This is a genomic window from Streptomyces sp. NPDC007901 (genome assembly GCF_042959465.1).
In the GTDB taxonomy this organism is placed as follows: domain Bacteria; phylum Actinomycetota; class Actinomycetes; order Streptomycetales; family Streptomycetaceae; genus Streptomyces.
Genome location: NZ_JBIBKW010000007.1, coordinates 336,342 through 529,748 on the forward strand (window position 1 = coordinate 336,342; position 193,407 = coordinate 529,748).

The window sequence follows — 193,407 nt, forward strand, 5'->3', positions numbered from 1 at the left end:
TAGTAAATTCCGCGAGCGGCTACTGAACGGCCGCTCCGGAGGGAACAGCCGCCTTTTTCCGAACGGCATATTCCCTAACCGAGATCCGGGTCGAAGTCGACGTCGAGGTCGATGTCGAGTTCGGCGACTCGCGCCGGGTCGGTCACGATGTCCATCACGGCAATGCGGTCGCGAACGACCGTGAAGGCCAGGGTCCGCTCCGGACGGCCGTCGGCCAGGACGACGATCCCCGGCACCCCGTTGATCAGCGCCGGCACGCCAGGGCCGACGAGACGCGCGAACCGGGTCGCGCCGGCGGCGACCGCGGCGGCGCCCGTGGTCACCCCGACCTCGGTGCGGGCCACCACGTCGGGGTCGAGCACCCGCAGCAGCCCGTCGAAGTCGCCGGCCCGCGCGGCCGCCAGAAAGGCGTCGACGAGCTCGCGCTGCCGGACCAGATCGGCGTCCGGGGCGCTGTGCGGGCCGCGCACCCGGCGCCGGGCCCGGCTGGCCAGCTGGCGGGCGGCGGCGGGGTTGCGACCGAGAATCCCCGCGACCTCCTCGAAGGGCACCGCGAACAGGTCGTGCAGCACGAACGCGAGCCGCTCGGCGGGGGTGAGGGTGTCCAGGACGACCAGGAGGGCGACCCCGACCGTGTCGGCGAGCAGGGCGTCCTGTTCGGGGTCGGCGGGGCCGGGGAGTTCCACCGGGCCGCCGCCTGCCTCCAGGGACTCCTCCGCGCGCGACTTCCGGGACCGCAGCATGTCCAGGCAGACCCGGCCCACGACGGTGGTGAGCCAGCCGCCCAGGTTCTCCACCCGCCCACTGTCGGCCCGGCTCAACCGGAACCAGGCCTCCTGCACCGCGTCGTCGGCCTCGGCGACCGACCCGAGCATGCGGTGCGCGACGGCACGCAGCCGGGGGCGGTGCGCCTCGAAACGCTCGGCGAGGAAGTTGTCGTCGGTGCCGTTGCCGGTGTCGGTGCTCATGGCGGTACCACCCGTGGCCGTAGTCCGTCCGCCGCTCGGCGGCCTTCCCTGGACTGACGGATGAGGTGACCCGGATGTGACGGGGGCGGCTGCTCCTACCAGTCGCGGCCGGTCCGCCCCCGCTTGGTCTCCGAGCGCTGCTTCTTCTCCCGCAGCCGGCGTTCGTTGATCCCGCGCGGGATACGGGTCGGCGTGCGGGGCTTGGGCGGGGGCGCGGTGGCCTCCGCGAGGAGCGCGGCGAGGCGTACGGCGGCGGTCTCGCGGTTGCGCCACTGCGACCGGTGCTCGGACGACCGTACGACGACCACGCCGTCGACGAGCCGCCCGGCCAGCCGTGCCAGCGCCCGCTCCTTCCACACCGGGGGCAGCGCCTCGGTGGCGGCCAGGTCGAAGCGCAGCTCCACCTGCGAGTCACTGGTGTTGACGTGCTGTCCGCCGGGCCCCGACGACCGCGAGAAACGCCAGTTGAGCTCGGCCTCGGGGAGCGAGACGGAGCCGCGGATGACATAGGGACCGGACATGGCTCCATGGTCGCGCGGCTGACCGGCACACGTCACGCGAATATCGTTCATCACCCGTTTGGTAAAGAAAGTAAAGCGAGCTGGAACCTTCGGTACCCCTCGTGGCGTTCATACGGGTAGCTGTAGCTTCGAGCCCGTACGCCGCACGGCCGTACACAAACAAGGGGAAAGGACTCCCGACCATGGCTGTAAGCCTGTCCAAGGGTGGCAACGTCTCGCTCACCAAGGAGGCTCCGGGCCTGACCGCCGTCACCGTGGGCCTCGGCTGGGACGTCCGCACCACCACCGGCACGGACTTCGACCTGGACGCCTCCGCGATCGCGGTCAACACGCAGGGCAAGGTCTACTCCGACGCCCACTTCGTCTTCTTCAACAACAAGCAGACCCCGGACCAGACCATCGTCCACACGGGCGACAACCGCACCGGCGAGGGCGCGGGCGACGACGAGGCCATCAACGTCAACCTCGCGGGCCTCCCCGCCGACATCGACAAGATCGTCTTCCCGGTCTCCATCTACGACGCGGAGACCCGCTCGCAGAACTTCGGCCAGGTCCGCAACGCCTACATCCGCATCGTCAACCAGGCCGGCGGCGCCGAGATCGCCCGCTACGACCTCTCCGAGGACGCGGCGACGGAGACGGCGATGGTCTTCGGCGAGCTGTACCGCAACGGCGCGGAGTGGAAGTTCCGCGCGGTCGGCCAGGGCTACGCCTCCGGCCTCGTCGGCATCGCCCAGGACTTCGGCGTCAACGTCTGACCGACGTTGCGCTGTGCGGGAGCCTCCGGTGCAACGCCGGGGGCTCCCGCCGTCCGCTCAGCCCGCCGACACGTAGGGCAGGAAGGCCGCCCAGGCGGAGGGGGCGAGGGCGAGTCGGGGGCCGGGGGTGGCGGGCGTGAACTTTGAGTCGCGGATGTGGATGGTGGTGGGGGTGGGGGCTATTTCGAGGCAGGAGTCGCCGTCGGGGCCGTCGCTGTAGCTGCTCTTGAACCAGGTCAGGGCCACTTCGACGCAGGACTCACCGTCATTGCCACCGCTGTAGCTGCTCTTGAACCACGCGAGTTCGGAAGCGTCCCCGGGAGGGGCTTTGCGGATCATGTCTCTCCCAGCAGTTGCTTGATCAGGGCCAGCGACTCCCGTGGTGAGAGAGCCTGCGCCCGGATGGTGCCATACCGCAGCTCAAGGATGCGGAGCTGTTTCGGGTCGGATGTCGCTCGGCCGTTGAAGGCACCGTCGGAGCGCCCAACCGCAGTACCGTCCGGGAACTTCAGCACCTCGATCCGTCCGTCCAGACCGGAGTGGATCTCGGAGTTCAACGGCATGACCTGAAGTGTGACGTTGTGCAGTCGCCCCACCTCCAGCAGATGTTCAAGCTGCCGTCGCCACACCATTGTGCCTCCGATAGGACGCCGCAGCGGCGCCTCTTCCAGCACAAAGTGGATGGACGGAGCAGGGTCACGCTCGAAAACCGACTGCCGAGCCAGACGAGCCGTCACCATGCGCTCCACGTCGTCCGGTGAGTAGGGCGGTTGCGCCGCCGAGATCACGGTTCGCGCGTGCTCAGGCGTCTGAAGCAACCCGGCGATGATGTTGCACTCATACACCCCGATCTCAACGGCCTGCCCCTCCAACTTGGCCAGCTCCCGCACCTTCTTCGGATACCGGACCCTCTTCACGTCCTCCCAGGTCGCCGAGATCAGCCCACCCGCACCGAGAATCTCGTCCGCCCTGTTCAGATACTCCTGTCGGGGAATCCGCTTCCCGCCCTCCACCTTGTAGACCATGTCCTCCCCGTAGCCGACCGCCACCCCGAACTCGGCGGCGCGCATCCCCACCGCTTCTCGGCGCAGCTTCAGTTGGCGGCCGACCGTGGCGATGACCGCGACGCCCCAGTCGTCGTCCGGGTCGACCTCCCAGCCCGGTTCGGCCACCTCGCCGTCCACGCTCATCCCGTACACCTCTTTCCCGACAGCCAAGACAGCACTGGACAAGCGCCGGACAGTCACCGTACGTAAGGCCTCCGTCACTGTTCACGGTACGCACGCGCGGCCACGCTGAGTGATGTGAACGACGAAATCTCCACCCCCGTCCGCAACATGAGCCTGCGGTTCTCGTCCACGCCGCGGGGCGCCCGCCTGGCCCGGCTGCTGGCTGCCGAACAACTGCGCGCCTGGGGACTGCCGTTGGACCCGGCGAGGCAGATCGTGGCGGAGCTGGCGGCGAACGCGGCGACGCACGGCCGGGTGCCGGGGCGCGACTTCGGCCTCACGCTCTGCGTCGTGGGGCACACGCTGCGGATCGAGGTCACGGACACGCGTGGTGACCGTCTGCCGCACGCCCAACTCCCGGCGCCGGAGGCGGAGTCGGGGCGGGGCCTGGTCCTCGTGGAGGCGCTCGCCGACAAGTGGGGCGTGGCGCCGGGGTTGTCGCCGCGCAAGTCGGTGTGGGCCGAGATCGACGTGTCGCCGTAGGCCGGACAGGCGCTACGGGTGGGTGCGCAGTCCGTCGAGGATGAGCGCGAGCATGTGGGGTGCGCGGTCCACGGGGCTGGACGCGGCGCGCCACAAGGCGCCGGTGAGCTGGAGGAAGTCGCCGGGGTCGGCGTCGTCACGGATGGTGCCGTCGGCCTTGCCGGCGTCGAGGAGTTCGGTGATGGCGGCGATGACGGGGCCGTAGCTCTGCTCAGTGATGGCCTGGTGGGCGCCGACGCTGAGGGCGTCGCCGAGGCCGTGTTTCTTGCGCATGGCCTCGACGAGGTCGGTCGTCCAGCGGCGGAGTGCTTCGAGGGGTGGCAGCTGGGCCAGCAGGTCGGGCACGGCGGCGGTGATGCGGGTGACCTCGTCCTGGTAGACGGCCAGGACGAGCGCCTCGCGGGTGGGGAAGTTGCGGTACAGGGTGCCCGCGCCGACTCCGGCGCGCTGGGCGACCTGGTTCATGGAGGCGGCGCTGTTCTCGGTGAACGCCTCGCGGGCGGCCGCGAGGATGCGCGCCCGGTTCTCAAGAGCGTCTGAGCGGACCACGAAACCTCACCTTGCTAAGTGGAGAACTCTCCACTACGGTATCCGGAGAGCTCTCCACTTATTTTAGAGGGGCACCATGCAGTACATCAAGCTGGGCACGACGGGCCTGGACGTGTCACCGATCGCGGTCGGGGCGATGACCTACGGCGAGCCCGACCGCGGGCACCCCGTCTGGTCGAAGGGCGAGGAGGAGGCACGGCCGCTCGTCCGGCACGCGCTGGAGGCGGGGATCAACTTCTTCGACACCGCGAACCTGTACTCCAACGGTTCCAGCGAGGAGATCCTCGGCCGGGCGCTCAGGGACTTCGCCGACCGCGACGCCGTGGTGATCGCCACGAAGCTGCGCCACCCGATGCGGACGGGACCGAACGGACGGGGGCTGTCGCGCAAGGCGATCATGACCGAGGTCGAGCACTCGCTGCGCCGCCTGGGAACCGACTACATCGACCTCTACCAGATCCACCGCAACGACCACGCCACCCCTTGGGAGGAGACGCTGGAGGCACTCAGCGACCTCGTGCGGGCCGGCAAGGTCCGCTACCTCGGGGCCTCGTCCATGCACGCGTGGGAGTTCGCGAAGGCCCTGCACCTGCAGAAGCAGCACGGCTGGGCGCGGTTCGTGTCGATGCAGGACCACTACAACCTCCTCGCCCGTGAGGAGGAGCGCGAGATGATCCCGCTCTGCCTGGATGAGGGGGTCGGCACGATCATCTGGTCGCCGCTGGCCCGGGGCCGTCTCGCCCGCGCCTGGGACGACGCCCGCTCGACGGTGCGCTCCGAGACGGACGGGGCGTACGCGGACACGCTCTACTCGCCCGAGGAGGAGGCGTCCAACCGCGCGATCATCGACGCGGTCGGGCAGGTGGCCGACGCCCACGGCGTCAGCCGCGCACAGATCGCACTCGCCTGGCTGCGACGCCAGCCAGTGGTCACCGCACCGCTGGTCGGCGCCGGTTCGACCCGCCAGATCGACGAGGCCGTGGCCTCCCTCGACGTCGAACTCACCGACGACGAGGTACGCGCGCTGGAGGCGCCGTACACGCCCCGGCACGACTGGCAGGGCGTCTCGGACGAGGCCGAGCTGGAGGCCATCCGCAGGCGCATCCCCGGAATGGCCCTCGCATGAACCCCACCGACCTGACGCACGAGTCGCGAGCTGAGGAGAGACAGATGACACGAGTCCTGGTCACCGGGGGCACCGGATTCATCGGGAGCTGGTGCGTGCTGGCCCTGCTCGAAGCCGGGCACACCGTACGCACCACGGTCCGCGACCTGGGGCGCGAGCCGGACCTGCGCGCCTGGCTGCACGCCGCCACGCCGTTCGACGACGACCGGCTCACCGTCGTACGCGCCGACCTCGAACACCCCGACGGCTGGGACGAGGCCGTCGACGGCTGCGAGTTCGTCCTGCATGTCGCCTCGCCGACCCTGCGCCGTACTCCGGCGAACGACGACGAGCTGGTGGTCCCGGCGCGGGAGGGCGTGCTGCGGGTGCTGCGCGCCGCCCGCGACGCGAAGGTGCGCCGGACCGTCCTGACGAGTGCCTTCGGTGCCGTCGGGATCGGGCACCCCCCGCGCTCGACCCCGTTCACCGAGGAGGACTGGACCGACGTCGACAGCGACATCCCGCCCTACCAGCGGTCCAAGACCCTCGCCGAGCGCGCCGCCTGGCGGTTCGTCGAGGACGAGGGCGGCGGTATGGAACTGGCGGCGGTTCATCCCGTGGGCGTCCTCGGCCCCCTGCTCGGCCCGGACGACCCGCCGTCCCTGCGACTCGTCCGCAGAATGCTCGAAGGACGGGTCCCCGCCTGCCCTCCCTTCGGGATGGGCTTCGTCGACGTCCGCGATGTCGCGGATCTGCACCTGCGCGCGATGACCGACCCGGCGGCCGCCGGCGAGCGCTTCCTCGCCGTCGCCGGGCACAGCCTGCGGGTCGTCGAGATCGCGCACATCCTCCGCGACCGCCTCGGTGCGCGCGCCGCGAACGCCCCGACCCGTGAACTCCCCGTGTGGCTCGCCCGCGCACTGGGCACCGTGAACCCGGAACTGCGCCTGCTCAGGCACCAGCTCGGCCGGGATCTCGACGCCACGAGCGCCAAGGCGGAGCGGCTTCTCGGGTGGCGGGCGCGCCCCATCGAGGACACCATCGCGGAGACCGCCGAGAGCCTCCTCGCCCACGGCATCGGCACCTGACCCAGGCCTGTCCGGGGTCCGGGGTCAGTGGACGTCCACGAAGTCCTGCGCCGAGCGGCTCCCGAATGGTCACGGTCTTCCAGGTGGTGGAGCCGGTCGCCCGGAACAGGACGGCGACCCGCTGACCGCCGTACGCCTGACGACCACGCCCGTCACCTTCAGCCGGGGCACCCCGGACGTCAACGGTGACGACATCCCGGACATCTGGGTCCTCGGAATGGATAGGTTGCGGGCATGATCCTCGCCCCGGTCCCGCTCGGCGCCGAGCACGACATCCCGGGCCCGGTGCTCACCGAGCTCACCGCCCTGTACGCCTCCAACCGCGAGTTCCACGCCCTCAGCGGCGACTTCCCGGACCCGGACGACATCCGGCCGGAGCAGGTGGCCGCCGCGCTGGCCGACGAGTTGGCGAACGCGGACGCGGAGGTGCTGCTCGCGCGGGCCGAGGGGCGGCTGGTCGGGTTGGTCGTCACGCTGGCCCGGCACCCCGATCCGGCCGACCCGGACCCGTGGATCGGGCTGCTGATGGTGGACGCGGGGGCGCAGGGGCGGGGGTACGGGCGGCGGATCGCCGAGGGTGTCGAGGAGCGGTTCCGGGCGGCGGGCCGGGACGCGGTACGGCTCGCCGTGCTGGAGGACAACCCGAAGGGCCTCGCCTTCTGGACCGCCCTGGGCTACGAGGTGATCGGCCACCGCCCCGACCGGGAGCGCGGCCGGCCGTGCGCCGTACTGCGAAAGACGCTGGGATAGGCGGCTAGGGTCGGGCGGGTTTGCCGTCGCCGTACAGCCAGTCCTTCCAGATGGCGGAGAAGTCCTTCCCGGGTGCCGTCTTCTCCACGTACGCGGTGAACTCGGCGGTGTCCGCGTTGGCGTGGCGGTGGGTGGCGGCCCAGCCCTGGACGATGTCGTAGAAGCGGTCGTCGCCGACGGTCTGGCGGATCTTCTGGAGGACCATGGCGCCGCGGTCGTAGACCGGCCGCTCCGAGATGTACGCGGCGCTCGGCGGTTTCGCCGGGGCGAAGCCCCAGAGGGTGGAGTCGTCGGTGGGGGTGGCGTAGAGCTTGTCGAAGGTCTGCTGGGCGGTGCGGCCGCCGTGGTCCTCGTCCCAGAGCCACTCGGCGTAGGTCGCGAAGCCCTCGTTGAGCCACATGTCCCGCCAGGTCCTCGGGGTGACGGAGTCGCCGTACCACTGGTGGGCGAGTTCGTGGACGAGGGTCGCGGTGTCCGGGGCGCCGGGGAAGACGGGCCGGGTCTGGGTCTCCAGCGCGTATCCGGCGTCCTCCGGGCGGTCGACGATCACGCCGGTGGAGGAGAAGGGGTAGGGGCCGAAGTTGTACCGCTCCCAGTCCATGATCTCGGGGAGCTTCGCGAGGACCCGCCGGCCGGCGGCGGCCTGCGTCGGGTCGACGGCGGTGTACACCGGCAGGCCGTCGGAGAGGGTGGACCGGGTGATCGTGTAGTGGCCGACGGCGACCGTGGCCAGGTAGCTCGCCATCGGCTCGGCGCTGTGCCAGACGAAGGTCGTACGGTCGTCCCTGGTCGTCTCGCTCTTCAACTCGCCGTTGGAGACGGCCTGGAGGCCCTTCGGGACGGTGACCGTGATGTCGTACGACGCCTTGTCGGAGGGGTGGTCGTTGCCGGGGAACCAGGCCATGGAGCCGACCGGCTCGCCGAGGGCCAGCGCGCCGTCGGCGGTGCGCAGCCAGCCCTCCTCGGAGCCGTCGGGGTCGGTGATCTTCTCCGGACGGCCCGAGTAGCGCACGGTGGTGGCGAAGGTCTCGCCCTTCTCCAGGTCGTCGTGCGGGCGGATCGTCAGCTCCTGGCCGGCCCGGTTCCAGCGGGCCTGTCTGCCCTCGACGGTGACCTCGTCGACCCGCAGCCCCTTCAGGTCGAGGTCGAAGGCGGACAGCGCCCGGGTGGCGCGGGCGGTGATCACGGCGGTGCCGGTCAGCCGGCGGGTGCCCGGGTCGTAGGCGAGGGTGAGGCCGTAGTGGCCGACGTCGTAGCCGCCGTTGCCCGCCTTCGGGAAGTAGGGGTCGCGCAGGCCCGCGCCACCGGGGGTGCCGTGGACCCCGCTGTCGCATCCGGCCGGCGCGAGGCAGAGCAGCACGGCGAGCAGGGCGGTGAGCGGGGCGGTGAGCTGGGTGGACGGGAGGACGGGCAAGGATCGGGGCACGCACGCGATCGTAGGACGCCCGTGACACCATCGGCATGTGCTCGACATCGGCTACGCCCTCTCCAACCGCTTCCCGGACCCGCCCCAGGCCGACTACCGGCGCGTGGACGTCCGCGCGCTGCGCCACGACCTGTTCTGCGGGGACGTCTATCTCGCCGACACCAAGGCGGACCGGGAACTGTCCACAGCCTGGGGATGGGTGCCGGTGCTCGACTTCGCGTGGGCGCTGTGCGACATCGTGGAGCGGCTGGACCGGGACCCGGCGGGCTCGCGGGCCGCCCGGCCCCAGCACGCGGAGCTCGACTTCACCGAGTCCACCGACCGCATGCTCTTCGAGCGCCGCTTCGGCTGGGTGGACATCGAGGCGGACTGGATGCCGGCCGAGGAGCCGCCGCTCAGTTTCTCGCACACCGAACTGCGCCGGGAGGCGCGGGACTTCCTGCACGACCTGATCGCCGATCTGGTCGACCTGCACGAGGACCTGGCCGACAACCCGGCGATCTGGACCCTCCAGGCCCGCTTCCCGAGGGTGTCCTGACCGCTCCGGAAGGCTGAACGACCGCTGGGTGTACGGGAGTTGGCGGCCCGTAGAGGCGGGAGTGACAAATGATGCCGGAGGCGGCGGAAGGCGTACGGTCCGTTCGGGCCGTGCATACGTTGACTCCGTGCGGACCGAGCGGCAGGCAGGCGACGGCGGGAAAGACACCTCTTCCGAGGCCTCCCGGGCGGCGGTCACCGCCAGGCCCGCCGGACCCACAGGGCCCACCGAGCACGCTCTGCTCACCCTCCAGGGAAGGGCGGGGAACACCGCCACCACACTGGCGCTGCAGGGCGGCAGGAGCAGTGCCGTCACCCGGCAGCCGACGGGACGCGACCGCGCCGAGCCCGGGCTCGTCCTGCCGCCGTACCTCATGGACTTCCAGGCCGCCGGGCTGTCCACGGCCTACGGGCTGACCGGGCACGAGTTCGTGGGAAACGCGCTGGCCGCCGTCGTGGGCCACCGCGACGGCACGGTGGCCGCCCTCGCCGCCGACCTGGCCGGCCGCCCCGAGGCGTACTACGGGCAGGGGCGCGCCTTCGCGGTGAAGGGCAAGGACGGCAAGGAGTGGTACGACGTCACGGTCACCGTCACCCGCGCCCCAGACGACCGGCCGCCGGTGTTCCACCCGAAGGACCTGCTGGCCGACGCGGTGACGGACCCGGACGGAGCGCCGCTCGCCCCGGTGGACGAGGCCGAGAGCAAGGACACCAAGGTCGACGTCCAGCACAACACCGCCGCCACCGTCGCGACCACCGCGAGCGGGGGGTCCAGCAAGGGCGCGGGCGGTATGGCCTTCGGGCTCGCGCCCGTCGTACCGGGGCTGTGGCTGGGCGGCGCCGCCCTGGCGAACGCGCAGCCCTGGCAGTCCTCGCGGGAGTCGCGCAGCCAGCGGAACGTGGCCGAGCCGCGCGTGCTGCGCAGCGACAAGGGCTCGGTCGAGGCACCGCGCAAGGTGCGCTACGGCGTACGGATCAAGAAGCAGGGTACCCAGCACGCGACGCGGCACGCGCAGACCTTCCACGGCTCGGGCACCCTCACCCAGCGCGTGCCCACCGAGCATCTCGTCCCGGCCGGCACCGAGGCGCCCGCCGCCCCGCGGGCCGTCGGCGCGGACACCGCCCGGCAAGTCTCGCTCGCCGACTCCATGGCCCCGGTCGCGGTGACCGACACCGCCGCCCCGCACCAGGGCGGCGGCGGGCTCTTCGACGCGGTCGCCGCCGTCCTGCACCCCTCGCTCACCGCCCCCGGGGCGCCCGGCCGCGCCCGGCTCTACGAGGCGACCGCCACCGCGACCGTCCTGGAGGACCTGCCCCGGCTGCTGCGCGACGGCGTGACCGGCGAGGACCTGGCGTCCAAGGACGGCAGCAGCGTGGGCAGTTACCGCCTGCACGCCGTGATCACCGGCATGTCCCCCGCCTGGGGCACCGGCGGAACCCAGCTGCGCACCCACCAGCAGACCCAGCACACGGTCACCGAGAGCGCAGGCAAGGGACGCGCCCTCACCGGCGGTCTGGGCCCGGCCATCGGCATCGGAGCGGCAGGCAACGCCGCCGTGCTGCGGGGTACGGCCATGCCGGTCGCGGCGGCCCGCAAGGCACGGTTCACCGTGGCCGAGCAGACCGTCTCCAGCCGGCAGGGTGCGGAGGTGCGCGGCGACAAGGTGCTCTACCTCGCGACCGTCGACCTCACCGTGGAGGGCACGGGGCCGCGCTCGGCCCAGATGGTCCTGCGCCCGGGGACCCGGGTCGCCCGGCACTCGATGCGGGTGTGGATGAGCCTGCGCGCCGACGAGGCCCAGTCGCTCGGACTGCCGCTGCCGCCCGGCACCGAGGCCGGCGAGTTCATCGAGAAACCCAAGCGGACCGACGAGAACGGCGCCGAGGTCGACGTCGAGCGGCACCTCCCCTTCGGCGCCCTGGGTTCCAGCGTCACCCTCAGCCAGCTGGACACCGGACCCATGGTGCGGGCCGTACAGCAGCTGTTCGCGACCGATCCCCGGCTGGCCGGCTACCTTCCCGCCTTCGGTACGGAGACGGCCGCCACGCCGCCGTCCAAGGAGGAGGCCGCCCTCCAGCGGCACAACCACCGGGAGCTGATGGCCGCCCTGTCGGAGACCAACCTGCGGGTCAACAAGGACCAGCTCACCTCGACCGGCATCCGGGTGCGGCTGCGCCGCAAGACCACCCTGCACGCGCACGACGTGCAGCTCCGGGTCCGGGGGCAGCTCCGCGAGACCGGCTACCGCGGCGACACCGACAACTGGCTGGTGCGCAGCCACGCCGGGGTCACCGGCAACACCCAGAGCGGGCGCAGCAGTTCCCGCTCGATCGGCGGGCTGGTGCTCGGCCAGGCCAGGATCGTCCCCGGGATCCTGACCGGCTCGGCCCGCTACGAACGGCACCGCTCCGGCACCCGCCGCAACCAGGCGGGCCCCACCACCCGCACGGACGTCCTCACCAACGGCTCCGAGCAGGCCGCCACCTTCGGGGCCGCCCTGCGCCTCGATGTCGACGTCACCATGACCTCCCGGCAGCGCAAGCTCGGCCGCGCCCTCACCCCCGACTCCCTGGGCCAGGACGCGCCGGAGGCCACCCCGCTGGCGGGCCTGCGCCTGGACGAGCAGGACGTACGGCTGGTCACCCCGGCCGAGTTCACCCTCGACGAGGAGGGCAAGCGGCGGCAGGACGCGGTGGGCGACCGGCGGCGGGCGCAGGCCCCGCGCCCCGAGCACGCGGTCACCGCCGAGGGCATCGGCGACCTGGCCACGCTGGTGCCCCGGCCGTCCGTCGGGCAGCCGCTGCGGGACTGGCAGCTGGTGGAGACGGTCGGCGACGGCCGGGCCGTCCGCGATCTCGCCTTCCAGCTGCTGTCCAAGGCCGCCGCCCGCAACAAGGGCGTACGGGAGGATCCCGCGCTGGCGGCGGAGGGGCTCGCGCCCCGGCTGGCGATCGAGGAGCGGTTCGGGCCGCAGGCCATCACGGCCGCGCTACGGCAGGCCGCGTCCTCCGGGTGGGTGGTGAAGAACCTGCGGTATCCGCGCCGGCTCGCCGCGCTGAACGGGGCCGTGGGCACCCGGCTCACCCTGACCAACCCGAAGTTCGTGCACCGGGGCGCCGGTCCCGGCACCGAGACCTTCGTGCTCGGCGGCCATCAGGCGGCCGGCCAGGAGGGGCAGGGCACCACCAGCACCTGGCAGTTCGGCGCCACCGGCTCCGAGAACGACGCCGAGTGGCGGCTCGGCCAGGGCCTCTCCGGGAGCCGCACCACCAGCGCGGGCGACACCCGGTCCGCGGCCCTGTCCGGCACGGTCGAGCGCAACGCCCACACACCGAAGAAGGCGCCGCTCTACCTCGTCCAGTGCGACCTCCTCGTCACCATGGTCGCCGAGGTCAAGGTCACCGGCGGCGGCCCCTACGTGGCGACGGCCGCCCGCACCCTGCCGGCCGAGGCCGCGGTCTGGCTCACCGAGGCCCAGCTCCCCGCACCGATCCGCCGCCAACTGAAACTCGACCCGGAACCGGCCCTGATGACCCCGCCGCCCTCCCGACCCGGGCCCCGACCGGCCGAGGGCTCCCGGGCGGGTGCGGAACGCGCGGCCCGGGAGAAGGGGCGCGCTGCGGACACGGCCGGGGGCCGCACTGCGGATACGGCCGGGGGGAGCACTGCGGATACGGCCGGGGGCCGCACTGCGGGCACGGCCGGGGGGAGCACTGCGGATACGGCCGGGAAGCGCGCCACCGACATCGCCGGGTCCCGCACCACCCGGCCCGCCGAGAGCTCCCGAGCCGACGCCGAGCGGGAGTCCCGGGAGAAGGGGCACGCTGCGGACACGGCCAGGGACCGCACTGCGGACACCGCCGGGAAGCGCGCCACCGACATCGCCGGGTCCCGCACCACCCGGCCCGCCGAGAGCTCCCGAGCCGGCGCCGAGCGGGAGTCCCGGGAGAAGGGGCGCGCTGCGGACACGGCCAGGGACCGCGCTGCGGACACGGCCGGGGGCCGCACTGCGGACACCGCCGGGAAGCGCGCCACCGACATCGCCGGGTCCCGCACCACCCGGCCCGCCGAGAGCTCCCGAGCCGGCACCGAGCGGGAGTCCCGGGAGAAGGGGCGCGCCACTGCCGCCTCAGGGTCCCGCATCGCCGGTACCACCAGCGCCCCCGGTTCCTCCACCTCCGCCCCGCCCCGCACCGGACCCTCCTTCGGCCGCGGACTGCCGCTCGGGTTCGGCATGGTCGAGAACCTGCCGAACTTCGTGCCGCTGCTGGCCCGGCTGCGGACCCGGCTCGTGGAGAGCGGGCAGCAGGGTCTGGCCGAGGACCTGCTGCCCCGGCAGCAGCTGGCCGACCGCAACGACAACGTGCAGCGGCTGCTGCGGGTCCTGGACCGCGACGGCAGCACCGGGCTGCTGTCCGGTGCGATGGACGGCGGGGTCACCGTCGAGCTGTTCGACGGCCGTAGGACCCCGTACTGGGCGGTGTTCAAGGTCAACCGCCTGGGCGACGGCGGCTACGACGGTGCGGCGGACGACGGCCGGGACCTGGAGTACATCACCGCGGCCGTGACCCAGCAGGCCGCCGCACACGACGAAGGCGTGACGACCGGCCTGGAGGGGATCTTCTCGGGCTCCGGCAAACCGGAGGGCGGGGCCGGGCAGCTGAAGAGCACGGGCGGCGCGGCAGGCCTCGGCGTCGGCTCCGGCAGCTCACGGCGCTCCGGCACGGCCGGCCGCGGTCAGCTCGGCATGAAGACGGTCGCCGAGGCGAAGACCGCGCCGTCGTCGAAGATGCGCGTGCCGATCGAGGCGACCCTCGAACTGCATCGCGGCGACCGCCGGTTGGCCGTGGTCTCACTGGGCCGCCAGGAGCTGACCCATCGCGTCCTCGACAAGGACCTGGCCGCCCTCAGCCGGATGACCGCCCCGCGCCCCGCCCCGGTGGCCCCCGCCCCCGGTCCGCCGGGCGCCCGCCCGGCCGCACTCGGCGCCTGGCGCTCCGGCGGGGTGCGGCTGCCGATGGAGGCGCAGGTCAACGGCTTCCAAGGGGCCCCGCAGATACGGGAGCTGGTCAACTCCGCGGTCCGGGAGGCGGGCGGCGGCGACCGCTTCCGGGCCAAGGGCCAGGCCGCCGCCTACACCCTGCACGAGGCCGTCTCCACCGAGTGGCTGATCGCGGCGCTGCCGCTGCTGACCTCCGCCGGGGCGGAGCTGCCGCCGGTGCACGCCACCGGGGTGGAGGGCCAGGACCTGCGGGCGTCCCTGCACGCGCGGCTGCGGGACGGGCGGGTGCTGGGCGTCGGCGACAAGATGACCTTCGAGACGGTGGGGCAGAGCCACCTGGACGCGCCCCGGCCCACCCAGACGGACGGCCTGAGCTCCGCCGACCACGGCAGGTCGGCACGCGGACTGGCGGGCGCGGGGCTGCTCAACGCCGACGAGTTCCGCCTCAACCAGCTGATGGGCAACGCCGGCGGCGCGGGCGGCGGCGCCGGACTGGCGGCGAACGCTTCCGGCTCGATGCCGCTGCACAAGCCCAAGTTCGCTTCGGTCCTGGTCCAGTTCACGCTGGACGTACGGGTGGTGGCGAGCGTCAGCCGGCGGGTGCGGTCCGGCCGGGCGGGTACCGCCGTGCGCGAACTGACCCTGCCCCGGCCGGTGGTGATCCGGATGCCGGAGCCGGTGGTGCGGGGGATGCTCGGCGCTCGGACGACGTTGCTTCAGGACCCGGATGATCAGTTGGGCCTGCGAAGGGCGGCGCCCGCGCCGCCGACCTGAGTGGTTCGGCCGATTCGCGGCTGCGGGCCGGTGGGGGCTGGTCGCGCCCACGCGGCGGTAGCCGCAGATCAAATACAGCCTCGCGCCCCTTGCGGGGCGCTTCCTTACGTCGGTCGTCACTCGACGCGGATGCCCAGCTGGCCCGCCAGCACCGGTGCCAGATCCAGCAGTTGGGACATGCTGATCACCGCCCCGGCCAGTCGCTCCACCCCTCTCGCGATGCCCAGTTCCGCGGCGCCGCGCAGGTCGACGTCCTTCATGGTCACCCCGTTGAAGTCGGCCTCCTTCAGGGTGCAGTCGGTGAACTCCACCCGCTCCAGGACCGCGCCGCCGAAGTCCGGCTCGACCAGGACGCAGCCCTCGAAGACGACGTCTTTGAGCTTGGCCTTGCGCAGGTTCAGGTAGTCGATCTTGCCGCCTCGGATGACCACGCGCTCCAGGACGGAGCCGTGCAGCTGGGTGCCGCCGAGGCGGGCGTCGATCAGCTCGACGTCGCGCAGGGTCGCCTCGGCCAGGTTCGTGCCGACGCCTCTTATGCCGGTGAGGACCGTGTCCAGCACGCGGGTGTGGCGCAGTCCCGTCTCGTCGAAGGCGCAGCCCGTGAGCGCGCAGTCCATGAAGCGGGCGCCCGCGGCGTCCTGCCCGACGAAGTCCGCGTCCCGGAACTCCAGCCCGTCGTAGTCCCCGTCCGGCTCCAGCTCGCCGTCGTTCCACGGCTCCAGCGGGGGCAGCCGTACCTCCGGCCGCCGCGCGCCCTTCACCCTGCCACCGCCGGCCCCACCGGCCGCTGTCCTCGCCATGCCCCCATCTTGCCGCCCCCCACTGACAATCGGCGTGACCTGCGACGACGCCCCGCGGCCCCGGTGCCATGTCACATTCCGGCCGCCTCGATCCGTCGTATCAGCGAGGAAGGCACGTCCTCGGCAACCGCCCTTGACCTCAAGCGCGCTTGAGGCCGAAGAGTCGACCCGTCAGATCGGCCGGCAACTGGTTCGTCCAGCGGCTGGTTCGTCCAGTACCGGGGGGAGTCCCTGTGCACGCCATCGTTCTGCACGCCTTCGGGCCTGCCGAGAACCTCGTCCATGAGAAGACCGAGGACCCGGTGCCGGGTCCGGGGCAGGTGCGGATCGCGGTCGCCGCGGCCGGTGTCCATCTGCTCGACACCGCGCTGCGGGCGGGTCATCAGGGCCCGGCGCCCCGGCCGACCGTGCTGCCGACGATCCCCGGCCGCGAGGTCGCCGGGGTCGTCGAGTCGCTCGGCGACGGCGTGGACGGGCTGTGGCTCGGCCGGCGCGTGGTCGCCCATCTCGGCTTCGCGCCGGGAGGCTACGCCGAACTCGCGGTCACCGAGGTCGAGCGACTGCACGAGGTCCCGGCGAACCTCGGTTTCCCCGAGGCCGTCGCCATGATCGGGACCGGCCGTACGGCCCTCGGCATCCTGCAGTTCGTGGAGCCGGGGCCGGAGTCGGTGGTGCTCGTCCCGGCCGCCGCCGGCGGTGTCGGCACCCTGCTCGTGCAGTACGCGAAGCACGCGGGCGCGACCGTGATCGGCCTCGCGGGCGGCCCCGAGAAGGTCGAGCGAGTCCGGGCCGACGGCGCCGACCTCGCCCTCGACTACACGGACCCCGGCTGGCCGGACCGGGTCCGCGAGCACGCCGGGAGCGTCACCGTCGTCCTCGACGGCGTCGGCGGCGAGGTCGCCCGGGAGGCCGTGGCCCTGCTCGGCGACGGCGGCCGGCACCTCGTCTTCGGCTGGTCGGCGGAGGGGATCGGCAACGGCCGGGGCCACTTCGTCGACGGGCTCTCGGAGCGCGTCCTCGGCCCCGCGATGCTCCGCCGGACCGGCGGCCCCGACCCGCTGCGCACCCTCGAACTCCGCGCCCTCGCCGAGGCCGCCCACGGCCGGCTGCGGCCCGCCGTGACGCGCTTCCCGCTGGCGGAGGCGGCAACCGCACACCGCGCCCTGGAGACCAGGGCGACGATCGGAAAGGTGGTACTGGAACCGTGACCAGGAACAGCACACCCCAGGATGCGACCCGTCCTGATTCGTGGTCTTCTGACCCAATGAGCAGCGCCCGAACGGGTGAATCGCCCTCCGGCCAGGCCGATCCCCACCGCTGGTGGGGCCTGGTGGTCATCGCGCTCGCCCAGCTGATGGTCGTCCTCGACGCGACGATCGTGAACATCGCCCTCCCCTCCGCACAGCGCGACCTGGGGATGTCCGACGGCAACCGGCAGTGGGTGATCACCGCCTACACGCTGGCCTTCGGCGGGCTGCTCCTGCTGGGCGGCCGGATCGCCGACCTGGTCGGCCGCAAGCGCACCTTCGTCATCGGGCTGGTCGGGTTCGCCGCCGCCTCCGCACTCGGCGGTGCCGCCCAGAGCCAGGGGATGCTCTTCGGCGCCCGCGCCCTCCAGGGCGTCTTCGCCGCCGTCCTCGCCCCCTCGGCGCTCAGCCTGCTGACGACGACCTTCACCGACCCCCGGGAGCGCGGCAAGGCCTTCGGCATCTACGGCGCCCTCGCGGGCAGCGGCTCGGCGATCGGGTTCATCGTCGGCGGGCTGCTCACCGAGTACCTGGACTGGCGCTGGTGCCTGTACGTCAACGTGCCCATCGCGGTCCTCGCCGTCTTCGGCGCCTCCGCCCTGCTGCACGACCGCCCGGGCACCAGCGGCGCCCGGCTCGACGTCCCCGGCGCGCTGCTCGGCTGCGGCGGACTCGTCGCGATCGTCTACGGCTTCAGCGAGGCGCAGCCGCGCGGCTGGTCCGACCCGCTGGTGCTGGGCCTGTTCGCGGCCGGTGTCGTACTCCTCGCCACCTTCGTCTGGTGGCAGAACCGGGCGCCCAGCCCCCTGCTGCCCCTGCACATCGTGAAGGAACGCAACCGCGCGGGCAGCTTCCTGACGATGGCGCTCGCCACCGTCGCCATGTTCGGGCTGTTCCTCTTCCTGACCTACTACCTGCAGATCATCCTCGGCTACTCCCCGGTCAGGGCGGGCCTCGGCTTCCTCCCCCTCACCCTGGCGATCATCGTCGGCTCCACCCAGATATCGGCGCGCCTGCTGCACCGCGTGGCCCCGCGCCTGCTGATGGTCCCCGGCCTGCTCCTCGCCGCCTGTGGCCTGCTGCTCCTGACCCGGATCACCGTCTCCTCCTCCTACCCCACCGAGATCCTGCCCGCCCTGCTGCTGATGGGCCTCGGCATGGGCCTGACGTTCATGCCGGTCTTCGCCACCGCCACCTCCGGCGTCGCCGCGCAGGACTCCGGCGTCACCTCCGCCACCGTCAACACCTCGCAGCAGGTGGGCGGTTCCATCGGTACGGCCCTGCTCAACACGATCGCCACCAGCAGCAGCGCCACCTATCTCGCCGCCCACCTCCACAACCCCGCGCAGAGGGCCGCCGTCGTCCCGCAGGCCGTCGTACACGGCTACACGGTCGCCATCTGGTGGGCGGTCGGCGTGATGCTGCTGGCCGCCCTGGTCGCGGGCGCGCTGGTAACGGCGAAGCCGCCCCGGCACGACGTCCCGGCCGAGTCCCCGGTACCGGAGCCGGTCGCCTGAAACCAAGGATCCGCAGACCGACCCCTGGGGCGCTGGGGGCACCCCCGGCCGAAGGCTGGGGGAGGAACTGCGCGACCGGCCACGACGGCGCCGCAGCCGCCCGACCGCGTGGCCCCCGCCCCCAGGCGTCCGCAGTCCCCGGCATCCGGGCGATCCGCTCCTCCGGTATGTCAATCGGTATGTCAATCACCCATACGACGGCACGGCCGTGCATGAATCGCCTCATGGGAAATTTCCGGGGTCTCGGCGGCAGGGTGTGGGCGTACGTCCGCAGCGCCCCCGGCACGTACATCTGGCTGGCGATCCTCTTCGTGACGACCGTCGCGCTGCACCACATGTCGCCGGAGTTCGAGCAGCAGTTCCTGCGGCAGCGGTCCACCAACCTCCGTGAGCTGTCGGACAATCCGGTGCGGGTGCTGGTCGCCAGCGCGATGTGGATCGAGGGCGGCCACTGGGTGCCGTACGCCTTCCTCTACACCGTCTTCCACGCACCGGCGGAACGCTGGCTGGGGACGGTGCGCTGGCTGGCGGTGTGCGTGACCGCGCACGTGCTGGCCACCCTGATCAGCGAGGGCGCGCTGCTCAAGGGCATCCACGACGGCATCGCCCCGCACTCGGCGGTCAACACCCTGGACATCGGGGTGAGTTACGCGCTGGCCGGGGTGATCGGGGTGCTCGCCTACCGGATCGTGACGCCCTGGCGGTACGCGTACATCGTCGTCGTCCTGCTGGTCTACGGCCTGCCGCTGACCGAGTCGCCGACCTTCACCGACCTGGGGCATTTCGTCGCCGCGCTGATCGGTCTCGCCTGCTATCCGCTGGCCAGAGGGCGCGGAAAAGCATGGAATCCGAAGGAGACACTGGCCGCCCTCAAGGGTTAACGTCCGGCCATGAGCAGCTCGGCAAGCAGGGTCGTCAACGGCGGCATCTCCTTCTGGTACGCGAACGACGGTCTCCCGGCGGTGCGGGAGCCGCTCGCCGGTGACACGTCGGCGGACGTGGTGATCGTGGGCGGTGGCTACACCGGCCTGTGGACCGCGTACTACCTGAAGAAGGCCGCCCCCTTCCTCCATGTCACCGTCCTGGAGCAGAAGTTCTGCGGCTACGGCGCCTCCGGCCGCAACGGCGGCTGGCTCTACAACGGCATCGCCGGCCGCGACCGGTACGCCGCGCTGCACGGCCAGGAGGCCGCCGTACGCCTGCAGAAGGCCATGAACGAGACCGTCGACGAGGTCGTGGCGGTCGCCGCGGCCGAGGGCATCGACGCCGACCTGCACAAGGGCGGGGTCCTCGAAGTGGCCACCACCCCGGCTCAACTGGCCCGTCTGAAGGCCTTCCACGCGCACGAGCTGTCGTACGGCGAGAAGGACCGCGAGCTGTACGGCGCCGGGGAGACCCGGGAGCGGATCCGCGTCGCCGACGCGGTCGGCTCGACCTGGACCCCGCACGGCGCCCGGCTGCACCCCGTGAAGCTGGTGAAGGGCCTGGCCGCGGCCGCGGAGTCACTCGGGGTCGAGATCTACGAGTCCACGCCCGTGACCGAGATCCGGCCCCAGCACGCCGTCACGCCCTACGGCACGGTCCGCGCCCCCTACATCCTGCGCTGCACCGAGGGCTTCACCGCGAACCTCAAGGGCCAGAAGCGCACCTGGCTGCCGATGAACTCCTCGATGATCGCCACCGAGCCGCTGACGGAGGAGCAGTGGGAGTCGGTGGGCTGGAACGGCCTGGAGACCCTCGGCGACATGGCGCACGCCTACATGTACGCCCAGCGCACGGCCGACGGGCGGATCGCGCTCGGCGGGCGCGGGGTGCCGTACCGCTTCGGATCCCGCACCGACAACGACGGCCGGACCCAGGAGGCGACCATCGACGCCCTCCGCGAGATCCTCGTCCGATTCTTCCCGTCCCTGGCGGGGGTCGCGGTCGAGCACGCCTGGTCCGGGGTGCTCGGGGTGCCGCGCGACTGGTGCGCGACGGTCACCCTGGACCGTTCGACGGGCCTCGGCTGGGCGGGCGGCTACGTCGGCTCCGGCGTCGCCACCACCAACCTGGCCGCCCGAACCCTCCGGGACCTCGTCCAGCTCGACTCCGGCCAGGCCGGCCGCACCGACCTCACCGAGCTGCCCTGGGTGAACCACAAGGTCCGCAAGTGGGAGCCCGAACCCTTCCGCTGGCTCGGCGTCCAGGGCATGTACGCCACCTACCGCGCCGCCGACCAGCGCGAACGCCTCCACCCGAGCACCGAGTCGTCCCGCCTGGCCCGGGTCGCGGACCGGGTGGCGGGCCGGCACTGAGGTGACGACTGGCTGACAGGCCGCATCAGGCAGGTCCGCGGATGCGTCCGACAACCTCGCCGCATCCTGCCGGTCATTGAACCTGCCCGCGGACGGCCCCCAACGGTGATAGCACTTGGTTCCCTCTGGGCCACTTGGCTTCAAACAACGACAACCCGCAAACACAACCGGCAGTCCGTGCGCCCACTGTTACAGGTCCAGAGAGTCAAAGGATTCGCGGACAAAAAGGCCCGACTGGAGGTCGTCAACGCCGGCCTCGGCCCGGCAATCGTCACCAAGACCGTGATTACATTCGACGGGGAGGTCATCGGCCCATGGGACCTGAGCACCTACCGCGCAATAGCCCGCACCCTACCGTTTCGACCGATGGTAGCGACCCTGGCCGAAGGTTCCGCTATTCTCATCGGCCAGAAAACCTACCTCTTGCATATCGATGACTACAACGAAGAGGAACACCGCTGGTTTTGGGAACTGATTTCTCGGAGAATGTTCATAGAAATTCACTACGAGTCCCTCTACGGCGGAGAGGGCTTCACGGTTCGGTCGACGCTGCTGTGACGTACCGATCACGGTGAGCGGAATTCGGCACACCGCCGACACGGTCCTCAACCGGATCTCGTCTCAGAGCTTCCTTCCGGCGGGGGCGGCGAGTTCGGCGCTGAGTTCGAGCGTGCCGAGGCGCCGGCCGCCGGAGAGGGTGCCGATGGGCTGCTCCAGGTCGTCCAGGACGCCCTCCGCCCACGCTAGAACGTTCTAGAGCCGTGCGGTCAGTACGGCTCAGCGAGGCGCCGGCGCCGGGCCGGTCGTCGCGCGCTCGACCAGGCGGGGCGTGAGCACGGTCTCCTGCGGGGTGCCGCCCTTGATGAGATCCAGTACCGCGGTCACCGCGGCGTCCGCCATGCCGGCCGCGTCCTGGGAGACGGTGGTCATCTGCACGTGCGGCATCTTCGCCAGCCGCGAGTCGTCGTAGCCGACGACGGAGATCTCCCCGGGCACCTTGCGGCCCCGATGTGCGAGAACGTCCAGGACACCGGTGGCCGTCCGGTCGTTGAAGGCGATGACGGCGGTGGGCGGCGGCACCGGACGGTCCAGCAGGTAGCGCATACCCTCCGCCCCGGCCTCCTCGGTCAGACCGCCCGCGAGCACGTCGGCCGAGTCGGCCAGCCCGTGGTCCGCCATCCCCTGGAGGAAGCCGAGCCGGCGGTCGGAGCTGCCCGGGGCCCCGGCCCCGTCGATGTGCGCGATCCGCCGGTGGCCGAGGCCGACGAGGTGGTCGACCGCGAGTCTGATGCCCACCATGTCGTCACCGCGGACGGACCCCACGCTCGCCAGTCCGCTGCGGCGGGCGACGAGCAGGGTCGGCAACCGGCGGGCCAGGCGTTCGAGTTCCTCGTCGGACAGCCGGCTGCCCAGCAGGACGGCGGCCTCACAGCGCTCACGGAGCAGGGCGTTGACCGCCGTGGACTCCGCACGGCTGGGGGCCACCGCGCTGATCACCGCCTCGTAGCCGTGCCGGGCCGCGGCGGCGTAGAGATGCTCGACGAGGTCGCCGTGGAAGGGCTGCTGGAGCTCGAAGACGACACCGAGCACCCGCGAACTGGACCGCCGCAGCTTCTGGGCGCGCTGGTCGGGGACGTATCCCAGCTCGTCGGCGATCCGCAGCACGCGCCGCCGGGTCTCGTCGCTGGCCCCGGGGACACCGCGGATCACGATCGAGACCAGGGCGGTGGACATACCGGCGGCCCTGGCCACGTCGGCCATGGTCGGACGGCTTTTCCGCTCGCGTGCGGAGCCGGCGGTGGAGTCGATGGCGGAGTCGGCCGCGGAGCCGGCGGCGGCGACCTGCGCGGGGGGCGCCGGTTCGGCGCCGCCGCGGGCGTCGTCGTCCGACTTCGTCACGTCGCCACTCCCCTACCTGGTCGAATACGGCCCCGCCGCCGGGCCCGACGGCGGCCTCGGGCCGAGCATATCGACCCCTTGACCGATTTCCCGGCGCCCACTTACCTTCCAGACTAGAACGTACTAGTTTTGGGAGCACCGACATGGTCGTCGCTGACAATTCCCCCGGCCGCCTCCGGCCCGTCCCGCAGACGCACACGCACACGCAGACGCACACGCACACGCACACGCTGCGCCTGGCCACGATCGGCGCGGGCCGCATCGGGTCGAACCACGCCGAGATCGTCGCCCGGCACATCCCCGGCGTCAGGCTGGCCGCGGTCAGCGACCCGGTCGCGGGCGCCGCCGAACGCCTCGCCACCGCACTGGGCGCGCCCCTGGCCACCACCGACGTGCACGAGGTCCTCGACCGGGACGACATCGACGGCGTGCTCATCACCGCACCGGCCCGCGCCCACACCGACCTGGTGGTCGCGGCGGCCGAGGCCGGCAAGCACGTCTTCGTCGAGAAGCCGATGGCGGTGACCCTGGCGGACGCCGACCGCGCGATCGCCGCCGCGGAGGCGGCCGGTGTCGTGCTCCAGGTGGGCTTCAACCGGCGTTTCGCCCCCGGCTTCGCCGCCGCCCGCACGGCGATCGACGAACAGCGCATCGGTACCCCGCAGTTGCTGCGCTCGCTCACCCGCGACCCGGGCCCCTTCACCGCCGACCCGGCGCGCATCCCCCAGTGGACGATCTTCCTGGAAACCCTCATCCACGACTTCGACACCCTGTGCTGGCTCAACCCCGGCGCCGAGCCGCTGAGCGTCCACGCCACCGCCGACGCCCTGGTCCGCCCCGACGCCAAGGACCAGGGCCACCTGGACACCGCGGTCGTGACCGTCCGCTTCGACAACGGCGCCATCGCCACCGCCGAGGCCTCCTTCTGCGCGCTCTACGGCTACGACGTACGCGCCGAGGTCTTCGGCTCCGAGGGCATGGTGACCGCCGGCGACGCCCGCACCACGAACATGACCTTCTACGGCGCCCAGGGCATCCACATCGACACCGCCCGCCGCGACACCGACCTGCTGCGCGAGGCGTACGTCGGCGAGCTCGCCGCCTTCGCCGACGCCGTCCGCCACAAGAACCCGGCCGCCGTCACCGGCCACGACGCCCGCCGCGCCCTGTCCATCGCCCTCGCCGCGATCCGCAGCGTGCAGACCGACCGCCCCGTCACGATCGCCGAGGTGACCGCATGACCCCGACCTCCTCCCCCTTCGTCCTCGCCGCCAGCGCCGAAATGCTCTACCGGGACCGGCCGTTCACCGAGCGCGTGACCCGGATCGCCGAGCGCGGCTTCCAGGTGGAGATCTGGGACTGGTCGGCCAAGGACCTCGACGCCCTGGCAGCCACCGGCGCGACCTTCTCCTCCATGACCGGCTACCTCACCGGCGACCTCACCGACCCCGACGGCATCGAGGCGCTGCTCTCCTCGGCCCGCACCTCCCTGGAGGCGGCCGCCCGCATCGACTCCCCGCGCCTGAACCTGCACGGCACCGGCCTCGACGACAAGGGCCTCCCCGTCCGCCCCGTCGAGGTCGTCACGCCCGACATGTGGCTCACGGCGGCCGACACCCTGCGGCGCGTCGCGGAACTGGGCGAGGCCGCGGGCCGCGTCTTCACCCTCGAGAACCTCAACCTGGCCGTGGACCACCCGGGCACCCCCTTCGCCCGCGCCGCCGACACCCTGGCCCTCGTCCGTGCCGTGGACAGCCCGTACCTGCGCATGAACCTGGACCTCTACCACGCCCAGATCGGCGAGGGGAACCTCGTGGAACTCTGCCGCCGGGCGCTGCCGTACATCGGTGAGATCCAGGTCGCCGACGTCCCCGGACGCTGCGAACCGGGCACCGGCGAGATCCACTACCCCGCCGTCGCCCGCGCCCTCCACGGCCTCGGCTACACCGGCGTCATCGGCCTCGAAGGCTGGGCCCGCGACGACTCCGACGCGGCCCTGGACGCCTTCCGCGCCGCCTTCACCCTCACCTCGGTATTGACATAAGTATGTCATGACATACTCTTCTCGGAATGAACCGCCAGGGGCATGAAGGGAAGCCAGCGTGATGTCGTTCGAAGTGCTCACCATCGGCCGCGTCGGAGTGGACGTGTACCCACTCCAGACCGGCGTGGGGCTGGCCGAGGTCGACTCGTTCGGCAAGTACCTGGGCGGGAGCCCGACCAACGTCGCGGTCGCGGCGGCCCGGTACGGCCGTTCCGCGGCGGTGATCACGAAGACGGGCCGGGACCCCTTCGGCGACTTCGTCCGCAAGGCCCTCGACGGCTACGGCGTGGACGCGCGGTTCGTCGGCACGTCGGACATCGCGCCGACCCCGGTGACGTTCTGCGAGATCTTCCCGCCGGACGACTTCCCGCTGTACTTCTACCGCCTGCCGAAGGCCCCGGACCTGGACATCCACCCGGAGGAGCTGGACCTGCGGGCCGTCCGGGACGCCGGGATCTTCTGGATCACCGGCACCGGGCTGAGCGAGGAGCCCAGCCGCTCCGCCACGCTCGCCGCCCTGGCCCACCGGGCGAAGTCCGGCACGACGGTCTTCGACCTCGACTGGCGCCCGATGTTCTGGGCGGACCCGGCGGAGGCCCGCGCTTACTACGCCGAGGCCCTCCGGCACACCACCGTGGCCGTCGGCAACCTCGACGAGTGCGAGATCGCCACCGGCGAGCGCGAGCCCTATGCCGCCGCGCAGGCGCTGCTTGCGGCGGGCGTGGAGCTGGCCGTGGTGAAGCAGGGCCCGAAGGGTGTCCTGGCCGTGGACCGGGACGGGACGGCGTCCGAGATCCCGCCCGTGCCGGTGGAGGTCGTCAACGGCCTGGGCGCGGGTGACGCCTTCGGCGGCGCCCTCTGCCACGGCCTGCTGTCCGGCTGGGACACCCGGCGCACCGTCTCCTTCGCGAACGCGGCCGGCGCCATCGTCGCGAGCCGGCTGTCCTGCTCCGACGCGATGCCCACCGAGGCCGAAGTCAACGTCAAGCTCGACGAGGTGCCCCGTGCTGTCTGAGAAGCTGAACCGCATCGTGGACGCCCGGGTCAACGACCCCGGCGCCATCGCGGCGGCCGCCGAACGGCGCGTGAAGGCCACCTCGCTCCTTGGCGAGCACGGCAAGGCCATGATCATCGCCGCCGACCACCCGGCCCGCGGCGCCAACGGCGTCGGCGACGACCCGAACGCCATGGCCGACCGCTTCGAACTCCTCGACCGCCTGTGCACCGCCCTGGAACGCCCGGGCGTCACCGGCGTCCTCGGCACCGCCGACATCCTGGAGGACCTCCTCCTGCTCGGCGTCCTCGACGGCAAGTCCGTCTTCGGCTCCATGAACCGCGGCGGCCTGGCGGGCTCGGTCTTCGAGATCGACGACCGGTTCACCGGGTACGACGCCGAGACCATCGCCGACCTGGGCTTCGACGGCGGCAAGATGCTCACCCGCATCGCGCTGTCCGACCCGGCGACCCCCTCGGTGCTGGCGGAGACGGCCCGCGCCGTCAACGAGCTCAACGACCGGCGCCTGATCGCCATGGTCGAGCCGTTCCTGTCCGAGTGGCAGGACGGCAGGATCCGCAACGACCTGTCGACCGACGCCGTGATCAAGTCGATCACCATCGCGTCGGGCCTGGGCCGGCGGACCGCCTACACCTGGCTGAAGCTGCCGGTCGTCGAGAACATGGAACGCGTCCTGGCGGCCTCGACGCTGCCCGCGCTGCTGCTCGGCGGCGAGGTCAAGGACGCCGAGGCGGCGTTCGCGTCCTGGGGCAGGGCGCTGAAGCAGCCGACCGCGCAGGGTCTGGTCGTCGGCCGCTCCCTGCTCTACCCGGCGGGCGGCGACGTCGCCGGTGCCGTCGACAAGGCGGTGAGCCTGCTGTGAGCGACAACGGCACGTACCACCTGCCGAAGGGGACTTCGGCGGACGGCCCCTACGACGTCCACATCACGCCGGAGTCGGCGGGCTGGGGATACTCCGGCCTCAGGATCCTGACCCTGGCGCCGGGCGGCACGCACGCCCTGTCCACCCGGGACTCCGAGTTCCTGGTGCTGCCGCTGACGGGCTCCTGCACCGTCACCACGGACGGCGGCACCTTCGAACTCGCCGGGCGGACGGGCGTGTTCGCCTCCGCCACCGACTTCGCGTACCTGCCGCGCGCGTCGGAGGCCCTCATCAGCAGCGCGGCCGGCGGACGGTTCGCGCTGCCCTCCGCCCGTACCGAGCAGGGAGGTCACTCGGCTCGGTACGGGCGCAAGGAGGACGTCCCCGTCGAGCTGCGCGGCGCCGGGGCGTGCTCGCGGCAGGTCAACAACTACTGCCTGCCCGGCACCTTCGACGCCGAGCAGCTGCTGGTGTGCGAGGTGCTGACCCCCGGCGGGAACTGGTCGTCGTATCCGCCGCACAAGCACGACGAGGCCCGGCCCGGCCAGGAGTCGGAGCTGGAGGAGATCTACTACTTCGAGATCTCCGGCGGCGAGGACGCCTTCGGCTACCAGCGGGTCTACGGCACCCCGGACCGCCCGATCGACGTGCTCGCGGAGATCCGCTCCGGCGACACCGTGCTGATCCCGCACGGCTGGCACGGCCCGTCGATCGCCGCGCCCGGTTACGACCTCTACTACCTCAACGTCATGGCGGGACCGGGACCGGACCGCGCCTGGCTGATCTGCGACGACCCCGCCCACGGCTGGGTACGCGGCACCTGGGACTCCCAGGACGTGGACGACCGGCTGCCCTTCGGAGAAGACCGATGAACACCGTACGACTGACCACCGCCCAGGCCCTGGTGCGCTTCCTGGCCGCCCAGTACAGCGAGCGCGACGGCCAGGAACAGCGCCTGATCCCCGGCGTGTGGGGCATCTTCGGCCACGGCAACGTCGCCGGCCTCGGCCAGGCCCTCCTCCAGGCCGCCACCACCGGCGAGGCCGACCTGCCCTACTACCTCGCCCGCAACGAACAGGGCATGGTCCACGCCTCGGTGGCCTACGCCAAGATGCGCGACCGCCTGGCCACCTTCGCCTGCACGGCCTCGACGGGCCCGGGTTCGACGAACATGATCACGGGCGCGGCCCTGGCGACGACCAACCGCCTTCCGGTCCTCCTGCTCCCCTCCGACATGTTCGCCACCCGCGCGGCCGATCCCGTGTTGCAGCAGCTGGAGGACACCCGCGGCGGCGACGTCACCGTCAACGACGCCTTCCGCGCCGTATCCAAGTACTTCGACCGCGTCCAGCGCCCCGAACAGCTCATCCCCGCCGCCCTCGCGGCCATGCGGGTGCTGACCGACCCGGTCGAGACCGGCGCCGTCACCCTCGCCCTCCCGCAGGACGTGCAGGCCGAGGCCTACGACTGGCCGCTCTCCTTCTTCCGCCGCCGGGTCTGGCACGTGGGCCGCCCGGTGCCGGAACCGGCCGCTGTGGAGCGGGCCGTGGCGCTGCTGAAGAACGCGAAGAAGCCGCTGATCGTGGCCGGTGGCGGCGCCGTGTACTCCGGTGCCGAGACCGCGCTGCGCGCCTTCGCCGAGGCCACGGGCATCCCGGTCGCCGACACCCACGCCGGCAAGGGCGCGGTGCCGTGGGACCACCCCTACGCGGTCGGCGGCATCGGCTCCACGGGGTCGTACGCGGCGAACGAACTGGCCCGCGAGGCGGACGTCGTCGTCGGCATCGGAACCCGCTACTCGGACTTCACCACCGCCAGCCACACCGTCTTCGGCAACCCCGACGTCACGTTCGTCAACCTCAACGTGGCCCGCCTGGACGCCGTCAAGCACTCGGCGGAGCCCCTGGTCGCGGACGCCCGCCTCGGTATCCAGGCCCTCGCCGGAGCCCTGGACGGCTGGGAGGTCGCCGAGTCCTACCGCCGCCGTACCCGTGAACTGATCGCCCGGACACGGCAGATCGAGGACGCCTGCTTCACCGTAGGAAACAGCCCGCTCCCGGCCCAGACCGAGATCCTCGGCGCGCTGAACGACGTCCTCGACGACCGCGCGGTGGTCATCAACGCGGCCGGTTCCATGCCCGGAGACCTCCAGCAGCTGTGGCGGGCCCGCGACCCGAAGGCCTACCACGTGGAGTACGCCTACTCCTGCATGGGCTACGAGGTGGCCGCCGGCGTCGGCGCGAAGATGGCCGACCCCTCCCGCGAGGTCGTCGTCCTGGTCGGTGACGGCTCGTACCTGATGATGGCCCAGGAGATCGTCACCATGGTCTCCGAGGGCCTGAAGGTCATCATCGTCCTGGTCCAGAACCACGGCTTCGCCTCCATCGGCGCCCTCTCCGAATCCCTCGGCTCCCAGCGGTTCGGCACCAAGTACCGCTACCGCAACGGCGATTCGGGCCAGCTGGACGGCGACGTCCTCCCCGTCGACCTCGCCGCCAACGCCTCCTCCCTCGGCGCGGACGTCCTGCACGCCACCACCGTCGAGGAGTTCCGCTCCGCGATGGACAAGGCGAAGGCCGCCACCCGCACCACCGTCGTGCACGTCGAGACCGACCTCTACGGCCCCAACCCGCCCGGCCACGCCTGGTGGGACGTCCCCGTCAGCGAGGTCTCCGCCCTCGACACCACCCGGGCCGCGCACGCCACCTACACCGCCCACAAGCAGACCCAGCGCCACTACCTCTAAGGAAACCCCCGCTGTGAACACCATCCCGCACTGGATCAACGGCGCCGAGGTCACCACCGAGACCACCGCCCCCGTCTACAACCCGGCCACCGGCGCCGAGCAGGCCCGCGTCGTCCTCGGCAGCGCCCCCGAGGTTGACGCCGCCGTCCAGGCCGCCGCGACCGCGTTCGAGACCTGGCAGGACTCCTCCCTCTCCCAGCGCACCCAGGTCATGTTCGCCTTCCGCCAGCTGCTGGTCGACCACGAGGAGGAACTCGCCCGGATCATCTCGGCCGAGCACGGCAAGACCGTCGACGACGCCCGCGGCGAGATCACCCGCGGCCGCGAGGTCGTCGAGTACGTCTGCGGTCTCGGCGACGTGCTCAAGGGCTCCTTCTCCGACCAGGTCTCGCGCGGCGTCGACGTCCACAACTTCCGCCAGCCCCTCGGCGTCGTCGCCGGCATCACCCCCTTCAACTTCCCCGCGATGGTCCCGCTGTGGATGCACCCGGTCGCCATCGCCACCGGCAACACGTTCATCCTCAAGCCGTCCGAGCGCGACCCCTCCGCCGCGAACTTCGTCGCCGACCTCTACCGCAAGGCCGGCCTGCCCGACGGCGTCTTCAACGTCGTCCACGGCGGCAAGGACGCGGTCGACGCCCTCCTCACCCACCCCGGCATCGAGGCCGTCTCCTTCGTCGGCTCCACGCCCATCGCCAAGTACGTGCACGAGCAGGCCACCGCCCACGGCAAGCGCGTCCAGGCCCTCGGCGGCGCCAAGAACCACGCCGTCGTCCTCCCCGACGCCGACCTGGAATTCGCCGCCAACCACCTCACCGCCGGCGCCTACGGCTCCGCGGGCGAACGCTGCATGGCCGTCTCCGTCGCCGTCGCGGTCGGCGACGCCGCCGACGCCCTGGTCCAGACCCTGGAGCGCAAGGCGGGCGAGGTGAAGGTCGGCCCCGGCGACGTCCCCGGCACCGAGATGGGCCCGCTGGTCACCAAGGCCGCGCAGGAGCGCGTCGAGAACGCGATCGGGGTGGCCGCCGCCCAGGGCGCGACCGTGATCGTCGACGGCCGAGGCCTGAAGCTCGACGACCCCGCGTACGCCGACGGCTTCTTCACCGGCCCGTCCCTCCTCGACCACGTCACCACCGAGATGGACGCCTACAAGGAGGAGCTCTTCGGCCCCGTCCTCGCCATCGTCCGCACCGACACCCTCGACGAGGCCATCGACCTCATCAACGCCAACCCCTACGGCAACGGCACCGCCCTGTTCACCGCCTCCGGCGAAGCAGCCCGCCGCTTCCAGCGCCGCATCAAGGTCGGCATGATCGGCATCAACGTCCCCGTCCCCGTCCCCATGTCCTACTACTCCTTCGGCGGCTGGAAGGACTCCCTCATCGGCGACCACCCCATCCACGGCCCCGAGGGCATCCGCTTCTACACCCGCCCCAAGGTCGTCACCACCCGCTGGCCCGAGCCCAGGCAGCAGCTCACCGCCGGCTTCGACTTCCCCACCTCCAGCTGACCGCACATAACAGAAGAGGCCAGGTCACAAACAACGTGACCTGGCCCTTTACGTTCTGAGCCCCCTGTCGGATTCGAACCGACGACCTACGCATTACAAGTGCCAGGGTTTTACTCCGGCTCGCTCTGAGATGCTCCGGCCAGTCTGAGAATGCCTGGTCGGAGCGGGGTGAGTCTCTGATCCACTCCGGTCATTCCGGCCCCCATCGGGACCTCCGCTCACGCACCGCTCACGCAGATGCCCTACCCGGTAGGTGCCCTGAACTGGGCCTCTTCCATTGTCCCGCACTCCCCCGCGCACCACAACGGAGACGCGAAACGGCCGCCTGCTCGGGGGGAACAGGCGGCCGTCGGACCGGTCCCGGCACGCCGTCTGCGCCGGGCCCGGGGTTCTACCAGCGCAGGCCGACAGCGTCCATCGGCCCGCTGCGGATATACGGGTTGCCGTGCTTGCCGGAGCCGTGGCGGTCTTTGGCGCTGCGAGTGCACAGAGCGCCGCTGGAGTGCCGGGACGCGCAGAGGCCGGCCGCCCGGTAGCCGTCCCCGTTGGCGTTGGCCACGCGCTCCTTCGTGTCCGCACTGATCTGCTTCATCGCGGGGCACCTTCCGGCAGTCGTTCGGTGAGGCCCAGCTGCGGCGCGCAGCCGGCGCAGGCGTAGACGTCGATGCTCAGGTCGTGGGCGCCGATGAACCCGACGGCGCGGCCCGCCTTGACGGCGCCCTTCCAGAGGCCGGCGTGACAGAAGACGCACGCCCACCCGGAGTGCTGGGCGCGGGTGAGCTTCGTGGCGTCGGGCAGTTCCGAGGGCTTCAGCTCGGCAGCGTTCACGGCTGGTCGGCGAACGGCACTAGGCGGCGCAGCCGGCGGCAGCGGGCGCAGGCGGAGTGCTGGGCTCCCGGCCCGGACGGGACCTCCACCACCTGGATCACCCGGACGTCTTCGCCGAGGCCTTTGTGCCAGTGGCACCATCCGACCCCGGTGAGGCTGGCCTGGGGGATCGCGGGCTGCGTAGTCTCTGCCATGTCGACGCTCCTCAACAGCGTTGGCCGCGCCCCGGGAGGCTCCGCCGCCTCGCCGGGGTTTCGTCGTATCCCCCGACGCTAGGAAGCCGCCCTCTCCGGGCGCCATAGATGTGCAGCCTTTTGCAGACGACTTCCAGGGGCTAAGGCCTGACTCCTTCGCGCCCTTGACGTCATTCCACACACAGAGAAATGGTGGTGCACACGGCTGCAAACACTGATCGCGGGAGGCTGGCATGCCCCTACAGTTCTCGGGGATCGACCCTGACACCGACACTGGCGACAGCCCGACGGTATGGATCGACACCGACAAACAAGAGCTTCTGCTCCAAGGCTGGACCGCCACACCGGACGAAGAAGCACGCGTCTACAGCGAGGCCGGCACCGCGCCCGGGCACGCGCACGGAGTCCCACCGCACGAGACCATCATCCGGATCCCCGCACGCATGGTGCACATCCTCCGAAAGGCATGCGATGACCTTGAGCGTTCCGCCGATCGGTGAACTGCTCGACGCCGCCCAACACTCCGCTGTGCACCTGGAGATGCGGGACGTCTACGCGGTCTCCAAGGAGACCAGCGAATTCCAGCACTGGCTGAAGACCGGCAAACGGCCGGACGACCCTGACTCGGACTACTGGCGGGAATGGACCAGCGTGGTCCGGCGCGCTGTGACCCGCGGCGTGGCCGTGAGCCGGGCCCGCATCATCTCCGAACCGGTGACCGACTACATCCGCTACGAGCACGCCGGCACCCCGGTCAATCTTGCCGCTGGGGAACAGGTCCGCTGGCTGCCGCGCCGCCGGGCATCCGACATCGCCCTGCCCGGCAACGACTTCTGGCTCTTCGACAACAGGCTGGTCCGTTTCGGATTCTTCAGCGGCGACGGCGCCCTCACCGGGCACGCACTGGACGAGGACCCGGCCACGGTCAAGCTGTGCGCGTCCGCATTCGACGCGGTGTGGGAACGGGCGACCGCGCACGAGCAGTACGAGATCCGATAACACACCACACTGGACAGGCCAGCTCATGCCCGCATCACCATCGTCCTCGGCGCAGGCCGCGCGCGAGGCTGTAGGAAGGCGTCTCAAGGAACTCCGGCAGGACGCCGAACTGACGGTGGTCGAGCTGGCCGACCGGTGCGGCTGGCACTACGCCAAGACCTCTCGCGTTGAAAACGCCCGCACCGCGCCCTCAGTCGCAGACATCCGGGCATGGTGCCAGGCGTGCGGCGCCGACGACCAGGCGGAAGCTCTGATCGCCGCTTCCCGTAACGCCGAATCGGTATACACCGAGTGGCGCACTCAGGTACGCGCCGGCCTCAAAGCGCTCCAGGGAATGGAGCCTCGGCTGTTCCAGGACACTCGACTGTTCCGGGTGTACTCGTCATCGCTGGTGCCCGGCTTGCTTCAGACGGAGGGGTATGCGGCGGGAGTCCTCGGTATCAGTGCCCGGTTCCGGCGGATCCCGGTGGACGACAGCGCAGAGGCGGCCCGGGCCCGCGTCGAACGTAGCCGGGTCATCCACAAGCCTGGGCGCCAGTGTGTCTTCGTCATCGAAGAGGCGGCCCTGCGGTACCAGGTGTGTGATGCCGATGCGATGGCGGCTCAGCTCGGATATCTGATGACGGCGGGCGCGCTGCCGCAGATCTCGCTCGGCATCGTCCCGATGTCGGCACCTCCGAGAGAGCAGTGGCCGCGCGAGACCTTCCACGTGTACGACGACAGGCTCGTGTCTGTCGAGCTTGTGTCCGCCCGGGTTCGGATCAATCAGCCTGTGGAGATCGCCCTCTATCTGACGGCGTTCGAGGAACTGCGCGGCATGGCCGTGTACGGGGCCGAGGCGCGCGCCCTGATCGTGAAGGCCATCGACGCTCTGGGCTGACCCTGGACGCACGAAAGCGGCCCCGCCCTCCCGGAGGAGAGCGGGGCCGCTGTCAGCGCATGAGGAACTGGGCGAGCACTCCGGCAGCCGCGCCGAGGACGGCAGCACCGCCGGCCGCGCGCCAGATGGTGTGCTCCAGGGTCCGCAGGCGGGACTCGTGGTCGGCGACGTCCTTGCTGACCTCGGTGAGGCCCTGGGCGATGGTGTCGAGTTTCGTCTCCACTCGGTTCACGCCATCGCTCAGGGATCTCAGCTCCTGATACATCTGGGCCGACGAGATGTAGACACCCGACGGCTCCGCTGGGGCGGTCACTGGCGGCTCGCTGTGTCGTCGGTGCGCAGCCACGACGGGAGCAGGGCCTGGACGGTCGGGAGCGCCATCACCCGGGCGAGACCGCCGGCGACCGCGAGCGCCCCGGCCGCCCACGGAAGCGAGGCGGGGATCCCGGATGCGTCGACGATCCCGGGTAGGGCCACGGCGACACCGACGGTGGTCTGCAGGACGGTGCGTGCGGTGCGCTTGGCTGCGTCGCTCATGGGTCAGGACTCCTTCGTGAGGGCGGCGGCCAGGGCCTGGACGGCGAGGGTCAGCTTGTCGAGCTTCCGGCCGTTCTCGGCGACGGCCGCCTCGAGGGCGCGCAGCTTGGTGGTCTGGCCGATGACGTGGGTGCCGAACGACCAGTAGTGGCCTGCGTTGTTGGGGTCGTCGCTGTAGTCGGCGGCGTCCTTCGGTGCGAGGAACACGCCGTCGGTGGTGGCGAAGGTCTTGAGGTCGGTGCGGTCGAAGCCGGCCACGTTGGGCTCCTTGGTGTCGGTGTCGTCGGTGCCGCTGCTGGGGCTCCAGCTGGCGGGGTGTGCGAGTCGAGCGGCCACGTCGGTACGGAACTTGGCCATGTCGAAGGACGGGTCGACCTTCCCTTCGACCGACGTCTCCTTGTGGCCGGCGACCGAGTTGGCGCCCCAGCCGTGCGCGCGGCAGAGCGCGGCGGCCCACCGGACCGCGGCGTCGTACTGCGCCTCGGGGTAGGGGTCCTTGCCGTTGCCGAGGTTCTCGATCTCCAGGCCGTACAGGCAGTCGTTGCCGTCGACCGTGCCGGACGCCTTCGACGGGGCCGGGTGCGTCACCGACTCGTTGAGGATCGCGTTGTACGCGTTCACCGCGGCGAGCCCGGCATGGTTGGCGCGGCCGGCGCTGCACATGGTGACGAGCCCCGACTTCGCGAGGTGGCCGTGGGCGAGCGGCGCGGGCAGGTCCGCGCGGCCGGTCTTGGCGACGATGTCCAGGGAGCTGGTGGCGGCGGTGTGGTGGATGAGGACGCCGTGGACCGGGCCGAAGGTCTTGCCGGTGGCAGCGTCCCGGGAGCGGGTGCGCCAGCCGGGGTACTCGGCGACGTGCACGCCCTCGGCCTTCAGCGCTGCCACGAAGGCGTCAGCGGACAGGGGTGTGGCCATAGGTGCTCCAGACGTGACGAAGCCCCGGCCGGTCGGCTCGGGGCTGGTGGTGTGGGGGCGGTTCAGGAGACTTCGGGCTGAGGATTCAACAGAGTCGCGGCCACGATCTCCATGAGCTGATGGCAGCGGCCGCACTCGATGATCACGGTGCCGCCGTTGGAGTAGCAGGGGTTCACCTCGAACTCCTGCCCGTAGTTGACGCAGCCCTCGGTGACATCCCGTGCGGTCACCGCGTACCAGAGGGCGGGTTCGAACACGATGCTGCTCATGAGCCGATCACCAGCCAGTGCACAACGGTCGCGGTGGTGTTGGTGCGGGTGACCCACAGGGTCATCCCATTGCTGCTGACGCTGGTCGCGCTGACCCCGGTGACCTGGCTGCCCGGCACGGAGGTGGAGGCGGTGACCTGCGCGTAGAAGGTGGTGCCCGACAGGCCGAGGCCGGTCACGGCCGCCGACGTCGGGGTGTTCGCCGCCGACGGTGTGATCGTGGTCGACCCGTAGGCGATGTTCGCGAAGGTCAGGATGCCGGCGATGTCCATGTTGCAGGCGCCGCTTTCTCCGACGCCGGCGACCGTCCGGAACCCGGAGAGCAGCACGGTCGGCAGGTCGCCGCCTGACACCGAGCTGAGGTCCATGAGGACTTGCCAGTCCGATGCTTCGATGGCCCCGGAGGTGAGGGTCAGGTCACTGGCCAGGCCGGGGATCGCGCTGTAGTAGGCGCCGCCGAATTCGGCGGCGGCGCTGTCGTCGGCGGGCCGGAACCGGAGCTGCCCGGAGGCCAGTGAGGCCGTCACGGGGGTCCCGTCGTCCTGGGTGCCGCGGGTCCAGACGCCGCCCCCGCCGTCGTCCATCAGGCCGAGTTCGGCGATCAGGGTCTGGCCGTCGTCGCTGTAGATCTTCAGGCTGCCGACGGTGGCGCTGCTCATGCGGCGTGCGGCCCGCAGTTCCTTGATCTGCCGTTCGAGGGCGGCGACCCGGCGGGCCAGGGCGGTCGCGTCGGGGGGCAGTTGGTCGACCTGCTTGGGCATCAGCTCTCCTGTACCAGGATCGGGCGGACACGGTCGGCTCCGGCGTCCAGCTCCCACGACCAGCAGCGGGCCGTCACGCTCGCGCCCAGCGGGTGCCGGGGGGAGCGTTCGACCGCGAGGGTGACGGAGTCGCCCAGCGCCCAGTCCTGGCCGAGCCGGGGCGCCTGGGAGGCGACGGCTTCGATGCTCCACACCTGGGCGCCCTGCGCCATCAGCGTCAGGGACTGTGTGGCGTGCGCGTTGAGCTGGACGGGGTCGGTGACTCCGGTGGCCGGGGTGAACCGGTACTCCCAGCGCGGCCAGCCCGCGGCGATCAGCGCGGTCGCCTCGTGGGCGGTGGAGGTGAGCCGGGAGCTGCCCTCGCCCTCGCCGCGGGCGATGACGGTGGTGGCGCCCTTCCCGGCCTCGTAGGACTCGGTCAGGGTGTAGGCGTTGACGCAGCCCGGGAAGTCGAACGTCACGGCCGTGCTGGTCTGGATACCGACCGCCTTGCGGACGCGCAGCGGGAACTGGAAGCCGGAGTGCGAGGCGTTCCAGGTGACGTCGATGGTCCACTCGGGGCCGCCGTCCATGCTCATCAGCTCGCCGAGGCAGGACAGGATGGTCTTGTCGTCGCCGTCCGTGGTCGTGTAGTCGAGCGAGGTGCCGATGGTGGGGGCGTCGATGACGATCGGCGGCCCGGCGGTGAGCGCCGGGGTGACGAGCGCGCTGACGATGGCGGCCTGGTCGGTGGCGAGCAGGACCTGGGAGCCGGGGTAGCGGCCGTCCAGGTAGCGCTCCAGGGTGGCGGCGCCGAGGTCCACGGTCTGTGCGCTGCCGGCCTCGCGGGTGAGGACGGCGCCGGCCCACAGGGGGGTGTCGGTGGCGGTGTCGACGGCGACGAGCAGGGAGCGGCCGGGAGCGGTTGCCGCTTCCCATTCGTCGGCCGCGCCGTTAAGCGACAGGTCGGCCTGGAGGGTCGTGGACGTGCCCAGCTTGCGTGTGAGGGCGCCGCTCGGGGTGAGCGACGGCAGGTCCTCGACGATGCCGCCGGTGCGCAGGTCGCAGCCGTACCAGGCGAGTTGGTAGGGCAGCGCGCTCATGTCGTCGCCTCGTACTGGCCGGTCACGGTGAAGCGGTCGCCCGACGCCCACGTCCAGGGGGAGACCGAGTCGGCGATGCCAGTCGGCACGGCCGACGCGTTCGACATGGCACCGCTCATGTACAGCAGGAGGTTTGTGCCGTCGGCCGAAGTGTGAGCGATGCCCGGGGAGCCTTTGCTGGTGCCGGGCCCGAAGCCGACGGTGCCGATCGGGTAGGTCGTTTTCGCGGCGGTGAACGGCAGGCTGAACTGCCAGTTGTCGGCGCTGGTGGCGCCCGATCCGAAGTTGGTCAGGCCGCCGAAGGTGATGTTCATCCAGAAGTTCACCAACCTGCCGACCTTGATGTACGTGCAGTCGACGGTGGAGTTGCCGTAGGACGGGGAGTGGGCGCCGGTCGACGTCGTCCAGAGAGGGAGCCAGGCGGTCGAGGCGCCGGGCGCCTTCTGGTAGGTGTCCCAGCTGGATCCGTTGTACCGGCGCAGGTTGGTGCCGTCGTCGTAGTACTGGCCGGTGTAGGGGCTGGTGGGGGCGCTGCTGGCCGGCAGGATCCCGCCGGGCGCCACGGTGATCGGCAGCACCGACGAGTTGACCGTGGTCGACCCGCCGCCGGACGCGGGCACGTTGAGCTGCGCCAGCGGCATGTAGATGACCGTGCCCGCCGGGGTGGGCGCAACCGGGGACGAGGCCGCGGTCCCGGCCAGGTACTGCACGTCGGCCTGGTTGAGACCCGAGGCGTCGACGGAGTTGTCCCAGACCCGCAGATACACCAGGTCGATGCGCGGCAGGGTGGCGTGCGGCGCGTTCTGGGTGAGGGTGGACGTCGACGTCATGGCGACCCGGTAGGTGCCCTGCCCGGCGAAGTACAGGCTGGTGATGCCGGTTCCCACCGTGATGGTCGTACCTGACACGGACACGGCGAAACCGTTACTGCCCGGGGCGACACCCGAGCGGGCGCCGAGCGGGTTCGCGCCGTTGGTCATGACGATCAGCGAGTCGACACGGCGCAGCTGGAACGCGTTGAGGCTGACGGTGTCGATCCACGCGGGGTTGACCACCATGAGGCAGCTCCTTTCACAGCCAGGCGGAGCGCCAGGTGACGGTCAACTGGGCGCTGGAATCGTAGGCAGAGGCCCGGAACAGGACGGTCGTCGAGCCGCCGGCAGCGATGACGGGCCAGCCGCTGGGAACGGTGAGATAGCGGCGCCGGGATGTGGAGCCGTTCAGGGCGACGGTCTTGGCGTCCGTGTCGATGACCAGCTGGTCGCCGGTGAACAGGGTGTCGCTGTAGTTCAGGAACCGCACGGTGCCGTCCGGACTCTGCACGACGACCTGCGGGGCGATCACCGACCCGCCGATGGTGAACACCGGACGGCTGTCGAAGGTGCCGGAGTTGACTGCCGAGACCTGCCCGGAGACCGTGGTTGCGCTGCTGACCAACGGGGGCGTGACCGGTGGCGTCAGACCTCCCGTCGTGAACGGCAAGCCGATCGTGCCGGACTGGAGATCGACGCCATACCGTCGAGGGTCGGCAGCGGTCACCATCACGCTGAACGTGGCCCGGGTGTCGGTCAGGTACTGCATGATCGGCTTCCCGGAGCGCCGCACGGTCGCCTGCTTGGGAGTGGACTCCCATACCGTCAGCACGGTGTCCGTCAGGGCAGCCGCTACCCGCAACTGGTCCATCGCCTGTTCCAGCGCGGTCCTCGACGGCGCGACGAGCGTGCCGCCCAGGGTGATGGGCCGTGCCCCCAGGTACACCGGGGACGCCCATGCGCCGTGGTCCCCGTCGCGCTCGGTGAACTCGGCCCGGACGTCCGGGGAGTCCCAGCCCTCCAGGGTCTGGAGGATCCAGGCGACCCCGTTGGAGTCCACGGTCCCCAGGGCGATGGCGCCCAGGGTCGCCTGGAGGCCGTCCAGGGCGGCGCCCGGCGTGTACGGCATGCCCGCTCCCCTCTTCCCTCAGCCCACGAAGCCGATGACGCGGGCGATGTCGTGGGCCTGCTCGGCGGCGGTCTGCTTGGCGCCGTGCAGATGCACCTCGATGTGCTTGGACACCTCGCGCGCGACCGTGGCCGTGGACGGGGCCGCGCCGTACCGGCCGGCGGGGACCAGCTGGTAGCCCATCGACGAGGCGGTCTTGGCGAGCAGCGCCCGGGAGCGGGACGAGCCGTTCCAGGGGATCCAGGACTCGGGGACCCCGGCCTCGGCGCCGAGGACCATTGTCGGCCTCGACAGGATGCCGCCGGCCGCCATCGCCACCCCGCCCTGGGCGTTCCACTGCTGCACGAAGGTGTCCTTGTACAGCGCGGGCAACGCCTTGATCTGGGCGGTCATCTTCGGGACCAGGGCGCGGATGGTGGCCACGTCCAGGCCTGCCGAGATCAGGTCGGCGAACCCCTTGCCCGGCCCACTGCGCAGTGTCGACAGCAAGACCAGGCTGTTGGACAGGTCGTCGCCGGAGAGTGCGGCCTGCGCCTTGCCGACGCTCGCGTTCGCCTTCTTCGCGGCGCTGGTGTCGCCGGCCGCCTGGTGGGCGATTTCCATGGCGCTGGAGTCGCCCTGGGCGGCCAGGGCCTGGGCGAGGTCGCCGAAGCCCTGCGCGGCCAGCTTCTGCAAGTCCGCCGCGAACTGGGCGTTCTCCTTCGTCGACGCGTTCAGCTGGTTCGTGAAGTCCTTCAGCGTGGCCTTCGCCAGCTCACCGGTCTTCTCCAGCTTCGCGGTGATCGACTTGAACTGCTTGTCCGACGCCCCGGCGAGGGCGTTGACGAGGGCGTACCCGTCCTCGCCCATGCCCTCCAGCAGCGCCTGAAGTTCCTTGCCGCCCCGCGTCCCGATCTTGTTGAGGTTCTTCCGCCACTTCTCGGTCGAGGCCACGCTCTTGTTGAGCTGCGCCTCGTAGGCCTTCAGGTTGAAGACGGTGGGCGCCTTGGCACCCTTGCTCACCCCGAGCGCCTTGTCCGCGGCGTAGACGTCGGAGCGCTCCTTGGACACGGTCTTGTCCGCGGCCTTCTTCGCCGAGCGGGCCTTGTCGACCTTCTCCTCGGCGGCCCGCATCTGTGCCGCCGTGTGGTGCCCCTTCCGTACCCGCTCCAGGTTCTTCTCGGCGTCCCGGAGGCTGTCGGCCGCCTTCTTCTGCGCCTTGAGCGCCTTGTTCAGGTCGTCCCAGGCCTTCTTCAGGTCCTCGACTTCCTTGTCGTAGCGCTCCTTCGCGTCCGACGGGCCGCCGAGCACGGCCTGTCCGGTCGGCGTGTACGTGAAGCCGGGGATCCCGCCGGAAGCCAGGCCGCCGCGCGCGAGCCGGTTGGCGTTGATGGCCTTCAGCAGGGGCAGCCACCGCTTGGTCGCCGCGGCGTTCACCACGAACTCCGTGTTGGCGACCCTGCCCATGGCGCCACTGGCGAACAACGCAAGGATGGAATCCGAGGTGCCCGTCCCCGGACCGCTGAGCAGCCCGTTGGGGGCGATCTGCACGGCACCGCCGGCCCCGTAGCCGGGCACCAGGCCGCCGCGGGCCTGGCCGCCCTTGGGCAGCTGCACGCCGGCGCCGCCGCCCGCCTGCACCTTCTTGTAATACTCGGTGGTGTAGACGCCGACACCGACGGTCTTGCCGTGGACGCCGTCGATGTAGTTCTGGATCGCCTGGGCCGCGGCCTTCGGGCCGGCGGTGGGCAGGGTGATCTCGACCTTCTTGCCCTTGGTGTTCTTGATCTTGAAGCCGAGGGATTCGAGGGCCGTCTTCGCGTCCGCCGTCAGGGCGTCCACGGTGACCTTCTTGCCCTTGGTGTTCTTGATCTTCTCCTGCACCGCCTGCAAGCCGTTGAGGGCGCCCTGGGTCTTGGCGTCGACCTCTGTCGCCACCGACGGGGGCAGCTTCAGGTAGGCGGCGGCGAGCCGGTCGACGGCGTCCTTGCTGAACCCCTTCGCGCGAAGGTCCTTCTTGAGCAGCTCGATGTCCTTCTCCAGGACCTTCTGCCCGGCCTCCTGAGAGTTCTTCTCCTTGGCGACGGCCTCGGCGTGGTCCATGGCTGCCTTCGCGGCGTCCAGGAACGCCGACTTGACCTTGCGGCCCTTGTCGGTGGAGACGTCCAGCGAGTGCCCGTTGTCCTTCACCGCGTCGTTCAGATCGGCCATCGACTGCTGGAAGCCGATCTCGCTCTGCGCCGCACTGATGGCCGACCCGTTGAGCCTGTCGAGGGAGTCCGACAGCTGCTCCGCTGCGGACTTCTGGTTTTCGAGTTCGTCGGCGGTCGTCTGGGCGACGTCGCCCAGCGCGGACTGGCCTTCGGCGGTGGTCCGGGACTGGGTGTCGGCGTCCGCGAGAGCGTCCGTGTAGGAGGGCAGCAGGCTGCGGAACTTCTCGACCGAGGTGCCGTCCAGGCTGCTGGACAGGCCCTTGAAGATGGTGGCGGCCTGGTCGGCGGCCCCCGACTGCACCAGCTGTGCGAGCGCTGAGTCCAGGGCCTTGATGCGGTCCTTGGCGTCGTCCAGCTTCATCGGACCGGTGCCGAGGGCGTCCTCGTCGGTGAAGAGCGCCATGGACTCCTTGAAGTGCCGGATCCGGTCATTGAACCCGGGGTGGGCGATCTGCTGGACCGCCTCGTTCAGGTCGCCGAGGTCCTTGCCGAAGCTCTTCGCCGCCTGCCCGGAGATCTTCCCGGTGTCGGCGAAGTCCAAGAGGCTGTTAGCCATCTTCGCCGTGCTGGGCGGCGCGTCCCGCATGGCCGCCTTCAGCTGGTTCACGCCGACGGCCAGGGCCGCCACGATCCCGACGACGCTGCCGATCGTGCCCAGCGTGCCCAGGGCGGCCCTCGTGCGGGCCGTGGTGATGCCCAGGGCCGTCAGGGCGGTACGGGTCGCGGCGATCCGGGGCAGCAGCAGCAGGAACCCGGCCACCGCGATCATCGCGGCGCCCCCGACACCGGTCAGCAGTGTGACCGCCTTCTGGAGCGGCACGGGCAGGCTGTTGTAGGCGTTGACCAGGTTGGTCACCCACTGGACCATGTCCCGCAGCGCCCCGTTGGCGCTGGATCCGCCCTCGATGAGCGCGACCTCCAGGGCGCCGCGCAGCCGCTCGAAGTCACCGACGAGGTTGTCGGTCTGGATCGACGCCATCCGGGAGGCCGCGCCCTGGTCGTCGACCGCCTTGACGTACTTGTCGATGCCCTTGGAGCCGAGCTCGTACAGGATCGTCGCCGAGCGCACCGCGTCCGCGCCGAAGATCGTCGCGAAGGCGGCGTTGCGGGCCTCGGGAGTGAGGTTCTTGAAGCTGGACTGCAGGTTCCCGGCGAGCTTGGACAGGCCGACGAACTTGCCCTGGCTGTCGTAGGCGGTGAACCCGAGCTTCGCCATCATCTGGCGGGCCTCGTCGGACTGCGGGGTCAGCCGCTGCAGCATCACCTTCAGCGAGGTACCGGCGTCCGAACCGATCAGGGCGTGGTCGGCGAAGGCGGCCAGCGTGCCGACGGTGTCCTCAAGGTCCAGGCCGGTCTGCTTGGCGAGCAGACCGCCCTGGCGCAGGGACATGCCCAGCCCGGACATGTCCGCCGCGGACTTGTTCGCCGCCGCGGACAGGACGTCGGCGACATGCGTGACGTCCTTGCCCTGCAGGCCGAACGTGTTCATCGCCTGCGCCGCGATCACGGCGGCGTCGGCCAGGTCCATCTGCCCGGACGCGGCCAGCGCCAGCGTGCCCTTGAGGGCGCCACCGGTGATGTTCGCGACCGAGACGCCGGCGCGCGCCAGCTCGGCCTCGGCGTCCGCCGCCTGCGAGGCAGTGAACGACGTGCTCTTGCCCGCCTCCAGCGCCGCCGCCCGCAGCTTGCCCATCTCCGCCGACGTCGCCCCGGTGACCGCGCGGACGTTGCTCATGGCCTTGTCGAACTTCGCGGCGGCGGCCACCGCGACGGTGAAGCCCGCGAGCATGACCGCGCCGACCTTCGCGCCGGCGCCCGCCAGCTGGCTGGTCCGGTCGCTCGCCTGCCGCAGGCTGCGCGTGTACTGGTTGACGTCGGCGCGGAGCCGGACGGTGACGGTACGGACGGCCATGTCACCTCCCGGCGGGGTGCAGGGCCGTCAGGCCGAACTGTGGGTGATGTGGACGTGCAGGCCTTCGCTCTTGCCGCCCTTGTCCTGGTAGGCCTTCACGGCGGACGCGGACGCGGTGCAGGCGTGGCAGCGCACCAGCTCGGCCTTGTACCGGAACTCGTTGTCGGCGTCGGTGGCCTCGCCCCAGGGCTGCCCGCACTCCGGGCAGGTGTCCGCCTCGACCGTGTGGAGGGCTTCGGCCCATGCCCGGTCCTCGGGCAGCCACAGCGGCTCCCCTTCGGCGACCACCCGCCCCAGGAACACCGAGCGGGGGACACCCCAGGACCGGGCGGTTTCTAGCTCCCGCCGCCAAGGCCCGCCAGGAGTGCGGAGGCGGCCAGCGAGAAAGGGGCAAGGTCCGCGGACGTGTGCACGTCCCACGCCGCGGAGGCGAGCTTTTGGATCTCACCCTGGTTGAGGACCTCGAACAGGGCGGCGGCCGACTCGGCGGTCAGCTTGGGTTCCACACAGGACGCGACGACCAGGGCGCGGGGGAAGGTGTTCTCGTCGAACAGCTGGTCCTCGGTCTTGCCCGGGTGCGCGGCGAGCAGGTCGCTGTAGGCCTTGTCTCCGATGTACCGGAGCGTGAACGGCACTTCGGACTCGCGCGCCTGGTCGCGGACCTCCTTGAGCCGGGCGGCGATCGCGCGGGCGGGGTGCTGCTCGGACAGGTCGCTGGGCTCCCAGTCCTCGTTGACCTGGGTGAGTTCCTGGGCCAGGCGCTCGGCCTCCCCGGCGAGGTCGCCCCGGGTGCACACCATGACGGTGCGCTCCCGGGGCTTGGCCTGCTTGAGGATCTCCTCGATCGACGGCATCAGGCCACCGTCGCCGCGGTCGCCGGCGGGTTCGTGACCTTCATCGGGGACACGAACTTCATGACCTCGTTCGCGGCGGGGGCCACGTTCTGCGGCTCGCCGCAGGTGATCGGGTAAACCTCGCACTTCTGCGAGGTCGCCCACGCGGTGGCGTAGGCGACACCGCGACGCACGACGAGGTAGCCGGACACCCCGTACTTCAGCGTGGTGTACGGGAGGTCCTCGCCGCCGGTGGTGCCGCGCTTGAACGTCATCTCGGTGTCGAAGCCGATCCGGCCCACGGTCTTCGTGTCGAACGTGGAGGCCAGGCTGGAGGTGTCGACGTCCGCCGTGGACGGGTCGATCTTCAGGCCGTCGGGGGTGACGCGGGTCGTGAAGTCGCTGCCGGCGTTCAGCTCGGTCGTGGTCGGCGCGTTGATGTTGGCGATGGACGACGCCCAGACCACTTTGGTCATGCCGTCGTTGATCAGGTCGGACATGGGCCCTCCTCAGGGCACGAAAAAGCCCCGGGCGGCGGGGCGGGCGGGAAGGTGCTGGACGTCAGATGACGAGGCTGGCGACGGTGACGCTGGTCGTCGACGAGTAGGTGATCGACGCGCTCACGCCGTCGGAGGGCGACGCGAACAGGTCGGCGGTGATCGGGCCGATCATCTTGTCGCCGGTCGTGGCCGGCACGGTCACCACGAGGTCGGCGGCGGCCTGGCCGCGGACCTTGGCCGTCGCCGTGATCGTGACGGTCATGCTGGAGCCGTTGGTGTTCTTGACGTGCAGGAACGACCGTTCGCCGCACGTCACCGTGGTGGACGCGGCGGCGGCCGAGTACGTCGGGGTCAGGCCGCTCAGTGCGACGACCTGCTGGGCGAGAAGCGCCATGAGGCTCTCCAATCAGGCGGGTGTGGAACAGATCCGGTACTGCACGGGGACGAACCAGATGGGCGGGGTGACGTCGTCGTCCCGCGCGACCGGGGGCCCGCCGAGGTCCTCGGGCGGCCAGCAGGACCGGCCCGTAACCAGCAGCGGCGCGGCGAGGGCCTGGCGGACGCGGCCGGCCACCCACAGGGCGCGCTCGGCACTGCTGCCGACACAGGTGATCTGCATGGTCGAGTCGAAGTCGGTGCGCTGGTCGGCGAGGGACTCCCGCACGGCCATACCGGGGTCGGGGTAGAGGACGGCGAACTTGTCGGGCGGTGACCACCCGGCTCCGGTGGGGGTGCCGCCGAGGTAGACGGTCAGGTCGGCCGCCTCCAGCGCGGCCTGGACGGCGTCGGCGTGCGGCAGGACGTCAGGAGCGGTGGCCACCTGCTCACCACCAGGCCAGGCCGCGCGCGGTGACGAGGTCCATCTGTGCCTCGAACCGTGGCAGTTCGGCGGCGAGCGCCCGGCCGCCGTCGTTGTGCGGCGGGTTCTTCACCGAGCCGTACTCCAGCAGGTTGCCGAGCGCCCCCTGAGGGGCTTCCTTGTCCGGGCCGATCCGGGCGTCGGTGATGTCCGGGCCCACCGTCAGCAGGTCGTAGCCGATGGACGCCGGATACGCAGGGGCGTGCCGGCCGGACGAGGCTCGCGCGTTCTTCGCCCAGTCCCGCTTCACGTTCAGCGCGCCCCGGTTGACGACCTGGCGGGCCTCCCGGCGGACGATCGGGATGCTCCGGGCCAGGTGCGCCTGGAGGCGGCGCACATCGCCCATGTCGAAGGGATCGTTCATCAGGACCGGTCCTCCGTGGTGATCCGCCAGGCCGTGGTCTGGCCGCTGAACTGGGCGCCGGTCACCCACAGGATGAGGCCGGTCATGCGGGCGTCCGGTGAGGCGGTGACCTCGATCCGCATGCCCGGCAGGACCCGCTTCCCCGACGGCAGCGGCGTGCTCCAGGGCAGGGCCACCTGGTACTCCAGCAGGCGGACTTCACGGTCGGCGGCCTGGACGTCCTCCCCGGAGGCCTGCGCCACCGGCTTCACGCGGGCCTTCCCGGTGTAGAGCGTGGTCTGGGCGCCCGGGGTGGTGGTCCCGGTGGTCCGGTCGAAGGTGTCCTCGGCCTGCTCGTACAACCGCACGGTGTCCCGCATACGGGCCTCGGCTGCCGCGCGGCCGGCTGCCAGGACGCTGTCGAGGCTCACGGCCCGCTCACCACCCACACGCACCGCTCGCCCAGCTCGCGCTGGAGGGCGGCCAGTTCACCGGGCAGCAGGTCACCCGCGTACTGGATCGCCTCGGACGCGTAGGTCACGCTGTAGTCGTCGACCGTCTCCTGCCGGATGCCCGACTCCATGCCCTTGGGCGTGCCGGAGAGCCGGTCGGCGACCGAGCAGGTCAGTTCCACGATGCCGTCGGGTACCGGGTCCCAGCCGCGCCGGTAGGTGACCTGGGCGCGGGGCACCAGGCAGGTGGGGAACCGCAGGTGCTCGCCGTCCCACCACCAGCCGGTGACCGTGGTGAGGGTGCCGTCCTCGCCGACCGACGACACAGCCTGGACTTCGAGGACCGGCGGGGCCGGCAGTTCGACCACGCCGCCGGCGACCGTCAGTTGCACGATGACGGTGCTGGGGGTGATGGGCTGCCCGGCCGCGCGCCGGATACGGGCCGACGCGCGGGCGAGCAGGGCGTCCGCCGAGTCCACCGGGAGGCTGTAGCCGTAGGCGATGGCGTCCGTCTTGCCGGCGAGCGGCGTGGGGAGGCTCACGGCTGCCCTCCCCTCAGTCGTTGCTCGGGGATGTCGGGGTGCCGTACTTCTCGATGAGGTCCGCCTTGGTCATGCCGTCGGCTTCCTCCGGGGTGGCGCCCTTCACTACGGCCCAGCCCACCCATTCCGGCTTGTTGGCGGTCTTGGCGGGCTCGGTCAGGGGCAGGCCGGCCACCTGCTGGCCCGGGGCCGGCGTCTTGCCGACGCCGGTCGGCTCCTCGTCGGCGGGGGCGGTGTAGGGGCTGCCGTCCTCGTTGACGCGCTGGAGCATGCCCTTGGTCAGGCGTTCCTGGATCGGTTCGGGCAGCGGCAGGTCCATCGCGTGGATGCCGCCGCCCTCGCCGCGCACGTAGATGGTCTCGGCCATGTCAGGTGTTCCTCGGGACCTTGAAGGCGGTGATGGTCATGGCGACGGAGGTCTCCACGATCAGGGAGCCGTCGTTCTGGAGGAACCGCCCGGATTCCACCGGGCCGATCCACTGGGTCGCCGAGTTGGCGACGGTGACGGTGAGCGGGCCCTGTCCGGAGGCGATCGCCAGCGGCAGGGAGCCCGCCAGGACCGAGGCGGTGCCGGAGCCGCCGGAGGCGTTGGAGACGCGCAGCAGCGTCAGTTCCGGGAACGACGCGGCGATCTGGCCGCCGTTGCCGGCGCCGGAGGTGACCGCGGTCCCGGCCGGGTCGGCGAGGCTGCTGTTGGCGACGAGGGAGCTGTAGGAGACAGCGGTGCGTGCCATGGTGGCTGGCCCTCCTGATCAGGTCTGGGACGCGATGGCCGTGGCCAGCGCCTCGGGGCGGATGACCTTCGCGCCGTACAGCGCCAGGCCCTTGATGGCGTCCGAGAAGGACGATTCGGGGCGGTAGGCCTCGGTCTTGTTGATCTGCTCGGCGAAGGAGACGGCGGTGTTGTTGCCCGCGGTGACCACGTAGTCGTCGCCGGTCGGGTTGGGGGCGTTGTTCGACATGTAGATGTCGAAGCCGGCGGCGCGGCCGATGAAGCCGTTGCGCAGGGCGGCGCCCTGGTCGGCGGCCTTCTCGGCGTTGATGAAGTTCGGGTCGAGCAGGGCCCGGCCCTCCAGCCACGGCGGGACGACCATCCAGCGGCCCTGGCGGGGCACGTTGGCGTTGTCGAGGGTGACCTTCAGCGGGACGCAGATCTTCGAGTAGAAGTACTCGGGGTTCGTCGTCGGGATGCTGATGGTGCCGAGCTGGTTCGCGGACTGCGCCTGGGTGTAGAGGTTGGCGACGTACTGGTCGACCACGTCCGCGAGGGCGTAGGCAGCCTCGGACATGGCCTGCGGCATGACGTCGCCCTTGGCCTGCCGCTTGTCGACGTCGTCGACCTTGAACGCCCAGTACTTGGACTGGTCGACGACCAGCGTGCGCTGGGCGTCGTTCAGCTCTTCGGGCGTGATGACGGTGCTGTTGGCGTTGTAGGTGCCGATCGTCGGCCGGGAGATCGACGTGATACGGACGGTGTCGCCCGCGTCGGAGATCTCGCCCTCGTAGTCGCGGTTGACCATGCCGGGCCCGGCGTAAATCAGCTCCTTGCGGAGTGCGACCAGGAGCTTGGCGGACCAAATCTCCGGCCGGAAACGCTTGATGGACATCGGTTTCCTCTCGGGTGGTTATCCGCCGAGGTAGTCGCGGAGCTGACCCTTGCGGTGAGCCTCGTCGATCTGCTCGGGCGTGAGTTTGGCTACGTCCTGCTCGGTGAGCTGGACAGGACCGCCGCGCCCCTTGCGGGCACCGCCGTCTCCGGACCCCTGGAACCTGGCCTCCGGTGCCTTTGCGGCGGTGGCTCCCAGGTAGGGGCGTTCCTTCAGGAGGTCCTCGATCGCGTCGGCGATCTCGGTCTCGTCGATCTGGCCGTCGTCGTCGACCTCGAACTGGCTGAGGTCGAGGAAGGCCAGGGCGTCGCGCGGGTTGGCGAGCTTGCCCGCTGCTGCCGCGCGGATCTCGGAGCGGACGATCCGCTGGTTGGCCTTGGCGGTTGCCGCCTTGTCGGCCTCGCTGCGGATCCGTTCGGGGTCGTCGGCGTTCCCGCCGCTGGTGCCCTTGAGCTGGTCGCGCTCGGACTCGGCGGCCTTGCGCCGGTCGCGTTCCTTGCGCCACCGCTCCTTCATGCGGTCCAGGGCCTGCTTGCCGGCGTCGCCGAGCTGGTCGGCGCCGTCCTGATCCGCTCCGTCGTCGTCCTGGTCGTCGTTGCCGTTTCCGGCGTCGTCGTCCTGGTCGTCGTCGGTGTCGTCCCCTCCGCCGGCGTCGTCGTCCTGGCCGTCGTCGTCATCGTCGTCGGCGGCGCCGAGGACGGGCCAGATCGGGTACTGCTCGTCCGGGTCCTCGCCGGGGCGGGCCTTGCGCCAGCCCAGCGCGGTACGGCCGGTGGTGGGGTGGACGGGCAGGGTCGTTGCGGTCATGGTGATGCGTCTCCCGTTGCGGAAGTCGGGACCAGGGCGTTGCGCCCGGTCAGGTCAGGTAGCCGAAGCGGCGCAGCAGCCGGATGGCGTCTTCGCGGTCCTCGGCGAGCCGGTAGATCTCCTCGGGCAGCAGGCGAGGCGTCCGCAGCTGGAAGCCGCGTCCCGAGGGACCGACCAGGCCGCGGTCCATTGCCCGGCGCCGCTCGGCCCGATAGAACGCACCGCGCCGGGTGACGCCCTCGCGGGTGGCTGCGACCCGGCGGCCGTAGGCGTCGGCGGTGTACATGCCGCGGCGGGCGTTGACGACCGACGCGGGGTCGGCGCCCTCGCGGATCGCACGGGCGCCGGCCTCGCCGAACACGCGGTTCTGCTCGGCCAGGGACAGGCTGCGGAAGTAGTCCACGGGGTCGACGAACGCTCCGCCGCCGCGGCCGGGCCGGGTCGTCGGGCTGAAGGCGTCCGAGTCGAGGCGGCCACGGTGCTGGTTACGGGCGACCAGCGTGGTCGGCAGGTGGATGCAGTCGCAGCGCGGGTGCCGCTGGAAGCCCTTGTTCCAGCCGAACTCCTTGCCCGCCAGGATCACGCACCGGGCGCAGGCTGGAGGCTGCACCACCCTGACGTAGCCCTGGATCGTCCGCCGCCCGGCGATCCCGACGCCGACGGCGCCGCGGCCCGCGTCGGCGACCTCCGAGCGGATGATCGTGGCCAGCAGGCCGCGGCCCGCTCCGAGCGCCTGCTGTGTGCCGGAACCTGCCTTGATGGCCTCGAACGTCGTGAACAGCGGGCGCAGCATCAGCGTGTCCAAGGGCCGCCCGTCGGCCGCGACCCCAGCGAACGCGGACGGGTTCACCCGGTCCTCGGCGCCGCCGGCGTCCTCGGCGTCGGCGACCCCGTCGATGTAATCGTCGGCGCCGGTGGCCGCCGCCAGCTGCCCGGAGGTGAGGACCGCGACCAGCCGCGGACCGACCGAGCTCCACGACGCGCGAAGCTGTCCGGCGTCGAGCATGCCCCACTCCCGCAGGGCGGCTGCCATGGTCGTCGCCGCGATCCGCCGCTGCTGCGCGAGGTGCCGCCCGGCCAGGACCAGCGGGTCCGTCACGGCACGCCGCCATCAACCGGCGCAGGCGGCCCGGGTGCGGGCTCCGGCGGCTGCCCGCCGGCGCCCAGCATGGCCGCGACCGGGTCCTGCTCGGCCTCCCGGGCCCGCATCTCCATCAGCGTCGCGACCTCGGTCGGGGTCAGACCGAACCGCAGGGCGAGCCACTCGAAGGGGAACCCGATCTGCTTCAGCTTCAGCAGCGAGTCGGTCAGCTGCGCCAGGTTCCTGGACTGCGGGTCCTTCCACAGCACCGAACCGCCGCCGAGCGCCTTGCCCTTGGCGTCCTCGCCGCGGGCCAGACAGATCAGCTGGAACACCTCGCGCAGGGCCTGCCCGAACCACAGTTGCTTCTCCTCGACCCGCTTCACCAGGCCGGTCTCAGCCGCGATCAGCGCATCCCCAGAGAGGTTCGCCATCTTGCCGATCAGATAGTGCTGCGGGGTGCGGGTCTGCGCGGCGATGTGGCCGACGGCGACCTCGATGATGTCGGTGTAGGCGGTGAGCTGGGCAGCGGGCCAGGAATCGGCCTTGGCGTCGGGGTTCTCCAGCCACAGGATGCGGTCGGTGACGAACTTCTTCAGGTCGATCGGCTTCTCGCCGACCTTCTGTCCGTTCGCGTCCAGGATCGGGACCTTCGGAATCTCGGCCCCGGTGATGATCCGCTGGGTCAGGGAGGCGTAGTCGGCGTTCGTGAACAGCATCGCCCACAGCAGGTTGATGGCGTCCTGCATGGCGATGACCCCGGACACGTCCGACACCGGCTCCGAGGCGAGCAGGGGCCGGTTCGGGAGCTCCACCATCGGCACGACGCCCATCGGGTTCGGCTGAGGGTTCGGCTCGTTGTCCATCTCGCGGGGCGTCCAGGAGTCCATGACCTCGTCGGCCTCGGCCATCTGCGGCGACTTCTTGTCCCCAGCGGACAGCGGCCGCTCGAACTTCCACACCTCGCTGGGCAGGTACAGGGTCGCGAACTCCTTGAAGCCGTCCTGCCACAGCTTCAGCGCGGCCCGCCGCCGGCGCCGTGAGCCCGGCTCGTACTGGACGACCGCCGAGGACGCGTCCTCGAAGGTGACGCACGGGGTCTCCTCATCGTCCGGGTCACCCCACACCAGCACGAAGGAACGGGCCGCGTTCCCGGCGCCGAGGAACCCGAGCTGACTGTCGGCGTCCAGGCCGTTGCGCTGCCACACCGACCACAGGTCGGCGTCCGCCTTCGTCTGGCCGGGCGCCTGCACGCCGGTCACGGTGAGCCGCTCGACCGGGCTGTCGGCAACGGGCTGCACCCAGTTGTCCGAGAACCCCTCGTAGCGGTCGGCGCAGTACTTCCGGAACTCCTCCGACGCGAACTTCAGCGGGTGCTTGCCCCGGTAATAGCGGTCATGCCGCAGCACGGACCCCGAACGGGACGTCAGCTCCGTCGCCAGGACATCGACCAGGCGCCGGGCCTGCTCCTCCGTAGCCACGCGCAACCCCCTCTCAAGCGGTGTAGGCGTAGTACTTCGGTGGCGGCGCCGCCTGCCCCGCGGCGATGGCGTCCTGCGCGGCCTCGTGGGCGAGGACCGAGCAGACCGCGAGGTCGATCTTCTGGAGGACCGAGGCCTTCCGAAGGACGTACCGGTTCGACGGTCGCGCGGCCTTCCGGGCGTTGCGCACATGGATCGAGGCGGTCTCGCAGCCGTCGTGCCAGAACGTGCTGTCCTTCTTCGTGACGTCGGTGAGCAGCTGCTCACACGCGGCGTGCATCTGCACCACGCGGTTGGTGTGCCACTCGGTGACGCGCTTCTCCCCGAAAGTCGCCTGCCAGGCCGCGACCTCGCTGGTCCAGTACGGCGGGTCCGCGTAGGCGCGCACGATGTCGTACCGGTCGAACATCTCCCGGAAGGCCGTGTCGACCTCCAGGCGGGGAACCTGGCCTTCCCAGTCCGCCGGGTCCCAGACGCACGGCCGCCGGTCCGGCCCGTAGACCGGGGTGAACTGGTAGCCGTCCAGGGTCTCGGCGCGGATACCGGTCCAGTCGTCCACGTCGGACCCGTCGAAGCCGAGCACGATCCGCGCGCCGTCCGGGACCTTGCGGCGCTTCAGGCGCGCGTCCCACCGGTCCTGCTGAAGCCAGGCACCCATGCCCGCAGTGATGCGGTTGCCGTAGAAGCGCTCGGCCTCGGCCGGCTCCTTCTCCAGCAGCTCGGCCGCCTCACCCTCGATGGAGTCGAGGTCCACGTGATGGCTGCCGTTGTACACCGCCGTGTGGATCTTCCGCCGCTCGGACTTCTTGGCGTAGTCCAAGCCCTTCGGAGGAAGCCGGTGATATCGGTAGACGTCCTTGACCTTGGTCTCGGCCGTCTTCTGCGCGACCGAGTTCTCTGTGGGATCCCAGGCGTTCGTCTGCTCCAGCGAGCGCCCCGACATGCCCGCCAGGCCACGGCGTTGCGTCGTGGCTACCTTCGTCATGCCGTTGCCCTCGGTCCAGATCCCGGTCTCGTCCTGCGCGGCGAACGTGATCGGGTTGCCCAGCCGGGACTGCGCGCTGGAGGTGACGACATCGATCCGGCCGTCGTTCGGCAGCCGGATGAACTGCTCACCGACCTTCATCACTTCGGACAGCGGACCGTTCCGGATCATCTCCTGCAGCGGCCGGTAGGTGTTGTCCGTCTGGTCCTCGGACGTCGCCGTGATCTGAATCAGCGGCTTGTTCCACGGCCGGCCCATCGGCTCGCCCGGCTCGTACTCGTACACCCAGCCGCAGGGGCAGCGGTGGTCCGAGCACCGATACCGCTCCCCGCCGCTGGCCCAGCCGTTGAACAACACCGGGCCGACACCCTCGGCCGCGACGATCGACGCGGCCCACGGGCCCTTCCCGGACTTCTGAGGTGCGACGGCCTGGGCACGCCGGTAGTGGAAGGCCGGCGCCAGCTGCCCCAGTTCGGCGGTCGGCTTGACCCGGTAGAGGTTGGCCGTGATCCGCAGCTGCCAGTCGTACATCACGAACGGCTGCGGCTCCGGGTCCAGACCGCCCACCGACTGCAGCTTGCAGTGCCGGGTGATCCAGTCCGGCACCACGAACAGCGTCGGGAAGTCCAACGACCAGGTGCCGTCGTCAGCCGCTACCACCGGCCACCGCCCTCAGCCGAGCACGCGCCGAGGTCGGCACGGCCGTTGGCGTCGGACCCGCCGGGGTCTGGTCGTCCTCGCTGAGACGCTCGATCCGCCACCGGTTCGCCCGCAGTCCGGGGCTGGTCAGGCCGAGGCTGTCGGCCATCTGCCGAACCAGAGTGCCCAGTGCCACCGAGGACTGCGGCTCCTCGGCCTGGGCCAGGCGCCGGACGTACAGCGCCACCTCGAACTCCTGGCTGCACCTCTCCCACATCAGGGCCTGCGGCAGCTTCCAGAAGTGCTCCCACAGCTCCATCTCGCGCTGCTCCGGCCAGGTCAGGGGGAAGTCGGGCGCGGCACCCTGGCGTCCCTCGGCAGGCAGGATCGTCCACTCGCCGGCGTCCCGCTCACGGCGCAGCGCCTCGGGGTCGGGCGCCGGGCCGGACCGCGAACGCGCTCCGCCCTTCGGCATGTTGATCACTCCAGTCGGCCGCCTTGCGCGACGTCAGTGCCGTCACCTTGCGTGACGGCGGACCATGATCATCGGGGTTCTGAACCCGGCAGACCGGGCAGCCACCTCCCCGGCGGTCCTTCGGCTGATCTTGGTTTGGGGTCACCCCCCGGGGTGGATCATGGATTTCGTCACCGTGTGTGACGTCCGTGGATCCCTCTGAGCTGCGGCGATGCGTCTGGGTGGTCACTGCCAGACGTACAGGGCGTCGCCGTCCTGGTGCCGGTGCTCGTGCTCCGGGGTGCCGGGCGGCAGGTCCGGGTCCGGCGCCGGCTCCTGGCAGGTGATGTGCACCAGGGCGGGCAGGAAGTGGGGCTTGCCGCACAGTGGTGGCTGCTCTGCCTCCGCCGGCTGCGCCTCGCTGCTCGCTTGTGGCGCCTCGTCTTCGGCCTTGGCCTTGGTCCTGCTGGTCATGCGTCTGCCTCCGTGCTCCGCGTCATTGGGCTCAGCGCCGTCGGGTCGTCAGCCGCGCCCAGCAACGGGCCAGGCGCAGGGCCAGGGGACCACGCCGGGTACGGCTGAGGCCTTGCTCGAACTCGCCCCACAACCTGTGCACCATCAGGTCGACTCCGGCGTGGCGCAGGTCGCCGAGGCTGGGCTGACTGGCGTGCTGGTGCTGGGTCATCGGTGCCACCCTCCGGGCTGCTCGTGTGCGGTGTGGCTGCTGTGGCACGGCCCGCACAGGCCGCGCCCGTACTGCGGGTCGTTGGGGTCGAGGCCTGCCTGGACCAGGGCGCGGCGGTCCTGGGGGTGGTGGTCGGCGTGCCGGGAGGGCTGGCCGCACGGGCTGCCGTGTCCGTGGTCCTCGTCGGTGCACACGCACGTCGGGTCGCGCTGCAGCACGGGCTTGCGGAAGCGGAGTTCGTGCTCGCCGTCGTAGCCTCGCTGTCGTGCGCTGCCGCGCCGCTGTTCGGCTGCGCGTCGGTGCTGGTCGCACTTGCCGTGCTGGGTGTACTCGGGGCATCGGGGCTCGGAGCAGACCCGCCAGCGCTGGGACTTGGCCATGTCACCTCCGCTACCGTGTGCCGCCTGGGGGTGGCGTGCATGCGTAGTGATGCAGCAGCAGGAGTGTTCGTGGCAGCGCTGGTCGTCCTGATCGTGGGGGTGATCAAGGGGTGGACGCTGCTGATTGTGTTGGCCGTGGCGGTGATGGTCGGGACGCTGGTGGCGACGTCGCGGCGGCGGCGGACTGGGCCTGACCCGGAGGTGACTCTGCGTCCGGGTGGGGATGGCCGGCCGTGGCGTAGGTCGAAGGACTAGCTCGGCTCGGGTCCGATGTTCTCCAGCCTCAACCGCCACGGGTAGGTGGGGTGGGCGTACACCTTGGCGGTTCCGTCTGCCGACCCCTGGTAGGCCAGAGCGACCGTCGCCTGGCCCGCGCTGAGGTGGCCGGAGGAGACGGTGAACGCCTCGGAGGTGGTCATCCGGCTGAAGCTGGTGGATGGGTACATCGTGGGGTTGCCCTCGGCGAGTGGGCTGCTGGTCTCGGATGCGGCGTAGACGGCGGGTGCGCCGCTGCTGTCGAGGAGTGCCCAGTCGAGGAACGTCGCACCGATGTACATGAAGTTGCCGTAGATCTTGATCCGGTCACCTGCCGCCGCCGCGATCGAGCACCGCAGGGGCGTGCCGCCCGACGTCTGCACGATCGTCCACGATGCCGCTGCGGGCAGGCCGCTGAGGTTGTCGTCGGTGATGCGGACGGTGGCGGTGCGGAGTGTTCCGCTGGGGCCGGCCGGGCCTTGGGGGCCGGTGGGTCCTGCCGGTCCGGTGGGGCCTTGTGCTCCGTCTGCTCCGGCGGGTCCGGTGGCGCCTGTCGCGCCGGTGGGGCCTGTCGGTCCTGCGGGTCCGGCTGGTCCCTGGACGATGAGGTAGTTGCCGTCGTCGGCGGTGACTGGGGTGAGTTCGGCGATCTTCTGGGTGGGGTTGGCCTTCAGGAGCCGGACCGGGAAGGTCACGGTGTCGGCGTCGTAGAAGGAGATCGTCAGCTGGTAGGTGCCGCCTGTGGGGTTGATGCCGTCGGCGTCGTTGGCGACCACGGTGATGGTGACGTTGCCGGTGGCGTCGAAGGCTGCGGTGGCGGGGCCTTGGATGGTGGTGCCGCTGTCGGCGTGGACGAGGCGGCCGGCGGTGGGTACGAGGTGCACCTGGCCTGCTGTGGCCGTGCCGTCGGGGTGTGGGTAGTTGCCGGTCAGGGTGACGGTGGCCATGCCGTCGGGCAGAGGCATGAGGACCTCCTTGGCGGCTGGCACGACGAAGCCCCGGCGGGTGAGCGGCCTGCCGGGGCTTCGTGTGCGTCTGTGGTGCCTGTGTGGGGGCACAGTTGTACACCGAGATCGTTACACGCTGTCTGACCTGCGGTCAAGCGGCTGCGCGTTGGCGGCGTTCGGCGGCGAGCGCGTTGACCTCTGCGGCGGGATACCAGGGCTGGCGGGGTGTGCCGCCGGAGCGGTGCAGCTGGCCGCGCCTGACCATCTGCCGGATGGTCCCGAGGCCGACTTCGAGGATCTGCGCGGCCTGGTGGGCGGTGTAGTGGCCGGGGCGGTAGGTCAGCGACTCCATGACCCCATGATGCGGCAGCGATGTCGGCCGCGAAGGGTACCCAGATCGTGAGTACCCCTGGTTTTCAGGCGATCGCCTGAGAGGTCGAAACCCGAAACTTCGCAGGTGGGGACCGATATCGGGGGCGAAACCGGTTTCGGATCAAGGTGAAACCACGGGCTTGATCCGAAACCGGTCCGGCGGCCCATCTAGCGGAACGAGCGCTCCATCGCGGCGATCCTCTGGAGGGCTTCGGCGCGGCGCTTCTCCGCCTCGGCGGCCTCCTGGTCCGTCCACTGCGCTGGATGCTTACGCACCCACGCCTCGATCACGTCCCGGACTTGTGCGTACTCCACATGGACGGGCTGGCCCAGCTCGCCGTATGGCTGGTGCCCGGCGGCGCAGTAGGTACAGCTGTCCCCACCGCACGCGATGGTGCGGCCAGTGCGGCGCCAGTAGTGACGACCGGGCGTCGGGTATGCCGGGTCTCGGCGGGAGATGACGAGCTCCTGTTCCTCCAGGCGCCGGACAGCCCGTCTGAGGCTCACCGTCTGAGACCGACTCGGCTGCTGTGTGTCGTAGACGGCGGCGGTCAGTTGGCTGATCGGCAGACCGTCATACGGGGGCGCTCCGGCGACCGCTTCAAGGATGGCGCGCTCGATGCGTCCGTGGCCTCTACTCATGATTTAAGTGTTGCATCGCTCCGGCAGCCCTGCAAGCGATGCAACACTTAAGGTGCCGGAGTCAGTCCGGACAGCCCTACTCAGCGTCCTCGTCGGTCGGCAGGTCGGTGTAGCGCAGCCCCTTGGCGCCCCCGCAGCACTCCCGGATGGTGATCTGCTTGGTGGAGATCTTGAAGGGTTTCAGGGCGGCGCTGAGCGCAGTGGACGCGGCGGCCGTGTCCATCTCGGTCCACGGCTTGTACAGGTCGTGCCGCAGGCGGGCGAGGGCCTCGACGAGCCGGTGGGAGTGCATGGACTCGACTCCGTCCGGCCAGACGGCTCGCAGGTGGTCGACGACGGTCTCGACGTCCTGCTCCTCGACCTGGGCGCCGACGGACTGCCCGGACAGGGTGCCGGCGGCGATGCGGAGGGCGAGGGCGCGCTTGGCGATGTCCTCGGCTTCGGTCTGCTTGATGAACGCGGCCCGCACGGTGATGCCTTCGCGGCTGCGGGCGAGGATGCCGGTGCCCTGCTCGTCGATGCTGATGTCGGTGGCGCGCAGGCCGCGGTCGTAGGCGCCGGTCCCGAGGACGTTGTTGTTGGCCCGCCAGTCCATGACGGCAAGGCACAGGCGGGTACCGACCGAGCTGGAGACGCTGCTCGGCAGGGACGGGGCGTCGGGGTTCTGGGTGAGCAGGATGAGGATGATGCCGTAGGCGCGGCCCTTTTTGATGAGGCGGGTGGCCAGGGCGGCGGCCTCGTCCTTGTAGTCGTCGTGGGTGAACAGCTCTTGGACCTCGTCGATGACGATGACGCGCGGGCCCAGGTTCTGCTCGGGGTACTTCTCGGCGAGCGCCCGGGTGACCTTGCGGCCTTCGGGGACCTCGCTGGACGGCAGGGAGCGGATGAACTCGGCGCGGCGCTGGTACTCGGCGATCCCGGAGCGCATGCCGCCGAGGGCGGCCTCCAGGTCGGGCTCGTCGTCGCCGGAGACGTACCGGTGGCAGATGGGCCGGACGGAGTCGAGGTCGCCGCTGCCCTTGAGTTCGTAGATCCACAGTTCGGCGGTGGCGTCGAGGGCGACACCGAGGACGATGGCGAGCGCGCACGAGGTCTTGCCGGATCCGGGGATGCCGCCGACCAGCAGGTTGGAGTACATGAGGGTGATCTCGACGAGGTTGCCGCGCGGGTCGAAGCCGTAGGGGAGCGGCTGGTAGACGTCGGCCTGGCCGGACTTCATGAGGGGCCACAGCTTGCGGCCGGCCTTGGCGGGGTCGCGCTGGGCGACCCACAGGACCAGGCGGCCGGGGTGGGCGGTGCGGTCGCCTTCGAGCCACACGGTGCTGATGGGGCGGCGCATGGCGGCGGCGAGCGCGGCCCGCTTCTCCAGGACGGCGGTGGCCTCGATGCCGGGCGGGAGGTCGACCTCGGCGCGCCAGCCGGGGCCGTCGCGCATGACCTCGGAGGCGAACTCGACGCCTTTGCGGCCCTTCTTGCCTTCGATGCCGATCGCGGCGAGCGCGTCGAACACTTCGGTGGAGTCGAGGCGGCGCAGCACGTTCTTGGCGACGTAGCGGGTGACCAGCGGCTTGTCGCCCTTCTTCCCGGCGGTGCCGGTGAGGGCTGCGGCGGCGACGGCGGCCGCCATGGTCCAGCCGGGCACGAGGAATGCGGCGGTGAGGGTGGTGATGCCGGTGGTGGTGGCGACGACCAGAGAGGCGATGCGGCGCGGCCGGACGCGACGGGAGTGCTCGCGGGACAGCGCCAGCCACGCCTCGATGTCCGCGGTGGCAGCGGCCTTGGCTTCGACTGGGCGGGCCTCGGTGTCGGCAACCCACTTGCCCCAGCGGACGACTAGGCGGGCGGCGCCGCGCGGGGAGCGGAGCAGCAGGCGGCCGAGGTAGACGGGGGCGCGCAGGGTGTGGAAGCCGGTGACGTGTCCGTAGTAGGACGCGGCCCAGCGGACGGTGTCCTTGAAGACGTCCCAGCGGCGCAGGGCCGCCGGTACGACGGGCGGGGCGTCCGCGAGGTAGGCCTGCCGTTCGGCAACCCAGGTGCCGGGCTCCGGTGCCGGGGTGGGCGGGTCGACGGGGCGGGGCTCTGCGTCGTGGATGACGTCGATGATGGTCTCGGTCAGGACGCTGCGGGTGTCCTCGGTGTCCGGGGTGTCCTGGCTCGCGTCCTTGTGGAGTTGGACGACGTTGTTCGTCATGCTGGCGGTGTCCTGCCTCTTGCTGGGGTGCGGACGGCCCGGGGACGGCGGCTGCTTGGCGGTAGGACGCCGTCCCCGGGGTGAGCTACTTGCCCTTGGCGATGCGCTTTCGGGCCTGGTCGTAGATGGCTTCGACGCGGCGGTCTGCAGCCGGAGTGCGGGTGGTGCGGGTACGCAGGACGCGCCAGGCGCCCTTGGCGTCCGCGCGCAGGACGGCCCGCTTCTCGGCCCTGGTGAGGTCGTCCCAGGTGATGTCGTCGGTCTTGGCCATCAGTCCTCCTTGGTGGTCTGCGGGAGCAGGTTGGCGATGCCGGCGTGGGCCTGGGCGACGAGGGCCCACAGGGAGCCGGCGGCGGCCAGGTCGGCGGCGTTGCCGCTCTTCTCGGCGGCGGCCTGCGCCTGGCGGGCAAGGCCGGCGGCCCGGGTGGCGGCGGCATTGGCCATGGTCAGACGGTGTTCGCGGGTCATGTCGGATCCCCCTTGGGTCAGCGGTTGTTGAGGTCGCGCCACATCGAGCGCAGGACGAGCAGGCAGACGGTGGCGCAGACCGCGCCGACGGCGACGGCGACCGCGAGGACCGCGGCGGCCATGGCCAGGAAGGACAGAGCGACGGCGCCGCCGATGCCAGCTGCCATGTAGAGGCCGACCGGGCGCCGCGCCGGCTGCTGGACGGGCGACGGCGCGGCCGGGGGCTGCGCCTGCTGGGTGGCGAGGACGGCGGCCACGATCCGGACGACGTCGGTGTTGTCGGCGGCCTCGGCGACCGCGGCCTCGGCCTTCTTCAGGGCGTCGTCGGTCACCGCGCCCACCTCCGGATCCGCTGGACGGCGGACCGGGCGAGGACACCGGCAGCGACGGCGAGGACGGCGGCCGGGGCGAGCGCGGACACCATGCTGGTGGCGAGCGAGAGCGCGGCCGGCCACTGGGCGAGGGCGCCGAGGGCGGCGCCGAACAGGATCGCCTTCATACCGGCACCCCTACCTGGAACTTGGGCAGCTGGTCGGGGTGGAAGAGGTTGCGTCCGGTGGCGTCCTTGGAGTGGACGGGGATGCGTCCTGCGGCGACCCAGTTGCGGACGGTGGAGGGCTTGATGCCGTAGTGGTCGGCGACGTCGTTGGCGGTCATCAGGGGTGGCTCGGGCGGTGGTCCGTCCTCGGCGTCCTGCTGCGTCCCGGGCGGGAGTTCGGGCGTCCTGTCGCCGTCCTGGGCGTCCTCGCGTTCTAGGGTCACGGTGGGCCTCGGTGGGGCAACGAGGGGCAGCAGCCTGGTTCCGGCGGGCACCACCTCGGGCCTGGGCGGGACGCTCGGGACGGCCGGGGACGGCACCGCGTCCTCGGTGTCCTGCGCATCCCGAGGTGCGTCCGGCGCGGTGCCGAGGGAGTGGATCCTCCACAGCACCAGCGGTGCGATGGCGGAGACGGCGACGACGAGCGGCACGTTCACCGGGAGCAGGCCGGCGGTCACCAGGTGGCTGGCGGCGTTGACGCCGATCATCGCGACGACCGCGGTGAGGACTTCCCGGCCGGTGCGCAGGGCGCGGACGGTGTACAGGTCGAGGGCGCCGGGGACGGCGGCGGCCACCCAGGTGTTGAAGCCGACCGCGAGCGCCAGCTCGTACTCGGCGGACGCGGTGGCGACCAGGGCGGCGATGAGCGCACCCCACTTGAGGACGTCGTTGTTCACGCGGTGCCTCCGTCGAGGATCCGGGCGAGCTGGCGGCCGAGGGCGCGCAGCTTCGCGGCCGCGTCGACAAGGGAGTCGGCGAGTTCCTCGATGCCCTCGGGGTCGCAGCCTCCGGCGTAGTCACCGGCCTCGACGTACAGCTCGACCGTGGTGGGGGCGAGCTCGGCGTAGGGGGACTGGGCGAGCATGACCTTGAGGAGAGCGTCGCCGTTCGGGGCCTCGAGGACGTGCTCTTCGCCGTAGTGGGTGACGTCGGGCTTGAACTGGGCGCGGGCCTCGTCGGAGTCGAGGTCGGGGTGGCCGGCGCACCAATCGGGCTCGTCGATCTCCAGGGTGCGGACGGTGAGAATGCCGACCTGGACGGTGCGGGGTTCGGGGGTCACTCAGTCACCGCCTGGTCGACCATCTCGATCAGGCCTTCGACGACGGCCTCCAGTCGGCCGATGCGGCGGGCCATCTCGACGTCGCTCATGTACCCGACGTCGGTGGCGTCGGTGACTGCGGCACGGGCGCGCTCGACCGTCCTCCGGTCGAGGTCGTTCATCTGGAAGCGGCTCATCGGGCACCCGCCTTGCGGATGGTGCCCGTGACGCGGGGGCCGGTGGCGTCGAGGGTGAGGACGCGGCCGGTGGCCCGGCGGATGAAGCCGGCCGCGACGAGGCGGCGGGTCGGGGAACTTGCGGGCGCGCCGGGGCGCGCGGAAAGATCGGTCATGCCGACTCCTGCTGTGATCAGGATGTTCGGTAGAGGGTCGGGCGGCGCGCGCGCCTCCCTGGTGCTCCAACACCGGGGAGAGCTGTCGTCCGGCCCTCGCGGTCTATTCGGTTGTGGTGCCGCCGGTGTCGGCGGACTTCTTGCGCTGGTACTTCTTGATCGCCTTGTCGACGGCGGTCCAGCTGACGCCGAGATCGCGGGCGACGTTGGCGATGTTGCCGAGGTCGCCCACTCCTTCGAGCAGCGCCTCGGCCCGTCGGTCGGCGGAGTCGGAGGCGAGTTGGTTGAGCTGCTCCAACAGCTCGTCCTCGTCGCGGATCCGTTCCCGCCAGGGCTTCGGGTCCATCCCCACCAAGGTATCCAACCCGGGGGTTGGATGCAAGGAGATCACGCGACCTCCTTCGGCTGGTAGTGGGCGAGCAGCGCCCAGTCCTGGGCGGTGCTGTAGACGCAGTGGCACCAGTCGCACACCAGCCGGGTCTGCCCCGGCAGCTGGCGGATCACCGCGCCGCACACCACACCCGAGGTGTCGATGGACACGCACTGCCCGATCCGCCGGCCGCGCTCCGGCAGGGCACCGACGATCGACAGCGCGGCGCCCTCCAACTCCTTGACCTCGCGGGCCAGGTCGCCGGCGGGCGGGTAGCTGGCGGCGATCCACTCCAGGTTCATGCTGAGCGAGCGCGAGGCGACGAGCACGCGGCGTTCGACGCCGCCCTCGACGGCCGGTTCGCCCCAGCCGCGCTCCCGCTGGACGTCTGACCGCCAGCCCTCCAGGACCAGGGCGATCCCGCCGTACCGCAGATCCATGACCGCCTCGTCGACGGGCAGGGACGGTTCCACAATTGTGGAAGAGACGCGCTCGGCGCTGCCCCGGACAGCTGGGGTGAGGAACCCGGCCAGCGCCGCGTAGATCTTGGGCATCCGCTCCAGCCGCTCCGCCAGGGCGAGCGTGTCCCCCGGGCAGAGGTAGCCGTCCTCGAGGGCGCTCTCGCACAGGCCGCAGGACGCGGTCACCGTCGTACTCCCGTCCGCTGCTGGAGCCGGTACAGGCGGAAGCTGGAGAAGAACAGGTCGCCGGCCGCACGGTGACGGGCGACCGCGGATTCGCTACGGGCCCGGCGTTCGTCCCGGCGGGACCAGTAGATGTGTAGCAGGCTCGTCAGCTCGGAGCCGAGGGCGACGCCGTAGAGGAGCATCAGGATCTCGTCCATGGTCATGCTGCGAGTCCTTCCAGGGTGGGCCACTGGCAGCCGTCGAGGCCGCGGCGATGGGTGTCGGGGACGACGGTGAGGGGCCAGCCGAGGTGGTGCAGGCCCATCGCGAGGAGGACGTAGGCGTCGGCCTGGTCGTAGCGGCCAGGTCCGTCGCAGTCGAGGCCGTACCGGGTGCGTACCGCGTCGCGGACGGCACCCTTGGATCCTGAGCCCTTCCCGGTGGCGTACAGGGCCCGGCAGGACGGCGGTACGACCGCGTAGGGGATGCCACGGCGCCAGCAGGCATGCCGGACCATGACGCGGAGCCCGGCGAGGTCCTCGTGCCGGTGGGCGACACCGCCGCCGAACGACGGGCCTTCGATGACGACCAGGTCGGCGCCGGCGATGTGTTCGGTGATCCGCTCGACGATGAACGCCAGCCGTGCGTGGCCGCGTACACCGGTGCGCGGGCGGATCGTGTCCGTCCAGCCCTCGCCCGCCACTCCGGTGCAGGTGAGGCTGACGTCGAGGCCGATCACCTTGGGAACCGTTGCCTTCTGAGCAACGACTGGCGTCTGGTCGCCGAGCATCTCCGGGCGGACGGCGCCGCCGATGGACGTCCACAGGACTTGGGCCTGGGCGCTGGTGAAGTCGCGACGGTGGGCTTGGTCTTCGAGCTCGGCGTAGGTGAGACCGAGCTGGGCGAGGGAGGTGCGGACCGCGGCATGGAACTCGGCCTCGGTCACCTCGGTGACGATGTCGTCGGGGTCGTTCTGCACGGTGTTTCCCTTCACGCCGCGACGGCCGGGTTGTAGCTGCGCAGGGCGAGCCCCGTCTCGTGGATGTCCATCAGGTCTGAGACGTCACCTGCTGTGCTGCCGGGCGGAATCGGCACCCGCTTGTAGCGGCACCAGGCCCGCTGTTTCGCGCTCGGCTGCCTGCTCCGGTACTGGGCCGCGCGATCCAGGTACGACGGCTGCACCAGGCGCCGGGCCTGGTCTTCCGTCCAGCGCATCGTCTCCGTGAGCGGGGCTTCCAGGTCCGGGCTCGGCGGGCGGACGCCCACGCCGGAGTCCCAGCGGCGCACGCGGTAGACGCCCGGCTTGCTGCCCCGGACGAGGAACAGAAACATCCGCGGGGTGAGCGGCACGAACCACACGCCGTCGTCGGTCTGGAGCCAGCGCACCGGGGATTCGTGGAAGAGGTTGACGTCCTCCCACTCGACGCTGCCGATCGGCGCATGGAGGTCTTCTTCGTCGGCCGCTTCCCGCAGGGACTGGCCCTCCTTGGCCTTGGACAGCTTCCTGCCGGTGAGGTCGACGATGGACGCGAGCTTGTGCCGGGTGGAGGCACCCATCACGTCCAAGAGGAGCGCGTCCTTCTTGCCCTCCCACAGGCGCAGCGCGCGCCCGGCCATCTGGCAGTACAGGCCTGCCGACTTGGTGGGCCGGGCGATGACCGCGCACGACGTCCACGGGGCGTCGAAGCCTTCGGTCAAAACCATGCAATTCGTCAAGACCTGGACGTCGCCCGCCTCGTACCACTTGAGTGCGGTCTGCCGGGCCTCCTTCGGCATGTCGCCCCAGATCGTGGTGGCCGCGATACCGACGTCGTTGAGGGCGTCGGCCATGGACTGCGCGGTCGCCACGGTCGGCGTGAAGACGACGCCGGCTCGGTCGGAGGCGAACTCCTTGTACGCGTCGGCCACCACCTCGGCGGCGCCGGAGTCGTCAAGGGCCTGGCCGAGCTGGCCGTCGGCGAGGTCGCCATTGCGGGTCTTGACCTTGTCGAGGTTGAGGCCGTCGACGACGACGCGCTTGCCGCGGACGTCAACGAGGTAGCCGTCGCGGATCATGTCCAGGATGTCGAGGGTGAAGACGACCTCTTCCCAGACTTCGGCGAGTCCGCCGTTCTGACGGGTCATGGTCGCGGTGAAGCCGGCGACCGGGATTCCACGCCAGGCACCGAAATGTTCGAGGACGTCGAGATAGGTGCGGGCGGCGGCGTGGTGGCATTCGTCGACGATGATCACGCCGATGTCCTGGATGGCGTTGCGGCGGCGTTCGACGGCGAGGGTCTGGATGGAGGCGACGACGACGTCGACGTCGTGGTGGTCGTTGTGTTGGGCCTTGACGATGCCCACTCGGAGGTCGGGGCGGACTGCGCGGATCTTGTCGGCGGCCTGGGTGAGGAGTTCTTCGCGGTGGGCGATGACCAGGGCGCGGTGGCCGTCGAGTTGGGCGAGCATCTGGCTGACGAGGTTGGCGAACACCACGGTTTTGCCCGCGCCGGTTGGCAGGACGACGGCGAGCCGGTTGTTCTCGCCTGCTGCCCAGCCTGCGGTGAGTGCCTGGATGGCCTTGGTCTGGTAGGGGCGTGGGGTGAATTCAGGCATGGGTCACCTCGGCTCGGACGGTGAGGGGGAGAAGGGCCAGGCCTGTTACGTGGCGCGTAACGCCTGCGTAACGCCCTGCGTAACGGCTTTTTGGGCCTCTGACCTGCTGTTCTTTCTTCTTCTCTTTCTTTGTTACGTAGTTACGTAGAACACGCATGTACGTGCATGTGTGCGCCCGCGCCTGCGCACGCACGCGCGCTGCCGGGTGTGTGTTCCGGCCGATTGCGTAACAGCCGTCGTTCGCGTCGCCGCGAGCCTCTGAACTGGGCGTATGACCCTCAGATCCCGTTACGCAAACCTCGTAACGGGGCTGCGTAACAGCCCGGTTGGCGGGGGCGTTCACGCTGCCTCCCGGACTTCTTCGTTCAACGTCAATGCCGTGGGTGTGAACTGGAAGCAACGGGCGGTCCGTCCGTCGAACCGCGTGACGATCCGGTACGTCGTCTTCCCGCGGTCCACCGCCGAGGAGAGATAGCCCGCGTTGACCCAGCCGTCCAGGACCGCGTCCAGGGAGTAGCCGGCGTCCGAGAGGATCGTCCGCAGCCGCTCGGGCATGAGCGCGATGAACGTCTGCCCGTTGCTGACCTTGACCGCGCCGAGCCATCCGCGCAGCGGCGGCCGGTCTTCTGGGTCCCGGCTGGGCCACAGCTCGAAGGAGTGGGCGGCGATGTACTCGCGGACCACGTCCATGGCCATCTCCGGCTGGTTGTCGGTGGCGCTGGACGAGGTGAAGGTCTCGGCCCACGTCTCCGCCGGGAGAGGCTCGTAGGGCAGGATCCCTGTCTCGCAGGCCATCGTCTCGGCGAGGGCCAGGACGGCCACCATGGGGGCGCGGCGGCCCGTCATGGCGTTGTCGCCCCTGAAGAGCGCTGCGAGGTCCTTGTGCCGCTGCCTGAGTCGCTCGCGGCCGCCGTCGCGGGCCAGCCCCTTGCGGACCAGTTCCGCGAAGTGCGGTCCGGCGTGACCGTAGTTGGCGAACACCCCGTCGTGGACCTGGCGGGCGGTGTCCCCGTCGTCTCCGAACGGGGCCTCGGTCGTGCACAGCGTGCGCGCGGCAGCGCCCTGGTTCCGGGTGTACGACAGCGCCGTCCGCTCTCCGGACGACAGCAGGATCGTCTCCCACGGCAGGGCGCCCGCGTACCCGCCGGAGCGGTCTTTGCCCTGGTTCATCGGGAGCTGGTAGAGGACGTAGTCGATGATGCCTTCGTCGGAGACGGCCATGGTCTCGTCGAGGAATGTCGGCAGGCCGCGCACCATGTTGAGGCGCTTCTCGATGGCGAAGGCGGTACCGCGCCAGTTGGAGATGGCGGCGGCGTTCTCGCTGGGGTTGGCCCACACACTGCATCCGCACTGCAGGGCGGTGGTCTTGCCTTTGGTGGACCGGGAGGAGATGTCGACGGTGAAGGACGGCAGGCCCAGCGGGCGCAGCAGTGGTGCGGCGAGGGACGCGGCGATGACGATCCTCGGCACCTTGTGCGGTTCCAGGGCGGCGACCGCCTGACGCCATTCTTCGAAGGTGCCCGCGGCCCCGAAAGCCTGGGAGGGGACCCGCTGTTCGTCGTACCGGACCTCCAGCTTGATCCCGGAGTCAGGTGAGGCGACGAACGTGCCGTCGGGCTGCCAGCCAAGGTTCCGGGCGAGCTTCTCGTGCGGAATCCCGGAAGGGTTGGCTACCTCAAACTCGGCGAGGTAGCGCTCTACGGCGCGAGCATCGCCCTCGATGACGGGCAGGCCGGCGGATCCAAGGGCCTTGACCAGTTCGCGGCCGCGCTTGGCGATGTCCCGGGCGACGACCTTGGAAACGGTCCGGCCCCGGTCGGTCCACGACAGCTGGACGCTCTGTTCGCCGTCCGGGTCCTCATATGCGGCGGTGACGACCAACGGGGCGTAGGCGATGCGCGCCCACGGGTTGTCGTCCTTGCCGGTGCTGGCGTCCACGCCCCGGGCTGTGATGCGGAATCCGCGCGGTTCCTTGCACTGCTTCAGGCCGAAAACCGTGCTGAGGTCGAGGCGTGCCTGGGTGGCAGGTGCGGGTGCTTCGGGTTCGGGCTGCCGGGCGGCGGTGCCGTCGATGGGCGGGATGTCGGCGGCCGGGGGCACGGAGCGCAGGTGGCTGCGCTGGTCCGTGATGTCGACCAGCTCGTCCAGGGTGTGGCCGGCCGCGAGGTGGTCGACGATGTCGGCCTTGGGACGGTCGACGGCGGCCCGTACGATGCGGAGTTCGCGGACTCGGCCCTTGAGGGCGGCGGCCACCTTGCGACCGTGCTTGATCCCGGGCTCGTCGTTGTCAACGATGATCGTGACCTTGACGGCGCCGTCGAACCATTCGGCCATGCCGGGCCGCCAGTCCTGTGCACCGCCCGCAGTAGTGGCGACCTGGCCGAGCTCCTCCAGGACCTGGACGCACCTCTCGCCCTCGTTCCAGAAGATCTCCGTGCCGTCCTTCACGGCCTCGATCACCTGGGGGAGACGCCACGGCAGCCGTGCTACGTCCTTCATGCCGTAGACCTTCTGGCCGTTGACCAGCCGGTACTGCATGAAGTCCTTGGACTTGCCGTCCTTGCCAGGCTCGCGGCGGTCCTTGCGGTACTGCTCGTTCCCGTCCGCGTCCTCGTAGATGTAGGTGGCGACGACCTGGGGCCGGTCGGGCCGCTCGAGGGGCTGGTCGAACAGGTCGGCCTTGGTCAGACCGAGGCCGGCGAGGATGTCCTCCTTGGCTTCCTCACCGCAGACGTGGCAGTGGAGCACGGCGCCGAGGTTGCCCTGCTTGATGGACATGGAGGGCTTGTCGTCGGGGTGGGCTGGGTTCCCGCACTGAGCCTCGTAGCCGCCGCCGGACCGGCGGTAGCTGAGGCCGTTGTCGTCGCACGCCTTGAGTACGCGCTCGACGGCGACGCCGGGGAAGTTGTTCACGAACGTGTCCCTTGGACTGGATCTGGTGGTGGTCCGTGAAGCCGGGGGCGGGTCGGGGGGATTGACCCGCCCCCGGCGGTCTGTCAGCCGGTGCCGTCCGCGTCGTCGAGGGCGGGGCCGCGGCGGGCCTTGCGGAGCGCCTCTTCTTCGGTGAGGTCGCTGGAGAACATGTCCCAGGCGCTGTGGCCGGTCGGGGTGCCGTCGGCGTGCACGGTGGGGCTGTTCTTGAGCTTGTCGCCGAGGACCTTCTGGAACATGAGGCCCATGTGGTCGCCGACGTTGTCGAGGAATTCCTTGCCCCACGGGGAGCTGGACAGGAGGGCGGGGAGCCTGTCCTTGCTGATCAGCCAGTCGCCGGCGGACGACCACTGCCGCCCGCCCGCATCCGGCTTGGCCTCGGGGTCGTCCTCGATGAGGTCGAGGCGCAGGTCGATGTAGCCGAGGAGGCATTCCCAGCCGAGGCGTCCGTCGCCGCGTTCCTCGTCGTGGTTGCGCTGGTCCTCGATTGCCCAGCTGTACTGCTTCTGGGCCCAGTCGTGGGCCTTGTGGAGCGGCCAGCCGAGGGCCTCGGCGACGTCGGACAGGAGCAGGTAGTCGTCGTCTTTGGTGATGTAGACGATGGGTGCCTCGCCGAACCCGGCAAGGTCGACGACGCGTCCGGTGTGCGTCGGGCCGAAGGTGGTGACGGCTCCGATGCGCTCCAGCGCGGTGACGGCTCGGGCCGTCTGTTCCTCGGGGCCGTCGTTGCAGAGCAGCGCGTCGTGTTTGGCGACGATCCGCTCGGCGAACGGGGTGTGGATGGAGAAGATCACGCCGCCTCCTTGACCTTGCGGTCCTCGTACTCGTCGTCGAGGCGGGCGATCTCCGGGTCTCCCTCGAAGTCCTTCGAGGCCGATTCCTCGGCAATCTCGATGACGGCTTCAAGCTGGGGCAGGAAGTCCCTCATGACCTTCAGTGCCTCGCGCGCCTCCGCGACGGTGAGCTCGCCGGTGGATGTGCCGTAGGAGAGCCACACCTTGGTGTGCCGCCCGTGCGCCTGCGACCGGTAGTCCTGGATGACGGCCCGAGCAGCGAGCCACTGGGGAGTCACCCGCCATTCCGGGTCGGGGTCGGCAGCGATGTCGGCCAGCTGGGTCTCGACAGGGGCGGTCATCGCGCCGCCGAACCCGTAGTCGTCGGTGAAGGTGGCCTGTTCGGGAGTGAGCTGGTGCTTGGCGCTGCTCATGCCGGCGCCACCTCCTGGTAGGCGAGGAGGGCGCGCAGGGCCGAGAGGCGTTCGGCGGGGTCCTGGCCGACGCGGACGACGAAGATGCGACGCCCGTCCTTCTCCAGGTAGTGGGCGCGGAGTTGGGCGCGCAGGTCCTCGTCGAGGCCGCGGGCGTCCCACTCCTCGACCTGGATGCCGTACTCGGTGGCGAGGGCCTGGAAGGCGGCGGTCGGGTCGGTGATGGCGGCCATGATGCGGGCGGCGTCTTGCTCGACGCGCGTGGCCATCTGGGTGTCGGTGGTGGTCGTCACGACTGCACCTCCGGCCGGGCGGTGCGGACCAGGGCGCGGATCTCGTCGGCGAACTGGACGAGGCGGTCGGCGAACTCCAGGCCCTGGTCGAGGCTGGTGGTGGTCTCCTCGCCGCCGCCGTTCTCGAACCGCAGGTGCGGGGTGCGCATGAACTCGTCGGGGCTGTAGACGTCCTGGCCGAGGTGCACGTAGCCGAACAAGGTGTCTTCGCCCGTGCGCACGTTGGGGATCGTGAGGTCGATGTGGGTGCTGCTGTGGTCGACGTCGTCGAGGTGCTTGGTGGCGTCCTCGCCGGTGTGGTCCTGCTTGCACCAGGTGGCCGGGCAGGCGACGGGGACCTGAACCCCATCGACTACGGCGGGCACGAGGGAGAGGTGGGTGAAGGGGTCTTCCGGCGTCGCCATTGACGTCTGTGCGATGCTTCTCATGGAGCTGTTCCGATCTCTTCTAGCGGAGTGCGGATTGCTCGACTGGAGAGGCCGGCTGGTACCCGGCCTCTTCGTCGTTTCCGGCGGCCGCTCCGGCCTGGTACGTCGGAGCGACACCGGTCTCCTTCGGGGCGAGCCCGAGGAAGCGGTAGAGGTCCACGGTCCGGGCGACCCGTCGACGCCCGAGGCGGATGACCTCGATGGGCAGCCTGTTCTCGGCCGCCAGCTGGTACGTGGTGGATTCGGCGAGGCCCAAGGCCCGGCCCACGGTCGGCCACAGGGGGACGACGGCGGGCTGGTCGAGCAGCTCGGCGATGGTCAGAGCCGGGGCGGTCACGCCGCCCTCTTTTCCAGCCAAGCGTCGACGTCGGCCCAGCGGGCGCGGAGGTGGCGGCCCACCCGGATCAGGGGGAAGGCGCCGCCCCGAGATGACCACTGGTAGATGGTCGCCTTGGAAACTCCCAGGTAGGCGGCCAGTTCGTCAGGCGTGGCGAGCGGGCGGCGCTGCTCCTCTTGCTGCGTGGCAGCACTCATGTCTGTTTCCCTTCTGGAAACGAAACAGTGGAAGGTGGGAACAGACTGCGGCAAGCGCCACTTGTTCGTCAAGTGGCATCACGTGTTTCTAGAACAGAAACAGCGACAGTCGGCCACAAGTGTTGGCAGGCATTGCGTGTTCGCGCCCTGCTCTCTAACGTTTCCACCATGGAAACAACGACAAGGCTTGGCAGCGTTGGGCAACGGGTGGCAAAGGAGGTGGCGCGGCTACGGGGCCGCACCACGGTGAGGGAACTGTCGGCTCGCCTAGCCAAGCTGGGCCGGCCGATCCTGCCTTCCGGAATCACCAAGATCGAACAAGGGAGCCGACGCGTCGACGCAGACGACCTTGTCGCCCTTGCCGTTGCGCTGAAGGTGACTCCGACGCGGCTGCTCCTCGGCCCACCGCCCACCGGTGTCGACGAGCCGGATGATCCGGCACACGATGAGATCTGGGAATGGCACCCCTGGACCGACTCCGCAGGAAACGACCGGGCTCCGATTCCCGTGATTCGCCTTCTACCGGAGTTGGCCCTAGAGCCCTGGGATGCATGGACATGGGCCACCGGAGACATCCCACTCGGAGACATCTGGAAGCTGGTCGACGAGGAGCAGCTGAACACGCCTGAAGGAGAGCAGGAGAGGTTCCGGGCCCAGAACCAACTGCCTGTGGTGCGGCCCATCCTGAATCTGCACGACGACCTACAGGCGGCTGTAGCGCAAGTCGGCGCTGCCGTCATGAACGCCCTCGACCTGGGTCTCACCGAGGAGCAGATCGATCAGGTCGTGGCGCAGTCATTTGCCCTCTGGCGCAAGGAGATGGGGGTACGCAAGGCGAACGCGGATCGCCTTAAGAAGGCCCAGGAAGGCGACGAGAATGGCCCCAAGAACACCTAGTCGGAGGTGACCTTGTGAAGGGTTCGACGTATCGCCGCTGTTACTGCCGCGACGAAAGCGGCAAGGTGCTGGGCAAGGCGTGTCCGCAGCTGTCGAGCCGGCGGCACGGGGTGTGGGCGGTACGGCAGGAGCTGCCGCCGCGCGAGGACGGGAGCCGACGCTCGTTCTCCCGCAGCGGCTACGACACCGCCAAGGACGCCCAGGCCGACCTCGACAAGGTGCGCGCCCTACTCGACCTGCCCGACGGCGACGACACCGAGGGCCAGGTACGGATCGGCGACCTCCTGGAGGAGGTGTCGAAGAACAAGAAGGCACCGCTGCCCGGCCTGGAGGAGACGCGCCGGCGGTTCCGTACCGGGCTGAAGCTGACGGACGCGATGACCGTGGCGGACCTGCTCGACGAGTGGCTGGAGGCCAAGTCCAAGTCGAGGCGGGCGACGACCGTGAACGGCTACAAGTCGCGGGTCAACTACCACCTGCGCGACGGCCTCGGGCACCATCGGCTCGATCGCCTCAACGTCGGCCACGTGCAGGCCTTCTTCGACGGCATCGACGACCGCAACGAAGTGATCCGCGCGGAGAACGAGGCGCGGCGCGAGCAGGCCGCGCGGGCCACGTGGGGCAAACGGTCCCGGCCGCCAGCCGCCGAAGCCGAGCGGCTGGCCGAGGAGAAGGCGAAGCTGGCGGAGATGCCACCGTTCCGCCGGATCACCGGACACTCGACGAAGCACGACATCCGCCGGGCCCTGCGCACCGCGCTGAACTTCGCGATCGGCCGCCAGTACATCACCTTCAACCCGGCGGCCCACGTCGACATCGGTTCGGCGAAACGCCCCAAGGGCATGCTGTGGACGGCGGAGCGGGTGGCCCGCTGGCGGGAGACCGGGGTGAAGCCCGGCCCGGTCATGGTGTGGACGCCGGCGCAGCTTGGCGCGTTCCTGGACGCGGCCGAGGGGCACCGCCTGTACGCCCTCTTCCACTTGGTGGCCCATCACGGGCTGCGCCGCGGCGAAGGCGTGGGCCAGGACTGGACGAACGTCGACTGGGAGGCCCGCACGATCGCCGTGGCCAAGGAGATCGTGACCGACGGGTGGACGCCCATCGAGACGGATCCGAAGACCGACGGGTCCGCGGCGCCGGTGAAGCTGGACCGGGAGACGGTGGCGGTCCTCCTCGCGCACCGGGAGCGGCAGCAGGCGGAGCGGGCCGCGCGGCTGGAAGCCCGGCTGCCGTGGACGGACACGGGCAAGATCTTCGTGCAGGAGGGCGGGGAGTGGCTGCACCCGGAGATGGTCAGCGACGCGTTCCGGGAGATCGTCGCCGCGGCGGATCTGCCGCCGATCAACCTGCGGGATCTGCGGCACGGGGCGGCGGCGTTGGTGAAGGCCGGCGGCGGGGACATCCATGACGCGAAGGCGAAGCTGCGGCACTCGACGATCGCCCTGACGTCGGACACGTACATGGAGCTGTTCGAGGAGTACGAGGAGGATCTGGCGGAGCGGGCGGCGGCGGCTGTGCCCCGGGCCCGGAAGCCTCTCTCTGACACCGGCGCTCACGCATCGCTCACGCAGGAGGGCGAAGAAGAAGGGCAGACCGGAGAAGAAACACCCCCTGACCTGCCCTCTAGCTGAGCCCCCTGTCGGATTCGAACCGACGACCTACGCATTACAAGTGCGTTGCTCTGGCCAGCTGAGCTAAGGAGGCGTGCACGCGCGTGTGGCGGCGATGTGCCAGTGCAGTGTACCCACGTCGCGGAGGGGGCCCGTCGAAAATTTCCGCGAAGTTCACAGGGCTCCAGGTACTGACATACGGGGTGAACGCCAGGTACCGTCCAGAGCCAGTTCACTCTCGTGGACTACACCACCACCTTCCTACAACGGATCGTCCGGCACGTTCCTGCCGGTAGAAGGGGGCCTCTGAGCCATGGCCACTGTCACGTTCGACAAGGCGACCCGGATCTACCCGGGTTCCACCAAGCCCGCCGTCGACGGCCTCGACATCGCGATCGAGGACGGCGAGTTCCTCGTTCTGGTCGGCCCGTCGGGTTGCGGCAAGTCCACCTCGCTCCGGATGCTCGCGGGGCTCGAGGACGTCAACGGCGGCTCCATCCGCATCGGTGACCGCGACGTCACGCACCTGCCGCCCAAGGACCGGGACATCGCCATGGTGTTCCAGAACTACGCGCTCTACCCGCACATGAGCGTCGCCGACAACATGGGCTTCGCGCTCAAGATCGCCGGCGTCAACAAGGCGGAGATCCGGCAGAAGGTCGAGGAGGCCGCGAAGATCCTCGACCTCACCGAGTACCTGGACCGCAAGCCGAAGGCGCTCTCCGGTGGTCAGCGTCAGCGTGTCGCGATGGGCCGTGCCATCGTCCGTGAGCCGCAGGTCTTCCTCATGGACGAGCCGCTGTCCAACCTGGACGCCAAGCTCCGTGTCTCGACCCGTACGCAGATCGCGTCGCTGCAGCGCCGCCTCGGCATCACCACCGTCTACGTCACCCACGACCAGGTCGAGGCCATGACGATGGGCGACCGGGTCGCGGTCCTCAAGGACGGTCTGCTCCAGCAGGTCGACTCGCCGCGCAACATGTACGACCGTCCGGCCAACCTCTTCGTCGCCGGCTTCATCGGCTCCCCCGCCATGAACCTGGTCGAGGTCCCGATCACCGACGGCGGCGTGAAGTTCGGCAACAGCGTGGTCCCGGTGAACCGTGAGGCGCTGCAGGCCGCCGCCGACAAGGGCGACCGCACGGTCACCGTCGGTGTCCGCCCCGAGCACTTCGACATCGTCGAGCACAACGGCGAGGCCGCCGCCTCCCTCTCCAAGGACACCGAGGACGCCCCGGCGGGCCTCGCGGTCTCCGTGAACGTCGTCGAGGAGCTCGGCGCCGACGGCTACGTCTACGGCAGCGCCAAGGTCGGCGACGACCTCAAGGACCTGGTCGTCCGCGTCAGCGGCCGCGCGGTCCCGGAGAAGGGCGCCACGCTGCACGTCGTGCCGCGGCCCGGCGAGACCCACGTGTTCTCCACGTCCACGGGTGAGCGTCTCTCCGACTGATCTCCGACTGAGTGCGCGTCACGGCGACAAACCTCTGACCAGGGTGAATCTGCCCAGGTTGACGACGAAGGCCCCGCAGCCTGCTGCGGGGCCTTTCCGTTGCCCCGATTTACCCCGCCAAGCGGGTGGTTTTCGAGCAGTGTGCGTCAACCCCGTACCCGAAACACGGCCCTTCTCCATCCCCCGAACCGGTGACTAAATGTCGCCAAATCATTACCGCACGCTACCCTCACACGCGTGAAGCACTCCACCACCCCTCAGACGCGACGCGGCCACCGGGGCGGCCCTGCCCGCCGGATCGGCCGCACTCTCGCCCTCGTCCTGCCCGTCGTCCTGGTGCTCTCCGGGACCCTCGCCGTCACCCGAGTCAACTGGACAGGAAGCCCGCGGAACTCGGTGCTCACCGCGACCGACGTGACCGACGCGCGCGTCTCCTCCAAGGCCGTCGCCCAGGCCCCGCAGGACGTGCTGCGCGACCAGCTGATGACCGAGCTCCAGGACAAGAACCCGGGCCAGGTCCTCACCCACCTCCAGCAGGCGGTCAACGGCCACCCGTCGCTCGCCCAGCACTGCACGTCCATCGCCCGCGCCCTGGGCCGCGCCGCGGTGCGCATCTACGGCGCCTCGCGCGCCCAGTCGTACGCCCGCCCGGTCTGCGACACCTCCTTCGCGTCCGGCGTGCTGGCGGCCCACAGCTGAACACCGGTCGGTAAGCAGGTAACAGGTCCTTAAGGGCCCTATTACGGCAGAAGACCTGCCCCGGGGCGCCGCGTACAGTGCGGGCATGACTCATCCGAACGCCGCGCTGCGCCCCACCCAAGCTGTGGTCCTGGCCGGTGGCCAGGGCTCACGGCTTCGGCCGTACACCGACGACCGGCCCAAGCCGATGGTCGAGATTCCGGGCACGGGCACACCGATCATCGGCCACCAGCTGCGCTGGCTCGCCGAGGAGGGCGTCACGGACGTGGTGGTCTCCTGCGGCCATCTCGCCGAGGTCCTGCAGAAGTGGCTGGCCACGGCCGACCTGCCGCTCTCCGTCACGACGGTGGTCGAGAGCGAGCCCCTGGGCCGGGGCGGCGGCCTCAAGTACGCGGCCGCGCATCTGCCCCACACCGACCGGCCCTGGTACGCCACGAACGGCGACATCTGGACCCGGTTCTCGCTGCGCGACATGGCCGACTTCCACACGGAGCGGGACGCGGTGGCCACGCTGGCGCTCGCCCGGCCGCGGATTCCCTGGGGTGCGGTGAAGACGGACGGCTTCGGCCACATCACGGACTTCATCGAGGCACCGCCGTCGACGTTCGAGATCAACGCGGGTGTGTACGTCTTCTCCGCCGGCTTCGCCGAGATGCTGCCGGAGCGGGGCGACCACGAGCGGACGACGTTCCCGCACCTCGCGCGGAGCCGGCAGCTGGCCGGGTTCCCGATCCCGCAGGGGGCGTACTGGCGGGCCATCGACACGGCGAAGGATCTGACGGAGGCGGCGAAGGAGTTGGCCGCGCTGGGGCGGTAACGGCCGTGGTTGGCTGCGGTTGAGTGAGGGCTGGTCGCGCCCGCGCGGCGGAGCCGCATATCGATACAGCCCCGCGCCCCTTTGGGGCGCGTTGAGGGCCCCGCACCTTTGCAGGTGCGGGGCCCTCAAGGCCGTACAACCGGAATCGCGCTAGCCCAGCAGGCCGCCCACCAGGCCCGGCTGGCCCGAGGAGGACGAGCCGCCGCCGGTGCTGGTGCCCGTGCCGCTGCCCGTGCCGCCCGTCGAGGAGGTGCCGCCGGTGGCGGTGCCGCCGGACGTCGGGCCGGCCGTGGTGGGCGCCGGGGCGGTGTGCCGGGGCGGGGCCTGGCCCGTGGTGCCCTGGGTCTGGCTGGGGGTCGTGGTGGTGGCGCCGCTGGTCGTGCGGTCGGCGCCCGGGGTCGTCGCCGCCCCGGAGGGGCTCGCACCGGCCGTGGCGCCGCCGGAGGGCGACGTCGAGGCCGACGGGGTCTTCTGCTGACGCGGTGCCGTCTCGCCGGGGAGCGGGGAGCCGGGGAGGTTGTTGCGGGGCGCCTCGCCGGGGCCGGGGACGACCACGCGGCTGGAGTCGCGGACCGCGCCGCCCAGGAGGGAGCCGATGAGCAGGGTCAGACCGATGGTGACGGCCGTGACCAGGGCACCGCGGCGCAGCACGTAGGCGCGCAGGTCCCAGATGTCGGAGTGCGGGCCGAGGCGTCGCCAGGCGCTGCCCGCCAGCCGGCCGTCGATGGAGTAGACGGGGGCACCGGCGATGATCAGCGGGGACCAGGCGGCGAGGTAGATGATGTCGGGGGCGTCGTACGCGGGGACGGTCTTCCAGCTGACCGTGACGATGAGCGCGGCGGAGAGCAGCGCGCCGACGACCGCGGCGACCCGCTGCCAGCAGCCGAGGACGGTCAGCACGCCGACGATCACCTGGAAGAAGGCGATCACCAGGCCGGAACCGACCGGGTGCTGGAGGGCGAACTGGCGCAGCGGCTCGGCGACCTCCCACGGGTGCAGCGTGTTGAGCCAGGTGACCATGGAGCCGCGCTTGCCGCCGTCGAAGTAGACGGGGTCGCACAGCTTGCCCATGCCGGCGTAGACGGAGATGAAGCCGAGGAAGACCCGGAGCGGGAGCAGGACCACGCCGAGGTTCATCCGGCGGCCGGGGTAGTAGGCGTGCCGGGCCGGATCGCCTTCGCCGTACCGTCGGGTGGACCGCGGCTCGTCGAGGCCCTCGAGGTCGTCGAAGTCCCCGTACCGGTCGTCGGCGTAGCCCGGTCCGGCGTAGGCCGGTTCGTCGTAGGCCGGTTCGTCGTAGGCGCTGCCGACCGTCCGCGTGTGCGGGAGGAGCCGGGTCTCGCCCGAGGCGGGGTCGCGGGGGTGGCCGACCAACGGGGTCTCGACGGTCTGGTCGAGGTGGGCGTAGCCGTCGTCGACGCGCGGGATGACCTGGGTCGCGCCGGCCGGTTCGACGGGTTCCTCGGCGTGCCGGACGCTGCCGCCCCGGACGGCCTGGAGCAGCCGGTGGGCGCCGGTGTCGTCGGGCGCGGACTTGCCGCTCCAGACGAGCGGGCGGCGACGGCCGGGCGCCGCCCCCGCTCTGCCCGCCGTGCCGACGGGCGGGAACCGCGCGGTGTCCTCGGTGGCGCTCAAGTGCCCTGCGACCCGGGGAGATTGGGTACGCCGTGTCGATACGCCCAGCTGCACGCGGAAGCTCGCGTGGTTGACGATGACCTGCGCCGGATCGCTCGGCACCTTCACCATGCTCAGCGCGGGAGCGTCGTCGGGACCGGAGGCGAATCCGGAGCGGAATCCCGACGAGCGGTCCCCCGTGGGTGTGCGGGGTGTTCTGGTGTCCACACTCATCTAACCGAGTGACGTGGAGTTAGGACACTGCTTTGACCGCCCGGGATGTGTCCGGACCCCGTCAAGGATGTCCTGGACGCCGGAATTACCCCGCACAGGTGAGGTCGCGGACGTTTGTTCAGCTCCGGCGGCGCGCCGCCTCGTACAGCACGATCCCCGCCGCCACACCGGCGTTCAGCGACTCGGCACCACCCGGCATCGGGATCCGGACCCGGAAGTCGCAGGTCTCGCCGACCAGGCGGGACAGGCCCTTGCCCTCGCTGCCGACCACGATGACGACCGGGCCGCCGAGCGCCTCCAGGTCGCCGATCTCGTGCTCGCCGTCCGCGGCGAGGCCGACGATCACGATGCCGGCCTTCTTGTACGACTCCAGGGCCCGGGTGAGGTTCGTGGCGCGGGCGACGGGCGTGCGGGCCGCCGTACCGGCCGACGTCTTCCAGGCACCGGCGGTCATACCGGCGGCGCGGCGCTCCGGGACGACCACGCCGTGGCCGCCGAAGGCGGAGACGGAGCGGACGACCGCGCCGAGGTTGCGCGGGTCGGTGACGCCGTCGAGGGCGACGATGAGGGGGTCCTCGCCCTCGCCGGCGGCCGCGTCGGCCAGGTCCTCGGGGTGCGCGTACTCGTACGGCGGGACCTGGAGGACGAGGCCCTGGTGGTTGAGGCCGTTGGTCATCCGGTCGAGCTCGGGGCGCGGGGCCTCCATGAGGTTGATGCCACCGCGCTCGGCGGCGAGCTGCAGGGCCTCGCGGACGCGCTCGTCGTTGTCGATGAACTGCTGGACGTAGAGGGTCGAGGCTGGGACGCCCTCGCGCAGCGCCTCGACGACCGGGTTGCGGCCGACGACCATCTCCGAGGTGCCCTTGCCGCCCCGGCCGCGCGCCACCGGACGGCGCTGGACCTGCTTGGACTTGGCGTTGGCGATGCGGTTCTTCTTGTGACCCTTGCGCATCTCGGCGGGCGGGGTCGGACCCTTGCCCTCCAGGCCCCGGCGCCGCTGGCCGCCACTGCCGACCTGCGCGCCCTTCTTGCCGGACATGCGGCGGTTGTTGGCTGCCATGGGTTACCCGTCTCCGTGAGCTTCGTTTCGTACGTACGTCTTATGCAGTGTGCCGCCCGGTGGGCCGGGCGGCACAGTTGATCTTCGATGACCGACGGTCAGGACTTGAGGGTCCAGCGCGGCCCCGAGGGGCTGTCCTCGATCGCCAGACCGGACTGGTTGAGCTGGTCGCGGATGGCGTCGGCGGTGGCCCAGTCCTTGCGTCCGCGGGCGGACTCGCGCTGGTCGAGCACGAGCCGTACGAGGCTGTCGACGACCCCGTGCAGGTCGTCGCCCTTCTCGACGCCACCGGCCCAGTGCGGGTCGAGCGGGTCGAGACCGAGGACGCCGAGCATGGCCCGGACCTCGGCGAGGCGGGCGACGGCCGCCTCCTTGTCGTCGGCGGCCAGTGCGCTGTTGCCCTGCCGGACCGTGGTGTGCACGACGGCGAGCGCCTGCGGGACGCCCAGGTCGTCGTCCATCGCCTCGGCGAAGGCGGGCGGGACCTCGGGCGAGGGCTCGACGGCTCCCCCGGCCAGCTCGACCACGCGCTGCACGAAGCCCTCGATGCGCGCGAACGCGGCCTCGGCCTCGCGCAGCGAGTCCTCGCTGTACTCGATCATCGAGCGGTAGTGCGGGGTGCCCAGGTAGTAGCGCAGCACGATCGGGCGCCAGCGCTTGACCATCTCGGAGACGAGGACCGAGTTCCCGAGGGACTTCGACATCTTCTCGCCGCTCATGGTGACCCAGGCGTTGTGCACCCAGTACTGGGCGAAGTCGTCGCCGTACGCCTTGGCCTGGGCGATCTCGTTCTCGTGGTGGGGGAAGATCAGGTCGAGGCCGCCGCCGTGGATGTCGAAGGCCTCGCCGAGGTACTTGTGGGCCATCGCCGAGCACTCCAGGTGCCAGCCGGGCCGGCCGCGGCCCCACGGCGTCTCCCAGCTGGGCTCGCCCGGTTTCACGGCCTTCCACAGCGCGAAGTCCCGCTGGTCCCGCTTGCCGGTCTCGCCCTCGCCCTCGGGCTGGCGGAGGTTCTCCAGCTCCTGGTTGGAGAGCTGGAGGTAGTCCGGGTAGGAGCGCACGTCGAAGTAGACGTTGCCGTCGGCCTCGTACGCGTGTCCGCGCTCGATCAGGCCGCGCATCATCTCGATCATCTCCGGCACGTGCCCGGTCGCGCGGGGCTCGTACGTCGGCGGGAGGCAGCCGAGCGCGGCGTAGCCGTCGTTGAACGCGCGCTCGTTCTCGTAGCCGATCGCCCACCAGGGGCGGCCCTGGTCGGCGGACTTGGCGATGATCTTGTCGTCGATGTCCGTGACGTTCCGGATGAACGTCACGTCGTAGCCGCGGTATTCGAACCAGCGGCGCATGATGTCGAAGTTCAGGCCGGACCGGATGTGCCCGATGTGGGGCGCCGCCTGCACGGTGGCACCACAGAGGTAGATCGAGACACAGCCCGCGGCGAGCGGGGCGAAGTCACGGATCTGCCGGGCGTTGGTGTCGTACAGGCGAATAGTCACGGCACCTAGGGTAGTGGGCGGAGGGTAGTGCGTGGCACCGGTGTGTGAAGCGCCGTGGGTCGGGTGCGGGTGCGCTGTGGCTTGTCGCGTGATTCCCCGCGCCCCCGCCGGAATCCGGTCACGCCGTTTCGCGGAATCCGGTCACGCCGTTTCGCGGAATCCGGTCACGCCGTTGGTACGACCAACGCCGTCGCCACCGCCATGAGACCTTCGCCCCTGCCCGGGAATCCCAGGCCGTCCGTGGTGGCCCCGGAAACCGACACCGGTGCCCCCGCCGCGTCCGAGAGGATCTTCTCGGCCTCGTCGCGCCGCTTGCCGATCTTCGGGCGTGGTCCTACGACCTGTACGGCGACGTTCCCGATGGTGAAACCGGCGGCGCGGACGATGCGGGCGGCTTCCGTCAGCAGGGTCACCCCGGACGCGCCCGACCACTCGGGGCGACCGGTGCCGAAGTGCTGCCCCAGGTCACCCAGCCCCGCCGCCGAGAACAGCGCGTTGCAGGCCGCGTGGGCGACGACGTCCGCGTCGGAGTGACCGGCGAGTCCCGGTCCCTCCCCCTCCCACTTCAGGCCGGCGCACCACAGCTCGCGGCCCTCCTCGAAGGCGTGGATGTCGGTGCCGATGCCGACACGCGGGAGCAGTGGCAGGTCAGAAGCCATCGTTCAGCCTCCTGCGGGCCAGGACCGCCTCCGCGAGCACCAGGTCGAGGGGGCGGGTGACCTTGAAGGCCTCCTCGTGGCCGGGGACGACCACGACCCGCTCACCGAGCTGCTCGACCATGCTGGCGTCGTCGGTGACGTTGTCGGTGACCGTCTCGTGGGCGCGGATCAGCGTCGTACGGTCGAATCCCTGGGGCGTCTGCACGGCGCGCAGCCGGGACCGCTGCGGGGTGGCGACGACCGGCTCGGGGTCGCCCGGCACCGCCGCCGGCTCGACCTCCTTGACCGTGTCGGCGAGCGGAAGGGCCGGGACCACGGCCGGGGCGCCGTCGCGGACCGCCTGGATCACCGCGTCGACCGTGTCGACGGGGACGAGGGGGCGGGCGGCGTCGTGGACCAGGACGATGCCGTACTCCGGGGGCAGCGCGTCCAGGCCGAGCCTGACCGACTCCTGGCGGGAGTCGCCGCCGGGGACGACGAGGAAGTCGGTGCGGTCGGGGAGCGCGTGCGCGTCGAGGAGGGACTTGACCTCGGGCGCGCCGTCGGGCGGGGCCACGACCACGACCAGGGAGACGGCGCGGGAGGCGGCCAGGGCGCGCACGGCGTGGATGAGCATGGGCGTGCCGTTCAGCGCGCGTAGCGCCTTGGGGGCGCCCGGACCGAGCCGCACGCCCCGGCCGGCGGCGGGAATCACGGCTGCCGTGCGCAGTGCGGTACGCGGTTCCGGACGCGAAGGACGCGAATCGTCAGACATCGGTTCCTGTCAGGTTTGTGTGCGGGGCTGGCGTGGGTATGGCCTGGGAAGTGCCGGGCGCGACGCCTTGACCGGACCCTTCCGTGACACTGGTCGAGCCAGCAGCCCGGGCCCGGCACGCCTAGTATCGGGGGTTCCCGCGGGGGCGGGTTTCCGGATGAGCGGGTCCAGAGCAGGTTCCGGACACGGACATGCCGCAGCGCCCGGCGACATGTGGAGTGTCATCGGGCACCGCGGCATTTCGGTGTGCGGCGTTTCAGCGTGCCGAGCTGGATCGCGTCAGGACGCGAGGACCTCGTCGAGCAGGGCCTCGGCCTTGTCCTCGTTGGTGTTCTCCGCGAGGGCGAGCTCGCTCACCAGGATCTGGCGGGCCTTGGCGAGCATGCGCTTCTCACCGGCGGAGAGTCCACGCTCGCGCTCACGACGCCACAGGTCACGCACGACTTCCGCGACCTTGATGACATCGCCGGAGGCGAGCTTCTCCAGGTTTGCCTTGTAACGACGGGACCAGTTCGTGGGCTCTTCGGCGTACGGCGCACGCAGCACCTCGAAGACCCGGTCCAGCCCGTCCTGACCGACCACATCACGCACGCCGACGAACTCCGCATTGTCCGCTGGCACACGTACCGTCAGGTCACCCTGGGCGACCTTCAGCACCAAGTAGGTCTTGTCCACGCCTTTGATCTGGCGAGTTTCGATAGCCTCGATCAGCGCGGCCCCGTGATGGGGATAGACCACGGTGTCGCCAACCTTGAACGTCATGTGACAGGTACCCCTTCCGTGGCTATCCAGGGTAACACGGAAACCGGCGGTTCTGAATGGCGTTTTCGCAGGTCAGGGCATATCTCGGGGCTTGACAACAGCAACAGGAACGTGCTTCGCGGGCCGTCCGGAAGCAGGTATTCGCAGGTCGGAGCGGCTCTCCGGGCAGGGTGAAACGGGCACGTTACACACATCCGGACGCCCGCCCAAGTGGCTGAACGTCCCGATATGTCTGCTTCCAAGGGTACGACTTCCGCTACTCCGTTCGGTTGCCTGAGCCGGATCCGAGACGTTTCCGGAATTGATCACAGGCGTCCGACCGAGTGGTACGTGATCCATTTCCCCGGCGGTCCCGCATTCCTTCACGGAAATTTTGCGCGCGGTCTTGCGAACGAGTTATGTGAATGCCTGACGAGCGCCCCGCAAAGTGACCGACGAGTCACCTGTGGACCCCCGGGGTACCCCTGCCCGAGGGAAGCGAGGGGCTTGGGGAGGGTCGGGTGCGGCCGTGCGGGAACGGCTCGGTAACCTAAGGCCGCTGACAGACACTTAGGGCGGCTTTATAAGCGGAGCCGCCCGTGCGTTCAAGGAGTTGCCGCCGCCGTGAGCAGCAGCCTTCGACGCGGCGCCCTCGCCGCTTCCGCCCTCGCCTTCTCCGTCGCCTCGCTCGCCGCGTGCGGTGCCGGCAACAACTCCCAGACGCTGGAGATCAAGCCGGACAACGCGGCCACGAGCGTCGGGACCATCAAGGTCCAGAACGCGACCGTGATCACCCAGCCCGACCTCACGTCGACCGGCCCGGCCGTGGTCTCCGCGACCATCTTCAACACCGGCACCGAGCCGGAGACGCTCCAGTCGATCGTCGTCGCCGGCACCAACAAGACCGCCGAGCTGCACGCCACCAAGACGCAGCCGCTGACCATCCAGGCCGGCGGCCGGCTGATCCTCGGCGGCAAGGACAACGCGTCCGCCGTGCTGCCCAGCAGCCGTGAGGCGATCCAGGACGGCAACGCCCAGAAGATCACGTTCACCTTCAGCAAGACGGGCGACGTGAGCCTGCGCGCGTTCGTCGTGCCGGCCGAGAGCTACTTCACGGGCTGGGGCCCGAGCGCGGTGCCGTCGCCCTCGGCCTCCGCCTCCGTCAGCCCGGCCGCCGGCTCCACCGCGAGCGAGAGCGCCAAGGCCGGCAAGAAGGACAAGAACTCCGAGAGCGCCTCGGCCACCCCGAGCGACTCGGCCTCGGAGTCGGCGAACGCGGGCTGAGCGGCGGCCGTACGGCTCGCACCCACACGAGAAGGGCGGTACCCCCGAGGGGGCCGCCCTTCGTCGTACGGTCGCCGTAATGGCAGGTCAGCGGCTTACGGCTCGAACTTGTAGCCCAGACCACGCACCGTCACCAGGTACCGCGGCGCGCCCGGGTCCGGCTCGATCTTGGCGCGTAGGCGCTTGACGTGGACGTCGAGGGTCTTGGTGTCACCGACGTAGTCGGCGCCCCAGACGCGGTCGATGAGCTGCATGCGGGTGAGGACCCGGCCGGCGTTGCGCAGGAGCATCTCCAGGAGGTCGAACTCCTTGAGGGGGAGGTCGACCTTGGAGCCGGAGACCGTCACGACGTGGCGGTCGACGTCCATGCGGACCGGGCCGGCCTCCAGGGCGGCCGGGGTGACCTCCTCCGGCTCGCCGCGGCGGCGCAGGACGGCCCGGATACGGGCGACCAGCTCGCGGGAGGAGAAGGGCTTGGTGACGTAGTCGTCGGCTCCTATTTCGAGCCCGACAACCTTGTCGATCTCGCTGTCCTTGGCCGTCACCATGATGACGGGAACGTTGGAGCGGCCGCGCAGCTGGCGGCAGACCTCGGTGCCGGGCAGCCCCGGCAGCATCAGGTCGAGGAGGACGAGGTCGGCGCCGTTGCGCTCGAACTCGTCGAGTCCGTCGGGGCCCGTGGCCGCCACAGCGACCTCGAAGCCCTCCTTGCGGAGCATGTACGACAGGGCGTCGGAGAAGGACTCCTCGTCCTCGACGACAAGCACTCGGGTCACGGAAGGACCTCCGGGGCGGGAAGCGGTTCGTACGGGGATGACTCGGTGGTACCGGCCTCGTCGTCGAGGTCGGGGTCGGGGTGCTGCGACGCGCGGTCGCGGGCCACGCCCGCCTCCGGCAGCCTGAGGGTGAACGTGGAGCCCTGGTTCTCGGCGCTCCACACCGTGACCTCCCCGCCGTGCGAGGCGACCACGTGCTTGACGATGGCGAGGCCGAGACCGGTGCCACCGGTGGCCCGCGAGCGGGCCGGGTCGACGCGGTAGAAGCGCTCGAAGATGCGCTCCTTGTCCTTGTCGGTGATGCCGATGCCCTGGTCGGTCACGGCGAGCTCGATCATGTCGCCGCCGGGCGCGCTGACCCGACGGGCGGCTATCCCGACCCGGGTGCGGGCCGGTGAGTAGTTCACGGCGTTCTCGACCAGGTTGCCGAGAGCGGCGGCGAGCTGGCCGCGGTTGCCCCAGACATGCAGGTCGGCGGTGCCGCCGGCGGCCATGGTGATCTGCTTGGTGCCGGCCTGGTGGCGGCACCGGTCGATCGCCTCGGCGACCAGTTCGTCGACCCGGACGGGCTCGGCGTCCTCCAGCGGGTCGTCGTTCTGCACTCTCGACAGATCGATGAGCTCCTGGACCAGGTTGGTCAGGCGCGTGGCCTCGATCTGCATGCGACCGGCGAAGCGCTGCACGGCCTCCGGATCGTCCGAGGCGTCCATGACGGCCTCGGAGAGCAGGGAGAGCGCGCCGACCGGGGTCTTCAGCTCATGGCTCACGTTCGCCACGAAGTCCCGTCGTACCGCCTCGATACGCCGGGCCTCGGTGAGGTCCTCGACGAGCAGCAGCACGAGCCGGGAGCCGAGGGGAGCCACCCGGGCGGAGACGGCCAGGGCCTCGCCCCGTCCGGTCCCCCGCCTCGGCAGGTCCAGCTCGACCTGGCGTATCTCGCCGTCGCGCCGGGTGTCCCGGGCCATCCCGAGCATCGGCTCGATGGCGAGTTTGCCGCCGCGCACGAGTCCGAGGGCGTACGCCGCCGAGCTCGCCTTGACAACCGTGTCCCCCTCGTCGAGGACGACCGCGGAGGAGCGCAGCACGCTCAGTACGGTGTCCACGCCCGGGGGCAGCACGGGGTCGGTGTGCAGAGAAGTCCTGGTCGGTCGCTTCTGGTCGCGTTCGCTCCAGCGGAACGCCAGCATGGCGATGACACCGGTAAGCACCCCGGCGATCGCTGCCGCTGCGGCGACCGCCGCGTTCACGTCCATGCAAACAGGTTAAGCAGGGGGTACGACATCCCCACAGTCCGGAAGGTGTCAGCTCGAACACTCGTCGCCCAGAGTTCACCTTGGAGCCAGTATTGGTTCATTTGGGGTGGCAGAAACGGACGGACTGGGACCTGAACATGGGAGCGTGGGGTTCGCAGCTGGTTTCGGCCACGGGCCCCGGCCCCCGGAACCCCTGGAACACACGCACGAGAGGGAACCCTGATGCGGGACGCGTACCACGAGGAACTCGACTCGATCGGCGACAGCCTGGTCGACATGGCCCGTCTGGTCGGATCGGCGATCGGACGCGCCACGACGGCGATCCTCGACGGCGACCTGAAGCTGGCCGAGAGTGTCATCGAGGCCGACCAGAAGGTGGACGAGCTCCACCACGACCTGGAGGCGCGCGCGATAGCCCTGCTCGCCCGCCAGCAGCCGGTGGCGACGGACCTGCGGATAGTCGTCACCTCGCTCCGGATGTCCGCCGACCTGGAGCGCTCCGGCGACCTCGCCCAGCACGTGGCGAAGCAGGCCCGGCTGCGCTTCCCGGAGCGCGTGATCCCGCGCGACCTGGAAGCCACCATCCTGGAGATGGGCCAGCTCGCGCAGCGCCTGATGGCCAAGGCCGCCGAGGTCATCGTCACCAAGGACGTCGACCTGGCGCTCCAGCTGGAGCAGGACGACGACGAGATGGACCTGCTGCACCGCACGCTCTTCCAGCACCTGCTGGACGACCGCTGGCAGCACGGCATCGAGACGGCCGTCGACGTGACGCTGCTCGGCCGCTACTACGAGCGGTACGCCGACCACGCGGTCGCCGTCGCCAAGCGCGTCGTCTTCCTGGTCACCGGCGAGCACGCGGACGAGCTGCAGCCCGACATCCAGCCGGTGACGGGCGCCGAGGGGGCGTAACCGCCCTGGTCGGAGGGGCTCGCGGGGTGCGGGCCGGGCGTACGGGCGCCACTGTGCGCCGTTGATGCGCCCAGTGAAACGGGCATGAAATGGGCAAGGGAACGGGCAAAGGCACCACGCCCCGCCTCTAGGAACCTAGGGAATCCAAGGACCGGACCTCCAGGAGGATCCATGGCCGAATCCCCCAGCATCACGCCCGACCCCACGCAGCAGCAGGAGACCGACCAGCCCGCCGAGATCAAGAACCTCCTGGTCATCGGCGCGTGCGGGTGCGGCTCGGGCTGCGGCTGCGGCTGCCAGTCGGGCAGCCCCTGCCAGTGCGGCTGAGCGACTGAGCGACTGAGCGACTGAGCGGATGTTTCAGCTACGGCGAAGGGCCCCGGACTCCGGTCCGGGGCCCTTTCGCGTGCCGGGCCACGAGGGTGGGCGCAGCATGGAGGGGAGACGGACAAGGCGAAGGAGGTGTGACTGCCATGGCCCAGTACATGGACGTCCACAACGGGATGAAGGGCCTCACCGCCGAGCAGCTGAAAGCAGCCCACGACGCGGATCTCGCCATCGAGAAGGAGGAGGGCGTGCACTTCGAACGGGCCTGGGCCGACCCCGCCTCCGGCAAGGTCTACTGCCTCTCCGAGGCGCCGTCGGCCGAGGCGGTCAAGCGCGTCCACGAACGCGCGGGCCATCCGGCCGACGAGATCCATCAGGTGCCGCTGTCGATCTGGTGAAGCCGCGCGGGCCAGTCGAGCAGGAGCCGGTTGACGTCGTCCGGCCGCTCCTGCTGGATCCAGTGCCCGCAGCCGTCGAGGAGGTGGGAGGAGACCAGCCCGGGGAGGGTGACCGGGTACGCCTCGACGGCGTCCGCCAGCCAGGTCGTCGAGACGTCGAGGCTGCCGCCGGCGAACAGGGACGGCTGCGTGACCGGAGCACCGTCGTAGGCCGCCAGATCCTCCCAGTCGCGGTCCATGTTCCGGTACCGGTTGAGCGCGCCGGTCAGTCCGGTGCGAACCAGGCCGACGACGCCCGTCAGCCTCCCGGCAAACCCTGTTGCCGCCGCCCCCGCCGATCCGCTTCGATCATCGCCATGACCGATGGCGCCACACTCGACATCGCCGACGAACACATCCTCGGCAACCAGATCCTCCGCGGCATCATCGCCATCCGCGCCCACCTGGGCTGCTCGCTCCATGAGGGCCTCGACGCCTTCGTCGCGAGGTACACGGTGCTGCGCGAGGAACGTCCGGGTGACTTCGTATGCGGCCATGCCGCGTACTGGGAGGGCTTCCACTCGTAGCGCGGTTCAGTCGCCCGAGTGGCCCCAGAAGCAGATCTCCCGGGGGTTGCCGGCGTCGTCGTGCAGCACCGCGCACCGTCCGATCCAGCGTGACCGGGGGAAGACGTCGAAGTCCTTGACGTGTGCGCGGGTCAGCTTGTCGACGCCCAGCAGTTCCTGCGCCTCCGCGGCCGTCACGGGCTCCACGGTGTTGTAGTCCGGGGTGTCGTCCGGGCCCAGGACGTGGAAGATGTCCAGGATCGAGTGCGTACCGGCCTCCTGGACCAACTCGTCCTCCCACAGGGCCTCCAGGGACTGGGGCCGCGGTTCCCGTTCCTCCTCCGGGCGCCAGTCGGCGCCGTTGACCCAGTAGTAGTCACCGGCTTCGAAGACCTCACACCGCAGCTGCTGAAGCGCGGCGTCCAGGTCCTCCTGGTACGGCACGTAGTACTCCCACCCCGAAGCCCCCACCGGTCCTCGCCCCCTCTACCCGTCGTCCCGTCCCTGCTCTCGGACCGGGGAAGCTAGCACCTGCCTCTGACATCCAGGTCCTTCGCGCGGGGACGGCCCGTTGTCAGTGCCCGTGGCCAGGGTCGCGAGCGCGCGGTCGGCTTCCGGGGGTTCCAGCCGGGCTTGGTCGATGGCCAGGGAGAGACCTGCGTCGTCAGGCCCGTACCTCGGCCTCGGTGGCGACCGTCGGCTGCGGGGCCGGGGCCCGTCCGTCCGCACGCAGCCCCCGCATGAGCACGCCGTACCCGAGCGCCGCGCCCGTGCCCAGCACCGCGCAGAACCCCCACAGCCACTGCGCGCCGAACCGGTCGATGACGACGCCCGACATCAGCGGCGCGACGAGCGCGGCGGCGGACCAGGAGAGCGTGTACATCCCCTGGTAGCGCCCGCGCCCGTGGACGGGCGAGAGCCGTACCACCAGCCCGGTCTGGGTCGGCGCGTTGACGATCTCGGCGAGGGTCCACACGCACACGGTGAGCGCGAACACCCCGACCGACCCGGCGAGGGCGGTGAGTCCGAACCCGTACCCCGCGAGGAGGGAGGAGACGACGAGCAGGGACCGCGGATCCCGGTGCTCGATGACGCGGGTGACGGGGATCTGCAGGACGACGATCAGCACCCCGTTGACCGCGATGGCCATGCCGTAGTCGGCGGGCGAGAACCCGGCCTCCCCCATCGCCACCGGCAGCCCGACCGACCCCTGCTGGAAGATCAGGGCGACGAGGAAGGACAGCCCGACGACGGCCATGTACCGCCCGTCGCGCAGCACGCTCCCGAGGCTGACCTCGCTCTCCTTCGCGGCTTCCTTGGCGGTGCGCTCCGGCCGCGACTCGGGCAGCTTGACGAAGACGAGGACCGCGCAGACGGCGGTCATCCCGGCCTCGATGAGGAACCCGGCACGGTAGCTGACCTCGGCGATGAACCCGGCCCCCATGGAGGAGACGGCGAAACCGAGGTTGATGGCCCAGTAGTTGAGCGAGAACGCCCGCACCCGGTCCCGGGGCTTCACGATGTCGGCCATCATCGCCTGCACGGCCGGCCGGGAGGCGCTGGAGGCCATGCCGACGAGGAAGGCGACCGCGGCGATGGCGACGGGACCACGCACGAACCCGAGCAGCGCGACGGCCCCGGCGGTGGAGCCCTGGGCGATCAGCAGCGTCGGCCGCCGCCCCAGCCGGTCCGCCATCACCCCGCCGCCCAGGGAGGACACCACCCCGCCCAGCCCGTGCAGGGAGGCGACCAGCCCGGCGTACGAGGCGCTGTACCCGCGGTCCAGCGTCAGGTACAGGGCCATGTACGTGGCGACGAAGGCACCCAGCCGGTTGACGAGGGTGCTGGTCCACAGCCACCAGAACTCTCGGGGCAGACCGGAGACGGTCTCCCGGACAGCGCGCCGAAGGGCGACGGACGACATGGTTCCCCCAGGGCGAGACATGGCGAGACGGGACAAGAAGTAAGAGGCACACGGCCGATACGGAAGTTACTTCTACGGCGCTCGCCTGAGCCACTCAATTAACAAATGCAGTCAACTGTCCGCCCCCTGGGACGGCCCGCGGGCGCCCGCACCCTGCCCCGAATACGTGGATTACGCTCTGACCCATGGCCGACGCACCGTACAAGCTGATCCTCCTCCGCCACGGCGAGAGCGAATGGAACGCGAAGAACCTGTTCACCGGCTGGGTGGACGTCAACCTCAACGAGAAGGGCGAGAAGGAGGCAGTCCGCGGCGGTGAGCTCCTGAAGGACGCCGACCTCCTCCCCGACGTGGTCCACACGTCCCTCCAGAAGCGGGCGATCCGCACCGCCCAGCTGGCCCTGGAGGCCGCGGACCGCCACTGGATCCCGGTCCACCGCAGCTGGCGCCTGAACGAGCGCCACTACGGCGCGCTCCAGGGCAAGGACAAGGCGGCGACACTGGCCGAGTTCGGCGAGGAGCAGTTCATGCTCTGGCGCCGCTCGTACGACACCCCGCCCCCGCCGCTGCCGGACGACTCCGAGTTCTCCCAGGCCGCCGACCCCCGCTACGCGACCATCCCCCCGGAGCTGCGCCCCCGCACGGAGTGCCTCAAGGACGTCGTCGTCCGCATGCTCCCCTACTGGTACGACGGCATCGTCCCCGACCTCCTGACCGGCCGCACGGTCCTCGTCGCCGCCCACGGCAACAGCCTCCGCGCCCTCGTCAAGCACCTCGACGGCATCTCGGACGCCGACATCGCGGGCCTCAACATCCCCACCGGCATCCCCCTCTACTACGAGCTCGACGCCGACTTCAACCCGGTCACCCCGGGCGGCCGCTACCTCGACCCGGACGCGGCAGCCGCAGCCATCGAGGCGGTCAAGAACCAGGGCAAGAAGTAGTAGTTCGACGCCCGCAGGCCCCCTGCCCGTGCGTTCTCCGCCGGTGGGGGGGGCTTGTCACTGTCCTGGGGGCGGTGGCGGTGGGCTGACTTCGAGGCCCAACTCCCTCATGGCGGACGCCGAAGTATCGGACGCCATAGACGCTTCGTACCGCTCACTGCTCCGGGTCCGCGAAGCGCCGGCGTCCGGATGCGCGGTGGCTTCCGAGGAGTACCAGGCTGCCAGGCAGGCCCACGGAGACGCGACCCGAGCGGGCCGCACGGTCCTCCGCCAGGCCCTCACAGCCCTGGAGAGCTGACAACTGCCGCACCGCAACCCGGTCGTTCTCTCGTCTCCGCCCGGGCTCCCGCGGCGCGGAGGGCCGCGACGGCCGCCGCCGCGTCGTCCGGGTGCCGGGCGTCGAGGACCACGGCGGGGACCTGCGTGGCCAGGGCCTTGCTGCGCCAGAGGCTCAGGCCGGTGAGTCGACGTACGACCTGCGCGACGTCCAGCACGCGGACGCCGGGGTCGGTGATCACCACGTCATGGGGGACGTCGTCGCACACAAGCAGGAAGTACTCGTCTGCCACCGCACTCGCCGCCCTTCTCCGGTTCGCAGCGTACGAGACCTCGATGGTCGTGTCGCGGCGTTTCGGCGGCGGGGTCGAGCGCCGACGGTCGTCACGGCAGCAGCCCCTGCCCTCTGGAGAGGCGAGGGCAGGGGCTTTGCGTGCTGCTGGTGGCGCCGGGGTCAGTCCGTGCAGCCCGGGATGGGGTTCGGGACGCAGTTCGTCGGGATGTTGTGGGTGATGGTGGAGTCGATGAGCGTGGCGCCGTTGTTGGTGCGGAGGCCGCCGGGCGCTGCCGTGGAGGCGTTGTTGCGGACGTAGCTGTGGTCGAGCGTGACCGAGCCGGAGTCGTTGAAGATGCCGCCGGCCTGGGACAGGTTCGCGCCGGCGTTCGGGCCGTTCGCGCTGTTGCGGATGACCTTGCTGCCCTTGAGGGTGAGCCGGGTGGTTGCCGTACCAGAGTTGTAGATGCCGCCGCCGTCGCCCCCCGGGCCTCCGACGACGTTGCCGCTGACTTCCGACTTCTCCAGGGTCAGCGTCGACCCGCCCCCCAGGTTCACGAGCCCGCCGCCCGTGGCACCGGCGGCCGTGTTGTTCGCGATCTTGCTTTCGATGATCGTCGTCTGCGCGCCGCTCCTGTTGTAGACACCGCCGCCGCTGCCGCCCGCGGCGTTGCGGCTGATGACGCTCGCGTGGATGAAGGCGATGCTGCCGCTCTGCAGGAGTCCGCCGCCGAGGGCCTGGGCGTGGTTGCGGCCGAACTCGGAGCCCTCCACAGTCAACATCCCCTGGCTGGCCACCCCGCCGCCGTTGTTCGCGTTGTTGAACGCCAGCCAACTGCGTCGGATGGTCGCCGTGGCGCCCGTGGCCAGCGCCACACCGCCCCCGTTGGCCGTGGCGGTGTTGTCGATCACGTCGACTCCCACCAGCGCGAGCTTGGCGCCGCTGTCGACGAGGATGCCCCCGCCGTTGCCGACGACGTTGCCGCCGCGGACGGTGAGCTTCTCCAGGCGGAAGCTGCCGGTGCCGGTGGAGACGACATGGAAGATCCGGAACGCGGGGGTGGGGTTCCCGTCGCGGACGATCGTCGCGCCGTTGCCCCGGATCGTGAAGGGCTGGACGATGTCGGGCAGAGCTGCGGTGAGGTGGTAGGTGCAGTCACGGGCGAGGGACAGGGTGTCCCCCGACGAGGCGCTGCTGATGGCGTTCGTCAGCGCTGACGTGTAGCAGGGGACCGGTGTCGAGGCGTCGTCGCCGGCGGCCGCCGGTCCGCCCGTCACGCACGTCACGATCGCCGCCGCTACCGCGGCCGCACTGGAGAATCGGATGTATCGCATGACTCTGAGATGCGACATCTGCGAAGAAGTTGATCAGATTAAATGACCTGATCACCCGGTCGCGCCATCCGATTCCTTCGGTCGGCTCAGCCGGCGACGGAGGGATCGCGGGTGTCATGGGTGCATCCGCGCCCCCTTGAGCACCTTGTCCACCGCGTTCCGCGGCCCGTAGACCGCCAGCCCCACCAGGTCCAGCTCCGCCGTGGGCACGGCTCGCACCGCCGTGCGGTTGTCGTGGTCGTTGCCGGTCGAGAACAGGTCCGCGGTGAAGAGGGCCCGGGGCAGGGCGCGGCTCAGGGCCCGGCCGTGGGCTGCCTTCAGCGTCTCCTTGGTGCCCTCGAAGACCAGTACCGGCTGCCGGAACATCGGCAGGTACGCCACCCCGTCCGCGTCCTCGTACGGCTCCCCGACCACTTCGGGGAGCGTGGCGCCGAGGCCGCTGACCAGGAACGCGGTGACGTTCAGGCGCTGCCAGGGCTCCAGGTCCTCGCGCAGCAGGACGGCGATCTTCGTGTCGAAACGGAGGAGTTCAGTGCTCATGGGACGAGACTGCCGAGCGTCGTACGACGCCGTCTTGTACGTTCTTTGCATGGCCGCCCGGCAGCCCGTCACCCAGGAAGTCCAGGAAGTCACCGCCTGGCGTCCGCGTGTCCCGGGCGTCACCGAGGTCTTCCACGCGCACTTCACCGAGTACGCCTATCCGATGCACGTGCATGACGCCTGGACGCTGCTCATCGTGGACGACGGCGCCGTACGGTACGACCTCGACCGGCACGAGCACGGCACCCCGGACGACACCGTGACCCTGCTGCCCCCGCACGTCCCGCACAACGGCTCCCCGGCCACGGCGGACGGCTTCCGCAAGCGCGTGGTCTATCTGGACGGGACGCTGCTCGGGGACGAGCTCATCGGCGCCGCCGTCGACGGGCCCGACCTGCGGGACCCGTTGCTGCGGCACAGGGTCGGGCAGCTGCACTCCGCCCTCGCCCTCACCGGCGAGGAGCTGGAGGCCGAGAGCCGGCTCACCCTGATCGGCGAGCGGCTGCGGGGTCTGCTCCGCCCCCGGCTCGCGGCCGAGAGGCCGGCCGACCCGGCCCTCGCCCGTGCCCTGCGCGAGCTCCTGGACGAGAGGGTCGCCGACGGGCTCGTCCTCGCGGAGGCCGCCCGGCTGCTGCACGCGCACCCCGCCCATCTCGTGCGGGCGTTCAGCGGCGCGTACGGCATCGCCCCGCACCAGTACCTGATGTCCCGCCGGGTCGGCCGGGCCCGCCGGCTGCTGCTCGACGGCGTACCGCCCGGCGAGACGGCCACCGCCACCGGCTTCTACGACCAGGCGCATCTCACCCGGCACTTCAGGAAACTGGTGGGGGTGACCCCGGGGCGCTATCGAAGTGGCGCCCCGAGCGGCGCCCCGAGCGGCCGCGGCAGCCGATACCTCACTTGACGTCGACGTAGTCGCCGGCGGAGGTCGCGCCGCCCGTGGTGGAGGTGGCGCCGAAGGTCCAGCGGTAGTAGCCGTCGGCGGACGCCTTGACCGTGGTCCGCAGGGCACCGGCGGAGTCCGCCTTCACGGTCTTCAGCGTGGTGTACGTACCGCTGCCCTTCTTTCGGAACTGCAGCTTGGCCGACTTGCCGCCGAAGCCGACGTACTTGTGCTTCGCCCAGTCCGCGCGCGTGATCGCGCCCTTCACGGTGAGCGTCCCGCCCTTGGCCACCGGCTCGGGGGTGGCGTTGGCGGTGACCTTGGCGGCCCGCTGGACCTGGACGGTGCCGAGGCCGGTCAGGAACTCCTGGCTCTTCAGCCTGTCGCCCGACCAGATCTTCGCGGCAGCCGCGATCTTCCAGGTCGTCGCGTCGTTGTTGGAGTCCAGGGTGTAGCGCGGCTCGATGTACAGCCGGCCCCCGCAGTCGGCGGGCTGGGAGCCGTTGTCGCCGCAGCTCACGCTGCTGAGGTAGATCCCGCCGTCCGCGTCGCCCTTGGCGGCCGTGGTGTCGTGGTAGAGGAACGGGAGCACCTGTGCGTCGGCGAGCTTGACGCCGGACGGCCAGGTCATACGGAAGGTGAAGCCGGGCTTCACCGTCGCGCTGGTGCCGACCACGACGGGCTTGCCGTTGTTCACGACCATCTTGGTCACCGTGATCCCGGTGTCGGCCGCCGCCGCGGACGGCACCGCGAACGCCCCCAGGGCCAGCGCGCCCACCAGCACCACTGCCGAGCCGGATGATCTGCCTGCGCGCATGCACACCTCTTCGAGAACGAGGAGAGAAGGTGAACCCCGGGTGACTCCCGGGGCTATGGCAGGCTAACAAGAACGGAGTTGGCGCTGCGCCTCGTACAGGTTCCGCGGCCGTACCGCGTCCCAGGTGCCGTACAGCTCCAGGCGGGAGTGCAGTTCGCCGGTGAAGTCCGGTACGTCGATCTGGTCGAAGTCGGTGACCGTGTTGAGGCCGACGGTCGCGGAGTACGGTGCGAGGCCGTCCAGCCTCATCAGGCCCGCGCGGCCGTTGGTGACCCGGACGTTCCAGTGGGTGAACCGGGCCCCGAACAGCGGCCCGGCGTTCGCGTCGCCGCCGTGCCGGCCGTTGTTGTTCACCGTGATGTCGGTGCGGACGTTCGCGAAGGGCAGGCCGCGGTGCGAGTCGAAGGTGCCCATCCGCATGTCGCCGCGCGACCAGACGTTGTACGACGACAGTCCTTCCACGTTGATGCCGTGGAGCTGGGTGTCGGACGGGGCCGGGACCGTGCGTTCCTCGATCGTGAAGTCCTCGATCAGGTTGTCGTGCGAGCCCTCGCGGCAGAAGTACGGGTGGTGCTCGCCCCGTCCGCCGACCCGGGTGCGGCGCAGGGTGCAGGCGGAGGCGGCGACCAGGCCGAAGCCGTTGTCGACGTTGCGGACCGTGACGTCGTCCACCCAGCAGTCGTAGGCGCATTGGAGGACGACCCCGTTGTAGCCCTTGTCGAGGAGGTGCGGGGACTGCGGGGTCTCCATGACGTCCAGGGTGAGGCCCTCGACGCCGGATCCGGTGAGTTCGGGGACGTGGGTGGTGAGCAGGGGGTTCCACTCGGGGCGCAGGTCGACCGGGAGCGGCCGCTCCAGCGTCACCCTGCGACCGTGCACGGCCACGACGCGGACGGGCCATTCGTAGGGGACGTACGACAGCAGTTTGGTCTTGTCCTCCCAGTAGTACGACGCCGGGCCGGGGCCCCCGCCGGACATGTGCTGGAGGAGGGTGTGGGCGGGGTCGTCGGCGACGCGGAGCAGGACCAGGCGGCCGGGGCGCAGACGGGCGGGGTCGGTGACGGAGACCGTCCGGTCGCCCTGGCGGGCGGGCGCGACGGAGGTCAACTCCTCCCATTCGTCGCGCTTGTTGCCGGTCCAGCCCTCGAACGGCCAGGCCTGCGCCCTGATCGCGGCCGTCAGCGAGTCCCAACGGGCCTTGGGCGCCAGCCAGATGAGACCGCCCGCCCAGGACCACGCCGACTTGGTACCGCCGTAGCGGGAGCCGTACGGGCCGATCAGCTCGGTGAGGTTCTTCGTCGCGTACAGGGTCGTACGGCCGCTGCCGGCGCCGCGCAGCACCACGTTGTCGTAGCCGAGATGGATCAGGCCGTCGATCCGGAAGGTGCCGGGCGGGATGGTGACCGTGCCACCGCCGGCCCTGGCGGCAGCGGCGATGGCACGGTTGATCGCGGGGGCGCAGTCGGTGACGCCGTCGGCCACCGCGCCGTACGCGCGGACGTCGGCCACCACGGGGAGGCGGCGGATCCGGGCGGCCCCGGCCCGGCCGACGTACGGGATCTGCAGGTGGGTGAAGGGGGTGCGGGTGAACTCCCGCCAGAGGGTGGGGACTTCGCTGTTCGATCCGCCGGCCGATGCGCCGGCCAACGCGCTGTCCGATGCGCCGGCCGGGGTGCCGGCCACGACGGTCGCGGCCACCGCCGTGGCGCCGACGAGCAGGGTGCGTCTGGTCATGCCGTGGTGCGCGGTGCCCATTCCGTACGTCCTTCCATGCGGGTGACTATTCATGGATGTGAACGACGTTCAGATCTGCGTCAGGCGTGAGCATGCCACGGCGTTCGGGCGCCTAGAAAGAGTCGTGCAGGGGTCAATCAGGTCTGGACCTGAAGTCAGTTGGCCGGACGCTCGATCAGATGGGTGAACGCGTCCAGATTCCGCGTCGACTCGCCCCGGGCCACCCGCCACGCGTACTCCTTGCGGATCGCGGAGGCGAAGCCCAGCTCCAGGAGGGTGTTGAAGGCACCGTCCGCCGCCTCCAGGACCTGGCCGAGCAGGCGGTCGAGATCGTCGGGGGTGACGGAGGCGAGCGGGAGCCTGGCGGTGACGTAGACGTCGCCGAGGCGGTCGACGGCGTAACTCACCCCGTACAGCTTGAGGTTGCGCTCCAGAAGCCAGCGGTGGACGGCCGGTTCGTTCTCGTCGGGGTGCCGGATGACGAAGGCGTTGAGGGAGAGCGAGTGCCGGCCGACCAGGAGCGAGACGGTCGTCTTCAGCTTGCGGGTGCCGGGGAGCTGCACGACGAAGTTGCCGGGCTCGGGGCTCTCCCACTCCAGTTCGGCGTCCTTCAGGACACCCTCGATGACCTGCGCGGCCTGCCGTTCCTGTGGAGCTTCACCCATGGAGGGAGCGTACGCGACGGCGGTGGGACTGGGTCGCGGCCAGGTAGACGTCGGCGGTGGCGGCGGCGGCCGTGTCCCAGCCGAAGCACTGGGCGTGCCGGGCGGCGGCACTGCCGAAACGGTCCGCCAGGGTCGCGTCGTCGGCGAAACGGCGCAGCACGCGCGCGTAGTCGGCGGGATCGTGGCCGCCCACCAGGAAGCCGGTCTCGCCGTCCCGCACGGCCACGGGCAGCCCGCCGACGGAGGCGGCGAGGACGGGCGTCCCCGCCGCCTGCGCCTCTATCGCCACCAGGCCGAACGACTCGCTGTAGGAGGGCATGACGAGGACCGAGGCGGCGCGGAACCAGTCCGCGAGCTGTTCCTGGCCCACGGGGGGACGGAACCGTACGACGTCCGCGATGCCGAGCCGCGCGGCCAGCTTCTGCAGGCCCTCCGGCTTGGCGAGGCCGCTGCCGCTGGGGCCGCCGACGATCGGGACGACGATCCGGGAGCGGAGTTCGGGGCGCTCGTCGAGGAGGACGGCGACGGCCCGGAGCAGTACGTCAGGAGCCTTCAGGGGCTGGATACGGCCCGCGAAGAGCGGGATCAGGGCGTCCTGCGGGAGGTCGAGGCGGGCCCGGGCGGCCGCGCGGCCGTCGGCGGGGCGGAACCGGTCGAGGTTCACGCCGGGGTGGACGACGGCGACCTTCGCGGGGTCGGCGGCGTAGTGCCGTACCAGCTCGCCGGCCTCTTCGGCGGTGTTCGCGATGAGCCGGTCGGCCGCCGAGACGATCTGGGTCTCGCCGATGACCCGGGCGGCGGGCTCGGGGGTGTCGCCGTCGGCCAGGTTGGCGTTCTTGACCTTGGCCATGGTGTGCATGGCGTGCACGAGCGGGACGCCCCAGCGCTGGGCGGCGAGCCAGCCGACGTGGCCGGAGAGCCAGTAGTGCGAGTGGACGAGGTCGTAGTGGCCGGGGCGGTGGCCGGCCCACGCCTGCATCACGCCGTGCGTGAAGGCGCACAGCTGGGCCGGGAGTTCCTCCTTGGCGAGGCCCTCGTACGGTCCCGCGTCGATGTGCCGGACGAGGACGCCGGGGGCGAGCTCCACGGTGTGGGGCAGGCCGCCGGAGGTGGCCCGGGTGAAGATCTCGACCTCTATGTTGATCGCGGCGAGGCGCTGCGCGAGCTCCACGATGTAGACGTTCATGCCGCCGGCGTCGCCGGTGCCGGGCTGGTGGAGCGGTGAGGTGTGCACGGAGAGCATCGCGACGCGGCGGGGGCGGCGGGGCCGCAGGAGCCGGCCGGCAGCCGACGGGGAGCGGCGCCCGAGCCTGCTGGCGTACTGGCTCACGTGGCGGTCCTCCTTTGTGCGGGCATGCCGTCGGGAGGGCATCGAGTGTCCTCCAGGGTGGGAACAGCGGAGGGGCCGGTTCCCATTCCGGGGGTGGGTGATTTTGCCGGGACATTACCTTGTGTCGCTCAACCGTTCGAGGGTGGGATGCGTGGGGCGTCTTGGGGCCGACGGTCGAGTACGGGCCGGTGGGGGCTTGTCGCGCCCGCGCGGCGGTAGCCGCATATCGACACAGCCCCGCACCCCTAAAGGGGCGCCTCCACTTACCCTCGTATGCATGAGTGCCCGCGCTTCCCTCCCCCACTCTCGGCTCCGCTCGAGCGGGGGGACCCCCATCGTGGGAACGGTGACGCGCGGGACCACCAACCCCAACCGGCTGCGTCGCATGGACCGCTGGATCGCCGCCACGCACGGGGCCGAACTGCGCCGCGCGGACGATCCCGTCGCCGTCGACCTCGGGTACGGGGCCTCCCCCTGGACCGCCGTCGAACTCCTCGGGCGACTGCGTGCCGTCGCGCCGCGTGCGCGGGTCGTCGGGGTGGAGATCGAGCCCGCGCGGGTCGCGGCGGCGAAGCCGTACGAGCGGGAGGGGCTCGACTTCCGGCACGGCGGGTTCGAGATCCCGGTCGCCGCGCGGCCGTTGCTCATCCGGGCGGCCAACGTACTGCGGCAGTACGACGAGAACGAGGTCGCCGCCGTCTGGGAGCGGCTGTGCGCGCGGCTCGCGCCGGGCGGGCTGCTGGTGGAGGGGACCTGTGACGAGATCGGGCGGCGGCACGTGTGGGTCGCGCTCGGTGCGGAGGGGCCGCGGACGGTGACCTTCGCCACCCGGCTCGGGTCCCTGGAGCACCCCTCGGACCTGGCCGAACGGCTGCCGAAGGCGCTCATCCACCGCAATGTGCCGGGTGAGCCGGTGCACGCGTTCCTGCGGGACTTCGACCGCGCCTGGGCGGCGGCCGCACCCTACGCGTCGTACGGCGCCCGGCAGCGGTGGATCCGGGCGGTGCGGGACCTGACGGCCGACTGGCCGGTGACGGACTCGGTGACGCGCTGGCGGCAGGGGGAAGTGACGGTGACGTGGGGGGCGTTGGCGCCGGCGGCCTGACGGGACCCGGGGGACGGGCCGGGGAACGATCTCGGTGAGTCGTACGTCACAAAGGCGGGGAGATCGTCATGTCCGGGGGGAAACCGGGGAGGAACCCACCTGCCGTTACCTCTGTCACTTTGCGACGCGGCGTGGCACGATCCTCCACGCGCCATAAGTTACTGACGGTTAATCAGTTTTGGAGGGTCGGGTCATGGGACCGGACAAGCACACCGTCCGGCCGGGTGGACGCGGGATCCTGGCGACGGCGGTGACGGTGGTCTGCGCGGTGACCGTACTGGCGGCGCCCGGCACGGCGTTCGCGGCACCGAACCCCTCCCCTTCCCCGAGCGCATCGACCTCTCCCGGCGCGTCGGCCTCCCCCAGCCCCTCCGCTTCCCCGTCCGTGACTCTCCCGCCGGACAAGGACCTTGAGGCCGTGCGGGACAAACTGGACAAGCTCTACCATGACGCGGCTGTCGCCACCGACGCGTACAACGCGGCCGAGGAGGCCGCCGAGAAGCAATCGGCCGAGATCGTCGAGCTCGCCAAGAAGATCGTCCAGGGGCAGCGGAAGCTGGACGGGCTGAAGGCGCGCGCGGGCCGGGCCGCCGCCGCCCAGTACCGCAGCGGCGGACTGCCGGACACCGCCCAGCTGCTGCTGAGCGACAACCCCTCGCAGTTCCTGGACGGGGCCGGGCGGGTGCTCCAGGGCGAGCGGGCCACCAAGGGCCTGATCAGGGAACTGACCCAGACCCAGCAGGACTTGAAGCAGTACGCGGCGGACGCGGCCGACCAGTGGAACAAGCTGGAGGCGGGCCGCAAGGCGAAGGCCGCCGCGAAGAAGAAGATCAAGCAGCGCATCGCCGCCGCCGAGAAGCTCGAGTCGAACCTGGAGAAGAAGCAGAAGGAGCGGCTCGCCGAGCTGGAGCGGGAGGCCGCCTACCAGGCGCAGACCGCCTGGCTGGACACCGGGATACTCGACGAGATCCACACCAAGGCGTCCGCGGCGGGCAAGAAGGCGGTCGCGTTCGCCACCGCCCAGATCGGCAAGCCGTACGTGTGGGGCGCGGAGGGCCCGGACTCGTACGACTGCTCCGGACTGACCTCCCAGGCCTGGGCGAGCGCCGGGCAGCCGATCCCGCGCACCTCCGAGGAGCAGTGGAAGCAGCTCCGGCACGTCGACGTGAAGGACATGCGCCCCGGCGACCTGATCATCTACTACGACGACGCCAGCCATGTGGCGCTGTACATCGGGGACGGCGCGATCATCCAAGCCCCGCGCCCGGGGCGGACGGTGTCGATCGCCGGCGCCGGCTCGATGCCGATCCTCGGGGTGGTCCGGCCGGACGCCTGAACGTTCCCCTCGCGGGCGATCCGTTTGAGTGTGATGTCCCTTTCGTGAGCTGCGCCATGTGACCCAGTGCACGCCAACATCCTTTGAAACCCGGGCGGCACGTGACCTTCGTCATTCCCGCAGGACGGCCCTCTTGTCCAACTGCGCTACGGCACGCGGCATATGCCAGGGGCTTGAGACAGGGCGACGTGGCTCACACCATTCCGTTGCGGTGGCCAGTACCGCTATGGTCCCCGTCTGGTGGGTCGAGGTCCCTCGCCCCACCGTGCCCTCGGGGGGAGGGAAGGAACCCGACACGATGCCCGTACCCGTACCGCGGCAGAGAGCGATCCCGGCCGTGGAGAGTGGTCAGGCGCCGGCCGCCGCACCCGCACAGGGCGGCGGCCCCCTCAAGGAAGAGGCCCACCGCACGGAAGCCGCCGTCTCCCATGCCGGCGGCACCACTCTCACCCTGCTGCTGATCGAGGACGATCCGGCCGGTTCGCCGGTCCTGCCCGAGTTGCGGGACGCGTCCGGCACCTCGATCCGCGTCCGCACCGCCCGCAACCTCACCGAGGCCGAGCGGCTGCTGACCGACGACGTCCACTGCATCCTGCTGGACCTGGCGCTCCCCGCGCCGGGCGGCCGGAACGAGGAGGACGAGCTCGCCGTGCTCAAGCACGTGCTCCAGCTCGCCCCCCGGCACGCCGTGCTCGCGCTCACCACCTCCGGTGACGCCGAGCGCGGCACCGAGGCGGTGCGCGTCGGCGCGCAGGACTACCTCTTCCGGGACGAACTGGACGGACGGCTGCTGAGCCGCGCCATCCGGTACGCCGTCGAGCGCAAACGTTCCCTCACGGCCGAGCGCAAGCTCGCGGAGGGGCGCATGCGCGCCCAGGAGAACCGCCGCCTGGAACGTGGCCTGCTGCCCACACCCCTGCTGGACGGCTCCTCGCTGCGCTTCGCCGCGCGCTACCGCCCCGGCCGCTCCCGCGCGCTGCTCGGCGGCGACTTCTACGACACCGTGCGCACGCCGGACGGGACCGTGCACGCGATGATCGGCGACGTCTGCGGGCACGGCCCGGACGAGGCCGCGCTCGGCGTGGAGCTGCGGATCGCCTGGCGGGCGCTGACCCTGGCGGGGCTGTGCGGGGACGAGCTGCTCGGCACGCTGCAGGAGGTGCTGGAACACGAGCGTTCCGACGAGGAGATCTTCGCGACGCTCTGCACGGTGGACATAGCGCCGGACGGGCGCCGGGCCGGGCTGTGCCTGGCCGGCCATCCCGCACCGCTGGTCGCCCGGCCCGGGCGGCCGGCCGAGCTGCTGCCGTACGACAACAACGGGCCGGCGCTGGGGCTGCTGAAGGGCGCCCGCTGGCCGCGGATGCAGGTGGAGCTGGGCGCCGAGTGGAGCCTGATGCTCTACACCGACGGGCTGATCGAGGGCCGGGTGGGCTCGGGCGGCGAGCGGCTCGGTCAGGACGGGATGGTCGAGATGGTGCGGCGGCAGCTGGCCTCCGGCCTGACCGGGGAGGCGCTGCTGCGGGCGGCCGTGAACGAGGTGCGGCAGCTCAATGGGGGCGAGCTGACGGATGACGTGGCTGTGGTGCTGCTGGACCGGGGGGTCTGATCGGCAGCTCGCCGCGAAGGGCTGTGTAGTCGGCCGACTGCGGGTGTGCGGGGGCTGGTCGCGCAGTTCCCCGCGCCCCTTCGGGGCGCGCCGACCGGGCGCGCCGATGCGGGCGCGCCGATGCGGGCGCGTCCCGGAGATCCGGGTCAGCGGCCGCCGTTGTACGGGCCGTACGGGCCGTCGCTGCTGCTTCCGCGGCCGCGGCGGCCGAAGCCGCCGCCGGAGACCTGGCGGAGGGCGGGGCGGACGTCGACGAAGAAGACGATCGTGGCGACCAGGCCCGCGAGCTGGAGGAAGAGCATCGGGACCAGCAGGTTCACCGCGACCGTGATGCCGAGGATGATCAGCCAGAAGCCCTTGTTCTGCTTGCTGGCTGCCCGGTAGGCGTCGTCCCGGAAGAGCGCGGCCATCACCAGCGCCACCACGGCGAGGACCAGCATCGCGAGGTAGAGCAGCCCCAGGAAACTTGTGAAGCCCTGCATCAGCACAACGTCCACCACCCGATTCGGCTTGTTCCTACGCGGTCACCGTACCCGCTGGGGCCTTCCCGCTACACCGACAACGGGCCGGGCACCTCGGAAGTGCCCGGCCCGTGCGCGTTGCCACCCGTGCGGTTACTTGGCCGGCGGGGTGGTCTTCTTGGCCGGGGTGGCCTTGCGGGGGGCCGGGGCCTTCTTGGGGGCCGGGGCCTTCTTCACCGCGACCGGCTTGGCCTCGACGGCCTTCGGCTCCTCGGCCTTCTTCTCCTCGGGCTTGACCACGACCGGCTCGGGCTTGCCCTCGACGGCGATGGCCAGGTCCTCGATCTCGTCGGCGGCCTCGCCACGCCAGGTCTTCACGGCCTGCTCGCCGTGCTCGGCGACCTTCTCGTAGGTCTCACGGGCCTTGACGGCGTACTCGGCGGCCACGCCGACCTGGCGCAGCGCGAAGTCCTGGGCGGACTCGCCGAGCTTCTTGAGGTCGCCGTCGAGGGAGACGATGAAGTCGTTGACCTTGGACTGGAGGGTGGCCTGCGCCTCCTTGGCCTTGACGCCGGCCTCCTTGGCACGGGCGGCTGCCTTCTCCTGGACGGCCTTCGGGTCGGTCTTGCGGACCGCCTCGATACGGGCCGGGGCCTCGGAGCGCAGCTGCTCGACCAGGCCGGGGACCTTCTTGGCCTGCTGGAGGGCCAGGTCGGCGGTGCCGGCGGCGAAGTAGAGCGGAGTCGGGTCGCTGAGGGTCTTGCGCAGGTCGTCGGTGATGGCCATGGTGATGGTCCTCCCGGATTCACGTTCGGCTGAGGGTTTTGTGGTCCGCGGCAGGGCGGCCGGCACGCTTGGCCGGCTCATCCGGCCGTCCGCCGTGGACCGGTCTCGCTGTCGGTGTCGCTCTTGCCTTCGCTGTCGGCGTCATCGGCGTCGTCGCCCTTCACACCGGCGGCGTCCGCGTCGTTCACGGTCTCCTCGCCCGACCCGAAGCCGTTCTCTTTCCGGAACGACTCGTAGATCTGGAGCAGCACCTGCTTCTGCCGCTCGTCGAGCGTGGGGTCGGCGAGGATGACCGCACGGGTCTCCACCTCGTTCAGATCCCGCTCGGCGTCGAGGATGCCGGCACGGACGTACAGCGTCTCGGCGGAGATCCGCAGGGCCTTGGCGACCTGCTGGAGCACCTCCGCGCTCGGCTTGCGCAGCCCGCGCTCGATCTGGCTCAGGTACGGGTTGGACACCCCGGCGGCATCGGCGAGCTGCCTGAGCGACAGCTGCGCGTTGCGCCGCTGTTCGCGCAGATACTCACCGAGATTGCCGACGTTGAGCGATGCCATGTCCCCACAGTGCCCCACCCTCGCTAACAATTGCAAGCACGTGCTTGCAAAAGTGTGCCGTGTCATACCCGGACGGCCGACCGACACCCACCACGGCGCGAACTACCCGGCCTCGGCGTCGCGCGTGCGCTGGTAGTGGCGGCGCGCCTTCATCCTGTTGCCGCACACGGCCATCGAGCACCAGCGGGCACTGTTGCCCTTGCTGCGGTCGAGCAGGAACAGCCGGCACTCCGGGTTGGCACAGGGGCGCAGCCTGCCGGGCATCGCCTCCCGCAGCGCACCCCAGGCCAGGACCGCTTCCGCCGCCAGCCGCCGCTCCGCGGGGGCCTCCAGCTCCCAGGACACTCCCGCCCCCGAAAGCCGCGGGCTCAGCACGACGCCCTTCAGGAGCGGGGCCAGCGACTCGGCGGGCCGACTGCCGCGCACGACGTCCTGCAGCACGTCACGCGCCCGCAGCAGCTGCCGCAGCTCCTCGGCGCCACCGCTGCCGCCACGAGCCCGCTGCCACGCCACGGCCGCCACCGGATCCGCCAACTCGTCCGTGCCGACGCCGTCGACCACCGGCGTGCTGTTCAGCAGGTCCAGCAGCGTGTCGTGATGCCCTCGGTCGACCACCGTCATCGCCGTCCCTCCTAATCCCCATGAACAGTTTGACAGGTTAGAACCACCAGGTACGACCTGACCACCCACGGGACGGGTCCGGTCATCACCGCTCCGCGAGCACCGCATGGCAGGACGACCAGGCCGGACGGCTCAGCAGGGGGCGGAAGCGGGTGAGGAGGGTGAGGAGCTGAGCTCCCCACTGCTCGCGGAAGGACGGGGAGATCCGGGCGAGGTCGAGTTCGTTGGCGGCCGTCAGCTCGGCGAAGTCCCGGCGCTGCCCGGGCTCGGGGACGTGGGCAAGGCCGGTGAACCGGTCGTGGACGGCGGCGCCGGCGTCGGCGAACGCCGGGTAGGTCGCCTTCCGGTCGCACGAGGCGTAGAGGTACACGAGGGCCTCGGCCTCGGCGCCGATCACGGCCGTGAGTTCGGCGCGGCGGTCCGGTGCCGGGGACAGCAGCGCGGTGGGGAAGCCGTCGGTGCCGTAGAACGCGTGGCAGAGGCCCGCGAGCCGGAGGGCGGGGCGGGCGCCCCACGCGGCGAGCTGCTCCTCGACGCGCTGGAGGTGCGCGAGCAGCGTCCCTCCGGGATGCGCGATCCCGGCGGCACCAAGGTCCCGCAGGAGGACGACGGCCTGGGCGGAGGCGGCGGGGAAGTCGGGCATGGGCGGGTTCCTTCCGTCGGCCGACGTCGGCGCCCTGGTGGCCGCCCGTCAGCGATGAGCCGCCAGCCACTCCGTCAGCACCGCGAAGTCCGCGTCCGTCAGGCCGAACTCGTGGTCGACGCGGTGGAGCAGGGCGGGCTGGGGGTGATGGGCGGCCACCCAGGCGCGGTCCGCCTCGGTGAGCTCGTCGTCGATCCAGACGAACGGCCGCTGCCCCGCCCACGCCGTCAGCGGCCGGGTCTTCCAGTGCAGCAGGGCGGGCGGCGCGTCCTCGTCCGGCCACTCCACGACGGGCAGCGGGGGCAGGCCCAGCCAGGGGGCGACGCAGGAGTTCGCGTCGTCCATCCAGGTGGTGGCCCAGACGAGGTCGCAGTGGAGGGCGGCGAGGCGGGGGCCGAGGGCGGGGTCGACGCGGGTGAGGAGGGGGGTCGAGGGGGTGGGGTCGGTCCCGTAGACCGGATAGGGGCGGTCGGCGGGGGCGCCGAAGGGGATGAGGGTGCCGTCGATGTCTAGGAAGAGGAGCATCGGGGGTCAGGATCGCAAGAGAGGGGCGCAAAGGGTAGTAGCGCGGCTGCGGGTGGGTTGTGGCTGGTCGCGCCGCTTCTCAAAAGGGCAGCGGTCTCGCGTGCACCACGTCCAGCCGCGACACCGCCCTCGTCAGGACCACGTACAACCTGTGCAGCCCCCGCTCCTCCGCCTCCGCCACCGCCGCCGGCTCCACGGCCACCACGTGGTCGTATTCGAGGCCCTTGACCATGCTGGCCGGGATCACGGCAACCCGGGCGCCGAGTTCGGCCGGGTCGGCGGCGGTGATGCCCGCGGAGGCGAGGGCCTCGCGTACGGCGGCCGTCTCCGGGTCCGCCGCGATCACTCCGACCGAGCCCTCCCGGGCCAGAGCCTCCCGGACCGCGGTGACCGTCGTCGCGTGCACGTCGTCCGTAGGGCGCAGGGTCAGCTCCCCGTCCGTGCGGAACGACCTGGCCGGGGGAACGTCCGTGCCCAGCTGCCGCAACAGCCGGTTGGTGAGGTCCACGACCGCCGCCGGGACGCGGAAGCCGACGGTGAGCGGGACGACGGCGGCGTCCGGCTTGCCGAGATGTCGCAGCACCGTGTCCCACCTCCGCGCCGACCACGGGGTGGTGGCCTGGGCCAGGTCGCCGAGGACGGTGAGTGAGCCGAAGGCGGCGCGGCGGGCGATGGCCCGGCACTCCATGGGAGACAGGTCCTGGGCCTCGTCGACGACGATGTGGCCGTAGCCCTCGGGGTGTTCGATCAGCCCCGCGACCTCGTCGAGGAGGACGAGGTCGGCGGTCGACCAGCGCGCGGACTTGTAGGAGCGGGGCGGGCGGGGCCAGAGCACCGCGCGCTGTTCGTCGTCGGTCAGAATCCCGGCGGCGGCCCGCGCCAGCGCCCCGCCGCCGTCCGTGAGGAGTTCGGCCACCACCTCCTCGGGGCGCACCTTCGGCCAGACCGTGTCGAGGTGGGCGCTCATCGCCCGGGACCGTTCCAGTCGGCGGGTCCAGGCGGCCGGCTGCGGACCGGCCCGCCGTTCGGCCTGGAGCTGTACGGCCCGCATCGCCCGCCCCCGTACCCGCTCGCGGCCGACGGCGTACGGCGGCTCCTCGCGCCGTACCTCCTCGACGATCCGCGCCAGGACGGCGGCGGGCACCCGCCAGGTGTACGTGCCGTCGGAGAGCGACAGGTCGTCGATGCCGTCGGTCGACACATGGGCGTACAGCGCGCGGCGCAGGACCTCGGCCATCCGGGGGTCGTGCTTGAGCGCGGCGGCCCGGTCGGGGTCGGTGCCGGTGGCCGGGTGGCGGCCGATCTCGTCCCGGAGGGTGGTCTGCCGTACGCCGGTCTCGCCCAGGGCCGGGAGGACCTCGGAGATGTAGGAGAGGAAGGTGCGGTTGGGGCCGAGGATGAGGAGGCCGGAGCGGCGGATGCGCTGGGGGTGGGTGTAGAGGAGGTAGGCGGCGCGGTGCAGGCCGACGGCGGTCTTGCCGGTGCCGGGGGCGCCCTGGACGCAGACGGAGTCGGTGAGGCCGGCGCGGACCAGGTCGTCCTGGTCGGGCTGGATGGTGGCGGCGATGTCGCGCATCGGGCCGACGCGGGGCCGTTCGATCTCGTTCGTGAGCAGCGCCCCGGTCCCGGCCTCGCCCTTGCTCAGATGCTCGTCCTCCAGCCCCGTGAGATCGGCGGAGTCGCCGCGGCTGCCGGGGGCCCAGCCGAACCGCCGCCGTACCGCCACGCCCTGCGGGTCGTCGGGGCCGGCCTGGTAGAAGGCGCGGGAGACGGGGGCCCGCCAGTCGACGACGAGGGGCGGGGCGGTCGGTTCCTCGCTGATCCGCAGCCGGCCGATGCGGTAGCTCTGCCCGGCGTGTTCCCCCGCCTCGAAGTCCAGCTTGCCGAAGAACAGCGGCCCCTCCGGCAGCTCGCGCATCTCCTTGGCCCGGCTGCGCAGCCGGTACCCAAGCACCTCGGCGTCGGCACCGGAGGCGGAGACGTCCTCGCCGGTGACGACGTGCTCGACGGCGCCCTCGACCATGTGGGCGAGGGCGGCTCGGCAGAGGTCGTGGTAGGCGCGTTCGCGGTCGAGTTCCTGCTGCATGGAGACAGCGTAACGGCAAAAATGTAACCGGGTTAAATATTTTCCTCCGACTCGTCCGGCTCAACCGGCTCATCCGGCTCATCCGGCCCGTCCGCCGCGGCCAGTGCCGCCGCCAGCCGCCCGAACGCCCGCTCCGCCGCCCGCACCGCGTCCTCCCGCACGTCCTCCACCCGTTCCCCGCCCGCGATCCGCCGCCAGTTGTCCCGCGCGAGGATCCGCTGTACGGCGATGATCTGGCCGGCCGCGAGCCGCGCGTCCAGCGTGCCGCCGAGCGCCTCGGCGAGCGCGGCCTCCGACCGCTCCAGGTAGGCGTACTGCCGGGCGACCAGGGTGGGGGTGCTGTTGAGCAGGGTGTGGAAGGCGAGTACCTGGGGGTGGTCGTTGAGCCCGGTGATCGGGTCGCCGCGCCGCAGTCCGTCGAGGAAGTGGTCCCGCAGCACCGCGACGGGCGACCCGGCGCCCGCGACCAGCCGCGCCGCCTCCGTCTCGTGATCGGCGATCCGGTGCAGGACCAGGTCCTCCTTGGCCGGGAAGTACCGGAACAGCGTCGGCTTGGAGATCCCGGCCGCGGCGGCCACCTCGGCGACCGACACCGCGTCGAACCCCTTCGCCAGAAACAGCCGCACGGCAGTGTCCGACACGTCCTCGTACATCCGCCGCTTCTTGCGCTCACGCAGGCCCATCTCACCCATGGGGCGAGCCTACGCAGCGGGGGTCAGGGCGCGGGCTGCCGGCGCCAGCGCGGGCGCTTCGCCAGCAGCCACAGGTCGTCGAAGTGTTTGGTCCAGGTCGCCACGGCCGCCTCGGCCGGGCCCTCCCGGTTCCAGACGTTCAGGTCGGTCCGATAACCCTTGGGGTCGTAGTACTCGTCGCCCATGTGGTGCAGCCGCATCCGCGCGGACAGGTCGTACAGGCCGTGCAGCACCTGCTGCCGGTTGAAGATGCAGATCTTGTCGCGCGGGATACCGGGATAGAGGCGGTACTCGCAGTCGACACGGACCCGGCCGGCGTCCGTGAGCTGCTCAGCGAGCTGGGAGAGTATGCCGTCGTACTCACGGCACCGCTGTTCCATGCGCTCGCGGAAGTCGGGGTCGTCCACGGGCAGATCCCGCTCCCCCACCTTGGAGGGCACCGTCATCGGCTGCCCGAAGTCGGGGACCAGCATGCGGATCAGCACCCTGCGGGTGGGGCCGGGGTGGTCGAAGAGATCCTCCAGACGGTGGTACAGCGCGTTGTAGAGCGTCTCACCCGTGTAGCCGAGAAAGCTGATCTCGACTCTTCGCGCTTCGAAGGCCTCGCTGACGAAGCTCCCCAACTGGCTGGAGTTCACCAGCGCCCGGACCGGCGCACGGACCGACGCCGTCAGCTCCTTCACCTGGTCGTACAGCACATAGCCGACGAAACTCAGCAGCGCGCTGCCGAGATAGACCTTGCCCTGCAGCGCGTCCCCGACCGGCTTCACGAACTGGGCCGTGAGGCCGGTGGCGAAGATGCCCAGCAACAGGACCCGGGTCACCACCGGCTCGACGCGCTTCTGGAAGCGCCTCAGCCGCGCTACTCCACCCTCATCCGCCGAACCACCGCGCCGCCCGGACATGCACGCCCCCTCCGCGCAAAACTGCCCGGCCGGCCCCTACAGGCCCAAGGGCAAACGGGTATGCGGAGCACTCATGTTCCCGCTAGGCCAGAGCACGGGCAAGATGGGGATTCGCCGTGGCCCGGGCGGGCAGGCCCATGGAACCTGTGGCCGCCGTCAACGTCATGGCATACGAATCCACGGCTCGGCGGACGTTGGGCGCGTCCAGGCTTGCCCCGGTGACCAGGCGGTCCAGGTCGACGTAGGCGGAGCGGACGATCTCGATCCAGCGGTAGACCCGCCAGTCCTGCTGCCAGTCATGGGTGAACCCGGGGTCCAGCCCGCGCTCCCAACGGCGGAACATCCGATCGCGGATCTCCGGCCGGGTCGGGGTCAGGTGCATGTGCCGCACCAAGTCGTACAGCGGGTCACCGACCAGGGCCATCTCCCAGTCGATGATGGTCAGCGCGAGCCGGTCGTCGCGGCGGACCAGGTTCCAGGGGTTGAGGTCGCCGTGCAGCAGGGCCGAGGCGCGACGGCTGACGCGGTGCCGGGCGAGGATCTGCCGCAGCCGGGCGGCGTCGGGGAGGCCCACGAAGCGGGCCAGTTGCTGGGACTCCTTGGGCAGGCCCGCGACCAGGACGACGAGCTGCTCACTGAGCCAGCTGTAGAAGTCGGGCTCGCCGGACGCGGGGTCCAGCTGCGTGTGGTCGACCCCGGTGAGCGCGGCCAGCTGGTCGACGAGCCCGTCGGCCTCCTGCGGGCGGAGACCGTGCACGGGGTGGTCGGGTTTGCGGTCGCCGCCACCCGGGCCCTCGTAGGTGTGAATGGCGAAGCGGTCCCGGGAATAGGCGAAGAGATAGCGGGAGTGGCTCTCCCCCAGCGCCAGGACGCGAGGTGCGGCCACGGCGGCTCCGGAGCGCTCGATCGCCCGCAGCACCGCGTGCTCGCTGAGGTAGCTCCGCTCACGACGGCACAGGTGCGGCACCTTGCGGCGGATCACCACGGGAAAGTCGATGCCCGGCACCCGGATCACCGAGTTGAGGTGCGCGGTGCCCTTGAACACCTGGCGGGCCGGTGCGGTGCCCTCCAGGAACAGGGCCGCACGCACCGCGGAGTGCGGGAAGTCGGGGTGCTCAGGGACCCGCCGGTCGGGCCGCCATTCCATGACGTCGGCGATCCGACCGTGCCCGGCTGACCCGTAGGCGGGAGCGGAGGCGACCCAGCGGAACAGGACGCGCTCGATCTCCCGGTCGCCCGGCACCGTGCGCAGCCGCAGCGGCTCGGCGCCCGCCTCCAGCGCGCGGCGGACGGCCACCGTCGCCTCCCGCAGATTCTTCTCGTCGAACGACTCCGCCAGAGACTTGGCGGCCCGCATCACGTCCGGGTAGACGGACTGGGCCCGTTCGAAGTCCACGTAGTGGCGCAGGTCCTTGTGCACCCCGTGGGTGGCGGCGGGCCGCACCGCCCGCATGGCGTCCACCCACGCGTCGACCACCTCGTCCCACTGGTGGTCCGGGTACTGCATCCGGACCAGGTGGATGGCGAGATCGTGCAGGGGATCGCCGAAGGTGGCCAGCTCCCAGTCCACGCAGGTGAGCAGCGGCCCACCGGCCGGCGAGGTGATCAGATTGTCGCGGTGCAGGTCCGCATGGAGAAGGCTGTAGGGGCGTCGTGTCAGCGCGGGAACCCGCTCGGCGAAACGGAGCAGGGCGTCTTCCGGAATCCCCAGGGCGGCGAACAGCCAGCCGAAGGCGGACCCGTTGGCCTGGCGGATCTGGAGGTCCGCCATCCGGGCCAGCGTCCGCAGGAAACCCTGGCTGTCCGTGTGATTCCGCGGCCAGTCGGACGGCAGCGGCGGCAACGCGCTACCGCGCACCTGAGTCATGCGGGCGAACAGGCTGGCCAGATCCTTCAGCAAGACGGTGTCGACCGGCTTGCCGTTCTCACAGACGCTGGAGAGCGGGACCCCGTCCACAAAGCTGTGGATGGTGAAGCGATTCCCCTCGAAGAGGCACTCGGGCACATTGGGCAGCACGCCCTGGATCGCCCGCAGGATCCGCGCCTCGTTGTCCCAGGTCCGGATCACCACGGAGAGGGCATCGGTCCTGCGCACCCGGACGGTCACGGCGGTGCCGGATTCCCGGCCCAGCAACCGGGCCATCGGCTCCGTCAGGGGGAGGACGTAGTTCTGGTTGTGGAAGCCGCTGCTCGCCAGCCCCTGCTCCGCCGCATGTCCCAGAAACGCCTCGTACTCGTCGTCGAGCAAAGGCCTGCTGGTGTCTCTCCCGGTGGCGACAGGGGGGACAGGCGGTGCACCCACTCATCACTCCGGGGGTGGTACGCGCGCGACTTCGCGTGGATCGGGCAGGGAAACGGTATTGCCAGGTGACGCACGACACGAGTCGAGGGGCGGTGGAGTAACCCTGATGGGTGATGGGTCGCTCAGCTGTGCGGTCGCCCGTCGGTACGGTCGTCCGAGGCCGGCTCTTTAGCCATCCCTAGTACGCACGCGACCGAGCAGTTACTCAGACGACTCCGGACTCTAGCGCAACAGGGGCCCCTCCAGATCACAGGGCTGCTACGCCTGAGAGGCGAGTAGGTTCCAGACCGACTCGAACCACCGGGTCGCGTTGTCGACGAAGGCCGAGCCCGTCGAATCCGGGTCCGCGTCGCGGACGTGGTGGGTGAGAGTCGCGCCCAGGCCCAGCACGTCCACGGCCTCGACCTCGGTTCCGTCCTCAAGGATCACCGTGCGCGGGATCGGCTCGTAGAAGCCGTGCAGGACCTCGTCATGGTTGATGACGTAGAGCTTGAAGGTCGGGGTGAGTTCGGTGTGACGGATCTGCAGATCGATGTCCGACACCAGGTTCTCGGTGCGGAGCTGGTCCAGGACCGTGCGCAGGGAGCCGGTGTGGGCCCGGGTGATGGCCTGCAGACGCTGAGGCAGGCGGGGGTCGTCGTGATCGTCCTTGTTCCGGGGATAGGGCATGGCGAGCGTCTCGGCCGGGAGGATCATGCGCAGGGTGATCTTCCGGGGTTCGATGATGCGGGCCCGAATCCGCTCCGCCTGGACCCGGACATGCGCGTCCAGACTCTCGGAGGTCAAGGTGGCGATGTCCAGGGCGACTTCCTCGCGCTCGAAGGCCTCGGCGATGAGCGGCCCCAGGGTCATCGGGTGGCGGGAGCGGGTGGCCCGGGGCGTGGCGGACTGTATGCGCTGACTCCGCACCACCCGGGAACCCTTGCCCTGCCGGGACTCGATCCAGCCCTCGGTACGCAGTATGCGCAGCGCCTTCTGCACAGTGTCTCGGGACACTTCGAATTCCTGCGCGATCGCCTCCTGCGACGGCAGGAAGGAGTTCAGCGGATAGGCGCCGTCGAAGAGCCGGACTCGGAGCTCGTCCGAGACCCGCCGCACCGCGCCGCCGCCCTCGTTCGTCCGGTTGGCCACACGCCGTACGTACCTCTTCACGTCACCCGGCAAACAACTTCCAGTCAGGCAACCAGTCAGCCAACTACCCACGTTACTGGATCTAGTTGACCGGGCATCCCTGCCACGAGCAGTCAACCAATCAGTCAACTGGCCGACTTGATGGGTTGACTGGGCTTCGCGATACGAGGGGGGTGGAAAGCCATGACTGTCCACGTGCTCGGGGTCGGCGTGCAGATCGACGATCTCATTCAACTGGCCTTCTGGGTCACGGGTTTACTGGCGTCCCTGGCGGCCTGGGCGCGCAGGCGTCGGCGCCACAGGCGCGAAGTATCGTCTAGTGCCGCAGTATCTCCAGAAGCGGCCGCAAGGACAGCACGACACAGTCCGCGCCGGCCTCGGTCAAAAGCTTGGCTTTCCGTTCGTTACGCGCGTAGCCCAGGAAGGGGACCCCGGCCGTCCGGGCCGCCTGGAGGTCCGTCGGCGAGTCGCCGATCATCAGGGCCGCGTCGGGGGCGGCGCCCATCGCCCTGAGGGCGCGGTTGAGGCAGTGCGGGTCGGGCTTGAGGTGGCGCAGGTCCTGGGTGCGGCCGTAGATGTGCGGGGCGAAGCAGGGGGTCAGGTCGCGGTCGTCGAGGTAGGCGCGGACCACGCGGGGCGAGTTGTTGGTGGTCACCGCCATGCGTACGCCGCGCGCCCGCCAGGTCTGGATGAGGATGTCCGCGTACGCCGTCGGCATCGCCGTCGACGTGGCCCGCAGCTCCTCCTTGGTGAGACGTTCCTCCAACTCCGCGACCAGGTCACTCCCAGGGTGCCGACGGTCCACCGCACGCAGCACGAGGTGCGGGTCGAGCGTGTTCCGCTCGGTGTCCGTGACCAGGCCGTGCAGGCCCCGGCTCATCAGCCACTCCACCAGGTCGTCGGCGACGACCTCCGCCGAGTGGCCCGCGAACAGACGGCAGATCGGTCCGTCGAAGTCCCAGAGGACGACTCGGGCGCTGCTGATCAGTTCCGTGAGCTCTTCGGTCGTGTTCTTGCTCTTGGCTGCCACCAGTTCAGTCTGCGTCGCATCAGAAGTCACTAGGAGAGTGTCAGGTCCGTGGTGATGGTTTCCCAGAGGGCGTCGAACCACATCTGGGATTGCTCCACGAACGCGGCGTCGCGGTGGCCGGCCCGCTTCTCGAAGGAGAAGAGGAGGGACTCGGAGCCGACGGCGTCGTACATGTCGAGCATGCCGGCCTCCGTCTGCTCCTCCCGGCGCGTGATCATGTAGTACGCGAGCAGCGCCTCCTCGCCGTTGAGGAGGTAGAGCTTGACCGGCGGGGTGAACGGCAGCGCCCTGAAGGTCACGTTCACGTCGATCTGGTGGGTGGAGCGCAGGCCCTGGAGGTTGTACTGGAGGACCTGGCCCTGGGCGTTGCGCATGCCGAGCCAGCGGTTGTGGACGGTGTCGTCGTCGCCCTCGACCGCGGTGGGGAAGGCGAGCGGGATGTCCCGGCTGGGGAGCAGCACGCGGACGTCGATGCGTTCGGGGCGGAGCCGGCCCTCGTGGATCATGCGCAGTGGCTCGGCGAGCGCCGGGAGCAGGCTCTGGGCGGTGAGGCAGGCCGCGTCGATACGGACGTGCGGGGAGGAGAACGCCTCCGTCATCCGGGGGCCGAGGCCGACCATCGTCGGCTGGGGTTCGTCGTGGGTCGGGCGCGGCGGCTCGGCGATGCGCGGCGGGCTGCCCCGGCTGACGCTGCTGAGCAGGCCGTCGTCCTGGAGTGCCCGCAGCGCCTGCCGGACGGCACCCCGCTCGACGCCGAACTCCTCGGCCAGCTCGGCCTGGGTGGGCAGGCGGTCGCCCACCTTGAGGTCGCCCGTGCGGATGCGTCCCCGCAAGGTGTCGGCGATCTCCTGAGGTGTGCTGCCGGTGTTCACTGCCACGTTCTCCTGGGTCACGACCAAACGCTACAACTTTGATCCATCTAACGGGAGTTGTTTGAAGATTGGTTATAAGTAGTAGCCAACTGGGGACAACCTAATCAGAGTTGGTTACCAACTTGGTTGAGTTGGTGGAAGCTTTGCTTCCCGACGATGGGGGAACCGCCATGCCCGCCGCCCTCACTCTTCTCTCCGCCGTGTTCGTCCTCGGCTTCGAACAGATCGTCCAGTCGAAGTACGGTGCCACTGGCATTATCGGTCTGCTGTTGCTCACCGTGGGGATCAAGGCCAAGAGCCCGGCGCTCAGCTCCGCCGGCGCGATCCTGCTCGCCCTCCTGCTCACCGGCCCCGCGTGAGCATCCCTAGGCGTTCAGCTTCAGTTCCGAACTGATCGTCTCCCACAGGGCGTTGAACCACAGATGGGACTGTTCGACGAACGTGGTGTCCCGCAGCCCCGCGCCCTGCTCGAAGGCGAAGAGCATCGACCGCGTGCCCTCGGCGTCGTACGTCTGCAGGTGCTCGTGGCCGATCTCCCGCTCGTGGCGCCCGAGCGTGTAGTACGCGAACAGCGCCTCCACCCCGTTGAGCAGGTAGAGCTTGACCGGCGGGGTGAAAGGAAGGGCGCGGAAGGTGACGTGCACGTCGATGCCGTGCGTGGCGCGCAGCGCCAGCAGGTTGTGCCGCAGCACCTGGCCCTGCGCGTTGCGCTGGGCCAGCCAGCGGGTGTGCACCGCGTCCTCCGCCGAGGCCTCCACCGCCGTCGGGAACGCGAGATCGATGTTGCGGCTCGGCAGCAGCACCCGGACGTCGACCTTGGCCGGTTCCAGTCGCCCCGCGTGGATGAGCCGCAGCGGTTCGCCGATGGCCAGATTGAGAGAGACCGAGGTCAGGCAGAGCGCGTCGATCTCCACGTGCGGGGCCGCGAAAGCCGCCTCTATGCGGGGGGTGAGGGCCACCATGGTGGGCTGCGGCGGCGCCTCCGGCCCCACGGCGAGCCGTAACGGGCCCGGCTCCGGGGCCACCGTCGCCGGAGCGCCCTTCGATATGTTCGTGAGCAGGTGCTCCGACTGCAGGATGCGCAGCGCCTGGCGTACGGCACCCCGCTCGACCCCGAACTCGTCGGCCAGCTTGGCCTGCGTGGGCATGCGCTGGCCCGGCCGCAGCACTCCGGATCTGATCCGGGTGCGCAGCGCGTCGGCCACCTCGCGGTGGGACGCCTGAGGCCGCTGTGACCTCTTCCGCCCATTGGCGGCGGCGTGTTCCGGCTCCACGGACAAACAGTACAACTTCCCGCCATCTTTCGTCAGTTCACGGGAAGGTGGTTATGAGTCGCTTCCAAACGGAGATAAGTACAGTGGAGTTGGTCGCCAACTCTCGCAACATGGTCAAACTTCTTCGGCGGTTGGCCGATCGGGTTCCCTTCCGGAGGGGAGCCGGGAGCCTGGTCAACCAGGACGGCCGCCGGGGCGCACGACCAGCACGACCAGCACAGTCACAACTGAACACCGACAACTGAACACAGGCAGACCCGCACAGCCACAACTTCACAGCTCGCTACGGATGAGCAGCACAGCACAGGCTCAACAGCACAGACACAACTGAACAAGGTGATTCAGGCACCCGTCCCCGGGAGGAAGGAGACCCGTCTCAGAAGATGTCCGGGCACCAAGGACGCCCGGGCGCGCGCAGCAGGGCGTCGGCCTCCCGGGCGGCGCCCACTCGCTCTTCCTGGACCCGTCCGAGCGCGTGCAACCGCGCCACGGACTGGTCACCGAGCCAGACACTCGCCAGTTCGGCGACGCCGAGGGCGAGGTCGGGGGTGTCGGTGGTCGGGGTGCAGGACGCCCCATCGGGGGAGGCGTCCAGCCGGAACCGGCCGCCGGCCAGCCCCTGCCGGTCCGCCACCTCAAGGACCAGCGACCCCGACCTGTCGTACGTCCGCGCCTCCAGAGCCCGTACGACGTCCAGGATCCGCACCCACAGCCAGTCCGCCTGGTTGGTGACGCGTGCGGCGCGCGGGTCGGGCAGGTAGTGCGGCAGCAGGTCGTCCGGCGACCGCCAGCCGGTCTTCACCCGGGTGATCCAGTCGATCGAGCACAGGTAGTGCCACAGGGCGCGCTCGGCCGCCGGGGTCGTGCCGAGCAGCCAGTGCACGTCGGCCGTGTTGTACGGCTGCTTGCCCTGCCAGTTGTCGTCCGACTCGTAGGACGCGATGCCCTCCACCTCTCCGGCCGCCGAGCGGTACACCGCGAAGTAGGGCTCCTTCCACTCGTCCTCGAAGCGGACCACGCCGGTACGCAACTGCCACCACAGATCGGTGCGGCTGACCGCGCCGGGGGTGCTGCGCCGGATGCGTTCATGCAGGTCGGGGCCGAGCTTGCGGATGTCCTCGCCGTCGACGAGGTCGATACGGCCGCCGTCCCCGGGGCCCGACCAGCGCGGGTCCAGGCCGGTCCGCGGGACCTCGATCGTCCACTCCGTCAGCGTGGTCGCCGGGCCGAAGCCGTAGCGGCCGTAGATCGGGTACTCGGCGGCGATCAGGGTCGCGACCACCTCGCCGCGCTCCTTCGCCGCGGCCAGGTCCTGGCTCATCATGCGGGTGAGCAGACCGCGGCGGCGGTGGGTGGGGGTCACGGTGACGTTCGAGATGGCGTCGGCGGGGACGGTCGCGCCGCCGACGGCGGTCAGCTCCTGGTCGAAGGAGCGGAACGTCGCGACACAGCGGTTGCCGTCGAAGGCGCCGAGGAGTCTGCCCGGTACGAACTGCCTTCGGCGGGCCTCGAGTTGGTCGGCCGAGAGGGTGGGGGTCTGGAGGAAGCCGGTGGTCAGGGCACGGTGCCAGTCGGCTAGCTCGGGTTCGGTTATGGGGCGGACTTCGACGGCGTCAGTCATGGACAGCACGGTAGGTGTTCGGTGGGGGTGGTGCCGATTCAATTTCGGCGGCGGGTGGGCGGGGGCTTGTCGCGCCCACGCGGCGGAGCCGCATACCGATACAGCCCCGCGCCCCTGAAGGACAAAAACAGGGGCGCTCGGCCTTACGTCAGTAGATCGTCGACCTGTGCCTCGCCCTCCCGGTACCTGCGGGTGATCTCTCCGCTCGAATCGTCCGCCGTCCGTTGCAGGCGCTGCCTGCGCCGCGACACCTCCTGCTCGTAGCGGACCAGGCGTCCCATCGCCGTCGTCAGCTCGGTGTCCGTGCGGGCCTCCAGGTCGGAGAGTTCGACCTCGGCCAGCATGTCGGCCGCCAGCCTGCCGTACTCCTCGTTGTGCGGGGTGCCCAGGGTGACGTGGCGGGCGGAGGAGCGGTGGCGGGCCGGGGCGTCCGTGAGGATCTCCGGGAGGCGGTCCACGACGGAGGCCGCGCCCGCCGGGGAGCGGCGGGCCAGTTCCGCGCGCAGGATGTCGATACGGCCCTGGAGCAGCCGTCGTACATAGCTCAGGTCCGCCTCGTCGCGCTGGGCGTCCCGGCGCAGGACGCGCAGCTCGGGCAGGCTCAGGCGGGCCAGGTCGTGCTCGGGCGGTTCCACGGGCAGCGGGATGTCCTCGCCGCGCTGTGCGGGCGGCCGGTGCAGGCTCGGTGTGCCCTGCGTCTTCAGTCGCCCGGTACTCGGTGTGCTCATGCGTCTCTACCGTCCCCTCGACCGGCGTGTGGAAGCATGGTGTCACCCCAAGTGGCCGCAATGTGACCGAGTGCCCCCGAACGGCCCTAGTTGGGACGTTAAGGATCAATAACGGGCCCCCTGCGGAGGCCGGACGGGCACCGGGCATGATGGTCCGCATGCGAGCGGTGGTACAGCGGGTGGACGGCGCGAGCGTCGTCGTGGACGGCGAGACGGTGGGCGCGATCGAGGGCGAGGGCCTGTGCGTGCTCGTCGGCGTGACCCATGAGGACACCAAGGAGAAGGCCGCCCAACTCGCCAGGAAACTCTGGTCGATCCGGATGCTGGCGGACGAGAGGTCGTGCAGTGACATCGACGCGCCGCTGCTGGTGATCAGTCAGTTCACGCTGTACGGCGACGCGCGCAAGGGGCGGCGGCCGACCTGGAACGCGGCGGCGCCCGGCGAGGTGGCCGAGCCGCTGGTGGAGGAGGTCGTGGCGCAGCTGCGGTCGCTCGGGGCGACCGTGGCGACCGGGCGGTTCGGGGCGCAGATGCGGGTGTCGCTGACGAACGACGGGCCGTTCACCGTCCTGCTGGAGATGTGAGCAGGTCCCGGCAGTCGCGGGCCACGCCCGCCATGCCGAGTTCCTCGGCGGCGGCGAGGGCGGTGCGGGCCAGGTCGTGGGCGGCGGCCCGGGCGGCTCGCGTGCGGGCGGTGCGCAGCCGGACGCGGGCCTCGTCCAGGCGGAGCCGGGCCATCTGTGCCGGGTAGCGCTGGACGAGCCGTACGGCCCGGCCGAGGTGCCCGAGGGCCGTCTCCGGCTCCCCCGCGACCAGGGCGAGCAGGGCGCTGAAGCGGGCGGCGGGGCCCAGCAGCACGGTGGGCCAGCCGGCCAGGACCAGTTCGTCGCCGTGCGCGTCGAGGAGGGCGCGCAGCGGCGGGACGTACGCCGACAGCTCGGTACGGCGGTCGTCGGCGCGCGCCGCCAGCTCGGCGCAGACCTGGGCGAGGACCGCCGCGGTGGGCAGCGCCCAGCCGCTCGGCGGGAACCGGGTGAAGTCGTCGGCGTCGGCGGCGAACGCCCGCAGCTGGTCCAGCGCCTGCTCGTGCCGCCCGGTCTCGCACAGGGCCAGGGCCAGGCCCGCCCGCCACACCGGGAAGTAGCCGCGGCGCTGGACGCCGGCCATCCGCGGGGAGGCGAACAGCTCGGCCAGGCGGCCCTGTTCGTACCGCAGCCAGAACTCCTGGCCGAGCACGGTCTGGCCGAGGGCGTCGGCGGGCATCGACAGCCCGGCCTCCATCGCGGCCGCCACCTTCCCGGCCTCCCCGAGGATCCACTCCTCGGCGGCGGCGAACTCCCCGCGCCACACGCTCATCAGGGCGTCCAGCGTGTGCTGCTGCCAGTGCGCGAGCCGGCTGCGGTGCCGGGCGGCGTACTCCCGGTGCCGGCTGAGGGTCGCCTCGGCGGCGGGCACCCGGCCGGTGCGCAGCTGGTCGATGGCGAGGGCGACCAGCGCCTCGCCCTCGAAGTAGGCGGAGTGGGAGCGTACGGCGGTGTCGCGGAGCTCGGTGGAGAGGGCGAGCAGACCGCGGGCGGGCTCGAAGTCGTACAGCGCCCAGCGGGTCTCGGTGAGCACCTCGCAGCGCGCCTCGTCCCCGATGCCGCCGCCGCGCGGGCCCGGGACGGGGAAGCGGCGGCCGTGCTCGCGCAGCTCCGCGAGGGTCTGGCGGGCCAGCCGGGCGCCGGTGCGGGGTTCCGCGCCGGTCATCGCGGTGTCGTCGCCGATGGACATGGCGAGCTTCTTGGCGCGGTGGGCGGACAGCTGCAGCCGCAGTTCCACCGCGCGCGGGTCCTCGCGGCCGGCCAGCGCGGCCAGGCAGGCGTCGATCCGGAAGAGCAGGTCGCGGTCGACCTGGCCGGGGTCCGACCAGCGGCGGGCGCTGCGCACGACGGCGTGGGCGCGGGCCAGGTCGTCGCTGCCCGCGGCCTCGTAGGCGGCCTGGTAGTGCTGTCCTGCCTCGTACATCTCGCCGAGGAGGTGGCGGGTGTCGCCGCGCCGGACGTGCTGGTCGAACTCTGCGCCGTAGCCGCTCGGCCGGGCGGCCGGGGACTGGACCGGGTGGTCGGCGCGCGGGCGGCGCCGGGCCGCGCGGGCGGGCCGCTCGGTCCCCGTGTCGGTCCCCGTGCGCTCCGTGCGCTCCGTGCGCTCCGTGCGCTCCGTGCGTCTCTCGGGCGGTTCGGGGGTGGGCGGCAGCAGGGCGAGCAGGGCGCCGTCGGCCCGCAGGGCGGCATCGCAGCGCTCGGCCAGCAGCCGGCCGGGAGGGCGCAGGCCGTTCTCCACCCGGCTGAGGTAGCTCTTGCTGTAGTGGACCCGTCGGGCGAGCTCCGCGAGGGAGAGTTCCGCGGCCTCCCTGCGGACGCGCAGCGCCTCGGCGAACTCCTCCTGCGGTGTCACGGCCCTCCCTGCGGGTCCCCTGCGGGCGGGCACGCCGCGCACTGGGTCGAACACGCGCACACCGTGTCCAATTGGTCGCCGCCCGTTGCCAATTATGGAGTGTCAACGGCATATCTCGCAGCGTCCTTCTCGGACTGGTCGAGACTGGGCGGCACCGGCTGGGACCGGCGCGGGTCGACCGGGGAACCGGCTCACGCCGGCCCGGACCGACCGGCCCGCCCCCTCACTGTCGGCGGGGGCCAGGTGGGGGGCGGATGCCGGGGATCCGGTGGGGCATGCGGGGGGCCGAATGCCTCGGGGGGATCCGGATGCGGGGGCCGGTCGAGGTGGCCCGGCGGAGCAGGTCGTCGGGGCCCTAGGGCTCGACGATCACTTCCTGGGCCGCCGCCGTCTCCCCCGCGACCAGCCGGGCGTCGGCCGGGACGTTGCGCTTGACCAACGCGAGGGCCACCGGGCCGAGTTCGTAGTGCCGTACCGACGTCGTCACGAAGCCGATCCTGCGGCCGTCCTCGCCCTCGTCGGCGACCCGGATCTCCGTGCCGGCCGGCGGCAGGTGCACCTCGCTGCCGTCCAGGTGGAGGAAGACCAGGCGGCGCGGCGGCTTGCCGAGGTTCTCCACCCGGGCCACCGTCTCCTGGCCCCGGTAGCAGCCCTTCTGCAGGTGCACCGCGGTGCCGATCCAGCCGAGCTCGTGCGGGATGGTGCGGTGGTCGGTCTCGAAGCCGAGGCGAGGCCGGTGCTGCTCGACGCGCAGCGCCTCGTACGCGAGGAGACCGGCCGCCGGGCCCGCCTTCGCGGCGTACGACTCCAGGTCGGCCCGGGGCAGGAAGAGATCACGGCCGTACGGCGTCTCGCGGACGACGGCGCCGTCCGGGACCTCGGCGATCGAGCCGGCGGGCAGGTGGACGACCGCGAAGTCGTCGGTGCGGTCGGCGACCTCCACCCGGTAGAAGAACTTCATCGACTCCAGGTAGGCGATCAGCGCCTCCTGGGTGCCGGGCTCGACGTGCGCCCAGACCGTCGTACCGTCGTCGACCAGGTACAGCGCGTGCTCGATGTGGCCGTGTGCGGAGAGGATCAGCGCCTCGGTGGCCTCGCCGACCGGCAGCTCGCTGACGTGCTGGGTGAGCAGCAGGTGCAGCCAGGCGAGACGGTCCTCGCCGGTGACGGTGACCACGCCCCGGTGGGACAGGTCGACGAAACCGGCGCCGTCGGCGAGGGCGCGCTGCTCGCGGAACAGGTCGCCGTAGTGGGCGGCGACACCTTCGTCCACGCCCTCGCCGGGGACGGCGCCGGGCAGGGACAGCAGTGGGCTCTTCATGGACGTAAGCCTACGACTCGGTAATTGAAGTCTGGACGGTTGCGGCTCTGGTTCTCTTGAGCGCGCAGTCCTTGCAGCGGCCGAAGATCGCGAAGTGCTTCATGTCCGTCTCGAAGCCGAACTCCTGCCGCAGCTTCGCGGTGAACTCCGTGGCCACCGACACGTCCGCCTCGATCACGTTCTCGCAGTCACGGCAGACCAGGTGGATGTGGTGATGCCGGTCGGCGAGGTGGTACGTCGGCGCTCCGTGCCCGAGGTGGGCATGGCTGACCAGCCCCAGCTCCTCCAGGAGCTCCAGGGTCCGGTAGACCGTCGAGATGTTGACCCCCGACGCGGTCTTCCGCACTTCGCCGAGGATGTCGTCGGGGGTCGCGTGCTCAAGGGTGTCCACGGCTTCGAGCACGAGTTGCCGCTGCGGCGTCAGCCGGTAGCCGCGCTGCCTGAGGTCGCTCTTCCAGTCGGTGCTCACCACACCACAGAGTCTAGGACTACTTGAAGAAAGCGATCCCGTCGTCCGGCATGTCGTCGGGGAGGGCCTTGGCCCAGCGCTCGACGTCCTCCGGGGTGACGACCTTCTTCAGGTGGGCCGACATGTAGGGGCGCAGCTCGACCTCGGGGGTCTGCTTCTCGCCGACCCACATGAGGTCGCTCTTGACGTACCCGTAGAGCCGCTTGCCGCCGCTGTACGGCGTGGAGGCGGCCGTCCGGGCCACGGCGTCCGTGACCAGGTCGATCTGCGGCTTCTGGTCGGCCATCTCGCCGTACCAGATCTCGATCACACCGTCGTCCCGGGTCATCGTGACCTCGACCCTGCGGTTGCCGTCGATGCGCCAGAAACCGTGCTCCGTCTCCAGCGGGCGGACCTTGTTCCCGTCCTTGTCCAGCACCCAGGTCTGGGAGTGGTACTCCAGGAAGTCCCGTCCGTCGTGGCTGAAGGTGACCTCCTGGCCGAAGTTGCACTTCTCCGAGCCGGGGAAGTCATGGACGCCCGCACCGGCCCAGTTGCCCAGCAGGAAGGCGAGCGGGACCAGGTCCTTGTGCAGGTCGGACGGAATCTCGATCATGTCGGCGGTTTCCTAGACGGTTCCTGGACGGGTGGTTCAGCGCTGGCCCTGGTACAGCTTCTTCACGGTCAGCCAGGCGAAGGCGAGGACACCGACGCAGACCAGGACCAACAGGGTTTCGAAGAAGGCTTCCACGGGTGCTCCTTGAGCGAGGGCGGGCGTACGTACAAGAGCCGGGCCCCAGCTTACGCGGCCGGGGCCCGGGCCTCTTGGCGAGGTACACCCCTACGGGGTGCCCTACGGGTTCAGGCGAGCAGCTCGCCCTGGAGGGTCACCGTCTGCTGGAAGGGGACGGCGGGCGCGGTGCCCTTACGGGACTGGACGATCAGCGCGAGGGTGTCCCCGGAGGACAGGTAGGCCTGCCGGACCTGCTCGGCGCCGTACGGCTTCGTCTCGCGGATCGGGGCCGTGTGCACGTCCTTGAGGTGGGCGGCCACCGGGAAGTCCAGGTCCCGCTCGTAGGCGTCGCCGCCGCGGATCCGGTAGATCGGCGCCTCGTACCCCGTCAGCTCGTCGCTGAGCAGGTGCTCGGCGACCGCCGCCGTGTCGAACTGCAGCAGGTAGACACGGGTGTGCGTGCCGTCGGGCGTGGTCCAGCCGCGGGCCGCGATGTGTCGCAGACCGTTGTCGGTGAGCCGCTGGCCCACGTCCTCCCGGTCCGGGGCGAGGGCGAACTCCTCGAGGAAGGTCTTCGTCGCCAGCCAGCCGTCCGTCCCCTTCAGCGAGGCGTCGGCGGTGGCGCCCCGCGGCGCGGGCAGAACCAGCTTCCGCAGGTCGGCGTAGTGGGTGCCGGCCGGGTTGCGGGCGTCGTCGTTCGGGCCGGGGCTGCCGGAGGGCAGCGGGGGCCGCACCAGGACGGGGTAGTCCCAGCGGCCGTCCGAGTGCGTGGCGAGACCGGGGACGTCGGTGCGGTCCAGGCGCGTGATGCCGTACGCCGTCCCGGACCCGACGACCGCGAAGACGGCCACGGCGGAGGCCCAGCGCAGCGCGGCCCGCAGCCGCCGCCGGTCCTTCTTGGGGGGCTCGGGGTGCGCGGGTGCCTGGGGTTCCGGGTACGCCTCCGGCTGAGGTTCCGGCCGGGCCTCGGGGAGGTCGGTGACGGACTCCGGCGGGTTCACTTCCATGGTCATACGGCCGCCCCCGGCTCCTTGATGCGGTCGAGCTGTGCGCGGAGCATCTCGGCCGCGCCCTTCTTGTCGAGCGGCTTGGCCGCGGTGGCCGTGGCGGTGACCAGGACGTCGCCCACGTAGCCGGAGCAGAACATCATGTCGAGCTTCTCGTCCGAGTCGGCCGGCGGCAGAAAGCACGCGGTCGAGTCCTTGAAGCCCTCGATCTCCGGGCCCTTGCGGAACACCTTCAGCGCGTCGAAGAACTCCTTCTGCACGCCCGCGATGGACCGCACCGCCCGCGCGTTCCCCATCTGCGCCAGCACGAACTCCATCGTGAACTGGTCACCCGGTGTGACGTCCGTGCTCACATAGCTGCGCATCGCCATGCCCTTGACCGGGTTCCGGTCGATCTGCCGCTCCAGCTCCCGCCGCTGCGAACGCGGCAGGTCCTTGACCGACTCCTTGCGCAGCAGCGTCGCCTGCCGGCCGGACAGCGCCACGTCCGACCCGAACTCGGCCATGTCCGGACCGCGCAGGTAGGTGTCGCCGTCGTACGGCAGCAGCATCCCCCGCAGACCGGTGGCCGCGGCCGCCTTCGCCTCCTTGGGCGCCTTCGGCAGGCTCCAGGAAGGAGACCCGGGATCCCGCTCGGCGTCCCGCACGGTGACGACGGTGTAGCCACCGCCGGCCAGCACGGCACCGACCAGCACGCCGGTGGCGGCGAGGACGGCGACACGGCGGCGGTTGCGGGGGCGCTTGGGGGCGGGGGCCGTCGGGTCGACGGGGGCCGGGGTGACGGAGGCCGGGTCGACGGAGGCCGGGTCGGCGGAGGCCGGGGTGACGGCCGTCGGGTCGGCGGAGGCCGGGTCCGCGGAGGCCGTCGGGTCCGCGGAGGCCGGGGCGGCGGCCGTCGGGTCGGCGGAGGCCGGGGCGGCGGAGGCCGGGTCGACGGCCGTCGGGTCGACGGAGGCCGGGGCGGCGGAGGCCGGGGCGGCGGCCGTCGGGTCGACGGAGGCCGGGGCGGCGGAGGCCGAGTCCGCGGCCGTCGGCAAGGGCGCCGTGCGGTTCGCGGCCGTCGGCAAGGGCGCCGTCGGGTTCGCGGCCGTCGGCTCGGCAGCGGACGGCTCGATGAGAGACGGGTCGACGGAGGCCGGGGCGGCGGAGGCCGGCAAGGGCGCCGTGCGGTTCGCGGCCGTCGGCAAGGGCGCCGTCGGGTTCGCGGCCGTCGGCTCGGCAGTGGACGGCTCGATGAGAGACGGCTCGGCGGCCGACGGTTCAGCGGCCTTCGGGTCCGCGGCCGACGGCTCGGCGGCCGTCGGGTCAGGGCTCACGGAGATTTCCGGGTTGTCGCTCACAGCTGCTCCATCTGCCGTTTCGCCAGGTCCAGCACCTTCGCCTTCGGGATCGGCTTCGTGTCGTAGATCCAGACCTGCATCTCGATGTCCCCGCGCCACGCGTGCGCCTCCGCCGTGTACAGGCTCACGCCGTAGGAGGTGTCGGGCTTGGTGTGGACGTAGGCCATGCCGTCGCCCGTGCCGGGTATCGGCCAGCTCCGGGTGGTGTAGTCGTCCGTCGGCTGGGCGTAGTAGTAGCCGTCGTCCGCCGCGTCGGCGGCCTCGGTGCCGGTCTCCTCCTGGCGGAACTGGACCAGCCGGATCTCGACGTTGTACGTGCTGCCCTCACGCCAGTTGGTGACGGCGGCCCGGCGGAACTCGTCGTCCCCGGCCAGGTTGCGGAAGGCGCCCGCCGGGTACTTGAACGACTCCGCGTACTCGCCGAGGTCCATCCACCCGTCCTCGCCCGCCTCGACCAACCCCTTGCGCGCCCCGCCCGGCTTCTTCAGCAGCAGCTTGCGCAGGTCGCCGTCGACCTTGACCTTACGGTCCTGGGCGGCCGACAGCGGCTCCGGCGCGGCGCCCTTCGCCTGCGCGACCGACGGCTGGGAGAGCGGCGGCAGCGCGGTGGGCTCACGGTCGGCCTGGATTAGGTAGCCGACGCAGGTGCCGGCCACGACGCCCAGGACCGCGGCGGTGGCGATCAGCACACCGGCACGACCCCGCTTCCGTCTTTCGGAAGGCGCGTCGGGCGGTGCTTCGAGCGGTGCTTCGGGCTGTCTTTCAGATGGTGTTTCCGGTGCGTCCAATTCGTCCCCCTGTGCATACGGGAGTGCGGATTCCTTGATCCGCGCTGCACAGGAGACTCACGGAAAACTCAGTGAGTTGTACAAGGATTAATTACGATCAGGACACCGCGGCCAGCCACACGCTCACCGCGGCCGTCAGGAAAAGCACGGTATTGAGGGCGATCTGACGGTCCCCCATCCGCAGATGGACCCTGATCGCACCGGCCTGGAGCACGACGAACCCGACGGCGGCGGCCACGCCCAGCCAGGGTGCGACACCGGTCAGACGCGGCAGCACCAGACCGGCCGCGCCGAGCACCTCGACGACCCCGATCGCTCTCACGGCCGGCATCGGCGTGTCCGCCACCCAGGCCATCATCGGCAGCAGCCGCTCCCTGCTCTGTACGACCTTCACCCCGCCCCCGTAGAGGTAGAAGAGCGCGAGGAGACCGGCCACGACCCAGTACGCGACGCTCATGAGGCGGTGGCCGGCTCGGTGGCGTAACGGCTCATGACCTCGGCGCTCGCCTGCGGGCTCGGCGGCCCGCCGGTGGCGAACAGGTCCCGCAGGTCCCGGAAGTACTGCACGTACAGGTCGGGCGTGAACGTGCTGAGCATGACGGCCGGTTCGCCGGTGACGTTGGCGAACGTGTGCGGGGCGCCGGGCGGCACCATGACGAGGGTTCCGGCCGTGGCGTCGTACTCCTCGTCCCCGACGGTGAAGCGCACCGAGCCGGAGATGACATAGAAGCCCTCGTCGTGCCGGGCGTGCCGGTGCTGCGGCGGGCCGGGGGTGTGCGGCGCGAGGACGGACTCGGCGAGGCCGAGGCGGCGGCCGGTGGTACGGCCGTCCTCCAGGACGCGCATCCGGGTGGTGCCGAGCATCAGCACCTCGCCGTCGCCGGGACCTACGACGGATACCGCGGGATGGTCGTTGTTGTCGTGAGTCGTCATGTTCCGATTCGACGGCCGGGGCGGTCCGGCTGTCCAAGACCTGTTCCGCCGACCCGATACCCGATCGGTATCGTTGCTGTATGGGGCGTATGGAGCGTATGGAGCGGATGGAGCGTATAGAGCTACGGACGCTGCGCTATTTCGTGGCGGTCGCCGAGGAACTCCACTTCGGCCGGGCCGCCGCACGGCTCCATATGAGCCAGCCTCCGCTGAGCCGTGCGATCAAAGCGCTGGAGGCCGAGACCGGCGCGCGGCTCTTCGAGCGGTCACCGGCAGGGGTCGCCCTGACCCCCGTCGGGGCCGTCCTCCTCGACGAGGCCCGCGCCCTTCTCGACCAGGCCGACAGGCTGCGCGTGCGGGTCTCGGCGGCGGCGGGCACCGCCGTGCTGACCGTCGGCCTCCTGGGCGACAGCACGGATCCGGGCGTACGGCGCCTGGCCCGCGCGTACCGCGAACGCCACCCGGGCGTCGAGATCCGCATCCGCGAGACCGACCTGACGGATCCCACGTGCGGGTTGCGTACCGGTGCCGTCGACGTCGCTCTCACCCGCGCGCCGTTCGACGGAACAGGGCTGGTGGTACGGGAGTTGCGCGCCGACCCCGTGGGGGCGCTGCTCCGCGCCGACGATCCGCTGGCCGGCCGGGAGAGCCTGGACCTGGCCGACCTCGCCGAGCGGCGGTGGTTCCGGTTCCCCGAGGGCACGGACCCGCTCTGGCAGTCGTACTGGAACGGCGGGGAGGCGCGGGAGGGGCCGGTCGTGCGGGCGGTTCAGGAGTGCCGGCAGGCGGTGCTCTGGAACGGCACGGTGGGCATGACACTGGCCGGCCACGACCCGGGAGACGGGCTCACGGTCGTACCGGTCACCGACATGCCGCCGAGCCGGGTGGTGGTGGCGTGGGCCGAGGGGGACGGGAATCCGTTGCTGCGGTCGTTCGTGCGGGTGGCGGTCGCGGCCTACGGCTGATCGGGGTCAGAGGAAGACGCGGGCGATGTCGAGCCACTTCCGCGCATCCTCGCCAACCGCGGTAGGCCGTAGTCCGACATCGGAGTCACTTTCGCGTGCGAGCGGCGAAATCGACGAACGCCGACCAGGAAGAGGCTTCGAAAAGGAGGGTTCCGAGGGCGGGGGCCTTGCTGTCACGGACGGGGACGAGGAAGGGGAGACCGGGGGCGACTTCGAGGCATTCGCCGCCGTCCTGGTTGCTGTAGCTGCTCTTGCGCCAGGTGACGTCACTCAAGTCGATGGCTCGCATGGCGCTTCCTCCAGCATCCGTTCGACGAACTCCCGTGATTCGTCCGGCGATAGGGACAGATCGCGTACTCGATCGTATCGGAGCTGGAGGTGTTCGACCGAGGCTGTTTCCTGCACGAGTTCGCCGGAATAGCCGGTCTCGACCCAGGCCACCGTCTGGCCACTGGAGCCACGCAGGAACATGGTGTGGGTGTTGGTCAGGCCGTGGAGTCCAACGGACATCGGCAGCAGCACCTGGATCGTGATGTTGAGGCGGTGGCTCATCACTTCCAGGTGCTCCAGCCGCCCGTGCCACTCATCGGGTTCCTGGAGCGGGGTGCGCAGCACGGCTTCGGAGAGAATCGCACGGTACTGCGGGCAGTCATCCCGCAACAGCGCCTCACGGCGGCCCATACGAGCCTCGACCTGCGCTCCCAGTTCGTCACCCTTGAGTCCGCCCTGCCTGAGCAACTCCGTCGCGTACTCAGGGGTTTGCAGCAGGCCAGGAAGAAGGCTCGGCGAGTATTGCCACATGCTCACCGCCTCGGTCTCCAGCACCATGTACCGCCGATACCGCTCCCGGAACTGCGTCGGATCCGCCATCGCCAGCTCCCACAACGCGAGCAACAGTCCCGGCGTTTCGTAGAACTGATCCAGCGCCTGAACCACCTCCGGCCCGCCCAGCGTGTGGCCGTTCTCCAACTTCCCGAACTATGACGGGTCCCAGCCCAGCCGTTCGGCCAGTTCCCTCAAGCTCACCCCCTTCTCTGCCCGCAGCAAGCGCAACTCCTCGGCGAACCGTCGCCTGGGCTCCTGGCTACGCCCCGTCACCACGCGCCTCTGCGGCACCGCACCCCTCCCTGTGGAATCTATGGAATTAGCGGCGCCAATGGCGGAAGAACGCCTCGCCATCGGCGTGCCTACGCCACATCCGGGCCATTGTCGTAGCAGCCTCGACACGCAGAGTAGTCCAACTCGTGCATTTCGTATAGATGTTGGACGAAAGGAGCGAATGCCATGGAGCCCGGAACCCTGCTCTACGACACCGCCACCGACCAGGTCGGCGAGTACCGGGACCGGTTGGGGCCGTACGCGATACTCCGTCCCGTGGGCGGCGGCAGGGAGTGGCAGGCCGATCCGGCGACGCTACGGCCCGCTACCGACAGGGAGCGGATCAGTGCGGGCGTACGCGCGGCGAACGACCGTACGTGGGCCGTGCCGCCGGACCCCGAGGACCTCAGCCGCCCACCACTGCCCGTCCCCGGCTGCGCCGAGTGCACGGAACTCGGCGGGCGCCGGGAGACCGCGCTGGTCGGCCACGACCACAGCGCGGCCACCGACCTGAACGTGTTGCTGCGCCAGCACCAGCGCGCGGAGCACCGGCCGTGACCCGCCGTGTCTTCCGGCAGGTGCCGGTACGCGGTGCCGACGCGGGCGTAGGCCGGCGGGTGGCTAGGCTTCCGGCATGGCGAAGAAGCTCGTGATCAAGGTGACGGCGGGGGCGGACGCCCCGGAGCGGTGCTCGCAGGCGTTCACGGTGGCGGCGGTGGCCGTGGCCAGCGGCGTCGAGGTGTCGATGTGGCTGACCGGCGAGTCCGCGTGGTTCGCGCTGCCGGGCCGCGCCGCCGAGTTCGAACTGCCGCACGCGGCCCCGCTCCCCGACCTGGTCGACTCGATCCTGGCGGGCGGCACGCTCACCCTCTGCACACAGTGCGCGGCCCGCCGGGACATCACGGAGAAGGACGTCATCGAGGGCGTACGGATCGCGGGCGCGCAGGTCTTCGTGCAGGAGGCGATGGCGGACGGGACGCAGGCGCTCGTGTACTAGGCGGCGCCGGACAGTGCCTGGGGCGAGGCCTGGGACAGCACCTAGGGCCTCGGCCGCTTCTTGCCGTCCAGCTCGTCCCACCACTCGTCCGACTGCGGATCACCGGAGGGGTCGTCCCACCAGCGGTCGTCGGGGCCGCGACGGTTCGCGACCATCGCGGCGACCGGAGGGATGACCATGGCCACCACACACATCCCCACGGCAGCGGGGACGGACCAGATGCGTACGACTCCCCAGGCCAGGACGAAGAGCCCGATACAGGTCCCCATCATGGCGAAGTACACGCGACGGCGCCTTGCCAACATGAGTCCAGGGTAGGTCGGCGACGCCGGGTGGGCGCGGCCCGGCCACCACCCACGCTCCCGCCCCAGGCCCGACGGACGGAGTCCGCCGCAGCGCCGCGAAGCCTGCGCAGCAGTGCGAGGGACGCGCCAGGGAGGGGCCACGCGACGGCGCCTTGCCAGCATGAGTCCAGGGTAGGTCGGCGACGCCGGGTAGGCGCGGCCCGGGCACCACGCACGCTCCCGCCCCAGGCCCGACCGACGGAGTCCGGCGCAGCGCCGCGAAGCCTGCGCAGCAGTGCGAGGGACGCGTCAGGGAGGGGCCACGCGACGGCGCCTTGCCAGCATGAGTCCAGGGTAGGTCGGCGACGCCGGGTGGGCGCGGCCCGGGCACCACGCACGCTCCCGCCCCAGGACCGACGGACGGAGTCCGGCGCAGCGCCGCGAAGCCTGCGCAGCAGTGTGGTGGGGATATGGCGAAGGGCCGCGCCCTCCGTGTGTGGCACGGGGGGCGCGGCCCTTGCGGCTGTGGTGCTGTGGTCAGACCGCGATCGCGACCTCGGCCAGGCCGCCCTGCTGGGCGACGACCGTGCGGTCGGCGGTGGCGCCGGGGACGAGGGCGCGGACGGTCCAGGTGCCCTCCGCCGCGTAGAAGCGGAACTGTCCGGTGGCGGAGGTGGGGACCTCCGCGGTGAACTCGCCGGTCGAGTCGAGCAGGCGGACGTAGCCGACCACGGGCTCGCCGTCCTTCGTCACCTGACCCTGAATCGTGGTCTCACCGGGCTTGATCGTCGAGGGGTCCGGGCCGCCGGCCTTCGCTCCACACATGCTGTTACTCCAGAGGTCTTGAAAGGTCGGTCTGAGGTCTTGCCGGGGGTCTTACTTGTTGGCGCCGAGCTCGATCGGGACGCCGACGAGGCTGCCGTACTCGGTCCACGAGCCGTCGTAGTTCTTGACGTTCTCGACACCGAGCAGCTCGTGCAGGACGAACCAGGTCAGGGCCGAGCGCTCGCCGATGCGGCAGTACGCGATGGTGTCCTTGGCGAGGTCGACCTGCTCCTCGGCGTAGAGCTCCTTGAGCTCGTCGTCCGACTTGAAGGTGCCGTCGTCGTTGGCGTTCTTCGACCACGGGATGTTGCGGGCCGAGGGCACGTGGCCGGGGCGCTGGGACTGCTCCTGCGGCAGGTGGGCCGGGGCGAGCAGCTTGCCGGAGAACTCGTCGGGGGAGCGGACGTCGACGAGGTTCTGCGAGCCGATGGCCGCCACGACGTCGTCGCGGAAGGCGCGGATCGCGGTGTTCTGCGGCTTGGCGGTGTAGGTGGTCTCGGTGCGGTCCGGGACCTCCTCGACCAGCTCGCGGGCGTCCAGCTCCCACTTCTTGCGGCCGCCGTCGAGGAGCTTGACGTTCTCGTGGCCGTAGAGCTTGAAGTACCAGTAGGCGTAGGACGCGAACCAGTTGTTGTTGCCGCCGTAAAGGATCACCAGCGTGTCGTTGGCGATGCCCTTCGCCGACAGGAGCTTCTCGAAGCCCTCCTGGTCGATGAAGTCGCGGCGGACCGGGTCCTGCAGGTCCTTGGTCCAGTCGATGCGGATCGCGTTGCGGATGTGGTTCTTCTCGTAGGCGGACGTGTCCTCGTCCACCTCGACGATCGCGATCTCGGGGTTGTCCAGGTTGTCCTGGACCCAGTCGGCATCGACGAGGACGTCGCTGCGGCTCATGCTCTTTCTCCTCCGGGGCAGTTGCGGCGGGGCGTGCGAGTGCGGGGGGTGCGCGGCGGGGCGCACGGATGCCCTCGGCAGGGGAGGGCAGGGGGATGCGGAGGCGGCACGGCCTCCGCCGTCAGAAGGGGCGACAGAGCATGGCGGCGACGCGGCACAGGTCGACTGCCCGCCGCTTCGTGAGATCCGCCTGTCCCCGCGACCGGAGGACGCTTGTCGAACACTGCATGCCGTCGATCGTAGGGACGGATAACCGGGCATGTCACCGGCATGTCGCATGTTGAGACGCGATCGTCCGGATTGCGGGACGGGGTGCGGGCCCGGGGCGGGGTTCCGGGAGGGGCGGGTGCCTGCGTCCGTCGTCACATCTACGGTGCGGACACCGCCGTCTCGCCTGGTGGACGGCAGGTGGACCGTCGGTGAGTCGCCTGTGGGCTGCCGGTGGACCGCCGGCGATCGCCGCCGTGGCGCTTTCTACCCGGCCAGCTTGACGTTCGAACCCTTCACCGCGATCTCCACACCGTCCTTCGCAGCCTCCACGGTGTCCAGCTGGACGCCGCCGGGGAGCTGGTCGATCGCCTGCTGGAAGTCGGAGGCCTGGCGGAAGCGGTCCTCGACGAGGCTGACACCGGCGAGCTTGGGAAGGTTGTCGGCGTGGACCTGCACGGTGTTGTCCTTGACGGTGACCGTGCTGAGGACGGGGACCTTCTGGTGGGTGTTCACGCCGGGGACGGTGACGTCGAGGGTGACCTTGATCTTGCCGTTGCCGCCGTCGGCGAGACCGACGACCTGGCCGGTGAAGCCGAGGCCGAGGTCGGTGGGCTCGGTCTTGGCGTTCTTGAGCAGCTCGTCGTAGGAGATGAGCGCGGTGCCGGTGGCGGTCCGCGCGGTGGCGGAACTGTAGTCGCCGGTGAAGGTGACGCCCTTCATGTCGGCGTGCAGGTCGTCGATGCGGATGGTCTTGCCGGCGGTGCCGGTGGCCGCGTCGTAGTCCTTGATGCCGACCTCGACGTCGTCGAGGGTGCCGTCGGCCACCTGGGTGAGGAACGGGAAGCCCTTGATGGAGACGTCGGGGGTGCTCGCGAGGCCCTCCGTCGTCTTCAGCTTGTCCGCGGCCTGGCCTTCGGCGAAGTACACGGCGACACGGTCGACGACCACGAAGAGGACGCCGAGAACGACGACGGTGATCAGGAGTATTCGCAGGGCGCGCATGTGGTGGGGTCCCCCGGGTCGGCATCTGCAGGTCGGTCCCGCCACGCTAACCCTGCCGGGGCGGGCCGACAGGGGATTGTCGACCAGCTGTGACAGTGCGGGGGTGGCATGGCCGGGGGAGAGCCCATGAGTTTCGGCTGCGGGCCGGTGGGGGCTGGTCGCGCCCACGCGGCGGCAGCCGCATATCAAATACAGCCCCGCGCCCCTTACGTCAGCGCCCCTTACGTCGGCTGCCTGACTCGCCCTTTTCGACGGCACCTCTCCACCCACCGAGTCGGGTGGCTGGGTGGGAAATGTCAGTGGAGGATCCAGACCACCGGCGCCGCTGCCGTCAGGGGCAGGGCAACGCCCGCGGTGAAGTGGACGAACCTCGACGGGTAGTCGTAGCTCGCGACCCGGTGGCCGACGAGGGCGCAGGCCGCGGCCGCCACGCCGACCAGCGCACCCTTCGCACCCAGGTCCGTCATGCCGCCCACCGCGATGCCGGCGCCGGTGGCGGCCAGCAGGGAGACGATCACCGATGCCGGGGTGGGCAGGGGCAGGGCCCTCGCCAGGACGGCCACCGCGACCGCGGTGGCGCCGACGGACACGGCGTCGGGGTCGGCACCGAGGTAACCCGTCGCGATGATCGCCAGCGCGGAGGAGGCGACCGTGGCCATCAGGCCGTACATACGAGTGTCCGGGTCCGCGTGGGAGCGGAGCTGGAGGACCAGGGTGAGCAGGACCCAGATGCCCAGCGGGCCGAGGATCGCCGCCGGGGCCTGGTCACGGCCCGCGACGAGGACCGCCACGTCCGCGGTCAGCCCGCCCAGGAAGGCGAGGGCGATGCCCTGGCGGGCCGGCCACATGCCGTTCAGACGGAACCAGCCTGCAGCCGTCACGGCCTGGAGGATCACCAGGGGGACGACCAGCGCGTACGAGGAGAGGGACGCCGTCGCCGCCAGCAGCACGCCCAGCAGGGCGGTGAGCAGGGCCGGCTGCATGCCGGGCTCGATGATCGGCGAGCGGCCCTCCAGGCGGGCCCGCTGGGCGTCGGTGATGCGCGCGTTGCCGGCGAGGGTCGCGGGGCCGTAGGCCCCACGCTCGCTCTCGGTCCCGGCGGGCGCCGGGGCAGGGGCAGGGGCAGGAGCGGGCGCCGGGGCGGCGGGTGCGGCGAACGCCGGTTGCTGCGCCGGTGCGGCGTACGTGTGCTGCGGCAGGTACGCCGTCTCCGGCGCCGGCGCCGGCGCCTGCGGCTGTGCCTGTGCCGCCTGCACCGGCGCGTGGGTCTGGGTCTCCCAGGTCTGCCCCTGCCACTGCTGGGTGGCGTACTGCTGCTCCTCGTACCCCCACTGCTGCTGAGCCTGCTGAGGCTGCGGCTGCTGCGGCTGCTGCTGCTGGTACGGGTCGTAGCCCTCGTACGGCTGGTTGGTCATCGCTCTCGCTCACCCTCCTGCGAACGGCGGGAGCACCTCGACCGTGCCGCCCTCGGCCAGCCGTACCGTCTCATGCGCACGCGTCCCGACGGGGTCACCGTCGACGAGGAAGGAGCATCGCCGCAGGACGTGCGCCAGTTCCCCGGGGTGTCGCGCGCGTACCGCGTCCAGCGCCTCGGCGAGGGTGTCCGCGTCGTACGGCTCCTCGGCGACGCCGGCCGCGGCCTTCGCGGCGGCCCAGTAGCGCACCGTGACCTTGGGCATCAGGTTCCTCTGGAGAATCAGTCGGTCGGCTGTGTACGGGGTCAGGCTAGCCCGCCCTGGACGCCGCCCAGTCGCCGATCCTGGCCAGCAGCGCATCGTCGGCCGCGTGTTCCGCGTGGCCCATGCCGGGCTCCAGCCAGAGTTCGGCGGCCTCACCTGCGGCGTCGGCCAGCATCTTCGGGTGGTCGACCGGGAAGTAGCCGTCGCTGTCGCCGTGCACGATCAGCAGCGGGGTGGGGGCGATCTTCGGCACCGCCTCCACCGGGGACAGCGGCACCGGGTTCCAGTCGCGGTGGTGGATACGGGTGTGGAAGCCGTAGCGGCCGACCAGCCGTCCCTCGGGCCGGGTGACCAGCCAGTGGACGCGGCGCATGGGGGCGGTGCCCCGGTAGTACCAGCGGGCGGGCGACGAGACGGAGACGACCGCGTCGACCCCGGCGTGCAGCGCCGCGTGCCGCAGGACCACCGAGCCGCCCATGGAGAAACCGACGGTCACCACGCGCGGGTGCCCGAGGTCGCGCGCCCAGCGCACCGCCGCCGCCAGGTCGAGGACCTCGCGGTCGCCCACGGTGGTGCGGCCGCCGGAGCGGCCGTGGCCCCGGAAGGAGAAGCTGACCACGGGGGCGTAATCCGTCAGCGCGGCGACCACCCGTCGTACGTGTGGCCGGTCCACGTCTCCGGTGAAACCGTGGGCCATGACGAACACCAGGTCACGGGAAGGTGGCGGGGAGCCGTCGTATACGACGGAGGCCGGATCGTATACGGAATCGATGGAAACCCCGTCGGTGGTGCGCAGAAACGTCCGGATAGGGGCGTATCTGCTTGTCTCAGAGTGCGGACGAACGATGGAACGTGCCACATGACCTGCCGAACCCATGCTCATGTGGGCTATTCTCATGGGCAGAGGACTCGGGCAGCGCCGCCACCGGGTCCTTTTGTGCTTTCGGAAGCTCTGTATACGAAGCGGGAAACTCCAGGTGACCGTGGATGTACGGAGGCTCGGGAGCGCAGCGCAGTGTCATTGCACACAGTCCTCGCAGGGACCGAGGAGGAACCAGACGTATGAGTTCTCTGCTGCTCCTGACCAATGCCCTCCAGCCGTCGACGGAGGTGCTGCCCGCCCTCGGCCTGCTCCTGCACAACGTGCGGGTCGCCCCGGCCGAAGGCCCCGCCCTCGTCGACACCCCGGGTGCCGACGTCATCCTGATCGACGGCCGCCGTGACCTCCCACAGGTCCGCAGCCTCTGCCAGCTGCTCCGCTCCACCGGCCCCGGCTGTCCGCTGATCCTCGTCGTGACGGAGGGCGGGCTCGCCGCCGTCACCGCCGACTGGGGCATCGACGACGTGCTCCTCGACACCGCGGGCCCGGCCGAGGTCGAGGCGCGGCTGCGCCTGGCCATGGGCCGCCAGCAGATCGTCGCCGACGACTCCCCCATGGAGATCCGCAACGGCGACCTGTCGGTCGACGAGGCGACGTACAGCGCGAAGCTGAAGGGCCGGGTCCTCGACCTCACCTTCAAGGAGTTCGAGCTGCTGAAATACCTGGCCCAGCACCCCGGCCGGGTGTTCACTCGCGCACAGCTGCTCCAGGAGGTCTGGGGGTACGACTACTTCGGTGGCACCCGGACCGTCGACGTACACGTACGACGGCTGCGCGCCAAGCTCGGCGTCGAGCACGAGTCCTTGATCGGCACCGTCCGGAACGTCGGTTATCGATTCGTTACACCCGAGAAGGGTGAGCGCGGCGAGCGGGCCGGCGACCCGACGAAGGCGCAGGCGGACCGGCCAAAGGAGGAGGATGCGGACGCTTCGGCGGCGCTGGACGCGGTCGAGGTACCGACGGAGGCATAGTGGTCGGCCGGGCGAGGCATGGCCGTAGCCCGGCCGGGGCATTGCTTACGCAAGCGAAGCTTCGATACGCCCTGCCCAGAGCGGGTCCATCCGCGTAGACTCCGCGCGTGGCCAAGGTGACTCGGGATGACGTGGCGCGGCTGGCGGGAACTTCGACCGCCGTTGTCAGCTATGTCATCAACAACGGACCCCGGCCGGTCGCCCCGGCCACGCGCGAGCGTGTCCTCGCCGCGATCAAGGAACTGGGGTACCGGCCCGACCGGGTCGCCCAGGCGATGGCCTCGCGGCGCACCGACCTCATAGGCCTGATCATCCCGGACGCCCGCCAGCCCTTCTTCGGCGAGATGGCGCACGCGGTCGAGCAGGCCGCGTCCGAGCGCGGGAAAATGGTGCTGGTCGGCAACACCGACTACGTCGCCGAGCGCGAGGTCCACTATCTGCGCGCGTTCCTCGGGATGCGGGTCTCGGGCCTCATCCTCGTCTCCCACGCCCTCAACGACCTGGCCGCCGCCGAGATCGACGCCTGGGACGCCCGGGTGGTGCTCCTCCACGAGCGGCCGGAGGCCATCGACGACGTCGCCGTGGTGACGGACGACCTGGGCGGTGCCCAGCTCGCCGTCCGCCATCTGCTGGAGCACGGGTACGAGTACGTGGCCTGTATGGGCGGTACGGCCGAGACCCCGGCCGTCGGCGACCCGGTCTCCGACCACGTCGAGGGCTGGAAGCGGGCCATGGACGAGGCGGGGCTCGACACGGAGGGCCGGCTGTTCGAGGCGCCGTACAACCGCTACGACGCGTATCGCGTGGCCCTGGACATCCTCTCCGGTCCGAACCGCCCGCCGGCCGTCTTCTGCTCCACCGACGACCAGGCGCTCGGCGTGCTGCGGGCGGCACGGGAGCTGCGGCTCGACGTGCCCGGGGAACTGGCCGTGGCCGGCTTCGACGACATCAAGGAGGCGGCGCTGGCGGATCCCCCGCTGACGACGATCGCCTCGGACCGGCCGGCGATGGCACGGGCGGCGGTGGACCTGGTGCTCGACGACGGGCTGCGGGTGGCGGGATCGAGGAGAGAGCGTCTGAAGACGTTTCCCTCGCGGCTGGTGGTGCGTGGGTCCTGCGGGTGCGCGTAGTCCTGCGGGTGCGCGTAGTCCTGCGGGTGCGGGTGCGTGGTGGTTGCTCGCCCAGTTCCCCGCCGAGCCGCACCCACAGGAAAGCTTTTATGAACGCCTTCTGAGAACCCTCGCCGACCTGCGAGAAGGTTCCTTATTTCGGGCAAACGCGCTTCTCGCGGCCTTCTCAGCGGGCACTCAGGAAGCTCTCATGGTCACGGGACAAGCTATTTGTCATGACCGAGAGCTTCCGCCGCAGCGGCGAGTACGAGAACCCGCAGGGTCCCCAGGGTGACGCCTACCAGGGCGCGTACCCCCAGCAGCAGCACGCCTCCGCTCCCTCCCCCGTGAACCCGGAGTGGCCGCCCCCGCCGGCCCACCAGCCGACGCCGCAGCCGGCGCCGCAGGCGGTGACGGTGGAGCCGGAGACCGCACAGCTCCCGGAGTTCTCGGCCCCCCACGAAGGCGCCGCTCCCGAGGGTGCCGCGCACTCGGCGCCGAAGAAGCGCGCCCGGGGCCCGATAGCCCTGCTGGCCGCGGTCGCGATCGTCGCGGCGGCGGTGGGCGGCGGCACCGCGTACGCCTTCCAGGAGCTGACCGGCAAGAACGACACCGTCTCCTCCAGCACCACCACCAGCGTGGTGCCCTCCAGCAAGAAGGGCGACGTCGCCACGATCGCCGCGGCCGTCAGCCCGAGCGTCGTCGAGATCACCGCGACCCTCAGCAACGGCACCTCCACCGGCTCCGGCGTGATCATCACCAGCGACGGCGAGATCATCACCAACAACCACGTCATCTCCGGCGCCCAGTCGGTCAAGGTGACGACCAGCGAGGGCAAGTCCTACACCGCCAAGGTGGTCGGCACCGACAGCGCCAAGGACCTCGCCCTCATCAAGCTCGAGGACGCCTCCGGCCTGACGCCCGCCACCCTCGGCAACTCCGACGGGGTCCAGGTCGGCGACACGGTCGTGGCAATCGGCTCCCCCGAGGGCCTCAGCGGCACCGTCACCAGCGGCATCGTCTCCGCCCTCGACCGGGACGTGACCGTCTCCACCGACGAGGGCCAGGACCAGCAGAGCCAGGGCAGCGGCGGCGCCGGCCAGTGGCCGTTCTCCTTCGGCGGCCAGCAGTTCAACGGCGACACGGGTTCGTCGACGACGACCTACAAGGCGATCCAGACGGACGCCTCGTTGAACCCGGGCAACTCCGGCGGCGCGCTGATCGACGCCGGCGGCAACATCATCGGCATCAACTCGGCGATGTACTCGGCCAGTTCCGACTCCTCCTCGTCCTCCTCGGACGCGGGCAGTGTCGGCCTCGGCTTCGCCATCCCGATCAACACCGTCAAGTCCGACCTGGCCAAGCTGCGGGCGGGCTCCACCAGCTGAACCACCCAGCACGAGCACGTAGGGAGTACGTCATGATCAAGCAGGTTTCGCACACGATGGCCGCCGACAGCCCGGCCGGTTTCAGCCTGGCCCTTGCCGTGGCGTACGAGCTCCACGCACCGACCGAGGCGACGGTGGCCCCGACCCCGGCCCCGCGCGCCCCGGAGGTCGCGCCGGCCCCGCAACTGATGGGCCTGCGCACCTCCGCGGCCCGGCCGCACCAGCGCAAGGTGCCGCTGAGCCGCATGACCCTGGTACGCGGCTAGGGGCGTTCCGGCCCACCAGCGTGCATACCCGACAGCCCGGAAACATGCGAGGCTGAGAGGCGTCCACCAGGAACCACCGCATCCCGAACCATCACACCCTGAGGAACCGCGAGCGATGAGCCCCGCCGATGGCGACCGTGAACCCCAGCGCATCCTGATCGTCGACGACGAGCCGGCCGTACGCGAGGCCCTGCAGCGCAGCCTCGCCTTCGAGGGGTACGAGACCGAGGTCGCGGTGGACGGCGCCGACGCGCTGGAGAAGGCGACGGCCTACAAGCCGGACCTGGTCGTCCTCGACATCCAGATGCCGCGGATGGACGGCATGACGGCCGCCCGCCGCATCCGCGGCGCGGGCGACACGACCCCGATCCTGATGCTGACGGCCCGCGACACGGTCGGCGACCGGGTCACCGGGCTCGACGCCGGGGCGGACGACTACCTGGTCAAGCCCTTCGAACTCGACGAGCTCTTCGCCCGTATCCGTGCCCTCCTGCGCCGCAGCTCGTACGCGGCGTCCGTGGTCGAAGGGGCCGAGGCGGACGAGGCGCTCACCTTCGGCGACCTGCGCATGGACCTCGCGACGCGCGAGGTGACCCGGGCCGGCCGCCAGGTCGAACTGACCCGCACCGAGTTCACCCTCCTCGAGATGTTCATGGCCCACCCGCGCCAGGTCCTCACCCGCGAGCAGATCCTGAAGGCCGTCTGGGGCTTCGACTTCGAACCGTCGTCGAACTCGTTGGACGTCTACGTCATGTACCTCCGCCGCAAGACCGAGGCCGGCGGCGAACCGCGCCTCGTCCACACCGTGCGCGGCGTCGGGTACGTCCTGCGCCAGGGCGGCGCCGAGTGAACACCCTCACCCGCCGCTTCCGCACCCTCCCGATCCGCGCCCGCCTCTCCATGCTGGTCGCGGCAGCGGTGGCGTTCGCGGTGGCCGCGGTGTCGGTGACGTGCTGGTTCATCGTGCAGGGGAAACTGTACGAGCAGCTCACGAACGACTTGCAGAAGGAGCAGCACGGGCCGGTCGCCCAGGTCCTCAGCGCCGCCCTCCTCGACTGCTCCGCAACTCCACAGAACGACAACAGCTACCGGACCAGCTACGCCCAGGGCGTCACGATCGACGGCAAGGCCTGCCTTCTGCCCGGCTCCACGGGTGTCATCAAGATCACTCAGGCCGACAAGGACATCATCAAAGCCGGGAACACCGACAGGTACTACTTCCGCAACGGCACCGACGAGAACGGCGACGCGCTGCGCGTGATGATCCAGGTGTTCGGCACCCAGAGCGGATCCTTCGTCGGACTGGCCACCGCGCTCCCCCTGAAGAACACCCAGAACACCCTCAACGACCTCGCCCTGATCCTCCTCCTCGTCTCCGGAATCGGCGTCATCGGTGCCGGGGCCGCGGGCCTCGCGGTCGCCCGGGCGGGGCTGCGTCCCGTCGACGAACTCACCGAGGCCGTCGAACACGTCGCCCGCACCGAGGACCTGAGTGTCCGCATCCCGGTGGAGGCGGACGCCGACGACGAGGTGGCGCGCCTGTCCCGCTCGTTCAACAGCATGACCACCTCCCTGGCCAACTCCCGGGAACTCCAGCAACAGCTCATCGCCGACGCCGGCCACGAACTCCGCACCCCCCTCACCTCCCTGCGCACGAACATAGAGCTCCTCACCCGCAGCGAGGAGACGGGCCGCCCCCTGCCCCCGGCGGACCGCAAGGCGCTGCTCGCCTCGGTGAAGGCGCAGATGACGGAGCTGGCGGCACTGATCGGCGACCTGCAGGAGCTGTCCCGCTCGGAGGGGCAGCGCGGTGAGCGTGTGCAGATCGTGGCCCTTCAGGACACGGTCGAGGCGGCCCTGCGCCGCGCCCGCCTGCGCGGCCCGGAGCTGACGATCACGGCGGACGTCCAGCCGTGGTTCGTACGGGCGGAGCCCTCCGCCCTGGAGCGCGCGATCGTCAACATCCTCGACAACGCGGTGAAGTTCAGCCCCGAGGGCGGCACGATCGACGTCGCCCTGGACCGCGGCGTCCTGACGGTCCGCGACCACGGCCCCGGCATCGCCGAGGACGAACTCCCCCACGTCTTCGACCGCTTCTGGCGCTCCCCGAGCGCACGGGCCCTCCCGGGCTCGGGGCTGGGTCTGTCGATCGTGGCGCGCACGGTCCAGCAGGCCGGCGGCGACGTCACCCTGGCCCGCGCGAACGGCGGCGGCACGGTGGCGACCGTACGGCTGCCGGGTGCGCCTACGGCTCCGCCGGAGGCTCCGTAGACGGCTCGACTCCCAGCCAGACAAGCTGTTCCACGATGATCTGAGGGTCTTCGATGCGGGGTACGAACGTGTACTTGCGCCAGCCGTTGTCGTCGTCGAAGAAGAGCACACGAGCGCCCTTCGGGTCACTGGATCGGACCGGCATCACCTGCATGCCATCAGGAAGGCAGACATCTGTTTCGATGCCTCGGACATAAGGGTCCTTCACCGTGATCAGTTCGGCCCGCGCGGCGCGGATGATCTCACGAACATGGCCGGGCAGTGCCTCATAGGCGGCAAGGGCATCAAGCCGCCAGTCCATCTGCCAAGGTGGCCCCATAAGTCCGTCGGTCACTCGCCGGGCTCCAGTTTTTGCACTCGGTGACGAATCTTCGACGCCTCTTCGAGAAGGGCCCTGGCTTCGGCGCCCTCGGTGGACTCGGAGGCCCGGAGTTCGAGATCGTGCACGTGCGCGTCCAACCTAGGATCGCGGGCAAGGGCGTACTCCCCCCACCAGAAGGCCATGAACGCCGGCACAGGGGGAAGATTGAAGGTGTCGGCGCTCGAGGAAATCGCCCTTTTCCAGTGCCTGTCGAAGTCGGGGAGCAGCACGGGGGCATGCTCGGCGATGGCCGCGCGCAGCGCCTTGGGCGTCCGCTCCGGCATCGGCGGGATGACCTGGCCGTTCTCCGTGGCGTGAGCGGTCATGACCGATGCCCTCCTTCGGCGCTTCAGGTCTACGACCATAGCCGCCTCGCACTCCGTGGATCGGTCGTTCGTGTCGTGGTCACGGGATCCAGCGTGTGGGCGGCGCCGCCTCGAACATCAGGACTTCGGGCATATGTCACCCGAAGGTGCGCCGCCCGACTTTCTCCTTGACCCCGGCCACGAACACGGACCAGGACACGGCCGAGAAGACGAGAGGGCGGGCGGCCGGGAGCTTGCTGTCCCGGACGGGGACTATGTCGGGGTGGCCGTCGGCGACCTCGACGCAGTTGTTGGCACCCCCGTCGCTGTAGCTCGACTTGCGCCACACCGCGGTGCTGAGGTCGGGGGTGCGGGTCATGGTCCGTGCTCCTCCAGTAGGTCCCTGATGAACGCGAGCGAGTCCGGCGGGGACAGTGCCAGGTCGCGGAGCCGATCGTAGGACAGTCGCTCCCGCAGGACTTCGTCCGGATCTTCGAACAACCAACCCTTGCTGTTGCCTTCCGTGTAGGCGACGGCGCTTCCGTCCCGCTGCCAGAGCAGCGTCAGCGACCCGATCATATGATGATGCGCCCCCGCGGAGAAGGGGAGTACCTGGAGCGTCACGTTGGCCCACAGCGCGGCGGCCTCAAGATGACGCAACTGGTCCTGCCAGGTCTCGCCCTGGGCGGCGGGACGACGGAACGCGAACTCGTCCACGATGACCCGGACTTCGGGCTGAGGTTTCTGCCTCAGCAGGTACTGCCGACCGAGTCGCGCGGCCACCTGCTCCTCGACCGACTCGTCTCCGGCTGCCGTTGTCAGCGCCCCGGACAACACCTCACGAGCGAAGTCCTCGGTCTGGAGAAGTCCGGGAATGCCCGGCGAGAACACCCGGATGACCCGGGCCGTCGCCTCCAGTCCCATGTACTCCTTGTACTGGTCCTTGAACGCGTCCAGCCGAGCCACCTTCCAGTGGCTGACCAACAGGTCACCCGTGCCGTAGTACCCGTCCAAGTCCTCCATGACCGTCACCTTGGACAGCCGCTCCCCGGACTCCAGCCGGCTCAGATAGCTCTTGTCGTACCCGGTCTCGGCGGCCAGCTGCCCCAGCGACTTCCCGGCCTTGTCCCGAAGCACCTTCAACGTCTGCCCCAGCACGGCCCGCCCGGAAACCGGTCCCGCGTCAGCCTGTTCGCCCACGTCACCCCTCCCGTTGCCGGGAGCCGTCGTCAACTCCGGCCCCCTTCCGCAGCGTACGGTCCGTCAGTGACGATCAGAGCACGAACAGTGATCTCCCCACTCCGAAGGACCCCGGCATGCGCCTCCTCCCCTGGACCAACCTCGACGGCCGCCCCTGCTACCTCAGCACCGACGACACCCGGAGTAGCCTCTCCCTCCTCGCGGACAGCGTCGAGGTGGCTCAACTCGCCTCGGGCAAGGACGTACTGGCCGGGGCCCGGGCCGTTCTCGCCGACGAGAAGGCGGGGGAGTTCGCCGTACGGTCCGCCCTGACGCGGGCAACCGAGTCCTTGGAGGACGTGATCCGGATCGCGGTCAGCCGCGGCGGGCGTCTGCTGGAGCACGACTGACGCCCCAAGATCGATCACACCGTGTTCCTCCGGGCGCGCATCTTCTCAGCTGCCACCGCGTAGAGGTTGGCCAGCACATCCGACCTCTGATCGAACTCCTCATCGGTCAAAGAGCAACCCATCCGCTCCCGTAGGACCTTGCGGGTGGCCGCCACTCGCTCGACGATCTGATCAGTGGTGAGCTGCTGTGCCGCCAGGTCCTCGACGAGCTGTCCCACGGTCACACCTCGCTCCTTGGCGAGTTGGGCGAGGTGGTCCCTGACCTGTCGGGACACTTGGATGGTCGTGTCGTCTGCCATAAGCACACCATGGTCCCGTCGCGGGGCCGTCTGGCCCGTCGTCAGGGGTCCCCACTCGTTCGGGGCAGTTTTACGCCCTTATCGCGAGGACGACTCCCCGGTCAGGACACGCTTACGCTCGGCCCACCGCTCACTGTCGTGCTCCAGCCCGGCCGCACACCGCGTCTTCAGATCCCTAGAGGCCAGCGTGCCGAGGTGGTCGCCGACCAGGCCGAGCACCTGCTCGTCCCCGCCGGTCAGGCCCTTGAGCCGGATACGGACCGTGACACCCGAGGGTCCGGGTACTACGAACGACGCCGCCACATCCCGCAGTCCGCCCACCTCGATCCCCTCTGGGCCCATGTCGAAGAAAGCTGTCACCACACCCCGACCGCCACCATAGAAGGTCACGCATTCGACGCAAGAACTCCCGTTCCCTATGAGCGGGAGTCCGCCCACCACTACCGGGAAGCTCACTCACACGTGCCAGAACACACTCACGTGCCGCCAACCACCACCAGTTCACAACCCCTTGGCGGGCCCCTCGGGAACGGTGACCTCGGTGCCGTAGGGGACACGGTGGATGTCCTCCCAGTCGGCCTTTTCGGGGCGGGGCCCGGTGAAGAGGGTGACGGCGCCCTGGCCGTCGTAGTCGTCGATGATCACGTACACCGGGATTCCGGCGCGGGCGTACTCACGGCGCTTGCGGACGCGGTCGCGGTCTGGACTGCGCTTCCCAGGAGAGGCGACTTCGAAGACGACCCGTACAGCCGCAGCCGTCAGACCGAGCCCGTCGTCCGTCACGTAGACCGCCTTATCCTCTCCCCAGTCGCGCACCCGTTCGGTGCGTCTGGGGAGGGGCACGGTTCGTGGACGAGGGTGGAGTCGAGCGGGAGTACCGGAGGCGGCGCAAGCCGCCCCTCGCGTACCTCCTCCTGCCGGGGCTGCTGATGGTGAACGCGTTCATCCAGACCAGCCGGGTCTCCCGCGACGGGGACGGAAGCGGGTTCTGGTGGGGGCCACCGGTCTTCGCGCTGCTGATGGCCCTGACGATCGCGCGGATCGCGCTGGAGCAGTTCCGGGCGCGCACCAGGGTCACGGCCGCCGGGATCACCGCGCAGGGCCCGCTGCGTGCGCGGACCTGGGCCTGGTCAGAGGTGTACGACATCCGGGTGGAGCAGGCTCCGCGCGGTTCCGGGCGGGCGGCCCCGCAGTGGCTCACCTACCTGTACGACTTCGAGGGCCGCCGCTTCCTGCTGTGGCACCTCAACGACTGGCAACTGGACGACCCCTACGCCGAGGTCGCGGAGTTGTGCCTGGCCGCGGCCCCGCTCCGCAGCCTCACCTGGGAGCGCCGTCCGGACGTCGAGGAGCGGATCCAGCGGGGGGTGGTGCGGCGCAGGGCGTGGGTATGGGGGACATACGGCGGGATCGCGGTCTTCGTCCTCATGCTCGTGGTCGACATCTGGCGGGCCGTTGCAGGGCGCCCGGACCACCCGTTCCTGCTCATGGTGTGTGTGCCCGTGGCCTCGAGCGTCGTCTTCGCCGTCGTACTCGACCGGTACTGGAGCGCCCGGCCGCCGCGCTCCCCGGCCCGGCAGCCGTAGCCCATCCACATCCCACCCCCAGCCCCGTCACAGCCCCTCGTCACACGTTTGTCAGATGGCGAGGAAGATTCTGCTGGCCGACGACGACGCGGCCGTGAGGGACGGGATCGGCCGGCTGCTCAGGTTCGAGGGATACGAGACGCTCCTCGCCGGGGACGGCAGAGTGGCCCTCGATCTCGTCGGGGCTCCGGGGAGCGCGCCCGACCTGGTGCTGATGGATGTGGAGATGCCGGGTCTTGACGGGCTGGCGGCCACCCGGCGGATCCGGGCCTCCGGGTCCACCGTGCCGATTCTGATGATCACGGGGCGGAACGCGGTGGGGGACCGCATCGTCGCCCTCGAGAACGGGGCCGACGGCTATCTGGCCAAGCCCTTCGCCAACGAGGAACTCCTCGCCCGGGTGCGGGCGTTGCTGCGGCGCAGTCCGCGGCGGGAGCCGGAGCCGGGACCGGGGTCGCCCGGGGACCCGTGTATCGCCTTCGAGGACGTGGCGATGGATCTGCGGACCCGGACCGTGCACCGCGGGGAGCGGGCCGCCGATCTGACCCGGACCGAGTACTCGCTGCTGGAGTTCCTGCTGCGGCATCCGGGGCGGGTGCTCAGCCGGGAGCGGATCCTGCGGGACGTCTGGGGATTCGAGTTCGAGCCGTCGTCCAACACGCTGGACGTCTACATCATGTACCTGCGGCGGAAACTGGAGAGCCGCGGCGAACCGCGGCTCATCCACACCGTGCGCGGGATGGGGTACACCCTGCGGACGGCTCCCGCCGGCTGAGCTACCACCTGAGGATCATCGTCTCGTCCGGGACCGGCGCCGACTCCGCCGCGATCGCCTCCGGGAGGGGGTGGGCGAGGCCGGCGTACGCGCCCTCGCGGGCGAGGAGTTCGGAGTGGGTGCCCGCCTCCACCAGGCGGCCGCGGTCGACGACCAGGATGCGGTCGGCGTCGGGGGCGAGGGTGAGGTCGTGCGTGATCATGATGGTCGTACGGCCCGCCATGAGCCTGCGCAGGGGGGCGACGACCTGGCGGGCGGCGATCGCGTCCAGGCCGGCCGTCGGCTCGTCGAGGACGAGGACCGGGGCGGCGCGGAGCATCGCGCGGGCTATGGCGATCCGCTGGAGCTGGCCTCCGGAGAGGGCGGCGGTGCCGGGGGCGATGTGGGTGTCGTAGCCCTCGGGGAGGGTGGTGACGAAGTCGTGGGCTGCGGCGTCGCGGGCGGCCTGTTCGATCTCGGTGTCCGTCGCGCCGGGGCGGCCGCACTCGATGTTCTCGCGGACCGTGCCGTTGAGGATCAGCGTCTGCTGCGGGAGCAGGGCGACGTTCTCGCGGAGGAACTCCAGGGGGAGGTCGCCGAGCGGGACGCCGTCGAGGCAGATCACGCCGGCCGAGGGGTCGTAGAAGCGGGTGAGGAGCTTGGAGAGGGTGGACTTGCCGGCGCCGCTCTTGCCGGTGACCAGGACCAGTTCGCCGGGGCCGGCCGCGAAGTCGACGTCCCGGAGGGAGGCGCGGGGGGACTCGGGGTAGCGGAAGGAGACGTTGTGGAAGCTGACCCAGCCGCGGACGGGCCAGGGGGCGACCGGGCGGGCGGGGTCGGTGACGGCGGGTTCGGCGTCCAGGATCTCGCTGATGCGCTCCGCGCCCGCGGTGGCCGCGGTGAGGGTGAGGCCGAGCTGGCCGAGGTTGCGGATCGGCGGGTAGAGGTAGCCGAGGAACGCGGCGAAGGCGAGGAGCTGGCCGAGGGTCATGCGGTCGGCGGAGATCTCCCAGACGCCCAGACCGATGACGGCCAGTACACAGAGGGTTTCGACGACCTCGACGAACTGGGCGTACATCTCGCTGAGGCGAGCGCCGCGCACGCTCGCCCGCATCCAGGCGCGGGCCTCGACGTCCAGGCGCTTCTCCTCGTCCTGGCGGCGGTTGTACGCCTGGGTGAGGACGACGTTGCCGAGGGACTCCTCGACCACGGAGGTGATCGCGCCGTCGGCGACCCGCTCGTCCTGGGAGGCGGTCCTGATCCGGCCGGAGAAGCGGCGGGCGGCGAACAGGAAGAGGGGCGCGAGGACGAAGGTGGCCAGGGCCAGGTCCCAGCGCAGCCAGAAGGCGGCGGCCGAGTAGAAGACGGCGGAGAAGGCGGCGGCGACGGTGCCGACGACGCCCGACACCACCATCTGCTCGATGGCCTCGACGTCACCGGTGAGGCGTTCCACCAGGTCGCCCTGGCGGTGCTTCTGGAAGAAGTGCGGGGGCAGGTCCTGGACGTGCCGGAAGACCTTGGCGCGCAGCCGCAGGACGAATCTCTCGGCGGTCCAGGTGGCCAGTGAGTTGCCGAGGTAGCCGACGAACGCGCCCAGCGCGGCGACCAGCAGCCAGGCGCCGGCCGGCCCCCAGAAGGCGGAGAGCGAACCGGCCTCCAGGGCGTTGTCGGTGAGGTTCGCGAAGAGCAGGATCGCGGCGGTCTCGGCGAGCGCGGACACCACCACGCACGCGATGATCACCCACAGCCACTTGCGGTCGCCGCGGGTCAGCGGCCAGAAGCGGCGGAAGGCCACGAGGGCTTCTCTCATGGTCGACAACTCCCTTCAGAGGTATCGGCGGGGACGACGGGGGTGGACATGGCCGAGGCGGGGCCACCGGTGCGACCACGCGTAACCGGTGACCCCGCCTCGCTACGTGCTGCTCTACGTGCTGCTGCCTCAGCCGTTGTCGACGGGGCGGCGCTTCGGGGCCGGCTTCTTCGGCGCGGGCTTCTTCGGGGCCGGGGCCGGCTTGTGGTTCTTCCTGACGGGGACGATCTTGTGGAAGCTCATGGTGCTGTTCCTCTCGGTAACGGCTTCTGCCGGAAGTTCTGTCCTGGTTCTGCAACAGTTCTTTTACCGCTCTGCTGCAATGACCTGTGAATTGATTTGAATTACGTCTGTAAATTCTTTGTCAGCGCTCGTCGCCGACCGGGCGATGCTTCGGAGCCGGCTTCTTCGGCGCGGGCTTCTTCGGGGCCGGAGCGGGCTTGTGGTTCTTCCTGACGGGGACGATCTTGTGGAAGCTCATGGTGATTCCCTCCTTGACGCTGGCGACTTACCGGTGACCCACAGGGCGCTTGGGCTGGGACTTCTTGCAGTCCTTCTTCTTGGCCGCCGGCTTCGGGGCGGGCTTGTCGGCCTTCTTCACCGGGACGATCTTGTGGAAGCTCATGATCTTCTCCTTCGATCCATTTCGTTCTGTCGTCCGCGCCGTTCGCTTTCGACATGGAAAACATTACGCGACCCGCGAGCCGAAGAAAGCCATTTTCACTAAGACATGGATGAATTACAGCTGAGACATATTTTCAGGAGCAACGAGGAACCAAACCCCACCTCACACAGGTTTTATAAAACAGAACGGGCCCGGTGCGCGCGGCTGCGCGGACCGGGCCCGTGAGGGAGGGCGGGGGGCTGGGGCTGGGGGCTACTGCACGATCGTGATCCGGTTCGTGGCCGGAGGCGCGAGCGGGGCGGTGGCCGAGGAGTTGGCGGTCAGGTACTCCGCGAGGGCCGACAGGTCGTCGGTGCCGACCAGGTCGTTGGTGCCCAGGCCGAGGGTGGTGAAGCCGTCGCCGCCGCCCGCGAGGAAGGAGTTGGTGGCGACGCGGTAGGTGGCGGCCGGGTCGACGGCCGCGCCGTTCAGGCGGATGGAGTCGGTGACGACCCGGTCGGCGCCGGTCTTGGTCAGGTCCAGCGTGTAGGTGAGGTTCCCGGAGGGCTGCAGGATCTTCGGGGCGGCCGCGTTGGAGCCGCTCACCTGCTCCTTGAGCACCTGGATCAGCTGGGCGCCGGTGAAGTCCTGGAGGTTCACGGTGTTGGCGAACGGCTGGACCGTGAAGCCCTCGGCGTAGGTGACGACGCCGTCGCCCTCGGCGCCCTTGGCCGCGTAGGTGAGGCCGGCCCGCACACCGCCCGGGTTCATCAGCGCCAGGTCGGTCTCCGGGTCCAGCTCCTTGCCGTACGCGAACTGGGCGTCGGCGATCAGGTCGCCCATCGCGGACTCGGTGCCGGTGTTGTTGACGTCGGCGGAGACGTAGCCGATGGCGCGGTTGCCGATCGGGGCGGCGAGGGTGTTCCACTTGCCGATCAGCTCGGTCAGGTCGGGCGCCTTCGCGACGTCCCGGGTGACCACGTGGTTCGCGGACTGCACGGCCGTACGCGCGATGTCGCCGGTACGGCGGTCGTACGTGAGGGTGGTGTCCGTGTAGAGGCGGCCGAAGGAGGCGGCCGAGGTGACCATGCGGGGGTTGCCGGCCGGGTCGTCGATCGTGCAGACGTACGCGGTGTGGGTGTGGCCGGTGACGAGCGCGTCCACGGCCGGGGTCACGTTCTTCGCGATGTCGACGATCGGGCCGGAGATGCCGTCACCGGCGCCCGGCGAGTCGCAGTCGTAGTTGTACGACGACGAGCTCGGGAAACCGCCCTCGTGGACCAGCGCCACGATCGACTGGACGCCCTGGCGCTGCAGCACCTTGGCGTACTTGTTGATGGTCTCGACCTCGTCCTTGAAGGTCAGGCCCTTGACGCCGTCCGCGGAGACGATGTTCGGCGTGCCCTCCAGGGTGACGCCGATGAACCCGATCTTGACGTCCTTCTTCTGCCAGACCCAGTACGGCTTGAGGATCGGCCTGTTCGTCTTCTCGTCGAGGACGTTGGCCGCGAGGTAGGGGAAGTCCGCGCCCTGGAACTTCTGGTCCGTGTAGCAGCCGTCGGTGGGGTGGCAGCCGCCGTTCTGCAGGCGCGCGAGTTCCTTCGCGCCCTCGTCGAACTCGTGGTTGCCGACCGTCGTCACGTCCAGGTCGAGCTTGTTGAGCGCCTCGATGGTCGGCTCGTCGTGGAAGAGCCCGGAGATGAGCGGCGAGGCGCCGACCATGTCGCCGCCGGCGGCGGTGATGGAGTACGGGTGCCCGGCGCGGGCCTGGCGGAGGTGGGTGGCCAGGTACTCGACCCCACCCGCGTCGATCGTCTTGGTCGTCCCGTCGGCCTGGAGTTCGGTGACCCGTCCGGAGGAGCCGGACGGCGGTTCCAGGTTGCCGTGCAGGTCGTTGAAGGAGAGCAGCTGGACGTCCTGGTAGCGGTCGGGCCGGTGGTGCCCGTGCCCCTTGCCGGAGTGCGCGTCGGCGGGCAGCGCGCTCGCCAGGGCCGCGACGGTGGCGAGCCCGGCGGCCGACGCGAGCAGTGCGTACGTACGGCGTCCGGACCGTCTGGACTTCGCTTGCATGGAACCCCCCTGTGGGTCAGCTGAGAAGTGGGCCGATCCGGCGCAGCCTAAGGTCAACGCGCGTAGCGCAACAGGGGTTTCATGGTTAATTCCTGGTTTCTCATTGCCCTGCCCTTTACCTTCCCCCTTGCCCCCACTTTGCCGGTGCGGCCCCGTACCCTCGTACGCATGACCAGCGACGACACCGCACGGCCGCCCATGTACTCCCGCTCCATCGACACCTACTCCGCGCTCGCCCCGGACCAGGCCGGGGCCGTGCTGGAGCTGCTGGCGGAGGCCGCCCGGACCGACGGCCAGCAGCCGGTGTCCGAGCAGGGCCGGCTCCAGCTGAGCGGGGGCGCCCGGGAGGGCGTCTCCCACCTGCTCCTCACCGTCGGCGACGAACTCGTGGGCTACGCCCAGCTGGAGGACACCGACCCGGTGGAGGCACCGGCCGCCGAGCTGGTCGTCCACCCGGCCCACCGGGGCCACGGCCACGGCCGGGCGCTGGGCAACGCGCTGCTGGGCGCGTCCGGGAAGCGGCTGCGGGTGTGGGCGCACGGCGGGCACTCGGCGGCCCGTCATCTGGCCCAGGTGCTCGGCCTCACCCTGTTCCGCGAACTGCGCCAGATGCGCCGCTCGTTGACGGACCTGGACCTGCCGGACCCGAAGCTGCCGGAGGGTGTGACGGTCCGTACGTTCGTCTCCGGCCAGGACGACACGGCCTGGCTCGCCCTGAACGCGGCCGCCTTCGCCCACCACCCCGAACAGGGCTCCCTCACCCAGCGCGACCTCGACGACCGCAAGGCCCAGCCCTGGTTCGACGCGGCCGGCTTCTTCCTGGCCGACCGCGGCGGCGACCTCCTCGGCTTCCACTGGACGAAGGTCCACGAGGAGGAGCGGCTGGGCGAGGTCTACGTCCTCGGCGTCTCCCCCACCGCCCAGGGCGGCGGCCTCGGCAAGTCCCTGACCACGATCGGCCTGCGCCACCTGGCCGAACGCGGCCTGCCGACGGCGATGCTCTATGTCGACGCGGACAACACGGCGGCGGTGGCGGTCTACGAGCGGCTCGGATTCGTCACCCACGAGACGGACCTGATGTACCGGACGGAGACCTGAGTCCGGGGCGTCAGCCCGAGACCGGGGCGTCAGGCGTCCGTGCAGTCGTCCGCGCCCTTCGGGACCTTCACGCCGAGCAGCCGGGCCGCCTCGGCCGTGGTCGTCGCCGCCGAGGTCAGTTGCGGCCAGTGGGACTTCACGCGGGCGGCGATCTCGTCGTGCGGTTCCCGGAAGAGTTCGCGTACGACCTGGGTCTGCTGGGCGGTGACGCCCATGCTGCCGCCGTCCGGGGTGAGGACCGAGGCAGGGCCGGAGAGACTGTCGTCGATGCGGAGGTGGCGGAAGGTGTCCGCCGGGGTGGGGTCGGTGGCCAGGGCCAGCCACACCGTCGTCACCACCCGGGCGTCGCACATCCACTCCGCGTCGCGTTCGCTGCCCGCGACCAGGACCCGGGCGACGCCGACCGCGAACTCGGGGACCCGGTTGCCGCCCCACTGGGTGCCGACCGTGACGGTGTCGCGGGCCGAACTCGTCGGCAGCGTCGCGTCCGTGGTCAGGTCGGTGATCTCCTCGATGCGCTGGCGGACGGTCAGCCGTGTCGTCGCCGCGTCGCCGCCCGCCTCGGCCCGCACCCGGCGGACCGTGCCCGCCCAGTCGGCCGTCCAGCCCGTCCAGTCGGGGTACGCGCAGTAGCGGGAGCCGTCGCGCTCCACACAGGTCTGGAACTTCCCCGGGTGGTCCGCCTCGGCCTTGCGCTGGGCCTGGAGCGAGGCGGACGTGCCCGGGGTCTGGCCGTTCACGCCGAAGACCGTCGCGGCCAGGGCGACCGCGGCCACCGCCTGGAGCGTGCGCGTCCGGCCGCCGGCCACCAGTACCGCGACGCTCGCCGCCAGCACCGCCAGCCCCGCCAGGTACAGCGCGTGCCAGCCCGCCGGGCGGCCGAGCAGTTCGCCCGGGACCGGGGTGCCGCCGTTCTCCTGCACCGTCGGCCAGAGCCACTGAACCCCGTGCGCGCCGCCCGTGACACCGCCGAGGAGGGTGACGACGACGGCCAGGGCGACCACGAACAGCACCGGGGTCGCCGGGTACGGCAGGACACGGGCCAGCAGGACACCGACCGCCCCGGAGAGCAGGGCCGTCAGCGGGGCGACGGCGAGTTCGGCGAGCGAGCCGTGCCCGACCGCGCCCGGCCGCAGCGCCGCCCAGCCGAACTGGACGCCCACCACCAGGGCCACCCCGGCGGCGAACGGCACCACCGACAGGAGGTGCGCCAGCGTGCGCCGCGGCGGCGACATGACCAGCACCGAGAGCTGCTCCTCGACGCCGCGCCGCCGGTTCAGCAGGGCGGCCCGGTGCACGCACACCAGCAGAGCGACACAGAGCAGCATCGGACCGCCCTGGGTGGCCCGGTCGGCGTCGTGCAGGACCGGGTAGGCGTCCATGCCTTCGTCCCGGCCGACCAACTGGTAGCCGACGTAGGCGAGATAGAGCAGGCTGAGCAGCACCACCGGTATCTGCAAAGCAAGTTGGCGGGCCTCGAAGACCGCGAGGGCCAGCACGGACGCGGTACGGCGGCCGGAATCGGGCGCCACCGGCGTCTCCGGCGTCTCCGGCTTCACGAGTGTCGTCGTCATGCCGCCGCCACCTCCGTGGTCTCCTCGTCGAGGACCAGCAGGTAGCCGTCCTCCAGGGTCGGTTCGAGCAGGTCGGCGCCGGCCGGCGGGTCGCCGACGTTGCGGAAGGCGCCGGTGCCGGTGCGCCAGCCCGCCCGGGCGCCCGGGGCGCGTTCCGTACTGCTCCACACCCGGCCGTCCGCCTGTGCCGTCAGCTCGGCGGGGGTGCCCTCGAAGCGGACCCGGCCGCCCGCAAGGACGATCACGTGGTGGCAGAGCATCGCCACGTCCTCCGTCTGGTGGGTGGAGAGGAGAACCGTGCGGCCCTCCCCCGCCTGTGCGATCAACTCCCGGAACCGCATGCGCTGTTCGGGGTCAAGATGGACGGTCGGCTCATCCAGGACCAGGAAGCCGGGGTCGCCGACGAGGGCCGCCGCCAGGGCGACCCGCTGGCGCATCCCGCCGGACAGCCGCTTGATGCGCCGGCCGCGTACGTCCGCGAGCCCCACCAGGTCCAGGACCCGGCGTACCTCGCGGTGGCGTTCGGCGCGGCCGGTCAGCTCCTTGAGGACGGCCACGTAGTCGACGAACTCGAAGGCCGTGAAGTCCGGGTGGAAGCCGGGGGTCTGGGGCAGATAGCCGAGCGTGCGGCGGACGGCCAGCCGGCCGGCGGGGGCCGCGGGGTCCTCGCCGCGCACCGTGAAGCCGCCGGAGTCGGGCGGTACGGCCGTGGCCAGGACCTTCAGCAGGGTGGTCTTCCCGGCGCCGTTCGGGCCGAGCAGGCCCGTCACGCCGTCCGTCAGCCGCAGGGAGACGCCGTCCAGGGCCCGGGTGGAGCCGTAGCGCACGGTGAGACCGGCGGCGGAGACAGTGGTGGTCAACTCGATCTCCAGAAAAGGTCGGTGAAGGTCAGTAGGGCTTGGCGTCGAAGCGGTCACGGGCCTGGTGCAGCAGGAAGGTCGCCAGCGCGGCCAGTGCCGCGGCCACCGACTGCCCGGCCGCCGTGAAGGCCGCGGGGGTGTCGGCGGGGTGCATGGCGGCCACCGCCATCAGCAGCGTCCAGGCGCCGCCGACCAGCCCGGGGCCGAGCAGCGGGCCCAGCCGGGCGGAGAGCGCCAGCCCGGCCGCGGTGAGCGCGAGGGCCGGCAGCAGCCAGGCGAAGGAGAGCAGGCCGTAGCCCGGCAGGGCCAGCGCGGCCAGGGTGTTGAGGCCGAGGGAGGCGGTCAGCGCGGCCACCGTACGGATCATCAGCAGCCGGAAGCCGTGCGTCGGGGCGACCGCGGCGATCTCGTAGGTGGGATCGAGGGCCGGTCCGTACGACACCGCCACCGCGGCCAGCGGCAGCAGCGGGGCCAGGGCCAGGAACAGCGCCGGGGCGTCCACCACGCGGACCACGAGAACCATCGCCAGCAGCACGAACGCGACCGAGGCCAGCCAGGACCGGCGCAGCACCGGGGTGGCGGTGAGCAGCCGTGCGGTGTGCTCGGCGACACCGAGACGGGCCAGCGCGCGTTCCCCGAACCCGGGCCGTGGGGCATCCAGTTCGGCGTCCAGCCGCTCCCAGCCGGCGTCCAGCGCGACCGGGTCGGAGACGGCCGCGAGCACCGCCCGGCAGTCGGCGCAGGAGCCGACGTGGGTGTCGGCCGACCAGAGCAGCGGCGCCGCCAGCTCGCCGCGCGCGTACGCCCGTAGATCCTCCTCGGCGACGTGCCAGCCGCTCCTCGGAGCTTCGGTGTCCGTCATGCCAACTCCTCCCGCAGCTGCTTGCGCGCCCGCATCGCGCGTGTCTTGACCGTCCCCGGCGGGATGCCGAGCAGCACCGCCGCCTCCCGGGTGGTCAGCCCGTCGATCACCGTCGCCTGCAGCACCGCCCGCAGTTCGGGCGAGAGCCGGACCAGGGCCCCGGCGAGGTCCCCGTGCTCCACCCCCGCGAGCACGCGTTCCTCCGCCGAGGCCTCGTCCCGGTGCCGCAGCCGGGCCAGCGCCTGTCGCAGCCGGCCCCGGGCCCCGTCGCCGCGCAGCGCGTCGACGAGCCGCCGCGACCCGATCCGCCAGAGCCATCCGGCGGCGTCGGCGTCCTCGTGGTACCGGGCGGTTCCCCGCCACACCGCGAGGAACGTCTCCTGTACGACGTCGTCGACGACCGCGGGATCCGCGCACCGGCCGCGCAGCCGCGCGGTCAGCCACGGCGCGTACCGCCGGTACAGCTCCTCGAAGGCGCGCCGGTCCGCGTCCGCCGCGATGGCCCGCAGCAGCTCTCCGTCGCTTCTCGTTCCGCTCACGTCTCCTCATCGCACGAGCCCGGCCGATCGGTTCACGGATCCCGGGTTGACTTTCGGACGGCCCTTCCACCACCCTTTCACTACTCAATTAGTGAAAGGGTGGTTGTACGGGTGGTCGAGTACCGCATCGACCGGCGCTCCGGCGTCGCCACCTACGTCCAGATCGTCCAGCAGACCAAGCAGGCCCTGCGCCTGGGGCACCTGCGGCCCGGGGACAAGCTGCCCACCGCCCGTGAGGTGGTGGAGGCCACCGCCATCAACCCCAACACCGTCCTCAAGGCCTACCGGGAGCTGGAGCGCGAGGGCCTGGTCGAGGCCCGGCGCGGTCTCGGCACCTTCGTGAAGCGCTCGCTCGGCACCGCCCCGGCCGCCGAGTCGCCGCTCCCCGGCGAGCTGGACGCCTGGGCGGACCGGGCCCGCGCGGCCGGCCTGGACCGCGAGGACGTGGCCGCACTCTTCACCGCCGTACTCGAGAAGCACTTTCAGGGAGACAACTGATGACCGACACCGCGATAGCGGCGTCCGCGCTCGGCAAGCGGTTCGGCCGGCGCGGAGGCTGGGCGCTGCGCGACTGCGCCTTCCGGCTGCCCGCCGGGCGGGTGTGCGCCGTCGTCGGCCCCAACGGGGCGGGCAAGTCCACGCTCCTCGCCCTCGCCGCCGGTCTGCTGGGCGCCACCGAGGGCGAGCTCACCGTCCTCGGCACCACCCCGGCCGGGGCCCGCGCCCGGGTCGGCTACGTCGCCCAGGACAAGCCGCTGTACCCGCAGCTCACGGTCGCCGAGACGCTGCGGATGGGCGCCGACCTGAACCCCGGGCGCTGGGACGCGGCCGCCGCCGAACAGGTCGTGTCCGGCGGGGACCTGGACCCGAAGTCCCGGATCCGGGCCCTCTCCGGCGGCCAGCGCACCCGGGTCGCGCTCGCCCTCGCCCTCGGCAAGCGGCCCGAACTGCTGCTCCTGGACGAGCCGATGGCCGACCTGGACCCGCTGGCCCGGCACGAGCTGATGGGCACGCTGATGGTGCAGGCGGCCCAGCACGGCACCACCATCGCGATGTCCTCGCACGTGGTCGCCGAACTGGAGGAGTCCTGCGACCATCTGCTGCTGATCGGCGGCGGCCGGGTCCGGCTGGCCGGCGAGATCGACGAGCTGCTCGCCGCCCACACCCGGGTCGGCGCCGACGCCGACGCCGACCTCGCCCCGCACACCGTCGTGGAGTCCCGCGCCACCGGCCGTCAGCTCAGCGCCCTGATCCGCCCGGCGGGCCCGCTCCCCGGCGACTGGCACACCACCGCGCCCTCCCTGGAGGAACTGGTCCTCGCCCACCTCCGCAACCCCGCCGCCCCGGCCCTGAGCGCCGCCGAGGCCGCCGTATGACCACCGCGACCCCCACCGCACCGGCCGGCCGGCCGCGCCTGACCCGCGTACTGCTGCGCCTGCACCGACCGGCCCTGTACGCCTGGACGCTCCTCGTCCTCGCCACCGCGACCGTGCTGCTCCTCCTGCACGGGCCGCTGGTCGACGGCGCGGCCGAGGGCTGGCGCCAGTTCCGCGACTGCGAGTACGGCACGCACTGCGGCTACGACCAGAGCGCGATCCTGCGCTACAAGGACTGGTACGACTACGGCACCCTCGCCCTCGTCGCCGTGCCCTTCCTGGCGGCCGCCTGGGCGGGCGGCGCGCTCCTCGGCAAGGAGCTGGAGTCGGGCACGGCCCAGCTGGCCTGGGCCCAGTCGAGCACCCCGGTCCGCTGGCTGACCGTACGGCTGGCGGCCCCGGCGGCACTGGTCACCGTGGGCACCGGCCTGCTGGTCTGGCTGCACCACCTGGCCTGGGCCGCGGGCCGCGGCCGGATCGACAGCGCCAAGACCTGGTACGACATCTGGACCTTCCACACCAACGGCCCCACCCTCGTCGCCCTCGCCCTCACCGGACTCGCCGCGGGCGCGCTGGCCGGGCTGCTGCTGCGACGCACCCTGCCCGCACTGGGCCTGGGCCTGCTGCTGACCGCCGCGATCTGGGGGACGGTCCAGCTGCTGCTGCCCCGGCTGTGGCCGGCCGCCACCCGCTGGTGGTCGTACGCCACCGGGGCGCCGTCGGGGACCTGGGAGCTGGCGGAGGGCCGGAGTACGGACCGGACCCGGTACTATGTCACATACCACACATATGCCGACTACTGGCCGCTCCAGCTCACCACCACCGCCCTCCTCCTCGCCATAGCGGCCCTGCTGACCCTCGCCTGCTTCCTGACCCTGCGCCGCCTGACCGGAAAGGCGGCCGCCCGATGAGCGCCCTCACCGCGCCCCGGGGCGGGCTGCCGCGGACGGTGCTGCGACTGCACCGGCCCGCCCTGCTGACCTGGACCGTGTTCGTGGCGGCGCTGTGCGGCTGGCTGGTCCTGCTGACCGAGGTGGTCGCGGACCGGGCGCGCGCGGCGGAGGCCCGGGCCTGCGTCACGGACGTCTGCGGCCCGGTGTCCCTGTTCGACTCCTTCGACCTCCAGCTGTCCTGGGCCGGCACCCTGTCCTGCTACGGCTTCCTGGCCGTCGCCGCCTTCACGGGCGGCGCCCTGATCGGCCGTGAACTGGAGTCGGGCACCGCCGAGTTGGCGTGGACCCAGGGCGTCTCCCCGGCCCGCTGGCTGACCGCCAAGCTCGCGCTGCCCGCCCTGGCGGTCACCGCCGGCGGCACGGCCCTGACGCTGGTGTTCCGCCGGACCTGGGCCGCCGACCCGGACCTGGTCGGCGAGTACTGGTTCGACGCCTACGCGTTCGTGGCCCGCGGCCCGCTGGTGGTGGCGTACGGCCTCTGCGCGCTCGCCGTCGGCACCCTCACCGCACTGCTGCTGCGCCGCACCCTGCCCTCGCTCGCGGTCGCGACCGGCACGATGTGGCTGCTCAACGCCGTGCTGACGTACTACCGCGGACAGCTGTGGCCCACGCTGCACCGCACCGCGCCCCGCTCCTTCGACCTCCCCGACGGCGCCTGGGAGGTGACCGGGGGCCGGACCGCCCACGGCTACTTCGCCACCTACCACCCCGCCTCCCACTACTGGCCCCTCCACCTCACCGAGACCGCGATCGTCCTCACCGTCGCCGCCCTCGCCGTCCTCCTCTCCTTCCGTCTCCTCAAGCACCGCACGGAGTCCCCCGCATGACCGCGACCACCACCGCGCCACCGGCGGCCTCGGCCCGCCGCTCCCTGAGCCGGCTGCACCGCCCCGCCCTGCTCGTGTGGGCCGCGTTCGTGCTGCTGGTGACCGGCTGGCTGCTCTGGCTGCACCTCTCGGAGCTGCCGGCCGAGCGGGCCTGCCAGGGCTTCTCCTACTCCACCGAGGACAACCTCCCCAGCTGCGGCTACTCGGCGCTCACCGACGCCAACAACGTCTTCAACTTCCTCGGCGACGTCCTCACCTACTCCTGCGTCGCCGTCGCCGCCTGGGCGGGCGGTGCGCTGGTCGGCCGGGAGCTGGAGTCCGGCACCGCCAAGCTGGCCTGGACCCAGTCCGTCTCCCCGGCGCGCTGGCTGGCCGGGAAGCTGACCGCGGCCGCCCTGCCGCTGGCCGCCGGGGGCGGACTGCTGGCGCTGGTCTTCGGCTGGGTGTGGAGTGCCGACCGGGAGTCGCTGGTCAGCGACTGGACCTGGGACCGCGTCTTCATCCCGCACGGCCCGCTGCTGCCCGCCCTGCTGCTGCTCGGCCTCGCCGTCGGCGCCCTCGCCGGGATCGCCCTGCGCCGCACCCTGCCGGCGCTGGCCGTCGCCGCCGCCGCGACCCTCGTCGTACGGCTGTATCTGCGCGAGGCGTGGAAGCCGCTGCGCGGCCCGCTGCACGGCTTCTGGGCCGTTCATCTCAGCGCCACCGCGATGGTGCTCGTCCTTGCCGCGGCGGCCGTCGCCGGCGCGTTCTCCCTCTTGCGCCGGCAGGCCCGCTGAGGGACCGTCTGACCCGGGCGTCCCCCCGTCGGCGCAAGGACGGACGGGATCCGTGGGAAGGTCGTACAGGAACGTCGCTTTCGTGATCCCCAAGGCCGCCACGGGCTGATCACAGACGTCCGCGAGCCTCTCCCCGCTATCCCGCACGCCATGTCTTCGTAACCATTGGTTCAGACGGGCTTGCGACGCTCAGCCAATGAAGCCCGCCGTGCCAGAGCCTTCGCCTCCCCCTCAGGGGTTCGCGGGAAACGGGGTCGTCCAGCTCCCACCCGCGCGTTCCGACGCGCCTGTCACGCCCCGGGCGCGGAAGAATGGGGTCATGAGTCAGCAGAACACCCAGGCAGCCGAGGTTCAGCACGCCCAGCCCTCCGTGGGCTCCATAGCCGCGCACCGTCCGCACACGGTCGCCGCGGCGGTGTCCGACCTGGAACCCGACATCGATGCCGACCTCGACGCCTACGAGGAGTCGCAGGCCGACGGGGCCCAGCTGCCCCAGGGGCGCTTCCTCGACCGGGAGCGCAGCTGGCTCGCGTTCAACGAGCGGGTGCTGGAGCTCGCCGAGGACCCGAACACCCCCCTGCTGGAGCGGGCGAACTTCCTGGCGATCTTCGCGAGCAACCTCGACGAGTTCTTCATGGTCCGGGTGGCAGGGCTGAAGCGCCGTATCGCCACCGGTGTGGCCACGCGCTCCGCCTCCGGGCTGCAGCCGCGCGAGGTGCTGGAGATGATCTGGGCCCGCTCCCGTGAGCTGATGGCCCGGCACGCCGCCTGCTACCACGAGGACGTCGCCCCCGCGCTCGCGGAGGAGGGCGTCCACCTGGTCCGCTGGGCCGAGCTGACCGAGAAGGAACAGGCGCGGCTCTTCACCCTCTTCCGGCACCAGATCTTCCCGGTCCTGACCCCGCTGGCGGTCGACCCGGCGCACCCCTTCCCGTACATCTCGGGCCTCTCCCTGAACCTGGCCGTGGTCGTCCGCAACCCGGTCAGCGGCCACAAGCACTTCGCCCGGGTCAAGGTGCCGCCGTCGCTGTCCCGCTTCCTGGAGAGCTCCCCGGGCCGGTACGTCCCCATCGAGGACGTCATCGGCGCCCACCTGGAGGAGCTGTTCCCGGGCATGGAGGTCGTGGAGCACCACGCCTTCCGCCTCACCCGGAACGAGGACCTGGAGGTCGAGGAGGACGACGCGGAGAACCTGCTCAAGGCCCTGGAGAAGGAGCTCATGCGGCGCCGCTTCGGGCCGCCGGTGCGCCTGGAGGTCGAGGAGTCCATCGACCGCGAGGTCCTCGACCTGCTGGTCCGCGAGCTGAAGGTCTCCGAGGCCGAGGTCTACCCGCTGCCCGGCCCGCTCGACCTGACCGGCCTGTTCCGCATCGCCGGCCTGGACCGGCCGGAGCTGAAGTACCGCAAGTTCATCGCGGGCACCCACCGCGACCTCGCCGAGGTGGAGTCCGCCTCCGCGCCCGACATCTTCGCGGCCCTGCGCGAGCGTGACGTGCTGCTGCACCACCCGTACGACAGCTTCTCCACCTCGGTGCAGGCCTTCATCGAGCAGGCCGCCGAGGATCCGGACGTCCTCGCGATCAAGCAGACCCTGTACCGGACCTCCGGCGACTCCCCGATCGTCAACGCGCTCATCGACGCCGCCGAGGCCGGCAAGCAGGTCCTCGTCCTGGTCGAGATCAAGGCCCGCTTCGACGAGCACGCCAACATCAAGTGGGCCAAGCGCCTGGAAGAGGCCGGCTGCCACGTCGTCTACGGCCTGGTCGGCCTGAAGACCCACTGCAAGCTGTCCCTGGTGGTCCGCCAGGAGGGCGAGACACTCCGCCGCTACAGCCACGTCGGCACCGGCAACTACCACCCGAAGACCGCGCGCCTGTACGAGGACCTCGGTCTGCTCACCGCCGACCCGCAGGTGGGCGCCGACCTGTCCGACCTGTTCAACCGCCTCTCCGGCTACTCCCGCCGGGAGACGTACCGCCGCCTGCTGGTGGCCCCCAAGTCGCTGCGCGACGGACTGATCGCGCGGATCAACAAGGAAGTACAGCACCACAAGGCCGGACGCCCCGCGTTCGTCCGCATCAAGGTCAACTCGATGGTCGACGAGGCGATCATCGACGCGCTGTACCGCGCGTCCATGGCGGGCGTACCGGTCGACATCTGGGTGCGCGGCATCTGCGCCATCCGCCCGGGCGTCACCGGCCTGTCGGAGAACGTCCGGGTCCGCTCGGTCCTCGGCCGCTTCCTGGAACACTCCCGGGTCTTCGCCTTCGGCAACGGCGGCGAGCCCGAGGTGTGGATCGGCAGCGCCGACATGATGCACCGCAACCTCGACCGCCGGATAGAGGCGCTGGTCCGGGTCACCGACCCGGCCCACCGGGCCGCGCTCAACCGGTTCCTCGAAAACGGCATGTCCGACTCCACCTCCTCCTGGCACCTGGGCCCGGACGGCGAATGGACCCGGCACGCGACCGACGCCGACGGACAGCCCCTGCGCAACATCCAGGAGACGCTCATAGACGCCCGGAGGCGCCGGCGTGGCACAGCAACACCTTGAACCGACGGACCCGACGGCCCGGGACGTGACCGGGGACGCCCTCGCGGGCTACCTGCGCGCCCAGGCCACGGAGTTCCTCCGCGCGCTGCGCCTGCACCGGGAGACCGGGACGGCGAGCACGGCGGAGGAGTCCGTCGACGCGGCCCGCGCACTGCGCCGTTCGGCCCGGCGCATCAGCGGCAGCCTGCACACCTTCCGTCCCCTGCTGGAGACCGACTGGTCGGAGGAGATCCGCCCCGAACTGGCCTGGCTCTCCGGCACCTTGGGCCTCGAACACGCCTACGAGGCCCGGCTGGAGCGCCTGTTGCTGGCACTGCACCGCCTCTCCGGCTCCACGGCCCTGCCCAGCCAGGCCACTTCGGAGGGCGCGGCGGCCGAGCGCGGCAACCTCACGGTGGGCGCGGCCAAGGCAGGCGCCCTCCTGGACCGCCAGCTCACCCTGGCCCGCACCCGCGCCCACTCCACGGCCCTGCAGGCCCTCGGCTCCTCCCGCTTCCACGCGGTCGCCGACAAGGTCGCGGTGCTGGCCAGCGAGGTCCCGCTGACGGCGGCGGCCCCCGGCACCGACCTGCGCCCGTCGGCCGCTGCGGCCGAGGAGCGCCTCACCGACGCCATCGCGGCCCTCCCCCTGGTCACCGCGGGCCACCCCTACAACGCCGAGGCCCTGGTCCACGGCCTCTCCCCGGACCCCTCCCCGCATCCCCAGGACGGCCCCTGGCACCAGGTCCGCCTGCTGCTGCGGCTGCACCGCTACGCCCGCGAGGTGCTGCTGGCCGGCGAGGACGCCCCCGTGGACGTACGGCTGCTCGCGGCCGGCCAGTCCCTGAACCGGCACCGCGACGCCTCCGAGGCGGCGGCCGCCGCCGCGTCCGCGGCCCGCACCCCCCGCATCGCCCCGGCGACCGCCTACGCCCTCGGCGTCCTCCACGCCGACCAGCGGCACGAGGTCGAGGCGGCCCGCTTCGCCTTCCAGCAGGCCTGGCAGAAGCAGCCGCTGGAGGCCGTGTGAACGACACCCCGGTACTGGCGGCGGGCTGCGTCCTGTGGCGCCGCTCACCGGTCGACGGCAACCTCGAGGTCTGCCTCGTCCACCGTCCCAAGTACGACGACTGGTCCCACCCGAAGGGCAAACTCAAGCGCGACGAGGACGCGGTGACCGGCGCCCTGCGCGAGGTCCACGAGGAGACCGGCTGCACCGCCCTCCTCGGCAACGAGCTCTCCACCGCCCTCTACTACGCCAACGGCCGCCCCAAAGAAGTCCGTTACTGGGCCGCCGAGGCAACAGAGGGCCACTTCACCCCGAACCACGAGGTCGACAGGATCCTGTGGCTCCGCCCGGCGGAGGCCCGGCAGCGCCTGACCCAGCCGAGAGACGCCGAGTTGGTGGACGAGCTGCTGACGTCCCTGCACAACGCTCCATGAGGACTGCCTTCTGAGGGACGCAGGGCCGTAGCGCCCCGTCAGGGGCGCGGGACTGTATCGATCTGCGGCTACCGCCGCGCGGGCGCGACCCACGGCACACCACAACCGGCGCGGGGCTGCATCTGATATGCGGCTACCGCCGCGTGGGGCGCGACGAGCCCCCACCGGGCCCGCACCCACCCACCGGCCGACCGGACTCAGCCTCCGGTCACATGCCCCTCCGCATCCGTACGCGCCAGGCTTCTCGCCCGCCGTGCCGGCCCCCGCCACCCGCACGTGCACCGGGCGAAACAGAACCGCCCCTGCTCCACCGTTCCCGCGTTGTGTTCCGCCCCCTGCAGGGCCCGCTCGGGACCGTCCTCCTGCGCCACGCTGACAACGTTACCGACCCGCGGTAAAGGGCCGGTATGCGTGACGGCCCCACCCACCCCTCGTTAAGCGGAACGACAGGGGGCCCGTGACGGACGTACCGGGGGTAGGCAGGCGATGGATCGGCGGCAGCACAGGCGCGCTGGAAAGACGGCCGTCACCGTGGGACTCGTGATCGGACTCGGCGCGGGCGCCACCGGCTGCGGCGGCGCCACGGCGGAGGGCGCCGGCGGCGACCCCGGCGACCAGACGGTCACCCTCCTGACGCGTGCGGCGGACACCCTGCGGAGCACCCGCACCTCCAAGGCGACCACCTCGATGGAGATGGCCACCGGCGGCACCCGGGTCACCATCCGCGGCAAGGGCGTCTACGACTACGACAAGCAGCTCGGCAAGCTCACGGTCGTGCTCCCGCAGGACCCCGCCGGCACCCCCGAGCACCGCCCGATCACCGAACTCCTCGCGCCGGGCGCGCTGTTCATGAAGAACCGGGGCGCCGGGGTGCCCGCCGACAAATGGGTCCGCGTGGACACCGCCGCCCTCTCCGACGGCAACCTGGTCACCGGCGGCGCCACCGACCCGTACGCGGCGGCCGAACTGCTGCGCGGCACCCGCACGGCGACCTACGTGGGGAGGACCGAGCTCGCCGGCACCGAGGTCCGGCACTACCGGGGCACCGCCGACCTCGCGGCCGCCGCCCGCTCGGCCTCCGCCGGCCACCGGGCCTCGCTGGCCGCCGCGGCGAAAGGGTTCGCCACGGCCGAGGTCCCGTTCGACGCCTACCTCGACGACCAGGGCCGTATCCGCAAGCTGCGCGAGCGGTTCAGCTTCGTCAACGACAGCCGGCAGGGCACCGTGGCGGTCGCGTCGACGACCCTGCTGTACGACTTCGGCACTCCCGTGGCCGTAGAGTTGCCGCGTCCCCAGGACATCTACGCGGGCCGGATCGCCGAAAACCAGCCAGCGCACTAGTCCGGGACCGGCTCTGTACAACCTGTGAACTAGCCCGTCCGTGCCATGCGCGTTGTGTAGACCGCTGCCTACTCTAGGAAGTCGGTGACGGCAGAGAAGAGGTGATGCGCGTGGCTCCGGTCGGCGGTACGGCAGTTCAGGACCACGTGGCCCTCGCCGAGATCGAGCTGTGCGGAGAACTGATCATCGCGGCCTCGGCCGCCGAGGACCGGCTCAGCCTGGAGAGCATCGACGAGGTGCTGAGAGTGGCGGAGGAGCGCGAGGCGGGATAGGCCTCAGGTCCGCAGCAGGCGGCCGATCGCCTTCGTGGCCTCTTCCACCTTCGCGTCGATCTCGTCCCCGCCCTTGACGGCCGCGTCGGCGACGCAGTGCCGAAGGTGCTCCTCCAGGAGCTGCAGGGCGAAGGACTGCAGGGCCTTGGTGGAGGCGGAGACCTGGGTGAGTATGTCGATGCAGTAGGTGTCCTCGTCCACCATGCGCTGCAGACCGCGGATCTGGCCCTCGATCCGGCGCAGTCGCTTGAGGTGCTCGTCCTTCTGCTTGTGGTAGCCGTGCGTGGTCGCCGGCGCTCCGTTTCCGGAGGGCGTGGTGGCGTCGGCCTCGGTGGTCGTCATCGCGTCCTCCGTATCGTCGAGACATATACCCCTGGTGGGTATATGGTAACGAACTTTGCTGGGTATAGGGCCCTCGGGACGCCCCCGTGCTGATCAACTTGCCCGATGGGCGAAACTGGAGGGCGGCCCATTAGCCGTGGCCGGATGATGCGCTTAGCATCAGCCTGACCGAAACCCATGCATACCGAGGACCCCAAGTGCGCTTTCGTCTGACCCCCAGGGAGACGAGCTTCTACGACATGTTCGCCGCTTCCGCGGACAACATCGTCACGGGCTCGAAACTCCTGATGGAACTGCTCGGGGCGGACGCGTCTGCCCGGGCCGAGATCGCAGAGCGTATGCGGGCAGCGGAACACGCGGGTGACGACGCCACGCACGCGATCTTCCACCAGCTGAACTCCTCGTTCATCACGCCGTTCGACCGCGAGGACATCTACTCCCTCGCGTCCTCCCTCGACGACATCATGGACTTCATGGAGGAGGCCGTCGACCTGGTCGTCCTCTACAACGTCGAGGAACTGCCGAAGGGCGTCGAACAGCAGATCGAGGTGCTGGCCCGCGCCGCGGACCTGACGGCCGAGGCGATGCCCAACCTGCGCACGATGGACAACCTCACCGAGTACTGGATCGAGGTCAACCGGCTGGAGAACCAGGCCGACCAGATCCACCGCAAGCTTCTCGCCCACCTCTTCAACGGCAAGTACGACGCGATCGAGGTGCTGAAGCTCAAGCAGATCGTGGACGTCCTGGAAGAGGCGGCGGACGCGTTCGAGCACGTGGCGAACACGGTGGAGACCATCGCCGTCAAGGAGTCCTGAGCCGTCGATGGACACCTTCGCGCTCGTCGTGACCATCCTGGTCGCGCTCTTCTTCACGTATACGAACGGTTTCCACGACTCCGCGAACGCGATCGCCACCTCGGTCTCGACGCGCGCGCTGACCCCGCGGGCGGCGCTCGCCATGGCCGCGGTGATGAACCTGGCCGGCGCGTTCTTCGGCACCGGGGTCGCCAAGACCGTCAGCGAGGGCCTGATCGAGACGCCCGAGGGCTCCAAGGGCCTGGGCATCCTCTTCGCGGCGCTGGTCGGAGCGATCGTCTGGAACCTCGTCACCTGGTACTTCGGCCTGCCCTCGTCCTCCTCCCACGCGCTGTTCGGCGGCCTGGTCGGCGCCGCCCTGGCCGGTGGCACGGAGGTCATCTGGCACGGTGTCGTCGACAAGGTCATCATCCCGATGTTCCTGTCGCCGGTGGTCGGTCTGGTCCTCGGCTACCTGGTCATGACGGCCATCATGTGGATCTTCCGCCGCTCCAACCCGCACAAGGCGAAGCGCGGCTTCCGGATCGCCCAGACCGTCTCCGCGGCCGGCATGGCCCTCGGCCACGGTCTCCAGGACGCCCAGAAGACGATGGGTGTGGTCGTCATGGCACTGGTGATTTCCGGCCATGAGACCTACGGCGACCCGATCCCGGTCTGGGTCAAGATCATCTGTGCCGTGATGCTCTCCCTCGGCACCTACGCGGGCGGCTGGCGCATCATGCGCACCCTCGGCCGCAAGATCATCGAACTGGACCCCCCGCAGGGCTTCGCGGCCGAGGCGACCGGTGCGTCGATCATGTTCACCACGGCGTACCTCTTCAAGGCACCGGTCTCCACGACCCACGTCATCACCTCGGCCATCATGGGCGTCGGCGCGACGAAGCGCGTGAACGCGGTCCGCTGGGGCGTGGCCAAGAACATCGTCATGGGCTGGTTCATCACGATGCCCGCGGCGGCCCTGGTGGCAGCAGCGGCCTTCGGAATCGTGGACCTGGCGTTCCTCTAGAGGCCGAGGACAGCGGCGCCCGTCAGGGGCGCTGGGGGTACCCCCGGCCGAAGGCTGGGGGAAGAACTGCGCGACCAGCCCCCACACACCCGCAGCCGCCGCCGGACCGCGCCACCCGCCCCCTGCGGCGGCACCCCCGCCCGCTGAGGGCAAAAGGACGGGCCCGCCCCCGGGAGCCAGGGGCGGGCCCTTTTGCATCCTCGCGGTGGCACCGCCATGCAGCACCGCGAGGGGTTCGGTGCCGGCCTAGCCGAAGCGGCCGGAGATGTAGTCCTCGGTCGCCTGGACCGACGGGTTGGAGAAGATGCGCTCCGTGTCGTCGATCTCGATCAGCCGGCCGGGCTGGCCGACGGCGGCGAGGTTGAAGAACGCCGTGCGGTCGGAGACACGCGCCGCCTGCTGCATGTTGTGCGTCACGATGACGATCGTGAAGCGCTCCTTCAGCTCACCGATCAGGTCCTCGATGGCGAGGGTGGAGATCGGGTCGAGGGCGGAGCAGGGCTCGTCCATGAGCAGCACCTTCGGCTCGACCGCGATGGCGCGGGCGATGCACAGACGCTGCTGCTGGCCACCGGACAGACCGGAGCCCGGCTTGTTCAGGCGGTCCTTGACCTCGTTCCAGAGGTTCGCGCCCTTGAGCGACTTCTCGACGATCTCGGTGAGTTCGCTCTTCTTGTAGTTGCCGTTCAGCTTCAGGCCCGCGGCCACGTTGTCGAAGATCGACATCGTGGGGAAGGGGTTCGGACGCTGGAACACCATGCCGATCTCGCGGCGCACCGCCACCGGGTCGATGTTGGCGCCGTAGAGGTTCTCGTCGTCGAGGAGGACCTTGCCCTCGACACGGCCGCCGGAGGTGACCTCGTGCATACGGTTCAGCGTGCGCAGGAACGTCGACTTGCCGCAGCCGGAGGGGCCGATGAACGCCGTGACGGTGCGCGGCTCGATGTTCATCGAGATGTCTTCGATGGCCTTGTGGGATCCGTAGAAGGCGGAGAGCCCGCTTACGTCGATTCGCTTGGACATTACTTCTTCACTTCCAGGAGTCGGTCGCTGTCGGCCGGTCAGCGACCGGTCTTGGGGGCCTTCCAGCGGGCGATGCCGCGGGCCACCAGGTTCAGGATCATCACGAAGGCGATCAGCGTGAGCGAGGCCGCCCAGGCACGGTCGTAGGCCGCGTTGGCACCGGCGCTGTCCGCGTACTGCTGGTAGATGAACAGCGGCAGCGACGACTGCGCACCCTCGAAGGGGTTGTTGTTGATGAACGGGTTGCCGAACACCAGCAGCAGCACCGGCGCGGTCTCGCCCGCGATACGGGCGATGGCCAGCATGACACCGGTCGTGATACCGCCGATGGAGGTCGGCAGGACCACCTTCAGGATGGTGCGCCACTTGGGCACGCCGAGCGCCAGGGACGCCTCGCGCAGTTCGTTCGGGACGAGCTTGAGCATCTCCTCGGTGGAGCGCACGACCACCGGCATCATCAGGATGGCCAGGGCCAGCGATCCGGCGAAGCCGAAGGGCTGCATGTCGAAGATCAGCATGAGGCTGAGGATGAACAGACCCGCGACGATCGACGGGATACCGGTCATCACGTCCACGAAGAAGGTGACGGCCTTCGAGAGGCGACCGCGCCCGTACTCGACGAGGTAGACCGCGGTGAGGATGCCGATCGGGGCGCCGATCAGGGTGGCGAGACCGACCTGCTCCAGCGAGCCGATGATGGCCGCGTAGGCGCCACCGCCGGTGTCGGCGTTGGCGACGACACCCATGGAGTGGGAGAGGAAGTAGGGGTCCAGGACCTTCACACCGCGCGAGACGGTCACCCAGATCAGGGAGACCAGCGGGACCACGGCGATGACGAAGGCGACCCAGACCAGGGAGGTCGCGACCCGGTCCTTGGCCTGTCGGCGGCCCTCGACGCGGGCGGCGACGGCATAGGTGCCGAGGACGTAGAGGAGGCCGGCGATCAGGCCCCACTGGACCTTGCTGTCCAGGCCGCCGACCAGGCCGATGGCCACGCCGAGCACGATGGCCGCGGCGATGATGGCGTAGGAGGACCACTTGGGGAGGGTGGCACCACGCAGGGTGCTGGCTGCTGCGGTGCTCATGCGTTGGCCCCCGAGTACTCTGCGCGGCGCTGGATGATGATGCGGGCCGCGCCGTTGACCAGCAGGGTGATGACGAAGAGGACCAGACCGGAGGCGATGAGCGCGTCACGGCCGTCCGAGGTCGCCTCGCCGAACTTGCTGGCGATGTTCTGGGCGAAGGTGCCGCCGCCCGGGTTGAGCAGGCTGGCGTGGATGTCGAAGTCCGGGGAGAGCACGGTGGCGACGGCCATCGTCTCGCCGAGCGCGCGGCCGAGGCCGAGCATCGAGGCGGAGATCACGCCGGAGCGCCCGAAGGGCAGCACCGACATGCGGATGACCTCCCAGCGGGTGGCGCCGAGGGCCAGGGCGGCCTCTTCGTGCATCTGCGGGACCTGGCGGAAGACCTCGCGGCTCACGTTGGTGATGATCGGCAGGATCATGATCGCGAGCAGGATCGAGACGGTCAGGATCGTGCGCGGGGCGCCGCCGTCCCAGGAGAAGATCCCGGTCCAGCCGAAGTAGTCGTTCAGCCAGCCGAACAGGCCGGTCATGTGCGGCACGAGGATCAGCGCGCCCCAGAGGCCGTACACGATGGACGGCACGGCGGCGAGCAGGTCGATCACGAACGCGACGGGGCCGGCCAGGCGGCGGGGCGCGTAGTGCGTGATGAAGAGCGCGATCGCGACGGCGATCGGGACCGCGATGGCCATGGCGATGATCGAGGAGACGACCGTGCCGAAGGCGAGGACCGCGATGCCGAAGGTCGGCGGGATGAGGTTGGTGTTCCACTCGAAGGTGGTGAGGAAGTTGCCGTGGTCGCGGTTGATCGCGAGGGCGGCCCGGTAGGTGAGGAAGACCGCGATCGCGGCCATGATCACCAGCAGCAGGATGCCGGAACCGCGGGAGAGACCGAGGAAGATCCGGTCACCGGCCCGGGTGGCGCCGCGGGCGTTGCGCTTCTGCTCGGCCGCGGAGGGCTGTGGGGGCGTCGGGGGGGATGCGTCTGTTGTCTGCGTCGATATGTCCATCGGGTTCTCCGGTCTGCGGAGTCGCCTGGGGGGCGGCTCGGAGGAGCCGTACACCCCACACGTAGAGGCATACGGCTCCGGGCGGCGGTGCACCGGACGGTGCGGCCGGGCTCCCGTGGGGAACTCGGCCGCACTCGCGGATCTTTAGCTCAGGCCCTCGACGGTGGTGCGGACCTTGGCGATGATCTCGTCGGGGATCGGGGCGTAGTCGATCGTGGAGAGCAGCTTCTGGCCGTCCTCGGAGGCGATGTAGCGCAGGAACGCCTTGGTCGCCGGGAGGGTGTCGGCCTTGTTGCCCTTGTCGCAGGCGATCTCGTAGGTGACCAGGCTGATCGGGTACGCGCCCTCGGCCTTGGTCTTGTAGTCGAGCTGCAGCGACAGGTCCTTGCCGGTGCCGATGACCTTGGCGGCCGCGATGTCGGCGGTGGCGGACTCGGTGGACGGGGCCACCGGGCTGCTGGCGCCCGTGTCGATGGAGGCGGCCTTGATGCCGTCCGAGACGTAGGAGAGCTCGAAGTAGCCGATGGCGCCGGAGGTCTGCTTGACCTGCTGGGCGACACCCGCGGACTGCGGAGCGGACTGGCCGCCCTTGGCCTGCCAGGCCTTGCCGCCGGAGTACTTCCAGTTGTCCGGGGTGGTGGCGATCAGGTACTTGGTGAGGTTGTCCGTCGTACCCGACTCGTCAGAGCGGTGGAACGCCTGGATCTTGAGGTTCGGAAGCTTCGCGTCGGGGTTCAGCTTCTTGATCGCCGCGTCGTTCCAGTTGGTGATCTTGCTGTCGAAGATCTTGGCGAGGGTCGGCGCGTCCAGAACCAGGTTGTCGACACCCGGGACGTTGTAACCGATCGCGATCGCACCGCCGACCATCGGGAGGTCGATGCCCTGGCCGCCGGAGCAGACGCTCTTGGAGGCCTTGACCTCCTCGTCCTTCAGCGCGGAGTCGGAACCGGCGAAGGCGACCTGGCCCTGCGTGAAGGCGGTCACACCGGCACCGGAGCCGGAGCCCTTGTAGTTGATCTGGACGCCACAGGCCTGGGAGAAGTTCTTCACCCAGGCGTCGATCGCGTTCTTCTGCGCGGAGGAGCCGTCGGCGAGCAGCTGGCCCTTGGCGTCGTCGCACTTGATGGAGCTGGCGTTCGCGGAGGCCGAGGAGGTGCTCGAACCGCTGCCGCCACCGTTGTCGTCCGAGCCGCACGCCGTCAGGGCCAGGGCGCCGGAGACAGCGACAGCACCGAGAGACAGGGCGCGCAGCCGGTTCTTGCGCTGAAGCTTCACTTTCGGGGGTTCCTTCCAGAGGCGCCACCTTCGGCGGCGTGCGAGGTAGTCGTGGTGCGAAGAGGGCCGTCCGACATGACGTTCGCAGCCCTTCACCGCACCGGTACGGCCGAAATTAGGCAGAACAGGTGAAGCCACCGATGGCCAGAAGTGAACGCAGGGTGAACCCCTGCCGTCGGCCTGGTTAGGTCACGGAATGCTCACGGGGAGGGCACATCGAGGTTCCGACCGACGCGTTGCGCGAACAAACCTTCGGCATTCGCCATCACAGCCGTTACGACGTCACAGCGTTCGTTACACCGGATGGGAACCCGCGTGCGACAGACGCCGTCTCGTCCCAGGAAAGCCGACGAAAGGCACGGGCATGGAACGGCGTACCTTCATATCTGGCGGGGCGGCCGCCCTCGCGGCGACCGCACTGACGGGGTGCAGCTCCGGCGGCGACACCTCGCAGACCACCGGCGCGCCACTCGCGTCCACATCCTCTCGTACGGCGCTGAAGACCACCAGCGCGGCGGCCGCGGCCAACTGGACCGCCCTCGCCCACGCCCTGGACGGCACCCTGGTCCGCCCCGGTGACACCTCCTGGACCACGGCGCACCAGCTCTACAACACCCGCTTCGACGGCCTGAAGCCGGCGGCGGTGGCCTACGTGGCCCACGCGGACGACATCCGCACGACCCTGTCGTACGCCCAGGCGCACTCCCTGAAGGTCTCCATCCGCAACGGCGGCCACTCCTACGCGGGCTACTCCTCGGGCAACGGCCGCCTGATCGTGGACGTCTCCAAGCTCAACCGGATCCGCGTCAGCGGCGGCACGGCGGTCGTCGGCGCCGGCTCCAAGCTGATCGACGTCTACCGGGCCCTCGCGGCGAAGAGCGTGACCATCCCGGCGGGCTCCTGCCCCACGGTCGGCGTCTCCGGCCTGGTCCTCGGCGGCGGCCACGGGGTCGCGTCCCGCGCGTACGGCCTGACCTGCGACAGCCTCACCCAGGCGACCCTGATCACCGCGGACGGCACCCAGGTCGTCGCCAACGCGAGCAGCAACAAGGACCTCTTCTGGGCGCTGCGCGGCGCGGGCAACGGCAACTTCGGCGTCGTCACGGAGCTGCAGTTCAAGACCCACCCGACCCCGCAGGGCGTGACGGCGTACATGACCTGGCCCTGGGCGAAGGCGGCGCAGGTCCTGAAGGCCTGGCAGGAGTGGGGCCCCTCCCAGCCGGACGAGATCTGGTCCTCCCTGCACCTGGAGAACTCGGGCAGCGGCCCGCGCATCGCGGTCGCCTGCTTCTCGATGGGCACCTACGGCGAACTCCAGAACGCGGTCGACGCCCTCGCCCACAAGGCCGGCGCCAACGCCTCCTCCGTCTCGCTGCGCCGCCACGGCTACGAGGAGGCGATGGAGATCTACGCCGGCTGCTCCTCCTTCGCCACCCAGGCCCAGTGCCACCTGCCCGGCTCCACCCCGGGCCGCTCCCCGCAGGGCAAGCTGGGCCGGGAGACCTACACGGCCCGCTCCGACTTCTTCGACCGCTCCCTGTCGGCGGCCGGCATCCAGACGGTCCTGCGGCAGATCGGCTCGGTCCGGGGCGGCGCGGGCAGCATCGCCTTCACGGCGCTCGGCGGTGCGGTCAACCGGGTCTCGCCGACGGCGACGGCGTTCGTGCACCGCCGGTCGCGGATGCTGGCGCAGTACATCGTGTCCTGGGGCGCGGGGGGCTCCGGCAGCACGGGCCAGTCCTGGCTGAACGCGGCGCACGCCGCGATGAAGCCGTACGCCTCCGGCGCGGCGTACCAGAACTACGCGGACCCGACGCTGACGAACTGGAAGAAGGCGTACTACGGCGACGCCGTGACGAAGCTCGGGAAGGTGAAGCAGCAGTACGACCCCGAGAGGTTCTTCTCCTACGCACAGGGGTTGTAGGAGCGGCGTTCGGCTGCGGGTGGGTGGGGGCTGGTCGCGCCCACGCGGCGGAGCCGCACATTGATACAGCCCCGCGCCCCTTACGGGGCCCGGCCTACGCCGCCAGGTCCCGTTCCTCCGACTCCAGGCCGGAGCGGGGCTCCGGGACGACGCCGACCGTCGCCGAGCGCGTGCGTACGATCCAGCCGGCGCGGGGGGACCCGGCGACCGCCTTCATCAGCGGTGTGAGGAGGGCGGAGGCGAGGGGGGAGAGGAGGAGGACGACGGCGGTGCCGAGGGCGAAGCCGCCGATGACGTCGGTGGGGTAGTGGACGCCCATGTAGACCCGGCAGAAGCCTTCCAGCAGGGCCAGCCCTATCCCCGCGGCCCCGAACTTCCGGTTGGCGATGAAGAGGCCGACGCCCAGGGCCATGGTGATGGTCGCGTGGTCGCTGACGAAGGAGTAGTCGGTCTTGCCGGAGACCAGGACGTCGAGGCCCTGGTGAGCGAGGAAGGGCCGGGGCCGCTCGACGAAGCCGCGGATGGGAACGTTCACGAGGACGGCGATCGCGGCGGCGAGCGGTGCCCAGACCAGGGCGGCGACGGTGGCGGGCGCGTCCTCGTCGCCCCGGCGCCGCACGGACCACCAGCACCCCGCCACCAGCAGCACCATGGCGACCAGCAGCCCGTACTCCCCGACGAAGGCCATGCCCCGGTCGAACCAGTGCGGCGCGTCCTTGGCCAGGCCGTTGATGTCGTAGAGCAGGTCGACGTCGGGGTTGGATCCGGATTCGGCGAGTACAGCCATCGTGCTGCGGCCCCTTCGTCGTCGTTCCGGGACGCACCTCGTGTGCGTCGCTCGCTGCCACCCCCGTGGTCGGCTATGTCAACAGGAACGCACGGCCTACGCCCCTTCGTTCCACCCTCCACCGAATGATCACGCAGACGTTATCGAAGAGAGATACAAAGCCGCAGCTCAGGGGAGGGTTTCACACTCGGTTCACACCGCCGTGGGGAGCGCTTTCGCGCCATCTTCGGTGACGCGGGTGGCGCCGAAGTAGTCCGCGCTGTCGATGGGGTCGAAGCGGATGACCGCCCCGGTGTACGGCGCGTCGATCATGTACCCGCCACCGACGTAGATTCCCACGTGGTGGATGGCCCGGGAGTTGGTCAGGTCGGTGGAGAAGAAGACCAGATCACCCGGGAGCAGCTCGTTGCGGGACGGGTGCGGGCCCGCGTTGTACTGGTCGTTGGCGACCCGGGGCAGCGTGATCCCCACGCTCGCATACGCCGCCTTCGTCAGCCCGGAGCAGTCGAACCGGCCACCTTGGTCGGCGGTGCCGTTGCCGCCCCAGAGATAGGGGGTGCCGAGCTTCTTCTGGGCGAAGTCGATGGCACCGGCGGCCTGCTTGGTCGGGGAGAGCCGGCTGACGGGCGCGGCGAAGCTGTCCTCCAGGGTGGTGATCGTCTTGACGTAGTTCTGGGTCTCCTTGTACGGCGGCACACCCTTGTACTTGATGACCGCGTACGCCCCCGCGTTGTAGGCGGCGAGCATGTTGTCGGAGATGTTGCCGGGGACGTCCTTGACGTACGAGGCGAGCTGGCAGTCGTAGGAGGCCGCCGACGGGATCGCGTCGTTCGGGTCCCAGACGTCGCGGTCGCCGTCGCCGTCGCCGTCGATGCCGTGGCTGGCCCAGGTACCCGGGATGAACTGCGCTATCCCCTGCGCGGCCGCCGCGCTCTGCGCCTTCGGGTTGAAGCCGCTCTCCTGGTAGAGCTGCGCGGCGAGCAGGGCGGGGTTGATGGCGGAGCAGAGGTTGCCCCACTTCTGCACGAGCGCGGAGTAGGCGGCCGGCACGGATCCCTTGGCCAGCGCCTTGGTGCCGCCGCCGACCCCGCCGAGCAGGTTCCCGGCGACGACGTACACGCCGACGACGAGCAGCATCACGAAGCTCAGCCCGAGCCCGACCGCCGCGCCACCGATCAACCATACTTTCCGCACGCCCCAACCCTCCCCCATGTCAGGGCTGTTCAACGCCATTTCGGCCGAGAGTGGCGGTATTTCACAGGAAGACGGCGCACATGACGCCGTTTCAGTCCGCGGTGGCGTCCTTGTACAGCTCGGCGGCCTCGCTCCCGAGGACCACGCTGTACGACGTGTCGGCGGTCGAGCCGCCCTGCTCGTGGCCGCCCAGCACCCCGACCACCTCGTGGTCGCCGTTCACCCAGGGGCTGCCGCTGGTGCCGCCGGTGAACTCGGGGCAGTCGATGCGCTGTTGGGTGGCGCTGTGGGCGACGGGCTTGTTGGTGCAGCTGATGGGCACCTCACGGGAGTCGGGGTACCCGGTGACGGTCACCGCGGTGGCCCCGGTGGCGACCCCGCTGGCGAAGCGGTTGGCGCCGGTCACGCTCTCGAGGCGCCTGCCGTCCAGTTCGTCCACGACGGCGAAGGCGACGTCACTGTCCTCGTCCTGGCCGTGCGCCCACCCGTCGGGCAGGTACCGCTTCCCGACCTTCCACACCCCGTACGGCGCCTGCCCGTCCCGGTATCCCGGCACGAAGACGAGGCCGGTGGCGTCACCGTCCCCGTCGACGCAGTGTGCGGCGCTGACGATCAGGTCCCGCTGCGGGCTGTGCACGACGGACGCGGTGCAGAAGTGGTTTCCGGACAGGCTCCCGGCCTTGTCGGCGCCGAACAGCGCCCCGACGCGCGCGCTCTCCGCCGTGTCCCCGACCACCGCGGTCACCCCGAACGGCCCCGGCCCGTCGTCGGCGGCCGCCACGGAAGCGGAGGTGGCAGCGAGCATAACCGCGGCGCAGAGCGCGATACGGCGAGTGCCCACCGAGACACGTGAGCTGCGAGAGATGCGCTTCATCAGGCCCCACTGTGTCCCACAAAGGTGAGAAACGGTTCCCGACTTCACTGAGATTTACCTGTGAACCGCCCTTGCGGCCGTGGCACGGGTGCTCCGCCCGGGCCACTCCGGCTCAGAAGGTGGTCGTCATCCCGCCGTCCACCGCGATCGTCTGTCCGGTGATGAAGGACGCGGCGTCGCTCGCCAGGAAGACGACGATCCCCGCGATCTCCGCCGGCCGTCCCCAGCGGCCCAGGGCCGTGCGGGTGCGCAGCCAGCGCGCCCACTCCGGGTCCTCGGCGAGCTCCGCGTTGACGTCCGTCGCGAAGGTCCCCGGCGCCACCGAGTTCACCGTCGTACCGCTCGGGCCCAGGTCGGCCGCGAGCGCCCGGGTGAGGCCGTCGAGGCCCGCCTTCGCCGTGGCGTAGGCGACGTCCCCGGTGCGGCCCAGCTGGCCGACGACCGAGGAGACATTGATGATGCGGCCCGGTGTGCGGCGCGCGGCCAGGCCCCGGGCGACCGTCTGGCTCAGCGCGTACGCCGAGGTCAGGTGGACGTCGAGCATCGCGGACAGTTGGTCCGGGGGCATCTCCTCGACGCCCCTGCGGTCGCGGTGGCCCACGTTGTTGACCAGGATGTCGAGGGCGCCGAGGGCGGTCACCACCTCCTCGGCCGCCTCCCGGTCGGTGACGTCGAACGCCGCTCCCAGGACGTCGAGTCCGTCCTCGCGCAGGCGTGCGACCGCCGGGTCCAGCGAGGCCGTGTCCCGGCCGTTGAGGACCACCCGCGCACCGGCTCCGGCCAGGCCCCGTGCCATCTCCAGGCCCAGTCCCCGGACCGAGCCGGTCACCAGGGCGGTGCGTCCGGTGAGGGTGAAGTCCACGGCGCCGGCGCTCATGCGGCCACCTCCCGGAGAACCGTCGTGTCGGTCGTACCGGCTCACCGTATCCGGCAGCGGGCGGATGGCCGCCGGGCGTCCACCACCTGGGCTTTCACTCCGTCCCGACGTTCACACGGCCCGCTCCGAGGGCCCACTTCACCCCCGTCATCTCCTCCGACAGCGTCCACAGCCGGCGCGCGGCCACCGGGTCGCTCGCCGCCCGGCTGCGGCCGACCAGGGTCGGCGCGCCCCGCATCTCGCCCATGCCGTCCGGGCCGAGATAGCTGGCGCCTGGCAGGTCCTGGGTCGCCGCGTACAGCGTGGGAAGGGTGCCCGCGACGTCGTCCTGGGCGAGGAGCCGGTTGCCGAGGCGCATGCCCAGGCGGGCCAGGGGGTTCGCCGTGTGGCTCTGCAGGTTGGTCGCCGCGTAGCCGGGGTGCGCGGCGAGGGCGCGGACCGGGGAGCCGGCCTCGGTGAGCCGGCGCTGGAGTTCCAGGGTGAACAGGAGGTTGGCCAGCTTGGACTGGGCGTAGGCGCGGGTGGGGTGGTAGGCGCCGCGCAGATTGAGGTTGTCGAAGTGGATCACGCCGTCGCCGCCGCGGTGCAGACCGGAGGAGACGGTGACCACGCGGTCGGTGACCTGGGGCAGCAGCAGGTTCGTCAGCGCGAAGTGGCCCAGGTGGTTGGTGCCGAACTGCATCTCGAAGCCGTCGGCGGTGCGCTGCTCCGGGAGCATCATCACGCCGGCGTTGTTGATGAGCAGGTCGATCGGTCCCTGCCAGCCCTCGGCGAAGGCCCGCACCGAGGCGAGGTCCGCCAGGTCCAGCCGGCGCACCTCGGTGCTGCCGGGCACCTGCGCCGCGGCGGCGCGGCCCCGCTCCGGGTCGCGTACCGCGAACACGACATGCGCGCCCGCCCGGGCCAGCGCCTCCGCCGCCGTACGGCCCAGGCCGCTGTTGGCCCCGGTGACCACGGCCGTACGGCCGGAGAGGTCGGGGAGGTCGGTGACGTTCCACTTGGGGTTCTTGGTGTCGTTCTTGTCAGCCATGTCCGCCAATGTAGGCGTCGGCAACAATGATGTCAATGACAACAAAGATGACGGCGACTACATCGGGATACGATGCCCCCATGTCGCAAAGCCGCCCCTACCACCACGGAGACCTGCGCTCCGCCCTGCTCGCCAGCGCCGAACGCACCCTGCGCGAGAAGGGCGCCGCCGCCCTGTCCCTGCGCGAACTGGCCCGCGACATCGGGGTGAGCCACGCCGCCCCCGGCCGGCACTTCAAGGACAAGCAGGCCCTGCTGGACGCGCTCGCGCTCGGCGGATACGACCGCCTGAACCGGGCGTTGACCGCGGCCGACCTCCCCGACGCCACGTTCGAACCCCGCATCACCTCACTCGCCCGCGCCTACATCACCTTCGCCGTCGACAACGCCGAGCTGCTGGAGCTGATGTACTCCCGCAAGCACGACCCCGACATCGACAGCGAACTGGCCGACGCGGTCGAGCTCTCCCTGTGCTCCTTCGTGAACCTGATCGCGGACGCCCAGCGGCGCGGCGAGATCGTCGAGGGCGACCCGGAGCGCGTCACCCTGGTGGCCGCGGCCGGCATCCACGGCCTGGCCGCCATGACGTCCAACGGCACCCTCCAGCCGGACGAGACCCTGGCGGGCCTGGACCACTACGCGCACCTCCTGCTGCACGGCCTCAAACCCCGCTGACACCGCCTCGATACGCCCCGATCAACGCGCATTGCGGCCTGCCCCGGCCGGAGTCCAGGTCAACCGAACCCCAACTTCCGGCCATCCGGCCGCCAATGATCAGTAAGCCCTTGCCGCGCTTCAGTAACGCGGAAGTCAGGATTCCGAAAGTCACCTTGTTGTCGCGTACCCAACAACGCGATGGTCGTCGCGGGCCGCCGCCCCCACCGGCAACCACACCGGTGGTCCCCCCACCCGCAGGCCTCTGTCCCTTCTTCCAGGAGGCTGTACGTTGCGTACGACCACCCCCAACACCCCCCACACCAGCGGTAGATGGCGCCGGATAGGCACCGCCGTCGCCGCCACCGCGGCACTCGCCGCCGCCGGCCTGGGCACCGCCGCCCACGCCAGCGCCGCGGACACCGCGACCCACAAGGTCACCACCCGGGCCATCGCCGCCCAGGTCGCCAAGGCCCACGTCCAGTACGAGAAGGCCGGCTGCGGCGCCACCCCGAAGAAGGGTTTCGCCGCGTGTGACGCCCTCCGGGTCACCGGCGGCACCACCGCCTTCATGGAGAAGCAGGCCGCCCTCAAGGGCATCGCCCCGAAGACCGTCAAGCCGAACGCCGCCTCCGACTCCCCCACCGGATACGGCCCGAGCGACATCCAGTCCGCCTACGGCCTGGCGGACGCCGCCGCCTCCAACGGCTCGGGCGAGACCGTCGCCATCGTCGACGCCTACGACGACCCGAACGCCGAGGCGGACCTCGCGACCTACCGGTCGTACTACGGCCTGTCGGACTGCACCACCGACAACGGCTGCTTCACCAAGGTCTCCCAGACCGGCTCCACCACCTCGCTCCCGTCCGCCGACAGCGGCTGGGCCGGCGAGGAGTCCCTCGACCTCGACATGGTCAGCGCGACCTGCCCGAACTGCAACATCCTGCTGGTCGAGGCGAAGTCGGCCTCCGACGCCAACCTGGGCACCGCGGTGAACGAGGCCGTCAAGCTGGGCGCCAAGTTCGTCTCCAACAGCTACGGCGGCTCCGAGTCCTCCTCGGACACCTCGTACGACACCTCGTACTACAAGCACGCGGGCGTGGCCATCACCGCGAGCGCCGGTGACGAGGGCTACGGCGCCGAGTACCCGGCCGCCTCCCGGTACGTGACCGCCGTCGGCGGCACCGCCCTCAAGACCTCCTCCAACAGCCGCGGCTGGACCGAGTCGGTCTGGAAGACCAGCTCCACCGAGGGCACCGGCTCCGGCTGCTCCGCCTACGACGCCAAGCCCACCTGGCAGACCGACGCGAGCTGCTCGAAGCGCATGATCGCCGACGTCTCCGCGGTCGCCGACCCGGCCACCGGCGTCTCCGTCTACGACTCCTACGGCTCCGACGGCACCGGCTGGAACACCTACGGCGGCACCAGCGCCTCCTCGCCGCTCATCGCCTCGGTCTACGCCCTGGCCGGCACCCCGGGCAGCAGCGACTACCCGGCCGAGTACCCGTACGCGGCCGCCGGCACCTCCGCCCTCAACGACGTGACGAGCGGCAACAACGGCACCTGCTCCACCTCGTACTTCTGCACCGCCAAGTCGGGCTACGACGGCCCGACCGGCTGGGGCACCCCCGAGGGGACCGACGCCTTCACCGGCTGACCCCTCGCACCGCAGGACCTCCCCGTCGGGTCACGGGGAGCCGCCACCGTGAGGGGGACGTGGGGTCCCCTCGGCGGCAGGGAAAGAGAGACGGGCCACGGCATCCGGCCGTGGCCCGTTTTTCGCTCCTCGCCTCTTTTCGCACCTTGGCAACTCCCTTGAATTACCTGTGCGTCGAGTCAAGCGCCCGCCACCCACAAGACAACGGGCGGCCATCGACGGGTCACGCGAAGCCCTCGTTCGGCAATGCGGAAGTCAGGATTCCCGTCACCTCTTGTTGTCGCGTACTCAACAAAGGATTCTCTTCGCGGGCCGCCGCCCTGCGACCGGGGAACCCGTACCGGCCGCAAAGCACCAGGCACCACGCACCAGATCGCACCCGCACCGCCCCTGTTCGAACTGTTCCACCCCATTCAGGAACATCAGGAGGCTGCACGCATGCGTTCCACTCCCCCCAACAGATCCTCGCTGCACCGCGGCTGGCGCCGACTGGGCACCGCCGTGGCCGCCACCGCCGCGCTGGTGTTCGCCGGTTTCGGCACCGCCGTCCAGGCCGACGCGGTCGCCACGGCGACCGGCAAGGTGACCTACGTCGCCACCCCCTGTGCCACCCCCAAGCACACGGGCGACCTCACCTGCAAGTCCTACCGCGTCACCGGCGGCCTCACCGCCTTCCAGAAGCAGCAGGCCGCGAAGACGGGCATCACCCCCAAGGCCGCCGACGCCTCCACCCCGTCCGGCTACAGCCCGACCAACCTCCGGTCCGCCTACGGCCTGACCTCCGCCGCCGCCTCCAACGGCTCCGGCGAGACGATCGCGATCGTCGACGCGTACAACGACCCGAACGCCGAGTCCGACCTCGCGACCTACCGCTCGTACTACGGCCTCTCCGCCTGCACCACGGCCAACGGCTGCTTCAAGAAGGTCTCCCAGACCGGCTCCACCACCTCCCTCCCCTCCTCCGACGCCGGCTGGTCCGAGGAGATCTCCCTCGACCTCGACATGGCCTCCGCGATCTGCCCGCTGTGCAACATCACCCTCGTCGAGGCCACCAGCGCCAGCTACGCCAACCTCGGCACCGCGGAGAACGAGGCCGTCGCCCTCGGCGCCAAGTTCGTCTCCAACAGCTACGGCGGCTCCGAGTCCTCCTCGCAGACCTCGTACGACACCTCGTACTACAAGCACGCGGGCGTGGCCATCACCGTCTCCGCCGGTGACAGCGGCTACGGCGCCGAGTACCCGGCGACCTCCCAGTACGTGACCGCCGTCGGCGGCACCAAGCTGTCCACCTCCTCCACCACCCGCGGCTGGACCGAGTCCGTCTGGCGCACCTCCAGCTCCGAGGGCACCGGCTCCGGCTGCTCCTCCTACGACGCCAAGCCCAGCTGGCAGACCGACACCGGCTGCACCAAGCGCATGGAGTCCGACGTCTCCGCCGTCGCCGACCCGGCCACCGGCGTCTCCGTCTACGACTCCTACGGCGTCACCGCCGGCTGGTACACCTTCGGCGGCACCAGCGTCTCCGCCCCGATCATCGCCGGCGTCTACGCCCTCGCCGGCACCCCGGCCAGCGGCACCTACCCGGCCCAGTACCCCTACGACTACGCGGGCACCTCGTCCCTCAACGACGTGACGAGCGGCTACAACGGCTCCTGCTCCACCGCGTACTTCTGCACGGCCGAGACCGGCTACGACGGTCCGACCGGCTGGGGCACCCCGGAAGGCATCTCGGCCTTCGCCAACTAGTACCCGGCTCCACCCCCACACGGGTCGCGGCAACCAGCCGCGGCCCGTTCGTCATGAGAACATCGGGACGGTGGCATTCACCCGACTGGCCGTCAAAAACCCCACCAGGCGGTAATGGGGGTCAACGACGGAACCACACCACAGGTTCCGCCCAGGCCTCATTGCCCGGCGTGACCTGCCGTGATACACAGAGTGACCGTACGATCCCTTCGTACGAAACCCGCCAATCAATGACGTCAAGTCGACATACTCCGGCGACGTTGTCGGCGAGAATGATGCGTGACCTCTGCACCGGGCAGGGGCGGACAGAACTACCCACCAGGGGCGGTGACTTACATGTTCTACGCGGCCGACAAGGGAGACATCAACACCATCATCGGCGGAATCGCTCCGGACTGGGGGCCTTTCGGCAGCCTGGGCAACGAGGCGAAGACGATGATCCAGGTGGTCATGGCCGTCGCCATCCTCATCTGCCTCGGTATCGCCGTCTGGGGTGCCGCCAAACAGCGCATCGGCGCGACGGCCCTCCGGGACACCTTCAGCGCCGAACAGGGCAAGGGCCTCATCATCGCCGGACTGACCGGAGTCTTCATCATCGGCTCACTCGGCACCCTGTTCACCATCGTGTACGGCATGGCCGTCTAGCCGCCTGAACCTCCGTCTCCCCCGCTCCGAGGTTGCGTTTCCCTGATGTCGAGTCACCACACCGCGCCCGCGCGGGAACCAGCACGGCTACCGTCGTACTGCTACGCGTTCCGGTACGACGTGGAGGGGGAGTACCCGGCATGAGCCTCGGAGACGAGCCCGGCTACCCGGAGACCGGCCACACCCGCACGCGCCTGCCCGACGACCCCTACGGCGGCGCCCGCCGCAACGCCCGCTCCTCGTCCCGGAGCCTGGTCACGGTCGTCGGCGTCGTCGTCCTCCTGATCGCGGCGATCGCCTTCGCGAACAGAGGCGACGGCGACAACTCCTCCTCCACGTCCTCCTCGTCCAACAGCACCACCACCGACAACCAGCCGGCCACCTCCTCCACCGCGGCCACCGGCACCAAGCCGGTCGACACGAAGAACGCCGGCATCCCAACCGGCTTCGCCCACACCCAGCAGGGGGCGGAGAGCGCGGCGGCGAACTACGCCGTGACGCTGGGCTCGACCGGCATGTTCAACAAGGACAGCCGCCACCGCATCGTGAACGCGCTCTACACCTCCGCCGCGGCGGCAAAGCTCCAGAACCCGATGGACGCGGCCTACTCGACAAGCCTGCTGAGCAAGATGGGCCTCGACGCCAACGGCAACCCGCCCAAAGGCAACACCTTCGTGTCCCGGACGGTTCCGGTGGGCACCAAGGTCGTGCAGTACGGCGACAGCAACGCCAAGGTGTCCGTCTGGTACATGGGGCTCGCCGGCATGTCCGGCACGTCCTCGACCAACCCGGTGACCACTACCTGGAAGACCTGGACCTTCGACCTCCAGTGGGCCGACAACGACTGGAAGGTCAGCGCGGACTCCCAGACGGACGGACCGGCGCCGGTTCCCGGTGACGACCAAGCCGCCACCTCCGATGCCATCAGCAAGGCCGTCGAGCAGTACGGAGGGTTCACTTATGCCCGGTAACCCGCGTCGTGTCCTCAAGCTCGCCGGCCTGGCCGCCGCCGCGCAGACAGCCGTCGTACTGCTGGCCACCCAGGCCGTCGCCGCCCCCACCCCCTCGGCCTCGCCCTCCCCCGGCGCATCGTCCAGCAGCGACGCCTGCGGCCTGTTGAACGGCACGGCGAAGCAGTTCTGCGAGAACGACAGCGGAAAGGGCAGCTCCGGCGGCTCCACCACCGACCCCCTCACCTCCACCCTCGACCCCCTCTCCTCCCTCGCCCAGGGGTGTGCCAAAGCCGCGTCCTGGACCGTCGACAAGCTCGGCGACGCCGTGAAGGAGACGGCGAACGTCGACTTCACGAACGAGAAGTTCCTCCAGCAGTACGCCGTCGTGTTCGCCGCGTCGACGATCCTGACGCTGCTGCTGTGGCTGCTGGCCGTGGCCAAGCGCGCGGTGCGAGGCGTCCCCCTCACCACCGCCATCTCCGAGGCCGTCGGCTTCCTCTGGCTCACCGTCCTCGCCTCCGCCTTCACCCCGCTGATCCTCTACACGGTCGTCTCGGCCACCGACGGCGTCACCGACGTCCTCGCCAAGACCACCGGCGACCAGACCGACACGTTCTTCGGCACCTTCTCCGGCGCCCTCAGCAAGGGCGACGACATCGGCGGCGGCCCGATCATGCTGATCGTCGTCTCCCTGGTGAGCATCCTCGCCGCCGGCGTCCTGTGGCTGGAGCTGGTCATCAGGGCGGCGCTCCTCTACGTCGGCGCCCTCCTCGGCACCGTCGTCTACGCGGGTCTGGTCGACAAGAACCTCTGGGGCCACGTCCGCCGCTGGGCGGGGATCATGATCGCGGTGATCCTCGTCAAACCGGTCATCGTGATCGTGCTGGGCCTCGCCGGCGCCCTGTCCTCCGACGGCGGCCCCGACTCCTTCTCCGCCGTCGTCTCCGGCCTCGCCATCATCCTGCTCGCCATCTTCGCCAGCGCGATGATCTACCGCTTCGTCCCCGGGTTCGGCGACGAGATCGCCAACGGCCGCAACAACCGCATCATGCAGGGCGCCGAAGGCAAGGCCGCCGCCGTCATCAGCAGCCCCGCCAACCTCGTCGCCCAGGGCATCAGAACGCACAGCGCCCGCGCCGACAACAACGGCGGAGGCGGTTCCACCGGCGGATCCTCCGGTGCCCGCCCGTCCAACCCGGCCTCGGGCGGCGTCGCCGCGCACAGCACGCGCACCCCGAACGGTGGTGGCGGCGGATCTGTCCCCTCCGCCGCACCCGCACCCCGCGCGCCCAGCCCGGCCAACACCCCGCACGCCGGCAACACCCGCAACAACAGCTCGGGAGGTGAAGGGCGTTGACGACCGAGTCCCACCTGTCCCATCCGATCACGCCCCGCCGTACGTATCTCATCGGCCGCGCCCGGCCGAACGCGATCGTCGGCAGGAACCGTGAGTCCGGCGAGATCGGCCTGATCATCGTCGGCGCGTTCCTCGGCATGATGTGCGGGCTCCTCGTCCCCGTCCTGTCCCTGCGCATCGTGCTGCTCATGGGCTTCCCGCTGCTCGCGCTGGCCGCGGTCTACGTGCCGTACAAGCGCCGCACGTTCTACAAGTGGTTCGAGATCAACCGCAGTTACAAGCGCACCCTCCGCACCGGCACCGTCTACCGCTCCACCGCCAGCGAGGCCGGCACCCGGATCGACGGCCGCGAGGTCGAGATCGGCCCGCCGCCCGGCATCGGCCGCATCAGCTGGCTCGCCGCCCCCTTCGGCCCCGACGAGATCGCCGTACTCCTGCACGCCGACCGCAAGACGGTCACCGCGGCCATCGAGATCGAGGGACCCGGCGTCGGCCTGCGCGACTCCGAGGACCAGGAAGCCCTCGTCGACCGCTTCGGCACCCTCCTCAAGCACGTGGCCAACGGCGACGGCTTCGTCACCCGCCTCCAGATGCTCGCCCGCACCCTCCCCGCCGACCCCGACGCCCACGCCAAGGACGTCTCCCAGCGCGGCGACGAGAAGGCCCCGGGCTGGCTGGCGCAGTCGTACGACCAGCTGCAGTCCATGGTCTCCACCAGCAGCGAGCAGCACCGCGCCTACCTCGTCGCGTGCATGCACTACTCGCGCGAACTGGCCGCCGAGGCCCACGCCATGGCCCGATCGGCCCGCCCCCAGGCCGGCCGCAAACTGGACCGCGACTCCGGCCTCGCCGTCGTCATGGCCCGCGAGCTCACCGACATCTGCTCCCGCCTCCAGGAGGCGGACATCCGGGTACGGCAGCCCCTCGGCCAGGGCCGCCTCGCCTCCCTCATCCACTCCATGTACGACCCGGACCACCCCATCGACCACATCCAGGCGATGACCCAGCGCAACGCCTGGCCGGCCGAACTGGACGCCATGGAGCCCACGTTCCTCCAGGCGAAGACCCGCGAGTCCGCCACCCGCGAGCCCTGGTGCCACGCCACGGCCTGGGTGAAGGAATGGCCGATGACCCCGGTCGGCGTCAACTTCTTGGCCCCGCTCCTGGTCCACACCCCGGACGTCATCCGCACCGTCGCCGTCACCATGGACCTCGAACCCACCGAGGTCGCCATCGAGCGCATGCTCACCGAGAAGACGAACGACGAGGCCGAGGCCTCCCGCGCCGCCAAGATGAACCGGACCGTCGACCCCCGCGACATCGCCGCCCACAACCGCCTCGACCAGCGCGGCGAGGACCTGGCCAGCGGCGCCGCCGGCGTCAACCTGGTCGGCTACATCACGGTCTCCTCGCGCTCTCCCGAGGCCCTCAACCGCGACAAGCGCACGATAAGGGCGTCCGCCGGAAAGTCGTATCTGAAACTGGAGTGGTGCGACCGCGAGCACCACCGCGCCTTCGTGAACACCCTGCCCTTCGCCACCGGAATCCGAAGGTAGAGGCTGATGCGCTGATGAGGGACCCGCTGTCCGTCCTCACCGAAGCCTTCACGTCCTTCCTCTTCGGGAAGGTCGAGACGACCCGCTCACCCGTCCGCACCTCCACCGGCCAGGCCCAGGCGGTCTACCTCCCCACGGCCGCCCCCGGCCTGGGCGACTCCGGCGTGATCATCGGCCGCGAGGTGTACTCCGGCAAGGGCTACATCTACGACCCCTTCCAGCTCTACGGCCAGCAGCTCCCGGCCCCGCACTGGCTGGTCCTCGGCGAGTCCGGCAACGGCAAGTCGGCCCTGGAGAAGACCTACGTCCTGCGCCAGCTCCGCTTCCGCGACCGCCAGGTCGTCGTCCTGGACGCCCAGGGCGAGGACGGCGTCGGCGAATGGAACCTCATCGCGGAAGAGCTGGGGATAACGCCGATCCGGCTCGACCCGATGGCGGCCCTGGACCACGGCATCCGGCTGAACCCGCTCGACCCCGCCATCACGACGACCGGCCAGCTTGCTTTGCTGAGGACCATCATCGAAGTGGCGATGGGCCACGGCCTCGACGAACGCTCCGGCTTCGCGCTCAAGGTCGCGCACTCGTACGTCAACGAGACGATCCTCGACCGCCAGCCCGTCCTGACGGACATCGTCGAGCAGCTACGACACCCCGAGCCGGAGTCGGCCGAGGCGATGAACGTCGCCCTAGACGACGTACGCGCGTGGGGCCTGGACGTGGCCCTGGTCATCGACCGCCTGGTCGACGGTGACCTGCGCGGCATGTTCGACGGCCCGACGACGGTCGGCATCGACCTCGACGCCCCGCTCATCGTCTTCGACCTGTCCCACATCGACCGCAACTCCATCGCCATGCCCATCCTGATGGCGATCGTCGGCGTGTGGCTGGAGCACACCTGGATCCGCCCGGACCGCAAGAAGCGCATCTTCCTGGTGGAGGAGGCCTGGCACATCATCGCCAGCCCGTTCGTGGCCCAGCTGTTCCAGCGACTGCTGAAGTTCGGCCGACGGCTCGGTCTGTCCTTCGTGGCGGTCGTCCACCATCTGTCCGACGTCGTGGACGGCGCGGCGGCCAAGGAGGCCGCGGCGATCCTGAAGATGGCGTCGACAAGGACGATCTACGCCCAGAAGGCGGACGAGGCACGGGCCACGGGCCGGGTACTGGGCCTGCCCAGGTGGGCGGTGGAGATCATCCCCACCCTCACCCCGGGAATCGCGGTCTGGGACGTCAACGGCAATGTCCAGGTGGTCAAACACCTGGTCACCGAGACCGAACGCCCCCTCGTCTTCACGGACCGCGCGATGACCGAGTCGTCCAGCGACCTCTCCGACGCCGACGACGTGCTGCGCGCCGCCGAGCTGGAGGCGGAGCAGCGGGCGGCGGCCTTCGTGGAGCAGCACCTCGGCGACTCCGAATCGACGGTGGCGTAGGGAGGACCGTCCGTGAGACCGGACCCTCGGCAGGAGCGCGAGCAGCAGGGCGGCGGCGGGATTCCCGACGGCCTGCTGATCGGCATACTCGGGTTCCTGCTCGGCATCACCGTCCTGGTGTGGACGGCGACGGGACTGGCCGCCTGGTTCGCCCACGGCGACTGGCCCTCGACGGTCAACCTGACCCACACCCCGCCCGCGATGCGCCACCTCATCGGCGAACCGCACGACATCGCGGGCGCCTGGCCGGACACGCCGGCGGCCCAGCTGTCGGGGTGGGGGCTGTTCTGGGGCCTGTTCATCGGCCAGCTGTTGGTCCTGATCGTCCTCACGGTGTTCGTGCTGGGAACAGTGGCCCGCTGGCGGGCGGGACGAAGACGACGGAGAGCGGAGACGAAGAGGACGCCCGCCGGGGCGCCGGAACCGCGCGCGGGGACGCCGCAGGCACAAGAAACAGCCCCGTTGCCGCAACCCGCCGTCCCGGCCGTCCCCGCGACCACCGCGACCACCGCGACCGAACAGCCGGTCCCCGCCACCGACCTCTACGCCCCTCTCCCGGCCGGTCTCCCGGTAGGCGGTGAACAGGCGGTCGGATGGGCGAGAATCCACATCGCCCCCAGGGAGAGCCGACAGGCCACGGCCACCCGGACCATCCAGGACGCACTCGGCCCCGCCGTCGTCGTCACCTCGAACCCCGCGCTCTGGTCGGAGACCAAGGACGCCCGGGCCAAACTCGGCCCCGCCCTCCTCTACGACCCGAACCACCTCTGCGACACCCCCGCCCGCTTCCACTGGTCCCCCACGGCGGGCTGCGAGGACAAGCAGACGGCGATCCAGCGCGCGCAGGCCCTCCTCACCCCCGTGAAGCCCACCGCGAAAATCGACCAGGCGGTCACGGACACGGCCGAAACGCTCCTGCGCAGCTATCTCCACGCCGCCGCACTGGAGAACCGCACGATCCGCCACGTCCACCGCTGGGCCCAGGGCACCGGCGTCCAGGACGCCGTACGCACCCTCCGCACCCACCCGAAGGCGGCCCCCGGCGCGGCCGGCGAACTCGAAGCCGCCCTCACGTCCCACCCGGAACGCCGGGACATCGCCCAGGAGTTGACGGCCCGGGCGCTCGCGGCGCTCTTCACGGTCAACATCCGCGAGGCCTGCACACCCAACCGATCCGATGCCCTCGCCCTGGATTCCTTCATCGATGAAGGGGGCACGCTTTATGTGGTCGGTGAATCCATCGAGGACCCCAGGACCAACCCCGGCGCCATGCCCCTCCTGACGGCCCTCGTCTCCAGCGTGGTCGAGCACGGCCGGCGCATGGCCGAACGGTCATCCTCCGGTCGGCTCGACCCACCACTGACCCTGGTCCTGGACGACGTGGCGGCTGTGGCCCCACTCCCCCAGCTCCCCGACCTCCTGGCCGCCGGCACCGACCAGGGCCTGCCGACGCTCGCCCTGCTCCGCTCCCACGAACAGGCCCGCTCCCGCTGGCCGCACCGGGAACTGCCGGTCTAGGCCGGCCACTCCAGCACGAACTCGAACTCCTTCTTCCCCGCATCCGCCTCGAGCTCCACGACCACCCCGCTCGGCACGAACCCGGCCTTCCGGTAGGCGCCCTGAGCCCGGGCATTGTCCTCGTGCACCAACAGCCGCACCCGCTCCGCACCCCGCTCCCGCGCCCACGCCACGCCGGCGTCGAACAGCGCCTTGATCAGCCCGCTCCCACGGTGCTCGGGCCGTACGAACACCCCGACGACATGCCCCTGCCGCCGCTCGACCGGAAACCCGGCCCAGTCCGTCGTCCCGGCCTCCTCGACCAGCACGGTCAGGCCCCCGGCCCACACCCCGTCCGCCGCCTCGGCGATGAACTGCCGTGCCCCGCTCAGCTCCTCGGCCGACCGAGCGGCCCGCTCCTGGTAGAACGAGTCCGGCCGCTCCACCGCGTCCTCGTAGGTCTCCATGAACGCGATATCCGCCACCGGGTCCCGCAAAGCAACCAGCCGAAGCTGCTTCACGGCCTCCCACTCGTCGGCCCGTATCGCACGTATGACGTGATCACCGCTGGTCGTAGCGCTCATGCGACCACGGTAGCCACCACCGACCACTCCGCTCACCTCGTTTACGACCGCCCAGGCCGGAGCCGTTGTCAGTGCCCGCGCCTACTGTGGACGTCATGACGACCCTTCCGAACCGTCCGAACACCGCCTTGTTGATCGTGGACGTGCAGAACGGGGTGGTGGCCGGCTCCCACAACCGCGACGAGGTCATCGCCAACATCAACACGCTGCTCGCCCGGGCCCGTTCCGAGGCGGTCCCCGTGATCTGGATCCAGCACTCCAGCGACGATCTGAAGCCGGACAGCGCCCCCTGGCAGTACGTCCCGGAACTCGTCCGCGAAGCCGCCGAGCCCCTCGTCCACAAGCGCTACGGCGACTCCTTCGAGGACACCGAGCTGGAGTCCGTGCTGGCCGACCACGGCGTGGGCCGCGTGGTGGTCACCGGCGCCCAGACCGACGCCTGCATCCGCTCCACCCTGCACGGCGCGATGGTCCGCGGCTACGACGCGACCCTGGTCGCCGACGCCCACACCACGGAGGACCTCTCCCCGTACGGCGCACCGCCCCCGCAGCAGGTCATCACGCACACGAACCTCTACTGGCAGTGGCAGGAGGCCCCGGGTCGAAAGGGCGGCACGGTCGGCACAGCGGACGTGACGTTCTAAAACACGGACCCCAAAATGCAGAAAGGCCCACGCCATACGGCGTGGGCCTTTCCCAAAATTTGTTCGGCGGCGTCCTACTCTCCCACAGGGTCCCCCCTGCAGTACCATCGGCGCTGTAAGGCTTAGCTTCCGGGTTCGGAATGTAACCGGGCGTTTCCCTCACGCT

At 70.8% G+C, this 193,407-nt stretch carries 214 protein-coding genes, 1 tRNA gene, 1 rRNA gene and 3 pseudogenes; 77 read left to right on the forward strand and 142 right to left on the reverse strand.

Going from position 1 to position 193,407, the window contains the following annotated elements:
• Positions 1-74: 74 nt before the first annotated feature.
• Together ACFZDK_RS24430 and arfB are read right to left on the reverse strand one after the other, a co-directional pair.
• The gene (locus tag ACFZDK_RS24430; RefSeq protein WP_390975551.1) at positions 75-968 is read right to left on the reverse strand and encodes a sigma-70 family RNA polymerase sigma factor; all 894 of its coding nucleotides are present in this window, start codon (positions 966-968) and stop codon (positions 75-77) included.
• Between the two features lie 95 nt (positions 969-1,063).
• Positions 1,064-1,489, reverse strand: a complete 426-nt coding sequence (gene arfB, locus ACFZDK_RS24435) for an alternative ribosome rescue aminoacyl-tRNA hydrolase ArfB (protein ID WP_355709083.1) — start codon at positions 1,487-1,489, stop codon at positions 1,064-1,066.
• Between the two features lie 182 nt (positions 1,490-1,671).
• On the opposite strand from arfB, the gene ACFZDK_RS24440 reads away from it, so the two are divergent.
• Positions 1,672-2,247 (forward strand): TerD family protein, encoded by a 576-nt coding sequence (locus ACFZDK_RS24440; protein WP_355709085.1) that lies wholly within the window; start codon positions 1,672-1,674, stop codon positions 2,245-2,247.
• Positions 2,248-2,304: 57 nt separating this feature from the next.
• Here ACFZDK_RS24440 and ACFZDK_RS24445 read toward each other — a convergent pair whose 3' ends face one another.
• Entirely contained in the window at positions 2,305-2,586 is a 282-nt protein-coding gene (locus ACFZDK_RS24445) for a DUF397 domain-containing protein (protein ID WP_390975553.1), read from the reverse strand.
• The gene (locus tag ACFZDK_RS24450; RefSeq protein ID WP_390975554.1) at positions 2,583-3,437 is read right to left on the reverse strand and encodes a Scr1 family TA system antitoxin-like transcriptional regulator; all 855 of its coding nucleotides are present in this window, start codon (positions 3,435-3,437) and stop codon (positions 2,583-2,585) included. Before ACFZDK_RS24450 ends, ACFZDK_RS24445 begins: the two co-directional genes overlap by 4 nt.
• A 147-nt stretch (positions 3,438-3,584) precedes the next feature.
• Here ACFZDK_RS24450 and ACFZDK_RS24455 point away from each other — a divergent pair, with 147 nt between their 5' ends.
• Complete coding sequence (locus ACFZDK_RS24455) at positions 3,585-3,959, forward strand: ATP-binding protein (protein ID WP_390975908.1); 375 nt, start codon at positions 3,585-3,587, stop codon at positions 3,957-3,959.
• Between the two features lie 12 nt (positions 3,960-3,971).
• On the opposite strand, the gene ACFZDK_RS24460 is transcribed toward ACFZDK_RS24455, so the two are convergent.
• Positions 3,972-4,508 (reverse strand): TetR family transcriptional regulator, encoded by a 537-nt coding sequence (locus ACFZDK_RS24460; RefSeq protein WP_390975556.1) that lies wholly within the window; start codon positions 4,506-4,508, stop codon positions 3,972-3,974.
• A 76-nt stretch (positions 4,509-4,584) separates the two neighbouring features.
• Here ACFZDK_RS24460 and ACFZDK_RS24465 point away from each other — a divergent pair, with 76 nt between their 5' ends.
• The 3 genes from ACFZDK_RS24465 to ACFZDK_RS24475 all read left to right on the forward strand — a co-directional run bounded on the left by ACFZDK_RS24465 (position 4,585) and on the right by ACFZDK_RS24475 (position 7,451).
• Positions 4,585-5,634, forward strand: a complete 1,050-nt coding sequence (locus ACFZDK_RS24465; protein WP_390975558.1) for an aldo/keto reductase — start codon at positions 4,585-4,587, stop codon at positions 5,632-5,634.
• A 44-nt stretch (positions 5,635-5,678) separates the two neighbouring features.
• Positions 5,679-6,701, forward strand: a complete 1,023-nt coding sequence (locus tag ACFZDK_RS24470) for an NAD-dependent epimerase/dehydratase family protein (protein WP_390975560.1) — start codon at positions 5,679-5,681, stop codon at positions 6,699-6,701.
• 234 nt (positions 6,702-6,935) lie between these two features.
• Positions 6,936-7,451, forward strand: coding sequence for a GNAT family N-acetyltransferase (locus ACFZDK_RS24475; protein ID WP_390975561.1), 516 nt, complete (start codon positions 6,936-6,938; stop codon positions 7,449-7,451).
• A 4-nt stretch (positions 7,452-7,455) separates the two neighbouring features.
• Here the strand turns inward: ACFZDK_RS24475 and ACFZDK_RS24480 are convergent, their stop codons facing one another.
• The gene (locus ACFZDK_RS24480) at positions 7,456-8,877 is read right to left on the reverse strand and encodes a M1 family aminopeptidase (protein WP_390975563.1); all 1,422 of its coding nucleotides are present in this window, start codon (positions 8,875-8,877) and stop codon (positions 7,456-7,458) included.
• Positions 8,878-8,914: 37 nt separating this feature from the next.
• Between ACFZDK_RS24480 and ACFZDK_RS24485 the strand changes: the two genes are divergently transcribed.
• Both ACFZDK_RS24485 and ACFZDK_RS24490 read left to right on the forward strand, forming a co-directional pair.
• Positions 8,915-9,415: a hypothetical protein gene (locus ACFZDK_RS24485; protein ID WP_390975565.1), complete on the forward strand. Its 501-nt coding sequence runs from the start codon at positions 8,915-8,917 to the stop codon at positions 9,413-9,415.
• A gap of 127 nt (positions 9,416-9,542) precedes the next feature.
• On the forward strand, positions 9,543-15,191 hold the full coding sequence (locus ACFZDK_RS24490; protein ID WP_390975567.1) for a hypothetical protein: 5,649 nt from the start codon (positions 9,543-9,545) through the stop codon (positions 15,189-15,191).
• Between the two features lie 116 nt (positions 15,192-15,307).
• Here the strand turns inward: ACFZDK_RS24490 and ACFZDK_RS24495 are convergent, their stop codons facing one another.
• The gene (locus tag ACFZDK_RS24495) at positions 15,308-15,991 is read right to left on the reverse strand and encodes a pentapeptide repeat-containing protein (protein ID WP_390975569.1); all 684 of its coding nucleotides are present in this window, start codon (positions 15,989-15,991) and stop codon (positions 15,308-15,310) included.
• Positions 15,992-16,224: 233 nt separating this feature from the next.
• Between ACFZDK_RS24495 and ACFZDK_RS24500 the strand changes: the two genes are divergently transcribed.
• From ACFZDK_RS24500 to ACFZDK_RS24520, 5 genes are all read left to right on the forward strand, one after another.
• The gene (locus tag ACFZDK_RS24500) at positions 16,225-17,199 is read left to right on the forward strand and encodes a zinc-binding dehydrogenase (RefSeq protein WP_390975571.1); all 975 of its coding nucleotides are present in this window, start codon (positions 16,225-16,227) and stop codon (positions 17,197-17,199) included.
• Positions 17,200-17,255: 56 nt separating this feature from the next.
• Positions 17,256-18,755: a DHA2 family efflux MFS transporter permease subunit gene (locus ACFZDK_RS24505; protein ID WP_390975573.1), complete on the forward strand. Its 1,500-nt coding sequence runs from the start codon at positions 17,256-17,258 to the stop codon at positions 18,753-18,755.
• Between the two features lie 224 nt (positions 18,756-18,979).
• Positions 18,980-19,636, forward strand: coding sequence for a rhomboid-like protein (locus ACFZDK_RS24510; protein WP_390975575.1), 657 nt, complete (start codon positions 18,980-18,982; stop codon positions 19,634-19,636).
• 9 nt (positions 19,637-19,645) lie between these two features.
• Positions 19,646-21,052 carry an FAD-dependent oxidoreductase gene (locus ACFZDK_RS24515; RefSeq protein WP_390975576.1) on the forward strand — a complete coding sequence of 469 codons (1,407 nt, stop codon included), beginning with the start codon at positions 19,646-19,648 and terminating at the stop codon, positions 21,050-21,052.
• A gap of 177 nt (positions 21,053-21,229) precedes the next feature.
• Complete coding sequence (locus ACFZDK_RS24520; protein WP_390975578.1) at positions 21,230-21,610, forward strand: hypothetical protein; 381 nt, start codon at positions 21,230-21,232, stop codon at positions 21,608-21,610.
• Between the two features lie 219 nt (positions 21,611-21,829).
• Here the strand turns inward: ACFZDK_RS24520 and ACFZDK_RS24525 are convergent, their stop codons facing one another.
• Positions 21,830-22,951 carry a substrate-binding domain-containing protein gene (locus ACFZDK_RS24525; RefSeq protein ID WP_390975580.1) on the reverse strand — a complete coding sequence of 374 codons (1,122 nt, stop codon included), beginning with the start codon at positions 22,949-22,951 and terminating at the stop codon, positions 21,830-21,832.
• Positions 22,952-23,094: 143 nt separating this feature from the next.
• Between ACFZDK_RS24525 and ACFZDK_RS24530 the strand changes: the two genes are divergently transcribed.
• The 7 genes from ACFZDK_RS24530 (at position 23,095) to ACFZDK_RS24560 (ending at position 31,128) form a co-directional block, all read left to right on the forward strand.
• On the forward strand, positions 23,095-24,192 hold the full coding sequence (locus tag ACFZDK_RS24530) for a Gfo/Idh/MocA family oxidoreductase (RefSeq protein ID WP_390975582.1): 1,098 nt from the start codon (positions 23,095-23,097) through the stop codon (positions 24,190-24,192).
• Positions 24,189-24,995: a TIM barrel protein gene (locus ACFZDK_RS24535; RefSeq protein ID WP_390975584.1), complete on the forward strand. Its 807-nt coding sequence runs from the start codon at positions 24,189-24,191 to the stop codon at positions 24,993-24,995. The genes ACFZDK_RS24530 and ACFZDK_RS24535 overlap by 4 nt, the downstream gene beginning before the upstream one ends.
• A 61-nt stretch (positions 24,996-25,056) precedes the next feature.
• Positions 25,057-26,010: a 5-dehydro-2-deoxygluconokinase gene (iolC, locus tag ACFZDK_RS24540; protein WP_390975586.1), complete on the forward strand. Its 954-nt coding sequence runs from the start codon at positions 25,057-25,059 to the stop codon at positions 26,008-26,010.
• On the forward strand, positions 26,003-26,872 hold the full coding sequence (locus ACFZDK_RS24545; protein WP_390975909.1) for an aldolase: 870 nt from the start codon (positions 26,003-26,005) through the stop codon (positions 26,870-26,872). The genes iolC and ACFZDK_RS24545 overlap by 8 nt, the downstream gene beginning before the upstream one ends.
• Positions 26,869-27,744, forward strand: a complete 876-nt coding sequence (gene iolB / locus ACFZDK_RS24550; RefSeq protein WP_390975588.1) for a 5-deoxy-glucuronate isomerase — start codon at positions 26,869-26,871, stop codon at positions 27,742-27,744. The genes ACFZDK_RS24545 and iolB overlap by 4 nt, the downstream gene beginning before the upstream one ends.
• On the forward strand, positions 27,741-29,618 hold the full coding sequence (gene iolD / locus ACFZDK_RS24555; RefSeq protein ID WP_390975590.1) for a 3D-(3,5/4)-trihydroxycyclohexane-1,2-dione acylhydrolase (decyclizing): 1,878 nt from the start codon (positions 27,741-27,743) through the stop codon (positions 29,616-29,618). The genes iolB and iolD overlap by 4 nt, the downstream gene beginning before the upstream one ends.
• Before the next feature lie 13 nt (positions 29,619-29,631).
• Positions 29,632-31,128, forward strand: coding sequence for a CoA-acylating methylmalonate-semialdehyde dehydrogenase (locus tag ACFZDK_RS24560; protein ID WP_390975591.1), 1,497 nt, complete (start codon positions 29,632-29,634; stop codon positions 31,126-31,128).
• A gap of 391 nt (positions 31,129-31,519) precedes the next feature.
• Here ACFZDK_RS24560 and ACFZDK_RS24565 read toward each other — a convergent pair whose 3' ends face one another.
• Genes ACFZDK_RS24565 through ACFZDK_RS24575 form a run of 3 tightly spaced genes read right to left on the reverse strand, consistent with a single transcriptional unit; the run spans position 31,520 to position 32,150 of the window.
• Entirely contained in the window at positions 31,520-31,720 is a 201-nt protein-coding gene (locus tag ACFZDK_RS24565) for a hypothetical protein (RefSeq protein ID WP_390975593.1), read from the reverse strand.
• Positions 31,717-31,956 (reverse strand): hypothetical protein, encoded by a 240-nt coding sequence (locus tag ACFZDK_RS24570; RefSeq protein ID WP_390975595.1) that lies wholly within the window; start codon positions 31,954-31,956, stop codon positions 31,717-31,719. Before ACFZDK_RS24570 ends, ACFZDK_RS24565 begins: the two co-directional genes overlap by 4 nt.
• A complete protein-coding gene (locus ACFZDK_RS24575) occupies positions 31,953-32,150 on the reverse strand; it encodes a hypothetical protein (protein ID WP_390975596.1) in 198 nt (65 codons plus the stop codon). The genes ACFZDK_RS24570 and ACFZDK_RS24575 overlap by 4 nt, the downstream gene beginning before the upstream one ends.
• Positions 32,151-32,383: 233 nt before the next feature.
• Between ACFZDK_RS24575 and ACFZDK_RS24580 the strand changes: the two genes are divergently transcribed.
• The 3 genes from ACFZDK_RS24580 to ACFZDK_RS24590 are packed head-to-tail and all read left to right on the forward strand — an operon-like array spanning position 32,384 to position 34,029.
• Entirely contained in the window at positions 32,384-32,650 is a 267-nt protein-coding gene (locus ACFZDK_RS24580; RefSeq protein ID WP_390975598.1) for a hypothetical protein, read from the forward strand.
• Positions 32,622-33,149 carry a DUF6879 family protein gene (locus ACFZDK_RS24585; protein ID WP_390975602.1) on the forward strand — a complete coding sequence of 176 codons (528 nt, stop codon included), beginning with the start codon at positions 32,622-32,624 and terminating at the stop codon, positions 33,147-33,149. The genes ACFZDK_RS24580 and ACFZDK_RS24585 overlap by 29 nt, the downstream gene beginning before the upstream one ends.
• A gap of 25 nt (positions 33,150-33,174) precedes the next feature.
• Positions 33,175-34,029, forward strand: a complete 855-nt coding sequence (locus ACFZDK_RS24590) for a Scr1 family TA system antitoxin-like transcriptional regulator (RefSeq protein ID WP_390975604.1) — start codon at positions 33,175-33,177, stop codon at positions 34,027-34,029.
• 52 nt (positions 34,030-34,081) lie between these two features.
• Here ACFZDK_RS24590 and ACFZDK_RS24595 read toward each other — a convergent pair whose 3' ends face one another.
• The 28 genes from ACFZDK_RS24595 to ACFZDK_RS24730 form a co-directional block, all read right to left on the reverse strand.
• Positions 34,082-34,261: a hypothetical protein gene (locus tag ACFZDK_RS24595; RefSeq protein ID WP_390975606.1), complete on the reverse strand. Its 180-nt coding sequence runs from the start codon at positions 34,259-34,261 to the stop codon at positions 34,082-34,084.
• Between the two features lie 77 nt (positions 34,262-34,338).
• Positions 34,339-34,566 (reverse strand): hypothetical protein, encoded by a 228-nt coding sequence (locus tag ACFZDK_RS24600; RefSeq protein WP_390975608.1) that lies wholly within the window; start codon positions 34,564-34,566, stop codon positions 34,339-34,341.
• A gap of 3 nt (positions 34,567-34,569) precedes the next feature.
• On the reverse strand, positions 34,570-35,481 hold the full coding sequence (locus ACFZDK_RS24605) for an N-acetylmuramoyl-L-alanine amidase (protein ID WP_390975610.1): 912 nt from the start codon (positions 35,479-35,481) through the stop codon (positions 34,570-34,572).
• 62 nt (positions 35,482-35,543) lie between these two features.
• Positions 35,544-35,750: a hypothetical protein gene (locus ACFZDK_RS24610; RefSeq protein ID WP_390975612.1), complete on the reverse strand. Its 207-nt coding sequence runs from the start codon at positions 35,748-35,750 to the stop codon at positions 35,544-35,546.
• Positions 35,747-36,511: a hypothetical protein gene (locus ACFZDK_RS24615; protein WP_390975613.1), complete on the reverse strand. Its 765-nt coding sequence runs from the start codon at positions 36,509-36,511 to the stop codon at positions 35,747-35,749. The genes ACFZDK_RS24610 and ACFZDK_RS24615 overlap by 4 nt, the downstream gene beginning before the upstream one ends.
• Positions 36,511-37,593 carry a hypothetical protein gene (locus ACFZDK_RS24620; protein ID WP_390975615.1) on the reverse strand — a complete coding sequence of 361 codons (1,083 nt, stop codon included), beginning with the start codon at positions 37,591-37,593 and terminating at the stop codon, positions 36,511-36,513. Before ACFZDK_RS24620 ends, ACFZDK_RS24615 begins: the two co-directional genes overlap by 1 nt.
• On the reverse strand, positions 37,590-38,651 hold the full coding sequence (locus ACFZDK_RS24625; protein WP_390975617.1) for a hypothetical protein: 1,062 nt from the start codon (positions 38,649-38,651) through the stop codon (positions 37,590-37,592). Before ACFZDK_RS24625 ends, ACFZDK_RS24620 begins: the two co-directional genes overlap by 4 nt.
• A gap of 13 nt (positions 38,652-38,664) precedes the next feature.
• A complete protein-coding gene (locus ACFZDK_RS24630; protein WP_390975620.1) occupies positions 38,665-39,534 on the reverse strand; it encodes a phage distal tail protein in 870 nt (289 codons plus the stop codon).
• Positions 39,535-39,552: 18 nt separating this feature from the next.
• On the reverse strand, positions 39,553-43,638 hold the full coding sequence (locus tag ACFZDK_RS24635) for a phage tail tape measure protein (protein WP_390975622.1): 4,086 nt from the start codon (positions 43,636-43,638) through the stop codon (positions 39,553-39,555).
• Between the two features lie 27 nt (positions 43,639-43,665).
• Complete coding sequence (locus tag ACFZDK_RS24640; protein ID WP_390975623.1) at positions 43,666-43,941, reverse strand: hypothetical protein; 276 nt, start codon at positions 43,939-43,941, stop codon at positions 43,666-43,668.
• A 32-nt stretch (positions 43,942-43,973) separates the two neighbouring features.
• Complete coding sequence (locus ACFZDK_RS24645; RefSeq protein ID WP_390975624.1) at positions 43,974-44,492, reverse strand: hypothetical protein; 519 nt, start codon at positions 44,490-44,492, stop codon at positions 43,974-43,976.
• Entirely contained in the window at positions 44,492-44,971 is a 480-nt protein-coding gene (locus ACFZDK_RS24650) for a hypothetical protein (RefSeq protein WP_390975625.1), read from the reverse strand. The genes ACFZDK_RS24645 and ACFZDK_RS24650 overlap by 1 nt, the downstream gene beginning before the upstream one ends.
• Positions 44,972-45,032: 61 nt before the next feature.
• Positions 45,033-45,365 (reverse strand): hypothetical protein, encoded by a 333-nt coding sequence (locus ACFZDK_RS24655; RefSeq protein ID WP_390846914.1) that lies wholly within the window; start codon positions 45,363-45,365, stop codon positions 45,033-45,035.
• A 12-nt stretch (positions 45,366-45,377) separates the two neighbouring features.
• Positions 45,378-45,791, reverse strand: a complete 414-nt coding sequence (locus tag ACFZDK_RS24660; RefSeq protein ID WP_390975628.1) for a hypothetical protein — start codon at positions 45,789-45,791, stop codon at positions 45,378-45,380.
• A 4-nt stretch (positions 45,792-45,795) separates the two neighbouring features.
• Positions 45,796-46,194, reverse strand: coding sequence for a hypothetical protein (locus tag ACFZDK_RS24665; protein ID WP_390975629.1), 399 nt, complete (start codon positions 46,192-46,194; stop codon positions 45,796-45,798).
• Complete coding sequence (locus ACFZDK_RS24670; protein ID WP_390975631.1) at positions 46,194-46,604, reverse strand: DUF6093 family protein; 411 nt, start codon at positions 46,602-46,604, stop codon at positions 46,194-46,196. The genes ACFZDK_RS24665 and ACFZDK_RS24670 overlap by 1 nt, the downstream gene beginning before the upstream one ends.
• Complete coding sequence (locus ACFZDK_RS24675; protein WP_390975632.1) at positions 46,601-47,167, reverse strand: hypothetical protein; 567 nt, start codon at positions 47,165-47,167, stop codon at positions 46,601-46,603. The genes ACFZDK_RS24670 and ACFZDK_RS24675 overlap by 4 nt, the downstream gene beginning before the upstream one ends.
• Before the next feature lie 13 nt (positions 47,168-47,180).
• On the reverse strand, positions 47,181-47,534 hold the full coding sequence (locus ACFZDK_RS24680) for a hypothetical protein (protein WP_390975634.1): 354 nt from the start codon (positions 47,532-47,534) through the stop codon (positions 47,181-47,183).
• Between the two features lies 1 nt (position 47,535).
• Positions 47,536-47,901, reverse strand: coding sequence for a hypothetical protein (locus tag ACFZDK_RS24685; RefSeq protein ID WP_390975635.1), 366 nt, complete (start codon positions 47,899-47,901; stop codon positions 47,536-47,538).
• Between the two features lie 18 nt (positions 47,902-47,919).
• Positions 47,920-48,774, reverse strand: a complete 855-nt coding sequence (locus ACFZDK_RS24690) for a P22 phage major capsid protein family protein (RefSeq protein WP_390975637.1) — start codon at positions 48,772-48,774, stop codon at positions 47,920-47,922.
• 18 nt (positions 48,775-48,792) lie between these two features.
• The gene (locus ACFZDK_RS24695) at positions 48,793-49,581 is read right to left on the reverse strand and encodes a hypothetical protein (RefSeq protein WP_390975639.1); all 789 of its coding nucleotides are present in this window, start codon (positions 49,579-49,581) and stop codon (positions 48,793-48,795) included.
• A 49-nt stretch (positions 49,582-49,630) separates the two neighbouring features.
• The gene (locus ACFZDK_RS24700; protein ID WP_390975641.1) at positions 49,631-50,680 is read right to left on the reverse strand and encodes a hypothetical protein; all 1,050 of its coding nucleotides are present in this window, start codon (positions 50,678-50,680) and stop codon (positions 49,631-49,633) included.
• On the reverse strand, positions 50,677-52,143 hold the full coding sequence (locus ACFZDK_RS24705) for a phage portal protein (RefSeq protein ID WP_390975643.1): 1,467 nt from the start codon (positions 52,141-52,143) through the stop codon (positions 50,677-50,679). The genes ACFZDK_RS24700 and ACFZDK_RS24705 overlap by 4 nt, the downstream gene beginning before the upstream one ends.
• A gap of 13 nt (positions 52,144-52,156) precedes the next feature.
• Entirely contained in the window at positions 52,157-53,788 is a 1,632-nt protein-coding gene (locus ACFZDK_RS24710) for a hypothetical protein (RefSeq protein WP_390975645.1), read from the reverse strand.
• Positions 53,775-54,242 (reverse strand): hypothetical protein, encoded by a 468-nt coding sequence (locus ACFZDK_RS24715; protein WP_390975646.1) that lies wholly within the window; start codon positions 54,240-54,242, stop codon positions 53,775-53,777. Before ACFZDK_RS24715 ends, ACFZDK_RS24710 begins: the two co-directional genes overlap by 14 nt.
• Before the next feature lie 225 nt (positions 54,243-54,467).
• Positions 54,468-54,695, reverse strand: a complete 228-nt coding sequence (locus ACFZDK_RS24720; protein ID WP_390975648.1) for a hypothetical protein — start codon at positions 54,693-54,695, stop codon at positions 54,468-54,470.
• Between the two features lie 31 nt (positions 54,696-54,726).
• Positions 54,727-54,906: a hypothetical protein gene (locus ACFZDK_RS24725; RefSeq protein WP_390975649.1), complete on the reverse strand. Its 180-nt coding sequence runs from the start codon at positions 54,904-54,906 to the stop codon at positions 54,727-54,729.
• On the reverse strand, positions 54,903-55,286 hold the full coding sequence (locus ACFZDK_RS24730) for a holin (protein WP_390975651.1): 384 nt from the start codon (positions 55,284-55,286) through the stop codon (positions 54,903-54,905). Before ACFZDK_RS24730 ends, ACFZDK_RS24725 begins: the two co-directional genes overlap by 4 nt.
• Before the next feature lie 69 nt (positions 55,287-55,355).
• Between ACFZDK_RS24730 and ACFZDK_RS24735 the strand changes: the two genes are divergently transcribed.
• Positions 55,356-55,541, forward strand: coding sequence for a hypothetical protein (locus ACFZDK_RS24735; RefSeq protein ID WP_390975652.1), 186 nt, complete (start codon positions 55,356-55,358; stop codon positions 55,539-55,541).
• On the opposite strand, the gene ACFZDK_RS24740 is transcribed toward ACFZDK_RS24735, so the two are convergent.
• The 24 genes from ACFZDK_RS24740 to ACFZDK_RS24855 form a co-directional block, all read right to left on the reverse strand.
• Positions 55,538-56,506 (reverse strand): hypothetical protein, encoded by a 969-nt coding sequence (locus ACFZDK_RS24740; RefSeq protein ID WP_390975654.1) that lies wholly within the window; start codon positions 56,504-56,506, stop codon positions 55,538-55,540. The genes ACFZDK_RS24735 and ACFZDK_RS24740 overlap by 4 nt on opposite strands.
• Before the next feature lie 133 nt (positions 56,507-56,639).
• Complete coding sequence (locus tag ACFZDK_RS24745) at positions 56,640-56,840, reverse strand: hypothetical protein (protein WP_390975656.1); 201 nt, start codon at positions 56,838-56,840, stop codon at positions 56,640-56,642.
• Positions 56,841-57,028: 188 nt separating this feature from the next.
• Positions 57,029-57,502 carry a hypothetical protein gene (locus ACFZDK_RS24750; RefSeq protein WP_390975658.1) on the reverse strand — a complete coding sequence of 158 codons (474 nt, stop codon included), beginning with the start codon at positions 57,500-57,502 and terminating at the stop codon, positions 57,029-57,031.
• A gap of 76 nt (positions 57,503-57,578) precedes the next feature.
• The gene (locus ACFZDK_RS24755; protein WP_390975660.1) at positions 57,579-59,693 is read right to left on the reverse strand and encodes an FtsK/SpoIIIE domain-containing protein; all 2,115 of its coding nucleotides are present in this window, start codon (positions 59,691-59,693) and stop codon (positions 57,579-57,581) included.
• 85 nt (positions 59,694-59,778) lie between these two features.
• On the reverse strand, positions 59,779-59,964 hold the full coding sequence (locus ACFZDK_RS24760) for a hypothetical protein (RefSeq protein WP_390975662.1): 186 nt from the start codon (positions 59,962-59,964) through the stop codon (positions 59,779-59,781).
• Positions 59,964-60,161 carry a hypothetical protein gene (locus tag ACFZDK_RS24765; RefSeq protein WP_390975663.1) on the reverse strand — a complete coding sequence of 66 codons (198 nt, stop codon included), beginning with the start codon at positions 60,159-60,161 and terminating at the stop codon, positions 59,964-59,966. The genes ACFZDK_RS24760 and ACFZDK_RS24765 overlap by 1 nt, the downstream gene beginning before the upstream one ends.
• 17 nt (positions 60,162-60,178) lie before the next feature.
• Positions 60,179-60,493 (reverse strand): hypothetical protein, encoded by a 315-nt coding sequence (locus ACFZDK_RS24770; RefSeq protein WP_390975665.1) that lies wholly within the window; start codon positions 60,491-60,493, stop codon positions 60,179-60,181.
• The gene (locus ACFZDK_RS24775) at positions 60,490-60,660 is read right to left on the reverse strand and encodes a hypothetical protein (RefSeq protein ID WP_390975667.1); all 171 of its coding nucleotides are present in this window, start codon (positions 60,658-60,660) and stop codon (positions 60,490-60,492) included. Before ACFZDK_RS24775 ends, ACFZDK_RS24770 begins: the two co-directional genes overlap by 4 nt.
• Positions 60,657-61,376, reverse strand: coding sequence for a helix-turn-helix domain-containing protein (locus tag ACFZDK_RS24780; RefSeq protein WP_390975668.1), 720 nt, complete (start codon positions 61,374-61,376; stop codon positions 60,657-60,659). The genes ACFZDK_RS24775 and ACFZDK_RS24780 overlap by 4 nt, the downstream gene beginning before the upstream one ends.
• Entirely contained in the window at positions 61,373-61,759 is a 387-nt protein-coding gene (locus ACFZDK_RS24785) for a DUF6907 domain-containing protein (protein ID WP_390975670.1), read from the reverse strand. Before ACFZDK_RS24785 ends, ACFZDK_RS24780 begins: the two co-directional genes overlap by 4 nt.
• A complete protein-coding gene (locus ACFZDK_RS24790; protein ID WP_390975672.1) occupies positions 61,756-61,935 on the reverse strand; it encodes a hypothetical protein in 180 nt (59 codons plus the stop codon). The genes ACFZDK_RS24785 and ACFZDK_RS24790 overlap by 4 nt, the downstream gene beginning before the upstream one ends.
• Positions 61,932-62,090 (reverse strand): hypothetical protein, encoded by a 159-nt coding sequence (locus ACFZDK_RS24795; RefSeq protein ID WP_390975674.1) that lies wholly within the window; start codon positions 62,088-62,090, stop codon positions 61,932-61,934. Before ACFZDK_RS24795 ends, ACFZDK_RS24790 begins: the two co-directional genes overlap by 4 nt.
• Before the next feature lie 103 nt (positions 62,091-62,193).
• Positions 62,194-62,436 carry a hypothetical protein gene (locus ACFZDK_RS24800; RefSeq protein ID WP_390975675.1) on the reverse strand — a complete coding sequence of 81 codons (243 nt, stop codon included), beginning with the start codon at positions 62,434-62,436 and terminating at the stop codon, positions 62,194-62,196.
• A 41-nt stretch (positions 62,437-62,477) separates the two neighbouring features.
• Positions 62,478-63,107, reverse strand: a complete 630-nt coding sequence (locus tag ACFZDK_RS24805) for a hypothetical protein (protein WP_390975677.1) — start codon at positions 63,105-63,107, stop codon at positions 62,478-62,480.
• Positions 63,104-63,310: a hypothetical protein gene (locus ACFZDK_RS24810; RefSeq protein ID WP_390975679.1), complete on the reverse strand. Its 207-nt coding sequence runs from the start codon at positions 63,308-63,310 to the stop codon at positions 63,104-63,106. Before ACFZDK_RS24810 ends, ACFZDK_RS24805 begins: the two co-directional genes overlap by 4 nt.
• Positions 63,307-64,065: a hypothetical protein gene (locus ACFZDK_RS24815; protein WP_390975681.1), complete on the reverse strand. Its 759-nt coding sequence runs from the start codon at positions 64,063-64,065 to the stop codon at positions 63,307-63,309. Before ACFZDK_RS24815 ends, ACFZDK_RS24810 begins: the two co-directional genes overlap by 4 nt.
• Before the next feature lie 11 nt (positions 64,066-64,076).
• Positions 64,077-65,681, reverse strand: a complete 1,605-nt coding sequence (locus tag ACFZDK_RS24820; RefSeq protein WP_390975683.1) for a DEAD/DEAH box helicase family protein — start codon at positions 65,679-65,681, stop codon at positions 64,077-64,079.
• Between the two features lie 339 nt (positions 65,682-66,020).
• On the reverse strand, positions 66,021-68,594 hold the full coding sequence (locus ACFZDK_RS24825) for a DUF927 domain-containing protein (RefSeq protein ID WP_390975685.1): 2,574 nt from the start codon (positions 68,592-68,594) through the stop codon (positions 66,021-66,023).
• Positions 68,595-68,677: 83 nt separating this feature from the next.
• Positions 68,678-69,406, reverse strand: a complete 729-nt coding sequence (locus ACFZDK_RS24830) for a hypothetical protein (RefSeq protein WP_390975686.1) — start codon at positions 69,404-69,406, stop codon at positions 68,678-68,680.
• Complete coding sequence (locus ACFZDK_RS24835; RefSeq protein WP_390975688.1) at positions 69,403-69,819, reverse strand: hypothetical protein; 417 nt, start codon at positions 69,817-69,819, stop codon at positions 69,403-69,405. Before ACFZDK_RS24835 ends, ACFZDK_RS24830 begins: the two co-directional genes overlap by 4 nt.
• On the reverse strand, positions 69,816-70,112 hold the full coding sequence (locus ACFZDK_RS24840; protein WP_390975690.1) for a hypothetical protein: 297 nt from the start codon (positions 70,110-70,112) through the stop codon (positions 69,816-69,818). Before ACFZDK_RS24840 ends, ACFZDK_RS24835 begins: the two co-directional genes overlap by 4 nt.
• Entirely contained in the window at positions 70,109-70,540 is a 432-nt protein-coding gene (locus ACFZDK_RS24845) for a DUF6907 domain-containing protein (RefSeq protein WP_390975692.1), read from the reverse strand. Before ACFZDK_RS24845 ends, ACFZDK_RS24840 begins: the two co-directional genes overlap by 4 nt.
• Positions 70,541-70,559: 19 nt before the next feature.
• On the reverse strand, positions 70,560-70,877 hold the full coding sequence (locus tag ACFZDK_RS24850) for a DNA-binding protein (protein ID WP_390975694.1): 318 nt from the start codon (positions 70,875-70,877) through the stop codon (positions 70,560-70,562).
• Positions 70,874-71,074, reverse strand: a complete 201-nt coding sequence (locus tag ACFZDK_RS24855) for a helix-turn-helix domain-containing protein (protein WP_390975696.1) — start codon at positions 71,072-71,074, stop codon at positions 70,874-70,876. The genes ACFZDK_RS24850 and ACFZDK_RS24855 overlap by 4 nt, the downstream gene beginning before the upstream one ends.
• 168 nt (positions 71,075-71,242) lie before the next feature.
• Here ACFZDK_RS24855 and ACFZDK_RS24860 point away from each other — a divergent pair, with 168 nt between their 5' ends.
• Both ACFZDK_RS24860 and ACFZDK_RS24865 read left to right on the forward strand, forming a co-directional pair.
• Positions 71,243-71,971, forward strand: coding sequence for a helix-turn-helix domain-containing protein (locus ACFZDK_RS24860; protein ID WP_390975698.1), 729 nt, complete (start codon positions 71,243-71,245; stop codon positions 71,969-71,971).
• A 14-nt stretch (positions 71,972-71,985) separates the two neighbouring features.
• Positions 71,986-73,602, forward strand: coding sequence for a tyrosine-type recombinase/integrase (locus tag ACFZDK_RS24865; RefSeq protein ID WP_390975700.1), 1,617 nt, complete (start codon positions 71,986-71,988; stop codon positions 73,600-73,602).
• Here ACFZDK_RS24865 and ACFZDK_RS24870 read toward each other — a convergent pair.
• A tRNA-Thr gene (locus ACFZDK_RS24870) sits at positions 73,602-73,675 on the reverse strand. The two genes, ACFZDK_RS24865 and ACFZDK_RS24870, sit on opposite strands and share 1 nt — an antisense overlap.
• Before the next feature lie 219 nt (positions 73,676-73,894).
• Between ACFZDK_RS24870 and ACFZDK_RS24875 the strand changes: the two genes are divergently transcribed.
• The 3 genes from ACFZDK_RS24875 (at position 73,895) to ACFZDK_RS24885 (ending at position 76,547) form a co-directional block, all read left to right on the forward strand.
• Complete coding sequence (locus ACFZDK_RS24875; protein ID WP_390975702.1) at positions 73,895-75,031, forward strand: sn-glycerol-3-phosphate ABC transporter ATP-binding protein UgpC; 1,137 nt, start codon at positions 73,895-73,897, stop codon at positions 75,029-75,031.
• 237 nt (positions 75,032-75,268) lie between these two features.
• The gene (locus tag ACFZDK_RS24880) at positions 75,269-75,730 is read left to right on the forward strand and encodes a hypothetical protein (protein WP_390975704.1); all 462 of its coding nucleotides are present in this window, start codon (positions 75,269-75,271) and stop codon (positions 75,728-75,730) included.
• A gap of 85 nt (positions 75,731-75,815) precedes the next feature.
• Positions 75,816-76,547 (forward strand): sugar phosphate nucleotidyltransferase, encoded by a 732-nt coding sequence (locus ACFZDK_RS24885; protein WP_390975705.1) that lies wholly within the window; start codon positions 75,816-75,818, stop codon positions 76,545-76,547.
• A gap of 150 nt (positions 76,548-76,697) precedes the next feature.
• Here ACFZDK_RS24885 and ACFZDK_RS24890 read toward each other — a convergent pair whose 3' ends face one another.
• The 6 genes from ACFZDK_RS24890 to ACFZDK_RS24915 all read right to left on the reverse strand — a co-directional run bounded on the left by ACFZDK_RS24890 (position 76,698) and on the right by ACFZDK_RS24915 (position 83,126).
• Complete coding sequence (locus ACFZDK_RS24890) at positions 76,698-78,395, reverse strand: DoxX family membrane protein (protein WP_390975707.1); 1,698 nt, start codon at positions 78,393-78,395, stop codon at positions 76,698-76,700.
• Between the two features lie 118 nt (positions 78,396-78,513).
• The gene (gene rlmB, locus ACFZDK_RS24895; protein ID WP_390975709.1) at positions 78,514-79,455 is read right to left on the reverse strand and encodes a 23S rRNA (guanosine(2251)-2'-O)-methyltransferase RlmB; all 942 of its coding nucleotides are present in this window, start codon (positions 79,453-79,455) and stop codon (positions 78,514-78,516) included.
• 98 nt (positions 79,456-79,553) lie between these two features.
• Entirely contained in the window at positions 79,554-80,951 is a 1,398-nt protein-coding gene (gene cysS / locus ACFZDK_RS24900) for a cysteine--tRNA ligase (protein WP_390975711.1), read from the reverse strand.
• Positions 80,952-81,115: 164 nt separating this feature from the next.
• The gene (gene ispF, locus ACFZDK_RS24905) at positions 81,116-81,610 is read right to left on the reverse strand and encodes a 2-C-methyl-D-erythritol 2,4-cyclodiphosphate synthase (RefSeq protein WP_390975712.1); all 495 of its coding nucleotides are present in this window, start codon (positions 81,608-81,610) and stop codon (positions 81,116-81,118) included.
• On the reverse strand, positions 81,600-82,364 hold the full coding sequence (gene ispD / locus ACFZDK_RS24910) for a 2-C-methyl-D-erythritol 4-phosphate cytidylyltransferase (protein ID WP_390975713.1): 765 nt from the start codon (positions 82,362-82,364) through the stop codon (positions 81,600-81,602). The genes ispF and ispD overlap by 11 nt, the downstream gene beginning before the upstream one ends.
• A 279-nt stretch (positions 82,365-82,643) precedes the next feature.
• On the reverse strand, positions 82,644-83,126 hold the full coding sequence (locus ACFZDK_RS24915) for a CarD family transcriptional regulator (protein ID WP_003953493.1): 483 nt from the start codon (positions 83,124-83,126) through the stop codon (positions 82,644-82,646).
• Between the two features lie 603 nt (positions 83,127-83,729).
• Here ACFZDK_RS24915 and ACFZDK_RS24920 point away from each other — a divergent pair.
• A complete protein-coding gene (locus ACFZDK_RS24920; RefSeq protein ID WP_390975715.1) occupies positions 83,730-84,389 on the forward strand; it encodes a DUF461 domain-containing protein in 660 nt (219 codons plus the stop codon).
• A 95-nt stretch (positions 84,390-84,484) separates the two neighbouring features.
• On the opposite strand, the gene ACFZDK_RS24925 is transcribed toward ACFZDK_RS24920, so the two are convergent.
• Together ACFZDK_RS24925 and ACFZDK_RS24930 are read right to left on the reverse strand one after the other, a co-directional pair.
• Positions 84,485-85,165: a response regulator transcription factor gene (locus tag ACFZDK_RS24925; RefSeq protein ID WP_010358452.1), complete on the reverse strand. Its 681-nt coding sequence runs from the start codon at positions 85,163-85,165 to the stop codon at positions 84,485-84,487.
• The gene (locus ACFZDK_RS24930) at positions 85,162-86,418 is read right to left on the reverse strand and encodes an ATP-binding protein (protein ID WP_390975717.1); all 1,257 of its coding nucleotides are present in this window, start codon (positions 86,416-86,418) and stop codon (positions 85,162-85,164) included. The genes ACFZDK_RS24925 and ACFZDK_RS24930 overlap by 4 nt, the downstream gene beginning before the upstream one ends.
• A gap of 222 nt (positions 86,419-86,640) precedes the next feature.
• Here ACFZDK_RS24930 and phoU point away from each other — a divergent pair, with 222 nt between their 5' ends.
• The 3 genes from phoU to ACFZDK_RS24945 all read left to right on the forward strand — a co-directional run bounded on the left by phoU (position 86,641) and on the right by ACFZDK_RS24945 (position 88,055).
• Complete coding sequence (gene phoU, locus ACFZDK_RS24935) at positions 86,641-87,330, forward strand: phosphate signaling complex protein PhoU (protein WP_390975719.1); 690 nt, start codon at positions 86,641-86,643, stop codon at positions 87,328-87,330.
• 171 nt (positions 87,331-87,501) lie between these two features.
• The gene (locus ACFZDK_RS24940; RefSeq protein WP_390975721.1) at positions 87,502-87,657 is read left to right on the forward strand and encodes a hypothetical protein; all 156 of its coding nucleotides are present in this window, start codon (positions 87,502-87,504) and stop codon (positions 87,655-87,657) included.
• 146 nt (positions 87,658-87,803) lie between these two features.
• The gene (locus ACFZDK_RS24945; protein ID WP_390975723.1) at positions 87,804-88,055 is read left to right on the forward strand and encodes an SCO4226 family nickel-binding protein; all 252 of its coding nucleotides are present in this window, start codon (positions 87,804-87,806) and stop codon (positions 88,053-88,055) included.
• Here ACFZDK_RS24945 and ACFZDK_RS24950 read toward each other — a convergent pair.
• Positions 88,031-88,333, reverse strand: a pseudogene (locus tag ACFZDK_RS24950) (alpha/beta fold hydrolase); the annotation flags it as partial. The gene ACFZDK_RS24945 and the pseudogene ACFZDK_RS24950 overlap by 25 nt on opposite strands.
• 78 nt (positions 88,334-88,411) lie before the next feature.
• On the opposite strand from ACFZDK_RS24950, the gene ACFZDK_RS24955 reads away from it, so the two are divergent.
• Positions 88,412-88,621, forward strand: coding sequence for a hypothetical protein (locus ACFZDK_RS24955; RefSeq protein ID WP_390975725.1), 210 nt, complete (start codon positions 88,412-88,414; stop codon positions 88,619-88,621).
• Between the two features lie 6 nt (positions 88,622-88,627).
• Here ACFZDK_RS24955 and ACFZDK_RS24960 read toward each other — a convergent pair whose 3' ends face one another.
• Both ACFZDK_RS24960 and ACFZDK_RS24965 read right to left on the reverse strand, forming a co-directional pair.
• Entirely contained in the window at positions 88,628-89,044 is a 417-nt protein-coding gene (locus tag ACFZDK_RS24960; protein ID WP_390975727.1) for a hypothetical protein, read from the reverse strand.
• A gap of 220 nt (positions 89,045-89,264) precedes the next feature.
• Positions 89,265-90,524, reverse strand: a complete 1,260-nt coding sequence (locus ACFZDK_RS24965) for an MFS transporter (protein ID WP_390975729.1) — start codon at positions 90,522-90,524, stop codon at positions 89,265-89,267.
• 185 nt (positions 90,525-90,709) lie between these two features.
• Between ACFZDK_RS24965 and ACFZDK_RS24970 the strand changes: the two genes are divergently transcribed.
• On the forward strand, positions 90,710-91,468 hold the full coding sequence (locus ACFZDK_RS24970; protein WP_390975731.1) for a phosphoglyceromutase: 759 nt from the start codon (positions 90,710-90,712) through the stop codon (positions 91,466-91,468).
• Positions 91,469-91,746: 278 nt separating this feature from the next.
• On the opposite strand, the gene ACFZDK_RS24975 is transcribed toward ACFZDK_RS24970, so the two are convergent.
• The 3 genes from ACFZDK_RS24975 to ACFZDK_RS24985 all read right to left on the reverse strand — a co-directional run bounded on the left by ACFZDK_RS24975 (position 91,747) and on the right by ACFZDK_RS24985 (position 93,893).
• Positions 91,747-92,037 (reverse strand): ribosomal protein L7/L12, encoded by a 291-nt coding sequence (locus ACFZDK_RS24975; RefSeq protein ID WP_390975733.1) that lies wholly within the window; start codon positions 92,035-92,037, stop codon positions 91,747-91,749.
• 161 nt (positions 92,038-92,198) lie between these two features.
• On the reverse strand, positions 92,199-93,353 hold the full coding sequence (locus tag ACFZDK_RS24980) for a hypothetical protein (RefSeq protein ID WP_390975735.1): 1,155 nt from the start codon (positions 93,351-93,353) through the stop codon (positions 92,199-92,201).
• Positions 93,354-93,467: 114 nt separating this feature from the next.
• Positions 93,468-93,893, reverse strand: a complete 426-nt coding sequence (locus tag ACFZDK_RS24985) for a DUF2000 family protein (protein ID WP_390975737.1) — start codon at positions 93,891-93,893, stop codon at positions 93,468-93,470.
• A gap of 49 nt (positions 93,894-93,942) precedes the next feature.
• On the opposite strand from ACFZDK_RS24985, the gene ACFZDK_RS24990 reads away from it, so the two are divergent.
• Positions 93,943-94,797, forward strand: coding sequence for an AraC family ligand binding domain-containing protein (locus ACFZDK_RS24990; protein WP_390975739.1), 855 nt, complete (start codon positions 93,943-93,945; stop codon positions 94,795-94,797).
• On the opposite strand, the gene ACFZDK_RS24995 is transcribed toward ACFZDK_RS24990, so the two are convergent.
• The 4 genes from ACFZDK_RS24995 to mshA all read right to left on the reverse strand — a co-directional run bounded on the left by ACFZDK_RS24995 (position 94,790) and on the right by mshA (position 99,322).
• Positions 94,790-95,593 carry a hypothetical protein gene (locus ACFZDK_RS24995; protein WP_390975740.1) on the reverse strand — a complete coding sequence of 268 codons (804 nt, stop codon included), beginning with the start codon at positions 95,591-95,593 and terminating at the stop codon, positions 94,790-94,792. The two genes, ACFZDK_RS24990 and ACFZDK_RS24995, sit on opposite strands and share 8 nt — an antisense overlap.
• Positions 95,594-95,656: 63 nt before the next feature.
• Complete coding sequence (locus tag ACFZDK_RS25000) at positions 95,657-97,348, reverse strand: glycosyl hydrolase family 28-related protein (RefSeq protein ID WP_390975742.1); 1,692 nt, start codon at positions 97,346-97,348, stop codon at positions 95,657-95,659.
• Between the two features lie 134 nt (positions 97,349-97,482).
• Complete coding sequence (locus ACFZDK_RS25005) at positions 97,483-97,992, reverse strand: YbjN domain-containing protein (RefSeq protein WP_390975744.1); 510 nt, start codon at positions 97,990-97,992, stop codon at positions 97,483-97,485.
• Positions 97,985-99,322, reverse strand: a complete 1,338-nt coding sequence (mshA, locus tag ACFZDK_RS25010; protein WP_390975746.1) for a D-inositol-3-phosphate glycosyltransferase — start codon at positions 99,320-99,322, stop codon at positions 97,985-97,987. Before mshA ends, ACFZDK_RS25005 begins: the two co-directional genes overlap by 8 nt.
• A gap of 277 nt (positions 99,323-99,599) precedes the next feature.
• Between mshA and ACFZDK_RS25015 the strand changes: the two genes are divergently transcribed.
• The 3 genes from ACFZDK_RS25015 to ACFZDK_RS25025 all read left to right on the forward strand — a co-directional run bounded on the left by ACFZDK_RS25015 (position 99,600) and on the right by ACFZDK_RS25025 (position 103,372).
• Positions 99,600-100,427: a class I SAM-dependent methyltransferase gene (locus ACFZDK_RS25015; RefSeq protein WP_390975748.1), complete on the forward strand. Its 828-nt coding sequence runs from the start codon at positions 99,600-99,602 to the stop codon at positions 100,425-100,427.
• 193 nt (positions 100,428-100,620) lie between these two features.
• Positions 100,621-101,763, forward strand: a complete 1,143-nt coding sequence (locus ACFZDK_RS25020) for an NlpC/P60 family protein (RefSeq protein ID WP_390975750.1) — start codon at positions 100,621-100,623, stop codon at positions 101,761-101,763.
• A gap of 298 nt (positions 101,764-102,061) precedes the next feature.
• Positions 102,062-103,372: a SpoIIE family protein phosphatase gene (locus ACFZDK_RS25025; protein ID WP_390975752.1), complete on the forward strand. Its 1,311-nt coding sequence runs from the start codon at positions 102,062-102,064 to the stop codon at positions 103,370-103,372.
• 146 nt (positions 103,373-103,518) lie between these two features.
• Here the strand turns inward: ACFZDK_RS25025 and ACFZDK_RS25030 are convergent, their stop codons facing one another.
• The 13 genes from ACFZDK_RS25030 to ACFZDK_RS25090 all read right to left on the reverse strand — a co-directional run bounded on the left by ACFZDK_RS25030 (position 103,519) and on the right by ACFZDK_RS25090 (position 116,007).
• A complete protein-coding gene (locus ACFZDK_RS25030) occupies positions 103,519-103,854 on the reverse strand; it encodes a DUF2516 family protein (RefSeq protein WP_385682912.1) in 336 nt (111 codons plus the stop codon).
• 132 nt (positions 103,855-103,986) lie between these two features.
• Positions 103,987-104,619 (reverse strand): hypothetical protein, encoded by a 633-nt coding sequence (locus ACFZDK_RS25035; RefSeq protein ID WP_390975754.1) that lies wholly within the window; start codon positions 104,617-104,619, stop codon positions 103,987-103,989.
• 77 nt (positions 104,620-104,696) lie between these two features.
• The gene (locus tag ACFZDK_RS25040) at positions 104,697-105,173 is read right to left on the reverse strand and encodes a helix-turn-helix domain-containing protein (protein ID WP_390975756.1); all 477 of its coding nucleotides are present in this window, start codon (positions 105,171-105,173) and stop codon (positions 104,697-104,699) included.
• A 102-nt stretch (positions 105,174-105,275) separates the two neighbouring features.
• Positions 105,276-105,794, reverse strand: coding sequence for a CGNR zinc finger domain-containing protein (locus ACFZDK_RS25045; protein WP_390975758.1), 519 nt, complete (start codon positions 105,792-105,794; stop codon positions 105,276-105,278).
• An 85-nt stretch (positions 105,795-105,879) separates the two neighbouring features.
• Positions 105,880-106,437 (reverse strand): DUF6817 domain-containing protein, encoded by a 558-nt coding sequence (locus tag ACFZDK_RS25050; RefSeq protein WP_390975760.1) that lies wholly within the window; start codon positions 106,435-106,437, stop codon positions 105,880-105,882.
• 48 nt (positions 106,438-106,485) lie between these two features.
• Entirely contained in the window at positions 106,486-106,962 is a 477-nt protein-coding gene (locus ACFZDK_RS25055) for an HAD domain-containing protein (RefSeq protein WP_390975762.1), read from the reverse strand.
• Between the two features lie 79 nt (positions 106,963-107,041).
• Entirely contained in the window at positions 107,042-109,048 is a 2,007-nt protein-coding gene (locus tag ACFZDK_RS25060; RefSeq protein ID WP_390975764.1) for a HelD family protein, read from the reverse strand.
• 32 nt (positions 109,049-109,080) lie between these two features.
• A complete protein-coding gene (locus ACFZDK_RS25065; protein WP_390975765.1) occupies positions 109,081-109,740 on the reverse strand; it encodes a TetR family transcriptional regulator in 660 nt (219 codons plus the stop codon).
• 23 nt (positions 109,741-109,763) lie between these two features.
• A complete protein-coding gene (locus ACFZDK_RS25070) occupies positions 109,764-110,645 on the reverse strand; it encodes a hypothetical protein (protein ID WP_390975767.1) in 882 nt (293 codons plus the stop codon).
• 82 nt (positions 110,646-110,727) lie between these two features.
• Complete coding sequence (locus ACFZDK_RS25075) at positions 110,728-112,947, reverse strand: phosphotransferase (RefSeq protein WP_390975769.1); 2,220 nt, start codon at positions 112,945-112,947, stop codon at positions 110,728-110,730.
• A gap of 258 nt (positions 112,948-113,205) precedes the next feature.
• Complete coding sequence (locus ACFZDK_RS25080) at positions 113,206-114,078, reverse strand: GntR family transcriptional regulator (protein ID WP_390975770.1); 873 nt, start codon at positions 114,076-114,078, stop codon at positions 113,206-113,208.
• 316 nt (positions 114,079-114,394) lie between these two features.
• Positions 114,395-115,108 carry an HAD-IA family hydrolase gene (locus ACFZDK_RS25085; protein ID WP_390975772.1) on the reverse strand — a complete coding sequence of 238 codons (714 nt, stop codon included), beginning with the start codon at positions 115,106-115,108 and terminating at the stop codon, positions 114,395-114,397.
• Positions 115,109-115,137: 29 nt separating this feature from the next.
• Positions 115,138-116,007: a GntR family transcriptional regulator gene (locus ACFZDK_RS25090; protein ID WP_390975773.1), complete on the reverse strand. Its 870-nt coding sequence runs from the start codon at positions 116,005-116,007 to the stop codon at positions 115,138-115,140.
• 143 nt (positions 116,008-116,150) lie between these two features.
• Here ACFZDK_RS25090 and ACFZDK_RS25095 point away from each other — a divergent pair, with 143 nt between their 5' ends.
• Positions 116,151-116,339, forward strand: a complete 189-nt coding sequence (locus ACFZDK_RS25095; protein ID WP_390975775.1) for a hypothetical protein — start codon at positions 116,151-116,153, stop codon at positions 116,337-116,339.
• A 6-nt stretch (positions 116,340-116,345) separates the two neighbouring features.
• Here the strand turns inward: ACFZDK_RS25095 and ACFZDK_RS25100 are convergent, their stop codons facing one another.
• The 3 genes from ACFZDK_RS25100 to ACFZDK_RS25110 form a co-directional block, all read right to left on the reverse strand.
• Positions 116,346-117,260 (reverse strand): GntR family transcriptional regulator, encoded by a 915-nt coding sequence (locus ACFZDK_RS25100; protein ID WP_390975777.1) that lies wholly within the window; start codon positions 117,258-117,260, stop codon positions 116,346-116,348.
• 370 nt (positions 117,261-117,630) lie between these two features.
• Positions 117,631-118,875: a GNAT family N-acetyltransferase gene (locus ACFZDK_RS25105; RefSeq protein WP_390975778.1), complete on the reverse strand. Its 1,245-nt coding sequence runs from the start codon at positions 118,873-118,875 to the stop codon at positions 117,631-117,633.
• A gap of 143 nt (positions 118,876-119,018) precedes the next feature.
• On the reverse strand, positions 119,019-119,603 hold the full coding sequence (locus tag ACFZDK_RS25110; protein ID WP_390975780.1) for an aerial mycelium formation protein: 585 nt from the start codon (positions 119,601-119,603) through the stop codon (positions 119,019-119,021).
• A gap of 158 nt (positions 119,604-119,761) precedes the next feature.
• On the opposite strand from ACFZDK_RS25110, the gene dtd reads away from it, so the two are divergent.
• Entirely contained in the window at positions 119,762-120,187 is a 426-nt protein-coding gene (gene dtd, locus ACFZDK_RS25115) for a D-aminoacyl-tRNA deacylase (protein WP_390975782.1), read from the forward strand.
• On the opposite strand, the gene ACFZDK_RS25120 is transcribed toward dtd, so the two are convergent.
• From ACFZDK_RS25120 to ACFZDK_RS25160, 9 genes are all read right to left on the reverse strand, one after another.
• Positions 120,165-122,039, reverse strand: coding sequence for a helix-turn-helix domain-containing protein (locus tag ACFZDK_RS25120; RefSeq protein WP_390975783.1), 1,875 nt, complete (start codon positions 122,037-122,039; stop codon positions 120,165-120,167). The genes dtd and ACFZDK_RS25120 overlap by 23 nt on opposite strands.
• A 355-nt stretch (positions 122,040-122,394) precedes the next feature.
• Complete coding sequence (locus ACFZDK_RS25125; RefSeq protein WP_390975784.1) at positions 122,395-123,360, reverse strand: YgfZ/GcvT domain-containing protein; 966 nt, start codon at positions 123,358-123,360, stop codon at positions 122,395-122,397.
• A 10-nt stretch (positions 123,361-123,370) separates the two neighbouring features.
• A complete protein-coding gene (locus ACFZDK_RS25130; RefSeq protein WP_390975786.1) occupies positions 123,371-123,832 on the reverse strand; it encodes a transcriptional repressor in 462 nt (153 codons plus the stop codon).
• A 16-nt stretch (positions 123,833-123,848) separates the two neighbouring features.
• Positions 123,849-124,424, reverse strand: coding sequence for a heme-binding beta-barrel domain-containing protein (locus tag ACFZDK_RS25135; RefSeq protein WP_390975787.1), 576 nt, complete (start codon positions 124,422-124,424; stop codon positions 123,849-123,851).
• Between the two features lie 245 nt (positions 124,425-124,669).
• Positions 124,670-125,554, reverse strand: coding sequence for a hypothetical protein (locus tag ACFZDK_RS25140; protein WP_390975789.1), 885 nt, complete (start codon positions 125,552-125,554; stop codon positions 124,670-124,672).
• Positions 125,551-126,888: a hypothetical protein gene (locus ACFZDK_RS25145; RefSeq protein ID WP_390975791.1), complete on the reverse strand. Its 1,338-nt coding sequence runs from the start codon at positions 126,886-126,888 to the stop codon at positions 125,551-125,553. Before ACFZDK_RS25145 ends, ACFZDK_RS25140 begins: the two co-directional genes overlap by 4 nt.
• On the reverse strand, positions 126,885-127,577 hold the full coding sequence (locus ACFZDK_RS25150) for a hypothetical protein (protein WP_390975792.1): 693 nt from the start codon (positions 127,575-127,577) through the stop codon (positions 126,885-126,887). Before ACFZDK_RS25150 ends, ACFZDK_RS25145 begins: the two co-directional genes overlap by 4 nt.
• A 196-nt stretch (positions 127,578-127,773) precedes the next feature.
• Positions 127,774-128,133 (reverse strand): DoxX family protein, encoded by a 360-nt coding sequence (locus ACFZDK_RS25155; RefSeq protein ID WP_390975794.1) that lies wholly within the window; start codon positions 128,131-128,133, stop codon positions 127,774-127,776.
• Positions 128,130-128,609 (reverse strand): cupin domain-containing protein, encoded by a 480-nt coding sequence (locus ACFZDK_RS25160; RefSeq protein ID WP_390975795.1) that lies wholly within the window; start codon positions 128,607-128,609, stop codon positions 128,130-128,132. Before ACFZDK_RS25160 ends, ACFZDK_RS25155 begins: the two co-directional genes overlap by 4 nt.
• A gap of 80 nt (positions 128,610-128,689) precedes the next feature.
• Here ACFZDK_RS25160 and ACFZDK_RS25165 point away from each other — a divergent pair, with 80 nt between their 5' ends.
• Positions 128,690-129,574, forward strand: coding sequence for a LysR substrate-binding domain-containing protein (locus tag ACFZDK_RS25165; RefSeq protein WP_390975797.1), 885 nt, complete (start codon positions 128,690-128,692; stop codon positions 129,572-129,574).
• An 85-nt stretch (positions 129,575-129,659) separates the two neighbouring features.
• Here the strand turns inward: ACFZDK_RS25165 and ACFZDK_RS25170 are convergent, their stop codons facing one another.
• Together ACFZDK_RS25170 and ACFZDK_RS25175 are read right to left on the reverse strand one after the other, a co-directional pair.
• The gene (locus ACFZDK_RS25170) at positions 129,660-129,863 is read right to left on the reverse strand and encodes a DUF397 domain-containing protein (RefSeq protein WP_390975799.1); all 204 of its coding nucleotides are present in this window, start codon (positions 129,861-129,863) and stop codon (positions 129,660-129,662) included.
• Positions 129,845-130,690, reverse strand: a pseudogene (locus tag ACFZDK_RS25175) (helix-turn-helix domain-containing protein). The gene ACFZDK_RS25170 and the pseudogene ACFZDK_RS25175 overlap by 19 nt, the downstream one beginning before the upstream one ends.
• Before the next feature lie 168 nt (positions 130,691-130,858).
• Here ACFZDK_RS25175 and ACFZDK_RS25180 point away from each other — a divergent pair.
• Together ACFZDK_RS25180 and ACFZDK_RS25185 are read left to right on the forward strand one after the other, a co-directional pair.
• A complete protein-coding gene (locus tag ACFZDK_RS25180; protein ID WP_390975800.1) occupies positions 130,859-131,230 on the forward strand; it encodes a hypothetical protein in 372 nt (123 codons plus the stop codon).
• Between the two features lie 76 nt (positions 131,231-131,306).
• Complete coding sequence (locus ACFZDK_RS25185; RefSeq protein ID WP_351703417.1) at positions 131,307-131,669, forward strand: DsrE family protein; 363 nt, start codon at positions 131,307-131,309, stop codon at positions 131,667-131,669.
• 41 nt (positions 131,670-131,710) lie between these two features.
• Here the strand turns inward: ACFZDK_RS25185 and ACFZDK_RS25190 are convergent, their stop codons facing one another.
• From ACFZDK_RS25190 to ACFZDK_RS25225, 8 genes are all read right to left on the reverse strand, one after another.
• Positions 131,711-131,974: a DUF3099 domain-containing protein gene (locus ACFZDK_RS25190; protein WP_390975802.1), complete on the reverse strand. Its 264-nt coding sequence runs from the start codon at positions 131,972-131,974 to the stop codon at positions 131,711-131,713.
• Between the two features lie 516 nt (positions 131,975-132,490).
• Positions 132,491-132,778: a DUF1416 domain-containing protein gene (locus ACFZDK_RS25195; RefSeq protein WP_093501297.1), complete on the reverse strand. Its 288-nt coding sequence runs from the start codon at positions 132,776-132,778 to the stop codon at positions 132,491-132,493.
• 51 nt (positions 132,779-132,829) lie between these two features.
• On the reverse strand, positions 132,830-133,669 hold the full coding sequence (locus ACFZDK_RS25200) for a rhodanese-like domain-containing protein (protein ID WP_390975805.1): 840 nt from the start codon (positions 133,667-133,669) through the stop codon (positions 132,830-132,832).
• Positions 133,670-133,790: 121 nt separating this feature from the next.
• On the reverse strand, positions 133,791-133,898 hold the full coding sequence (locus ACFZDK_RS25205) for an Ms5788A family Cys-rich leader peptide (protein ID WP_384776107.1): 108 nt from the start codon (positions 133,896-133,898) through the stop codon (positions 133,791-133,793).
• Between the two features lie 245 nt (positions 133,899-134,143).
• On the reverse strand, positions 134,144-134,881 hold the full coding sequence (locus ACFZDK_RS25210; protein WP_390975806.1) for an LmeA family phospholipid-binding protein: 738 nt from the start codon (positions 134,879-134,881) through the stop codon (positions 134,144-134,146).
• 296 nt (positions 134,882-135,177) lie between these two features.
• On the reverse strand, positions 135,178-136,296 hold the full coding sequence (locus ACFZDK_RS25215; RefSeq protein WP_390975808.1) for a hypothetical protein: 1,119 nt from the start codon (positions 136,294-136,296) through the stop codon (positions 135,178-135,180).
• A gap of 9 nt (positions 136,297-136,305) precedes the next feature.
• Entirely contained in the window at positions 136,306-136,560 is a 255-nt protein-coding gene (locus ACFZDK_RS25220; protein ID WP_355722613.1) for a MoaD/ThiS family protein, read from the reverse strand.
• A gap of 46 nt (positions 136,561-136,606) precedes the next feature.
• A complete protein-coding gene (locus ACFZDK_RS25225; RefSeq protein ID WP_390975810.1) occupies positions 136,607-137,443 on the reverse strand; it encodes an alpha/beta fold hydrolase in 837 nt (278 codons plus the stop codon).
• Between the two features lie 179 nt (positions 137,444-137,622).
• On the opposite strand from ACFZDK_RS25225, the gene ACFZDK_RS25230 reads away from it, so the two are divergent.
• From ACFZDK_RS25230 to ACFZDK_RS25255, 6 genes are all read left to right on the forward strand, one after another.
• The gene (locus ACFZDK_RS25230; RefSeq protein ID WP_390975812.1) at positions 137,623-138,411 is read left to right on the forward strand and encodes a winged helix-turn-helix domain-containing protein; all 789 of its coding nucleotides are present in this window, start codon (positions 137,623-137,625) and stop codon (positions 138,409-138,411) included.
• 107 nt (positions 138,412-138,518) lie between these two features.
• On the forward strand, positions 138,519-139,541 hold the full coding sequence (locus ACFZDK_RS25235; protein ID WP_390975814.1) for a substrate-binding domain-containing protein: 1,023 nt from the start codon (positions 138,519-138,521) through the stop codon (positions 139,539-139,541).
• Positions 139,542-139,756: 215 nt separating this feature from the next.
• Positions 139,757-140,908 carry a trypsin-like peptidase domain-containing protein gene (locus tag ACFZDK_RS25240; RefSeq protein WP_390975816.1) on the forward strand — a complete coding sequence of 384 codons (1,152 nt, stop codon included), beginning with the start codon at positions 139,757-139,759 and terminating at the stop codon, positions 140,906-140,908.
• A gap of 32 nt (positions 140,909-140,940) precedes the next feature.
• The gene (locus ACFZDK_RS25245) at positions 140,941-141,174 is read left to right on the forward strand and encodes a hypothetical protein (RefSeq protein WP_089101737.1); all 234 of its coding nucleotides are present in this window, start codon (positions 140,941-140,943) and stop codon (positions 141,172-141,174) included.
• Between the two features lie 115 nt (positions 141,175-141,289).
• Positions 141,290-142,024, forward strand: a complete 735-nt coding sequence (locus tag ACFZDK_RS25250) for a response regulator (RefSeq protein WP_390975818.1) — start codon at positions 141,290-141,292, stop codon at positions 142,022-142,024.
• Complete coding sequence (locus tag ACFZDK_RS25255) at positions 142,021-143,445, forward strand: ATP-binding protein (protein WP_390975820.1); 1,425 nt, start codon at positions 142,021-142,023, stop codon at positions 143,443-143,445. The genes ACFZDK_RS25250 and ACFZDK_RS25255 overlap by 4 nt, the downstream gene beginning before the upstream one ends.
• On the opposite strand, the gene ACFZDK_RS25260 is transcribed toward ACFZDK_RS25255, so the two are convergent.
• The 4 genes from ACFZDK_RS25260 to ACFZDK_RS25275 all read right to left on the reverse strand — a co-directional run bounded on the left by ACFZDK_RS25260 (position 143,420) and on the right by ACFZDK_RS25275 (position 145,311).
• Entirely contained in the window at positions 143,420-143,779 is a 360-nt protein-coding gene (locus ACFZDK_RS25260; RefSeq protein WP_390975821.1) for a hypothetical protein, read from the reverse strand. The genes ACFZDK_RS25255 and ACFZDK_RS25260 overlap by 26 nt on opposite strands.
• Entirely contained in the window at positions 143,776-144,132 is a 357-nt protein-coding gene (locus ACFZDK_RS25265; protein WP_390975823.1) for a DUF6247 family protein, read from the reverse strand. Before ACFZDK_RS25265 ends, ACFZDK_RS25260 begins: the two co-directional genes overlap by 4 nt.
• A 136-nt stretch (positions 144,133-144,268) precedes the next feature.
• Complete coding sequence (locus tag ACFZDK_RS25270) at positions 144,269-144,490, reverse strand: DUF397 domain-containing protein (RefSeq protein WP_390975825.1); 222 nt, start codon at positions 144,488-144,490, stop codon at positions 144,269-144,271.
• Complete coding sequence (locus ACFZDK_RS25275; RefSeq protein WP_390975827.1) at positions 144,487-145,311, reverse strand: Scr1 family TA system antitoxin-like transcriptional regulator; 825 nt, start codon at positions 145,309-145,311, stop codon at positions 144,487-144,489. Before ACFZDK_RS25275 ends, ACFZDK_RS25270 begins: the two co-directional genes overlap by 4 nt.
• A gap of 116 nt (positions 145,312-145,427) precedes the next feature.
• Here ACFZDK_RS25275 and ACFZDK_RS25280 point away from each other — a divergent pair, with 116 nt between their 5' ends.
• Positions 145,428-145,700 (forward strand): hypothetical protein, encoded by a 273-nt coding sequence (locus ACFZDK_RS25280; protein ID WP_390975828.1) that lies wholly within the window; start codon positions 145,428-145,430, stop codon positions 145,698-145,700.
• A 14-nt stretch (positions 145,701-145,714) separates the two neighbouring features.
• On the opposite strand, the gene ACFZDK_RS25285 is transcribed toward ACFZDK_RS25280, so the two are convergent.
• The 3 genes and pseudogenes from ACFZDK_RS25285 to ACFZDK_RS25295 form a co-directional block, all read right to left on the reverse strand.
• Positions 145,715-145,999: a hypothetical protein gene (locus ACFZDK_RS25285; RefSeq protein ID WP_390975830.1), complete on the reverse strand. Its 285-nt coding sequence runs from the start codon at positions 145,997-145,999 to the stop codon at positions 145,715-145,717.
• A gap of 81 nt (positions 146,000-146,080) precedes the next feature.
• Positions 146,081-146,320: pseudogene (locus ACFZDK_RS25290) on the reverse strand (IS200/IS605 family accessory protein TnpB-related protein); the annotation flags it as partial.
• Positions 146,321-146,500: 180 nt separating this feature from the next.
• The gene (locus ACFZDK_RS25295; protein ID WP_390975832.1) at positions 146,501-146,782 is read right to left on the reverse strand and encodes a Uma2 family endonuclease; all 282 of its coding nucleotides are present in this window, start codon (positions 146,780-146,782) and stop codon (positions 146,501-146,503) included.
• A 65-nt stretch (positions 146,783-146,847) separates the two neighbouring features.
• On the opposite strand from ACFZDK_RS25295, the gene ACFZDK_RS25300 reads away from it, so the two are divergent.
• Together ACFZDK_RS25300 and ACFZDK_RS25305 are read left to right on the forward strand one after the other, a co-directional pair.
• The gene (locus ACFZDK_RS25300; RefSeq protein WP_390975834.1) at positions 146,848-147,585 is read left to right on the forward strand and encodes a PH domain-containing protein; all 738 of its coding nucleotides are present in this window, start codon (positions 146,848-146,850) and stop codon (positions 147,583-147,585) included.
• Positions 147,586-147,640: 55 nt separating this feature from the next.
• The gene (locus ACFZDK_RS25305) at positions 147,641-148,360 is read left to right on the forward strand and encodes a winged helix-turn-helix domain-containing protein (RefSeq protein WP_390975836.1); all 720 of its coding nucleotides are present in this window, start codon (positions 147,641-147,643) and stop codon (positions 148,358-148,360) included.
• Between the two features lies 1 nt (position 148,361).
• Here ACFZDK_RS25305 and ACFZDK_RS25310 read toward each other — a convergent pair whose 3' ends face one another.
• A complete protein-coding gene (locus ACFZDK_RS25310; protein ID WP_390975838.1) occupies positions 148,362-150,149 on the reverse strand; it encodes an ABC transporter transmembrane domain-containing protein in 1,788 nt (595 codons plus the stop codon).
• 106 nt (positions 150,150-150,255) lie between these two features.
• Between ACFZDK_RS25310 and ACFZDK_RS25315 the strand changes: the two genes are divergently transcribed.
• On the forward strand, positions 150,256-150,492 hold the full coding sequence (locus ACFZDK_RS25315; RefSeq protein ID WP_390975913.1) for a hypothetical protein: 237 nt from the start codon (positions 150,256-150,258) through the stop codon (positions 150,490-150,492).
• 534 nt (positions 150,493-151,026) lie between these two features.
• Here the strand turns inward: ACFZDK_RS25315 and ACFZDK_RS25320 are convergent.
• Positions 151,027-152,823, reverse strand: coding sequence for a 5'-nucleotidase C-terminal domain-containing protein (locus tag ACFZDK_RS25320; RefSeq protein WP_390975840.1), 1,797 nt, complete (start codon positions 152,821-152,823; stop codon positions 151,027-151,029).
• Between the two features lie 168 nt (positions 152,824-152,991).
• On the opposite strand from ACFZDK_RS25320, the gene mshD reads away from it, so the two are divergent.
• Positions 152,992-153,921, forward strand: a complete 930-nt coding sequence (gene mshD / locus ACFZDK_RS25325) for a mycothiol synthase (protein ID WP_390975842.1) — start codon at positions 152,992-152,994, stop codon at positions 153,919-153,921.
• A gap of 29 nt (positions 153,922-153,950) precedes the next feature.
• Here the strand turns inward: mshD and ACFZDK_RS25330 are convergent, their stop codons facing one another.
• The 4 genes from ACFZDK_RS25330 to ACFZDK_RS25345 are packed head-to-tail and all read right to left on the reverse strand — an operon-like array spanning position 153,951 to position 157,756.
• On the reverse strand, positions 153,951-155,495 hold the full coding sequence (locus ACFZDK_RS25330; protein WP_390975843.1) for an ABC transporter permease: 1,545 nt from the start codon (positions 155,493-155,495) through the stop codon (positions 153,951-153,953).
• The gene (locus ACFZDK_RS25335) at positions 155,492-156,355 is read right to left on the reverse strand and encodes an ATP-binding cassette domain-containing protein (RefSeq protein ID WP_390975844.1); all 864 of its coding nucleotides are present in this window, start codon (positions 156,353-156,355) and stop codon (positions 155,492-155,494) included. The genes ACFZDK_RS25330 and ACFZDK_RS25335 overlap by 4 nt, the downstream gene beginning before the upstream one ends.
• A gap of 28 nt (positions 156,356-156,383) precedes the next feature.
• The gene (locus tag ACFZDK_RS25340) at positions 156,384-157,217 is read right to left on the reverse strand and encodes a zf-HC2 domain-containing protein (RefSeq protein WP_390975845.1); all 834 of its coding nucleotides are present in this window, start codon (positions 157,215-157,217) and stop codon (positions 156,384-156,386) included.
• Positions 157,214-157,756, reverse strand: a complete 543-nt coding sequence (locus ACFZDK_RS25345; RefSeq protein ID WP_355724359.1) for an RNA polymerase sigma factor — start codon at positions 157,754-157,756, stop codon at positions 157,214-157,216. The genes ACFZDK_RS25340 and ACFZDK_RS25345 overlap by 4 nt, the downstream gene beginning before the upstream one ends.
• Before the next feature lie 111 nt (positions 157,757-157,867).
• On the opposite strand from ACFZDK_RS25345, the gene ACFZDK_RS25350 reads away from it, so the two are divergent.
• The 10 genes from ACFZDK_RS25350 to ACFZDK_RS25395 all read left to right on the forward strand — a co-directional run bounded on the left by ACFZDK_RS25350 (position 157,868) and on the right by ACFZDK_RS25395 (position 167,277).
• Positions 157,868-158,254 carry a GntR family transcriptional regulator gene (locus ACFZDK_RS25350; protein ID WP_359207851.1) on the forward strand — a complete coding sequence of 129 codons (387 nt, stop codon included), beginning with the start codon at positions 157,868-157,870 and terminating at the stop codon, positions 158,252-158,254.
• Positions 158,254-159,132 carry an ATP-binding cassette domain-containing protein gene (locus ACFZDK_RS25355; RefSeq protein ID WP_390975846.1) on the forward strand — a complete coding sequence of 293 codons (879 nt, stop codon included), beginning with the start codon at positions 158,254-158,256 and terminating at the stop codon, positions 159,130-159,132. Before ACFZDK_RS25350 ends, ACFZDK_RS25355 begins: the two co-directional genes overlap by 1 nt.
• The gene (locus ACFZDK_RS25360) at positions 159,129-160,043 is read left to right on the forward strand and encodes an ABC transporter permease (RefSeq protein ID WP_390975847.1); all 915 of its coding nucleotides are present in this window, start codon (positions 159,129-159,131) and stop codon (positions 160,041-160,043) included. The genes ACFZDK_RS25355 and ACFZDK_RS25360 overlap by 4 nt, the downstream gene beginning before the upstream one ends.
• Positions 160,040-160,912: a hypothetical protein gene (locus ACFZDK_RS25365; protein WP_390975848.1), complete on the forward strand. Its 873-nt coding sequence runs from the start codon at positions 160,040-160,042 to the stop codon at positions 160,910-160,912. The genes ACFZDK_RS25360 and ACFZDK_RS25365 overlap by 4 nt, the downstream gene beginning before the upstream one ends.
• The gene (locus tag ACFZDK_RS25370) at positions 160,909-161,688 is read left to right on the forward strand and encodes a hypothetical protein (RefSeq protein ID WP_390975849.1); all 780 of its coding nucleotides are present in this window, start codon (positions 160,909-160,911) and stop codon (positions 161,686-161,688) included. Before ACFZDK_RS25365 ends, ACFZDK_RS25370 begins: the two co-directional genes overlap by 4 nt.
• Positions 161,689-161,884: 196 nt before the next feature.
• A complete protein-coding gene (locus ACFZDK_RS25375; protein ID WP_390975850.1) occupies positions 161,885-164,242 on the forward strand; it encodes an RNA degradosome polyphosphate kinase in 2,358 nt (785 codons plus the stop codon).
• Positions 164,223-165,251: a CHAD domain-containing protein gene (locus ACFZDK_RS25380; protein WP_390975852.1), complete on the forward strand. Its 1,029-nt coding sequence runs from the start codon at positions 164,223-164,225 to the stop codon at positions 165,249-165,251. The genes ACFZDK_RS25375 and ACFZDK_RS25380 overlap by 20 nt, the downstream gene beginning before the upstream one ends.
• The gene (locus tag ACFZDK_RS25385) at positions 165,248-165,664 is read left to right on the forward strand and encodes an NUDIX domain-containing protein (RefSeq protein ID WP_390975853.1); all 417 of its coding nucleotides are present in this window, start codon (positions 165,248-165,250) and stop codon (positions 165,662-165,664) included. Before ACFZDK_RS25380 ends, ACFZDK_RS25385 begins: the two co-directional genes overlap by 4 nt.
• A gap of 486 nt (positions 165,665-166,150) precedes the next feature.
• Positions 166,151-167,005 carry a hypothetical protein gene (locus tag ACFZDK_RS25390; protein WP_390975854.1) on the forward strand — a complete coding sequence of 285 codons (855 nt, stop codon included), beginning with the start codon at positions 166,151-166,153 and terminating at the stop codon, positions 167,003-167,005.
• A gap of 104 nt (positions 167,006-167,109) precedes the next feature.
• Entirely contained in the window at positions 167,110-167,277 is a 168-nt protein-coding gene (locus ACFZDK_RS25395; protein WP_390975855.1) for a hypothetical protein, read from the forward strand.
• A gap of 3 nt (positions 167,278-167,280) precedes the next feature.
• Here the strand turns inward: ACFZDK_RS25395 and ACFZDK_RS25400 are convergent, their stop codons facing one another.
• Positions 167,281-167,619 carry a metal-sensitive transcriptional regulator gene (locus ACFZDK_RS25400; RefSeq protein ID WP_365695108.1) on the reverse strand — a complete coding sequence of 113 codons (339 nt, stop codon included), beginning with the start codon at positions 167,617-167,619 and terminating at the stop codon, positions 167,281-167,283.
• 197 nt (positions 167,620-167,816) lie between these two features.
• On the opposite strand from ACFZDK_RS25400, the gene ACFZDK_RS25405 reads away from it, so the two are divergent.
• Entirely contained in the window at positions 167,817-168,437 is a 621-nt protein-coding gene (locus ACFZDK_RS25405; protein WP_123975966.1) for a DUF47 domain-containing protein, read from the forward strand.
• A 7-nt stretch (positions 168,438-168,444) separates the two neighbouring features.
• The gene (locus tag ACFZDK_RS25410) at positions 168,445-169,443 is read left to right on the forward strand and encodes an inorganic phosphate transporter (protein ID WP_390975856.1); all 999 of its coding nucleotides are present in this window, start codon (positions 168,445-168,447) and stop codon (positions 169,441-169,443) included.
• A gap of 246 nt (positions 169,444-169,689) precedes the next feature.
• Here ACFZDK_RS25410 and pstB read toward each other — a convergent pair whose 3' ends face one another.
• The 4 genes from pstB to pstS all read right to left on the reverse strand — a co-directional run bounded on the left by pstB (position 169,690) and on the right by pstS (position 173,833).
• Entirely contained in the window at positions 169,690-170,466 is a 777-nt protein-coding gene (pstB, locus tag ACFZDK_RS25415) for a phosphate ABC transporter ATP-binding protein PstB (RefSeq protein WP_390975857.1), read from the reverse strand.
• 38 nt (positions 170,467-170,504) lie between these two features.
• Positions 170,505-171,551, reverse strand: a complete 1,047-nt coding sequence (pstA, locus tag ACFZDK_RS25420; protein ID WP_390975858.1) for a phosphate ABC transporter permease PstA — start codon at positions 171,549-171,551, stop codon at positions 170,505-170,507.
• Entirely contained in the window at positions 171,548-172,558 is a 1,011-nt protein-coding gene (gene pstC / locus ACFZDK_RS25425; protein ID WP_390975859.1) for a phosphate ABC transporter permease subunit PstC, read from the reverse strand. The genes pstA and pstC overlap by 4 nt, the downstream gene beginning before the upstream one ends.
• Positions 172,559-172,702: 144 nt before the next feature.
• Positions 172,703-173,833: a phosphate ABC transporter substrate-binding protein PstS gene (gene pstS / locus ACFZDK_RS25430; RefSeq protein ID WP_390975860.1), complete on the reverse strand. Its 1,131-nt coding sequence runs from the start codon at positions 173,831-173,833 to the stop codon at positions 172,703-172,705.
• A 364-nt stretch (positions 173,834-174,197) separates the two neighbouring features.
• Between pstS and ACFZDK_RS25435 the strand changes: the two genes are divergently transcribed.
• Complete coding sequence (locus tag ACFZDK_RS25435; protein ID WP_390975861.1) at positions 174,198-175,757, forward strand: FAD-binding protein; 1,560 nt, start codon at positions 174,198-174,200, stop codon at positions 175,755-175,757.
• A gap of 94 nt (positions 175,758-175,851) precedes the next feature.
• Here ACFZDK_RS25435 and ACFZDK_RS25440 read toward each other — a convergent pair whose 3' ends face one another.
• The 5 genes from ACFZDK_RS25440 to ACFZDK_RS25460 form a co-directional block, all read right to left on the reverse strand.
• Positions 175,852-176,544: a phosphatase PAP2 family protein gene (locus tag ACFZDK_RS25440; protein ID WP_390975862.1), complete on the reverse strand. Its 693-nt coding sequence runs from the start codon at positions 176,542-176,544 to the stop codon at positions 175,852-175,854.
• Between the two features lie 192 nt (positions 176,545-176,736).
• On the reverse strand, positions 176,737-177,756 hold the full coding sequence (locus ACFZDK_RS25445) for an NlpC/P60 family protein (protein ID WP_390975863.1): 1,020 nt from the start codon (positions 177,754-177,756) through the stop codon (positions 176,737-176,739).
• Positions 177,757-177,829: 73 nt separating this feature from the next.
• Entirely contained in the window at positions 177,830-178,612 is a 783-nt protein-coding gene (locus ACFZDK_RS25450; RefSeq protein WP_390975864.1) for a trypsin-like peptidase domain-containing protein, read from the reverse strand.
• A gap of 112 nt (positions 178,613-178,724) precedes the next feature.
• A complete protein-coding gene (locus ACFZDK_RS25455) occupies positions 178,725-179,489 on the reverse strand; it encodes an SDR family oxidoreductase (protein ID WP_390975865.1) in 765 nt (254 codons plus the stop codon).
• A gap of 94 nt (positions 179,490-179,583) precedes the next feature.
• Positions 179,584-180,519 carry an oxidoreductase gene (locus ACFZDK_RS25460; RefSeq protein WP_390975866.1) on the reverse strand — a complete coding sequence of 312 codons (936 nt, stop codon included), beginning with the start codon at positions 180,517-180,519 and terminating at the stop codon, positions 179,584-179,586.
• A gap of 80 nt (positions 180,520-180,599) precedes the next feature.
• Here ACFZDK_RS25460 and ACFZDK_RS25465 point away from each other — a divergent pair, with 80 nt between their 5' ends.
• The 9 genes from ACFZDK_RS25465 (at position 180,600) to ACFZDK_RS25505 (ending at position 192,034) form a co-directional block, all read left to right on the forward strand.
• Positions 180,600-181,193: a WHG domain-containing protein gene (locus tag ACFZDK_RS25465; protein WP_390975868.1), complete on the forward strand. Its 594-nt coding sequence runs from the start codon at positions 180,600-180,602 to the stop codon at positions 181,191-181,193.
• Positions 181,194-181,464: 271 nt separating this feature from the next.
• The gene (locus ACFZDK_RS25470; RefSeq protein ID WP_390975870.1) at positions 181,465-182,829 is read left to right on the forward strand and encodes a peptidase S8; all 1,365 of its coding nucleotides are present in this window, start codon (positions 181,465-181,467) and stop codon (positions 182,827-182,829) included.
• Between the two features lie 438 nt (positions 182,830-183,267).
• Complete coding sequence (locus ACFZDK_RS25475; protein WP_390975871.1) at positions 183,268-184,575, forward strand: peptidase S8; 1,308 nt, start codon at positions 183,268-183,270, stop codon at positions 184,573-184,575.
• A gap of 336 nt (positions 184,576-184,911) precedes the next feature.
• Complete coding sequence (locus ACFZDK_RS25480) at positions 184,912-185,220, forward strand: hypothetical protein (protein ID WP_046732870.1); 309 nt, start codon at positions 184,912-184,914, stop codon at positions 185,218-185,220.
• 140 nt (positions 185,221-185,360) lie between these two features.
• Positions 185,361-186,191 (forward strand): hypothetical protein, encoded by an 831-nt coding sequence (locus ACFZDK_RS25485; protein ID WP_390975873.1) that lies wholly within the window; start codon positions 185,361-185,363, stop codon positions 186,189-186,191.
• The gene (locus tag ACFZDK_RS25490) at positions 186,181-187,530 is read left to right on the forward strand and encodes a hypothetical protein (protein WP_390975875.1); all 1,350 of its coding nucleotides are present in this window, start codon (positions 186,181-186,183) and stop codon (positions 187,528-187,530) included. The genes ACFZDK_RS25485 and ACFZDK_RS25490 overlap by 11 nt, the downstream gene beginning before the upstream one ends.
• Positions 187,527-189,086, forward strand: a complete 1,560-nt coding sequence (locus ACFZDK_RS25495) for an SCO6880 family protein (RefSeq protein ID WP_390975877.1) — start codon at positions 187,527-187,529, stop codon at positions 189,084-189,086. Before ACFZDK_RS25490 ends, ACFZDK_RS25495 begins: the two co-directional genes overlap by 4 nt.
• Positions 189,087-189,100: 14 nt before the next feature.
• On the forward strand, positions 189,101-190,516 hold the full coding sequence (locus ACFZDK_RS25500) for an ATP-binding protein (protein ID WP_390975878.1): 1,416 nt from the start codon (positions 189,101-189,103) through the stop codon (positions 190,514-190,516).
• Positions 190,517-190,528: 12 nt separating this feature from the next.
• The gene (locus ACFZDK_RS25505; RefSeq protein ID WP_390975880.1) at positions 190,529-192,034 is read left to right on the forward strand and encodes a type IV secretory system conjugative DNA transfer family protein; all 1,506 of its coding nucleotides are present in this window, start codon (positions 190,529-190,531) and stop codon (positions 192,032-192,034) included.
• Here ACFZDK_RS25505 and ACFZDK_RS25510 read toward each other — a convergent pair.
• Positions 192,031-192,597, reverse strand: a complete 567-nt coding sequence (locus ACFZDK_RS25510; protein ID WP_390975882.1) for a GNAT family N-acetyltransferase — start codon at positions 192,595-192,597, stop codon at positions 192,031-192,033. The two genes, ACFZDK_RS25505 and ACFZDK_RS25510, sit on opposite strands and share 4 nt — an antisense overlap.
• Before the next feature lie 95 nt (positions 192,598-192,692).
• On the opposite strand from ACFZDK_RS25510, the gene ACFZDK_RS25515 reads away from it, so the two are divergent.
• Positions 192,693-193,241 (forward strand): isochorismatase family protein, encoded by a 549-nt coding sequence (locus ACFZDK_RS25515; RefSeq protein ID WP_390975884.1) that lies wholly within the window; start codon positions 192,693-192,695, stop codon positions 193,239-193,241.
• A gap of 61 nt (positions 193,242-193,302) precedes the next feature.
• Here ACFZDK_RS25515 and rrf read toward each other — a convergent pair.
• Positions 193,303-193,407, reverse strand: a 5S ribosomal RNA gene (gene rrf, locus ACFZDK_RS25520); the annotation flags it as partial.

Excerpts from the sequence above, each read along its gene's own strand:
- ACFZDK_RS24885 (WP_390975705.1), top strand. The coding sequence starts at position 75,816 with ATGACTCATCCGAACGCCGCGCTGCGCCCCACCCAAGCTGTGGTCCTG.
- ACFZDK_RS24760 (WP_390975662.1), bottom strand. The coding sequence starts at position 59,964 with ATGGCCAAGACCGACGACATCACCTGGGACGACCTCACCAGGGCCGAG.
- ACFZDK_RS24685 (WP_390975635.1), bottom strand. The coding sequence starts at position 47,901 with ATGGCACGCACCGCTGTCTCCTACAGCTCCCTCGTCGCCAACAGCAGC.
- ACFZDK_RS24765 (WP_390975663.1), bottom strand. The coding sequence starts at position 60,161 with ATGACCCGCGAACACCGTCTGACCATGGCCAATGCCGCCGCCACCCGG.
- ACFZDK_RS24715 (WP_390975646.1), bottom strand. The coding sequence starts at position 54,242 with ATGCCGAAGGGCGGAGCGCGTTCGCGGTCCGGCCCGGCGCCCGACCCC.
- ACFZDK_RS25000 (WP_390975742.1), bottom strand. The coding sequence starts at position 97,348 with ATGGGCACCGCGCACCACGGCATGACCAGACGCACCCTGCTCGTCGGC.
- ACFZDK_RS25155 (WP_390975794.1), bottom strand. The coding sequence starts at position 128,133 with ATGAGCGTCGCGTACTGGGTCGTGGCCGGTCTCCTCGCGCTCTTCTAC.
- ACFZDK_RS25230 (WP_390975812.1), top strand. The coding sequence starts at position 137,623 with ATGAGTTCTCTGCTGCTCCTGACCAATGCCCTCCAGCCGTCGACGGAG.
- dtd (WP_390975782.1), top strand. The coding sequence starts at position 119,762 with ATGCGAGCGGTGGTACAGCGGGTGGACGGCGCGAGCGTCGTCGTGGAC.
- ACFZDK_RS24495 (WP_390975569.1), bottom strand. The coding sequence starts at position 15,991 with ATGGCGAGGACAGCGGCCGGTGGGGCCGGCGGTGGCAGGGTGAAGGGC.
- ACFZDK_RS25040 (WP_390975756.1), bottom strand. The coding sequence starts at position 105,173 with ATGGCATCGCTCAACGTCGGCAATCTCGGTGAGTATCTGCGCGAACAG.
- ACFZDK_RS25445 (WP_390975863.1), bottom strand. The coding sequence starts at position 177,756 with ATGGGGGAGGGTTGGGGCGTGCGGAAAGTATGGTTGATCGGTGGCGCG.
- ACFZDK_RS24915 (WP_003953493.1), bottom strand. The coding sequence starts at position 83,126 with ATGACGTTCAAGGTTGGCGACACCGTGGTCTATCCCCATCACGGGGCC.
- ACFZDK_RS24450 (WP_390975554.1), bottom strand. The coding sequence starts at position 3,437 with ATGAGCGTGGACGGCGAGGTGGCCGAACCGGGCTGGGAGGTCGACCCG.
- ACFZDK_RS24445 (WP_390975553.1), bottom strand. The coding sequence starts at position 2,586 with ATGATCCGCAAAGCCCCTCCCGGGGACGCTTCCGAACTCGCGTGGTTC.
- ACFZDK_RS24695 (WP_390975639.1), bottom strand. The coding sequence starts at position 49,581 with ATGACCGCAACGACCCTGCCCGTCCACCCCACCACCGGCCGTACCGCG.
- rlmB (WP_390975709.1), bottom strand. The coding sequence starts at position 79,455 with ATGGCAGCCAACAACCGCCGCATGTCCGGCAAGAAGGGCGCGCAGGTC.
- ACFZDK_RS25320 (WP_390975840.1), bottom strand. The coding sequence starts at position 152,823 with ATGCAAGCGAAGTCCAGACGGTCCGGACGCCGTACGTACGCACTGCTC.
- ACFZDK_RS25140 (WP_390975789.1), bottom strand. The coding sequence starts at position 125,554 with ATGACCATGGAAGTGAACCCGCCGGAGTCCGTCACCGACCTCCCCGAG.
- mshD (WP_390975842.1), top strand. The coding sequence starts at position 152,992 with ATGACCAGCGACGACACCGCACGGCCGCCCATGTACTCCCGCTCCATC.
- ACFZDK_RS24645 (WP_390975624.1), bottom strand. The coding sequence starts at position 44,492 with ATGCCGTCGATCGAGGAGATCCTCAAGCAGGCCAAGCCCCGGGAGCGC.
- ispD (WP_390975713.1), bottom strand. The coding sequence starts at position 82,364 with ATGTCTGACGATTCGCGTCCTTCGCGTCCGGAACCGCGTACCGCACTG.
- ACFZDK_RS24455 (WP_390975908.1), top strand. The coding sequence starts at position 3,585 with ATGAGCCTGCGGTTCTCGTCCACGCCGCGGGGCGCCCGCCTGGCCCGG.
- ACFZDK_RS24725 (WP_390975649.1), bottom strand. The coding sequence starts at position 54,906 with ATGACCCAGCACCAGCACGCCAGTCAGCCCAGCCTCGGCGACCTGCGC.
- arfB (WP_355709083.1), bottom strand. The coding sequence starts at position 1,489 with ATGTCCGGTCCCTATGTCATCCGCGGCTCCGTCTCGCTCCCCGAGGCC.
- ACFZDK_RS25065 (WP_390975765.1), bottom strand. The coding sequence starts at position 109,740 with ATGGGTGAGATGGGCCTGCGTGAGCGCAAGAAGCGGCGGATGTACGAG.
- ACFZDK_RS25205 (WP_384776107.1), bottom strand. The coding sequence starts at position 133,898 with ATGCAGTGTTCGACAAGCGTCCTCCGGTCGCGGGGACAGGCGGATCTC.
- ACFZDK_RS25180 (WP_390975800.1), top strand. The coding sequence starts at position 130,859 with ATGGAGCCCGGAACCCTGCTCTACGACACCGCCACCGACCAGGTCGGC.
- ACFZDK_RS25395 (WP_390975855.1), top strand. The coding sequence starts at position 167,110 with ATGCGCGTGGCTCCGGTCGGCGGTACGGCAGTTCAGGACCACGTGGCC.
- ACFZDK_RS25510 (WP_390975882.1), bottom strand. The coding sequence starts at position 192,597 with ATGAGCGCTACGACCAGCGGTGATCACGTCATACGTGCGATACGGGCC.
- ACFZDK_RS24990 (WP_390975739.1), top strand. The coding sequence starts at position 93,943 with ATGGCCGCCCGGCAGCCCGTCACCCAGGAAGTCCAGGAAGTCACCGCC.
- ACFZDK_RS25450 (WP_390975864.1), bottom strand. The coding sequence starts at position 178,612 with ATGAAGCGCATCTCTCGCAGCTCACGTGTCTCGGTGGGCACTCGCCGT.
- ACFZDK_RS24580 (WP_390975598.1), top strand. The coding sequence starts at position 32,384 with ATGCCCCTACAGTTCTCGGGGATCGACCCTGACACCGACACTGGCGAC.
- ACFZDK_RS24755 (WP_390975660.1), bottom strand. The coding sequence starts at position 59,693 with ATGACGAACAACGTCGTCCAACTCCACAAGGACGCGAGCCAGGACACC.
- ACFZDK_RS24820 (WP_390975683.1), bottom strand. The coding sequence starts at position 65,681 with ATGCCTGAATTCACCCCACGCCCCTACCAGACCAAGGCCATCCAGGCA.
- ACFZDK_RS25305 (WP_390975836.1), top strand. The coding sequence starts at position 147,641 with ATGGCGAGGAAGATTCTGCTGGCCGACGACGACGCGGCCGTGAGGGAC.
- ACFZDK_RS24470 (WP_390975560.1), top strand. The coding sequence starts at position 5,679 with ATGACACGAGTCCTGGTCACCGGGGGCACCGGATTCATCGGGAGCTGG.
- ACFZDK_RS25020 (WP_390975750.1), top strand. The coding sequence starts at position 100,621 with ATGGGACCGGACAAGCACACCGTCCGGCCGGGTGGACGCGGGATCCTG.
- ACFZDK_RS24535 (WP_390975584.1), top strand. The coding sequence starts at position 24,189 with ATGACCCCGACCTCCTCCCCCTTCGTCCTCGCCGCCAGCGCCGAAATG.
- ACFZDK_RS25265 (WP_390975823.1), bottom strand. The coding sequence starts at position 144,132 with ATGACCGCTCACGCCACGGAGAACGGCCAGGTCATCCCGCCGATGCCG.
- pstC (WP_390975859.1), bottom strand. The coding sequence starts at position 172,558 with ATGGACATATCGACGCAGACAACAGACGCATCCCCCCCGACGCCCCCA.
- pstB (WP_390975857.1), bottom strand. The coding sequence starts at position 170,466 with ATGTCCAAGCGAATCGACGTAAGCGGGCTCTCCGCCTTCTACGGATCC.
- ACFZDK_RS24530 (WP_390975582.1), top strand. The coding sequence starts at position 23,095 with ATGGTCGTCGCTGACAATTCCCCCGGCCGCCTCCGGCCCGTCCCGCAG.
- ACFZDK_RS25025 (WP_390975752.1), top strand. The coding sequence starts at position 102,062 with ATGCCCGTACCCGTACCGCGGCAGAGAGCGATCCCGGCCGTGGAGAGT.
- ACFZDK_RS25410 (WP_390975856.1), top strand. The coding sequence starts at position 168,445 with ATGGACACCTTCGCGCTCGTCGTGACCATCCTGGTCGCGCTCTTCTTC.
- ACFZDK_RS25225 (WP_390975810.1), bottom strand. The coding sequence starts at position 137,443 with ATGAGCATGGGTTCGGCAGGTCATGTGGCACGTTCCATCGTTCGTCCG.
- ACFZDK_RS25360 (WP_390975847.1), top strand. The coding sequence starts at position 159,129 with ATGACCACCGCGACCCCCACCGCACCGGCCGGCCGGCCGCGCCTGACC.
- ACFZDK_RS25460 (WP_390975866.1), bottom strand. The coding sequence starts at position 180,519 with ATGGCTGACAAGAACGACACCAAGAACCCCAAGTGGAACGTCACCGAC.
- ACFZDK_RS24985 (WP_390975737.1), bottom strand. The coding sequence starts at position 93,893 with ATGAGCACTGAACTCCTCCGTTTCGACACGAAGATCGCCGTCCTGCTG.
- ACFZDK_RS24585 (WP_390975602.1), top strand. The coding sequence starts at position 32,622 with ATGACCTTGAGCGTTCCGCCGATCGGTGAACTGCTCGACGCCGCCCAA.
- iolD (WP_390975590.1), top strand. The coding sequence starts at position 27,741 with ATGAACACCGTACGACTGACCACCGCCCAGGCCCTGGTGCGCTTCCTG.
- ACFZDK_RS24590 (WP_390975604.1), top strand. The coding sequence starts at position 33,175 with ATGCCCGCATCACCATCGTCCTCGGCGCAGGCCGCGCGCGAGGCTGTA.
- ACFZDK_RS24980 (WP_390975735.1), bottom strand. The coding sequence starts at position 93,353 with ATGCGATACATCCGATTCTCCAGTGCGGCCGCGGTAGCGGCGGCGATC.
- ACFZDK_RS25060 (WP_390975764.1), bottom strand. The coding sequence starts at position 109,048 with ATGCAGCAGGAACTCGACCGCGAACGCGCCTACCACGACCTCTGCCGA.
- phoU (WP_390975719.1), top strand. The coding sequence starts at position 86,641 with ATGCGGGACGCGTACCACGAGGAACTCGACTCGATCGGCGACAGCCTG.
- ACFZDK_RS25135 (WP_390975787.1), bottom strand. The coding sequence starts at position 124,424 with ATGATCGAGATTCCGTCCGACCTGCACAAGGACCTGGTCCCGCTCGCC.
- ACFZDK_RS24475 (WP_390975561.1), top strand. The coding sequence starts at position 6,936 with ATGATCCTCGCCCCGGTCCCGCTCGGCGCCGAGCACGACATCCCGGGC.
- ACFZDK_RS25035 (WP_390975754.1), bottom strand. The coding sequence starts at position 104,619 with ATGGCCATCACCGACGACCTGCGCAAGACCCTCAGCGACCCGACTCCG.
- ACFZDK_RS25485 (WP_390975873.1), top strand. The coding sequence starts at position 185,361 with ATGAGCCTCGGAGACGAGCCCGGCTACCCGGAGACCGGCCACACCCGC.
- ACFZDK_RS24615 (WP_390975613.1), bottom strand. The coding sequence starts at position 36,511 with ATGCCCAAGCAGGTCGACCAACTGCCCCCCGACGCGACCGCCCTGGCC.
- ACFZDK_RS25030 (WP_385682912.1), bottom strand. The coding sequence starts at position 103,854 with ATGCAGGGCTTCACAAGTTTCCTGGGGCTGCTCTACCTCGCGATGCTG.
- ACFZDK_RS25110 (WP_390975780.1), bottom strand. The coding sequence starts at position 119,603 with ATGAGCACACCGAGTACCGGGCGACTGAAGACGCAGGGCACACCGAGC.
- ACFZDK_RS25095 (WP_390975775.1), top strand. The coding sequence starts at position 116,151 with ATGCCCGCCGCCCTCACTCTTCTCTCCGCCGTGTTCGTCCTCGGCTTC.
- ACFZDK_RS25270 (WP_390975825.1), bottom strand. The coding sequence starts at position 144,490 with ATGACCCGCACCCCCGACCTCAGCACCGCGGTGTGGCGCAAGTCGAGC.
- ACFZDK_RS24690 (WP_390975637.1), bottom strand. The coding sequence starts at position 48,774 with ATGTCCATCAAGCGTTTCCGGCCGGAGATTTGGTCCGCCAAGCTCCTG.
- ACFZDK_RS24890 (WP_390975707.1), bottom strand. The coding sequence starts at position 78,395 with ATGAGTGTGGACACCAGAACACCCCGCACACCCACGGGGGACCGCTCG.
- ACFZDK_RS25330 (WP_390975843.1), bottom strand. The coding sequence starts at position 155,495 with ATGACGACGACACTCGTGAAGCCGGAGACGCCGGAGACGCCGGTGGCG.
- ACFZDK_RS25185 (WP_351703417.1), top strand. The coding sequence starts at position 131,307 with ATGGCGAAGAAGCTCGTGATCAAGGTGACGGCGGGGGCGGACGCCCCG.
- ACFZDK_RS25240 (WP_390975816.1), top strand. The coding sequence starts at position 139,757 with ATGACCGAGAGCTTCCGCCGCAGCGGCGAGTACGAGAACCCGCAGGGT.
- ACFZDK_RS25250 (WP_390975818.1), top strand. The coding sequence starts at position 141,290 with ATGAGCCCCGCCGATGGCGACCGTGAACCCCAGCGCATCCTGATCGTC.
- ACFZDK_RS24680 (WP_390975634.1), bottom strand. The coding sequence starts at position 47,534 with ATGGCCGAGACCATCTACGTGCGCGGCGAGGGCGGCGGCATCCACGCG.
- ACFZDK_RS25285 (WP_390975830.1), bottom strand. The coding sequence starts at position 145,999 with ATGGCAGACGACACGACCATCCAAGTGTCCCGACAGGTCAGGGACCAC.
- pstA (WP_390975858.1), bottom strand. The coding sequence starts at position 171,551 with ATGAGCACCGCAGCAGCCAGCACCCTGCGTGGTGCCACCCTCCCCAAG.
- ACFZDK_RS24465 (WP_390975558.1), top strand. The coding sequence starts at position 4,585 with ATGCAGTACATCAAGCTGGGCACGACGGGCCTGGACGTGTCACCGATC.
- ACFZDK_RS24860 (WP_390975698.1), top strand. The coding sequence starts at position 71,243 with ATGGAAACAACGACAAGGCTTGGCAGCGTTGGGCAACGGGTGGCAAAG.
- ACFZDK_RS24620 (WP_390975615.1), bottom strand. The coding sequence starts at position 37,593 with ATGAGCGCGCTGCCCTACCAACTCGCCTGGTACGGCTGCGACCTGCGC.
- ACFZDK_RS24775 (WP_390975667.1), bottom strand. The coding sequence starts at position 60,660 with ATGAAGGCGATCCTGTTCGGCGCCGCCCTCGGCGCCCTCGCCCAGTGG.
- ACFZDK_RS24430 (WP_390975551.1), bottom strand. The coding sequence starts at position 968 with ATGAGCACCGACACCGGCAACGGCACCGACGACAACTTCCTCGCCGAG.
- ACFZDK_RS24945 (WP_390975723.1), top strand. The coding sequence starts at position 87,804 with ATGGCCCAGTACATGGACGTCCACAACGGGATGAAGGGCCTCACCGCC.
- ACFZDK_RS25310 (WP_390975838.1), bottom strand. The coding sequence starts at position 150,149 with ATGAGAGAAGCCCTCGTGGCCTTCCGCCGCTTCTGGCCGCTGACCCGC.
- ACFZDK_RS24575 (WP_390975596.1), bottom strand. The coding sequence starts at position 32,150 with ATGGCAGAGACTACGCAGCCCGCGATCCCCCAGGCCAGCCTCACCGGG.
- ACFZDK_RS25515 (WP_390975884.1), top strand. The coding sequence starts at position 192,693 with ATGACGACCCTTCCGAACCGTCCGAACACCGCCTTGTTGATCGTGGAC.
- ACFZDK_RS25055 (WP_390975762.1), bottom strand. The coding sequence starts at position 106,962 with ATGCTCCTCTTCCTAGACATCGACGGCACCCTCATCCCCTTCGGCGCC.
- ACFZDK_RS24635 (WP_390975622.1), bottom strand. The coding sequence starts at position 43,638 with ATGGCCGTCCGTACCGTCACCGTCCGGCTCCGCGCCGACGTCAACCAG.
- ACFZDK_RS24965 (WP_390975729.1), bottom strand. The coding sequence starts at position 90,524 with ATGTCGTCCGTCGCCCTTCGGCGCGCTGTCCGGGAGACCGTCTCCGGT.
- ispF (WP_390975712.1), bottom strand. The coding sequence starts at position 81,610 with ATGGCTTCTGACCTGCCACTGCTCCCGCGTGTCGGCATCGGCACCGAC.
- ACFZDK_RS24810 (WP_390975679.1), bottom strand. The coding sequence starts at position 63,310 with ATGACCATGGACGAGATCCTGATGCTCCTCTACGGCGTCGCCCTCGGC.
- ACFZDK_RS25160 (WP_390975795.1), bottom strand. The coding sequence starts at position 128,609 with ATGACGACTCACGACAACAACGACCATCCCGCGGTATCCGTCGTAGGT.
- ACFZDK_RS24730 (WP_390975651.1), bottom strand. The coding sequence starts at position 55,286 with ATGGCCAAGTCCCAGCGCTGGCGGGTCTGCTCCGAGCCCCGATGCCCC.
- ACFZDK_RS24740 (WP_390975654.1), bottom strand. The coding sequence starts at position 56,506 with ATGCCTCTGCCCGACGGCATGGCCACCGTCACCCTGACCGGCAACTAC.
- ACFZDK_RS24855 (WP_390975696.1), bottom strand. The coding sequence starts at position 71,074 with ATGAGTGCTGCCACGCAGCAAGAGGAGCAGCGCCGCCCGCTCGCCACG.
- ACFZDK_RS25215 (WP_390975808.1), bottom strand. The coding sequence starts at position 136,296 with ATGACCAACCAGCCGTACGAGGGCTACGACCCGTACCAGCAGCAGCAG.
- ACFZDK_RS25005 (WP_390975744.1), bottom strand. The coding sequence starts at position 97,992 with ATGGGTGAAGCTCCACAGGAACGGCAGGCCGCGCAGGTCATCGAGGGT.
- ACFZDK_RS24600 (WP_390975608.1), bottom strand. The coding sequence starts at position 34,566 with ATGAGCGACGCAGCCAAGCGCACCGCACGCACCGTCCTGCAGACCACC.
- ACFZDK_RS25045 (WP_390975758.1), bottom strand. The coding sequence starts at position 105,794 with ATGACGGTGGTCGACCGAGGGCATCACGACACGCTGCTGGACCTGCTG.
- ACFZDK_RS25165 (WP_390975797.1), top strand. The coding sequence starts at position 128,690 with ATGGGGCGTATGGAGCGTATGGAGCGGATGGAGCGTATAGAGCTACGG.
- ACFZDK_RS24940 (WP_390975721.1), top strand. The coding sequence starts at position 87,502 with ATGGCCGAATCCCCCAGCATCACGCCCGACCCCACGCAGCAGCAGGAG.
- ACFZDK_RS25435 (WP_390975861.1), top strand. The coding sequence starts at position 174,198 with ATGGAACGGCGTACCTTCATATCTGGCGGGGCGGCCGCCCTCGCGGCG.
- ACFZDK_RS24750 (WP_390975658.1), bottom strand. The coding sequence starts at position 57,502 with ATGAGTAGAGGCCACGGACGCATCGAGCGCGCCATCCTTGAAGCGGTC.
- ACFZDK_RS25190 (WP_390975802.1), bottom strand. The coding sequence starts at position 131,974 with ATGTTGGCAAGGCGCCGTCGCGTGTACTTCGCCATGATGGGGACCTGT.
- ACFZDK_RS25210 (WP_390975806.1), bottom strand. The coding sequence starts at position 134,881 with ATGCGCGCCCTGCGAATACTCCTGATCACCGTCGTCGTTCTCGGCGTC.
- ACFZDK_RS25465 (WP_390975868.1), top strand. The coding sequence starts at position 180,600 with ATGTCGCAAAGCCGCCCCTACCACCACGGAGACCTGCGCTCCGCCCTG.
- ACFZDK_RS25475 (WP_390975871.1), top strand. The coding sequence starts at position 183,268 with ATGCGTTCCACTCCCCCCAACAGATCCTCGCTGCACCGCGGCTGGCGC.
- ACFZDK_RS25200 (WP_390975805.1), bottom strand. The coding sequence starts at position 133,669 with ATGAGCCGCAGCGACGTCCTCGTCGATGCCGACTGGGTCCAGGACAAC.
- ACFZDK_RS25245 (WP_089101737.1), top strand. The coding sequence starts at position 140,941 with ATGATCAAGCAGGTTTCGCACACGATGGCCGCCGACAGCCCGGCCGGT.
- ACFZDK_RS24610 (WP_390975612.1), bottom strand. The coding sequence starts at position 35,750 with ATGAGCAGCATCGTGTTCGAACCCGCCCTCTGGTACGCGGTGACCGCA.
- ACFZDK_RS24845 (WP_390975692.1), bottom strand. The coding sequence starts at position 70,540 with ATGAGAAGCATCGCACAGACGTCAATGGCGACGCCGGAAGACCCCTTC.
- ACFZDK_RS24930 (WP_390975717.1), bottom strand. The coding sequence starts at position 86,418 with ATGGACGTGAACGCGGCGGTCGCCGCAGCGGCAGCGATCGCCGGGGTG.
- ACFZDK_RS25480 (WP_046732870.1), top strand. The coding sequence starts at position 184,912 with ATGTTCTACGCGGCCGACAAGGGAGACATCAACACCATCATCGGCGGA.
- ACFZDK_RS25170 (WP_390975799.1), bottom strand. The coding sequence starts at position 129,863 with ATGCGAGCCATCGACTTGAGTGACGTCACCTGGCGCAAGAGCAGCTAC.
- ACFZDK_RS24970 (WP_390975731.1), top strand. The coding sequence starts at position 90,710 with ATGGCCGACGCACCGTACAAGCTGATCCTCCTCCGCCACGGCGAGAGC.
- iolC (WP_390975586.1), top strand. The coding sequence starts at position 25,057 with ATGTCGTTCGAAGTGCTCACCATCGGCCGCGTCGGAGTGGACGTGTAC.
- ACFZDK_RS25440 (WP_390975862.1), bottom strand. The coding sequence starts at position 176,544 with ATGGCTGTACTCGCCGAATCCGGATCCAACCCCGACGTCGACCTGCTC.
- ACFZDK_RS25050 (WP_390975760.1), bottom strand. The coding sequence starts at position 106,437 with ATGCCCGACTTCCCCGCCGCCTCCGCCCAGGCCGTCGTCCTCCTGCGG.
- ACFZDK_RS25490 (WP_390975875.1), top strand. The coding sequence starts at position 186,181 with ATGCCCGGTAACCCGCGTCGTGTCCTCAAGCTCGCCGGCCTGGCCGCC.
- ACFZDK_RS25015 (WP_390975748.1), top strand. The coding sequence starts at position 99,600 with ATGAGTGCCCGCGCTTCCCTCCCCCACTCTCGGCTCCGCTCGAGCGGG.
- ACFZDK_RS25390 (WP_390975854.1), top strand. The coding sequence starts at position 166,151 with ATGGATCGGCGGCAGCACAGGCGCGCTGGAAAGACGGCCGTCACCGTG.
- ACFZDK_RS24800 (WP_390975675.1), bottom strand. The coding sequence starts at position 62,436 with ATGGACCCGAAGCCCTGGCGGGAACGGATCCGCGACGAGGACGAGCTG.
- ACFZDK_RS24790 (WP_390975672.1), bottom strand. The coding sequence starts at position 61,935 with ATGAGCCGCTTCCAGATGAACGACCTCGACCGGAGGACGGTCGAGCGC.
- ACFZDK_RS25105 (WP_390975778.1), bottom strand. The coding sequence starts at position 118,875 with ATGACTGACGCCGTCGAAGTCCGCCCCATAACCGAACCCGAGCTAGCC.
- ACFZDK_RS24630 (WP_390975620.1), bottom strand. The coding sequence starts at position 39,534 with ATGCCGTACACGCCGGGCGCCGCCCTGGACGGCCTCCAGGCGACCCTG.
- ACFZDK_RS25355 (WP_390975846.1), top strand. The coding sequence starts at position 158,254 with ATGACCGACACCGCGATAGCGGCGTCCGCGCTCGGCAAGCGGTTCGGC.
- ACFZDK_RS24510 (WP_390975575.1), top strand. The coding sequence starts at position 18,980 with ATGGGAAATTTCCGGGGTCTCGGCGGCAGGGTGTGGGCGTACGTCCGC.
- ACFZDK_RS24835 (WP_390975688.1), bottom strand. The coding sequence starts at position 69,819 with ATGAGCAGCGCCAAGCACCAGCTCACTCCCGAACAGGCCACCTTCACC.
- ACFZDK_RS25220 (WP_355722613.1), bottom strand. The coding sequence starts at position 136,560 with ATGCCCAAGGTCACGGTGCGCTACTGGGCCGCCGCGAAGGCCGCGGCC.
- ACFZDK_RS24745 (WP_390975656.1), bottom strand. The coding sequence starts at position 56,840 with ATGGAGTCGCTGACCTACCGCCCCGGCCACTACACCGCCCACCAGGCC.
- ACFZDK_RS24565 (WP_390975593.1), bottom strand. The coding sequence starts at position 31,720 with ATGAAGCAGATCAGTGCGGACACGAAGGAGCGCGTGGCCAACGCCAAC.
- ACFZDK_RS24995 (WP_390975740.1), bottom strand. The coding sequence starts at position 95,593 with ATGCGCGCAGGCAGATCATCCGGCTCGGCAGTGGTGCTGGTGGGCGCG.
- ACFZDK_RS25280 (WP_390975828.1), top strand. The coding sequence starts at position 145,428 with ATGCGCCTCCTCCCCTGGACCAACCTCGACGGCCGCCCCTGCTACCTC.
- ACFZDK_RS25375 (WP_390975850.1), top strand. The coding sequence starts at position 161,885 with ATGAAGCCCGCCGTGCCAGAGCCTTCGCCTCCCCCTCAGGGGTTCGCG.
- ACFZDK_RS24955 (WP_390975725.1), top strand. The coding sequence starts at position 88,412 with ATGACCGATGGCGCCACACTCGACATCGCCGACGAACACATCCTCGGC.
- ACFZDK_RS25455 (WP_390975865.1), bottom strand. The coding sequence starts at position 179,489 with ATGAGCGCCGGCGCCGTGGACTTCACCCTCACCGGACGCACCGCCCTG.
- ACFZDK_RS25195 (WP_093501297.1), bottom strand. The coding sequence starts at position 132,778 with ATGTGTGGAGCGAAGGCCGGCGGCCCGGACCCCTCGACGATCAAGCCC.
- ACFZDK_RS25365 (WP_390975848.1), top strand. The coding sequence starts at position 160,040 with ATGAGCGCCCTCACCGCGCCCCGGGGCGGGCTGCCGCGGACGGTGCTG.
- ACFZDK_RS24605 (WP_390975610.1), bottom strand. The coding sequence starts at position 35,481 with ATGGCCACACCCCTGTCCGCTGACGCCTTCGTGGCAGCGCTGAAGGCC.
- ACFZDK_RS24505 (WP_390975573.1), top strand. The coding sequence starts at position 17,256 with ATGAGCAGCGCCCGAACGGGTGAATCGCCCTCCGGCCAGGCCGATCCC.
- ACFZDK_RS25400 (WP_365695108.1), bottom strand. The coding sequence starts at position 167,619 with ATGACGACCACCGAGGCCGACGCCACCACGCCCTCCGGAAACGGAGCG.
- ACFZDK_RS24440 (WP_355709085.1), top strand. The coding sequence starts at position 1,672 with ATGGCTGTAAGCCTGTCCAAGGGTGGCAACGTCTCGCTCACCAAGGAG.
- ACFZDK_RS24515 (WP_390975576.1), top strand. The coding sequence starts at position 19,646 with ATGAGCAGCTCGGCAAGCAGGGTCGTCAACGGCGGCATCTCCTTCTGG.
- ACFZDK_RS25500 (WP_390975878.1), top strand. The coding sequence starts at position 189,101 with ATGAGGGACCCGCTGTCCGTCCTCACCGAAGCCTTCACGTCCTTCCTC.
- ACFZDK_RS24720 (WP_390975648.1), bottom strand. The coding sequence starts at position 54,695 with ATGACCAGCAGGACCAAGGCCAAGGCCGAAGACGAGGCGCCACAAGCG.
- ACFZDK_RS25070 (WP_390975767.1), bottom strand. The coding sequence starts at position 110,645 with ATGTCCGGGCGGCGCGGTGGTTCGGCGGATGAGGGTGGAGTAGCGCGG.
- ACFZDK_RS24875 (WP_390975702.1), top strand. The coding sequence starts at position 73,895 with ATGGCCACTGTCACGTTCGACAAGGCGACCCGGATCTACCCGGGTTCC.
- ACFZDK_RS24795 (WP_390975674.1), bottom strand. The coding sequence starts at position 62,090 with ATGACCGATCTTTCCGCGCGCCCCGGCGCGCCCGCAAGTTCCCCGACC.
- ACFZDK_RS24650 (WP_390975625.1), bottom strand. The coding sequence starts at position 44,971 with ATGTCCGACCTGATCAACGACGGCATGACCAAAGTGGTCTGGGCGTCG.
- ACFZDK_RS24625 (WP_390975617.1), bottom strand. The coding sequence starts at position 38,651 with ATGGTGGTCAACCCCGCGTGGATCGACACCGTCAGCCTCAACGCGTTC.
- ACFZDK_RS24665 (WP_390975629.1), bottom strand. The coding sequence starts at position 46,194 with ATGAACGATCCCTTCGACATGGGCGATGTGCGCCGCCTCCAGGCGCAC.
- ACFZDK_RS25340 (WP_390975845.1), bottom strand. The coding sequence starts at position 157,217 with ATGACGGACACCGAAGCTCCGAGGAGCGGCTGGCACGTCGCCGAGGAG.
- ACFZDK_RS25125 (WP_390975784.1), bottom strand. The coding sequence starts at position 123,360 with ATGAAGAGCCCACTGCTGTCCCTGCCCGGCGCCGTCCCCGGCGAGGGC.
- ACFZDK_RS24655 (WP_390846914.1), bottom strand. The coding sequence starts at position 45,365 with ATGGCGCTTCTCGCCCAGCAGGTCGTCGCACTGAGCGGCCTGACCCCG.
- ACFZDK_RS25370 (WP_390975849.1), top strand. The coding sequence starts at position 160,909 with ATGACCGCGACCACCACCGCGCCACCGGCGGCCTCGGCCCGCCGCTCC.